This window comes from Microbulbifer salipaludis, assembly GCF_017303155.1.
Lineage (GTDB): Bacteria > Pseudomonadota > Gammaproteobacteria > Pseudomonadales > Cellvibrionaceae > Microbulbifer > Microbulbifer salipaludis.
In genome coordinates this window covers 980,417-1,211,102 of sequence record NZ_JAEKJR010000001.1, presented here as the reverse complement: position 1 = coordinate 1,211,102, position 230,686 = coordinate 980,417, and the positions used below count along the sequence as shown (strand labels likewise).

General features: G+C 58.8%; 206 protein-coding genes, 1 other RNA gene and 2 pseudogenes (2 of these 209 cut by a window edge). 80 read left to right on the top strand and 129 right to left on the bottom strand.

The annotated features are described in order from the left end of the window. The 10 genes from thiL to glyA all read right to left on the bottom strand — a co-directional run. Nucleotides 1–742: the 5' portion of a thiamine-phosphate kinase gene (thiL, locus tag JF535_RS05095; RefSeq protein WP_206999785.1), read on the bottom strand. It extends 224 nt beyond the left edge of the window; only the first 742 of its 966 coding nucleotides appear in the window; it begins with the start codon at nt 740–742; its stop codon lies beyond the left edge, outside the window. A gap of 7 nt (nt 743–749) precedes the next feature. Continuing rightward, entirely contained in the window at nt 750–1,190 is a 441-nt protein-coding gene (gene nusB / locus JF535_RS05090; protein WP_206999783.1) for a transcription antitermination factor NusB, read from the bottom strand. Nucleotides 1,191–1,207: 17 nt separating this feature from the next. Continuing rightward, nucleotides 1,208–1,678 (bottom strand): 6,7-dimethyl-8-ribityllumazine synthase, encoded by a 471-nt coding sequence (gene ribH, locus JF535_RS05085; protein WP_066961403.1) that lies wholly within the window; start codon nt 1,676–1,678, stop codon nt 1,208–1,210. A 320-nt stretch (nt 1,679–1,998) separates the two neighbouring features. Then, entirely contained in the window at nt 1,999–3,117 is a 1,119-nt protein-coding gene (gene ribBA, locus JF535_RS05080) for a bifunctional 3,4-dihydroxy-2-butanone-4-phosphate synthase/GTP cyclohydrolase II (protein WP_206999781.1), read from the bottom strand. A 167-nt stretch (nt 3,118–3,284) separates the two neighbouring features. After that, nucleotides 3,285–3,947 carry a riboflavin synthase gene (locus JF535_RS05075; RefSeq protein WP_206999779.1) on the bottom strand — a complete coding sequence of 221 codons (663 nt, stop codon included), beginning with the start codon at nt 3,945–3,947 and terminating at the stop codon, nt 3,285–3,287. Nucleotides 3,948–4,095: 148 nt separating this feature from the next. Beyond that, nucleotides 4,096–5,229: a bifunctional diaminohydroxyphosphoribosylaminopyrimidine deaminase/5-amino-6-(5-phosphoribosylamino)uracil reductase RibD gene (gene ribD, locus JF535_RS05070; RefSeq protein WP_206999776.1), complete on the bottom strand. Its 1,134-nt coding sequence runs from the start codon at nt 5,227–5,229 to the stop codon at nt 4,096–4,098. Continuing rightward, the gene (gene nrdR, locus JF535_RS05065) at nt 5,229–5,714 is read right to left on the bottom strand and encodes a transcriptional regulator NrdR (RefSeq protein ID WP_066961392.1); all 486 of its coding nucleotides are present in this window, start codon (nt 5,712–5,714) and stop codon (nt 5,229–5,231) included. The genes ribD and nrdR overlap by 1 nt, the downstream gene beginning before the upstream one ends. 311 nt (nt 5,715–6,025) lie before the next feature. Then, on the bottom strand, nt 6,026–7,123 hold the full coding sequence (locus JF535_RS05060) for an extracellular solute-binding protein (RefSeq protein ID WP_206999773.1): 1,098 nt from the start codon (nt 7,121–7,123) through the stop codon (nt 6,026–6,028). Nucleotides 7,124–7,481: 358 nt separating this feature from the next. Next, nucleotides 7,482–9,143, bottom strand: coding sequence for a flavin monoamine oxidase family protein (locus JF535_RS05055; protein WP_206999771.1), 1,662 nt, complete (start codon nt 9,141–9,143; stop codon nt 7,482–7,484). 405 nt (nt 9,144–9,548) lie between these two features. After that, the gene (gene glyA, locus JF535_RS05050) at nt 9,549–10,811 is read right to left on the bottom strand and encodes a serine hydroxymethyltransferase (RefSeq protein ID WP_206999768.1); all 1,263 of its coding nucleotides are present in this window, start codon (nt 10,809–10,811) and stop codon (nt 9,549–9,551) included. Between the two features lie 392 nt (nt 10,812–11,203). Between glyA and JF535_RS05045 the strand changes: the two genes are divergently transcribed. Next, nucleotides 11,204–11,761: a hemerythrin domain-containing protein gene (locus JF535_RS05045; RefSeq protein ID WP_206999766.1), complete on the top strand. Its 558-nt coding sequence runs from the start codon at nt 11,204–11,206 to the stop codon at nt 11,759–11,761. A 32-nt stretch (nt 11,762–11,793) separates the two neighbouring features. Here the strand turns inward: JF535_RS05045 and fnr are convergent, their stop codons facing one another. The 5 genes from fnr to JF535_RS05020 form a co-directional block, all read right to left on the bottom strand. Continuing rightward, nucleotides 11,794–12,519, bottom strand: coding sequence for a fumarate/nitrate reduction transcriptional regulator Fnr (fnr, locus tag JF535_RS05040; protein WP_206999759.1), 726 nt, complete (start codon nt 12,517–12,519; stop codon nt 11,794–11,796). 71 nt (nt 12,520–12,590) lie between these two features. Next, the gene (hemN, locus tag JF535_RS05035; protein ID WP_206999757.1) at nt 12,591–14,042 is read right to left on the bottom strand and encodes an oxygen-independent coproporphyrinogen III oxidase; all 1,452 of its coding nucleotides are present in this window, start codon (nt 14,040–14,042) and stop codon (nt 12,591–12,593) included. A 167-nt stretch (nt 14,043–14,209) separates the two neighbouring features. Further along, the gene (locus JF535_RS05030) at nt 14,210–14,899 is read right to left on the bottom strand and encodes an OmpW/AlkL family protein (protein WP_206999755.1); all 690 of its coding nucleotides are present in this window, start codon (nt 14,897–14,899) and stop codon (nt 14,210–14,212) included. A 157-nt stretch (nt 14,900–15,056) separates the two neighbouring features. Then, the gene (mmsB, locus tag JF535_RS05025) at nt 15,057–15,965 is read right to left on the bottom strand and encodes a 3-hydroxyisobutyrate dehydrogenase (protein ID WP_206999753.1); all 909 of its coding nucleotides are present in this window, start codon (nt 15,963–15,965) and stop codon (nt 15,057–15,059) included. A gap of 118 nt (nt 15,966–16,083) precedes the next feature. Continuing rightward, nucleotides 16,084–17,193, bottom strand: coding sequence for an enoyl-CoA hydratase/isomerase family protein (locus tag JF535_RS05020; protein WP_206999744.1), 1,110 nt, complete (start codon nt 17,191–17,193; stop codon nt 16,084–16,086). Nucleotides 17,194–17,742: 549 nt separating this feature from the next. Here JF535_RS05020 and ettA point away from each other — a divergent pair. Further along, on the top strand, nt 17,743–19,407 hold the full coding sequence (ettA, locus tag JF535_RS05015) for an energy-dependent translational throttle protein EttA (protein ID WP_206999742.1): 1,665 nt from the start codon (nt 17,743–17,745) through the stop codon (nt 19,405–19,407). A gap of 165 nt (nt 19,408–19,572) precedes the next feature. Here ettA and JF535_RS05010 read toward each other — a convergent pair whose 3' ends face one another. Next, nucleotides 19,573–22,476: a TonB-dependent receptor gene (locus tag JF535_RS05010; protein ID WP_206999740.1), complete on the bottom strand. Its 2,904-nt coding sequence runs from the start codon at nt 22,474–22,476 to the stop codon at nt 19,573–19,575. A 499-nt stretch (nt 22,477–22,975) separates the two neighbouring features. On the opposite strand from JF535_RS05010, the pseudogene JF535_RS05005 reads away from it, so the two are divergent. From JF535_RS05005 to JF535_RS04995, 3 genes and pseudogenes are all read left to right on the top strand, one after another. Then, nucleotides 22,976–23,569 (top strand): annotated as a pseudogene (locus JF535_RS05005) (ATP-binding cassette domain-containing protein); the annotation flags it as partial. Between the two features lie 196 nt (nt 23,570–23,765). After that, the gene (locus JF535_RS05000) at nt 23,766–25,637 is read left to right on the top strand and encodes an ATP-binding protein (protein ID WP_206999737.1); all 1,872 of its coding nucleotides are present in this window, start codon (nt 23,766–23,768) and stop codon (nt 25,635–25,637) included. 35 nt (nt 25,638–25,672) lie between these two features. Further along, nucleotides 25,673–26,185 carry a LabA-like NYN domain-containing protein gene (locus JF535_RS04995; RefSeq protein ID WP_206999735.1) on the top strand — a complete coding sequence of 171 codons (513 nt, stop codon included), beginning with the start codon at nt 25,673–25,675 and terminating at the stop codon, nt 26,183–26,185. Between the two features lie 28 nt (nt 26,186–26,213). Here the strand turns inward: JF535_RS04995 and JF535_RS04990 are convergent, their stop codons facing one another. Both JF535_RS04990 and JF535_RS04985 read right to left on the bottom strand, forming a co-directional pair. Next, nucleotides 26,214–26,747, bottom strand: a complete 534-nt coding sequence (locus JF535_RS04990; protein ID WP_206999734.1) for a DsrE family protein — start codon at nt 26,745–26,747, stop codon at nt 26,214–26,216. A gap of 72 nt (nt 26,748–26,819) precedes the next feature. Beyond that, complete coding sequence (locus tag JF535_RS04985) at nt 26,820–28,664, bottom strand: diguanylate cyclase (RefSeq protein ID WP_340674125.1); 1,845 nt, start codon at nt 28,662–28,664, stop codon at nt 26,820–26,822. 67 nt (nt 28,665–28,731) lie between these two features. Between JF535_RS04985 and JF535_RS16980 the strand changes: the two are divergent. Further along, nucleotides 28,732–30,147: pseudogene (locus JF535_RS16980) on the top strand (autotransporter outer membrane beta-barrel domain-containing protein); the annotation flags it as partial. Between the two features lie 110 nt (nt 30,148–30,257). On the opposite strand, the gene JF535_RS04975 reads toward JF535_RS16980, so the two are convergent. Continuing rightward, nucleotides 30,258–31,004: a hypothetical protein gene (locus tag JF535_RS04975; RefSeq protein ID WP_206999730.1), complete on the bottom strand. Its 747-nt coding sequence runs from the start codon at nt 31,002–31,004 to the stop codon at nt 30,258–30,260. A 19-nt stretch (nt 31,005–31,023) separates the two neighbouring features. Here JF535_RS04975 and JF535_RS04970 point away from each other — a divergent pair, with 19 nt between their 5' ends. Next, nucleotides 31,024–31,959: an autotransporter domain-containing protein gene (locus JF535_RS04970; RefSeq protein ID WP_206999728.1), complete on the top strand. Its 936-nt coding sequence runs from the start codon at nt 31,024–31,026 to the stop codon at nt 31,957–31,959. Nucleotides 31,960–32,085: 126 nt separating this feature from the next. Next, nucleotides 32,086–32,895 carry an MOSC N-terminal beta barrel domain-containing protein gene (locus tag JF535_RS16935; RefSeq protein WP_206999726.1) on the top strand — a complete coding sequence of 270 codons (810 nt, stop codon included), beginning with the start codon at nt 32,086–32,088 and terminating at the stop codon, nt 32,893–32,895. A gap of 15 nt (nt 32,896–32,910) precedes the next feature. Here JF535_RS16935 and urtE read toward each other — a convergent pair whose 3' ends face one another. The 6 genes from urtE to JF535_RS04935 all read right to left on the bottom strand — a co-directional run bounded on the left by urtE (nt 32,911) and on the right by JF535_RS04935 (nt 40,015). Further along, nucleotides 32,911–33,606 carry an urea ABC transporter ATP-binding subunit UrtE gene (gene urtE / locus JF535_RS04960; RefSeq protein ID WP_206999724.1) on the bottom strand — a complete coding sequence of 232 codons (696 nt, stop codon included), beginning with the start codon at nt 33,604–33,606 and terminating at the stop codon, nt 32,911–32,913. Beyond that, on the bottom strand, nt 33,603–34,448 hold the full coding sequence (gene urtD / locus JF535_RS04955; protein ID WP_206999723.1) for an urea ABC transporter ATP-binding protein UrtD: 846 nt from the start codon (nt 34,446–34,448) through the stop codon (nt 33,603–33,605). Before urtD ends, urtE begins: the two co-directional genes overlap by 4 nt. Further along, nucleotides 34,445–35,641, bottom strand: coding sequence for an urea ABC transporter permease subunit UrtC (urtC, locus tag JF535_RS04950; RefSeq protein WP_206999721.1), 1,197 nt, complete (start codon nt 35,639–35,641; stop codon nt 34,445–34,447). Before urtC ends, urtD begins: the two co-directional genes overlap by 4 nt. Continuing rightward, a complete protein-coding gene (gene urtB / locus JF535_RS04945) occupies nt 35,638–37,260 on the bottom strand; it encodes an urea ABC transporter permease subunit UrtB (protein ID WP_340674124.1) in 1,623 nt (540 codons plus the stop codon). The genes urtC and urtB overlap by 4 nt, the downstream gene beginning before the upstream one ends. Before the next feature lie 281 nt (nt 37,261–37,541). Further along, nucleotides 37,542–38,822, bottom strand: a complete 1,281-nt coding sequence (gene urtA / locus JF535_RS04940; RefSeq protein ID WP_242523709.1) for an urea ABC transporter substrate-binding protein — start codon at nt 38,820–38,822, stop codon at nt 37,542–37,544. A gap of 71 nt (nt 38,823–38,893) precedes the next feature. Continuing rightward, the gene (locus tag JF535_RS04935; protein WP_206999717.1) at nt 38,894–40,015 is read right to left on the bottom strand and encodes a hypothetical protein; all 1,122 of its coding nucleotides are present in this window, start codon (nt 40,013–40,015) and stop codon (nt 38,894–38,896) included. Between the two features lie 252 nt (nt 40,016–40,267). Here JF535_RS04935 and JF535_RS16930 point away from each other — a divergent pair, with 252 nt between their 5' ends. Further along, nucleotides 40,268–43,723 carry an ATP-binding protein gene (locus JF535_RS16930; RefSeq protein WP_206999714.1) on the top strand — a complete coding sequence of 1,152 codons (3,456 nt, stop codon included), beginning with the start codon at nt 40,268–40,270 and terminating at the stop codon, nt 43,721–43,723. After that, complete coding sequence (locus tag JF535_RS04925; protein WP_206999712.1) at nt 43,720–44,670, top strand: response regulator transcription factor; 951 nt, start codon at nt 43,720–43,722, stop codon at nt 44,668–44,670. The genes JF535_RS16930 and JF535_RS04925 overlap by 4 nt, the downstream gene beginning before the upstream one ends. Nucleotides 44,671–44,825: 155 nt before the next feature. On the opposite strand, the gene JF535_RS04920 is transcribed toward JF535_RS04925, so the two are convergent. The 9 genes from JF535_RS04920 to JF535_RS04880 form a co-directional block, all read right to left on the bottom strand. Beyond that, complete coding sequence (locus tag JF535_RS04920) at nt 44,826–45,032, bottom strand: hypothetical protein (RefSeq protein ID WP_206999709.1); 207 nt, start codon at nt 45,030–45,032, stop codon at nt 44,826–44,828. A 37-nt stretch (nt 45,033–45,069) separates the two neighbouring features. Then, nucleotides 45,070–45,711: an urease accessory protein UreG gene (gene ureG / locus JF535_RS04915; protein WP_066961319.1), complete on the bottom strand. Its 642-nt coding sequence runs from the start codon at nt 45,709–45,711 to the stop codon at nt 45,070–45,072. A gap of 23 nt (nt 45,712–45,734) precedes the next feature. After that, on the bottom strand, nt 45,735–46,448 hold the full coding sequence (locus JF535_RS04910; protein WP_242523591.1) for an urease accessory protein UreF: 714 nt from the start codon (nt 46,446–46,448) through the stop codon (nt 45,735–45,737). After that, the gene (gene ureE / locus JF535_RS04905; protein ID WP_206999707.1) at nt 46,390–46,917 is read right to left on the bottom strand and encodes an urease accessory protein UreE; all 528 of its coding nucleotides are present in this window, start codon (nt 46,915–46,917) and stop codon (nt 46,390–46,392) included. Before ureE ends, JF535_RS04910 begins: the two co-directional genes overlap by 59 nt. 29 nt (nt 46,918–46,946) lie before the next feature. Further along, the gene (ureC, locus tag JF535_RS04900; RefSeq protein ID WP_206999705.1) at nt 46,947–48,662 is read right to left on the bottom strand and encodes an urease subunit alpha; all 1,716 of its coding nucleotides are present in this window, start codon (nt 48,660–48,662) and stop codon (nt 46,947–46,949) included. Beyond that, nucleotides 48,659–48,994, bottom strand: coding sequence for an urease subunit beta (locus tag JF535_RS04895; RefSeq protein ID WP_206999703.1), 336 nt, complete (start codon nt 48,992–48,994; stop codon nt 48,659–48,661). The genes ureC and JF535_RS04895 overlap by 4 nt, the downstream gene beginning before the upstream one ends. Before the next feature lie 27 nt (nt 48,995–49,021). Beyond that, nucleotides 49,022–49,324: an urease subunit gamma gene (locus tag JF535_RS04890; protein ID WP_206999694.1), complete on the bottom strand. Its 303-nt coding sequence runs from the start codon at nt 49,322–49,324 to the stop codon at nt 49,022–49,024. Between the two features lie 46 nt (nt 49,325–49,370). After that, entirely contained in the window at nt 49,371–50,255 is an 885-nt protein-coding gene (locus JF535_RS04885; protein ID WP_206999692.1) for an urease accessory protein UreD, read from the bottom strand. Between the two features lie 323 nt (nt 50,256–50,578). After that, nucleotides 50,579–51,286: a glutamine amidotransferase-related protein gene (locus tag JF535_RS04880; protein ID WP_206999684.1), complete on the bottom strand. Its 708-nt coding sequence runs from the start codon at nt 51,284–51,286 to the stop codon at nt 50,579–50,581. A gap of 178 nt (nt 51,287–51,464) precedes the next feature. Here JF535_RS04880 and JF535_RS04875 point away from each other — a divergent pair, with 178 nt between their 5' ends. The 3 genes from JF535_RS04875 (at nt 51,465) to JF535_RS04865 (ending at nt 55,501) form a co-directional block, all read left to right on the top strand. Further along, entirely contained in the window at nt 51,465–52,220 is a 756-nt protein-coding gene (locus JF535_RS04875) for an OmpW/AlkL family protein (RefSeq protein ID WP_206999682.1), read from the top strand. A gap of 285 nt (nt 52,221–52,505) precedes the next feature. Continuing rightward, nucleotides 52,506–54,107 (top strand): AbgT family transporter, encoded by a 1,602-nt coding sequence (locus JF535_RS04870; protein ID WP_242523590.1) that lies wholly within the window; start codon nt 52,506–52,508, stop codon nt 54,105–54,107. A gap of 83 nt (nt 54,108–54,190) precedes the next feature. Then, nucleotides 54,191–55,501 (top strand): M20 family metallopeptidase, encoded by a 1,311-nt coding sequence (locus JF535_RS04865; protein WP_340674123.1) that lies wholly within the window; start codon nt 54,191–54,193, stop codon nt 55,499–55,501. Between the two features lie 53 nt (nt 55,502–55,554). Here JF535_RS04865 and JF535_RS04860 read toward each other — a convergent pair whose 3' ends face one another. Continuing rightward, entirely contained in the window at nt 55,555–56,976 is a 1,422-nt protein-coding gene (locus JF535_RS04860; RefSeq protein WP_206999680.1) for a DEAD/DEAH box helicase, read from the bottom strand. Nucleotides 56,977–57,477: 501 nt separating this feature from the next. Between JF535_RS04860 and JF535_RS04855 the strand changes: the two genes are divergently transcribed. Both JF535_RS04855 and JF535_RS04850 read left to right on the top strand, forming a co-directional pair. Continuing rightward, nucleotides 57,478–58,389 (top strand): bile acid:sodium symporter family protein, encoded by a 912-nt coding sequence (locus tag JF535_RS04855; RefSeq protein ID WP_206999670.1) that lies wholly within the window; start codon nt 57,478–57,480, stop codon nt 58,387–58,389. A gap of 164 nt (nt 58,390–58,553) precedes the next feature. Further along, nucleotides 58,554–59,228 carry a cupin domain-containing protein gene (locus tag JF535_RS04850; RefSeq protein ID WP_242523589.1) on the top strand — a complete coding sequence of 225 codons (675 nt, stop codon included), beginning with the start codon at nt 58,554–58,556 and terminating at the stop codon, nt 59,226–59,228. Nucleotides 59,229–59,342: 114 nt separating this feature from the next. Here the strand turns inward: JF535_RS04850 and JF535_RS04845 are convergent, their stop codons facing one another. From JF535_RS04845 to JF535_RS04695, 31 genes are all read right to left on the bottom strand, one after another. Next, on the bottom strand, nt 59,343–59,573 hold the full coding sequence (locus JF535_RS04845) for a hypothetical protein (RefSeq protein WP_206999668.1): 231 nt from the start codon (nt 59,571–59,573) through the stop codon (nt 59,343–59,345). A 16-nt stretch (nt 59,574–59,589) separates the two neighbouring features. Further along, the gene (locus JF535_RS04840; protein WP_206999666.1) at nt 59,590–60,258 is read right to left on the bottom strand and encodes an NAD(P)H-dependent oxidoreductase; all 669 of its coding nucleotides are present in this window, start codon (nt 60,256–60,258) and stop codon (nt 59,590–59,592) included. A gap of 95 nt (nt 60,259–60,353) precedes the next feature. Continuing rightward, nucleotides 60,354–61,892 (bottom strand): glutamate synthase-related protein, encoded by a 1,539-nt coding sequence (locus JF535_RS04835; RefSeq protein WP_206999664.1) that lies wholly within the window; start codon nt 61,890–61,892, stop codon nt 60,354–60,356. A gap of 90 nt (nt 61,893–61,982) precedes the next feature. Further along, nucleotides 61,983–62,840, bottom strand: coding sequence for a hypothetical protein (locus tag JF535_RS04830; RefSeq protein ID WP_206999649.1), 858 nt, complete (start codon nt 62,838–62,840; stop codon nt 61,983–61,985). Between the two features lie 304 nt (nt 62,841–63,144). Next, nucleotides 63,145–63,705 carry a hypothetical protein gene (locus JF535_RS04825; protein WP_206999647.1) on the bottom strand — a complete coding sequence of 187 codons (561 nt, stop codon included), beginning with the start codon at nt 63,703–63,705 and terminating at the stop codon, nt 63,145–63,147. A gap of 173 nt (nt 63,706–63,878) precedes the next feature. After that, nucleotides 63,879–64,436 carry a M12 family metallopeptidase gene (locus JF535_RS04820; protein WP_206999645.1) on the bottom strand — a complete coding sequence of 186 codons (558 nt, stop codon included), beginning with the start codon at nt 64,434–64,436 and terminating at the stop codon, nt 63,879–63,881. A 233-nt stretch (nt 64,437–64,669) separates the two neighbouring features. After that, nucleotides 64,670–65,311 (bottom strand): hypothetical protein, encoded by a 642-nt coding sequence (locus tag JF535_RS04815; RefSeq protein ID WP_206999642.1) that lies wholly within the window; start codon nt 65,309–65,311, stop codon nt 64,670–64,672. A gap of 94 nt (nt 65,312–65,405) precedes the next feature. Then, a complete protein-coding gene (locus JF535_RS04810; protein ID WP_206999640.1) occupies nt 65,406–66,278 on the bottom strand; it encodes a hypothetical protein in 873 nt (290 codons plus the stop codon). Between the two features lie 156 nt (nt 66,279–66,434). Continuing rightward, nucleotides 66,435–66,788, bottom strand: coding sequence for a hypothetical protein (locus tag JF535_RS04805; protein WP_206999638.1), 354 nt, complete (start codon nt 66,786–66,788; stop codon nt 66,435–66,437). A 127-nt stretch (nt 66,789–66,915) separates the two neighbouring features. After that, nucleotides 66,916–67,236 carry a hypothetical protein gene (locus JF535_RS04800; protein ID WP_206999636.1) on the bottom strand — a complete coding sequence of 107 codons (321 nt, stop codon included), beginning with the start codon at nt 67,234–67,236 and terminating at the stop codon, nt 66,916–66,918. A gap of 149 nt (nt 67,237–67,385) precedes the next feature. After that, entirely contained in the window at nt 67,386–67,733 is a 348-nt protein-coding gene (locus JF535_RS04795; protein WP_206999634.1) for a hypothetical protein, read from the bottom strand. A 149-nt stretch (nt 67,734–67,882) separates the two neighbouring features. Then, on the bottom strand, nt 67,883–68,593 hold the full coding sequence (locus tag JF535_RS04790; protein ID WP_206999632.1) for a hypothetical protein: 711 nt from the start codon (nt 68,591–68,593) through the stop codon (nt 67,883–67,885). A 171-nt stretch (nt 68,594–68,764) separates the two neighbouring features. After that, entirely contained in the window at nt 68,765–69,181 is a 417-nt protein-coding gene (locus JF535_RS04785; RefSeq protein ID WP_206999630.1) for a hypothetical protein, read from the bottom strand. 158 nt (nt 69,182–69,339) lie between these two features. Beyond that, a complete protein-coding gene (locus JF535_RS04780) occupies nt 69,340–69,771 on the bottom strand; it encodes a hypothetical protein (protein ID WP_206999628.1) in 432 nt (143 codons plus the stop codon). A gap of 142 nt (nt 69,772–69,913) precedes the next feature. Next, nucleotides 69,914–70,291 (bottom strand): DUF4440 domain-containing protein, encoded by a 378-nt coding sequence (locus JF535_RS04775; protein ID WP_206999625.1) that lies wholly within the window; start codon nt 70,289–70,291, stop codon nt 69,914–69,916. Nucleotides 70,292–70,479: 188 nt separating this feature from the next. After that, complete coding sequence (locus tag JF535_RS04770) at nt 70,480–71,253, bottom strand: hypothetical protein (protein ID WP_206999624.1); 774 nt, start codon at nt 71,251–71,253, stop codon at nt 70,480–70,482. Nucleotides 71,254–71,393: 140 nt separating this feature from the next. Beyond that, nucleotides 71,394–71,558, bottom strand: a complete 165-nt coding sequence (locus JF535_RS04765) for a hypothetical protein (RefSeq protein WP_206999621.1) — start codon at nt 71,556–71,558, stop codon at nt 71,394–71,396. Beyond that, complete coding sequence (locus JF535_RS04760; protein ID WP_206999619.1) at nt 71,555–71,734, bottom strand: hypothetical protein; 180 nt, start codon at nt 71,732–71,734, stop codon at nt 71,555–71,557. The genes JF535_RS04765 and JF535_RS04760 overlap by 4 nt, the downstream gene beginning before the upstream one ends. Continuing rightward, nucleotides 71,724–72,035, bottom strand: a complete 312-nt coding sequence (locus JF535_RS04755; protein ID WP_206999617.1) for a BrnT family toxin — start codon at nt 72,033–72,035, stop codon at nt 71,724–71,726. Before JF535_RS04755 ends, JF535_RS04760 begins: the two co-directional genes overlap by 11 nt. A gap of 144 nt (nt 72,036–72,179) precedes the next feature. Next, nucleotides 72,180–72,533, bottom strand: a complete 354-nt coding sequence (locus JF535_RS04750) for a hypothetical protein (protein ID WP_206999615.1) — start codon at nt 72,531–72,533, stop codon at nt 72,180–72,182. Nucleotides 72,534–72,740: 207 nt separating this feature from the next. Beyond that, on the bottom strand, nt 72,741–74,627 hold the full coding sequence (gene parE / locus JF535_RS04745; RefSeq protein ID WP_206999612.1) for a DNA topoisomerase IV subunit B: 1,887 nt from the start codon (nt 74,625–74,627) through the stop codon (nt 72,741–72,743). A 55-nt stretch (nt 74,628–74,682) separates the two neighbouring features. Continuing rightward, nucleotides 74,683–75,306: a YqiA/YcfP family alpha/beta fold hydrolase gene (locus tag JF535_RS04740; protein ID WP_340674122.1), complete on the bottom strand. Its 624-nt coding sequence runs from the start codon at nt 75,304–75,306 to the stop codon at nt 74,683–74,685. Nucleotides 75,307–75,385: 79 nt separating this feature from the next. After that, nucleotides 75,386–76,060, bottom strand: coding sequence for a hypothetical protein (locus JF535_RS04735; protein WP_206999607.1), 675 nt, complete (start codon nt 76,058–76,060; stop codon nt 75,386–75,388). Between the two features lie 232 nt (nt 76,061–76,292). Continuing rightward, nucleotides 76,293–77,102, bottom strand: a complete 810-nt coding sequence (locus JF535_RS04730; RefSeq protein ID WP_242523588.1) for a phosphodiesterase — start codon at nt 77,100–77,102, stop codon at nt 76,293–76,295. Between the two features lie 52 nt (nt 77,103–77,154). Then, nucleotides 77,155–77,709, bottom strand: a complete 555-nt coding sequence (locus JF535_RS04725) for a DUF1249 domain-containing protein (RefSeq protein ID WP_206999605.1) — start codon at nt 77,707–77,709, stop codon at nt 77,155–77,157. Nucleotides 77,710–77,923: 214 nt separating this feature from the next. Further along, nucleotides 77,924–78,550: an NUDIX domain-containing protein gene (locus tag JF535_RS04720; protein WP_206999603.1), complete on the bottom strand. Its 627-nt coding sequence runs from the start codon at nt 78,548–78,550 to the stop codon at nt 77,924–77,926. Between the two features lie 31 nt (nt 78,551–78,581). Next, a complete protein-coding gene (locus JF535_RS04715; RefSeq protein ID WP_206999601.1) occupies nt 78,582–79,154 on the bottom strand; it encodes a DUF4136 domain-containing protein in 573 nt (190 codons plus the stop codon). A gap of 107 nt (nt 79,155–79,261) precedes the next feature. Next, nucleotides 79,262–79,825, bottom strand: a complete 564-nt coding sequence (locus tag JF535_RS04710; RefSeq protein WP_206999599.1) for a DUF4136 domain-containing protein — start codon at nt 79,823–79,825, stop codon at nt 79,262–79,264. Between the two features lie 57 nt (nt 79,826–79,882). Beyond that, on the bottom strand, nt 79,883–82,243 hold the full coding sequence (locus JF535_RS04705) for a PqiB family protein (RefSeq protein WP_206999597.1): 2,361 nt from the start codon (nt 82,241–82,243) through the stop codon (nt 79,883–79,885). Beyond that, nucleotides 82,240–82,911, bottom strand: a complete 672-nt coding sequence (locus tag JF535_RS04700; protein ID WP_340674121.1) for a paraquat-inducible protein A — start codon at nt 82,909–82,911, stop codon at nt 82,240–82,242. Before JF535_RS04700 ends, JF535_RS04705 begins: the two co-directional genes overlap by 4 nt. Next, nucleotides 82,908–83,624, bottom strand: coding sequence for a paraquat-inducible protein A (locus JF535_RS04695; protein WP_242523587.1), 717 nt, complete (start codon nt 83,622–83,624; stop codon nt 82,908–82,910). Before JF535_RS04695 ends, JF535_RS04700 begins: the two co-directional genes overlap by 4 nt. 466 nt (nt 83,625–84,090) lie before the next feature. On the opposite strand from JF535_RS04695, the gene JF535_RS04690 reads away from it, so the two are divergent. Next, complete coding sequence (locus JF535_RS04690) at nt 84,091–85,605, top strand: TolC family outer membrane protein (protein WP_206999590.1); 1,515 nt, start codon at nt 84,091–84,093, stop codon at nt 85,603–85,605. Nucleotides 85,606–85,812: 207 nt separating this feature from the next. Then, on the top strand, nt 85,813–86,841 hold the full coding sequence (locus JF535_RS04685) for an NAD-dependent epimerase (protein WP_206999588.1): 1,029 nt from the start codon (nt 85,813–85,815) through the stop codon (nt 86,839–86,841). Between the two features lie 77 nt (nt 86,842–86,918). Here the strand turns inward: JF535_RS04685 and JF535_RS04680 are convergent, their stop codons facing one another. Beyond that, complete coding sequence (locus tag JF535_RS04680) at nt 86,919–87,638, bottom strand: 3-deoxy-D-manno-octulosonic acid kinase (protein ID WP_206999587.1); 720 nt, start codon at nt 87,636–87,638, stop codon at nt 86,919–86,921. Nucleotides 87,639–87,754: 116 nt separating this feature from the next. Further along, entirely contained in the window at nt 87,755–88,660 is a 906-nt protein-coding gene (locus JF535_RS04675) for a glycosyltransferase family A protein (RefSeq protein WP_206999585.1), read from the bottom strand. A gap of 286 nt (nt 88,661–88,946) precedes the next feature. Between JF535_RS04675 and JF535_RS04670 the strand changes: the two genes are divergently transcribed. Together JF535_RS04670 and JF535_RS04665 are read left to right on the top strand one after the other, a co-directional pair. Beyond that, nucleotides 88,947–89,825: a glycosyltransferase family 2 protein gene (locus JF535_RS04670; RefSeq protein ID WP_206999583.1), complete on the top strand. Its 879-nt coding sequence runs from the start codon at nt 88,947–88,949 to the stop codon at nt 89,823–89,825. Nucleotides 89,826–89,836: 11 nt separating this feature from the next. Continuing rightward, nucleotides 89,837–90,736: a glycosyltransferase gene (locus tag JF535_RS04665; protein WP_206999581.1), complete on the top strand. Its 900-nt coding sequence runs from the start codon at nt 89,837–89,839 to the stop codon at nt 90,734–90,736. An 88-nt stretch (nt 90,737–90,824) separates the two neighbouring features. Here the strand turns inward: JF535_RS04665 and waaA are convergent, their stop codons facing one another. After that, complete coding sequence (waaA, locus tag JF535_RS04660; protein WP_206999579.1) at nt 90,825–92,165, bottom strand: lipid IV(A) 3-deoxy-D-manno-octulosonic acid transferase; 1,341 nt, start codon at nt 92,163–92,165, stop codon at nt 90,825–90,827. A gap of 160 nt (nt 92,166–92,325) precedes the next feature. On the opposite strand from waaA, the gene JF535_RS04655 reads away from it, so the two are divergent. From JF535_RS04655 to JF535_RS04645, 3 genes are read left to right on the top strand one after another with little or no spacing between them, the layout of a single operon-like run. Beyond that, nucleotides 92,326–93,738 carry an O-antigen ligase family protein gene (locus JF535_RS04655; protein WP_206999577.1) on the top strand — a complete coding sequence of 471 codons (1,413 nt, stop codon included), beginning with the start codon at nt 92,326–92,328 and terminating at the stop codon, nt 93,736–93,738. 32 nt (nt 93,739–93,770) lie between these two features. Further along, complete coding sequence (locus JF535_RS04650) at nt 93,771–94,898, top strand: glycosyltransferase family 4 protein (protein WP_206999575.1); 1,128 nt, start codon at nt 93,771–93,773, stop codon at nt 94,896–94,898. Continuing rightward, on the top strand, nt 94,895–95,563 hold the full coding sequence (locus tag JF535_RS04645; RefSeq protein ID WP_206999573.1) for a YrbL family protein: 669 nt from the start codon (nt 94,895–94,897) through the stop codon (nt 95,561–95,563). Before JF535_RS04650 ends, JF535_RS04645 begins: the two co-directional genes overlap by 4 nt. A 56-nt stretch (nt 95,564–95,619) precedes the next feature. On the opposite strand, the gene JF535_RS04640 is transcribed toward JF535_RS04645, so the two are convergent. Then, on the bottom strand, nt 95,620–96,744 hold the full coding sequence (locus tag JF535_RS04640) for a glycosyltransferase (RefSeq protein WP_206999571.1): 1,125 nt from the start codon (nt 96,742–96,744) through the stop codon (nt 95,620–95,622). Beyond that, on the bottom strand, nt 96,741–97,676 hold the full coding sequence (locus JF535_RS04635) for an ELM1/GtrOC1 family putative glycosyltransferase (protein ID WP_206999569.1): 936 nt from the start codon (nt 97,674–97,676) through the stop codon (nt 96,741–96,743). Before JF535_RS04635 ends, JF535_RS04640 begins: the two co-directional genes overlap by 4 nt. Nucleotides 97,677–97,955: 279 nt before the next feature. On the opposite strand from JF535_RS04635, the gene JF535_RS04630 reads away from it, so the two are divergent. Both JF535_RS04630 and JF535_RS04625 read left to right on the top strand, forming a co-directional pair. After that, nucleotides 97,956–98,981, top strand: coding sequence for a glycosyltransferase family protein (locus JF535_RS04630; protein WP_206999567.1), 1,026 nt, complete (start codon nt 97,956–97,958; stop codon nt 98,979–98,981). A gap of 129 nt (nt 98,982–99,110) precedes the next feature. Continuing rightward, entirely contained in the window at nt 99,111–100,454 is a 1,344-nt protein-coding gene (locus tag JF535_RS04625) for a UDP-glucose dehydrogenase family protein (protein WP_206999565.1), read from the top strand. A 211-nt stretch (nt 100,455–100,665) separates the two neighbouring features. On the opposite strand, the gene JF535_RS04620 is transcribed toward JF535_RS04625, so the two are convergent. From JF535_RS04620 to glnE, 3 genes are all read right to left on the bottom strand, one after another. Further along, the gene (locus JF535_RS04620) at nt 100,666–101,574 is read right to left on the bottom strand and encodes a hypothetical protein (RefSeq protein ID WP_206999563.1); all 909 of its coding nucleotides are present in this window, start codon (nt 101,572–101,574) and stop codon (nt 100,666–100,668) included. Between the two features lie 178 nt (nt 101,575–101,752). After that, nucleotides 101,753–102,709 (bottom strand): branched-chain amino acid transaminase, encoded by a 957-nt coding sequence (locus JF535_RS04615; RefSeq protein WP_206999562.1) that lies wholly within the window; start codon nt 102,707–102,709, stop codon nt 101,753–101,755. A 659-nt stretch (nt 102,710–103,368) separates the two neighbouring features. Next, on the bottom strand, nt 103,369–106,239 hold the full coding sequence (glnE, locus tag JF535_RS04610) for a bifunctional [glutamate--ammonia ligase]-adenylyl-L-tyrosine phosphorylase/[glutamate--ammonia-ligase] adenylyltransferase (RefSeq protein ID WP_206999560.1): 2,871 nt from the start codon (nt 106,237–106,239) through the stop codon (nt 103,369–103,371). A gap of 544 nt (nt 106,240–106,783) precedes the next feature. Here glnE and JF535_RS04605 point away from each other — a divergent pair. From JF535_RS04605 to JF535_RS04595, 3 genes are read left to right on the top strand one after another with little or no spacing between them, the layout of a single operon-like run. After that, on the top strand, nt 106,784–107,752 hold the full coding sequence (locus JF535_RS04605; RefSeq protein ID WP_206999558.1) for an ATP-binding cassette domain-containing protein: 969 nt from the start codon (nt 106,784–106,786) through the stop codon (nt 107,750–107,752). Next, nucleotides 107,742–110,651, top strand: a complete 2,910-nt coding sequence (locus tag JF535_RS04600; RefSeq protein WP_206999556.1) for a Gldg family protein — start codon at nt 107,742–107,744, stop codon at nt 110,649–110,651. Before JF535_RS04605 ends, JF535_RS04600 begins: the two co-directional genes overlap by 11 nt. A 14-nt stretch (nt 110,652–110,665) precedes the next feature. Then, nucleotides 110,666–111,628 (top strand): DUF4340 domain-containing protein, encoded by a 963-nt coding sequence (locus JF535_RS04595; RefSeq protein ID WP_206999554.1) that lies wholly within the window; start codon nt 110,666–110,668, stop codon nt 111,626–111,628. 77 nt (nt 111,629–111,705) lie between these two features. On the opposite strand, the gene tfpB is transcribed toward JF535_RS04595, so the two are convergent. Then, nucleotides 111,706–113,481, bottom strand: a complete 1,776-nt coding sequence (gene tfpB, locus JF535_RS04590) for a type IV pilus assembly ATPase TfpB (RefSeq protein WP_206999552.1) — start codon at nt 113,479–113,481, stop codon at nt 111,706–111,708. Nucleotides 113,482–113,716: 235 nt separating this feature from the next. On the opposite strand from tfpB, the gene JF535_RS04585 reads away from it, so the two are divergent. The 3 genes from JF535_RS04585 to JF535_RS04575 all read left to right on the top strand — a co-directional run bounded on the left by JF535_RS04585 (nt 113,717) and on the right by JF535_RS04575 (nt 116,613). Beyond that, entirely contained in the window at nt 113,717–114,394 is a 678-nt protein-coding gene (locus JF535_RS04585; protein WP_206999550.1) for a TIGR00153 family protein, read from the top strand. Nucleotides 114,395–114,409: 15 nt separating this feature from the next. Then, nucleotides 114,410–115,687: an inorganic phosphate transporter gene (locus JF535_RS04580; protein ID WP_206999548.1), complete on the top strand. Its 1,278-nt coding sequence runs from the start codon at nt 114,410–114,412 to the stop codon at nt 115,685–115,687. Nucleotides 115,688–115,803: 116 nt separating this feature from the next. After that, complete coding sequence (locus JF535_RS04575) at nt 115,804–116,613, top strand: PhzF family phenazine biosynthesis protein (protein ID WP_206999546.1); 810 nt, start codon at nt 115,804–115,806, stop codon at nt 116,611–116,613. 17 nt (nt 116,614–116,630) lie between these two features. Here JF535_RS04575 and JF535_RS04570 read toward each other — a convergent pair whose 3' ends face one another. Next, nucleotides 116,631–117,977, bottom strand: coding sequence for a M24 family metallopeptidase (locus JF535_RS04570; RefSeq protein ID WP_340674120.1), 1,347 nt, complete (start codon nt 117,975–117,977; stop codon nt 116,631–116,633). Nucleotides 117,978–118,010: 33 nt separating this feature from the next. After that, nucleotides 118,011–118,490 carry a DUF6314 family protein gene (locus JF535_RS04565; protein WP_206999544.1) on the bottom strand — a complete coding sequence of 160 codons (480 nt, stop codon included), beginning with the start codon at nt 118,488–118,490 and terminating at the stop codon, nt 118,011–118,013. 6 nt (nt 118,491–118,496) lie between these two features. On the opposite strand from JF535_RS04565, the gene JF535_RS04560 reads away from it, so the two are divergent. The 4 genes from JF535_RS04560 (at nt 118,497) to ilvD (ending at nt 124,120) form a co-directional block, all read left to right on the top strand. After that, a complete protein-coding gene (locus JF535_RS04560; protein WP_206999542.1) occupies nt 118,497–119,366 on the top strand; it encodes a DMT family transporter in 870 nt (289 codons plus the stop codon). A 30-nt stretch (nt 119,367–119,396) separates the two neighbouring features. Then, on the top strand, nt 119,397–120,551 hold the full coding sequence (argE, locus tag JF535_RS04555; protein ID WP_206999540.1) for an acetylornithine deacetylase: 1,155 nt from the start codon (nt 119,397–119,399) through the stop codon (nt 120,549–120,551). Nucleotides 120,552–120,799: 248 nt separating this feature from the next. After that, complete coding sequence (gene argA, locus JF535_RS04550) at nt 120,800–122,113, top strand: amino-acid N-acetyltransferase (protein ID WP_206999538.1); 1,314 nt, start codon at nt 120,800–120,802, stop codon at nt 122,111–122,113. A gap of 171 nt (nt 122,114–122,284) precedes the next feature. Continuing rightward, a complete protein-coding gene (ilvD, locus tag JF535_RS04545) occupies nt 122,285–124,120 on the top strand; it encodes a dihydroxy-acid dehydratase (RefSeq protein WP_206999535.1) in 1,836 nt (611 codons plus the stop codon). A gap of 63 nt (nt 124,121–124,183) precedes the next feature. Here the strand turns inward: ilvD and JF535_RS04540 are convergent, their stop codons facing one another. The 10 genes from JF535_RS04540 to lgt form a co-directional block, all read right to left on the bottom strand. Next, on the bottom strand, nt 124,184–124,741 hold the full coding sequence (locus JF535_RS04540; protein WP_206999533.1) for a TonB family protein: 558 nt from the start codon (nt 124,739–124,741) through the stop codon (nt 124,184–124,186). Between the two features lie 341 nt (nt 124,742–125,082). Further along, nucleotides 125,083–126,420, bottom strand: coding sequence for a tetratricopeptide repeat protein (locus JF535_RS04535; protein WP_206999531.1), 1,338 nt, complete (start codon nt 126,418–126,420; stop codon nt 125,083–125,085). Nucleotides 126,421–126,433: 13 nt separating this feature from the next. Beyond that, on the bottom strand, nt 126,434–127,054 hold the full coding sequence (locus JF535_RS04530) for an energy transducer TonB (RefSeq protein ID WP_066961150.1): 621 nt from the start codon (nt 127,052–127,054) through the stop codon (nt 126,434–126,436). 5 nt (nt 127,055–127,059) lie between these two features. Beyond that, nucleotides 127,060–127,461 carry an ExbD/TolR family protein gene (locus tag JF535_RS04525; protein WP_066961147.1) on the bottom strand — a complete coding sequence of 134 codons (402 nt, stop codon included), beginning with the start codon at nt 127,459–127,461 and terminating at the stop codon, nt 127,060–127,062. A 153-nt stretch (nt 127,462–127,614) separates the two neighbouring features. Next, nucleotides 127,615–128,142, bottom strand: coding sequence for a MotA/TolQ/ExbB proton channel family protein (locus JF535_RS04520; protein WP_066961144.1), 528 nt, complete (start codon nt 128,140–128,142; stop codon nt 127,615–127,617). Nucleotides 128,143–128,156: 14 nt separating this feature from the next. Beyond that, a complete protein-coding gene (locus JF535_RS04515) occupies nt 128,157–129,527 on the bottom strand; it encodes a MotA/TolQ/ExbB proton channel family protein (protein WP_206999528.1) in 1,371 nt (456 codons plus the stop codon). Continuing rightward, nucleotides 129,524–130,306, bottom strand: coding sequence for a DUF3450 domain-containing protein (locus JF535_RS04510; protein ID WP_066961138.1), 783 nt, complete (start codon nt 130,304–130,306; stop codon nt 129,524–129,526). The genes JF535_RS04515 and JF535_RS04510 overlap by 4 nt, the downstream gene beginning before the upstream one ends. A gap of 273 nt (nt 130,307–130,579) precedes the next feature. Then, complete coding sequence (gene folA / locus JF535_RS04505) at nt 130,580–131,086, bottom strand: type 3 dihydrofolate reductase (RefSeq protein ID WP_206999526.1); 507 nt, start codon at nt 131,084–131,086, stop codon at nt 130,580–130,582. After that, the gene (locus JF535_RS04500) at nt 131,086–131,919 is read right to left on the bottom strand and encodes a thymidylate synthase (RefSeq protein ID WP_206999524.1); all 834 of its coding nucleotides are present in this window, start codon (nt 131,917–131,919) and stop codon (nt 131,086–131,088) included. The genes folA and JF535_RS04500 overlap by 1 nt, the downstream gene beginning before the upstream one ends. A gap of 65 nt (nt 131,920–131,984) precedes the next feature. Continuing rightward, entirely contained in the window at nt 131,985–132,818 is an 834-nt protein-coding gene (lgt, locus tag JF535_RS04495; RefSeq protein ID WP_206999522.1) for a prolipoprotein diacylglyceryl transferase, read from the bottom strand. A gap of 67 nt (nt 132,819–132,885) precedes the next feature. On the opposite strand from lgt, the gene JF535_RS04490 reads away from it, so the two are divergent. The 5 genes from JF535_RS04490 (at nt 132,886) to mepK (ending at nt 140,017) form a co-directional block, all read left to right on the top strand. Further along, nucleotides 132,886–133,707, top strand: a complete 822-nt coding sequence (locus JF535_RS04490; RefSeq protein ID WP_206999520.1) for an NRDE family protein — start codon at nt 132,886–132,888, stop codon at nt 133,705–133,707. Between the two features lie 429 nt (nt 133,708–134,136). Further along, nucleotides 134,137–136,101, top strand: coding sequence for a L,D-transpeptidase family protein (locus JF535_RS04485; RefSeq protein ID WP_206999518.1), 1,965 nt, complete (start codon nt 134,137–134,139; stop codon nt 136,099–136,101). A gap of 209 nt (nt 136,102–136,310) precedes the next feature. After that, nucleotides 136,311–137,639, top strand: coding sequence for a L,D-transpeptidase family protein (locus tag JF535_RS04480; RefSeq protein WP_206999516.1), 1,329 nt, complete (start codon nt 136,311–136,313; stop codon nt 137,637–137,639). A 15-nt stretch (nt 137,640–137,654) separates the two neighbouring features. Continuing rightward, complete coding sequence (locus tag JF535_RS04475) at nt 137,655–138,947, top strand: L,D-transpeptidase family protein (RefSeq protein WP_206999514.1); 1,293 nt, start codon at nt 137,655–137,657, stop codon at nt 138,945–138,947. A 536-nt stretch (nt 138,948–139,483) separates the two neighbouring features. Then, nucleotides 139,484–140,017 carry a peptidoglycan L,D-endopeptidase MepK gene (mepK, locus tag JF535_RS04470; RefSeq protein ID WP_066961118.1) on the top strand — a complete coding sequence of 178 codons (534 nt, stop codon included), beginning with the start codon at nt 139,484–139,486 and terminating at the stop codon, nt 140,015–140,017. Nucleotides 140,018–140,129: 112 nt separating this feature from the next. Here mepK and JF535_RS04465 read toward each other — a convergent pair whose 3' ends face one another. Beyond that, on the bottom strand, nt 140,130–141,341 hold the full coding sequence (locus tag JF535_RS04465; RefSeq protein ID WP_340674119.1) for an imelysin family protein: 1,212 nt from the start codon (nt 141,339–141,341) through the stop codon (nt 140,130–140,132). A 92-nt stretch (nt 141,342–141,433) separates the two neighbouring features. Continuing rightward, nucleotides 141,434–142,126, bottom strand: a complete 693-nt coding sequence (locus JF535_RS04460) for a histidinol-phosphatase (protein ID WP_206999512.1) — start codon at nt 142,124–142,126, stop codon at nt 141,434–141,436. Nucleotides 142,127–142,405: 279 nt separating this feature from the next. On the opposite strand from JF535_RS04460, the gene rppH reads away from it, so the two are divergent. Next, a complete protein-coding gene (gene rppH, locus JF535_RS04455) occupies nt 142,406–143,059 on the top strand; it encodes an RNA pyrophosphohydrolase (RefSeq protein ID WP_479724300.1) in 654 nt (217 codons plus the stop codon). Nucleotides 143,060–143,161: 102 nt separating this feature from the next. Then, complete coding sequence (gene ptsP, locus JF535_RS04450; protein ID WP_207000216.1) at nt 143,162–145,438, top strand: phosphoenolpyruvate--protein phosphotransferase; 2,277 nt, start codon at nt 143,162–143,164, stop codon at nt 145,436–145,438. 93 nt (nt 145,439–145,531) lie between these two features. On the opposite strand, the gene gcvH is transcribed toward ptsP, so the two are convergent. Continuing rightward, nucleotides 145,532–145,921, bottom strand: coding sequence for a glycine cleavage system protein GcvH (gene gcvH, locus JF535_RS04445; RefSeq protein WP_206999511.1), 390 nt, complete (start codon nt 145,919–145,921; stop codon nt 145,532–145,534). Between the two features lie 105 nt (nt 145,922–146,026). Further along, the gene (gcvT, locus tag JF535_RS04440; RefSeq protein WP_206999509.1) at nt 146,027–147,115 is read right to left on the bottom strand and encodes a glycine cleavage system aminomethyltransferase GcvT; all 1,089 of its coding nucleotides are present in this window, start codon (nt 147,113–147,115) and stop codon (nt 146,027–146,029) included. Nucleotides 147,116–147,454: 339 nt separating this feature from the next. On the opposite strand from gcvT, the gene JF535_RS04435 reads away from it, so the two are divergent. Then, complete coding sequence (locus JF535_RS04435; RefSeq protein ID WP_206999507.1) at nt 147,455–149,227, top strand: SLC13 family permease; 1,773 nt, start codon at nt 147,455–147,457, stop codon at nt 149,225–149,227. A 207-nt stretch (nt 149,228–149,434) separates the two neighbouring features. Further along, complete coding sequence (locus JF535_RS16925; RefSeq protein ID WP_340674118.1) at nt 149,435–150,091, top strand: 2OG-Fe(II) oxygenase; 657 nt, start codon at nt 149,435–149,437, stop codon at nt 150,089–150,091. 44 nt (nt 150,092–150,135) lie between these two features. Here the strand turns inward: JF535_RS16925 and JF535_RS04425 are convergent, their stop codons facing one another. The 6 genes from JF535_RS04425 to JF535_RS04400 form a co-directional block, all read right to left on the bottom strand. Continuing rightward, complete coding sequence (locus JF535_RS04425; protein WP_206999503.1) at nt 150,136–151,341, bottom strand: hemolysin family protein; 1,206 nt, start codon at nt 151,339–151,341, stop codon at nt 150,136–150,138. A gap of 6 nt (nt 151,342–151,347) precedes the next feature. After that, nucleotides 151,348–152,361 (bottom strand): rhomboid family intramembrane serine protease, encoded by a 1,014-nt coding sequence (locus JF535_RS04420; RefSeq protein ID WP_206999501.1) that lies wholly within the window; start codon nt 152,359–152,361, stop codon nt 151,348–151,350. A 142-nt stretch (nt 152,362–152,503) separates the two neighbouring features. Continuing rightward, nucleotides 152,504–153,739 (bottom strand): UbiH/UbiF/VisC/COQ6 family ubiquinone biosynthesis hydroxylase, encoded by a 1,236-nt coding sequence (locus JF535_RS04415; protein WP_242523586.1) that lies wholly within the window; start codon nt 153,737–153,739, stop codon nt 152,504–152,506. A gap of 81 nt (nt 153,740–153,820) precedes the next feature. Further along, nucleotides 153,821–155,098, bottom strand: a complete 1,278-nt coding sequence (locus JF535_RS04410) for an FAD-dependent oxidoreductase (protein ID WP_206999493.1) — start codon at nt 155,096–155,098, stop codon at nt 153,821–153,823. Next, nucleotides 155,095–156,429 (bottom strand): Xaa-Pro aminopeptidase, encoded by a 1,335-nt coding sequence (gene pepP / locus JF535_RS04405; protein WP_206999491.1) that lies wholly within the window; start codon nt 156,427–156,429, stop codon nt 155,095–155,097. Before pepP ends, JF535_RS04410 begins: the two co-directional genes overlap by 4 nt. Nucleotides 156,430–156,452: 23 nt before the next feature. Further along, a complete protein-coding gene (locus JF535_RS04400; RefSeq protein ID WP_206999489.1) occupies nt 156,453–157,037 on the bottom strand; it encodes a UPF0149 family protein in 585 nt (194 codons plus the stop codon). A gap of 321 nt (nt 157,038–157,358) precedes the next feature. Here JF535_RS04400 and JF535_RS04395 point away from each other — a divergent pair, with 321 nt between their 5' ends. From JF535_RS04395 to JF535_RS04380, 4 genes are all read left to right on the top strand, one after another. Further along, nucleotides 157,359–157,565, top strand: a complete 207-nt coding sequence (locus tag JF535_RS04395; RefSeq protein WP_066961088.1) for a TIGR02449 family protein — start codon at nt 157,359–157,361, stop codon at nt 157,563–157,565. Further along, the gene (locus JF535_RS04390) at nt 157,562–157,876 is read left to right on the top strand and encodes a cell division protein ZapA (RefSeq protein ID WP_206999487.1); all 315 of its coding nucleotides are present in this window, start codon (nt 157,562–157,564) and stop codon (nt 157,874–157,876) included. Before JF535_RS04395 ends, JF535_RS04390 begins: the two co-directional genes overlap by 4 nt. Before the next feature lie 177 nt (nt 157,877–158,053). Then, nucleotides 158,054–158,233, top strand: a non-coding RNA gene (ssrS, locus tag JF535_RS04385) — 6S RNA. 57 nt (nt 158,234–158,290) lie between these two features. Continuing rightward, nucleotides 158,291–158,923 (top strand): 5-formyltetrahydrofolate cyclo-ligase, encoded by a 633-nt coding sequence (locus JF535_RS04380; RefSeq protein ID WP_242523585.1) that lies wholly within the window; start codon nt 158,291–158,293, stop codon nt 158,921–158,923. A gap of 107 nt (nt 158,924–159,030) precedes the next feature. Here the strand turns inward: JF535_RS04380 and JF535_RS04375 are convergent, their stop codons facing one another. Both JF535_RS04375 and ilvA read right to left on the bottom strand, forming a co-directional pair. Then, complete coding sequence (locus JF535_RS04375; RefSeq protein WP_162276141.1) at nt 159,031–159,171, bottom strand: hypothetical protein; 141 nt, start codon at nt 159,169–159,171, stop codon at nt 159,031–159,033. A gap of 343 nt (nt 159,172–159,514) precedes the next feature. Continuing rightward, nucleotides 159,515–161,053 (bottom strand): threonine ammonia-lyase, biosynthetic, encoded by a 1,539-nt coding sequence (ilvA, locus tag JF535_RS04370; RefSeq protein WP_206999485.1) that lies wholly within the window; start codon nt 161,051–161,053, stop codon nt 159,515–159,517. Nucleotides 161,054–161,213: 160 nt separating this feature from the next. Here ilvA and rpiA point away from each other — a divergent pair, with 160 nt between their 5' ends. From rpiA to JF535_RS04355, 3 genes are all read left to right on the top strand, one after another. After that, nucleotides 161,214–161,891: a ribose-5-phosphate isomerase RpiA gene (rpiA, locus tag JF535_RS04365; protein WP_206999483.1), complete on the top strand. Its 678-nt coding sequence runs from the start codon at nt 161,214–161,216 to the stop codon at nt 161,889–161,891. Between the two features lie 18 nt (nt 161,892–161,909). Continuing rightward, nucleotides 161,910–162,533: a transglycosylase SLT domain-containing protein gene (locus tag JF535_RS04360; RefSeq protein WP_206999481.1), complete on the top strand. Its 624-nt coding sequence runs from the start codon at nt 161,910–161,912 to the stop codon at nt 162,531–162,533. A 220-nt stretch (nt 162,534–162,753) separates the two neighbouring features. Continuing rightward, complete coding sequence (locus tag JF535_RS04355; RefSeq protein WP_206999479.1) at nt 162,754–163,098, top strand: DUF4168 domain-containing protein; 345 nt, start codon at nt 162,754–162,756, stop codon at nt 163,096–163,098. Nucleotides 163,099–163,111: 13 nt separating this feature from the next. Here the strand turns inward: JF535_RS04355 and JF535_RS04350 are convergent, their stop codons facing one another. Then, the gene (locus JF535_RS04350) at nt 163,112–163,438 is read right to left on the bottom strand and encodes a helix-turn-helix domain-containing protein (protein ID WP_206999477.1); all 327 of its coding nucleotides are present in this window, start codon (nt 163,436–163,438) and stop codon (nt 163,112–163,114) included. Nucleotides 163,439–163,671: 233 nt separating this feature from the next. Between JF535_RS04350 and JF535_RS04345 the strand changes: the two genes are divergently transcribed. Next, nucleotides 163,672–164,727 carry an AraC family transcriptional regulator gene (locus JF535_RS04345; RefSeq protein ID WP_340674117.1) on the top strand — a complete coding sequence of 352 codons (1,056 nt, stop codon included), beginning with the start codon at nt 163,672–163,674 and terminating at the stop codon, nt 164,725–164,727. Nucleotides 164,728–164,803: 76 nt separating this feature from the next. Here the strand turns inward: JF535_RS04345 and JF535_RS04340 are convergent, their stop codons facing one another. Beyond that, the gene (locus JF535_RS04340) at nt 164,804–166,027 is read right to left on the bottom strand and encodes an OmpA family protein (protein WP_206999474.1); all 1,224 of its coding nucleotides are present in this window, start codon (nt 166,025–166,027) and stop codon (nt 164,804–164,806) included. 232 nt (nt 166,028–166,259) lie between these two features. Here JF535_RS04340 and JF535_RS04335 point away from each other — a divergent pair, with 232 nt between their 5' ends. Next, nucleotides 166,260–167,588, top strand: a complete 1,329-nt coding sequence (locus tag JF535_RS04335; protein ID WP_206999472.1) for a DASH family cryptochrome — start codon at nt 166,260–166,262, stop codon at nt 167,586–167,588. Nucleotides 167,589–167,598: 10 nt separating this feature from the next. On the opposite strand, the gene mnhG is transcribed toward JF535_RS04335, so the two are convergent. From mnhG to nhaA, 8 genes are read right to left on the bottom strand one after another with little or no spacing between them, the layout of a single operon-like run. Further along, a complete protein-coding gene (gene mnhG / locus JF535_RS04330) occupies nt 167,599–167,934 on the bottom strand; it encodes a monovalent cation/H(+) antiporter subunit G (RefSeq protein ID WP_206999470.1) in 336 nt (111 codons plus the stop codon). After that, a complete protein-coding gene (locus tag JF535_RS04325; RefSeq protein ID WP_242523584.1) occupies nt 167,927–168,292 on the bottom strand; it encodes a cation:proton antiporter in 366 nt (121 codons plus the stop codon). The genes mnhG and JF535_RS04325 overlap by 8 nt, the downstream gene beginning before the upstream one ends. Further along, a complete protein-coding gene (locus tag JF535_RS04320; RefSeq protein WP_206999468.1) occupies nt 168,292–168,765 on the bottom strand; it encodes a Na+/H+ antiporter subunit E in 474 nt (157 codons plus the stop codon). Before JF535_RS04320 ends, JF535_RS04325 begins: the two co-directional genes overlap by 1 nt. Nucleotides 168,766–168,782: 17 nt before the next feature. Next, entirely contained in the window at nt 168,783–170,303 is a 1,521-nt protein-coding gene (locus JF535_RS04315; protein WP_206999466.1) for a Na+/H+ antiporter subunit D, read from the bottom strand. After that, the gene (locus tag JF535_RS04310) at nt 170,303–170,695 is read right to left on the bottom strand and encodes a Na+/H+ antiporter subunit C (RefSeq protein WP_206999465.1); all 393 of its coding nucleotides are present in this window, start codon (nt 170,693–170,695) and stop codon (nt 170,303–170,305) included. The genes JF535_RS04315 and JF535_RS04310 overlap by 1 nt, the downstream gene beginning before the upstream one ends. Nucleotide 170,696: 1 nt before the next feature. After that, nucleotides 170,697–171,113 carry a Na+/H+ antiporter subunit B gene (locus tag JF535_RS04305; protein WP_206999462.1) on the bottom strand — a complete coding sequence of 139 codons (417 nt, stop codon included), beginning with the start codon at nt 171,111–171,113 and terminating at the stop codon, nt 170,697–170,699. Further along, on the bottom strand, nt 171,110–173,422 hold the full coding sequence (mbhE, locus tag JF535_RS04300; protein WP_206999460.1) for a hydrogen gas-evolving membrane-bound hydrogenase subunit E: 2,313 nt from the start codon (nt 173,420–173,422) through the stop codon (nt 171,110–171,112). Before mbhE ends, JF535_RS04305 begins: the two co-directional genes overlap by 4 nt. A 40-nt stretch (nt 173,423–173,462) precedes the next feature. After that, nucleotides 173,463–174,701 carry a Na+/H+ antiporter NhaA gene (nhaA, locus tag JF535_RS04295; protein ID WP_340674116.1) on the bottom strand — a complete coding sequence of 413 codons (1,239 nt, stop codon included), beginning with the start codon at nt 174,699–174,701 and terminating at the stop codon, nt 173,463–173,465. Between the two features lie 151 nt (nt 174,702–174,852). Here nhaA and JF535_RS04290 point away from each other — a divergent pair, with 151 nt between their 5' ends. Together JF535_RS04290 and JF535_RS04285 are read left to right on the top strand one after the other, a co-directional pair. After that, nucleotides 174,853–176,391, top strand: a complete 1,539-nt coding sequence (locus tag JF535_RS04290) for a cryptochrome/photolyase family protein (protein WP_206999458.1) — start codon at nt 174,853–174,855, stop codon at nt 176,389–176,391. A 113-nt stretch (nt 176,392–176,504) separates the two neighbouring features. Then, the gene (locus tag JF535_RS04285) at nt 176,505–177,239 is read left to right on the top strand and encodes a glycine zipper 2TM domain-containing protein (RefSeq protein WP_206999456.1); all 735 of its coding nucleotides are present in this window, start codon (nt 176,505–176,507) and stop codon (nt 177,237–177,239) included. Between the two features lie 47 nt (nt 177,240–177,286). Here the strand turns inward: JF535_RS04285 and JF535_RS04280 are convergent, their stop codons facing one another. Then, nucleotides 177,287–178,336 carry an META domain-containing protein gene (locus JF535_RS04280; RefSeq protein ID WP_206999454.1) on the bottom strand — a complete coding sequence of 350 codons (1,050 nt, stop codon included), beginning with the start codon at nt 178,334–178,336 and terminating at the stop codon, nt 177,287–177,289. A 109-nt stretch (nt 178,337–178,445) separates the two neighbouring features. After that, nucleotides 178,446–181,352: a M16 family metallopeptidase gene (locus JF535_RS04275; protein WP_206999452.1), complete on the bottom strand. Its 2,907-nt coding sequence runs from the start codon at nt 181,350–181,352 to the stop codon at nt 178,446–178,448. 582 nt (nt 181,353–181,934) lie between these two features. Between JF535_RS04275 and JF535_RS04270 the strand changes: the two genes are divergently transcribed. Next, nucleotides 181,935–182,861 carry a hypothetical protein gene (locus JF535_RS04270; RefSeq protein ID WP_206999451.1) on the top strand — a complete coding sequence of 309 codons (927 nt, stop codon included), beginning with the start codon at nt 181,935–181,937 and terminating at the stop codon, nt 182,859–182,861. Nucleotides 182,862–183,005: 144 nt separating this feature from the next. Here JF535_RS04270 and JF535_RS04265 read toward each other — a convergent pair whose 3' ends face one another. Continuing rightward, entirely contained in the window at nt 183,006–183,851 is an 846-nt protein-coding gene (locus JF535_RS04265; protein WP_206999449.1) for a hypothetical protein, read from the bottom strand. A 243-nt stretch (nt 183,852–184,094) separates the two neighbouring features. Here JF535_RS04265 and JF535_RS04260 point away from each other — a divergent pair, with 243 nt between their 5' ends. Then, nucleotides 184,095–184,871, top strand: coding sequence for a nucleotidyltransferase domain-containing protein (locus JF535_RS04260; RefSeq protein WP_206999447.1), 777 nt, complete (start codon nt 184,095–184,097; stop codon nt 184,869–184,871). A gap of 189 nt (nt 184,872–185,060) precedes the next feature. Here the strand turns inward: JF535_RS04260 and JF535_RS04255 are convergent, their stop codons facing one another. Both JF535_RS04255 and JF535_RS04250 read right to left on the bottom strand, forming a co-directional pair. Continuing rightward, nucleotides 185,061–185,804 carry a type 1 glutamine amidotransferase domain-containing protein gene (locus JF535_RS04255; RefSeq protein WP_206999445.1) on the bottom strand — a complete coding sequence of 248 codons (744 nt, stop codon included), beginning with the start codon at nt 185,802–185,804 and terminating at the stop codon, nt 185,061–185,063. Nucleotides 185,805–185,833: 29 nt separating this feature from the next. Beyond that, on the bottom strand, nt 185,834–186,862 hold the full coding sequence (locus tag JF535_RS04250) for a Gfo/Idh/MocA family protein (RefSeq protein WP_206999443.1): 1,029 nt from the start codon (nt 186,860–186,862) through the stop codon (nt 185,834–185,836). Between the two features lie 131 nt (nt 186,863–186,993). Between JF535_RS04250 and JF535_RS04245 the strand changes: the two genes are divergently transcribed. From JF535_RS04245 to JF535_RS04205, 9 genes are all read left to right on the top strand, one after another. After that, nucleotides 186,994–187,920 carry a LysR family transcriptional regulator gene (locus tag JF535_RS04245; protein WP_206999440.1) on the top strand — a complete coding sequence of 309 codons (927 nt, stop codon included), beginning with the start codon at nt 186,994–186,996 and terminating at the stop codon, nt 187,918–187,920. A 71-nt stretch (nt 187,921–187,991) separates the two neighbouring features. Then, nucleotides 187,992–188,291, top strand: a complete 300-nt coding sequence (locus tag JF535_RS04240; RefSeq protein WP_242523583.1) for a hypothetical protein — start codon at nt 187,992–187,994, stop codon at nt 188,289–188,291. A gap of 267 nt (nt 188,292–188,558) precedes the next feature. Next, nucleotides 188,559–188,828 carry a hypothetical protein gene (locus JF535_RS04235; RefSeq protein ID WP_206999439.1) on the top strand — a complete coding sequence of 90 codons (270 nt, stop codon included), beginning with the start codon at nt 188,559–188,561 and terminating at the stop codon, nt 188,826–188,828. Between the two features lie 371 nt (nt 188,829–189,199). Further along, the gene (locus JF535_RS04230; protein ID WP_206999437.1) at nt 189,200–189,685 is read left to right on the top strand and encodes an RDD family protein; all 486 of its coding nucleotides are present in this window, start codon (nt 189,200–189,202) and stop codon (nt 189,683–189,685) included. A gap of 165 nt (nt 189,686–189,850) precedes the next feature. Next, nucleotides 189,851–190,576 (top strand): SIMPL domain-containing protein, encoded by a 726-nt coding sequence (locus JF535_RS04225; protein WP_206999435.1) that lies wholly within the window; start codon nt 189,851–189,853, stop codon nt 190,574–190,576. 161 nt (nt 190,577–190,737) lie between these two features. Continuing rightward, nucleotides 190,738–191,667: a hypothetical protein gene (locus tag JF535_RS04220; protein WP_206999433.1), complete on the top strand. Its 930-nt coding sequence runs from the start codon at nt 190,738–190,740 to the stop codon at nt 191,665–191,667. A gap of 280 nt (nt 191,668–191,947) precedes the next feature. Then, the gene (locus tag JF535_RS04215; RefSeq protein ID WP_206999431.1) at nt 191,948–193,222 is read left to right on the top strand and encodes a DEAD/DEAH box helicase; all 1,275 of its coding nucleotides are present in this window, start codon (nt 191,948–191,950) and stop codon (nt 193,220–193,222) included. Next, nucleotides 193,219–193,587, top strand: coding sequence for a PH domain-containing protein (locus JF535_RS04210; RefSeq protein ID WP_066960988.1), 369 nt, complete (start codon nt 193,219–193,221; stop codon nt 193,585–193,587). Before JF535_RS04215 ends, JF535_RS04210 begins: the two co-directional genes overlap by 4 nt. Before the next feature lie 36 nt (nt 193,588–193,623). Beyond that, nucleotides 193,624–194,355, top strand: coding sequence for a polyamine aminopropyltransferase (locus tag JF535_RS04205; RefSeq protein ID WP_206999428.1), 732 nt, complete (start codon nt 193,624–193,626; stop codon nt 194,353–194,355). A 71-nt stretch (nt 194,356–194,426) separates the two neighbouring features. On the opposite strand, the gene JF535_RS04200 is transcribed toward JF535_RS04205, so the two are convergent. Further along, on the bottom strand, nt 194,427–196,067 hold the full coding sequence (locus tag JF535_RS04200; protein ID WP_340674115.1) for an acetolactate synthase large subunit: 1,641 nt from the start codon (nt 196,065–196,067) through the stop codon (nt 194,427–194,429). Nucleotides 196,068–196,245: 178 nt separating this feature from the next. Between JF535_RS04200 and JF535_RS04195 the strand changes: the two genes are divergently transcribed. The 4 genes from JF535_RS04195 (at nt 196,246) to JF535_RS04180 (ending at nt 201,243) form a co-directional block, all read left to right on the top strand. Next, nucleotides 196,246–197,046, top strand: a complete 801-nt coding sequence (locus JF535_RS04195) for a bestrophin-like domain (RefSeq protein WP_206999423.1) — start codon at nt 196,246–196,248, stop codon at nt 197,044–197,046. 142 nt (nt 197,047–197,188) lie between these two features. Further along, nucleotides 197,189–198,796 carry an ABC-F family ATPase gene (locus tag JF535_RS04190; RefSeq protein ID WP_206999421.1) on the top strand — a complete coding sequence of 536 codons (1,608 nt, stop codon included), beginning with the start codon at nt 197,189–197,191 and terminating at the stop codon, nt 198,794–198,796. A gap of 157 nt (nt 198,797–198,953) precedes the next feature. Beyond that, nucleotides 198,954–200,843, top strand: coding sequence for a DUF4382 domain-containing protein (locus tag JF535_RS04185; protein ID WP_206999420.1), 1,890 nt, complete (start codon nt 198,954–198,956; stop codon nt 200,841–200,843). 190 nt (nt 200,844–201,033) lie between these two features. Next, on the top strand, nt 201,034–201,243 hold the full coding sequence (locus JF535_RS04180) for a cold-shock protein (RefSeq protein WP_066960971.1): 210 nt from the start codon (nt 201,034–201,036) through the stop codon (nt 201,241–201,243). A gap of 84 nt (nt 201,244–201,327) precedes the next feature. Here the strand turns inward: JF535_RS04180 and JF535_RS04175 are convergent, their stop codons facing one another. After that, nucleotides 201,328–203,172, bottom strand: a complete 1,845-nt coding sequence (locus tag JF535_RS04175; RefSeq protein ID WP_206999418.1) for an ABC transporter transmembrane domain-containing protein — start codon at nt 203,170–203,172, stop codon at nt 201,328–201,330. 71 nt (nt 203,173–203,243) lie between these two features. Next, the gene (locus JF535_RS04170) at nt 203,244–203,663 is read right to left on the bottom strand and encodes a VOC family protein (RefSeq protein ID WP_242523582.1); all 420 of its coding nucleotides are present in this window, start codon (nt 203,661–203,663) and stop codon (nt 203,244–203,246) included. Between the two features lie 216 nt (nt 203,664–203,879). On the opposite strand from JF535_RS04170, the gene JF535_RS04165 reads away from it, so the two are divergent. Together JF535_RS04165 and JF535_RS04160 are read left to right on the top strand one after the other, a co-directional pair. Then, the gene (locus JF535_RS04165; RefSeq protein WP_206999409.1) at nt 203,880–204,302 is read left to right on the top strand and encodes a DUF3574 domain-containing protein; all 423 of its coding nucleotides are present in this window, start codon (nt 203,880–203,882) and stop codon (nt 204,300–204,302) included. Between the two features lie 208 nt (nt 204,303–204,510). Then, nucleotides 204,511–205,437, top strand: coding sequence for a transglutaminase domain-containing protein (locus JF535_RS04160; RefSeq protein WP_206999407.1), 927 nt, complete (start codon nt 204,511–204,513; stop codon nt 205,435–205,437). 87 nt (nt 205,438–205,524) lie between these two features. Here JF535_RS04160 and JF535_RS04155 read toward each other — a convergent pair whose 3' ends face one another. Continuing rightward, nucleotides 205,525–207,765 carry an MltF family protein gene (locus JF535_RS04155; RefSeq protein WP_206999405.1) on the bottom strand — a complete coding sequence of 747 codons (2,241 nt, stop codon included), beginning with the start codon at nt 207,763–207,765 and terminating at the stop codon, nt 205,525–205,527. Nucleotides 207,766–208,042: 277 nt separating this feature from the next. Here JF535_RS04155 and JF535_RS04150 point away from each other — a divergent pair, with 277 nt between their 5' ends. After that, entirely contained in the window at nt 208,043–210,526 is a 2,484-nt protein-coding gene (locus tag JF535_RS04150) for a choice-of-anchor D domain-containing protein (RefSeq protein ID WP_340674114.1), read from the top strand. A 73-nt stretch (nt 210,527–210,599) separates the two neighbouring features. On the opposite strand, the gene JF535_RS04145 is transcribed toward JF535_RS04150, so the two are convergent. The 6 genes from JF535_RS04145 to JF535_RS04120 form a co-directional block, all read right to left on the bottom strand. Next, entirely contained in the window at nt 210,600–211,346 is a 747-nt protein-coding gene (locus JF535_RS04145) for a TerC family protein (RefSeq protein ID WP_206999401.1), read from the bottom strand. An 84-nt stretch (nt 211,347–211,430) separates the two neighbouring features. Continuing rightward, the gene (locus tag JF535_RS04140; protein WP_206999399.1) at nt 211,431–211,820 is read right to left on the bottom strand and encodes a SpoIIAA family protein; all 390 of its coding nucleotides are present in this window, start codon (nt 211,818–211,820) and stop codon (nt 211,431–211,433) included. Nucleotides 211,821–211,895: 75 nt separating this feature from the next. Beyond that, entirely contained in the window at nt 211,896–212,207 is a 312-nt protein-coding gene (locus JF535_RS04135) for a hypothetical protein (RefSeq protein WP_206999398.1), read from the bottom strand. A gap of 316 nt (nt 212,208–212,523) precedes the next feature. Further along, nucleotides 212,524–214,041, bottom strand: coding sequence for an aldehyde dehydrogenase (locus tag JF535_RS04130; RefSeq protein ID WP_242523581.1), 1,518 nt, complete (start codon nt 214,039–214,041; stop codon nt 212,524–212,526). Nucleotides 214,042–214,139: 98 nt separating this feature from the next. Further along, entirely contained in the window at nt 214,140–214,664 is a 525-nt protein-coding gene (locus JF535_RS04125) for an asparaginase (RefSeq protein WP_066960941.1), read from the bottom strand. Nucleotides 214,665–214,801: 137 nt separating this feature from the next. Further along, nucleotides 214,802–215,464, bottom strand: coding sequence for a fumarylacetoacetate hydrolase family protein (locus tag JF535_RS04120; RefSeq protein ID WP_206999395.1), 663 nt, complete (start codon nt 215,462–215,464; stop codon nt 214,802–214,804). 156 nt (nt 215,465–215,620) lie between these two features. On the opposite strand from JF535_RS04120, the gene serA reads away from it, so the two are divergent. Together serA and rarD are read left to right on the top strand one after the other, a co-directional pair. Next, on the top strand, nt 215,621–216,853 hold the full coding sequence (gene serA, locus JF535_RS04115; RefSeq protein WP_206999393.1) for a phosphoglycerate dehydrogenase: 1,233 nt from the start codon (nt 215,621–215,623) through the stop codon (nt 216,851–216,853). A gap of 164 nt (nt 216,854–217,017) precedes the next feature. Further along, on the top strand, nt 217,018–217,929 hold the full coding sequence (rarD, locus tag JF535_RS04110; RefSeq protein ID WP_206999391.1) for an EamA family transporter RarD: 912 nt from the start codon (nt 217,018–217,020) through the stop codon (nt 217,927–217,929). A gap of 27 nt (nt 217,930–217,956) precedes the next feature. Here rarD and JF535_RS04105 read toward each other — a convergent pair whose 3' ends face one another. The 3 genes from JF535_RS04105 to JF535_RS04095 all read right to left on the bottom strand — a co-directional run bounded on the left by JF535_RS04105 (nt 217,957) and on the right by JF535_RS04095 (nt 221,529). After that, complete coding sequence (locus JF535_RS04105) at nt 217,957–218,955, bottom strand: alpha/beta hydrolase (protein WP_227718111.1); 999 nt, start codon at nt 218,953–218,955, stop codon at nt 217,957–217,959. 123 nt (nt 218,956–219,078) lie between these two features. Then, a complete protein-coding gene (gene fba / locus JF535_RS04100) occupies nt 219,079–220,143 on the bottom strand; it encodes a class II fructose-bisphosphate aldolase (protein WP_206999389.1) in 1,065 nt (354 codons plus the stop codon). A 222-nt stretch (nt 220,144–220,365) separates the two neighbouring features. Next, entirely contained in the window at nt 220,366–221,529 is a 1,164-nt protein-coding gene (locus JF535_RS04095; protein ID WP_206999380.1) for a phosphoglycerate kinase, read from the bottom strand. A gap of 399 nt (nt 221,530–221,928) precedes the next feature. Between JF535_RS04095 and JF535_RS04090 the strand changes: the two genes are divergently transcribed. From JF535_RS04090 to JF535_RS04080, 3 genes are all read left to right on the top strand, one after another. Further along, nucleotides 221,929–222,123, top strand: coding sequence for a CPXCG motif-containing cysteine-rich protein (locus JF535_RS04090; protein ID WP_066960926.1), 195 nt, complete (start codon nt 221,929–221,931; stop codon nt 222,121–222,123). Nucleotides 222,124–222,395: 272 nt separating this feature from the next. After that, complete coding sequence (locus tag JF535_RS04085; RefSeq protein WP_206999378.1) at nt 222,396–223,964, top strand: S8 family serine peptidase; 1,569 nt, start codon at nt 222,396–222,398, stop codon at nt 223,962–223,964. A 184-nt stretch (nt 223,965–224,148) separates the two neighbouring features. Then, a complete protein-coding gene (locus JF535_RS04080; protein WP_206999375.1) occupies nt 224,149–224,547 on the top strand; it encodes a globin in 399 nt (132 codons plus the stop codon). 112 nt (nt 224,548–224,659) lie between these two features. Here JF535_RS04080 and JF535_RS04075 read toward each other — a convergent pair whose 3' ends face one another. Next, entirely contained in the window at nt 224,660–224,998 is a 339-nt protein-coding gene (locus JF535_RS04075; RefSeq protein ID WP_206999373.1) for a hypothetical protein, read from the bottom strand. A 449-nt stretch (nt 224,999–225,447) separates the two neighbouring features. On the opposite strand from JF535_RS04075, the gene JF535_RS04070 reads away from it, so the two are divergent. The 3 genes from JF535_RS04070 to JF535_RS04060 all read left to right on the top strand — a co-directional run bounded on the left by JF535_RS04070 (nt 225,448) and on the right by JF535_RS04060 (nt 228,579). Next, nucleotides 225,448–225,678, top strand: coding sequence for a DUF350 domain-containing protein (locus tag JF535_RS04070; RefSeq protein WP_043320183.1), 231 nt, complete (start codon nt 225,448–225,450; stop codon nt 225,676–225,678). 9 nt (nt 225,679–225,687) lie between these two features. Next, nucleotides 225,688–226,503, top strand: coding sequence for a transglutaminase domain-containing protein (locus JF535_RS04065; RefSeq protein ID WP_206999371.1), 816 nt, complete (start codon nt 225,688–225,690; stop codon nt 226,501–226,503). 135 nt (nt 226,504–226,638) lie between these two features. Next, complete coding sequence (locus JF535_RS04060; RefSeq protein WP_340674113.1) at nt 226,639–228,579, top strand: S8 family serine peptidase; 1,941 nt, start codon at nt 226,639–226,641, stop codon at nt 228,577–228,579. A gap of 69 nt (nt 228,580–228,648) precedes the next feature. Here JF535_RS04060 and JF535_RS04055 read toward each other — a convergent pair whose 3' ends face one another. Beyond that, nucleotides 228,649–230,686, bottom strand: partial view of a zinc-dependent metalloprotease gene (locus JF535_RS04055; RefSeq protein WP_206999367.1) — the 3' portion only. 353 nt of this gene lie beyond the right edge of the window; the window shows 2,038 of its 2,391 coding nt (coding positions 354–2,391); its start codon lies off the right edge, out of view; the stop codon is at nt 228,649–228,651.

Sequence of the window (230,686 nt, the reverse complement as noted above, 5' to 3'; positions counted from 1 at the left end):
CGGCCACTGGGAGCTGATCCAGGTTCAATTCTGCGCCCAGCTGGCTAGCATCACAGATATGCCCGAGATCAGCCAGCAATCCATCGGATATATCCAGTGCGGCGCTGGCGTAGCCTTCAACAGCCCGGGCCACGGCAAACTGCGGCTCGGGCGCATAGTAGGCGGTCTCGGCCTGCTGCTGCTGTCGAGGGCTCACAGTCACCTCACCCAGCACTACAGGCAGTGCCGCGGCAGCCGCCCCCAGCTGGTTGGAGACGTAGATGATATCCCCGGCGCTGGCGCCATCCCGCCGCAGGGGGCGCGCACAGGCACCGGTGACCTGAATGGTGATGGACAGCGGCCCTTTGGTGGTGTCGCCACCCACCAGGGTGATGCCAAATTCGTGCGCAGTTTCTGCCAGGCCGCGGGCAAAGGGCTCCAGCCAGGCGGGATCGCTGTGCGGCAGGGTAAGCGCAAGGGTGAACCACAGGGGTTCGGCGTTCATGGCGGCGAGGTCGGAGAGGTTGACCCGCAGGGCACGGCTGGCAATACGATAAGGGTCGCCGCCTGCGGGGAAGTGCACATCGGCTACCAGGGTGTCGACGCTGGTGGCGAGCCGTTTGCCGGCGGGGGGCAGCAGCAGGGCGCAGTCGTCGCCGATACCCAGCTCTACCCCATTGTCGGCAGTGCCCGACCGGGAACCGGTCTGAAAGCGGGAGGTGAAGTACTCCCGAATCAGTTCAAATTCGCCGGGGCCGGGCATGGGCAATTCAGCCTTTGTCGGCCTTTACTTCGACGCTGCGCTCTTTGGCGGCAACTTTGTCGAGGATACCGTTGATAAATTTGAAGGCATCGGTGGGGCCAAATTTCTTGGCGAGGGCGACGGCTTCATTGATGACGACCTTGTAGGGCACATCGACGCGATTTTTCATCTCGAAGGTGGACATGCGCAACAGGGCACGGGACACCGGGTCGAGTTCTTCGACGTTGCGGTCGAGGTACTGGCTGTAGGTCTCTTCGATCTCGTCGAGGTTTTTCGCCACGCCGTGGAGCAGCTCGCGAAAGTAGGCCACGTCGGTTTTGCTCATGTCGTTGTCGGCATGAAACTCGGCTTCGATGGCGTTGAGGTTGGAGCCTGCCATTTGCCACTGGTACAGGGCCTGCATGGCGTAGTGGCGTGCCTTGCGGCGGGCGGATGCGGTTACGGTCATTTCAGTGTTTTCTCGGTTCAGATTTTGCCGATCAGGGAGACCATTTCAAGGGCGGTTTCGGCGGCTTCACAGCCTTTGTTGCCGGCTTTGGTGCCGGAGCGTTCGATGGCCTGTTCGATGGAGTCTACGGTGAGGACGCCGAAGGTCACAGGGATGCCGGTGTTCATGGAGACCTGGGCGAGACCTTTGGTGCATTCGCCGGCGACGTATTCGAAGTGTGGGGTGCCACCGCGGATGACAGCGCCGAGGGCAATCACTGCGTCGAACTTTTTGGTTTCGGCAATTTTCTGCGCGGCGAGCGGGAATTCGAAAGCGCCCGGTGCGTAGTAAATGGTGATGTCTTCGTCTTTGATGCCTTTGCGGCGCAGGGTGTCCAGCGCGCCATCTTTCAGGCTTTCTACAACGAAGCTATTCCAGCGGCTTACCAGCAGCGCGTACTTACCGGTGCTGCCTACGAAATCGCCTTCGATGACTTTGATATTGCTCATGACGTTTTCCATTTTTTGCTAATTCACTGCGGGACCCGTTTAGCACTTCGAGCCCTGGAGCAGTGGCGGTGGAGCACCGGGGATCAGTTTTCAGGACCGCTGTAGACCCATCCCTGGGCGCTGCGGCGCAAACTTCCTGTTTGCGACGCTCCTGAAAAAAAATACCCAGCACCCCGCCTTCGATTTGTACATTGGTGGTGTTACCCACCGCTACATTCTTCTCAGTTTTGTAGGGTGGATAAGCGTAAGCGCATCCACCATTTGAACTTGTCGACATTTACCGGTGGATGCGCTGCGCTTATCCACCCTACGCCAACAAATTAGTCGATTTCTTTGGCGTTCAGGTATTCCTCTACCTCCAGGTCGAAACCGGAAATGGCACTGAAGCGGAATGGCGCGCTCATCAAACGCATCTTGCGCACTTTCAGATCGCGCAAAATCTGCGAGCCGGTGCCCACCTGTTTGTACACCAGATCCTGGCTTGGGCGCTGCTGCTTGCCGCTGATCAGCCAGTCGATGCTCTCTTCGATTTCATCGGTGGTTTCGTTGTGACAGATCACCACCACCACGCCTTTGCCCTCTTCCGCGACTTTTTTCAGCGCGTTGCGGAAGGTCCAGGGTTCGTATTTTTCGTCGCCACGGCGCAGTGAAAAGACGTCGCGCAGGGTGCTGGCGACGTGGACGCGCACGAGAGTGGGCTCTTCCGGCTGGAAGTCGCCGAGGCTGAACGCGAAATGGCGTTCGCGGCGGGCCTTGTCGAGGTAGGTGCGCAGTTTGAATTCGCCGAATTCGGTCTGCACGTTGCGCTGGTTGACGCACTCGACGGTTTTCTCATTCAGCGCACGGTAGTTGATCAGGTCAGCGATGGTCCCGATCTTGAGGTTGTGCTGCTGGGCAAACTTTTCCAGGTCCGGGCGGCGGGCCATGGTGCCGTCTTCGTTCATGATTTCGACGATGGCGGCGGCGGGCTCGAAGCCGGCGAGGCGCGCGAGGTCGCAACCGGCTTCGGTATGGCCGGCACGGCTCAGTACGCCACCGGGCTGGGCCTTGATCGGGAAGATATGACCGGGCTGGACTATGTCAGAAGGCTTGGCGTTGCGGGCGACGGCGGCGCGAATGGTGCGTGCGCGGTCGGCGGCGGAGATGCCGGTAGTGACGCCTTCAGCGGCTTCGATGGAGACGGTGAAGTTGGTGCTGAACTGGGCGCCGTTGTCGCGAGACATCAGCGGCAGGTCGAGCTGATCGCAACGATCGCCGGTGAGGGTCAGGCAGATGAGGCCGCGGGCGTGGGTGGCCATGAAGTTTATATCTTCCGGACGCACCTGTTCGGCGGCGATGACGAGGTCACCTTCGTTCTCGCGATCTTCGTCGTCCATCAGGATAACCATTTTGCCCTGACGGATATCGTCGATCAGTTCTTCAACGCTATTCAGTTCCATAACTCTCTCAAATCGTATTTGGCAAACTTTTGGGCTTGTTCGCTCGCAAGCAAGCTCCTACAGGGTGCTCGCAGGGTGGATAAGCGTTAAGCGCATCCACCGATGCGGTTCGGCACCCGGCTAATTGGTGGATGCGCTGCGCTTATCCACCCTACGTTCTGTTTGTGCTAAGCCTTGTAAAACCCGTGCTGCGCCAAAAATTCCATGGTCAGCCCTTCACTTTTGGGCTCGGCGGCGGCATCTCCCAAGAGTAGCCGCTCCAGGTAGCGCGCTATCAGGTCTACTTCGAGGTTCACCCTGGTGCCAGCCCGGTAACCGCCGATCACAGTTTCGGCGATGGTATGGGGCACGATGGTGAGCTCGAATTCGGCGCCGTCGACCGCATTCACCGTGAGGCTGGTGCCGTCGACGGTGATGGAGCCTTTGTGGGCAATGTACTTGGCCAGTTCGTCCGGGGCGCGCAGGCGGAATTGCTCGGCGCGGGCGGTGGGCTTGCGCCATACCACTTCGCCGATGCCATCCACATGTCCGCTGACCATGTGCCCGCCGAGGCGGGTCTGCGGGGTCAGTGCCTTTTCCAGGTTGACCTTGTCGCCCAGTTTCCAGTCTTTCAGTGTCGCCACAGCGAGCGTCTCCGCCGAGACGTCGGCCCAGTAGCCGTCGCCGGGCAGGTCCACCACGGTAAGACAGACGCCGTTGGTGGCGATGCTGTCGCCGAGTTTGACGTCAGACAGGTCCAGCTTACCGGTGTTCACCCGCAGGCGCAGATCGCCGCCTTTGGGCTGCAACGCGGTAATCTCACCAACGGCTTCAATAATTCCAGTAAACAATCCGGGCACTCCTAAAAATTGTCTTTTCACGCGAGGGCGTCGTCAGCTCTGTGCTCGGATCCTCATGTATTTATATACACTCCGGTCCTGTGCGCGGGGCTTCCTAGCCCTCGCGCGAAAATCCTGCTTTTTAGAAGCACCCTCGCGCTTACCGCTCAATATCGGTTGTTGCGGTAATACGCCAGTCGTGACCAACTGCGCGCATATCGGTAATGGTGATGGGCAGCATGGAGCCCATGCGCTCAATCGGCAGCTCGAACAGCGGGCGCGCGCTGGAGCCGAGAATCTTGGGCGCCATGTAGACAATGAGCTCATCCACGTGGCCCTGGTACATAAACGCGCCGGTGAGTGTTGCTCCGCTCTCCACCAGCACTTCATTGCACTCGCGGCGGGCGAGCTCTTGCAGCAGTGCGCCCAGGTGCACGCGGCCGTCCTTGTCTGCGGGCAGCACCAGCACCTCGGCGCCGGTCTTTTCCAGCCGGGCGCGGCGCTCATCGTCCGCCGCCGCGGTTGTGACCACCAATGTGGGGGCGTCTCCCTGCAATATAAAGGCCTTGGCGGGAGTGCGCAGGGTGCTGTCAACGATCACCCGCAGGGGCTGTTTTTCTGCCGCGGCCGCGGCTTCCGCTTCCGGCAGCGCCATTTCATCCGGGCGCACGTTCATATTCGGGTTGTCGTGGCGCACGCTGTCGACGCCGGTGACAATCGCGCAACTACGCGCGCGCAACGCCTGTACATCCGCACGGGCGGCCGGGCCGGTGACCCACTTGGATTCGCCGCTGGCCATGGCGGTGCGGCCATCGATACTCATGGCGGACTTGGTCCGCACCAGGGGCAGCCCCAGGGTCATGCGCTTGATAAAGCCCGGGTTCAGCGCCCGGCAGGATTCTTCCAGCAATGGGCCTTCCACTTCAATGCCCGCATCGCGCAGTTTCTGTAACCCTTTGCCGCTGACGCTGGGGTTGGGGTCTTCCATGCCATAAACGACTTTGGCGACACCAGCGGCAATCAGCGCGTCGGCGCAGGGGCCGGTCTTGCCGCTGTGACTGCAGGGTTCGAGTGTGACGTAGGCAATCTGCCCGCTGGCCGCCTGCCCTGCGTCTTGCAACGCTTCGATTTCCGCGTGCCCGAGGCCTGCGCGCTTGTGCCAGCCTTCACCGACGATCGTGCCGTCGGCGTCGGCTATCACGCAGCCGACCCGGGGGTTGGGCATGGTGGTGTAGAGACCGCGTTCGGCGAGCTGGATAGCGCGGGCCATCAGTTCCCGTGGGGTGAAGGCCATTACTTCGCCTCCTCCTTGTTCCCTTTCGTCGCTTTCGGTGTATTCAGGCGCTCGATCTCGTCACTGAAGTCGCTGACGTCTTCAAAGCGGCGGTAGACGGAGGCGAAGCGCACGAAGGCGACCTGATCCAGCTCGCGCAGTTGCTCCATGACCAGCTCCCCGATATGCATGGCGGGCAGTTCGCGCTCACCGGTGGCCTGCAGGGCGTGCTTGATTTGAGCGACGGCAGCTTCTACCCGCTCGGTGCTGACCGGGCGCTTTTCGACGGCGCGCTGGATGCCGGCGCGCAGCTTGTCTTCGTTGAAGGGTTCGCGCTGGCCGTTCTGCTTCACGACTCGTGGCAGCACCAGTTCGGCGGTCTCGAAGGTGGTGAAACGCTCGTGGCATTGCAGGCACTCACGCCGGCGGCGCACCTGGTCGCCATCGGCCACCAGGCGGGAATCTACGACTTTGGTTTCGTCTGCGCTGCAGAAGGGACAGTGCATGGGGAGAGGGCCCTCGAAAAAGTGGGCGGCAGTTTACCACAAGGCGGGATTTTAGGCTTCTCTGGGTGTTTTCTGGCTCGTGGGACCAGTGGTGGACTGTCGTGGCGTAAGGTGTGGGTACCGGTGAGGCGCCAGGTAGTGGCGCAGGCCAAAGGAGAGGGCTGTTCAAAATCGCTGCGAGTACATCCATGTACGCTCCGGCGCCGCCATCCATGGCGACGACGGTTTTGAAAAGCCCTCCCCGGCAGCCTTGCTTCCCATCGGAGCACTCGACTTCGTAGCTAGGGAGCCCTGTAGTCAGCTCTAAACGATCAAATATCTTCCCGCTCGATAATCCGCTGCCACAGTTTGTGACGCAGGGCGAGTACCCGGGATTTGGTGGCGGCGGGAATCCAGGTGCGCTCCAGCTCCTGTGGACGCGGGTACACCGCGGGATTGCTGAGCAACTCGGGGTCCACCAGGTCCTGCGCCGCCATATTGGCGTTGGCGTACTGGGTTTCGTTGCTGATGTTGGCGATGACGCTGGGCTGCATCAGGTAGTTCAGGAACTGATAGGCGGCGTCGACGTTCTGCGCATTGCTCGGCATGGAGACCACATCGATCCAAAGGGGAAAGCCCTCTTTGGGCATCACGTAACGAATGTCGAACGACTGGCCCGCTTCCTTGGCCATCTGCTGGGCGACCAGTACATCACCGCTCCAGGCGTGAGCGATGCAGCGTTTGCCGTTGGCCAGGTCTTCGACATATTCGCCCGAGTCAAAGTCGGTAACGTGCAGGCGCACCTTGGACAGTAGATTCGCCACCATGTACTGGTGGGCAACGCTCATGGAGTTGGGGTCTTTGCCCAGGTACTTGAGCGCAACATCGAAAATTTCTTCCGGAGAGCGCATCAGGGTCGCGTTGCAGTGGTCGAGCTTGCCCAGGTTTTCCGGGTCAAACAGCAGGTCCCAGCTATCTTCCGGCAGATACCCACCAAAGGCTTTCTCCACCGCCTGCACGTTGTAGCCGATGCCGACGGTACCCCACAGGTAGGGGATGGCGTACTCGTTGGCCGGGTCAAACAGGGCCAGGCGCTGCATAAAAGCGGGATCATTCTGCGACCAGTTATCGATACGGTCGCGGTCAAGCTTTTGCAGGTGGCCGGCAGCGATGTACTTGGGGATATTGTCAGAACCGGGGACGATGATGTCGAAGCGACGACCTTGCTGCAGCCAGACCTCTTCCAGCTCCTCAATATCGTCAAATTCAAAATAATGCACTTTGATACCGGTGGCGGCTTCAAAGTCGGCGATGGTGTCTTCGGCGATAGATTCAGACCAGTTTGCGAAGTGTAACTCGCGGGCCTGTGCATGGAGGACCAGCCCGAAGACTGCGGTCAAAATGACCAACACATGAGATAGTGAACGCATTATCTACTCTCGATCTGCAGCCTGGCTGCACGGTGGGTTCTGCGCTTTCGCAGGGCAATCCCGCCCGGACTAAAGCATCGACTCCTGAAACCGCTTGGACTCGAAAGTGCCGGTTCGCTGACGCAAACCATCGATGAGCAACGCATCCTTGGTGCTGAAGAAAACCGGAAGCCGGCTTCTAGTCCGAATAGAACTAACGGGACCAGAACCTTTTTTCGATTTTCGAGGGCGCGTATTAAATCAGAATCCAGGCTCAATTTCACAGCCCGGGGGCATTTTTGTGAACGCGTGGTACTGGAATACCAGCGGTTCGAAGATCCCCGGCGCCCTCCTCGGGCGCCGGGCCAGCCAGGCAGAATCAGCCCTGACGGATTTCTTGCGCTGCGCGCTCGGCGGTGCTGATAGCGCCGTCGATGTAACCGAACGCCTCCAGCGCGGTGTGCTCGCCACAGAAGTGGATGTTGCCTTCCTGCAGGCCAGCAGCGCCCCACCAGTCGGTGTAGTCGCCGAACGTCTGGGTCGAGTAGGAGCCCTTGGACCACGGGTTGGCGGACCACTTGGACAGCATCGCCGTACCGGTGAACGCATTGCTGGTACCCGGGAATACGTTGTCGACAATGCCGAAGAAATGGTTCAGGTCCTTCTGCGAGGGCGCAGCAAACGGCTGATCGTTACCGATCTGCTTGCCGTAATCACCACCGAAGAAATTCACCAGAATGCCATCGGTGCCGCCGGTTACCGAGGTGGAATCCCAGGTGTCGAACAGCTCCGGGCGGCCCACATAGGTCACGCCATTCGGGGTGAACAGCTCCCCATTCACCACCTGCGGCTGCGTCCAAGGGCGAGTGGCGCAATGCATGGCCAGCTTGCCGTTGGAACCGAATGCCATACGCTCAATGGCCATACGCTTTTGCGGGCGGAAACCATTGTAGATACGCGAATCGATCTCTACGTCTTTCAGGGTAGAGAACGGCAGGGCCAGCACGAGACGGTCACAGGTGTATTCGTAGCCGTCTTCGAAGACCAGGTTGTACGGGCCGTTGAGATTGCCCTGAATGGCAACCAGCTTGCGCGCGGTCTCAATGGTGCCCTCTGGCAGCTCTTCGACCATGCGGGTGACCAGCTGATCATTACCACCGGCAATCCGGAAGCGCTCGTCGGTACCCGCCAGCGGCAGTGCGGTGTTGATCGGGTTCCAGGCCAGCAGGTAAATCAGGTTCAGCGCGGTGGTCTCCTCCGGCTGAATGCCGTATTCGGCCACGATGTCCGCCTGGAACACCTGTCCCATGTTGGAGTTCGCACCGATACCGACGTAATCCAGCCAGCTATTCACATCGATGTGATCCAGCTCGCGGTGCATCGCATTGTTGCTTTCGTAGGTCGGCACCCAGGGAGCGTCCTGCTGTGCGCGCTTGAAGATCTGGTACACGTCGCGCCACTCGGCGTTCAGCTGGTGCTCGGTGTAGTGCTGGCCATTGACGTAGTAGAGCTCGTTGCCACCGGGCACCGCGTTACCGTTCACATCTTCCACATCCAGGCCCAGGTTGCTGGCCAGGTTACGGGTATAGGTGTGCTCGGTAGAGATCAGCTCGCCGCCACGCTCTACCGGGCGACCGAAAATACTGCGGTTGGTGCTGACACGGCCGCCCAGACGGGTGTTGCCTTCAAATACCTTGCTCGCAATGCCGTACTGCTGCAGTCGGTGTGCACAACGCACGCCGGCGACACCACCACCGATGACCGCCACACGCCCGGCGGCCGAGCTGGGATCTGCTTTCGCGGGGCCAGAAAAGGTACTGGTGGCACCAGCAGTACCCAGCGCCGCGGCGCCAAGACCCAGCTGCTTCAGGAACTGACGACGGCCTTCTTCGGAGGCATTCGCACCGACGTGGCGCGTACCTTCATTGATAATGTCGAGGCTTTCATCGGATGAGATACCCGTCTTTTCGGACAGCTCCTGAGCGGCCCCAAGGCGTCGCATCAGGCTCGAAAGCGGGGAGAGGGATTTACGGCTACGCATGTTGTTCTCCTACAGCCAAGTGGTGTTCCGACCCAGATACCGCAGGGCCGTGGATTTGTTTTGTTGTTGTCCACGGTTCGCTCATTGCACTACGCGGGCAAAAAGCGGGCGCGCGCAGTTCGAAATAGATGACAACCGCATTATTCACATTTGCTATATGAGCGCGTAATTCTACATACCACCTCACATAAAATCGAATAAAAATTCAATTAACCGCGGCAGGAGGAAATTTTGATCTAGTGACCAACAGGGCAAAGGAGCGAACGCACTACATCACATGCATTAATGGCAGGAGAGGCAGGGATATTTGATAGGTCTGTCCGTGTCAGGCAGGCACAAAAAAAGCGACTCCGGGGAGTCGCTTTTGCGCTCAAATACTAGCCGCGGCATCGTCGCCGCGACCCATTATTTGTACACGGGGAACTTGGCGCAGATTTCGAGTACCTTCGCCTTCACCTCGGCGATGGTCGCGTCTGCGTTGCCTTTCTCGAGGGCGTCCAGCACATCGCAGATCCAGTGGGTGAGCTGGCGGGTCTCCTCCACACCGAAGCCGCGGGTGGTGATTGCCGGGGTGCCCACACGCAGGCCGCTGGTGATGAACGGAGAGCGCGGATCGTTGGGTACCGCGTTCTTGTTCACAGTGATGTTGGCGTTGCCCAGGGCTTCGTCCGCATCCTTACCGGTGTACTCCTTGCCGATCAGGTCCACCAGCATCAGGTGGTCGTCGGTACCGCCGGACACGATATTGATGCCGCGATCGAGGAAGGTCTCCGCCATGGCGCGGGCGTTTTCCACCACTTTCTTCTGGTAGGCCTTGTATTCCGGGGTCATGGCCTCCTTGAAGGATACCGCTTTGGCCGCGATCACGTGCATCAGCGGGCCGCCCTGACCGCCGGGGAATACGGCGCTGTTCAGTTTTTTCTCGATCTCTTCATTGGCCTTGGCAATGATGATACCGCCACGGGGACCGCGCAGGGTTTTGTGGGTGGTAGAGGTCACCACATCGGCGTGAGGGACCGGAGAGGGGTATTCACCCGCAGCCACCAGACCGGCCACATGCGCCATATCCACCAACAGGTAGGCGCCCACCTTGTCGGCGATGGTGCGGAACTTGGCCCAGTCCATGATACGGCTGTAGGCGGAGAAGCCGGCCACGATCATCTTCGGCTTGTGCTCCAAAGCCAGGCGCTCTACTTCGTCATAATCCACTTCGCCGGTTTCCGGGTTCAGACCGTACTGCACCGCGTTGTAGGTCTTACCGGAGAAGTTCACCTTGGCGCCGTGGGTCAGGTGGCCGCCGTGGGCCAGGCTCATGCCCAGCACGGTGTCACCGGGAGCACACAGGGCCTGGTACACCGCGGCATTGGCCTGGGAGCCGGAGTGAGGCTGGACGTTGGCGTAGTCGGCACCGAACAGCTTTTTGGCGCGCTCGATGGCCAGCACCTCCACCTTGTCGACGTGCTCGCAGCCACCGTAGTAGCGCTTGCCCGGGTAGCCCTCAGCGTACTTGTTGGTCATGCTGGAGCCCTGGGCTTCCATCACCATCGGGCTGGTGTAGTTTTCCGAGGCAATCAGCTCGATGTGCTCTTCCTGGCGGCGGTCTTCGTCCTGAATGGCGGACCAGACATCGGGATCGTAGGAGGCTAAGGTGACGGATTTATCAAACATGGTATTCCCTCGGATGATAAGGCGCGAATCGCGCAAGCATAATCTCGACAAGGGCAAATCCCGACCCAAATATGACCGGCCCGCCCCAGAAAGCGGCGCATTGTACACCAAGGGGAACCCGGCGGTGCAAAGGGTGCATGTGAAACTATTTCAAGCAGATAGACGACGCGCTTCAAGTTCCCGTCACGCGATTTCGACCGTTCGCTGAACCATCCCACCTCCGACCGAGCGGCTGAAGTTTCTCGGCAGGGACTCGGCGAATATCGTGCCGGCACAAACGGCGCCAGCAACCGGACCGCACTTGACCCAGATCAACCGGCGTTTTCTCGTTCCGTTAACAATGCCAAGACTGGCACCCGAGCTAAGACCGGATTAAGACATGGAGGAATAACATGCACAGCATCTACCGTCAGCTTTGCTGCGACCACAAACATATGCAGCGACTTCTCGAGGTGTTTGAGGGTTTGCTGGAGCAATTGACCAAACAGGAACGCGACCCCGCGACGCTGGGAATGATTCTGGAGGCGCTGGATTACTTTTCCGTGTACCCGGATCAGTGGCACCACCCGATCGAGGACCTGGTGTTTGAGCACTTGCTGGGCAAGCCCGTCGATGTGCGCGATGTGATCAACAAGACCCTCAAGGAACACCACGCGATTGCGGCCGCCACCCGCAAAATGAGCAAACTGTTTAACGCCGTGGCCAACGATGCCGCCGTGGAACGAGAGGCGCTGTTCGGCGCCGCACGGGAATATATCGATTTACAGCGCCGCCACCTGCAACGGGAAAACGAAATCCTGCTCCCGCTGGTCGCCGACCTGCTGACTATTGATGAGTGGAATGCCATCCAGGATCGCCTGCGCGAACAGCAGAGCGTGCACTTCAACGCCGGCGTGAAGCGACTGTACGATGCAATGTATGAGACGCTGGCGGAAGAAACAGCCGCATAGAAGACACTGCCGCATAAGCGGCGGTGTAGAGGTCAGTTTTCGTAACTGCAGTGGGTGCCGGCGAGTTCGCTCAGAGCGATGAAATCCAGAATGGTCACTGAGCGCCCCTGCACCTGGATCAGCCCCTGCTTCTGAAAGCGGGAAATGAGTCGGCTGACGGTTTCTGCAGTCAACCCCAGGTAATTGGCAATATCCATGCGCGGCATGGACAACACAAATTCGCTCGCGGAATAGCCACGGCGGGAGTACCGGCTGGAGATATTCACCAGCAGGGCCGCGAGCCGACTGTCCGCCGAGCGCTTGCCCAGTAACAGCAGGGCTTCGTTCTCCTGCTTCAGTTCTTCGGAAAAAATGCTGTAAATCTGCTTTTGTAGCGCCGGCACCTGCTGGGCAAGCGCCTCCAGCTGGGTGAAGGGCAATACGCACACACTGCTGTCTTCCAGTGCTTCCGCAAATCCGGGATGTGAACCGCCGCTATAAGCGTCCAGACCCAGCAACTCCCCGGGCAACGCAAAATGCGTGACCTGGGTATCGCCGTCCGCACCAATCACCGCCGACTTGAAACTGCCCGAACGAATCGCGTACAGGCTGGCAAAGGGGTCACCGGCACGAAACAGGGTTTCGCCGGCCCTGACCACCCGCTTCTTGCGCGTCACCTGCTCCAGGCGGGCGATGTCATCATCGCTCAGGCCAACGGGCAGGCACAGCCGGCGCACGGAGCAACTACCGCAACTGACCGCTGTCGAATTCTGTTTCATCGAAGTACCGTTTTCGCCGCACGGCGTACATATCTGGTTTGCTATTGCGGAATTGTATCGATTCCCGACGCCTAAAGCACCCGCGAGTAAAGGGCTGACTGCTCGGTGCCGTGCAGATAGGTATCAAAGGCCGCGGCGGCATTGCGGAGGAACCAGCGTCCGCGCTCGGTGACGAAAAGGTCACTCTCGGTCTGCCCCAGCAGTCCGTCGTCAAACATGGGCTGCAGGCGCGCCAGCTCCGGGGCAAAACCGTCGGCAAATGGCAGCCCCGTGCGCTGCTCAAGCACCCGCTTGTCGAGGCGCAGGTGGCACATCAACTCCATGATCAACCACTGGCGCAGGCGGTCATCCTCGCTCAGCTGCCAGCCGCGACAGATGGCCTCGCCGCGCGCGTTGATGGCGCCGGCGTACTCCTTGAGACTGTGGTGGTTCTGCCAGTATCCATCGCGGCTGTAGCTGATGGCCGAGGCCCCCAGACCGACCAGTGCATCCGCCGGCATCAGTGTATAGCCCTGGAAGTTGCGCGCGAGTCGCCCTTCTGTGGCAGCCGTCGCGAGCGCATCATCCGGGCGTGCAAAGTGATCCATCCCAAGGAAGACGTAGCCGGCGTCCGTAAGCCGGCGGCTGGCCGCGAGCTGCATGGCAATTTTTTCGGCCGGCGGGGGCATCAGGTCGCTGTCGATCAGACGCTGTGCCTTGAAGCGATGGGGCAGATGCGCGTAGTGGTACAGGGCGATGCGATCCGGCGCCAGGTCAAGCACGGCGTCGACCGTCTTTTCCAGGCTCGCCACATCCTGCCCCGGCAGGCCGTAGATCAGGTCGTAGGAAATAGAGCCAAACCCGCGCGCGCGTGCGCCTTCGGTCAGCGCCCGCACCTGCTCCACACTGCAGATGCGATTGATTGCCCGCTGAACGTCGGGATTAAAATCCTGGATACCGAGGCTCAGGCGATTGAAGCCCAGCTCCCGCAGGGTATCCAAAGTTTCGATTTCCAGAGTGCGCGGATCGGCCTCAATGCTGTACTCCACATCGTCGCCAATGCGCAGATCAAAAATTTCCCCCAGGCCTTCCATCAGGCGTCGCAGGTCGCCGTCGTTCAGGAAGGTCGGCGTGCCACCCCCCAGGTGCAGCTGTACCACCGGCGCCCGCGCGACCCGGTCGCGGTACCACTGGGCCTCTTTCAGTACATTGTCGAGATAACTGGAAGCCAGGCCGTATTGCCGGGTGATGATTTTGTTGCAGGCGCAGAAGTAACACAGTGAACGACAGAACGGGATGTGCACATACAGTGACAACGTTTCCACATCCTTGAGTGCATGCCAGGGCTTTGCCGAGCCATCGTCTCCCTGCATCGCGACGAAGCGGTCGGCGGTGGGATAAGAGGTATAGCGTGGGCAGGGCCCCGCATAGCGGGACAGCAGTTCCGTGGAAAGAGGCGCGCTGGAAAGGGGCCCAGTGGACTGGTCGCCCGCGCCACTTGGGGTACTGATGTCGGAAACTGGAAAGTCGCTTTGATCGACCATCGGAAGAGGCACCTCTTGTCCTTACTTGTGCGGGGAAGCCATTGCGCTTCGTACTGCCGCGTAAGGTACCGAGGGGCCCGCCCCCGACACTTGATTTAAGTCAATTGCCGGGGGCTTAGCCTGTCGCTCAACGGCATTACCGTGAGTCGCAAGCGTACTGGGGAAGGTTAGAAGCGGTAGCCAACACCTGCGCTGTAGACCAGCGGGTCCAGCTCAACAGTGGCGCTGACGGTGCCCACACCCGGCACCTTCACCGTGGCTTCGGTATCAATGTCCATCCACCACACCGACAGGTTCAGCAGCCAACGCTGATCCGCGCCAAACGCGACATCGACCCCGGCCTCGGCGGCAATGCCAGAAGAGTTCTTCAGGCTCACGGAAGCGTCGCCAGTTGCGCCGAGGGAGGCAAAAATATCATTGGCCTCACCACTGACCTTTTCCTCAAAGAAGACCGTGTAATTCAGGCCCAGCCCCACGTAAGGCTGCACACGGGAAGAGGCCTGCAACGGGTAGTACTGGAGAACCACGGTAGGCGGCAGGTGACGGGTCTCCCCCAGATCGAAGGTTTCGCCCAGGCCGGACACCTTCAGGTCATGGCTAAACGGCGTGGCCGCAATCACTTCCACACCCCAGTGATCGCGCAACATGTAGGTACCGATCAGGCTCAGTGCCGTGCCGTCGTCAACGCCCGCGGCCGTCCCTTCCAGGGTGGCATCCCCCAAAGACAGAGCACTGGAACTCACCTCCGGGCTCACGGTAATTGCACCACTGCGGAAAATAAAATCACCGCCGTCATAGGCAAAGGCGGAACCGGAAATACAAGTGGCCAGAGCAGTGCCAAGCACCATTTTTTTCATGATGATCTCCCAATCATTTATCTATGCTTCCGTCTCGCCGGCACGCTGTTTAGCGTTATTGGTGTGGCGCTTCTTTGAGACGGGCACAGAGTAACGATTGGGTAAACGCGCCCTTTGATTCAAATCAATCGCACAGGACGCCGCGCTGAACTTTCTATCAGTCACCCACCGGGCGGCGGAACAGGTTTTGAATGGACGAAAAGTCCAGCACCTGATTGATCGGGTCTCCACCGTGCAGCTGGTAAAGATTTTTGGCCAGTGCACCGAGCGGTGTCGAGGACGCGCTGCCAGCAGCCGTATCCATGGCGAGCCCCAGGTCTTTCAGCATTAACGCCACAGAAAAACCGCCCTCATAGTTGCGCGCAGCGGGGACATTTTCCATCACACCGGGATAGGGATTGTATTTCTCCAGCGACCAGTTGCCACCGGAGCTGGCCCGCATGATGTCGGACAGCACCGCCGGATCAAGGCCGTTATCCACCCCCAGCTGCAACGCCTCGGCGGTGCCAATCATGTGAATGGCCAGCAGCATGTTGTTGCAGATCTTTGCCACCTGCCCGCTGCCGGCGGGGCCCGCGTGAAAAATATTCGCTCCCATGGCTTCCAGAACCGGGCGCGCGCGAGCAATAGCGTCTTCGTCTCCGCCACACATAAATGACAACGTGCCCGCTGTCGCCGCCGCGGTGCCACCGGAAACCGGTGCGTCCAGCGCCGCAATGCCGCGCTCGCCCGCGGCAGCAATTAACTGGCGCGCATCGTTGGCGGCGATGGTAGAACAGTCAATCAGCAGGGTGGCGGCATCCATGCTCTGTAATAAGCCGTGCACCCCGAGGTACAAAGAGCGCACTGCTTCGCCACTGGGCAACATGGACACCACCACATCCGCGCCTTCGAGTGCGGCATGCGCACTGGCGGCCTTGTGGCAACCGTTGGCTACCGCCTTCTCCAGCATGGGCGCCGACAGATCAAAGGCGGTGACGGTGAAGCCTTTCTTTACTAGGTTTGCCGCCATGGGCCCGCCCATATTGCCAAGGCCGATAAAGGCGATGTGTTTGATCGGGTTCATGCTTTCCTCTCCAGGTATTTATTATTTTTCTAGTTGGCATGGTGGGTGCGCTGCGCTTATCCACCCTACAAAATCGAATGAGTACCGTAGGGTGGATAAGCCCAGCGCATCCACCGACTTACTCAAGGTCTGCTAGCGGGTTCTCTCCATCCCACGGCTCGGCAAAACAGGTCTCCACCTGCTCCGCTGTGACCTCATCTATCTGCGCGGGCTGCCATACGGGGCTGCGATCCTTGTCAATCAGCAGCGCACGCACGCCTTCTTTTACCTGCCCATTGCTGCACATATTCATGGCCAGTGCCAGTTCCATTTGCAGTACCTGTGCCAGTGACAGGTGTTTGCCGCGACGCAATTGCTCCCACACAATCCAGGCCGTCAGCGGGCAACCGGCCTGCAGTGTTTTCGCGGCGCGCTGTAGCCAGGGGTCTTCACCGCTGTAATTGACGATATCCCGATAGACTTCTGGCAGGGTCGGCGCATCGGTGAGCTGCTGGATCTCATCGTAATGCGTGCGCAGATTGGGCGCCGGCTGCTCCGCGGCGGACAGCTCCAGAGACTGCACGGCACGGCTGACCAGTGCATGGTTCTCCTGGCCATTGCCTGCAAACGGTTGCTCCGCCAGCCGCTCAAGCAGCGCCGCGCTGGCCTCGCTCGGCAGCAAGCGATCCGCCATGCCACAGTACAGCGCATCGGTGCCATTGAACTGCGCACCGGTAAGACCGAGAAACAGACCGGTACGGCCGGGCATGCGATTCAGGAACCAGCTGCCCCCCACATCCGGGAACAAGCCGATGGTGATTTCCGGCATGGCCATACGGGTGGTCTCGGTAACAATGCGATGGCTGGCACCACTCATGATCCCGATGCCGCCCCCCATGACGATGCCGCTGCCCCACACCACAATGGGCTTCGGGTAGGTATGAATGCGGTAGTCGAGGCGATACTCGCGGGTGAAGAAGTCCTGCACAAACTGGCTGGCACCCTGCTCACCGTAACTTCCGGATGCTTTGTACAGCGCCACCACATCGCCACCGGCACACAGTGCCTTGCCGCCGGCACCCTCGATCCAGATACAGGCAACACTGTCATCAGACTCCCACGCATCCAGCTGGGCTGCCATCCGGTCGATCATGTCCAGGCTGAGCGCATTCAGGGCTTTGGGCAGATTGAGCGTCAGTTTACCGATGGGGCCCTGACGTTCGACGATAAGAGGTGATTCCTGGGTCATACTGGTTCCCGGTAGTCTTGTTTGAGGCAAAGTTAAACATAGAAGAGGTGATGGTGGCATTACCTCCTTCACCCTGCGATGTTCGGTGGTACGTCCTATCGCTCCTATGGTGGCGGCGAAGCACCGGGGAAAGGTTTTCAAAACCGCTGTGGATACATCCCTGTACGCTGCGTCGGCGACGTCCCTGTCGCCGACGCTTTTGAAAACCTTTCCCCGCCACTCCGCCTTAGCATCAGGGGCTTGGACATCGTAGCCGGCAACGCGGAAGTATTTAGAATCTACCGAATCCGAAGGGAAGGCGCTGATACCGGGAAACCCCATGCGAGACCTTCTAAAACAGGGACGTTTTAGAAGAGCCCCCATAGATCGGTTGAGGGGGGGCGCCTAGCTCGTGTCTTGCGAGGGGTTTCCCGATAGCAGTGCCGCCACAGCGCTATCGGACATCCACCGCATGACTTCTGAGGCCCCACCCACATAAAGAGCAGGTTGAAGTTTTCCAACAAACTGATAACTTGCGCCCAAATTCTGACCGACTGGATTAGAGCTCTAATGGCTGAATACGTATACACAATGAACCGCGTGGGCAAGGTTGTTCCGCCCAAGCGCGAAATCCTGAAAGATATTTCCCTGTCCTTCTTCCCTGGCGCCAAAATCGGCGTGCTCGGCCTCAACGGTGCCGGTAAGTCCACCCTGCTGCGTATCATGGCCGGGGTCGACCAGGACTATAACGGTGAAGCCCGCGCCATGCCCGGCATCAAGGTCGGCTACCTGCCCCAGGAGCCGCAACTGGACCCGGCCAAGAACGTGCGCGGCAATGTCGAAGACGGCATGCGCGAAGCCATCGACGCCCTCGCCGGCCTCGAACAGGTCTACGCCGACTACGCCGAGCCCGACGCTGACTTCGATGCCCTGGCCAAAAAACAACAGCAGTTCGAAGACGTCATTCAGGCGTGGGACGCCCACAACCTGGAACACCGCCTTGAAGTGGCCGCGGACGCCCTGCGCCTGCCACCTTGGGACGCCGATGTGAACAACCTATCCGGCGGTGAAAAGCGCCGCGTGGCCCTGTGCCGCCTGCTGCTATCCCGCCCGGACATGCTGCTGCTGGACGAGCCCACCAACCACCTGGACGCCGAATCCGTGTACTGGCTGGAGCGCTTCCTGCACGACTTCGACGGCACCGTGGTCGCCATTACCCACGACCGCTACTTCCTCGACAATGTGGCCGGCTGGATTCTGGAACTGGACCGCGGCCACGGTATCCCCTGGGAAGGTAACTACACCACCTGGCTGGAACAGAAAGAGAAGCGCCTGGAGCAGGAGCAGAAAGGCGAGCAGGCACGCGCCAAGGCCATGCAGAAGGAACTGGAGTGGGCCCGCCAGAACCCCAAAGGCCGCCAGTCCAAGAACAAGGCCCGTCTGTCCCGCCTGGAAGAAATGCAGTCCCAGGAATTCCAGGCCCGCAACGAAACCAACGAGATCTACATTCCGCCGGGCGAGCGCCTGGGTGACAACGTGATCGAGCTGGTCAACGTAAGCAAATCCTTTGGCGACCGCGTCCTCATCGACAACCTGTCGTTCCGCGTACCCAAGGGTGCCATCGTCGGCATCGTCGGCGGTAACGGTGCGGGCAAATCCACCCTGTTCCGCATGATCACTGGCAAGGAGCAACCGGATTCCGGTGAGATCAAGATCGGCGAAACGGTACAGATCGCCAGCGTCGACCAGAGCCGCGAAAATCTCGACGACAACAAAACCGTGTGGGAATGCATTTCAGACGGCCAGGATCTGCTCAAGATCAACAACTACGAAGTGGGCTCACGCAACTATATCGGCCGCTTCAACTTCAAGGGCAGCGACCAACAGAAGCGCGTGGGCGAACTGTCCGGTGGTGAGCGCGGCCGACTGCACCTGGCCTACACCCTGAAACAGGGCGCCAACGTGCTGCTGCTGGACGAACCGTCCAACGACCTCGACATCGAAACCCTGCGCGCACTGGAAGAAGCATTGCTGAGCTTCCCCGGCTGCGCCATGGTGATCTCGCACGATCGCTGGTTCCTCGACCGGGTGGCAACCCACATCCTCGCCTACGAAGGCGACAGCAACGTGGTGTTCTTTGAAGGCAACTACACCGAGTACCACGAAGACTTCGTGGCGCGCAACGGTGAGAATGCCACCCCGCATCGGATGCAGTACAAGAAAATCAAAACCTGATCGGTTTTGCAGAAATGAACAAGCCCGCAGTTGCGGGCTTTTTTATTGCCGGAATTTCGCACAATAAAAAAGCCAACCCGGCAAGGGGTTGGCTCAAGTAAGAGAGGTTCCGCCAGCCCCCTCTAAGGGTAACTTGGCGGATAATTTTTATGTCAACCGATTAGGTCAGTTGAAGTCGTAGCGAACGCCTAAGCGGATAGAACGCGGAGCCTGGTAAACCAGCGGCTCCAGGTAGGTCGCCGGGTTCAGGCCACTCTCGTTCACTTCAGTAATGGTGTCGTTGTTCAGGGCGTTGAACACGTCCAAAGACAGCAGCAATTTCTGGTTGTTGCCGAACTCAACCGGATACTGGGCGCTCAGGTCCAGGTTCCAGTAGTTCTGCGTGCGTCCTACACTTCCGCGCCGAACCAGCTGGCCATCACAGTAGAAGGATTCGTCACCGTAGTCCTGGGCGAACAGGTCGGTCGGGTGCTCACCGAAGCAGTTCAGCGGGCGTCCGGTCTGCCACATGAAGTTGGCACCCAGGCTCAGGCCCATATCCAGCTTGTAATGACCATACGCCTTTACCGTGTGGCGGCGGTCATTCGGCAGGTTACCGTAGCCGCCGTCCAGCAGGCCCGGCTGGTCAAAGTTGGTGGTCAGGCCGGCATCGTCCTGGCCGTTATCCGAACGCACGTAGCCCTCACTGTTACCCCAGCTGTGCCCCCAGGTGTAGGAAGCATCCATCGCCCACTTGCCGTCGAACGGACGCTTGAAAGTGAACTCCAGCGCACCATACTGGCGCTTAGCCTCCGGGTAGTTCAGCTGGTCTGCGGTCAGGTTGATGAACTCGTCCATCTCCTCGATGTAGATGCCCATCGCATTGCCCGGGTTGGTCAGCACGTACTGATGGAAACCGTCGAATACATCCTCAACAGGAGCGCCACCTACGGCAGCCGCGTCCCAAGTGCCATTGCTGTTGTAGTAATCGATCACGGCCGCATCGATCGCCACATCCTCAATGGATACCTTCAGGTCACGGTACATGCCCTTGACACCCAGCTGCATGCCATTCTGCATTACATACTCGTAACCGAGGATGAATTCAGACTGGTACATGGGCTCGATATTGGTATCTACCAGGCCGCGGGTGTCCGGCACGGAACCATCGGCATAGACAACCTGATCGTACTGGTCACCCACATTACAGGGGGTAGTATCCGCGTTTACACAGTCACCGTCCCAGTCGAAGTAATCGTGGATATAAGTCTCACCACCCGCCAGACGTACGTTGGTATTGGACGCGATCGGCAGGTAGTACATGCCCCAGTTGGCAAAGACCTTCTGATTACCTGCACCCGTTGGATCCCACACTGCCGACAGGCGTGGCGCCCACTGATTGTCCACCTCAATGAAAGCGGCACCTTCGGCATTCTTGTTTTCGAAGGTCTCGTTGCGCAGGCCCGCCTGCAGCTCCAGGTTGTCGCTCACCCGCCAGGTGTCCTGGATATAGAAGGCTGAAGAGACCACTTCGAAGTTGCCACCTACGCTGTAAGTACGGCGGCGGACGTTAGCGCCGGAGGGGCACTCGCTCGCGATGTCACACTCGTTGTACAGGTTATCCGGGTCGCGCAGCCAGTACACCCCGCCACTCAGATTGTTGTCGGCGAAGGAAGTGTTGGTTTCCTGGTCCAGACCCACCTCGATAAAGTGATCATTCAGGTCCCAGGCAAGATCCACCCGCATCATCTCGCGGGCATCATCCCCTTTTTCCACCAGGAAGTTAGTCCAGTTACCCATCGGGGTCCAGATAGCCTCCCCCGCCGCATTTTCCGTGTACTCATAAACAACCGGAAGCATGTCGGCGTCGGATACGGTAGTGCGGTTCTGTTCGCTCTCACCATAGGAAACCTTGAGTTCCAGAGTATCGGTGAGATTGCCCACATAGGTGGCAATCCAGTTCATCCCGCCACGCTCGTAGTAAGTGTTACCGTACTTGTCCCCGAGTGTATCAGTGTCCGAATCGTAGTCGTATTGACCTTCGATGGTCTCGCGCTCATCGCTGAACGCGGTCAGTTCGACGCGGTGATCCTCAGTGATGTAGCCATCCAGCTTGACACCCCAGAAATCTGTCTCACGGGAAGATTGGTAACCGAGACCACTGATACGGCCGTAATACTCCTGGTCCTCAACACTACGGTTGTACAGGGCGTAGAAGAACAGGCGGTCTTCGATCAGTGCACCAGACGCGTAAACGTTAGTGTTGGTCTCATCGCGCGCGTCCTTTTCGTTGAAAGCCGTGCGGGTGTTCGGGGCGGTATCCACATCGGTATCGAAGTAAAGGTTGGTACCAAATTTAAAATCGTTGGTACCACTCTTGGTGGTCGCATTCATCACGCCACCGGTGGAACGGCCGAACTTGGCAGAATAGCCACCGGTCTTGACCTGGATATTCTCGTAGAACTCGAACGGCACCTCGGAGAAGCCCAGACCGTTACGGAAGTTCGTGGTATTCAGGCCGTTCACATAGCTCACGTTCTCGGCTACAGAAGCACCGGAGAAGCTGGTGTTGTTACCAAAGGCGGAATCTCCGCGGCTCACGCCGGGGGCCAGCAGGGTCACCGCGGTCAGCTCGCGCGCAACCGGCAGCTCCATCAACTCATCAGCAGAGATCACCAGACCAGACTCGGCAATACCGACGTCCACCTGGGAAATGCGCTCACCGGTCACAGTAACCTCTTCCACGCCGGTATCACCCATGGTTATAGAGGTCGTGCCGCCAAGGCCTACCTGTACCATCTGGGTATCAACAACACCATCCGCATTAAGGACCTGCAGCTGGTATTTGCCCGGGTTAAGGCTACCGAAACGGAATTTGCCGTCGGCGGACACACTAACATCCCGCGTAATGCCACGCTCGGGGTCGGTCAGGGTCACCTTGGTGACATTTTCAACGTTCACAACGGCACCGCGAATGGCACCGGTAGTCTCATCGGCAAAAACTGTCTGGCTGGAGAGCGTGGCCGCACCAATGGCGAGGGCCAGGGCACTTCTCGCCAGATTTTGACGCAAATTGCGTGTAGAACTCATATCAGAGATCCCCTTTGGTCTTCGTTTTTATAAAGTTAATTTTTATGACCGCCCCCAGCGGCCACATACCCGACACATATCTTTCAACGAACGCCGCCGCCCCCCCCTCAAACGCTTCCCCACCTTATGCTTGGCGAAAAATTCGGCACAATGCGAAGCGGACCCCAAAATCAGAAGCCCACATTTTTTGCACACAAAAAAAAAGCTATATAAAACAGTTAATTACAGAAATTCAGAATAAATAAAATGCGTTTCCGAAAATTTATGAGCTGTTACGCCCAACATCAACGGCAAAAGGACAAAGAACACACCATTAATTTATCTGAAGGGAAGACATCACAAAAAAAATAAGAGAGATACAGTATCATCCTTATATTTCTCAATTATCGACAGAAACATAGCCTTTTAGTATATTTGTATTAATTACGTGCATCCGAACGGCACTAAAAAGCGTTTCAGATCCCACTTACCCAAAGCTAGGGCGCCTTTGTCGGCGACAAGCGGCGCCGGTAAATCCACCCTGTTCCGCATGATCAACGGCACCGAAAAGCCCGACTCTGGCGAAATCAAAATCGGTGAAACCGTACAGATCGCCAGCGTCGACCAGAGCCGCGAAAATCTCGACGACAACAAAACCGTGTGGGAATGCATTTCAGACGGCCAGGATCTGCTCAAGATCAACAACTACGAAGTGGGCTCACGCAACTATATCGGCCGCTTCAACTTCAAGGGCAGCGACCAACAGAAGCGCGTGGGCGAACTGTCCGGTGGTGAGCGCGGCCGACTGCACCTGGCCTACACCCTGAAACAGGGCGCCAACGTGCTGCTGCTGGACGAACCGTCCAACGACCTCGATATCGAAACCCTGCGCGCACTCGAAGAAGCATTGCTGAGCTTCCCCGGCTGCGCCATGGTGATCTCGCACGATCGCTGGTTCCTCGACCGGGTGGCAACCCACATCCTCGCCTACGAAGGCGACAGCAATGTGGTGTTCTTTGAAGGCAACTACACCGAGTACCACGAAGACTTCGTGGCGCGCAACGGTGAGAACGCCACGCCGCACCGGATGCAGTACAAGAAAATCAAAACCTGACAGGTTTTGGAGAAAGCGAAGAAGCCCGCACATGCGGGCTTTTTTGCGCCACGATGCCCATCAGCTTCTCATCAACGCAAAAAAAGATAACCAGCACTTCTTGTTACTTCTGATGAATTTCACCGCTGCAGGATATTGCCTGAACCAGCCAGCATGCGTAGTGTGATAGGCCTAAACGCCACTACAGAACTCCGCTATGAATTTTTCATCCCGGACCCAGTTCCCACTCAAGCGCTACTATCTGCCTGGGGGCCTTGCGGTTGTGACATTATTGGGCGTCAGCGAGTGGATACTTACCCTGGGCCTGCCGCGTGACCAGCAACTTCTGGGCGCAGCCGCAAGAATGCTCCTCGCCACCGCCCTGGTCGGCATCGGCTGTTACCTGATGTATCGCAGGCACCATCGGCTCATTGCTCGGCTTTCTGCCTCGCTCACACATCAGGAAAAGCTGAACGCCCGCTATCAACGGGAATTGCTGGAGCGGGAAGCCACCGAGTTGGCGCTATCCGATCAGCTTCAGTTTCTCCAGATCCTGATTGATGCCATCCCTGCGCCAATTTTCTATAAAAATGCCAAAGGTATTTACACCGGCTGCAACCGGGCATTTGAACTCTTTCTTGGCAAGAGTCGGGACGATATTGTCGGCCGGTCAGTTTATGGGGTTTCACCGGGTCCACAGGCGAAGATCTACCACGAAAAAGACATTGAACTGATGCTGCAGCGGGGGCAGCAAGTCTACGAGGCGCAGGTGGTCTATGCCGATGGCAGCCTGCATGACGTCATATTCAACAAGGCAGCCTATGAGCTGGAAGATGGTCGACTGGGCGGGCTGATCGGCGTTATTCTGGATATTACGGATCGTAAATCGCTGGAGCGGGAGCTGGTGCAGGCCAAAGAAAAAGCAGAGTTCTATAGCCGCTCCAAGACCCAGTTTCTCACCAACATGAGTCACGAAATCCGCACGCCGCTTAACAGCATAGTGGGTTTCAGCCAGTTACTGTTGAACCGCAGTACGAGGTCTGGCCTCCCACCCGAATTTGGCGGATTTCTGGAAAAAATTGCGATCAGTGGCCAGGGGCTAGCGGAGCTGGTCAATGATGTGCTGGACATTTCCCGCATCGAGGCCGGAAAAATCGAAGCCATCGACGAAGACTTTCAACTACGTGGCCTGATCAAAAGCATCCTTGTTTCCTGTGAGTCGCTTGCCGTCAAAAAGTCACTGCACTTGTTGTGCGATATTGATCCGCGGCTGCCCGAATTCGTCCGCTGCGATCGCAGCAAGCTGTCACAGATACTAATCAACCTGATTGGCAATGCCATCAAGTTTTCACCCGAAACGAGCACGATTGAAATCAAATTTCATCGAAAAGCGGAACTGGCGGACACAGAAACTCTACTCATCGAAGTTATTGATAATGGAATTGGTATCCCGGCGGAGCAGCAGGCGCTTATCTTTGAGCCGTTCGAGCAGGTAGACAAGTCCGCCGATGGACAAGCCCGGGGCACCGGTCTTGGGCTTCCCATTACCCGCAGCCTGGTGGAACTTCTGGGCGGCGAGATCTGTTTGGACAGCGAACGCGAACGAGGAACCCGCTTTCAGGTGCGGCTACCACTGCGCTGTGGAAGTCCGGTATCTCCACGGCCGGCCAGTGATGACAAATCCCCTGCAGAACTGCGAGGCATCAGGGCGCTGATTGTCGAAGACAACGCGCTCAACCAAGCACTGATGCAGGCCTTCTGCGATGATGTAGGCGTAGTCACCACATTTGTTACCACCGGGCGTGAGGGCGTCGAAAAAGCACTGGCGATACGCCCCGACCTGATATTTATGGATGTCCAGTTACCCGGCCTGAACGGTCTTGAGGCCACCCGGGAAATCCGTCAGCTACCGGAAATCCGACAGGTTCCAATTATCGGTCTCTCTGCCGCTGCCTTCAGTGAACAGAGAGCTGCCGCACTGGAAGCTGGCATGGATGACTACCTGACCAAGCCCATTGCCTTCGCCCAGCTGATTTCTGCTATGCGGAAGCACGCACGTCATCTAGAGAATCCCGTCGAGCCCCAGTAAGGGATACCTAAACCGCAATCACAAGAAAAGTCCCGATGGATACCAGTGATCAGAATCCGAAACCCTGTGACGTCGAAAAAATAGCGATTTTTGTAGATGTGCAGAATGTGTATTACACAACCAGGCAGGCATTCCGCTGCAACTTCAATTACAACGCTTTCTGGTCCCGAGCCACACAGGGGAGGCAGGCAACCACCGCCATTGCCTACGCCATTGATCGCGGTGATCCTAAGCAGCGGGAATTTCAAAATATACTCCGGGCCATCGGCTTCGAGGTAAAGCTGAAACCCTATATTCAGCGATCCGATGGCTCGGCAAAAGGCGACTGGGATGTGGGCATCACCATCGATGCGCTGGAACATGGGAGTGCCGCAGACACCGTCATTCTGGTCTCCGGCGACGGGGATTTTGATCTTCTGGTGAAAAAGCTGCGCCACGACCACAACAAACAAGTAGAAGTGTACGGGGTTCGCGCGCTGACCGCGGGCACACTGATCGACGCAGCGAGCACATTCATTCCCATCGACAACGAACTGCTACTGCGCTGACTGAATAGGGCACACCCCTAGTGCCCCATTAAAATGGATTCAGTGTATACCCTTGCTGCTGCAGCAACGCATTTGCCGTCATGGCAGACAGCGCCATATTGATACCGGGTAGCAAGTGCGCATTTTCAATACCGTAGTACGCGGCAGACTGGCCACACAGATGTATCGTCACACCCTGCTCCTGCAGCGCCTTCAGCAGCGGTGCATTGGGATTTTTAATCCCGAATTTTTTCTCGAACTGCGGGTTGCTGAGCAGATCGAACCCTGCCTTGCCATGTACCACCAGCGCCAGCGCAATCTGCTCAGGGGGAACGCCGGCACGCGCCTGCATGTTCAGGAAGCGAGCGAGGTTTTCAAACCGACGATTGGCTTTGTCTTTATCACCCTGATCCGCCACATCGAATACCACCTTGAACTGCTCATGCCCCTTCAACGGAACCGTCTGTTTTACTCCCGCTACACCGCCATAATTCGTAATCACCGGCCCCTTGGAAAACTCCGCGGACAGGGTCAGCGGTGCAATGAACAACAGGGCAAGCAAAATGCCGACAGGGGTTTTCATATCAAATTCCTTCTGGGGTCAAACACCGGGGGTTAAGTCTTTTGAAACCGGCGATTGATACCCTCAATGCGTTTATTGTGTAACAGCTGCCAATGTCGGCGCATTTACATCAGATTCACACTGCGCCAGTTCAAACCGATTACGACCAGACTGCTTGGCGCGATACAGTGCGGCGTCAGCGGCTTCAATGAGCTGCATGGCAGAGGCAAAGTTTTGCTGCTCGAAGGTGGCAATACCGATACTTGCGCTCAGGGAAATTCCGTCCAGTGCCAGTTCCGATACGAGTTTGAGCAGTCGCCCAGCAACCGCAGATGCCTGCTCACGGTCAGTGCGGGGCAGGAGGATTGCGAATTCCTCGCCACCGTAGCGGCAGGCCAATACCGGTTTGCGCACCTGCTTTCGCAACAGCTGCCCGACCGCACACAGGGCATCATCACCGCGAACATGTCCCAGTCGATCATTGATCGCTTTAAAGTGGTCGAGGTCAAGGATCAACAGTGCTAGCGGCGTTCCACTGCGAGCTGCGAGGGTAAACTCCCTCGCCAACCGCTCATCAAAATAGCGGCGGTTGAATAGAGTGGTCAACTGATCCGTATAACCGTACCGCTGTATTTCCCCTACTCTGGCACCCAACGCCAGCGACAACAGCACCATCTCTACCAACGCACCTACCTGAAAGGCGTTGTGGGTAAAACCGTTATGTGGCACAAGGCCGAACGTTTTCAGCATGTAGATGACCACACTCACCAACAGTGCCGCCCACCCCACCAAAAAGTAGCGCGCAGGGACCGAGCCGCGTAACAGGCTGATCACCCCCATCACCATGAACAGAATGGAGAGCATCAGGGTTAACAGCGCTAGAACCACGATCATCGGCCCATAATCAACGAAAGGGGCAATAGCTGTTAACGGGAACAGTGCGTAGAGAACCCAACGGGCAACCCGATCGGTACGCGGAGCCAGGCGGGGGCCAGAACAGATGGTGCGCACAAACTGAATGCCGAAGATCAATGTCAGCCCAAGCAGAATCAGCAAGCTCTGATTGGCCAGCCAGGGGTTTCCGGGCCACAGGTACTGGAAATAAACACCATTGTGCACCCCGAAATAAAGCCCATAACTGATGGCATAACCCATGTAATAGGCATAGGCCCGATCCCGCACGGCCAGAAAGAGGAACAGGTTATAGATCACCAGTACGAGGAATCCACCGTAGTAGATACCCAGCAATATTTGCTCTTTCCCCAGCTGTGGTAGAAAGGCGGTCTCACTGCTCACGCTAAGGCCGATATTCATCGAGCCCGCCGTCTGGTAACGTAAGTAAAAGGTGTGTGTGGTGTTTGCGGGTAACGTGATCGGGAAAACGAAATCGCGCAAATTCAAGGGTCGGGAGTCGAATGGGCGCCGGTCACCGGTTGCCGTATGCCGCCAGCCGCCATCAAGAGAAGGCTGCCAGAAATCCAGTTGGTCAATCAGTGGATAATCCTGACGAATGATCATCCCCATCGGGGCATCGCTGGTGTTCTGTAAGGTAATCGCTACCCAGTAGGCCGCTTCACTAAAACCAAAACTTGCATTGACGCCACTCTGCCACCGTTGCGATGAAGCCGCCCACACATCCTGAAGTTCCAGCTTACCCGGCTCATCGACCAGGATTTGCAGATACGGAGTAAGACTTTGCGGGCGCTGTCCCTCCCCGACAACAAACGGGCTCGCCCCGGCACTCAGCGAAAGGCCTATCAGCGCCACCCCCCAAACCCACCGTGCGAATTCCATCGCGCTCACTTCCCACGCTTCTTTTATTGAATTAATGACGCGAAATCTTACCACACTGTCGGCGAAAACCCCGTCAAACAATGGAGTCAGCCTAAACTTGAGCCATCCCAATAACAGGTAATAGATGTCAATACTGACTTCCACGGATCAACTGGCACCCCGGGTCCGCAACCGGCATACAAGCCAGGGGAAAGGACACTGAGAAACACCTATGGATTTGACGCATCGACAGACCAGCTACAGGGCAGCGCCCTTCGCACTCCTCTTCATCCTGCTTTGCACATCTGGCGTTTTTGCTCCCCGGGCACAGGCAGACTGCCAGCCGGTCCCGCCGATGTCCGGCGATACCATTACCTGCTCCGGTAGCGATCCCGGATTTGCGGTAGATAACCTCAGAGAACTAACGATCGATATTCTGCCGGGGGCCAGCCTGAACGGGACCATCGCCGCCACCGATGTAAATATGCTCACTATCGACAATGCAGGCATTCTGCAAAGTGTCAGCCTGCTCAACATTGGCATGTTGAACTTTGACAATGCGGGAACCATCAATCAGGGGCTGGAAATGTCCGGAGATGGTGACCACAACATCGTCAACCGCGCCACAGGTAACATCAACCAGTTCCTGACCATTAACGGTGATGGTGACAATTCCGTCGTCAACCAGGGCACGCTGAATCAGGGTATTACCGCCTCAGGGAATGGCTCCCTGCGTATCACCAACGAGGCAAGCGCCACGCTCAATTCTGGGATCCAGGTTACCGGCAACGCGGACACCCTGGTCGACAATGCCGGCACCATTCAAGGCGCCGCCGTGTCACTGGACAACGGCCGCGACACCGTCATTAATCGCGCCGGTGCCCGAATCAACTCTCAGGTGGATCAGGGCTCGGGCGATGACACCTTCGTGATGGAGGGTGGCTTTGTAAATTCGGTGCAACAGGGCGACGGGAAAGATCAGGCGACGATCCTCGGCGGAGTGCTAACCAGCTATATGGCCGGTGCGGGCGATGACGAGCTGACCTGGAGTGGCGGACAGGTTCGCAATCTGGATATGCAAGATGGCGACGATAACGTCCGCCTGATCGGGCTGACCGACACCAACCTGATGGGGTACCCCATCAATGGCGGTCTCGGAACGGACGAGCTGGAGTGGGAAAACACCATCGGTGGCCGACCCGACCGCTTGACCCAATGGGAACAGATCAGACTGCTCAGCGGGTCCGAACTGACCATGAATGGTGACCTGATACTTGGCGACAGTGGGACGAACACGGGCAGCCTTTTTATCGACCGCAGTGCCACACTGTTTGCCAACCAGGGCCAGCGACGAATCGCACCGGCGGTACCCGGCAATAGCGTTGACTTGAGAAACGCTGGCCTGATCGATATGACCGGTAATAACAGCCCCTTCGATATTCTCTCCCTCACCGGCGACTACCTCGGCCAGAATGGGCGCATGGCACTCGATACATTCCTGGCCAGTGATGACTCGCCCTCCGATTACTTGCGCACCATCGGCAATGAGCAGGGCTCTACCCAGCTGTTTATCAACAACACCGGTGGCCCCGGCGCACTCACGGTTGCAGATGGCATTCTGGTCAATCTGGTCATCGACGGCCGCAGCACACCCAGTACTTTTTCCCTGGCGAACATTGTCGCTGCCGGGCCCTATGAATACTTGCTGTTTCGCGGCGGGGTAAGTGCGGGTACCGAGAACAACTGGTACCTGCGATCTCATATCGTCAGTAGCTCATCGAGCAGCTCCTCAAGCTCAAGCTCCGGCGGTTCGTCGGGTTCGAGCTCGGGTAGCTCCAGTAGCAGCTCCTCGAGTGGCAGCTCTTCAAGTAGCTCTTCTAGCGGTAGCTCCGGTGGCAGCACGTCCAGTAGTTCGTCAGGCTCGAGCTCGGGTAGCTCCAGTAGCAGTTCTTCCAGCAGCTCGTCCAGCTCCAGCTCCGGCGGCACCAGCAGCAGCTCGTCGGGCTCGAGCTCGGGTAGCTCCAGTAGCAGCTCGTCCAGCAGCTCTTCCAGCTCCAGCTCCGGTGGCACCAGCAGCAGCTCGTCGGGTTCGAGCTCGGGTAGCTCCAGTAGCAGCTCGTCCAGCTCCAGCTCCGGCGGCACTAGCAGCAGCTCGTCAGGGTCGAGCTCGGGTAGCTCCAGTAGCAGCTCGTCCAGCAGCTCTTCCAGCTCTAGTTCCGGTGGCACCAGCAGCAGCTCGTCGGGTTCGAGCTCGGGTAGCTCCAGTAGCAGCTCCTCGAGTGGTAGCTCTTCAAGTAGCTCTTCAAGTGGCTCTTCTAGCGGTAGCTCCGGTGGCAGCACATCCAGTAGTTCGTCCGGGTCTTCTAGCTCCTCGGGCTCTAGCTCTTCCGGGAGCTCTTCCGGCAGCAGCTCCAGTTCCTCTGGGAGCTCTTCCAGCAGCTCCAGTAGTTCGTCCAGTGGCAGCTCCAGCTCAAGCGGCAGCTCGTCGTCTGGCGGGGTCATCATTCCGATCTATCGGCCCGAAGTGCCCACCCATGTTGCACTGCCCTCGGTGAGCCGGGCCCTGACCATGGAGACCCTCGGCACGTTTCACGAGCGCGAGGGCGAGCAAGCCTGGTCGAAGCGCAATAACGGCAGCAGTGCACTTTGGGTACGCGCTTTCGGCGACCAGCTCAAGCTCAGCCAGGGAGGTACCGTTGACCAGAAGTACGATGGGAACCTGTGGGGAATACAGCTCGGTGTTCCCATCTACGGTCGCAGCAGTGCCGGCGGACAAAGGGATATATTCGGTGTGATGATCGGTCGCGGTGGCGCCAACGGCGATGTGAGTGGATTCGCGCTGGCCCAGAAAAACCTCGCCACCGGCAAGGTGGAGCTGGATCAATACAATCTGGGCGGTTACTGGACCCACCATTGGCCCGGCGGCGCCTACTTTGACGGCGTGCTGTTGTTATCCAGTTTTGACGGAGAGAGTCGTTCCTACCGAGGGGTGAGCGCGGATATCGATGGCAACGAAATCACGGCCTCCATGGAGGTTGGTATCCCCATTCCACTCGATGGGACCTGGACGCTGGAACCCCAGGGGCAACTGATCTGGCAACACCAAAACATGAGCGGTTCGCAGGACAGATTCTCAAATATCTCGTTCGATAATGTGAATGCATTGACCGCGCGCATCGGCGGTCGATTTGTTGCCGATATCCTGCATGGAAACAGCTTGTGGCGTCCCTACTTCAAGGCCAACATCTGGTATGAAGACCACGGCTCCGACCCGGTCTATTTCAATACCACCCCCATATTCGTAGGCCGGGGGCAGACAATGCTGGAAACCGGGATCGGCCTGACGGTCGACTTCAGTGGCACAACCAGCCTGTTCGGCATCATCGACTACACCCAGGATATTGATTCCGGTGAACTGGAATCATTCGAGGCGCGCTTGGGATTCCACAAAAAATGGTAGGCAGGCAAAGACAGGATCAGGTTAATGTACGTGATGCGCGGCGTGGATTGCGCGCAATACTTCAGGAAAGTATCAATCCATGAAAGAATCAGCGCATAAAAGAATCGACCTATTAAGGAATCGACGGTGCGAATCTCCGCGCTCTACCATTTTCCGGTTAAATCCCTGCAGGGGCACAAGTGCAAGTCTTTGCCACTGGACCAGTTCGGTGCGGTCAACGACCGCCGCTGGATGCTGGTGGACGACAACAACCAGTTCGTCACCCAGCGCCGTCTGCGCGCCATGGCGCAACTCAAAGCCACGGTAACCGGGGCCGGCGTACGTCTGGAAAATACCGAGGGGGTCAGTATTGATGTACGCCAGCCAGAGGCTGATGCAGATGTGAGAGAGGTACGGGTCTGGGATGACGATGTGCTTGCGCGCGATGCCGGCGATGCGGCCGCGCAGTGGTTGAGTGAGCAGCTAGGCACAGCGGTGCGTCTCGTCGCCATGGGGGAAGAATTCCAGCGGCCGCTGGTGTCGCCGCGAGAAGATCGCCAGGTGGGCTTTGCCGACGCTGCGCCACTGCTGGTGATCAGCCAGGCTTCTCTGGAGGATCTCAACAGTCGCCTCGCCGAGCCGGTCTCCATGCTGCGCTTCCGCCCCAACCTGGTGATCAGTGGCTGCGAACCCTTCGCCGAAGACCACTGGAAAACCCTCACGATACACACCCATGACGGCCCCCTGGTATTCGATTGCACCCACCCCTGTGCGCGCTGCGCCATCCCCGGCCTGCATCCGTTTACCGGACGCGCGCAGAAAGAACCCCTGCGCACGCTGGCCAGCTACCGGCGCTGGGAAGACGGACAGATTTATTTTGGGATGAACCTGGCCCCGGCCTCCGCCGTGCAGGCACCGGCCAGCATACACATCGGTGACCGGGTGGACGTGCGTTGACGCAACCGCGGGACTCTATACCGCCAGATATTGTCGAATCAGCGCATCGTCCAGGTTTGCCATCTTGTCCGCGGCCACCACCGAACCTTTCTGCATCAGGCGGAACTCTTTACCCACCCGACGCGCAAACCCCAGCTTCTGCTCCACAAGTATCACCGTCAGCCCGTCGTTCTCATTCAGTTGCATGACGACATCCCCGATCTGGCGAACAATATTCGGCTGAATGCCCTCATTCGGCTCATCCAGAATCAGCACCTTGGGGTCAATCACCAGGGCGCGACCAATGGCCAGCTGTTGTTGCTGACCACCAGACAAGTCGCCGCCACGGCGGTGCAGCATATCTTTCAATACCGGAAACAATTCGAACACCCGCTCGGGAATTTTCTTCAGCCCGTCCCCCCGCGCCGGTAATCCGATCTGCAGGTTTTCCTCCACCGTCAGCAGCGGAAAAATATCCCGCCCCTGAGGCACATAGCCAATGCCCATTTTGGCCCGCGCCTGCGCCGGGCTACCTTCTATTGGTTTACCCCGATAGAGAATGCGCCCAGCACTGGCCGGCAACAGTCCCATCAGGCACTTCAGCAACGTCGTTTTGCCGGCGCCGTTGCGGCCCATAATGCAGGTACAGGAGCCCTGTTCGATGTCCAGATCGAGATCCCACAGAATCTGGGTGCCGCCGTATTTCTGATTGAGTTTTTCAATCCGGATCATGCTTCCTCCCCGAGATACACTTCAATAACCTCGCGGTTGTTCTGCACCTGATCCATCGTGCCCTCTGCCAGTACCGAGCCCTGATGCAGCACCGTGACGGTACGCGCAATGCTGCGCACAAATTCCATATCGTGCTCCACCACAATCACCGTATGCTTGCCCGCCAGCGAAGTGAGCAGCTCGGCGGTGCGCTCGGTTTCTTCCGCGGTCATACCCGCCACCGGCTCATCCACCAGTAATAGCCGCGGCTCGGCAGCCAGTAACATGCCGATCTCCAGCCACTGTTTCTGACCGTGGGACAGGGACCCGGCCAACTGGTAGCGGGACTTCTCCAGGCCAATGATATTGAGCACCTCATCGATACGATCGCGTTCGCTACGGGAAAGGCGCGCGGTGAGTGCACTCCATACCCCTTTACTCCCCTGCAGGGACAATTCCAGGTTGTGAAACACCGTGTGCGCTTCGAATACCGTGGGTTTCTGGAACTTGCGGCCGATACCCAGCTGGGCAATTTCCGCCTCGTCGTGGGCCAGCAGGTCGATATTCTGGCCAAACCAGGCGCTGCCACTGTCGCAGGGTGTCTTGCCGGTAATCACATCCATCAGGGTGGTCTTGCCTGCCCCATTGGCGCCGATCAGGCAGCGCAGCTCGCCGTCGTTCACATACAGGGTCAAATCGTTTAACGCCTTGAAGCCATCAAAGCTGACATTCAGCGACTCGAGATACAGAATGACATTCTTGGAGACATCCGGAGAGCGCCGGCGCGGCACCAGAAACGGCCACGCCGTATCCCGGCGCAGCAACTCCCGCGCGGGGCCGGTAATTGAATCGAAATTTGTCATGCGTTGACCTCCTGGGGGCCGATTCCGCCGCGGTTGCCCGCAGGGACTTTATCCTGCGCCGGCGGCACAGGGGCATCATCAGGAGAGCGTTGCAACAAACCTGCCAGCCCTTTGGGCAGGTACACGGTAACGATCACAAACAAGGCGCCGAGGGCAAACAGCCAGCCGTCGGGCATAATGGCGGTAAAGCGGGTCTTGGCGTAGTTCACCAGCAAGGCGCCAACGATGGCGCCGTACAGCGTGCCGCGGCCACCCACCGCCACCCATACCACCACCTCAATGGAGTTGAGCGGGGTAAATTCGCCAGGATTGATAATCCCTACCTGTGGTACATACAGTACGCCCGCCAGCGCTGCGATCAGTGCCGAGTACACGAACAGCCACACCTTGTAGTGTTCGGTGCGGTAGCCGAGAAAGCGCGCACGCGCCTCCGCATCCCGCACTGCCACAATCACGCGGCCAAGGCGCGACTGCACAATCGCGCGGCTGCTGAGAAAGGCGATCACCACCAGCAGCGTGGTCGTCAGTAACAGCGCCACCCGTGTGCCATCGGCCTGCAAATCAAACCCGAGAATATCCTTGAAATCCGTCAGCCCGTTGTTGCCGCCGAACCCCATTTCATTGCGGAAAAACGCCAGCATCAACGCATAGGTCAGCGCCTGGGTCATGATGGACAGATATACGCCGGTCACCCGCGAGCGAAACGCCAGCCAGCCAAAGATAAAGGCCAGCAGCCCCGGCACGGCGAGCGCCACCAGCATGGCGAACCAGAACTGATCCATACCAAACCAGTACCACGGCAGTTCCTGCCAGTTTAAAAACACCATAAAGTCCGGAAGATCCGGATTGCCATACACACCGCGGTCACCAATCTGGCGCATCAGGTACATGCCCATGCCGTAACCGCCGAGCGCAAAAAACGCCCCGTGGCCGAGGCTCAGGATGCCGCAATAGCCCCAGATGATATCCACCGCCATCGCCAGCATGGCAAAGCACAGATATTTGCCCATCAGGGTGATGGAGTAGGTACTGACATACAGGGGCGATTCCGCAGGCAACAACAGGTTGGCGGCAGACATGGCCAGCGTTGTTACCAGCAGCGCACCCACCAGGAAGGAAGACCCCTTACCGGGCTGGCGCAGCTCAGCGAAGAGCCGGCCGATTTTGTTTGTTGCGGTATTTACTGCGCTCATTCTGCGGCCCTCCCACGCTGGGGAAACAGCCCTTTGGGGCGCTTCTGGATAAACAGAATCAGGCAGACCAGTACGATGATGTTTGCCAGCACCGCACCCGTCGCCGGCTCGAGAAATTTATTCGCCACACCGAGCGAGAACCCACCCACCAGTGTACCGAGCAGATTACCCACGCCCCCGAATACCACCACCATAAACGAGTCGATGATGTATGCCTGCCCCAGATTCGGGCCCACATTGGTTAACTGCGACAGGGCAACACCGGCCACACCGGCAATGCCAGAGCCGAGCCCAAAGGTCATGGCGTCCACCATTTCCGTGCGAACCCCCATGACTTTTGCCATGTCACGGTTTTGAGAGACCGCGCGCACGTTGAGTCCCAGGGAGGTTTTTTTCAACACCATCACCAGTGCCGCAAACACCGCAAGCGCAAACAGCAGGATATACAGACGGTTATAAGTAACAGAAAAGACCGGATTGATCGCCAGCGAGCCGCTCATCCACTCCGGGGTTACCACCTGCATATTCAGCGGCGAAAAAATACTGCGTACCGCTTGCTGCAAAATCAGGCTGATACCAAACGTCGCCAGCAGCGTTTCCAGCGGGCGCCCCTGTAGATGACGGATGACACCGCGCTCGATCAGCACCCCCACGCTACCGGACACCAGAAAGGCCGCAGGCACCGCAATCAATAGTGAGTAGCCGATGGCTTCCGGCATCAGCTGCTGAATTACATAGGTGGTATAGGCGCCGAGCATGATCATTTCGCCGTGCGCCATGTTGATCACACCCATGACACCAAACGTAATGGCAAGGCCAATGGCGGCCAGCACCAGCACAGAACCGAGACTGAGCCCGAAAAACAGCTGTTCCAGCTGGCCGTAGAATTCGATGCGCTCGGTAATTTTATCCAGCGCCTTTTGGGCCGCCGCTTTCACGGCGTCATCCCGTTCATTTTCATTGTCGAGCAGCCGGCGCAGTTGATTGCGCACCGGGGCCTCCAGGTGTTGGCTCATGGCATTGATCGCCGCAACACGCTCATCGGTGATGGTACTTTGCCGCAAGCGCACCATGGCTTCCGCCAGGCTGATCAGATCGGCAACCTCGGCACTTACCCCGGCCTCGGAAGCGCTTTGTAACAGGCGCATGTTCTCGGTAGACAGATCGTCCAGCATGGCCAGTAGTGCCATCCGCTGCTGCTCTGGATTGCCCTGCAGCAGATTGATCCGCGCGATGGCATCGCGCAGCTGACCGCGCAGCCGATTGTTTACGCGAATTTTCTTGATGTCCCGTCGCGCCTGTATCCCCAGATCTGCGCCAGTAAAAACATCCCGACCGAGGTAATCGCCGGCGGCGTTTTTGCTAACCGCCATCAGATTTCCCGTGGGCTTGTGATAGTGCAGATCACCGGCGAGCATGGTTTCAAACAGTGGCCGCATGGCGGCACCACCGGAATCCTCCAGCTGCTTCACCAGTTCCCCGGTCTCGCGCAGGCTGGCCTTCGTTAACTGCTGTAGCGTGGTCTCTACGGCAGGTGGTACAGAGTGTGTCTGTGCCTGCACACAAATAACGGCGAACGCCGTCATCAGCAGGGCACAACTCAGTATCAATTTTTTCACAAAAAACTCCGCGCACGGCTCGGCCACAATATGGCTCGTCACTCGGCAGAAGTCGGTCTGCTCCGCTCGGATGATTTGCCAGGCACTGTAACCAAACAAAAACGAAACAAGCCCCGGACAGTCCAATACGTTGCGTATTGCCGGGGCTAACTCCCTGACCGAAGTGCTCTACAGGCAGAGAACACTTCGGCTAACCCTGTGATATGCGGTGAGCTCACTTGAGGGTTTTTCTTTCCATCATCCGTGAAGAAAAAAGGAACCACTCACCGCCATCGTCGGGATTATTTAACCTGGCCGCTGCAGGCCTCGGCCTTGGTGTTGTAATTGCCGCATTTGATGGGTGCGGTCCAGTCAGCAATCAGGTCTTTGGATCCCGGCAGGAAGTCCGACCAGGCATCGCCCGGTACGACATCGTCGGTGGCCCAAACCACTTCAAACTGACCGTCATCCTGAATCTCGCCAATGAATACCGGCTTGGACAGGTGGTGGTTTTTGTTCATTTTGGCAATACCGCCGGTGAGATTCGGGAACTCGATGCCGATCATCGCTTGCTCCACCGCATCCACGTCCGTGGTGCCCGCTTTTTCCACCGCCTTGGCCCACATATTGAAGCCGATATAGGTGGCTTCCATTGGGTCATTGGTTACACGCTTTTCGTCACCAATGAACTTCTTCCACTGCTGAACAAAGTAGTCATTAGCCTCGCTGTCGATACCCTGGAAGTAGTTCCATGCGGCCAGGTGTCCGACCAGCGGACCGGTATCGATACCGGAGAGTTCTTCCTCACCCACGGAAAACGCCACCACTGGGATGTCTTCGGAGCTCACGCCCTGGTTGGCGAGTTCTTTGTAGAACGGCACATTGGCGTCACCGTTAATGGTGGAGACCACGGCGGTCTTTTTACCGGCGCTGCCGAACTTCTTGATATCAGACACGATGCTCTGCCAATCGGAGTGACCGAACGGTGTATAGCTGATCATGATGTCTTCTTTGGCGACGCCGCTGTCGGTCAGGTACGCCTCAAGAATCTTGTTGGTGGTGCGTGGATACACGTAGTCAGTGCCGGCGAGTACCCAGCGTTCAACTTCCAGGTCCGACATCAGGTAATCCACGGCAGGAATGGCCTGCTGGTTGGGGGAAGCACCGGTGTAAAACACATTTTTCGAGGACTCTTCACCCTCGTACTGCACCGGGTAGAACATGAGCCCGTTCAGCTCCTCAATCACCGGCAGCACCGACTTGCGCGATACCGATGTCCAGCAGCCAAAGATCACATCAACCTTCTCTTTGGTGAGCAGCTCACGCGCCTTCTCCGCAAACAACGGCCAATCGGAAGCCGGGTCGACCACCACCGCTTCCAGTTGTTTACCCAGCAGGCCACCCTTGCGATTCTGCTCTTCCACCATCATCAGCACGGTGTCTTTGAGGGTAGTTTCGCTGATGGCCATGGTGCCGGAGAGGGAGTGCAGCACACCCACTTTAATGGTCTCTGCGGCCAGTGCGGCAGCACTCACCACACTGGTGCCTGCGGCAAAAGCCAGGCTGGCGATAATTTTCTTCATGTTCATAGACTTGCTCCTTGTATTTTTATTGCTGGCGCAGCACACCGTTGGCGGCTGCGCGTTTACAGGTCTTAAAGCTGGACTTGCATTCCGAGACTCAATACATCGACATCCGCGCCCGCATAGCCCGATGCATTGGCATCACCGGAGACAAAACTGAGATTCAGGCGGGTGTTGTGGCCATTGACCACGTAGTTGAGACCCAGCTCGGTGGAACTGCTGCTGTCGGCATCGGAGGGGCTGTTTTCGACCAGACGCAGGTACGGCTGGAATTTTCCGGGGCCAACATTACTCGGGAATAAATAGGCTGCGGTGGCAAATGCGGACTCGCCATCAAACAGGCAGAAGCAGTCGCCGGTCATCGGCTGGGAAGCGACGGTGTAGTCCGCATCGAAGCTCTTGTACTCTGCCTCAACGGTGATCACACCACCGGCATCCAGTACGGTTTCCGACAGCATGTCCACCGTCCAGCCGGAGAAGTCACCGGCGAATTCTTCACTGCCCACGCCGTCTTCCTGACTTTGCAGGGAGAGCGCCAGGGTAAAGATATTGCCCAGGCCACCGTAGTAGGTGGAGCTGGTGTAGTACCCGGGGTTGGATTCCATATTCAGGAAGTTGTAGGCAAAGCGCGCGGCGTACAGTGGGTTCTCGTCCTGGTTGCTGTATTCGTCGAGGCCGATAAAGCTACCCGCGGCATACTGGAATTTGCCGGCGGTGCCCCAGAAGGTAATCCCTTCATCACGGCCGATCAGACCCGCTTGGCCGCCCTGGTCGGAGGCATACAGCGGCTGGCGATACTGGTTCCAGCTGAGGGCATAGTAGGGGCCGCTCATCTCGATACGATCCGCTGGGGTCAGCATGCGCCCGGCCCAGATATTGAACGCGGGACTGAACTCGAACTGGGCAATGGCATCCAGCACGTCCACAGTATCGCCATCCCGCTGCTGCAGGTTGAAGGTGAATTTCACGGTGTCACTCAGCTGGCCGGAGCTATACACGCGGATATCCGGCATGGTGAATGCACTATCCCCCTCCACCGACTGGAATTGGGAGCGAAAGCCGGCACCGATACTGAATGTCTGCCCGCCTTCGGACTCGAACTGCTTTGCCGCCGCCGGCAGCGACACCATGCTCGCGGCCAGTACGCCCACCGCACAGGCGCTGCTCAACCAGGTGCTTCTCGACTGAAGCACTTGTTGCGGTCGTTTTCCTCTTGAACACATCTCCATGGTCATCCCCTCTGTTGTCGTCTCGATTGGTTATTTTTTGGTGGTATCGATTATTCGACCGCAGGCACAGGGGAGCCATACGCGTATTGGGGCCGGTAACTACGTCATTTGACGGTTTCCAGAAGTATGCGGAGACGTACACTAAAGATGGCAGGAAACCACACAGAATCCGGTATTCTTGTTGCATAAAAAAACAAATAACCAAGGCGGCACCCGGTGGTTGGAATATTTACGGGCAACGATAACGACGGGCAACAACACACCATGCGACCCGCACAACAGGTATTCCGCGTCCGGCGGACCTACAACAAGTGGGTAGGGGACGAGACCCTCGAAGACTTCGCGCTGCGCTTCACCGCGTTGCGCGGGCGCCGTTTTACCATTGAACAGGTCGCCAAAACCGCCCTGGGGGCGACGGCGTTTCTCGCACTGGAAGCGATCGCTGCCGCGGTCACCCTGAATTACGGCTTCGTCAATACGGTGGCGGCCATGCTCGCCGTGGCCGCGGTCATCTTCATCACCGGTTTCCCGATCACCTACTACGCCGCTAAACACGGGCTGGATATCGACCTGCTTACCCGCGGCGCCGGCTTCGGTTACCTCGGCTCCACCATCACCTCACTGATCTACGCCTCGTTTACGTTTATCTTTTTTGCCATCGAGGCCGCCATTCTCACCTCCGCCCTGCACGCCCTGCTGGGCATCCCCCCCGCCATCGGCTACATATTCTGTGCCGTTGCAGTGATCCCCATCGTGACCCACGGCATCCAGGCAGTAAGCAAATTCCAGATTGGCACCCAGCCCCTGTGGCTGCTGCTGCAATGCCTGGCGCTGGGGATTGCTGCGTGGTTTGAACTCTCGCGGGTGGGAGACTGGACCCAGTACACACCGCAGCACAACCCGGCGGGGGCGGCATTCGACTGGATGCTGTTCGGCGCAGCCAGCGCGGTGTTTTTTGCGATGGTGGCGCAGATTGGCGAACAGGTGGATTACCTGCGTTTTATGCCGGAGAAAACCCGGGAAAATCGCCGACGCTGGTGGTTCTGGCTGACCCTGGCCGGGCCGGGCTGGATTCTGATCGGGGTCATCAAGATGTTGTTTGGCTCGTTTCTCGCGTATCTCGCCATCACCGATGGCGCCTCAGCCGAGCAGGCCGCTGACCCGGTGTACATGTACCAGAGCGTCTTCAACTACGTGACTCAATCCCCCACCATGGCATTGATTCTGGCGGGCGTGATGGTGCTCATCTCACAAATGAAGATCAACGTCACCAATGCCTACGCAGGCTCCATTGCCTGGTCGAACTTTTTCTCGCGGCTGACCCGCAGCCATCCCGGCCGTGTCGTGTGGCTGGTGTTCAATGTCAGTATCGCCCTGATTCTGATGGAGCTTGGTATTTACCGTGCACTGGAAGGCGTACTCGGCGTTTTTTCGCTGGTGGCCATCAGCTGGCTGGGCTGCCTCGCTGCAGACCTGATGATCAACAAGCCGCTGGGCATCAGCCCGTCCTACGTGGAGTTCAAGCGCTCGCACCTGTACGACTTCAACCCGGTGGGCGTGGGCTCCATGCTGCTGGCATCGGTCATCGGCATCCTGTGTTATCTGGGCCATTTTGGTGAGGGGGCGAAAAATTTCGCCAGTTTTATCTCTCTCGGCATCTGCTTTGTGATGGTACCGCTGCTGGGCCTTGTGACCCGCGGCCATTTTTATCTTGCGCGTCATCAGGATTATTTCGATGGTGATGACGCACCTGCGGGCAGCACCCGCATCCAGTCCGCACAGACCTGCTGCATCTGCGAAAATGATTTCGAACCCGCCGATATGAGCCACTGCCCGGCCTACCGCGGCCCGATCTGCTCACTGTGTTGCTCGCTGGACTCCCGCTGCCTCGACGCCTGTAAACCGGACGCACGCTTTTCCCAGCAACTCGCCACCTTTGCCAAAATGCTGGTACCGGAACAGGTGGTGAACGGGGTGGACTCACGACTGGGGCGCTTTGCCTTTTTATTGCTGGGTGCCAGCGTGGGGATTGCGGGGATTCTGTCGCTGATTTACGGTCAGCTTCAGCCCGCCAGCGAGAGTGATGCCGCGTTGCTCAACCAGGCCATGTGGACCCTGTTCGTGGTGCTGTTGCTGATCGCCGGTGTGCTCGCCTGGCTGTTCCTGCTGACCCACGACAGCCGCATCGTTGCGCAGATGGAGTCCAACCGCCAGACGCGCCTGTTGCTGAACGAAATCGAAGCGCACAAGGAAACCGACCGCGCCCTGCAGGCCGCAAAGGAGCAGGCGGACCGCGCCAACAGTGCCAAAAGCCGTTACCTCTCCGGTATCAGCCACGAATTGCGCACTCCCCTGCAATCCATTCTCGGCTATGCGCAACTGCTCAACCAGCAGCAGGATATTCCCGAGAAACATCGCAATGGGCTGCGCATCATCAAGCGCAGCGGGGAATACCTCACCGATTTGATCGAGGGCCTGCTGGATATTTCCAAAATTGAAGCAGGACGCCTGGACATCTACCGCAACCACGTGCGACTGCCCGAGCTGCTCGAACAGATGGTGGACATGTTTCGCCCACAGGCCGAATCAAAAGGCGTGCGCTTCTATTGCCATATCCACAATCCGCTGCCATCCACCGTAATCGCCGATGAAAAGCGCCTGCGGCAGATACTGATTAACCTTCTGTCCAACGCGATAAAGTACACCCGCGAGGGTCAGGTGGAATTCCACATCCGCTATCGCAATCAGGTGGCCGAGTTCACCATTGTCGATACCGGTGTGGGCATACACCGGGAAGATCAGGCGCGCATTCTCAAACCCTTTGAGCGAGTGCGCAACGGCACCACACCGGTGGCTACCGGCACCGGGCTGGGGCTGACCATTGCCTACCTGCTGACGGAAATCATGGGCGGCGAATTGCGCCTGGAAAGTGCAGTGGGCAAAGGCAGCCGCTTCACCGTGTCTCTGTTGCTGTCGTGGGTGGAGGACGATCGTCGCAGCGAAGTACCGGAACGCCACATCAGCGGCTATCGGGGTCCACGGCGCAGCGTGATGGTGGTGGACGACGAGCCGATTCACCGCGGGCTGATTGGCGACCTGCTGACACCCCTGGGCTTTTCCATACTGGAGGCACAAAGCGGCGAGGATTGCCTCGCCCTGGTGCAGCATCAGTGTCCAGATCTGTTTCTGCTGGATGTGACCATGCCGGGCATCAACGGGCTGGACCTTGCGCAGGAACTGCGCGCACGCAAACTATCCGCGCCCATTGTCATGCTCTCGGCGGATGCCCAGGAGCGACACCTGAACCCCGGTGACAGTGAACCCGCCCATCACGATGCCTATCTGGTGAAACCCCTGGTGAACCAGAAATTGTTCGACACCCTGGCCCGATTACTGAACCTGGAGTGGGTCTACGGCATGGATAGCGACACTGCCGCCCGGCCCACGTTGACGCCAACCGGAAAAGCAGAAGTGCTGCCGGAGCATCCACTGGTGGCGGAACTGCTGGCCTACGCCCGCATCGGCTACCGCAGCGGTGTACACCGTACGCTGGACCGGCTTGCCGCGGCGTCGGTGATAACCGCACATCGCATCGACGAATTTCGCCAGTTGGCGGACACCATGCGTTTCGAGCAGTTGAGCGAAGCGCTGGAAATCAAGGAGCGTGAATGAAAACCTGTGACGATACCGCGACCCGCTCGCAGCCGGCGGCGGACACGCACACGGGTGATATCGTGCTGGTGGTGGACGATTCGCCCGATACCCTGAGCCTGATTAACGACATTCTGGAGCAGGCAGGGATCGACGTACTGGTCGCGCTGGATGGCAGCCAGGCGCTGAACATTGCCCGCCGCCTGCGCCCGGATATGATTCTGCTGGACGCGGTCATGCCGGGGCTGGATGGATTCGAAACCTGCCGCTTATTGAAGGCCGACCCGGAGCTGGCGTCGATTCCGGTTATTTTTATGACGGGGCTGACCGAATCGGAAAGTATCGTGCGCGGCCTCGAAAGCGGCGGCGTGGACTACCTGACCAAGCCAATCCAACCCAGTGAGTTACTGGCGCGCATGAAGGTACACCTGAGCAATGCCCGCCTGACCTCCAGCGCCCACCAGGCACTGGACTCGACGGGACAGTTTCTGTTTACGGTGGATACCGAAGGCCGCATGCACTGGGCTACCCCGCAAACCTATGCCCTGCTGAGCAGCGCCGGTGGCCTGGAGCCCGACACGCAAGCGCAGGTTGCTGAGCATTTACAGGTTTGGCTCTCGCGCAACCCGGATGGGGGGCAGAAGCTGAAGCTCGAGGGTTTGCGCAAACCGCTGGCGGTGGTGTTTATCGAACAGCGGGACGCAACGATGTTTTTATTAAAGCTGGTGGACGACGGCGGCCCCGCCGGTGAGGATATCTTGCGCGAGAAGTTATCGCTCACCAAGCGGGAATCGGAAGTACTGTTCTGGATCGCCAATGGCAAAACAAACCGGGAAATCGGTGAGATTCTCAGCGTCAGCCCGCGCACGGTGAACAAACATCTGGAGGGAGTTTTCTCCAAGCTTGGGGTGGAGAACCGGACCGCTGCGGCGGGCATTGCGATTCGGGCGATAAACCCGGATTCTTGAGTGATGAGGCTGACAGGGGCTGGCAGCGACTAGCGGATGCTAGGGGCCTGGATAGCGGCAAAGCGCCGGGTAACGCCTGTAAAAACCGTTACCCACCGCCCGTTCTTCGCATCCCGGTGATTCGTCCGGAGCGTGTCGATTGCTGGTCTCGCGTATCACGGTTTTTCTGAGCGGCTTTTCACGGCTTTTCTGATCAGGAAAACCGCCAGCGCACTCACCGACAGCGCCATTGCAAGCCACAGCATATGGTGCATTTCGTGAATCACGCCAGCAGGCGCATGGCCTTCGTGAGCCTGGGAAAACAGGCTAAAGGTTGCGCCAGTCAATGTAGTAACAGCCAGGAGTATTTTTTTCAGTTTCATGTTGCTCTCTACTTCTTGAATTTTCTCAGGGGGTAACTTAAGCGATTGCGGGGATGGCTTTTTCTTCCAGCATGCCCTCGCGCACGATGAACTGGATAATCTCTTTCAGACCCTTCTGCACTTTCAGGTTAGAAAAGACAAAGGGGCGCTCGCCGCGCATTTTTTTGGCATCCCGGTCCATGACCTCAAGCGAAGCGCCAACCAGCGGAGCCAGGTCGATCTTGTTGATGATCAACAGGTCAGAGCGGGTAATACCCGGACCACCTTTACGCGGAATTTTGTCACCAGCGGATACGTCAATGACGTAGATGGTCAGGTCGGAAAGCTCCGGACTGAAGGTGGCGCTCAGGTTGTCCCCGCCGCTCTCCACAAAAACCACATCGAGCGCGCCGTGGCGGGCGATGAGTTCGTCGATGGCGGCGAGGTTCATCGACGCATCTTCACGAATGGCGGTGTGCGGGCATCCCCCCGTCTCCACACCGAGAATGCGATCCGCGCTCAGCGCCTCGTGCTGGGTGAGGAACTTTGCATCTTCCTGGGTGTAAATATCGTTGGTGACCACGGCGATGTCGTAGTGCTCGCGCATGGCGCCGCACAGCTCACGCAACAGCGCCGTTTTACCCGAGCCTACCGGGCCGCCAATGCCCACTCGCAGGGTCTGTTTGTTGGATGTGGTCATGGTATTGCTCTCCCAAATACGGATTAAGACCGGAACAGGCGACTGTACTGGTGTTCATGCTGCGCGCTGGCGATAGCGAGCGCGGGCAAGCCGGCACCGAGGTCGGCATCTTGCAGCGCACGCGCGTGCAGGATGGCCGCGGGCACCTGTTGTTGTATTTCCCCAAGCAATCGCTGGGCCTGTGTCTGCCCCAGCGGCACCAGTTTGGTGGCGGCGGCCACCTGATTTTCCAGCCATGCCCACACCAGGCCGAGTAACGCGGCTTCTTCATTCAGCTGCCAGTGGTGAGCGGCGATGGCAAAGGCGGCCACGAAGCTGGTTTCTTTCTGGGTGAAGGGCTGCGCCACCTGCAGCTGCACCAGCAGCCGCACCAGGGCATTGCCGGTGGCGGTATCGGTCAGGCGCAGTTCGCGGGTTTCCCGGCAGGCAAGTGCGTAATCGTTCCAGTAGCGCAGCCGTTCCACGTCATTGCCCTGCAGGGCCCGATGGCAGCGCAACAGAATAGGGCAGTCGACCTGTGCGAGGGATGCCTTCAACTGCACCGAGAGCCAGTCGCGGGTGTGATCCAGTGTTGTCACCCAACCGGCATCCACCGCATATTCCAGCCCCTGAGAGAAGGCGTAACCCCCAACCGGTAGACTGGCGCTGGAGAGCTGTAACAGGCGCAACAGCGCCACGTCAGTGGTGGTGATGCTCATGATGGTCGTGATGGTGTTGCTGGCCGTGGGTATGGCCATGGGCATGCCCGCCGCTGTAGGCACCGGACTCGGGGACAAATACCGCGTGTTCGCGTGTCAGGCTGAGCCCGAGCAGCTCGAGCATTTCTTCCAGTACGTGGTCGGGGGTAATCCGCAGCCAGCGGCCGCTGTCTGCACTGCCAAGCTGCAGCTTTACGTGGCGGTTACCCAGGTGATAACAGGCGCGGCTAAATAGAAACCAGTCTTCACAACGGGCGGTGGTTACCGGCTCTTGCGCACCGACCACCTCCACCAGCTTGCCGCACTGGCTCTGCAAAATTTCGCCCACCTGCAGCGGCTTTCCCCGCTCCAGGAAAATACGCACTTCGCTGCCGTCGGTGGCCTGCGCGCGCAACCGGCCACGATCACGCTGCAGGTGATCCAGCACCACAACATACTGTGCGGTTTTGCCGCTATGGGTGCCAAGGCGTTGGTAAATATCCAGTGTCACGTTTGTACTCCCGTTCATGCGCCGATCCACGCGTTCAGCCAGAACCATCAAAACAGTGTGTAGCGCTGAGCCAGTGGCAGCTCGGTGGCCGGTTCGCACGTCAACAATTCGCCATCGGCGCGCACTTCATAGGTTTGCGGATCGACGCTGACATCCGGCTGCCAGTCATTCAGCAGCATGTCTTTCTTGCGGATATTGCGGGTATTTTTACACGCTACCAGATTGCGCTGCAGGCCAAGCTTTTGCCCCACGCTGTTTTCCAGCGCCGCCTGCGACACAAAGGTCACCGAGGTTTTTGCCGCAGCCATTCCGTGGGCACCGAACATGGGCCGGTAGTGCACCGGTTGCGGCGTGGGAATGGAAGCGTTGGGGTCGCCCATGGGCGCGGCGGCTATCATCCCGCCCTTCAAAATTATCGAAGGTTTGATGCCGAAAAAGGCGGGCTTCCACAGTACCAGGTCTGCCAGTTTCCCCACTTCGATGGACCCCACCTCGTGGGCAACGCCGTGGGTAATGGCGGGGTTGATGGTGTACTTGGCGATATAACGGCGCGCACGAAAATTGTCCGCGCCCGCGGTTTCACCGGAGCAGTCTTCTGCCAGGTTGCCGCGCTGCACTTTCATTTTGTGCGCGGTCTGCCAGGTGCGGGTAATTACTTCGCCCACACGGCCCATCGCCTGCGAATCCGATGCAATCATGCTGAAGGCGCCGAGATCGTGAAAAATATCTTCGGCGGCAATGGTTTCCTTGCGAATGCGGGAATCGGCAAACGCAATATCCTCCGGAATACTGGTGTCCAGGTGGTGACACACCATCAGCATGTCGAGATGTTCGTCTACGGTGTTCACCGTGAACGGGCGCGTGGGATTAGTGGAAGACGGTAATACATTGTCCGACGCACAGGCCTTGATGATGTCCGGCGCGTGACCGCCACCGGCACCTTCCGTGTGATAGGTGTGAATCGCGCGGCCCTTGAAAGCGCCGATGGTGTCATCGACAAAACCGGATTCGTTCAGGGTATCGGTGTGAATCGCTACCTGCACATCGTATTTTTCCGCCACCGTCAGACAGCAGTCGATCGCCGCCGGTGTAGTGCCCCAGTCTTCGTGCAGTTTCAGACCGCAGGCGCCCGCATCCAGCTGTTCTTCCAGCGCCTCTGGCAAACTCGCATTGCCCTTGCCGAGAAAGCCAAAGTTCATCGGCAGGCTATCGGTAGCCTGCAGCATTTTGCCAATATTCCACGGGCCTGGGGTGCAGGTAGTCGCATTGGTGCCTGTCGCCGGGCCGGTGCCGCCGCCGATCATGGTAGTCACGCCAGACATCAGCGCCTCTTCCACCTGCTGCGGACAGATAAAATGAATATGCGCATCGATGCCGCCCGCGGTCAGGATCGAGCCTTCGCCGGCGATGATTTCGGTTCCCGGGCCGATAACGATGTCCACCCCCTCCTGCACATCGGGATTGCCCGCCTTGCCGATGCCTGCGATGCGCCCGTCCTTTACCGCAACGTCCGCCTTGACCACACCCCAGTGGTCGAGAATCAGCGCGTTGGTGATGACGAGGTCGGGGGTCTCGGCGGACGGCCGCTGACTCTGCCCCATACCATCGCGAATGACCTTGCCACCGCCGAACTTCACCTCATCGCCGTAGCGGGTGAAGTCTTTCTCGACCTGTAACCAGAGTTCTGTATCCGCCAGGCGAACACGATCGCCAGTGGTGGGGCCGAACATCTGTGCGTAGCTTTCTCGATCCATGCTGCTCACGGTATTGGCTCTCCCACACTGTCCAGCGGCCCCATCACCGCACCGCGAAAGCCGTAGACTTCGCGACGACCGGCATAGGCCACCAGTTCCACCTCACGGCCCTGCCCCGGCTCAAAGCGCACAGCGGTGCCCGATGCAATATTGAGGTGAAAACCCCGCGCCTGTGCGCGCTCAAATCGCAGCGCCGGGTTGGTCTCGTAAAAATGGTAATGGGACCCTACCTGAATCGGCCGATCACCGGTATTTTCTACCCGCAACCTGCGCGTCTCACGACCGGGATTGAGTTCGATGTCGCCCCGCTCGGAAGCGACCTGGATTTCTCCGGGAATCATAGGTGCCCTTTTATTTTTTCGGTTGTATCAACTGATTGGGTTATGCACGGTGACCAGTTTGGTGCCGTCCGGGAAGGTCGCTTCAACCTGGACTTCGTGCACCAGCTCGGGCACGCCCTCCATGACCTGGTCCGCGTTCAAAATCTCGCGGCCATAGCCCATCAGCTCGGCGACACTTTTGCCGTCCCGCGCACCTTCCATAATTTCCATGGTGATGAGCGCGACCGCCTCGGGATAATTCAGTTTCAAACCTCGCGCCAGCCGGCGCTCGGCAAGCAGGGCTGCGGTAAACACCACTAGCTTGTCTTTTTCTCTCGGCAATAATTCCATGCAAAACCTGCAGTGCGTTTGCTCTAACTAAGTAGTCGGATCTTGATCAAGTGCGCCAGATTCTCGGAGCGCAGGGCGGGCGCCCCAGCCATACCGGGCGCAACCGTTTCCACAATTCCGTAAACAGGCCGCGCACCTCGAATGCGCAACGTCCCAGTGCACGCAACACCAGCAGTTCGCCCACCAGGGTGATGCCCGCTATGCCGGTGTGGTTATGCGCGGCGATTATTTCCCGGCATTCCTCCACCACGGTTTCTTCCAGCGCAGCATCGAATGGCCCCATCACCAGAAGCCCGTTCACGGCCTGCCCCTGCAGGCCCGCACGCGCCTGTAAAATTTCCTCGCCACACAGTCGCAGGGATTCCACCAGCAAAGGGGTGCCTTCACGGAAAATTTCCAGCCGCTGTATCAGGGTGCCATTGGCAAACGGAGCATTGCAGGCGGGCAGGCCCAGTGAAGTGACCTCCCACCCCGCAAAGCGCGCCCCCCGCGCAAGGTCCACACGGGTGTGCATGGCACCGTTGGCACCGGGGTAGGCAATGTTCTCCAGAGGCAACCACTCGAGGCTCGCGCCCGCTTCAACCTGCAGCGCGGTGCTCTGGCACTGCAGCAAACCATCGGGACGCGCGCGATAGACGCGCCCCGCGCCGGTGGTGGTGACCAGTGCCGCCGCGTCTTGCTGCACCTGTACCCGAATATCCAGCCGATCCCCGGAAACCAGCCCGCCCGGCGGGTGCAAAAGATACACATGGGCCAGGTCAGGGCCCTCTGGATAAAAGGGCTTTTGCACATACAGCGGCCCCGAATGCCGGTTGCGCGCCAGACGACAGCCCCGTGCGCCACGCGCAAACTGCAGCTCCAGGTCCGCATGCCAGCGGTGCGCGCCGACGGTGTCGGTCATTCTCGGATCGGGTACGGCGAGTTGGTTCATACACACTCTGACGGCTGCTACCCGCCTCCTGGCCTAACGGCCACGACAGGTTGGATTCAAGGCCAATGGAAACAAGATTCCAGAGCGAGGGGTATGCGTCATTTGACGTAAGGCTCTACCGGAGCCGGGAGAGGGAATAGCAACGGCAATGATGCCAGATGCCGCTGTGCGACCGGTTGCGGCTACGCGGAAAGAAAACAGAGAGAAAGAGAAAGAGGCAAAGAAGGAAAGGGACACCGAAGGGTATCGCGTGGCACCCGCAGGCGGGTGTATTGACCTGCCCCGGTGGCGCGACCGCCTCCGGGGTCAGGTGTACCCCCCGATTAAGAGGCGTTCTTCAAAAAAGCCAGCATCCAGCGCGCCATGGCACTGGTGTGAATATCGTTGGTCAGGGATTCCTTGCCCTTCTCCACCATATCTTCCCCGAAGACCTCTTTGCGCAGCTCCATCAGTCCCTGGGAATAGGGTTTGGTAAATTCAGGGTGGGCCTGCATGGTCAGCATGTGCTCACCCACCTGCAGCAACGCGTAAGGACAGAAATCACTGGAGGCGATCACCCGGGTGCCCGGTGCCGGCGTTATCACCTGGTCCTGGTGACTCACCAGCAGGCTGAACGACTCCTGCGGTTCCACCATCCACGACGGTGTTTCCTGCACCTCGTAACTGTGTACCCCAACACCCCAGCCTTTTTCCGATTTGCGGGTCTCGCCACCCAGTGCATGCGCGATCAGCTGATGCCCGAAGCAGATCCCCAGGGTCGGCTTCCGGCGCGCATGCAGCTCCCGCACAAACGCCATCAGTGGCGCTATCCAGGGCTGATCATCGTAAACGCCGGTTTTGCTGCCGGTAATCAGGTAGGCATCGACCTCATCGATATCCTCCGGGTAGTGCCCGTGCTGCACTTCGTAGGTCACAAACTCCAGAGACGGATCTTCGCGTTTGAGTAGGTCCGCAAACATCTCCGGGTATTCACCGAACTCCCCCACCAATTGGGGGCGTACATCGTCGGTCTTCAGAACACCAATCTTCATAGCCGCTCCGCTGTCATCCATTGCATCCAATTTTGTGATCACATTATTGCGCCAAGGCGATCGGTGAACAACTGGCTACAGGATGGCACCCAAACAAACGCAAAAATATTGCGCAATCCAACCCGCAGCTAGACTAAAAATGTTGTATCCAAAGCCTTCGAAGTTCAAGGAGTGAATTATGCAAGCAGCCAGGAAGGCCGCCACCTTTACCGCCGTTGCGCTCGGCGCCACCCTCGGCGCCAGCCAGTGTCTTGCCGATTACGAGCAGGGCGACGTCATCGTCCGTATCGGCTGGGGCCTGGTAGACCCGGATGACGATTCCGATTTACTGCGCATCGACAATACCGTCGACCTGCTGGACACCCGCGTGTATGTAGACGATGGTGACAGCGCCACCTTCACCGGCACCTGGCTATTTGCCGACCATTTTGGCCTCGGCCTGCTGGCCGCGCTGCCGTTCGAGCACGACCTGTCCGTCGGTGGGCTACCTGACCCCAACAACCCCGGTGACCTGCTGGGCAAGGTGGACCTGGGCAGCATTGAGCACCTGCCCCCCACGCTCACCGTGCAGTGGTTCCCGGTATGTAAAGAGTCCTGGGTACAGCCTTATGTGGGCATCGGGGTCAACTTCACCACCTTTATGGATGAAGACATCAGCAACGTCGCCCAGGACTACTTCGTGGATGTGCTCGATGCTTCCAGCAATGCCAGGCTGAAGCTCGATGACTCCTGGGGTCTCGCCGGCGAGGTGGGTATCGACATCATGTTCGGCCGCGACAGTAACTGGCTGTTCAACGCCGCTGTGTGGTACCTGGATATCGACACCAAGGCGAAGATCGACTTCCGCACCACTCAGGGCGCTAACACGCGCATTACCACCGACGTGGACATCGATCCTTTCGTCTACTCGGTAGGACTCGGCTACAAGTTCTGATCGACGGCGTCTGCGGGCATCCCGGTGCCCGCAGGCCCGCTCTGGTCCCGCCCCATCCCCGAATGCCCCACCAGCGCCTGCTGACAAAGATTGCTTTCTGTGCCCGCCCACTGGCAGCATGCCCCCTCTTGCACCGATAATTGGCCCGAAGATTGCCCGAAACAGTGGCAACCAGAACATAAAAACCGGAATCGCCGCCCCCAAAGGCATCGCTGTCATTTTTCATGTATGATTGCGCGCCAATTGATCATTTTTTGGCCGGCAGGCAACCTCACAGGAGAAATAATGACGACATCCACTTCCCCCAGTGACATCCAGCCCGCCGGCAACGGTAAGAAAACCGCCTTTACCCGCTTCCTCGACACCGTGGAATGGCTGGGTAACCTGCTCCCCCACCCGATTACCCTGTTTGCCATGTTCGCCGTGGGTGTGGTGATTCTGAGTGGTATCGCAGCTTTCTTTGACCTGTCGGTGAATGACCCGCGCCCGGTGGGTGCCGCCGGCCGCGCCGAGGATGGCGTCATCCATGTGGTCAACCTGCTGTCCGGGGAAGGGCTCAGAACCATTGTCACCACACTGGTGACCAACTTCACCGGCTTCGCGCCGCTGGGCACGGTGCTGGTGGCCCTGCTGGGCGTCGGTATTGCCGAGCACTCCGGCCTGCTCTCCGCCGCCGTGCGCGGCATGGTACTGAAGGCTTCCAAGCGTACCGTTACCGTGATCGTGGTCTTCGCCGGCATCATCTCCAACACCGCCTCAGAACTGGGTTACGTGGTGCTGATCCCGCTGGCGGCGATGATCTTCCATTCCCTCGGTCGCCACCCGCTGGCGGGCCTGGCGGCCGCCTTTGCCGGCGTCTCCGGCGGCTACAGCGCCAACCTGCTGCTGGGCACCGTAGACCCGCTGCTGTCGGGCATCACCGAATCCGCCGCGCATATGATCGACCCCAACTATGTGGTGGGCCCGGAGGTGAACTGGTACTTCATGATCATCAGTACCTTCCTGATCACCGCACTGGGCAGCTGGGTAACCCTCGCCATCGTCGAGCCCAAACTGGGTAAATACGACAACAGCGAGGCCTCCGTCGACCTGTCCCAGGACAAAATGACCCAGCTGACCGCCGAAGAAAAACGCGGCCTGATGTTTGCGGGGCTTGCGGTACTGGGTGTGTGCGGTTTGCTGGCACTCACCATCGTTCCCGAGTGGGGCGTGCTGCGCAATCAGGAAACCGGTCTGGTTTCTGGCTCCCCCTTCCTGAAGGGCATCGTGGCGCTGATCGTGGTGTTCTTCGCCATTCCCGGCTTCGTCTACGGCAAGACCGTGGGCACCATGAAGAATGACCGCGATGTGATCGACGCCATGTCCAAGAGCATGGGCACCATGGGCATGTACATCGTGCTGGTGTTCTTTGCCGCCCAGTTTGTGGCCTTCTTCAAGATGACCAACCTGGGCACCATCTTTGCGGTGCTGGGCGCCGAGGCCCTGCAGAGCATCGGCCTCACCGGCCCCGTGCTGTTCCTGTTCTTTATCATGATGTGTGGCGTGGTGAACCTGAGCCTGGGCAGTGCCTCCGCGCAGTGGGCGGTCACGGCACCGATCTTTGTGCCGATGCTGATGCTGCTGGGCTATGCGCCCGAGGTCATCCAGGCCGCCTACCGGATCGGCGATTCGGTCACCAATATCATCACTCCGATGATGAGCTACTTCGGCCTGATCGTGTCCTTCGCCACCCGCTACAAGAAAGATCTGGGCATGGGCACCCTGATTGCCACCATGATTCCGTATTCGATCTTCTTCTTTATCGGCTGGACCGCACTGTTCTTCCTGTGGGTCTTTGTCGCCGGTATGCCGGTTGGACCGGGTGCGGCCACTTACTTCACCATGTAACACCGGGCCGTAAGGATTGATTCCGTTTGCAGTGCATGGTTTGCTTCAGGGCTGGCCATGTACTGCAACACAGGATCCCACCGGTGAAAAAAACACTAATAGCCCTTTCTCTCTCCTCCCTGGCTTTTGCCTCCTCCATTTCCACTGCACACGCGCAATCCGCCGATGCCGAGCAACGACTGGCAAAAGCGCAGCCTAAAGTGATCGAGTGGCGCCGCCACTTGCACCAGAACCCGGAGCTGGGTAATCGCGAATTCGAAACCGCCAAGTACATCACCGCCCACCTGAAGTCGCTGGGTATGGAAGTGGAAACCGGCATTGCCCACACCGGTGTGGTTGCCCTGCTCAAGGGCGGCAAGCCCGGCCCTACCGTTGCCTTGCGCGCAGACATGGATGCACTGCCCGTCACTGAACAGGTGGATATTCCCTTCGCGTCGAAAGCGAAAACCGAATACAACGGCGAGCAGGTGGGCGTGATGCACGCCTGCGGCCACGACACCCACGTCGCCATGCTGATGGGCGCAGCGCAGGTGCTGGCGGAGATGCGCGAGGAGCTGGCCGGCAATGTCCTGTTTATCTTCCAGCCCGCCGAAGAGGGCGCACCGGACGGTGAGGAAGGTGGCGCAGAGCTGATGCTGAAAGAGGGTCTGTTCAAGAAATACAAACCGGATGTGGCTTTCGGCCAGCACGTAACCTCCAGCCTGCCCGTGGGCGTGATCGGCTACCGCTCCGGGCCGCTGATGGCGAGCTCCGACGAATTCCGCATCAACGTGAAGGGCCGCCAGACCCACGGTTCACGCCCGTGGGGCGGGGTTGACCCGATCACCGCCGCGGCACAGATCGTGATGGGCACCCAGACTCTGGTCAGCCGCCAGATCGACATCACCAAGGAGCCGGCGGTGGTCTCCTACGGCGTGATCGACGGAGGAATACGTAACAACATCATCCCCGACAGCGTTTACCTGAACGGCACCATCCGCAACTTTGACATGGATAACCGCCAGGAGATTTTCAAACGCCTGAAAGTGACCGCGGAGAAAATCGCCGAAAGCAGCGGTGCAACCGCAGAGGTGGAAATCCTCGAAGGTTATCCGGTGACCGTGAACAACCCGGAGCTGACCGCAGCCGCGATCCCCACACTCAAAGCCGCGGCGGGCGACAAGAATGTCATGGTGATCCCGAAAATCACCGGTGCTGAAGACTTTTCCTTCTTTGCCAATGAGGTTCCCGGTTTCTATTACTTCCTCGGGGTAACCCCAAAGGGCACCAACCCCGCGACCGCCCCCAGCAACCATTCACCACGCTTCTATGTGGATGAGAGTGCACTGGCGGTTGGCACCAGAGCACTCACCCAGCTGGCCCTGGATTATTTCGAACGGCAGGAAAACCAGTAACCAGCAGGCACAAAAAAAGGCGATCAATGATCGCCTTTTTTATGTCGCGGTATTTACGCCGTCTGCGTGCGTCGCTGTGGGCGACGTCGACGCTGGCCCGGCTTCGCGGCACCGTTACCATCTGCCGAGTTGCCGGTGTTGCCAGAGCGATTGCCGGAACGTCCATTGCCGCCACGGCCTTCCGAGCGTCCCTCAGAGCGGCCACCAGCACTACGGCTATCCGAATTACGGCCACCACCGCCGCGCTTGCCACCGGCCGGCTTGTTGCCGGAAGGTTTGCTCGCGCCGCCGCGACGCACCTGACTGCCCTTGCCGGGCTTGCCACCGGAGGCCGGCAGCTGGTGATCGGGCTCGAAGCCCTCGATCTCTTCGCGCTCGATCGGCTTCTTGATCAGCCTTTCGATATCCCACAACTGCTTGGCTTCATCGGCCGAAACCAATGATACCGCCTGGCCAGTGGCGCCCGCGCGGCCGGTACGGCCGATACGATGCACATAATCCTCCGGCACATTCGGCAGATCAAAATTCACCACCTGGGGCAGCTGGTCGATATCGATTCCGCGTGCGGCGATATCCGTGGCCACCAGAATCTGTACCTTGCCGTTTTTGAAGTCCGCCAGCGCCTTGGTGCGCGCGTTCTGGCTTTTGTTGCCGTGAATCGCCGCTGCGGGAATCCGGTTCTGCTCCAGTTGTTTGGCCAGACGGTTGGCGCCGTGCTTGGTGCGGCTGAATACCAGCGCCTGGTGCCAGCCGTTTTCCTTGATCAGGTGGCACAGCAAATTCGCCTTGCGCGACTTGTCCACCGGGTGCAGCTTCTGCTGCACGGTCTTGGTAGTGGTGTTGCGCGGGCTTACGTCGATCTCGACCGGATCATTCACCAGGCCCTTGGCCAGGGTGCGGATTTCCGGAGAGAAGGTTGCGGAGAACAGCAGGTTCTGACGCTTGGGCGGCAATGCGCGCAGGATTTTTTTGATGTCGTGAATAAAGCCCATGTCCAGCATACGGTCGGCTTCGTCCAGCACCAGGGTTTCCAGCTGATCAAACTTGATCGCACGCTGGTTGTAGAGATCCAGCAGACGGCCAGGGGTTGCGACAAGAATGTCCGCACCACCGCGCAGGCGCATCATCTGCGGGTTGATCTTCACACCGCCAAATACCACCGAGTGCCGCATGGGCAGGTACTGGCTATAGCTCTGTACATTGTCGAACACCTGCGCCGCCAGTTCGCGGGTCGGTGTCAGCACCAGTGCGCGCACCTGGTTATTGCGCGCGCGTTCGCCGGCACTCAGCTTGTGCAGCAGCGGCAAGGTGAAACCGGCGGTTTTACCGGTGCCCGTCTGGGCGGCGGCCATCACGTCGCCGCCGCGCATGACCACCGGGATGGCCTGTTCCTGAATCGGGGTCGGTTTGGTATAGCCCTGTTCCGCAACAGCGCGCGCGATTTCCGGCGCGAGGCCGAGGTCTTCAAAAAGCATAGAAATTCTTACTTGAGAGCGGCCGGCTGAACAATCGCACCGACCCGCGTTACGCCCGAGCCTGTTGCTCCGGGCAAAAATTGACATGCTCATTCCGCCGCGCCCCTCTCAGCTTCAGAGTCAGGGCCGATGTTCCACGAAATGAGATTGGTTGCCGCCAAAGGCGTTAGCCGAAAATTCTTCTTCGGCAGGGTGCGGCATTCAGTAGAGAGGAATCGGACACACTGATTAGCACAGTGTTCCAGAAATGAGCCGAAAATCACTCCGGCCTACAGATGACGCAACCGGCATTAATGCCAGCCGCGGCACTATACCACAGCGCAACGGACTGCCCAGTTTTATTTACTCCCCAATTCCAGTTAGGCTTTCTGCTCGGCGCGAGCTCCCGCACAGGGCCATTGGCGCTGGAACTCCGGCCAAGGCGCCGCTGCACCGAACGCGGTGAAACAGCTGCTGTTGGGCTATATATACAAACATTAATAATAATTTTCGGAGGTTCCCATGGAATCCGGCCCCCTCGTCTCAATCGGGTTACCCCTTTCGCTGTTCGTGATCATGATCGGGATCGGCATGACCCTGACGGCGCGCGACTTCCATCAGGTCACGGTGAAACCCACTGGCCTCATCGTCGGCACGCTGGCGCAGATACTGTTGATGCCGCTGGCGGCCTTCGCGCTTGCCTGGGCGCTCGACCTGCCTCCGGCCATGGCCGTGGGCCTCGTGGTGATCGCCGCCTGCCCCGGCGGCACCACATCCAACCTGTTTACCCTGCTGGCGAAAGGGAATGTCGCGCTGTCTATTGTGCTGACCGTTGCCGCCAGCCTGATCACCATCATGACCCTGCCGCTGTTCGCCAATTTCGCCCTCAAACTGTATTTCGGCACCCAGCAGGAGATCACCCTGCCCTTCACTAAAACCGTATTAACGCTCTCTGCCATCGTGCTGTTGCCGGTAGCACTCGGCATGGGCATCAAGGCCCTGCGGCCAGCACTGGCGGCCCGGGCCGAAAGCATCGTGAGCCTGTTCGGCGCACTGGTCCTCGCCACCCTGATCATTGGCATCATCTACGGCATACGCGATCGCTTTGTCGACCTGCTAATTCAGGCCGGCCCCGCCATCATCGCGCTGAACCTTCTGGGTATTGCGGTCGGCCTGCTGTGCACCCGCGCCGCAGGGCTGGGCAACCGCGAGCGCCTTGCGGTGGCCATCGAGCTGGGCATCAAGAACGGCACCCTGGGCCTGATGGTAACCCTGACCCTGCTGCACTCCAGCAGTATGTCGGTGCCCTCCGCTATCTACGGGGTCATCATGTTCCCGCTGGGCTTCCTGCTGGCCGCCTATGGCCGGCACCTGGCCAGAGTCCACGCAAGCACAAAACCTGCAGAAGCACCCCGCACCGCCGAAGCGCGATAACCCCAAACCGGTACATCCGTGCGTTGCCTCAGGATAAGCAGTGAGGCAACGCAGGCTACGATACGTCTTTCCCGCCCGGTACCATTGCCAGCCAGCGGCTCGCGGCACACAATATCGCCGCCAAATCCAGCAGGCACACGTTCGGTAAAACCAGAGGATGAACCATGGCGATGCATATCAATGCGGACTTCGATCAACGGGTGGTGATTCGGCCAGATCAGTACCAGTGGGTAGATTCACCCATGCCCGGCGTTGAGCGTATGATGCTGGACAGAATTGGCGACGAGGTAGCAAGAGCGACTTCCATTGTGCGCTATCAGCCCTTCAGTGAATTTTCATCCCATGCGCATTCCGGCGGAGAAGAATTTTTTGTTCTGGATGGCGTCTTTTCGGACGAGCACCAGGACTACGGAAAGGGCAGCTATGTGCGCAACCCCATCGGCACCGCTCACACCCCTAGAATCGGCAAAGAAGGTGCGACCATTTTCGTCAAACTGCACCAGTTCGACCAAGCCGACACGCAACAGAAGGTGATTGATACCAACACACAACCCTGGCTCCCGGGGCTGGTGGATGGCCTTCAGGTCATGCCTTTACACGACTTCCAGGCAGAACATGCCGCGCTCGTGAAATGGGCACCCAACACGCGCTTCAATCCGCATCAACACTGGGGCGGCGAGGAGATTTTCGTAATCGAGGGCACCTTTCATGACGAGTACGGCAGCTACCCCAAAGGCTCCTGGCTGCGCAGCCCGCACCTCAGCCGGCATACGCCGTTTACCAAAGAGGACGGCGCACTAATCTATGTCAAGACGGGGCACCTGCCGGAAGCAATATAGGAGTTGCCGTCAACGTCAGGGCAACAATAAACGGTATCGCTCATCGGGCGCCGCAAACGTGTATGAGGCAAGGCGTAGCGGCGCGTCTCACCGATCGAGGGAAGTGCCGCCTCTCTACGTATTACTTTTTATGCCCAGCTGCTCCTGAAGCCATTCAACGGAGTCATTATCGAGCTCTTCCCAGCCCACCTCGGATAGCGCCCTCAGCCTTTCTCGGGCTTCTTTATTGCGCTGAACTTCTTTCTCAAAATCTCTGATCTGCTCTTTGGTTGGCTCCGGTTGCGCCAGCATCGCAAAGCGGTTGCGTAACACCCTGTTGATAAGTATTCGACTCGCTTCGTTCATCGATTTGTAGGGTCCTTCAGTATTGACCAATTTCTATGGGTGATTCCCTGGTGATAGCCCCCAGTCGCTGACCATACTTGTCAATCTCGCTCGTCCTTTGCTCCTCGCTCATCCGAACTGGGGCATAGACGATTTGGGGCGCGAGAACATCGAAGCCAGTAAATTCGAGCATGCCCCGATGAATCGGTCTCAAGATCGCAAAGATGTCTCCGTTAAAGCCATCTTTGGCATAAGCTTCCGCGGGGCCGCCGGTGGTCAAAGAGAGAAGTGCCCTCTTTCCCTTGAACATACCATCTTCATAGATTCTTCCACCACCATAGGTTCTTCCCATCGCGAAGGTACGATCAACCCAGCCCTTGAAAACAGCGGGGAGGCCGAACCACCACAGCGGGAATTGCCAGATCATCAAATCGCACCATTCGATCTTCTGTATTTCACGTTCAAGATCGGGAGCGAAGCCGTCTACTTCTGTTGCATGCATTTCCTCAATCTGCAACTTGAGGAAATCAGGGTCCTTGACGCTCTGGAAGTTTGCACGACTCGACACAGGATCGAACCCCATGGCGAAAAGATCGGAAGTCTTCACCTCCCACCCTGCATCTACCAATGCTCTCTGGGCACCGAGGAACATGGCATGGTTAAAGCTCTTCGGCTCCGGGTGCCAATACACAATGAATGCCTTCATATCACTTCCTCCAGGGCTATATCTTTCCTTGCTACCCAGCATCCTGATCAGCAGTCGCAGATGCGATCCGCTGGAGAGATAAGCGATACCGTCATTTATAGCTCGGTAACGCCTGAATATCTTATGCCAGAAAGCAATGCCAGCTCCCGATGCCACGTCGCCAGGTCGTTTTGATTGAACTGACTTAAGGAGTGATGACCACAGGCTCTTGCCATTACCTGCATCAGCTCTGTTGATGCTTCCAGGAAGTTTTTCAATTGTTCTGCTGATTTATCCACATTGAGCCGTTGTCGCAAGTCAGCCTTCTGGGTTGCAATTCCGGCAGGACAATTATTCGTGTTACACATACGTGCAGCAACACAGCCTATGGACTGCATTGCACTGTTGGCTATCGCGACACCGTCTGCACCTAACGCCATCGCTTTGACAAAGTCCATAGGAACACGCAGGCCGCCTGTAATAATCAGGGTAACTTCATTCCGTACACCCTGCTGATCAAGGTAACGTCTCGCACGCGCTAGCGCCGGTATCGTTGGCACACTGATGTGATCACGAAACATTTCAGGCGCAGCACCTGTACCGCCACCGCGTCCATCCAGAATGATATAGTCGGCACTTGCATCCAACGCAAACTGGATATCCCGCTCAATATGATTGGCACTGAGCTTGAAGCCAATGGGTATACCACCAGTTATTTCCCGCACATGGTCCGCAAACGCCTTGAAGTCGTCGACAGAGTTCAGGTCCTTAAACGTCGGAGGCGATATGGCATCAATACCCTCAGGAATCCCTCGCACTTCGGAAATTTTGCCCAAATTCTTGTTCCCGGGAAGGTGTCCGCCGGTGCCGGTCTTAGCGCCCTGCCCACCTTTAAAGTGAAAAGCCTGAACCTGGGTGAGCTTTGTCTCATCATAGCCAAACTGAGCGCTGGCCAGTTCATAAAAATAACGCGAGTTAGCCTGTTGTTCTTCAGGCAACATGCCGCCCTCACCAGAGCAGATGCCCGTACCCGCCATCTCAGCCCCCTTCGACAGGGCAATTTTGGCCTCTTCGGACAGGGCGCCAAAACTCATGTCTGATACAAACAGGGGGATTTTCAATGTCAGCGGTTTGCGGGCCTTCGGACCGATCACCAGCTCAGTATTAACAGTGGCATCCTCGAATAGTGGCTTGGTTGCCATTTGCGCCACCATCACCTGAATATCATCCCAATGAGGAAGCTGATGACGTGGCACGCCCATGGACGTCATAGGGCCGTGATGCCCCATCTTCGACAAACCTTCCCTTGCCAGCTGGTGAATAAATTCAACCGTAGGCTCTTCTTTCGTCGCACTCGCGACGGGCGCATTCGCACTATTGGCCTGTATTCCCGGACCCTCTTTCCCTATCGCGTCACTTTGGAACTGTTTATGACTGCCATCGCAAAAGGGCAAGTTCATGGAATGCTTGCATTGACACAAATAGCTATCACCACTTTCCTCCACGACAAAGGGTTTTGGTTTAAAATCGGTGCCGGCATGTGATCCATCACAAAACGGTTGGTTTTTCGATCGACCACAGGCGCAAAAGTAATACTCTTCATCTTTTGTAAGACTCACCTTCACGGGCTTATTGTCTGCTACGACTGGCTTCATGTGTCAGTTTTCCTCTACAAGGTAGGCTGTCTGGCGGAAAGCCAAAGACTTGTGGCTTTAGTGCCCGGCAACGACATCCGATCTATGGAGCTAACGGCCCTTGGCCTCAGCACGAATTTCAAGCGCTCGCGCGTCGCCCTTTTTTGCAGGGTGACGAACACCATGGCGAATCAACCACTGCAGCTCCTTAGAAGCACCCGCCTCTAACCACCCTTCACAGATTGAGAATACAACCTCTGGGTGGTCTTTTGCGATGTCACCAAGATGGTTTGCAACACTGCGGCGTACATACAGGGATTCATCGTCTTTCAGACACTCCAGAATGTGCAGCGTCGGTTGTGGATTCTCAATAAATGAGGGTATGCGCTTCCCCCAGGGCAGCCTCGGGCGAGTACCCTCGGTGCAGAGCCGCCGTATATGAGGATTGGGATCACTTAACCATCCAGATACTTTCGACAGTGTGCGCTCTTGCTGTGCAATAAGGAAGGGACGGATCGCAAACTCCGACGTGAACCTGGTGGTTAACTCGCACAACGCCGCCATTGATATATCAAAGGGATCTCTGCCGTTGTTATAGTGTTTATCTTGCCCATATTCAGAAATGAAGAAGCTGTGCGGAAGATAAAAGAATTCAGCCAGACCGAATTCTTCTGCTTCTGATTGCGCAGAAGTGAGCGACCTGACGAGCACTTTTATCGCTTCGGCATAGTGGTTGGGCAAGAATTGCTGCAAAGCTTTAGCAATGTGCTGACCACGCTGCATTAATTCAAGTTGCTCAAGATCCGTCAGTGCGCATTCACAGAAAGCGTTGACGTCAAAGCTACTGTGCACGTAGAGAATGTTTTGCGCCAGACACTCAACCGCCTCTTGGTTGAGCAAATCCTTCAGCGGCCTGCCCTTCTGAATCGACCTAGGAGCATAAGGAATAGTTGGTGGTCGTACGTGCATTTTTTATCTGTGACTCATAATTTTTTATAACCTGATCCACCGGCCACAAAATAACTGAGTGCAGCCAGTACAATTGCGCCCGCAAATATTGGAAGAAGCCGGTTTAGCGTCACTAAATGTAGCTTATGCCTTACTTTGAGCATTCTTTCACCGAAGCCAATGTCGCTACTGCCAATGGCGGTAGCGCATTTAGGATATGAATATTGATATGAGGAAATAGAGGCGTGATAATTAGCGCGTCCGTTTTATCGGGGCAAGATCACTGTTCGTCAACGTGCGCTTGTTAGCCCAAGGCAGACCTCGATTACCACTTGACGATGCCACGAGTAACCTTTATTCCACCAACCAATGTTGAACCACCATAGTCCTTTGCTAACCGTAATAGGGTGTCGTGGAACCCAAAATTGGGGAATGCCGCCTCAACTTCCTTGATGGCTTCCCTTTTAATTCCTTTTCTGATTGAGCCTTTCGATACATCTATCCAGTCAGCTTTGCGACACGCTTCAATGACTCGCTCATGAGGCCCCTTATAGGGGAATATTTTATGATGCCAATGTATGGCGCCACGAAGTACCTCAGCGTCTAACCCCCACCCGTACTTTTCATTGTCTGCCAAGGCGACCGCTTCGGATGGTTCAAGATACGCCAGCTCACAATCTGTCCAAAGCCCGATATCGTGATAAACAAGAGCCGTCTCGATGAGAGGCTCAACCTCGACATCATGCTCTAGAAAATGCATCGCATAAGTTACTGTTCGGTAAACATGATTTCGATAACCTAGGAAATCTTTCCCAATAGCATCTTCGTAGCGCGCTAGCAGCTCTTCAACTAATGGGCGTTCAAGTTTAATTTCGATTTTCGTCATTACAGCCCCCCTAAAGTCGACTATGGCTAACGCCTCAAACACCGGCGCAGCTTTGCTGTGTCCGGCGCCGAAGGCGCGCAACTGCTTAACCTGTTAAACCATTATTACCACATTTTAATAAAGCGAGATATTTTTCATGTCAGCGGTTTGGAAATTACTTGAATAAATATTTTTTATTTCTTATTAATCTCAAATACCGTTCTTACATCATCTTGATCGGGGGCAGTTTTATCTTCATATCCGCTTCCATATAACATTATAGAGTTAGGATTGAAACTCCCATAGTTTTTACAGTTTGGCCAACTTCGTTTTGCCACTTCGTGACCAAAGAGATAATTACCGCGCACACTTGTAGCGCGGGCGTCATTTTTTCGATCTTGTTCGTGACATAACCCTAGCATATGTCCAATTTCATGGATGATGGTCCCAACTCGATCAGTATCTTTAAGATTTAGGGTTCCTCCGCGACCAGGATCCCGCCCATTCAAACCGTCAGGTGATCTCCATGAACTCGAACCAGTTACCATCGTGGTATTGTGTATAATTACTGTAACTTCCGCTATTCCTGGCTGTGCGATTTCTGAAAAGAAAATTTTTGGTTTTAGGGTGGCGCCCCAAGCGCGTAATGCACTATCGAAATTATTCCTATTTGTCGTTACTTGGACATAAAAGGAAATTACACTTCCCCAGATTTTGTTTGTTTGAATGTCTGTGTTAATTCCGTATCCCATAAGATTTGCCTTCCTTTGCTGTAAAAATAATGCTTCCACACCACCGAAATATAAAAATATTACTACGCCTCGCTCGATGTTGATGACCTGTTAACAGAGATTAATTTAGCATTAACTTCGCCTAACGCCCAGTGCAGGCGCAGCCAGCGCGGAGCACTTTTTGTGTTAATGTTTGAGCGCCAGCGAGTAACACAAAAGGTGCGTAGCGTTGGCTGTCGCTCTGCCGCTGATTGTTAAGCACTGGGATCACTGATATTCGACCAGGCATCGTGTTGGATTATGTCGATACCTAGATCATCATAGACCTCGGTAGGGCGCCAGCTACGATGTTTTTTATTTAAAAGATCATCTTCCTCTCGCGTAATCCAAACCACCCGGTAATACTTTATAAGTATGTGGTAGTAGGTTTCCTTGTCGATAGGATCATGTTGATGGAACACATCTCTAAAGAATGAAATTGGCGTCCAATGCTCATACCTCAGATTTTTGAATACTTCTCTTGTACTTTTATCCTTCACTTCGAAGGGTAATTTCCCAGTTATATCCTCGTAGCTTTCTTTCTTCTCCAAGAGATCCAATGCTTTTTTTGAGATAAACGGAAAATCTTTCCACGGCCATTCACGAACCACTTCGTTACCGACAAATGCAAGGAAACGATCTCCATATAATTCTTTATTGTTACAATATATTTTGTGAAGAAGCTCGAGAACTTCAGCAAGATGGAGCATTCTTTTTTGGATATTAGCAACAACTTGAGACTCTGAAATTTCTCCGTCACTCGAAGAATCACAGGAAGGTCGCTTGCTCATTTTGAGCATCTTGGTGCCACTTTTTTCCCACTGATTTCTTACTAAGATGGCTTTATCTTCACTCATACTACTTACCTGAATGTGCTTAACGCCTCAATAACCGGCGCGAGGTACGAGCGTCCGGCGCCGAAGGCGCGTAGTTGATTGATTTGTTAAGCATTTACTTTCCGTCAACTGAAATGCTTATTGAAAACTTTCCAAAAGGCGAGCGATTCACAACTCTATCTCCAGTTTCAATACACCTTGTGCACCAAAATTTAACCTTTGATAAGTAATTATCACGCTGCTCTTTCAGTAACCTAATTTCTTCATTCGTGAAAACGGATTCAGTACCGGAAAAAACAAGCTCCGCTTTTCGGAATGGCTCAATCAAGCCAAAAGAAGACCACATGGTGATTAATGACCACATCCTAGATATAAGCTCAATATCTTTATCTAGTTCATCCCACTCCATTCCTGGAAGGCTTTCATTATGCGCAATAACTTTATTGCGATACTTCATGGCTTGAGAATTTTCGTTAGTAAATTGCCCTTGTGTACGATGCATTCTGGAGTTTATAAATTCGATTTCAGTTTCTCCACACAAGCCGCTTTGCGCTACATACCGAGAAACCATATCCCAGTGCTGTCTTAGTGAATTATCACGTGAATCTTTACTTACCAATTTTCCTAGAAGGCAAAAAATAGTATACGTACCTCCTACGAGCCATTGAGCGTAGAATGCATGTTTTTTAAAAGGGTTATTTTTGGTGTCAACCTTCTGAAAGGCATATATAGCAGCCCTCCATTCGATAAGCTCTAAAACTAGCTCATCAATACCCCTTGGGTATTCCCTATTTATAAATTCATCGCTATTAATCCACTCTTCTAATCTATTGACTTCTTCTTGCCAGTAGACCTTATTTTCATCTCTCGCTGAAGCTAGGTATGATTTGTACTCATCCAAACGCCTATGAATATCGTCTGGATGGATATGTTTAGCAGTTACACCTACTGAATAATTTCTTGCGTCATCTTCGGTAGCGAATTCCATGCTTCATTCTCAGTTGATGCTTAACGCCCGCAACAGGGGCGACCAATGCTATGCACGTTTTGTGCGAAACTGGGAGCGCAGCGACCCGCACAAAATGTGCATAGCGTTGGGCGTCCCGCGGAGGCCCGAAGGGCCGTAGCATTCTGCTTGCGTTTGTTATGTGTACTCACTGAAGTCTGCCTGTTCCTTGGTAAAGCAGCCACTAGCGACCAGCGCCCGCTCAATATCAGAGATGATTTGTACATTGTTTTCAGGGGCATGAATATAGTACGCCCAAATATCATCATCCAACTCGTACTCGCCATTCTCGTATTGCCAGAACGAAATATGCTCATCTGTAGCCATGGCAACCGCAGCCATATCTATGCCCGTTCTCTTTACTGGCTTGGCATTTAACTGTTGGGCAAGTATTTCTTGAATGTTGGGAAAACTGCTACCACGGTGATCACCCCAAAACTCTACAAGAAGCTCTTCAGATTTATATGCTGGTCTTACTCGAAATTTTTCCATGCTCGATTACGACACATAACGCCCGCATAAATTGCGGCCAATGCGGAGCTGATTTTGTGTTAGCGTAGCGTCAAACACAAAACCAGCGGAGTGTTGGACGTCGATTTGATGCGATTGTTATATGCATTTAGCCTAGCGCTGCCAACAATGGAAGTACGAGCCAAGCCACACAACACGCTACAAAAAATCTACCCCACTTAATATAGCTAAGGCAGACTTTACAAAATTCTGGGTCATCCACATGAACGAATGACTTGGAAGATATATATTTGTAAAACGCATCTTCCTTTTTTATTTCATTAACATCAAGCCCGTCCGTCATCCCTAACTCATCCCACAAACTGGGTAGGTTGCTACGAATATAGCGCCGCACATTTGATTTCTTTCTCCATGTTATAGCACCAATGGCAATGACGGAGATAAAGGCAATTGTGATGATATTGTTCATAGCATATAACGCCGCCGGCAGGGGCAGCTTACCTTGTGCGCATTTTGCGCGAAATTGGGAGCGCAGCGACCCGCGCAAAATGTGCACAAGGTAAGCTGTCCCGCGGAGGGCCGCAGGCCCGTAGCAAATTGCCCGGCTTTGTTATGCATTTAAAAATACGTCATTGCAAACCATAGCCACATGATTCCAAAAAGAATTGGAAAAAATGAAAATACGTAGCCAATTTTGAACCAGACTGGATCTTCATCCTTCTTGACAAATACATTCCCCCATGACCAGACAAAACCATGTTTGTACCCAGTCAAAACACTCGATACTCCAAGGGAGATCACCACGGATGGTATAATACCTTTTAAGAACATACTTGGGACAAAGCTTTCAAGTGATTCATCTAGGTAGATAAAATCTATCCCCTTTAAACCACATAGAACTACGGCAATTAACCAGAAAAAAATATGCCAGTAACGCACAAACAAATCTGTTTCTGAACTAAACACGTGACTACTCTTGACTATGCATAACGCCCAGCGCAGGCGCAGCCAGCGCGGAGCACATTTTGTGTTAATGTTTGAGCGCTAGCGAGTAACACAAAAGGTGCGCAGCGTTGGCTGTCGCTCTGCCGCTGATTGTTAGTACCTTTGACGGGCTAAGGGGCCAAATAATTTGTGATAGTAACACTTTGAATATCAACCAAATCTGAAGAACCATCATAGTCACGGAGATTATCATTCAGCTCCCCAAGTTGATCAGTAAACTCATTCACCTGTGGGTAGTAATCGCTTGATAAAACAGTTTCTTTATCGCGCCCAGAAAAAAGAACCGCCTCTACATTTGTTAACACGTTGCCGCGAACCAAATTATCATATGTACGCTTAGTGAAATTTCCATGATAAAGCATTGTTAACTCTAAATATCCTTCTACATTGGTGAACTCATATGAAAGATCGCTTCCTTTAATAGTACAACACCAACCTACAGTATCCCCATAGCTATACCGAAAGAAGTACTCTGTTTCGCCGCAAATTTCAGAGTCATTCACAGTTCGACAGCCCGTACTATAAACGAGCGAAAAGTCTTGCCCCATGACATCTCCACTTCCATCTGTAGCCACCACAACATTTACTCTGATATTTTCGGCGTCTTCTCGTGACACGTTATTTGCAAATCTTACAACGACCTCAAAAGAAGGAGGTTCATTTGAAAGTATTTCCGAGATGGTAAAGCTTTCAATTTCAGGCGGTTTTTCTACTGGATCAGGAGCGACTTCACCGTTACTGCTATTACTGCCTCCGCCGCATGCGAACAGTAGGCCCGCTATAAAAAAGAGAGTGATCAATTTTAAAATTTTATTAATCATATGCTACATCTAATTTTTGGTTAATATGTTTGGGATAACTCTAAGTACTAACGCCCAGCGCAGGCGCAGCCAGCGCGGAGCGTATTTTGTGTTAATGTTTGAGCGACAGCGAGTAACACAAAAGGAGCGTAGCGTTGGCTGTCGCTCTGCCGCTGCTTGTTATGAGTGGGACTAGCCACAGGAAACTCCGGGCCCGGCATACATGGTTTGCTCAGAGACCCAAAATGCTTCCTTTTCTGCTTTTGTAAATGCTACTACTGAATTCCCTGAATCTACGACTATCTGCTGAGGCCCAAGAACAAAGCCCGGGATTACTTTAATATTCCCTTTCGCAACATAGTAGGTTTGTTCAGGAACTTCATTAATAGACATTACCTTGAAACTACCTTTGATCTGGTACCAGGATTCATGACTCAGTTTGTGCGTATTTTTTAGCACCCACCGCTTACACTTTGGCACGACATATAGCTCACCAGGAACCAGCTGAATTTCTTCTTGGCTGACTACCGAGTTAATGGCAACCATAGCCTTGTCAGCATGCACATTGGCTGACATCAGAAGTGCCAGAAATATAATTATTCGTTTCACGCTACTGACTCATAACGCCCAGCGCAGGCGCAGCCAGCGCGGAGCGCCTTTTGTGTTAATGTTTGAGCGACAGCGAGTGATACAAAAGGCGCGTAGCGTTGGCTGTCGCTCTGCCGCTGTTTGTTAGGTCACCTGCGATGAGGTTTTGATGGTAGCGTTTACTCACTGTAAAGAATGAATAACTTTCCGTCCATGTACCTCAAATCCACATTGTCTTTTCCTTCAGCGCCAAACCTTTTGAGCAACCCTTGAACTTCACTCTTTGAGAAGACTTTATCTTTTATGACCTCAATTGATCTATTCGGCCCACAATCGTACGTGAAATTATTGATCAATCCGCTTATGGCGTCCCTGTTGTCTTCGATATTAATTTTTATAAGCTTGTTAAAAAAGGTTGATTTAGCCGAGTGATGTGTCGGCTCAATAATTTGGTACGAAAAATTTACACCTATTTCTCCAAGAAGCTGTTCAAGATTCAACAAATCATCTTTACATGAGTCGTAATATACCATCACGTACTCACGCCCTGTATCTTTTTGGATACAGCCAACAGTCAGAAGAATGAAAAATAAAAGTGCGATTTTCTTCATAATGACCTAACGCCCACGGCAGGGGCGGGTTACCTTGTGCGCGATTTGCGCGAAAATGGGAGCGAAGCGACCGCGCAAAACGTGCATAAGGTAAGCCGTCCCGCGGAGGCCCGAAGGGCCGGAGCTTCACTGCCCGTGATTGTTAAGGTTTGGACTCACTAGGACCCACCGCAGTGCCTTGATGGTAAACCAGCTTCCAGGTGTCTGCTTCTTTACGCCAAATTGACGTTCTCCGAGAATAGGCCACGCCTCTGGCCTGACCCCGGATAATTTTTACTCTATACATCACTTGGGCAACATCATTTGATAGTTGGCGGAACTCCCAGAGATCAGGGAATGCAGCCCAGTCAGTTTGATTAGTAATTGACTGCAGAACTTCGTTGAAGCCGAAGTATGCGCCACTCGCACCTACCTCTCTAAAATCTTCCGAAAGAAAATGCTGTAGTTTTTCGACAGAGCCCCGAACTTCGGGACTAAGTAACGCCTTCTCCATCTCTATAATTTCTTCTCGGATGTTCACGTTACTGAAACCTTAACGCCGTGCTCAGCGGCGGCTTACTTAATGCGCGATTTGCGCGAAAATGGGAGCGCAGCGACCTGCGCAAAACGCGCATTAAGTAAGCCGTCAGCTGCAGCACCTTGTTAAGCTGTGGAGGCCCGAGGACCACCACAGCTAATTTCTAGCTCATTCTGCGAGGCCTTAATTCATCACTCGATGTTTATATTGAAACCGATTAATTTCCAATTTAATCCTTCATATGCAAACTTTTGTGTAAACTTCACTTGGCTAGGCTCAGTCGGGTAATAGCCTGATATAACTAAGACTCCATTGTCGTCGATAGCTGCAGAGGAGTTAATTTTTGGCTCTATATTTTCCAAAACGGTTAAATCCACACCAGCTTGATAAAATGATCCGTAAGCCTCATCAAGTTTCTCTGGGGTAAATTGCATCTTGAACATACTTGAAAAGGTAGAATGAAATTTTTTCATGCTCTTTTCATTTACAGATTCAGCAAAAACCTGCATAGAATTAGTGACTAAGTTTAATTGCTCATTTTCTGATGGCATTTGAAGTTCTGATTCAACTTGAAGCCCTGAGCTAGGTTTTTGAATAGAGTAAATTTTCCAATCAGAATCGCTCTTCACAAAGTTCAAAGTTATTGGTATTACTCCACCCTCTCTTGTAGTAATTGAACCCTTTAACGATCCACGACCACCACTTGTAGATCTAGATTCCCAGCTCGCCTCCTTGAAATTGTTCAAAGAATTGGCAATGAAGTATTTCTTTAGATCCTCTTGAGACGTTCCGCTTTTGAAATCATCCGATAAAAGGCTATACGCTTTCTCGGTGTCACCACGGCTTGCGGCAAGAAACAGTTCATCAGCTACTTTCACCATCCCGGATGTTAAGTAAAAGACAGCTGATATAGCTAACGCAACGACACCAACTACCCCCAGTACGATTTTTAACAGCTTGTTCATTTTTTCTCCTTATTTTGAGATTGTGAAAGCTTAACGCCGCGCTCAGCCGCAGCTTACTTTATGCACCTTTTGCGCAAAAATAGGAGCGTAGCGACCGCGCAAAAGGTGCATAAAGTAAGCTGTCGGCTGCAGCGCCTTGTTCAATGTTTTTTGGAAGGTTTGGCTCTCCGCATCTGCATCAATTCAGACTGCGAAAGCGGAGGAGCCTCAGTATCGTGCACCTCCGACTCAGATTTTTTAAGGTAGTTCCAGTCTGTTTTTCCTTTGCTGGATTTTACATCCTTCAGCTTGACAGTTTTCTTCATTTCCTTTCCTTTGGCTTGGTGAATTCTTTAAGTTCCTTTTCCGTAGGAATGACAGAATCTTTATCACTCAAAACCGCCTCAGCGATTTCTTTGTCAGAGATTTTATCAAGCTCTTCCTTGCTTGTTCTTCCTTTCGATTTTTTAACATCTTCAAGCTTAACTTTTTTAACGGCCATTTTTCACCTCAACAGAGAAAGGCTTAAACACACCAGACGCATAGAATCCTCTTTCTTTCCTATTTGCCTTTCGGGCTGATATTAACCGAATGGTATCACCGTTTCTTTCGGTGTATATCACAAAGAGAATACCGTGCTCGGTTGTGCCAATAGTCTGAAAACGGCTCTCACCGTAGTCCTTACGTGTATCTTCTCTTTCGACTCGATCATCATCTAGAAAAATATGAATAGCATCAGCGAAATCAACACGATGCTTTAACCAGTTGGACTGGTTCTTGTTTTCATCCCACTCAAATTCCATTTTATTTCCTTATGGTTGATGAATACTGACATTGAACGCCCAGCGCAGGCGCAGCCAGCGCGGAGCACCTTTTGTGTTAATGTTTGAGCGACAGCGAGTAACACAAAAGGTGCGTAGCGTTGGCTGTCGCTCTGCCGCTGTTTGTTATGTGTACTCACTGAAGTCTGCCGGTTCCTTGGTAAAGCGGCCGCTAGCTAACAGCGCGCGTTCAATATCAGAGATGATTTGCAGATTATTCTCTGGAGCATGAATAAAGTACGCCCAAATATCATCATCCAATTCGTACTCACCATTTTCGTAATTCCAGAATGAAATATGCTCATCTGTAGCCATGGCAACCGAAGAGGTGTCGACTCCAGGCATCCTTGCTGGCTTTGCATTTAACTCACTTGCAAGTATTTCTTGAATGTTGGGGAAATCGCTACCACGGTGATCACCCCAAAATTCAATAAGAAGCTCTTCAGATTTATATGCTGGTCTTACTCGAAATTTTTCCATGCTTGATTACGACACATAACAGTTTTATTCAAAAGCCCCAGATATAGACATAATGGCTACATCTAGGCATGAGATGTCTAGATATAGCCATAATGCCTATATGTAGGCATACGCTTCAAGCTACCGATATGTCTACATCTGCCCATGGGGGATGACAATTTTTCGGTCTACGTAAACAACAAAGCCCCGCAAGGCGGGGCTTTGTGTTCAGCTTACTTCGGCAAGGTTTCCTTTGCTTTCCAGCCACTGCTTGCGGTCGCCGGCCCGCTTTTTCGCGAGGAGCATATCCAGCAACTGGTTGCTGTCGTCGCCAGCCTCAATAAACAGCTGTACCAGACGGCGCGTGTTCGGGTCCATGGTGGTTTCACGCAGCTGCAGGGGGTTCATTTCACCCAGGCCCTTGAATCGGGTGACCTGAATTTTTCCCTTTTTCTTTTCGGCAGCGATGCGATCGAGGATGCCTTGGCGTTCGGCGTCGTCCAGGGCGTAGTAGACGTCCTTGCCGATATCGATTCGGAACAAGGGCGGCATGGCGACGTACACATGGCCATTGGTCACCAGCGGCCGGAAGTGGCGCAGGAATAGTGCACACAGCAGTGTGGCAATGTGCAGTCCATCGGAATCCGCGTCGGCGAGGATACAGATTTTGTTGTAGCGCAGGCCTTCCAGGTTATCACTGCCGGGGTCGACGCCGAGGGCTACGGCAATATCGTGCACTTCCTGGCTGGCGAGGATTTCGTTGGAGTCCACTTCCCAGGTATTCAGGATTTTACCGCGCAGGGGCATGATGGCCTGGAACTCGCGGTCCCGTGCCTGTTTGGCGGAGCCACCGGCGGAGTCCCCTTCCACCAGAAACAGTTCGGAGCGGGTGGTATCGCCGCTGGAACAATCGGCGAGCTTGCCGGGCAGTGCCGGCCCCTGAGTGACCTTTTTGCGCGCGACTTTCTTTGCCGAGCGCAGGCGTTTTTGCGCGTTGCTGATACACAGCTCGGCAAGCTTGTCGCCCTCTTCGGTGTGCTGGTTGAGCCACAGACCGAACGCATCTTTGGCCACCCCGGAGATAAACGCGGTGGCTTCGCGGGAGCTCAGGCGCTCTTTGGTTTGGCCGGAGAATTGGGGATCGGCGAGCTTGGCGGAAAGCACGTAGGAGCACTGGTTCCAGATATCTTCCGGGCCCAGTTTGACGCCGCGCGGCAGCAGGTTACGGATTTCGCAGTACTCGCGCATGGCATCCAGCAAGCCGGCACGCAGGCCATTGACGTGGGTGCCTCCCTGGGCGGTGGGGATCAGGTTTACGTAAGACTCGACCGTGACCTCGCCGCCTTCCGGCAGCCATTGTACCGCCCAGTCGGCGGCCTCGGTTTCCGCAGAGAAATTGCCCACAAAGGGTTCCGCGGGCAACACTTCCCAGCCCTGGTTGGCTGCGGCCAGATAGTCTTTCAGCCCGTCTTCGTAATACCACTGATCAGACTCACCGTCCTGCTCATTGATAAAGGTAACGCTGAGACCGGGGCAGAGCACCGCTTTGGCACGCAGCAGGTGGCGCAGGCGCGGCACGGAGAATTTATACGAGTCGAAATATTTCGGGTCCGGCAGGAAACGTACGCTGGTGCCGGTGGTGCGTTTGCCACATTCGCCCACTACTTCCAGGTCAGACGCCTTGTCGCCATTCTGGAAGCCGATGCGGTGGACCTTGCCATCGCGCTGGATGGTCACTTCCAGCACCTTGGACAGGGCGTTCACTACGGAGACACCCACCCCGTGCAGGCCACCGGAAAACTGATAGTTGTTTTTGGAAAACTTGCCGCCGGCGTGCAGGGTAGAAAGGATGACTTCAACCCCGGGACGCCCCTGCTCCGGGTGGATGTCCACCGGCATGCCGCGGCCGTCATCGCTGACAGAGATCGAGTGGTCCTTGTGCAGTACAACTTCGATTTTTTTAGCGTGGCCGGCGAGGGCCTCGTCGACGCTGTTGTCGATCACTTCCTGGGCCAGGTGATTGGGCCGGGTGGTTTCGGTGTACATGCCCGGGCGCTTTCTCACCGGGTCCAGCCCCGTCAATACCTCAATGTCTTCTGCGGAGTAATTGGCCATAGAGTTTTGTTCGCCGTAACCGGCGCCTACTGCTTGGATCTTGTTGTGGGTTTATTCAATGCTTCGGAAACAGGAAATCTACCAGTGCGGCGGTATAGCGGGCAAATCCCTGAAAGCTGTGATCGCCGCCTTCTTCGACAGTCTGGCGCTGACCGCGATAGAACTCCTCGGCTTCCCGGCAATCCAGTGTCTCGTCCCCGCGCTGTGCCAACAGCCAGTAGCGCGATTGCAGGGGTCCCGCTATGGCGGACTCCAGTTGCTGCATCTTATCCACATCGGCGGGCTGCAGGCGATAGGTTTGTAGCTCGCCACTGTAGGGCTTGAGGTCCTGCCCCACATAAGCGGGCATAAAGCGCGAGGGGGTAACGGCTGGATTGACCACCACCGCCGGCAGTCGGTACTGCTCGGCCAGCCAGGTGCTCCAGAAGCCGCCCATGGAGCTGCCGGCGAGGCCAATTGGCCCGTGATGACTTGCGGCGAACTCGCTCACGGCACTGCCAAGCGCCAGCGCAGCCTGCGCAGGGTAGGGAGAAATCAGCGGCGCATAGAACACGATGTCCGGGCGGAACTCCCGCAACCACGCTTTGAGCAGCTGGCACTTGTGCGACTGGGGCGAGGACAGAAAGCCGTGCAGGTAGATCAGCAGCGGGCGCTCGCCGGCTGGTGATGAATCAGGCACGTTAGAGGAATTATGTGACAACATGGCGGGGATTATAGCGGTGCCGCCGGCAGATGTACCGGCGGCAGTTCCCCCGGGCTTATCGCAGGGATTCGTCGAGGCTGGCAAACGCCCGGCGCAGGTCGACTTTCATGTCGCGCCAGAAGGTGACGCTGGTGAAGCGCTCGAAGCGCCCCGCAGGGCCGAGGTTGCCAAAGTTCTCGCCAATGTCGCGGCGATCACTGAAGCGCATGACGGGGTTGCCGTTGCTGTCCTTAAGCTCCCCGGAGAGGGTGCCATAGGCGCTCTGATCGGTGTACACCCGCCACAGATAAGCCTGGGGCTCCAGTGGCGCGCCGAGGGAGAAGTGACTGAGGTCGAGCTGAAAGACATAGTCCGCTTCGGCGCGGTCTGCCACCAGTTCACTACGGCGCGGTGCAAGGAAGCGCTCACTGACGGCCTCCCCCATCACCTCCTGCAGACGCACCATATCCTTGTCACGCAACTCATAATCCTTGGCCCGCAGCGGTGAGCCTGCGCGCGGGAAGCGCTTGGTATATTCCACGCCCACCGGCTCCAGATAGACCTTGGCGCCACTGAGATCGAAGGCGTAGGCGGCGCTGACGTGATCAAGGCCGGTTTGTCGCGGCAACAGGCCATCGGCCTCATCTTCCGGGGTGGCGACCAGTTGCTGCGCACAGCCGGCCAGAAACAGGGCGCTAAACAGCAACAGGGACAGTGTTTTTTTATACGTCGTTATAAGACTTGTCTGCATGGTGACCTCACTTCCTGATGAACACGTGGGTGATTGCGGCGGGCAGCGCAGGGGACGGTGCTGAGTATTTGCCTTGCGCTCAGCGGGCCCGGGACTCGGCCGCAGGAATCCGGTACCACTAAACCGCGAATTCACGTGCCATATTATGATAGAAGCATGGCTGCCGAGTCATGAAAGACAGGTTAAAAAGTGCAAAGGGACGATTGGCCTGAATTCGGCCCCTCGCGCAGAGTCAGTACCCGGAGGACGCCAGGTCTACGCTGTATTCTGCGATCGCCACCCGCTCGACACCGGTCTCGTAACGGCCGTCATCGTACAGGTTAAACCAGCGGTATCCGGGCATTTCACTGTCGACGGCAAAGGGACCACTGCCAGGGGTGAACTGTACGGAGGTGGAAGGCGTGGCGTGCAGGCCGATCTGGCCCAGATGGCTGTCAAACTGCTGGTGCACATGCCCCCAGGCGATGGCGCGGACGTTTTCGAACCCACGAACCAGCGCGATCAGCTCTTCGCGCCCTTGCTTCAGCATATGCCCGTCGATCCAGTGGCTGCCCACAGGTACCGGCTGGTGATGCATCATCAGCATCAGGGGATGTTCGCGGTGATCCTCAAGCAGCTGACCGATACGCGCCAGCTCTTCTTCACTGAGACCGCCACTGATCTGGCCCGGCACACTGGTATCCAGCAGCAACAGGCGCCACGCCCCCACGGGCACCACTTCCGGCCGCCGCCGCGGTGCCAGCTCATCCATTTTACGGGGGTTGTCATGATTGCCGGGAAGCCAGTACCAGGGCGCGGTAACCGGCTGCATTTTGTGCAGAAAGCGCCGGTACGCGGCTTCCGATCCGTTCGCAGAGACGTCTCCGGTCACCACCAGCAAATCGGCGAGTGTGGATGCGGTATCGCCAGACACAGCAGAGAGCACCTCGCTCAGGGTGTGCCCGGTGTCCAAGCCCAGCAACTGGTAATCCGGCCGACCGCCAATATGGGGGTCGGTAATCTGGATCAGCCGGTAGGCCGGTTGTGCTGCGTCGATATTCAATGTCTCACCTTGCCGTCACATCCATGTTCGCGTGTGCGATGCCCGGCTGACTTCAGGTTGGACTTCCGCGGAACGGAAGCTCGACCTCGGCGCGGCCGTTTGCCAGGCAGTGCGCCAGCCACTCGCTCAGGAAGCGATTGACCTGCTGGCGCTCGTCTTCGTTGTGCATGGCCGGATTGGGGTAGCTGAAGTTCAGCCCATTGCCCCCGATCGGCCCCTGGCCATCCACCGCCACCACTTCTGCCATGCGCGCGTCGTGGTACAGGCGCACGGTGATGGGAGGCGGCGTCAACCAGCCATGTTCATTGGCACCACTGTTCTGTGGCGCGGTCCGCAGGCACACCTCGGTGGTGTACCTGCTGCGCTCCAGCACGGTCACTTCGAGCGTGCCGTGCGGCATCCGGTAGGACCAGCTCTGGTGATTTGCCAGCTCCGGCAGCAACTTGCACAGCCGCAGATAATTGGCATCACAGTCGGCGTGATAGTTGGTCAGGTCTACCCGAAAGCGTTCCTTACCATGCTTACCATGCGGCCCACCTGACCCTTTCGAGCCCTGTACGGCGCGCTGACTTGCCTTGCTGCGGCCAGTGCCTGCCGGTACTGCCATTATCGACACTCCTGTTGACTCCGCGCCGTGATTTATCTCTCAAATTACCCGTGATAATGGGGAATCTCAGCGTCGAGGAAGAATTTTCGTGCACGCCCGCGCACATTTGCGGGTGAACACTCACTACACTGGCAGCCCCGGACAAGAATTGCCATTTGTCTGTAACTATCAGCCGGCACCGCCCAGTCAATTCACGGCGGGCGCATTCCGCCGGTCAGCCTTCGAGGCGCGATCGGTTCAACTGCAACCACTGCAGGCTGATAATACTGGCGGCGTTGTCGACAATCCCATCGTCGCTGAGCATGGCTTCCAGCAAGGTGTCCAGGGGAAATACCCGCAGACGAATATCCTCGTGCTCGTCCAATAATCCGAAATACCCTTCGGCGTTACTGAGATCGGCACAGGCACAAAACAGGTGCATACGCTCGTTGGTACCCCCCGGGCTCGGCAGGTAACTGCGGATAAAGTGCAGGCGATCGACCTGCAAACCCGCCTCCTCCTGCAACTCGCGACGAGCGACCTCTTCGAGAGACTCCCCCTCTTCCACCATGCCGGCCACCACTTCCAGGCACCAGGGGCCGCTCGCCCGCTCCAGGGCACCGACCCGAAACTGCTCGGTCAGCGCCACCAGCTGGCGCCCGGGGTCATACAGCAGCACCCCCACCGCGTGACCACGCACGAACAGTTCGCGCTCCATCTCACCGCTCCAGCCGCCGCGAAATAGGCGATGTCGCAAGCGCAACTTGTGGATCTGGAAAAAGCCGGCGTATCCGGTTTTACGGGAAATGACATCCACTGCGCCGCGCGTAAATTGCGGCTTGAACTCTTTGCTTTCGCTCACGGATACGCCCTTATTCCGCCAAATGGATCACTCAATCAAAACCAACGTCGTTATACGGCGGGAACCTGGCGAGGATCATCCCGGCCTCTTCCCGCAGACGGAACAGCTGCTGCTCCGGGGCATCGTAGCGGCCGGCCACGGAGGGCATGCTGCCTCGCCAGAGAGGTGCCTGCTCCGGCGACAGTACATCCACGATCAGGGTGGACTCGCGGTATTCGCGCACGCGCAGGGGTGCTCGCCAGCCAAAGCCAAAGTAGCGGTAGCCACCGTAGATGCTGAGCGGATCCTCGTACACGGCCACCTTGTCGCTACTGAACAACTGCACGCGCACCAGAAAGTCCGCTTCCTCCGGCGTGGCCGCGGGCTGGTAACTGCCCTTGAGTACATCGCTGACCGCCTGGCTGGCACGCTTGCTTTCAAACGGCGATACCGGGCCATTGGCCAGGGTATCCATCAGGTAGTAGCTGCGCAGATTGGCAAATTTGAAGGTAGGGTCGTAATCCACGGCGACCGGGTTGGGGCTGGCGCATCCGCCAAGTACCAGAACCAGGCCGATGGCGGTGACGCGCAGCGTGCGGCGCAAAATAGAAGACAGTGAAGCCATATGCTCTCCTGTTGAGTTTGAGAGTCCCGGCTTCCCTGCCGAACTGAAATGAACGAGTTGTTTGGGGCTTGCCCCAGGATTGTCGCCTCAAAGCGCTAAAAAACGCTTCAGCTGGCCGGTGGCAGGTCCCTGAGGAGCTCCCCCACCGCTTTGTTGAGTATCCGTTGGCGCTCGCCCTTGTCTTCCGGGCGCGCCATCAACTTGGTGGCACTGCCGCCCCAGATCGGCATGCCGTTTTGCGGGCCGATACCCACAGACAGGGTAATCCGCGGCGCACCGCTGCGATCCGGCAGTTCTACCACGCCGCGCTGGGCATTACTGTCGAACTGCGCATCCCAGCTTTCATTCTCTTCTTCGCTGGCGAACTCCTCTTCAATGATCGCCACCTGGTATTCCACCACCATCTGCGCGTTCGCCACGCTGGCCACCTGGCGGTAACCGCGCGCCTGCATCAGTGCACCCACGGTACGGCGCAGCTCGGTATCCAGCTCCACCAGCTGGGCCGGCGCGCCGGTGTCGCCGGTCAACACCTCGGTCCCCCAGGCGTAGGTCTGGAAGCTCACCGGCGCCGAGCGCGATTCGATCCGGTCAATCTTGGTGGGTGTTCCACAGCCAGCAAGCCCGATCGCTACCAGCAGGCCTGCCATCAGGCTGGTTATTGTAATACGCATCCGTTCTCCCTATCTCGTATGAAAATGTATTCGACCACCGGGTAATACACCGGTCTGTTACTTGAAGCTGTCTTCCAGTGATGGGTAAAGTTCGATCTTGGGACTCCACAGCAACCACTCATCTTCTGGCTTTCCGTAGAGTGGATAATGGCTGCCCGACTCCACTTCAAGGCCCATCTCCGGGTTGTTCGGTGTGGCAAAGGCGATGCCGCCCGCCAGCAGAGCCTGCGCCGACTCAGTATGTACGTCCAGGCCAGTCATCACACCAAAATTCACATCCACGCCGCTGGCATTCCAAAACTTGCTGTGCTCGCGTACCAGCGTACGGTATTCCGGCTCTATATAAACATAGATGTACACCCGGTCTGCCAGTTCCCCCAGTTGATAGCCGGTCACCTGCCCGACCTTCACCTGGCGGTAATAGACCGGGCTGCCGCGCTTGAGCGACCCGCGCCGCGGCGCGTCGAGGATCAGCGCCAGCCCGGGCATCATCATGATATCCGCCAGATCCGGTTCGGGCTTGGCCGAAAGGGCGACGAACTCGGTCTGCGGTTCATTGCCAAGCCCGGGTTCCAGCTCCAGAAATGGCCCGGTCACCAGCGTATCCAGGTTGTCGACGCCGTTCAGGCCAATCTTGGGACCGACCACCCACAGGCGTGTTCCCGTACGGGCAAAGCGCTCGGCACGGCGGTAGAGCCGCGCCCGCGCACGTACGCCATCGAGCTCATAGTTCAGGCGCAGGCGGGTAATCTCACCCACCTGAATCCCCCGGTAACGCAGGGGCGCCCCCTCTTTCAGCCCCTCGTCTCCAGTGAGATCGATGTAGATGTTGATACCCTCTTCCATGGCGTCTTCGCGGCTGCTGTACAGGCGGAAGCTGTCTCCGGAGCGCGCCTTGGCGACACCCTTGCTGTGCTGGGGGCCGCTGCCAAAGGCGATTCCGCCACGTACCACCGACAGCAACGAGTCGGTTTCCACTTTGACCCCCTGCAGGCTGGCGCTGGCGCGCACGCCACTGACGTTCCAGAAACGGCTGTCGCTGTCGACCAGGTGCGCATACCGCGGCTCGATCACCACATACACAATAACTCGGGAACCATCATTCGCCAGCTCCATCCCCTGCACACGCCCCACTTCCATCTGGCGGTAGTACACCGCAGCGCCGCGCTGAATTGACCCGGTGTTACGCGCGGTCAGTTGCAGGTGCAATCCCGGGGTGCGGGCGTCGCGCGCCGGCGGTGCACTCGCCGCGTCGAAGGTGCGCAGCGAGCGGTTACCGGTACGCAGGTCGACCTCGATCCGATTACCTTTCAGCAGGTCGTTGACCCCGGAGGTGAAGTCCAGCGTGGGTGGAGCAAGCCAGAATCGCGTGTTCTCGGTCAGCAGGTCATCGGTAATCGGGTCCATCAACACCTCGACTTCCATACCGTCGATGCGGCGGCTGGCTTTGACTGCATTCACCTCGCCCACCCGAATTCCCTGGTAGAAAACCTGAGTGGAGCCTTCGGTCAGGCTGACGCCGCGATTGAAGTTCAGGGTGATTGGAATGCCCGCATCCGCATCCGCAAAGCTTTTGTAGAGCTTGAATTCATTGCCGTCCTCTGCCTTGGGCGTATGGATCTGGGAGTCCGGCGTATAGAAACTGACGCCGCCGGCGATCAGCGAGGCGAGGGATTCCATCTCCACAGTCACACCGCTGATGCTGCCCTGAATCGAGACCCCGGAGGCATTCCAGAAGCGGCTGCCACGGTGCACCAGGTCTGCATATTCCCGACGGATAAACAGGCCGATCTCCACCTCGTTGGCGCCTTCCGACAGGCGGTAGCTTTCCACCTGTCCCACTTCCAGCTGGCGAAAGTACACCGGCGAGCCGCGACTCAGGGACGCCAGCCGCGGCGCCTTGAGCGTCACCCGCAGGCCATCGCCACGCACATAAGCTGGGGGCTCGGGGACCGCGACAAAGTGTTTCTGGGTGGGGCCGCTGCCGGGCTCAATGGCGATATAGTTCCCGGAGACCAGGGTTTCCAGCCCGCGCACACCGGTCAGCGAAACCTCTGGCTTGACCAGCCAGAACTTGCTTCCCCGGGTCAGCAGATAAGCAGCACTGTGATTGAAGGAGACTTCGGCGAGAACACCGTCCTGGCCGTTCAGGTCCTTGGCGTTAGGCACCAGGCGAAAGTCGTTCACCACACCGATTTCTACACCGGAGTATTTCACTGCGGTCTTGCCTTTCACCAGGCCTTCACCCGATGAAAACAGGATGGTGACGCGAATGTCACCCTGGGTGAAATCCCTGTACAGCAGCCAGACGGCGATCAGTGCGGCAATCAGCGGCAACAGCCAAACCAGCGAGAGGCCGCGACTGCGGCGCGCCAACCCTTCGGGCTGGGCGTCGTATTCCAACGGCGGTTCGCTCATTCATTCTCCCTGTGCGACTTATCCTGCGCGAGCCCGGGCTGCGCGGTTATTTTTTCTTCGTAAACGTCCCAGATCAGCCGCGGATCGAATGCGCGCACCGCGAACATGGTCACTACCACCACGGTAGCGAAGGCGGTGCTACCGGCACCGGCGGCAACATCCGCAATAGCCCCCATATCAACCAGCGCCACCAGAATCGAAATCATAAACAAATCCAGCAGCGACCAGCGCCCGATGGCGTTCACCACGCGGTATATCCGCATTGCCTGCCGCGGCGACACATCCCAGCGCCGCTGTACGATCAGGCACAAAATCACCAGCCCCACCAGTTTCATCACCGGCACCGCCACACTGGCGACGAACACGATCAGCGCAATGCCCCACAGACCGTTGTGATACAGCTCCAGAGTGCCGCCGACAATCGTGCTCGGGTCGCCGGACCCCAGATAGATGACCGTCATCACCGGCAATACGTTGGCCGGAATCAGCAGCAGGGCGCCGGTAAGGGTGAGCGCCCAGGTCAGCATGATGCTACCGTCGACCCGTCCGTGCATGCGCGCGCCGCAGCGGGGGCAGAGGCAGGAAGCCGCCGTTGGCGCAGGCACCAGCTGGCGGCAACCGAGACACGTCCAGAATCCCTGAGACAGGGCGCGCGCCGGGCGGTTCACTTAGCGCCTCCGGCATCGACGGAAGCACGTTCGCCGGCATCCTTGGCATGGCGGGCGAGTCGCGCCCACACGGTTTCCGCATCAAACGACACGGTGGCGGCACTGGACACCACCATCATCGCCACAAAACAGTAGAGCCCGGGCTCCACGGTCATCTTGCCCAGGTCCGACATTTTGACCAGCGCCACGAGTATCCCGAGCATATACACATCCAGCATCCCCCACTCCTGCAAGTGGTGATACCAGCGCAGCGTCCGCGCCACCGGCCTCGCCATTCCTGTCCAGGCGCTACCCCAGCTGATGAACGCCAACAGGAGAAATTTGCCCAGGGGCGCTAACACGCTGCAGAACAACACCAGCGATGCCAGCCACAAGTAGCCCGCCGCAAACAGTGCCTGTACGCCATTCAGCAAGGTGTTTTCTGCGCCAAACGAGAACAGGGAAAATTCCAGCAGCGGCAGGGTGGCGGAGGGAATGAACAGCAACAGGCCGCTCAAGCTCAGGGCCGCGGTGTGCGTGACACTGCGATCCATATTGCGGTGCAGGGTGGCGCCACAGCGGGGACAGAGCAGCCGTTGCCCGACCGGCGCATGCGCGCGGGTTAACAGTAAATCGCATTGATGGCAGGCACGCTTCCACCGCGCAGCCGGCTCCATGAACCCACTTCGCCCGGAAACTTCACCATGTATGCCCTGCCAGGATTCTTGCCCCATGCTCCGCCCAAAATTCGCTTGCTGTCGAACCTTTCGACCCCGCCTGCATCCACTGCGGCCTTCCGCCGCGTCAGAGTAACCGGGAAGCGGGGCTGAATCCGGCGCGCAGACCGGCTTTTGGCAACCTTTGGTCACTGGACGCACATTCACGTCCTTTTAACGAAGATATACCAAATTGCGCCGGTCGTCGCCTCGACGCTCCTGCGCACCGGCGTTAAACTCTCGCGACTGAATGCTCAAATGGCGTCCAAAAACGACGATAAGACGTACATGAGCACGACCTGCACTGCCCCGCTACCACAGGGCGAGCAGGCATGACCGGCATTTCAAATGTGCAGACACCGATAAAAGCACAGGATGTGAAATGACACGCGGGGTTTGCCGAACGCAGTGGGCGTTTTTTTCCAGCTCCGCAAACGCCACCAAAAAAATTAAAGACCGCAGCTGTCACAGGAAATCGAACGCAATGACAAGACGTGCACAAGGGCGCATCGCTCACAAGCTGGGCCGCCCGATGAAATCTCTGCTCGCCGCGACCCTATTTGGACTGGGCGCCGGACTGGGAGCAGTTCAGGCCCAGGCGGACACACTGTGGGACATCTATATGCAATCCCTCGACAACGATCCGCAACTGGCCGCCGACCGCGCTGCATACCGCGCCGGTCTTGAGGCAAAAAACATCGCACGCTCTGCGCTCCTGCCGCAGGTGAACGCCGGCGCCGAATACAACCGAAACAAAACCAACTTCGACCGTATCGGCACCCAGATCAATCAGAACACCGGCGACCTGGTTGTGTTCAATCAGTTTGGTAACACCGACACGGACACCACCCTGTACAGTGCGCGGCTGGACCAGGCTATTTTCGATCTCCCCGCCTGGCTGGGGTACAAACAGGGCAAGACCGCCAGCGAGCGCGCCACCGCAGAATTCAGCGCCAACCAGCAGGACATGATGCTGCGCGTCGCCAACGCCTACTTTGATGTGCTGCGCGCCCACGATGTACTGCAGGCCGCGCTGGCCGAAGAAGAAGCCCTGGCCAAGCAGCTGGAGCAGACCCAGCAGCGTTTTGAGGTGGGCCTGACCGCCATCACCGATGTCTACGACTCCCGCTCTGCCTATGACAGCGCGGTAGCGCGCAGACTCACTGCACAGGACGACCTGCTGAGCCGTTTTGATGCACTGTCGGTGCTCACCGGCAGGGATCACGATACCGTTGCCCCGCTGCAGTCAAATTTCACCGTGGCGCCGCCAAACCCTGCCGACCGCGCCTCCTGGGTGGAATTTGCGCTGGCCAACAACTTTTCCCTGAAGGCCGCGCGCCTGGCCGCTGACGCCGCACGCTACGGCGCCCGCGCAGCAGCAGCGCAGCACCTGCCGACTCTGGATGGCTCAATCTCCTACCGCAACGTCGATGAAGAAGGCGACAGCGATGCCGGGGTGCGCCTCGGTTCCATCACCGAGTCTTTCCCGACCACGCCAATCGACACCCAGACCGAGACCACCATTGCGGCGATCAATTTCAATATGCCGCTCTACACCGGTGGCCGCCTCAGCGCCAGCCGCCGCGAAGCCCGCAACCTGGCGTTTGAAGCGGAGGACATCCGCAACCTGACCGAGCGCAACACCATCCAGAACACCCGTACCCTGCACCGTGCGGTTACCACGGATACCAGCCGCGTGGAGGCCCGCGAGCAGGCGGTGATTTCCGCCAAGAGCGCACTGGATGCCACCCAGGCCGGTTACGAGGTGGGTACCCGCAATATCGTCGATGTGCTGCTCGCCCAGCGCACCCTGGCACGGGCGCGCACCGATTACGCGAATGCGCTCTACGACTACATCATCAACACCCTGAACCTGAAGCTGGTGGCTGGCCTGCTGGCACCCGACGACCTGCAACAGCTGGATGCGCGGCTGAATCCCGCCGCTCAGGTTTCCCGCGCCCACATCCTCGATAGCGGCGCTACCGGCTTCAGCAAATAGCGAGCGCGGAAATAACGCCAACCTTCGCGCAGAAAAAAAAGGCCGGCACTGCTATAGTGCCGGCCTTTTTTGTGGGCTGACTACAATAGCGGAACGATCGGGGAGATTCGATCGAAGCCCCCGGCACCGAGCGACCCGTTGCGGCGGGCGCTGTCATCCACGCCCCACAGGCTTATTCCAACTGACAACATTCATGAAGTATCTGGCATGAAGTATCTGGTTACCGGCAACGCCGGCTTTATCGGCTTCCACGTGGCAAAGGCCCTGTTGGCGCGAGGTGACTCCGTCGTGGGCATCGACAACGTCAACGACTACTACGAAACCAGCCTGAAGGAAGATCGCCTGAAGGCACTGGCGCAGCATGCCAGTGCGCAGGGTGATACCGTCGAGTACGAATTTGTGCGCGGCAACATTGCCGATAAGGCGATAATCGACGACTGCTTCGCACGCCATCGCTTCGACCGGGTTATTCACCTGGCGGCCCAGGCGGGTGTACGCCACTCGATCGAGCACCCGGAGGCCTACGTAGAAAGTAACCTCATCGGTTTTTTCAACCTGCTGGAAGCCTGCCGCAATGCGGGCACGCCGCACCTTTCCTACGCCAGCACCAGCAGCGTCTATGGCGGCAACACCACCATGCCATTCAGTGAAGACCACGGCGCAGACCACCCGCTGCAGTTTTATGCCGCGACCAAGCGCGCCAATGAGTTGATGGCCCACAGCTACAGCCACCTGTTTCAGCTGCCCACCACCGGGTTGCGCTTCTTCACCGTCTACGGCCCTTGGGGGCGCCCAGATATGGCGCTGTTCAAGTTCACCCGCCTGATCCTCGAGGGCAAACCCATCCCGGTGTTCAACCACGGCCACCACAGCCGCGACTTCACGTATATCGACGATATCGTCGAGGGTGTGATCAAATCCTCCGACCAGATCGCCGCAGCAGATCCCACATGGTCCAGCGCCGAACCCACACCGGCCACCAGCAGCGCACCCTTCCGGGTGTTCAATATCGGCAATGGCAACCCCGCCCAGCTGTCGGCGTATATCGACGCACTGGAGCATGCACTCGGAAAAGAGGCCATTCGCGAGATGCTGCCGATGCAGCCTGGGGACATTCCGGATACCCACGCAGATACCCGCCGGCTACAACAGGCCACAGGCTACCGGCCAGACACCAGCGTGCAGGAAGGGGTACAGAAATTTGTAGACTGGTATCGGGACTATTATTCGGTATAGCTATTCGGGTTAGCTATCTAGCCTAGCGATTTGGTCCAGGCCCGGACGGTAACTCGGCCTCGATGATGCGCCGCCGCTCACTCACCAGCGGCATACCCCTTTTCCAGGGCTTGCCAGTTGTCTTCAGAAAAGTGGAACGGCGTATGGCGCCCCTGCAATTTATCTAGGGAGCGGCGCAGGCGCGACACATTGGAGCGCGCCTCCTTGGCGGACAGGGTGTTGCGGATAACCCCTTTATCGAAGTCGATCAGATAGAAATCGCCGCTGCCAGTGAGCAGGATATTACTGGCGTTGAGATCGGCGTGGTACACATTGTTCCGGTGAAAACGTGCAATCAGCTGACCGAGTTTTTCCCAGCTCGCATTGTCCAGCGGGTGCGCGCATAGCACTTCCGTCAGGTTTTTCGAATCGGGCACCCGCTCGGTAATCAGGGCTGCGCGGTAGGCCAGGGGCGGCACACTCACACAGCGGGCGGCAGCCGGACGTGGCACCGGCAGGCCCAGCGCGCGCATTTGCCGCAGCATGTTGAACTCCCGCCATACACGGGTGTTTTCCAGACGGCTGTAGAGATAGGTCTTTTCCACCAGCCGCCCGGCAAGGCCGCCGCGATGGTACTGCTTGAACACCAGCGCCACACCATTGTGCTCAAACATCACCGCCGTGCCCCGCTCTACCGTCGCGCCGCCACTGTTGGCCTCAAGCCAGTCTCGCTGAAAAAGCTTTTCACAGTCGGCGCCGACGAGTGCATCGTCATAGATGACCCGGGCAAGCCCGTTGCTGAATTGCCGATACCCCACCGGAAACCCTCTCGCTACGCTGCACCAATACCTGCGAAGTCAGCGCTTGTTGTTGATCGTTATTGTTTGTGGTTAATTTTTGTTGTCGGCACAGCCACCGACCCGGTTGCCCGCCGTCAGGATCGGGAGAACAACCCCCGCAGCTTGCGCTCCAGGCGATCCAGCAGTTTCAGCCAGCCGGCGCCCTGCATGGGGTCATAGGCCCAGGGCACCTTAACATGGCCGCGCGTGGTCTTCAGGCAGTCTTCTGCCACAGGCAGCCGCGCAGGCTGGGCCGATTTCAAGGCCGCAACCTCCTGCTCGGACATTATCTGTAACGGGTACAAGCCGCAGCGCCGCGACCACTCACCAAAACGCAGCGCCAGGGATTTCTGCTTGCCACGATAGGCCCGCCCATTGGGCAACCACATGGAAAACGGCGCGCGCATACGGGCCATACGACAGAAAAGCTTCGCCGCCTTGCGGTTGTTGACCGACTCACCCACCTCAAACTGCCAGTTCACCTGCCGTAGCCGGCGCGGATCGGCAATCAACAGCGCGGAAAACCAGGTGCCGGTGGAGCGTTTACGCGGGTACCAGAACCAGAAATCGCGCTCCGCATCGAAACGAAAATCCCGGTCTGCTTTCTTCTTCAGGGAGATGCCCCGCACAAACGCCGGAGAAATAAACCCGAGATCCGGCTGTTGCGCAAAACTCTGGCGCAGCGCCTCTATATCCTCATCGGACAGAGGGCGAACCATCTGCGTATCGTCCTGCAGGAAACAGACCAGCTCGTCGTCCGCGGCCATCTCATAGGCGGCCTGCATATTCGCATACAGCCCACCCAGCTTGTGACCGGACTCGGCCGTTTTGTCCACAACCCGGTGCCGCTGACCAATTTCCGCCAGCACCCGCTGCGTATCCGGATCGTCACTGCCATCGTCGATGACGGTCAGTCCGCATTGCGGAGCGCAGGCTTCAATGGAGCGGATACAGTTCTCGAGGAAGGGCCCGCGGTTATAGGAGAAGACAAAAATATGCATTTCCCGGCGTCCGTAAAAATTTGGCGCAGCATACCAGAAGTTGCGCCCTGCCAATGTCTGTCAGTCCGCAGATGTGTGGGCGCCGGGTCACCGTTGCCACTAACATCTTACAGGTGCAGTCACCGGTAAAAACCCCTAGAATGCGCCGTTTTTGTGCCACGGATTCGGAACGGGGTAGCACCTCACAATGCTGACCACGCATTCAGCCAAGGCCGGCCACCCCGAAGCAATCCAAAGCAGCGGTACCCGCTGATACTACTGTGTGATTACATTGGAACCACCCGCCATGAAGCTCTCCGTGATCATGACCACCTACAATTCTCCAGTCTGGCTGGAAAAAGTGTTGTGGGGGTATAGCTGCCAGAGCGAACCGCCTCTGGAAGTCATCGTGGCGGATGACGGCTCCAGCGCGGAAACCGGTGAACTGGTGGCGCGTATGCGCGCCGAAACCGGACTGGACATCCGCCACATCTGGCAAAAAGACGACGGATTCCGCAAGTGTCGGATTCTCAATAAAGCGATCCTGCAAGCCCGCGGCGACTACATCGTGTTCACCGATGGCGACTGCATTCCCCGTGCCGATTTTCTTGCCGTGCACAAACGCCGCGCGGCGCCCGGGTACTTCCTGTCCGGCAGCTACTTCAAACTGCCCATGAGCACCAGCGAATCAATCACTCGCGAAGACATCCTGTCCGGGCGCTGCTTTGACTACGGCTGGCTCAAGGCCAACGGCCTGAAGACCCGCCGCAAGACCCTGAAGCTACGCGCCAGTGAACGCTGGGCGCCCCTGCTGAACCGGCTCACCCCCACCGCCTGCAACCTGAAAGGCTCCAACGCCTCTGCCTGGAAAGCCGATATCCTCAGGGTAAACGGCTTTGACGAGCGCATGGCCTGGGGCGGGCTCGACCGCGAATTTGGCGTGCGCCTGGAAAACGCCGGGGTCAAGCCGCGCCACGTGCGCTTTGACGCCATCTGTATCCACCTGGATCATCCGCGCGGTTACGCCGACCCGGAAATTGTCGCCCGCAACAAAGCCCTGCGTGTGCGCGTTGCCAAGGAAGGTATCGTGGAAACTCCGCACGGCATACGCCAACTGGTTGAAAGTGGCTACGCCCCGAGCGAGCCGGATAGCAACCGGCCGATCACCCCCGACGCCCCTGTATAAGAGTTTCACCAATGAACGCCACTTCCCCCAAGAAACACTGGTCGGACCCGATTGTCAGCCGTTTTCTGCGCCTGGCCGCCAGCGGCTGGGTGCCCGCCTCGCTGTTCCAGAAGCCGCTACCCACAGAGAGCGAGCGCGCAGCACGCACCGGCGTGCTGGATATCGAAGTGGTCAGCCACTGCTGGCAGTACTCCCACTTTCTGATCTACCAGCTGAGCTCGCTGGCGCTCTACCCGCCCACCAAGGCCACGGTCACCATGACCGTGTACTACAACCGTGAAGATACCCGCACCGCAGCGGTACTGGACTTCTTCGGCCGACAGCAGGTGCCGGGGGTGACCTGGAACTGGCGCGAGCTACCCAAGGAATCCCTGTACCGCCGCGCCATCGGGCGCAACGAGGCCGCCCTGGCCACCAAGGCCGACTGGATCTGGTTTACCGACTGCGACCTGATGTTCCGCGAGCACTGCATCGACCGGCTGGCGGAGCTATTGCAGGGCCGTCGCGACAGCCTGGTGTTCCCGTCCCGCGAGCGCATCACCTCGCTGCTCGCTGACAACGACCCCATGCTGAATTTTGACCCGGCAGAGCTGCGCGTTATCGAGATCGATGACACCCGCTTTGTGGAGCAGACACGCGACCGCGCCACCGGGCCGCTGCAGATTGCCCACGGCGACGTCGCCCGCGCCGGCGGCTACTGCGATTGCCTGAGTTACTATCAGAAGCCCGCCGAACGCTGGTGCAAGGCCCACGAGGACCGGGCTTTCCGCTGGCTGCTGGGCACCCAGGGCGTACCGCTGGATATTCCCGGGGTATATCGCATACGCCATGTGAGCAAAGGCCGCTACACCGGCAGCAAGCTCAATACGCAGATTCGCAGCAGCGTACGCAAGGCGACCGATAAGCACTGAGCGCCCGCACAAGCCGCCACAACCAAAAAAGGCCGGCCGCTTTCGCGGCCGGCCTTTTTGCGGTTCATAACCGGGGTTTCAACGTACGTCACAAGGCTCGCATCAGCAGCTCCACCTCGTCCACCGTGCGCGCCAGGGCACCGCTGTTTTGGGCGGCGACCTCTCTCCCACGGGCGCCGGCAGTCTCACGCTTGTGCGCATCGCGCAGCCAGTCACCCACCTGCGCCGCCAGTTGCGCCGCATCGTCACACACCACCAGGCCGCCAGCCTCTTCCATCAGGCCCGAGACGGTACTGAAGTTGTGCAGGTGGGGGCCCGATACCACCGGCACCCCCCAGGCGGCCGGCTCGATCATGTTGTGCCCGCCCACCGGCACCAGGCTACCGCCCACAAACGCCACATCACAGGCGCCATAAAATCGCAGCAGCTCGCCCATGGTATCGCCCAGTAAAACCTGATCTCTGGCACCCGGGGGAACCCGGTCACTGCGGCGCACCACACGCAATCCCTGCTCGCGGCACAGCCGCGCCACGCTGTCGAAACGCACCGGGTGGCGCGGCACAATTACCAGCAGCAGACCGGGAAACTCTTCCTGCAGCGCCGCATAGGCCTTGAGCACAATTTCGTCTTCCCCGGCGTGGGTACTTGCCGCCAGCCACACAGGCCGCCGCTCGGTGCCCCGCCATTGATGGGCCAGCGCCTGTGCCTCACTGATCTGCCCCGAACCAATATGCAGGTCAAACTTGATATTACCTACCGCCACCACCTTGTCCGCGGGCACACCCAGCCGGATGAAGCGCTCGGCATCCGCCGGATACTGGGCCACCACTCTGGTCAGGCGACTTAGCATCTGTCGGCTCAGGCGAGAAAAACGCCCGTACCCCCGGGCCGACTTCTCGCTCAGGCGCCCATTCACCAGAATCACCGGCGTGTTTCGGCGGTCGCAAATGGCCAGCAGGTTGGGCCACAACTCCGTCTCCATACTCACCAGAATACTGGGGCGCAGCGCTGCGAGGAACGGCGACAGGCACTCGGGCAGGTCAAACGGCAGGTAATAATGCAGCAGGCGCCCGTTGAGAATGGGCTCGAGCGCATCGTGCACCCGCTGGGAACCGGTCGGCGTGGTGGTGGTTACCAACCACTGCCAGCCCGGGTGGCGGGCGGCCAGGGACTCGATCAGCGGCACCGCCGCCAGGGTTTCCCCCACGGAGACGGAATGGATCCAGATCAGTGGCGCGCGGCTGGCACGGTCTGGCACCACACCGAAACGCTCACGCCAGCGCCGGCGGGCCCCCGGACGATCGGGCACCAGCCCAAAACGCTCACTCCAGCGTTTGCGATAGGCCGGATCGGCGCGACCACGCCACCACAGATGCAACAGCATCAGCGGCAGGGTAAGCCGGAAAAACCAGGTATAAAGATGGCGCATCAAGATTACAGCGGAAGCCCATACACATTGTCAGAGTGGGGACAAATTCCGTGGACATGCCCCCCGTGTTTGGTAGCATTCTAACCCATCTGCGCGCCACTCTGGTGCGATCCAATTCCCGCAGTGTCAAAACTCTGCTGTAGCCGAGCCAATCTCCCCAATGACCACACCGCCGTTTAGCCCTGCCGGACAAACCTCTACTGCCAGCACCGGTTCCCGCAAGTTCAACCTGCAGCACGGGTGGCAGCCCAACCGCTTGCTGCAGTCTCGTGCATGGCTACCGCTGATCGGCGTACCCGCGCTGTTGACCTATGGATTTTTCGGTATCAGCCTGGATTCCCTGCCGGAAAAAGCCGCGCAGTTGGCGATCCTGTGTGGCCTGTTGATGCTGGCCATTTACGGGCGCCCACAACACGGCGTCTCCCTGCGCCGCTCCGGTATTCTGTGGCTCGCCATCGCCGCCATTGTCGTCGCCCTCATATCCTGGGGCTGCTCCTGGCTGACCCATCCGCAGTGGGCAGAGTCCTCGTTCAAGGTGCACCGACTAACCAACTGGTTTGCCATGATTCCGGTGGCCATCCTGCTGGGCGGCAGCGCAAGAAATGCCGGTGTGCTGTGGCTCGCGGCACTCTGCGGCTTGCTGCTTTCCCCATGGATTTCTGGTGGCGGCTGGCAGGAGTGGCAGCAGGGACTTTCCGGTAACCGTGTCGATTTTGGGCTGCACAACGCGCAGCACACCGCCATGCTGTTCGGCACCGCCGCGCTGGGGCTGCTGGCCTTTGCCACAGATATTTTGCGTAGCCGACGGGGCGGCTGGGTCGTGCGTGCGGTCTGGCTGCTGGCGTTGACCATCTGCATCACCGCACTGCTGCTGACACAAACACGGGGCGTCTGGGCCGGCATGCTGTTCGCGCTGCTGGTGATCGCCTGCGCCGGTGTGGTCGTTGTGCACAAGTATTTCCACAACCATCGCCGCTACCTGCTGGCGGCCACCCTCGCGGTCTGCGGTGCGGCCACTTTGGTGGGCTACTTGAGCATCGGCGACATTGTCAGCCAGCGCCTGGAGGCCGAGCAGAACACCATGCTCCAGGTACAGCAGGGGAACTTCGACAACCTCCCGCTGACCAGCACCGGCATACGTCTCCGCACCTGGGCAGAGGCACTGGACTGGATTGCCGAGCGCCCGCTGGTGGGTTGGGGCGGCAACGGCCGCAGCCTGATTTTCGACCATTCCGAACACCTGCCGCCGGCGATCAAAGAAAACTTTGGCCACCTGCACAACAGCTACCTGGATCTTCTGGTGAACTTTGGCCTGCTGGGGCTGCTTCTGCTCGGCGCACTGGTGTATTGGTTGGTCAGCCGCTGCCTGCGTTACTACCGGGCCGGCCTGATCTCCGGCAGCACCCTGACTTTCTGCCTGTCTTTTACGGTGTTTTTTGCCATCGTCAACCTGTTCGAGTCCTACCTTTTTTACGACAGTGGCCGCTATGTGCTCGCCTTGGTCGGTGGCGGGCTGCTGACCCAGATCTGGGCGGCAAAGCGCCGGCAGGCCGCCGCAAACACTCCGCGCTAGCGGCTGGGAATCGTGTAGGGGAGCGCTTTGCCTTGAAGGTTATTCAATTATTACCGGCACTGAATGCCGGCGGCGTCGAACGCGGCACCCTCGACATGGCCCGTGCGCTGGTGCAACAGGGCCACGAATCCATTGTTATTTCCAGCGGCGGCCGGCTGGTAGAGCAATTGGAAATGGAGGGCAGCCGACACATCACGCTGCCAATTCACAAAAAATCCCTGTCCAGCCTGTTGCAGGTGCGCCCCCTGCGCCAACGGATCCGCGAGCTGCAGCCGGATATCCTGCACGTCCGCTCCCGCGTGCCGGCGTGGATCACCTATCTGGCCTGGAAAAAGCTCGACCCGGCCACGCGCCCTCGTCTGGTGAGCACCGCGCACGGCCTGTATTCGGTCAATCGCTATAGCGCGATCATGGCGCGCACCGAGCAGGTCATTGCCATTTCCGACTGCGTGAAGGACTACCTGCTCACTAGCTACCCGCAGGATCTGTGCGCAGCGCCTGAGGTCATTTTCCGTGGGGTGGATACCCGCGAGTTTTCCCCGCAGGTTCCGGCCCCCGCAGGCTGGCTCGAAAACACCCTGGGGGAGTTTCCCGAATTGCGCGACCGCCGCTGGCTACTGCTGCCAGCGCGCCTGAGCCGCTGGAAAGGCCAGGAAGCCTTTATTGCCCTGATAGCCGAGCTTGCCCGGCAAGGAGAGGAGGTTCAGGGAATCATTCTGGGCGAAGCGGAAAAAAACAAACAGCACTATGCCGAGGAGCTGCACGCGCTGGTGGCAAAGCACGGCATTGCCGGCAGGATCACCTTTACCGGCCACCGCAGCGATATCCGGGAGTGGTACCGGCACGCCGCGCTGGTGTACAACCTGTCACAAAAGCCGGAGCCCTTCGGCCGCACGGTGATTGAAGCGCTGGCCATGCAGGTGCCGGTCATTGGTTATAACGTGGGCGGCCCCGCGGAATCCCTGCGTGCGGGCTTCCCCCAAGGCTTGATTGAAAACGGCGACCGCCAGCAGCTGGTGAGCAAAACACGGGAGCTGCTGCACACTCCAGCCACGCCGCACCTGCCCGCAGCGTTTACCCTGCAGCACCAGGCACAACAGACCCTGGCACTGTACCAGCGCCTGATTGCGCGGAAACCAAACTCGGGAACGGACGTTTGATTGACCTCAGCAACAGCACACCGTTTGCCTCAGGCGGCAACCGCCACTGCTACCACCATCCACACTTCGCCGATCGCTGTGTCAAAGTCATGCGGCCCGGCCGCGTCGCGGAGCTTCGCCAGCGCGCGCCCTGGTACAAAGCCCTGGCCCGCGACAGCCAGTTCGACGATAACGCGCGGGAGCTGGCGGGCTACCAGCAGCGGGTTTTACGCAATGCGCCCGCAGACAGCCCGGTATGGGCCCATCTTCCCCGCTGGTACGGTATGACCGACACCAGCGCCGGACCGGGTGCGGTGTCGGAACTGCTGCTGGACGAACAGGGCACACCGGCGATGACACTGGAAACCCATCTCACCCATTTTGGGCTGGACACCCCTATTCAGGGCGCGCTCGACCGCTTCTCACAATGGCTGCGCGCCACCGGCGTACTGACCAAAAACCTGCTGCCGCACAATCTGGTAGTGGTGACTCGTAAAGGGCAAGCGGAACTCTATCTTGTGGACGGCCTCGGCAGTGCCGCGTTTTTGCCACTACCAGAATATATTTCGGTGTCGCGGAAACGCTATATCGAGCGGCGTATCGAGAAAATGTGGAAGCGTATTCACTGGGAAATTTCCGATCGCAGTATTCCCTGGAAAAAAGCCGAGCGGCTCAAGGGAAACTGATCCGGGCGGCCTTGCACCGCCCTGTCAAAACAATACGTACATTGGGGTCAACAGGCTCAGCGTGAAGGCGTCAACGCCGACAAAAATTCGTGTACCGCAGTCTTCCACTGGGCCGGTCCGCGCGCCAGCTCCGCTGCGCGAGCGGCCATTGCCTGGCGCCCGGGCTCGTCCCCCAGCAACTTCAGGATTGTTGCAGTGACGTCCGCCAGGTCCGCACCATTGCACAGGGCTCCGTTGCTCCCCTCGGCCACCGCGTCTACCGCGCCACCGTCGCGCCCCGCCAACACCGGCACGCCGTACCAGTTGGCCTCGCGATAGACGATACCGAACCCTTCTACCGAACTGCCCTCACGCCGTACCGGCATCACAAACAGGTCGCTGCAGTCGTACAGCGCCGCTTTTTGCGCATCATCCACCATCCCCAGAAAATGCACACAGTCCAGCACCCCCTGTTCGCGGGCCAGATGCTCCAGGCGGGTGCGATCGTCGCCTCCACCGGCAACCAGATAGATGACTCCCGGGTAGGCCTGACGGATCGCCGGCAGTGCGCGGATCACCATATCCACGCCCTTGCGCGGTTCCAGGCGCGCCACTGTGGTGAGCACCGGTGACGCGCCCCCTACCCGGGCGCGTAGCTCCGCCTGCATTGTTTCCAGCACCGGAGGTTGTGGTCCGATGGGTGGGTTGATCACTATCAACCGGGTTTTGCCCCGCAGATAGGGCGCAACCTGATCCGCGGTGTACGAGGAGTTGGCAATCACCGTATCGGCACAGCGCAGCGCATGACGGATTCGCGCGGCCTTGCGCGCGGATGGATGAGCCGGGAACTCCATGCCGTGGGCGAGCACCGCCAACGGCACAGGCAACGCCCCCAACTTTTCTGCGCTCTTCCAGGAGTCCGCATACACCCCGGTGACAGCCGGAGCCGTGTTCCCCGACGCCTCGCCAGCCCGAATGGCCGCGCGTATCGCCGCCGCCTTGCGCCAGCGCCGCCATGGCTTCCAGCCAGCGAAGCGATGGACGTCGTAGCTGCACGAGCGGGACGACACCTGCGTGCGCGCCTGATCCGCATAGACGGCCACCGGCTGGCCAGTGGCACTCAGCGTATCCGCAAGGCCGCCCATCAGCCCCTCGATGCCACCGCGGTCCGGGGGAAAGCACTGTGTGGCAATCAAAATCACTGCGCCGCCCCCGGCAAGGCGACCTGTGCTGCGGCCCACCCGCTGCGCCGCAGCAGCGCCTGCGCACACAGGACTTCCTGCGCCAGTGGTTTGCGTAGTGCGGGAGTGTGCGGCACCGCGCCGGGCACCTCTTCTGCGATGCGGTCCGTCACCAGCCCCTCGTCCAGCAGCCGGTCCAGCGCCGAGCGGATCTTGTTGCGCGGATGGCGGCTTGGCATGGGAATCACGCCCACGGGTGCCCGGCTTTGCAGCGCCTCAAAGATCATCGACACGCTGTCACCGGTCACCCAGATTTCTCCGGCGCGCGCCATCTGCTCTGCCAGCCAGCCCTCGGGGCACGCCTGCCAGGCATGCAGCTCGATGCCATTGCCGGCACACTGTGCCAGGGTATCCGGGGGCGTGCGGCGGCTGTCTGATACGATCCAGCGACGGGGCCGCAGCAGTAGCCTGCTGGTCACGGCGGACACCTTCGCCGCATCCCAGTGAAAATGCTTGCTGGGCCCGCCCAGCAACAGCAGGGCGCGATCAGGCTCGGGGGGAAGATCGGGAAGCGGCTCTGCCAGCGCACCGCGGGTAAGAATTACGTTTTGCAGCGGTGGCGGCCGGTCGTGCTCGGGAATAACCGCAAAGTCGAACCACGCCAGGGGCAGGGAGGGCTGCATGATCACCACGCTGCGACCGCCGAACAAGCTACGCGCCCGCACCACCGGCCAATGAGTGCGGTGACCGGCACCCAGGATGAAATCAGGTATCGGCAGCTGCGCCAGTGATGGCGGGGCCTTGCGCCACAACGGCAAGCGCACCTCGTCGCAGTTCAGGTCACAGCACACCAGCTGGTCCGCACCCAGCACGGCGCGCAGCCCACTCACCAGTGCCGCGCTCTGCTTCTCGTGGGCGCGGTTGCCATCCATAAATCGCCAGATTGTCAGCAATGCGCTTGCCTCATACTGCCATCCCGTGGTCACCGGTAGAAACCACGCATGCTACCGCAGGCGCCATATGGAATGAAGGGAGCGCGCGCCGCGACGCCGCCCCGGCCCCGCCAAAACTGGGACCTGGCGCAATTGAACCGCAAGGGTCGGGCAGTATAATGCCCGGCACCGAGAAGCCATGTGACAAACCACGTGACAAACCATGTGGCAAACGATGTGGCAAACTATGCCGCAAACGATTCCATAAACGATGCCGCGACCGCTGGTGCCACCTCCCCTATGCGTATTCTTCACGTCGATAATCACCAGCACCGCAAGTACGGCTACATCCGGGTCAGCTGGGCGCTCAAGCTCTACACGGGCCTGATCCGTGCCGGCCACAATGTGCTGGCCTTCAGCGATCGCGACGTGGCCCGCTTCGAAGCCCCACTGGGTATCCGCGAACTGGGCAAAAAGAAGACCAATCGCCGGCTGCTGCAGACAGTGGATGCGTTTCAGCCGGAGCTGATCGTGTTCGGCCACTGCGACCTGATTGAAAACGACACCTTTGCCGAAATCCGCCGCCGGCATCCGAATATCCTGCTCGCGGCCTGCAATAACGATCCGCTGTTCGTACCCCGCAATGCGGCGAACATCGAAAAGCGCTGCGCTATTGCCGACGCCATGTTCGTATCCACCGGCCCCAACGAACTCCAACGATTTGCCGGCAACCGCGCCCGGCTTTGGCATATGCCGAACCCGGTGGACCCCAGCGTGGAACACGCCGATGTGAGCGCGATCGCCGGCGATGACCCGGCACTGGAGGCCGACCTGCTATTCTGCAGTAACTCCCGCCAGCATACCGAGCGCGGGCAGCTGGTCTCCCAGCTGCGCGAGCAGTTGCCGCAAGACTTCCGCTTTCACACCCCCGGGCTCTTCGACCAGCCCACCCTGTGGGGGCTGGATTACGAACGCAAGCTGGCGCGCAGTAAAATGGGCCTGAACCTGAACCGACAGGAGGGCTTCCAGTGGTATTCTTCCGCCCGTATTGCGCAGCTGGCAGGCAATGGCCTGCTGGTCTTCACCCATGCGGCGGCGGGGTTTGACGATATCTTCCCGCCGGAGAGCCTGGCTTACTTCGATAGCGAAGACACACTGCAGCGCCAGTTGCTGGCATTTCACCAGGACGACGCCAGGCGCCGCCATTGGGCCGCAAATTGCAGAGCCTTCTTTCACCGGGAAATGAACAACACGCTGTTTGCCCAGTACATTGTGGAAGCGACAACGGATTCGAAATTCAGCCACGACTATGTCTGGATGCGGTGATCAGGCGACACATCACATCCACCTGACGGTGCTGCAGACTAATTGACGTCCCCCGCGTGCTGAGCCCACCTGACGAGGTATCGGGCACGGTAACGGGCCAATGGACAATAAAGGAATTGGAGAACGATTATGAATGTAACGGTTTTTGGCACCGGTTATGTGGGGCTGGTACAGGCGGCGGTACTGGCGGAAGCCGGCCACCGGGTTACCTGTATCGATATCGATGAAAACAAGATTGAACGCCTGAAACAGGGGCATATCCCCATTTTTGAGCCCGGGCTGGAGCCGCTGGTCAAACGCAACAATGAATCCGGCAACCTGACCTTCTCCACCAGCGCCGCCGAAGGTGTCGCCCATGGCGAGCTTATTTTCATCGCCGTAGGCACTCCGCCGGATGAAGACGGTTCCGCCGACCTGCGCTATGTACTCACTGTGGCCCGCACCATTGCCGAGCACATGGACGGCAAAAAATACATCATCAACAAATCCACGGTTCCAGTGGGCACGGCGGACAAGGTGCGCGAGGAAGTCACCCGCACCCTGCAGGAGCGCAATGCCCTGAACCTGGAGTTTGATGTGATCTCCAACCCGGAATTCCTCAAGGAAGGCTCGGCGGTGGCAGACTGCATGAAGCCCGACCGCATTATTATCGGCACCTCCGAGAATGCATCCGAGCAGAAGATGCGCCAGCTGTACGCGCCCTTCAACCGCAACCACGACAAAGTGATCGTGATGGATGTGCGCAGTGCCGAGCTGGCCAAGTACGCGGCCAACTGTATGCTCGCCACCAAGATCAGCTTTATGAACGAGATGGCGGTGATCGCCGACCGGGTGGGTGCGGATATCGAATCCGTGCGCCAGGGCATCGGCTCCGACCCGCGCATCGGCTACCACTTTATCTACCCGGGAATCGGCTACGGTGGTTCCTGTTTTCCGAAAGATGTGCAGGCCCTGAAAACCACCGCCACCCAGCTCGGCCTTGACCCGAAAGTGCTGAATGCGGTGGAGGAGCGCAACCACAAGCAGAAGCACTACCTGCTGGAAAAAATCATCGCGCGTTACGGCCAGGACCTCTCCGGCAAGACCTTCGCCCTGTGGGGATTGTCGTTCAAGCCCAACACCGACGATATGCGCGAGGCGCCGAGCCGTGTGCTGATGGAGAACCTGTGGGAGATGGGCGCCAAGGTCAGAGCCTTTGACCCGGAAGCGATGCAGGAATGCGAGCGCATTTACGGCAACCGCGACGAGCTACAGCTGTGCGGCACCCGCGACAGCGCCCTCTCCGGCGCCGACGCCCTGGTGATTGCCACCGAATGGCAGCAGTTCAAATCCCTCGACTACCAGACCGTGCGCGGCAGCCTGTCCGAGCCGGTCGTGTTCGATGGCCGCAACCTGTACCACCCGCTGGATATGGCAGAGGCCGGGTTTGATTACTACTGCGTGGGGCGTCCGCAGGTAGCCAACAACGGCTAATACTTCCCAAGCGCCAAGCATCGGGGCTCGGAGTCTTGCCCGGTGGCGGCGCCGCTACCGGGTATAGCTTTGCAAGACACGAGCTAGGCGCCCCCCGTTAACCCATCCATGGGGCTCTGCACCGCCATCCATGGCGGTGAAGGTCTTGCAAAGCTATACCCGGTATCGGCGCCTTCCCATCCAAATTCAATGCACTAGCAACTGTCTGCATTTATCTCAGCAGCTTGTACAAATCGTAATGCTGGAACACGTCGCGTATTTTGCAGTCGTTGCCGCCGCGCTTGCGCCAGTTTTCTTTTCTCAACGCCGAACCCTGGCTGCCCGCCAGCGACAGAAATCTTGTGGTCCAGTCGCGGGAATCCAGTATCGGCGCACAAGGTGTGCCCTGCTTCAGGCTCATGGCCTTGAGCCAGATATCGTCTGCGTTGGGGCACAGGCGCATGAACTTCTCGGCATCAAAGGCATCCGGATGCAAGGCACCCGGGAAATAAAGTACGCCACCCACGCCGGTCGGAAACACCAGCGGTGACGGGTATTCGTCATCCTCGCTCCAGCGCCGGCCCGAGTCCCAGCTATCGTAGGGCTTCAACTTGCCCTGCCCGTCCAGGCGCATTTTATGGGCGCGGTGGCAGTGGATCGCATCCGGCGCCCGCAGGTAGGCGCGGTACAGCTGGTCGATCATATCCGGTGGGTAAAGCGTGTCGTCATCCACGGTGATGATCAGGCTCTCGGGGAAGCGCTCAAACGCATAGCAGTATTTCTTGTAGGGCCCGAAGTCTTCATCCACGAAGAACACCTGCAAGCCCCGCTGCTTCTGCCGTTCGAGGCTCTCCGGCAGGATGCGGTCGGGGAAATTTCTGGTGGACAGCCACAACACCACCGCGTCCGCCTTCACCCACTGCTGAAACAGGCTTTCCACCGCGTACACCACATCGTGGATCCGGCGATCAAACGAGGTCAGGGACACAACGATATTGTGCGCCTTGTCGTTACCCACACCCATCTCGCGACTGGTCAACGCCTGCTGCTGCAGCAACTGCATGCGCAGGATCGACTCCAGCTTGCGGTTGTTGACCGCGTCGTGTTTGCGCAGGCGCTTCTTCATAAAATAGGAAAACATTCGACAGACCTTGCCCCGCCAGAGACGGTATTCGATGGGTTGTGTAACAGCTGAACGCCATTCTAAGGGATTCGCCTGGGGGCCTCTAGGGAAGGGCTCTCGTTGCGGCCCATAAAAAAGGGCGGCAACCCGGAGGTTGCCGCCCTTTTTATTTCCACCGGATACCGGTCGGTGCCGATCAGGCAGAGGCCGCCATCGGCTCACAGGTTTCGTGCACGTCACTGAGCCAACCCATATGCGCCGGGCTCCGGCCCTGTACCGCGTCAAAGTACATTTGCTGCAAACGCTTGGTGATGGGGCCACGGCGACCGGCGCCGATGGTGCGCCCGTCCAGCATCCGGATCGGCAGTACCTCCGCGGCGGTGCCGGTAAAAAAGGCTTCATCGGCGATGTACACCTCGTCGCGGGTGATGCGTTTTTCCACCACCTTGTAGCCACACTCTTCTGCAAGCTGGATGACCGATTTGCGGGTAATCCCGTCCAGGCAAGAGGTCAGTTCCGGGGTGTAGATCACGCCGTCGCTGACCAGGAAGAAGTTCTCACCGCTGCCCTCGGCCACATACCCCTCCGGATCCAGCAACAGCGCTTCCTCACAGCCGTTGCGAATCGCCTCCTGCAGGGCAAGCATGGAGTTAATGTAGTTGCCGTTGGCCTTCGCCTTGCACATGGCAATGTTCACATGATGGCGGGTGTACGAAGAGGTATTGACCTTGATGCCCAACTCACGCGCTTCCGGGGTCATGTAGCTCGGCCACTCCCAGGCGGCAACAATCACGTGGGTCTGCAGCGCATCGGCGCGCAGCCCCATACCTTCGGAGCCGTAAAATGCCATCGGGCGCAGGTAGGCTTCTTTCAGCCCATTCTCGCGCACCACCAGTCGCTGGGCCTCGTTCAGCTGTTCTTCCGCAAACGGCATGGGCATATTCATGATCTTGGCAGACCGGAACAGGCGGCGGGTATGTTCGTGCAGGCGAAAGATGCTGGTACCGCCATCGGCGGTCTCGTAGGCGCGCACGCCTTCGAACACGCCCATCCCGTAGTGCAGGGTGTGGGTCAGTACATGGACTCGGGCGTCGCGCCAGGGAACCAGTTCACCGTCAAACCAGATAACGCCGTCTCTATCGGCAAAAGACATGGGAAACTCCTACAAAATTCTATAAACGCACTCTGTAGGAACGGCCTGGGGGAAGGAGCGGGAGCGGTCTACACCGGGTCGAGCCAATTCGCCTGCAGGCGGGCTCCTACAGTACAGAGCCTGATGAAAAACAGTTTAATCGGGCAGCGCTCACAGGCCGGGCAGCAGGCGACAATTTCACGCGCTCGCTCGGTCCGGCATCTGCTGCCAAGTTGTTGCAACGGTCTTTCTTTCCGCTTCGAATTGGTCACCGGATACAACCCCCGGCCGCTGTTGTAATGCCGGGCGATGACCTTCAGATCGGTAGGCTTTGTAGGCGTCGATCCAATGCACGGCTTGGTGGGCCGGCATCAGGCCCGTCTCGGTGAGACATTCAGGAATGCGAATTTTATCGAGTGATCGCACAGTTGAGGGGCGCGCTGCGCCCGGGCCAGTGGGTCATATTGAACCATAAATTGGATAGCGACAATACCGTCTGAGGCACAACAGTCCCGAGTGTACGATCATTGCTCCGGCCAGGGGTTTCGCATCTTCTCGCGCCCATGGTTACCGCTTTTTCACGCAATTTTTATGCAGCCCAAATCCGGCACCGCTGCTTGTGAACCGAACACACCCGGTTCCTGCACACGCCCCAACACCCAGCAACAGGTTTTAGCGCCTCAGCCCAGCAATCGCTTCCACACCTGCTCAACATTTTCGCGCTCGGCGGGAAACCAGTCCGCGGGCACCTGAGCGGGCAGTTGCTGCAACGCGAGGCGATGCCCTTCCGAGCGATAGGCTTTGTAGGCCCCGGTCAGGTCGGCGGCCTCGGTTTCTGGCAGCAGGCCGGCCTCGGTCAGGCTCTGCAGAATCCGGATATTGTCGGTGTAGCGCACAATGGCAGGAGCCTTGTGGGCCCATGCCAGCGCGGTAAATTGCACGATAAATTCGATATCGATGATGCCGCCCGGGCCGTGCTTCAGGTCAAATTGCTGGCTGCCCGACTTGTCGAGATGCGCGCGCATCTTGTCCCGCATCTCCACCACTTCCCCGCGCAATTTCGGTGCGTCGCGCAGCTCGCACAGCAGCGTTACTCGCAGCGCCTCGAATGCCTCGCCAAGGCGCACGCTGCCGGCGACCGGACGCGTACGTACCAGCGCCTGGTGCTCCCAGGTCCAGGCGCTCTCGCGCTGGTATTTCTCGAACGCGGCCAGGGAGGTCACCAACAGGCCGGAGTTGCCCGACGGGCGCAGGCGGGTGTCCACTTCGTACAGGGGGCCGCTCAGGGTTCGGGTCTGCAGGATATGGATCAGACGCTGGGCGAGACGGGTGTAGAAACTCAGGTTGTCGATGGATCGTTCACCATCGGTGTACTGCTGCGGTTCGGCATCGTGCACAAACACGATATCCAGGTCGGAACCGTGCCCCAGCTCCAAACCACCCAGCTTGCCATAGGCAATGATCGCAAAGCGCATATCGTCGGCGCTCGCCCCGCCGGGCAAACCGTGCTTTTCCGTCATCTGCTGCCACGCGAGCGCCAGAGACTGCTGCAGGATCGCCTCCGCCAGCCAGGTGAGGGAATCGCTCACCTTCATCAGCGGCAGGGCACCGGTCACCTCCTGCGCGGCAATACGCAGGCTCTGGCTCTGCTTGAACAGGCGCAGGGCTTCCATCTGCCCCTCAAGATCATCCGGCTCCACGCGCAGCATTTCCTGACGCAGGTCGTCGGCAATATCGCCAGCGGTAGAGGGTGCCAGCAGGCGGCGCTGATCGAGCATTTCGTCCAGCAGGATCGGGTGACGGGCGAGCTGCTCGGCAATCCACGGCGACGCGGCGCACAGCTGCAACAGCTGCGCCAGCACCGGCGGGTTTTCATTGATCAACACCAGATAGGCGCTGCGACGCAGAATGGAGCGCAGCAGGGGCATCACCCGTTCCAGCGCCAGTAACGGCTCGCCGACTTCAGAAGCGGAAGCCAGTAGCAGCGGCATGGTCTGGTCCAGGCGCTGGCGACTGGAAGCCGGCAACGCACTGACAATGCGATCACTGTGCAGGGCAACGATGCAATCCAGCGCCTGGGACGCGGGCTGAAAGCCGGCCTGGTGCAACTTCTCCAGCCAGCTGTCGCGGTCGGCATTGCGCTCGCAGCCCGCCCACAGCAGCTGCCACTGATCATTTGCGGTCAGCTCGGCAGGCTCCTCCGGCGGCGCAATGACCTCGTCAAATTCGTGCTCGATGATTGCGCGCGCGGCATCCAGTTTTTCCGCCAGCAGTGGCCAGGAGGCATAGCCCAGCGCAAACGCCAGTTGTTCACGCCGTGCCATCTCCGCGGGCAGGGTCTGGGTTTGCTGGTCGCGCTCCGCTTGCAGGCCGTGCTCCACCCGGCGCAGCAACAGATAGGCATCCCACAACTGCTCCGCACTGCCCGCCGGCAAATGACCATCGGCTTCCAGCAGCGGCAACACCTTTAAAATGTTGCGCACCCGCAGGTCCGGCTCGCGCCCACCGCGAATCAGCTGGAACGCCTGGGCAATAAATTCCACCTCGCGAATACCGCCGCGACCGAGCTTGATGTTGTCCGTCATACCGCGGGCGCGGACCTGGCGCTGGATTAGGGTTTTCATTTCCCGCAGCGCCTCGATCACACTGAAGTCTATGTAGCGACGGTAGGTAAACGGGCGCAGTAACTCCATCAGTTCTTCTGCCGCTTCCGCCGCTACGCCACCATCGCCACCGCTCATGGCCACCGGACGCGCCTTGATCATGGCGTAGCGCTCCCATTCGCGGCCCTGGGTCTGGTAGTAATCCTCCAGCGCAGCGTAGTGGCTCACCAGCGGCCCGCTGTCGCCGTAAGGACGCAGGCGCATATCCACGCGAAACACAAAACCGTCCGCGGTAACCGTATCCAGGGATTTGATCAGGCGCTGCCCCAGGCGTTGGAACCACGCCTGGTTTTCCAGGGGCTTGTCACCGTCGCTCTGACCCGGTTCCGGGTAAGCAAAAATGAGGTCGATATCGGAAGACAGGTTCAACTCCCGCGCACCCAGCTTGCCCATGCCCAACACGATCATCGGCTGTACCGCACCCTCGCGGCTGCGCGGCTCGCCGTGGCGCTCAACCATCTTAAGGCGGTGCCAATCGAGCGCCGCCTGAATGCACACCTCCGCCAGTTGGGTCAGTCGCGCACAGGCCGTTGGGATATCCCACTGGCCGGCAAAATCACGCCAGATTACCTCGCAATTCACCCGGTTGCGCAGATTGCGCAGTATTTTTTCCAGCTGCTCTTCCGATTCGATCTCCGCGAGATCCGGTGCAGCCAGACCACAGTCATCGCTCTGCAACAGTGCCGCCAACCAGTGGGAGTGGCGCCCGCACTGCTGCACAAAAAAGTCCGACCCTACAAAAGCCCGCGCCAGCACCTGGGCACGCTCCGCATCCAGCAGCGCTTCTATCTCCGCCACCCGATCTGCACCCACCGCCCCACACCAGGCCTCCCAACGCTGACGAAGCTGGGGCTGGTGTTCGGCGGGGCAGTGATCAATCAACGGCATGCGGGTATCTCCTGACGGTCGCGACAAGTCCATCTTAACGATAGCCCGCAAGTATACATTGGCCGTCGCCCCATTCGTCGTGCCCGGGCTTGAACTTTTGCCACCCGGCCCTATCTAAATGCCGTTAAAAAATTTGGCGTTGTTTCGTCTGAACCTTGTTTTTATTCCGGGGCGTCCCCCGTTGTACGAGCAATGATTATTTCGACTCACCACCCCCAGAACAGCCACAACCACCCCCCAGTCGCGCTAACTAACTGCCGCGCCATTCGACGCGCCATCTACCTGCCCATCTCGCGTCCGCCTCCATAACCAGTCACAAATCACTGCGGCACATTTTTCATACTTCTTAACTATGAGCGCAGGCGCCGATAGGTGGTGCAGCTTTGCGAGACCGTCTGCGGCCAGGACGGCCGCAGCCGAGCCCCCAGGGATGGGTTTATGGCGTGTCTCGCAAAGCTGTACCACCTAGCGGTGCCGCCACGGCGCCCGTTAAGAGGAATTGCGTTACCACCACCCCTGACAACCAAACCCAAAGGAGGACAAGGTGCTGGAAGTCACCCACCTCAGCCGTTGTTATGGCGAATTCAAAGCCGTCGACGACGTCAGTTTTACAATCGGCAAAGGCGAAATTGTCGGCCTGCTCGGCCACAACGGCGCCGGCAAAACCACCATCATGAAAATGCTCTCCGGCTATCTGGAACCGGATACCGGCAGCGTCAATATTGATGGCATCGACATGGCCGACAAGCCCAAAACCCTGCAACGGCAACTGGGCTACCTGCCGGAAAACCTGCCCGTGTACGGCGAAATGACCGTCGCCGACTACCTCGACTACGCCGCCTCATTAAAAGGCCTCGACGGCGACGAAAAGGTTGCCGAAATCCGCCGCGCCATCAAAGCCACCGAGCTGGCGGACAAACTGCACGCGCGCATCCACACCCTCTCGCGGGGTTACAAACAGCGCGTCGGCGTCGCCCAGGCCATACTCGGCCGGCCCCGGCTGCTGATCCTCGACGAGCCCACCAACGGCCTCGACCCCACCCAGACCCGGCAGATGCGCGCACTCATCAAAGAGATCGCCCGCGAAGCCACCGTCATCCTCTCCACCCACATCATGCAGGAAGTGGAAGCACTGTGTGATCGCGTGCTGATTATTCACCGCGGCCAACTCGCCGTGGACGAAAGACTCGAGCGCCTGCGCAACGCCAACCGCATCTGGCTTGAAACCTCCGCCACCGACGCCCGCGAGGTACTCGGCCGCCTGGGCAAAGACGAAGGCATCGAGAGTATCGAAGCAATGGCCAAGGTCGGGCAGTTCCGCATTGCGCTGACGGAGGACGCCAACCTGCGTTCCACCAGTGCCGTAATCGCCCGCACCCTCATCGCCGCCGGTGGCGAACTGTACCGGTTGCAGCCGGAGCAGCAGGATCTGGAAAGCCTGTTCCGCCAGGTGAATGAAAGCCAAGCACCCGCACAACAAAAACAACAGGAGGCACTGGAAAATGCGGCCTGATAACACCTCACCGGTCAGCGGCAAGCGCTTGATCCAGCGCGTGGCCGGCAAAGAACTCACCCTGTTTTTCGCGTCACCGGTGGCCTACCTGTTTCTCGCCACCTTTGCCGCCATCAGCCTGTTCGTATTTTTCTGGGGCGAGGCTTTCTTCGCCCGCAACATCGCCGACGTGCGCCCGCTGTTCGAATGGATGCCGCTGCTGCTGATCTTTCTCACCAGCGCGCTCACCATGCGCCTGTGGAGCGACGAGCGCGCCAAGGGCACCCTGGAACATATCCTCACCCAGCCAGCCCCCCTGTGGCAGTTTGTGCTGGGCAAATTTGTCGCCTGCCTGGCACTGCTCGGGATCGCCCTCGCCATCACCCTGCCGCTGCCGCTCACCGTGGCGATCATTGGCGACCTGGACTGGGGGCCGGTATGGGCCGGTTACCTGGCCACCTTCCTGCTGGGCGCGGCGTATTTGAGCATCGGCCTGTTCGTCTCCGCCCGCGCCAGCAACCAGATCGTCAGCCTGATTGTGGCCTCGGCCCTGTGCGGGGTTTTCTACCTGATTGGCACACCGCTGCTCACGGACTTTTTCGGCAACAGCGCCGGCGAATGGCTGCGCAGCCTCAGTACCGGCGCGCGCTTTGATGCCATTACTCGCGGCGTCATCGACCTGCCGGATCTGTACTACTACCTGAGCCTGTGCGCCGTGTTCCTATCTCTCAATACCCTGGTGCTGGAGCGCGAGCGCTGGGCCATTGGCGGCAACCGCAAGCACCGCCAGGCCTGGCTCACGGTCACCGCGCTGCTGGTGGTCAACGCCCTCGGCGCCAATTTATGGCTGGGGCAACTGAAGTCCCTGCGCGCGGATGTGACCGAGGGCAACCTGTATTCCATTTCCCCGGCCACCCAGCAGTACCTGAACCAGTTGCAGGAACCGCTGCTGATCCGCGCCTATTTCAGCGGCAAGACCCATCCGCTACTGGCACCGCTGGTGCCGCAGATGCGCGACCTGTTGCGGGAATACGAAGTGGCCGGCAACGGCCGTGTACGCGTGGAAATGGTCGACCCGACACAAGAGCCGGAACTGGAAGAGGAAGCCAACCGCAAATACGGGATCGCCCCGGTGCCCTTCCAGGTGGCGGATCGCTACCAGGCCTCCATCGTCAGTTCCTACTTTGATGTGCTGGTGCAATACGGGGACGAATACGAGGTACTGGGTTTCCGCGACCTGATCGAGGTCAACGCCGATCGGGAAACCGATGTGGACGTGCAACTGCGCAACCCGGAGTACGACCTCACCCGCGCAGTGAAAAAAGTCCTGCAGAGCTACCAGAGCGAGGGCAACCTGTTCGACACGGTGCAGGGCAAGCTGGCGTTTACCGCCTACGTCTCCGCCGACGAACAGCTGCCGGAACAGCTGATGGAATTTAAACAATCCATCCGCGAGTCTGTGGAAAAAATCCAGGCGGATGCCGGCGAGCGCCTGAGCGTCGAATTTATCGACCCCGAAGCGGACGGCGGCAAAGTAGCCCGGCAGATCGCCGAGGACTACGGCTTCCAGCCCATGGCCGCAAGCCTGATCGGGCGGCCCTTCTATTTTTACCTCACCCTCGCCCGCGACGATCAACATGACAAAGTGGTACAGATACCGCTGGACGACCTCAGCGCGGACACCTTCGAACGCAACCTGGAGGCAGGCATCAAACGCTTCGCCAGCGGCTTTACCAAAACCGTGGCACTGGTGACGCCGGCGGACGATTTCAGTCAGGGCATGGGCGGCGGCGCGCGCTTCAGCCAGCTGGAAACCTTGTTGGGTGCCGAGCTGAACGTGGAACGCGAGGACCTGAGTGACGGCCGCGTCTCCGGCAACGCCGACATCCTGATGCTGCTGGCACCGCGCAATCTGAGCGAAAAAGCCCTGTACGCGGTGGACCAGTTCCTGATGCAGGGCGGCACCGTGATCGCCGCCACCTCCCCGTACAGCGCGGACCTGTCCAACCGCAGCCTGCGCCTGAACCGGGTCAACAGCGGTCTGGAACAGTGGCTCCAACATATGGGGCTTGAGGTCGACAGCAAACTGGTACTGGACCCGCAGAACAGCGCCTTCCCGGTACCGGTGACCCGCAACGTGGGCGGCTTCCAGCTGCAGGAACTGCGCATGCTGGATTACCCCTACTTTATCGACGTGCGCGGCGACGGCCTCAACGCCGACAACCCCATCACCGGCAACCTGCCCCAGGCCACCCTGAGCTGGGCCTCGCCCATTCGCGTGGACGAGGAAAAATCCGCCGGACGCAACGTCACCCCGCTACTGCACAGCTCGCAGGAGTCCTGGCTGTCCAGCAGCACCAGTGTGATGCCGCGTTATGTGGACGGGCAGATCAGCGCCTTTACCCCGGAGGGCGAGCGCGCCGCGCACCTGCTGGGCGTGGTCAGCGCCGGGCGCTTTGACTCTTATTTCGCCGACAAACCCTCGCCGCTGGCCCAGCAGCCCGAAGAGGCGTCAGCCGAAGACGGGGAGAATGCCAGCGACGCCGGCAAGTTGGAAAACCTGCCCAGCCAGATCAGCCGCTCGCCGGAGTCCGCGCGCATTATCCTGTTCGCGTCCAACGACTTCCTGCGGGATCAGGTGGTGCGCATGAGTGGTGCCGCCGCCGGTGGCGACTACCTCAATACCCTGCAACTGGCCGCCAACAGTGTGGACTGGTCCCTGGAGGATGCGGGCCTGCTCAGCATCCGCGCGCGCAGCCACTTCAACCGCACCCTGCCTCCCATGGAGCAGGACAGCCGCCTGTTCTGGGAATCCCTGAACTATATCGCCGCACTGCTGGCCCTGGGCCTCGTCGCCCTGATCCAGCACCTGCGCAATCGCGCCCGCCAGCAGCGCTATCAACAGCTGCTGGCCGGCTGAGGAGGAACTGAAGCATGAAAAATCTGCAAATGGCCCTGAGCGGTGTGCTGGCACTACAGCTGGTGCTGGCCGCCGGCCTGTTCTGGGAGTCCAGCTCGCGGCAACAGGCGCAGGCACAATCCACACCATTGGTGCAGGCGGAAACCGACGCACTGCAACGACTGGAAATTGTCGGTGATGGGGAAAGCGTGACCCTGGTGAAACAAGAGGACCAGTGGCAGCTGCCGGCGTTGCACGATCTACCAGTCAACCGCGACAAGCTCGACACCCTGCTGGAAAAACTCAACGCGCTGAAAGGAACCTGGCCTATCGCCACCAGTAACAGTGCCCGCGAGCGCTTCGAAGTGGCGGAAGACAAATTCCGCAAACGACTGAAGCTGTACACCGCGGAAGGGGATGATCCCGCACTGGAGCTGTTCGTGGGCACCTCCCCCGGCTTCCGCAAGGTGCATGTGCGCCGCGCCGGCGACGATGCGATCTATGCGGTAGAGCTCAACAGCTTCGACCTGCCTTCAACCGCCGACAACTGGCTGGATAAAACCCTGCTGGCCGCCGGCGACCTGACGCGCATCCAGGGCCCGGATTACACCCTGGAAAAAAGTGAGGACGGCTGGGCGTTTGCCGCAGACAACGGGGAAGAAACACCGGCGGTCGACCCGGGCAAGGCCCGCGAACTGGCCACCGCGCTCGAGAAACTGCGTATCACCAAAGCGGTCGACGAGGCTCCAGAGGTGGAGGCAACGGAGTTTGTGGTGAAGGCCGGCAATGGCGAGCGCCGCTATCACTTCGCCAGCGCGGACGACAAATACTATGTGCGCCGCGATGACCGCGATCAGCTGTTTGAAATCGCCAAATACGATTTCGATCGGGTGATGGACAAACGCCACCAGGATCTGGTGTTGGTGGAGCGGGAAGACGAGGAGCAGACCGCAGAAGAGGAACCAGACGCGAGTGAGGAGGATCAAGCAAAAAGCTGAACCCCACTCGATGCACCATCAAAAAACCCGCGCCAATGCGCGGGTTTTTTAGGTTACAGGCTCGAATATACGCTGGCTTAAAACGCAATATCCGGCGGCGGTGCCACCCGCAGTACTTCCTGCACGGTAGTGATACCCGCGGCCACTTTGCGCGCGCCGGACAAGCGCAGGCTGTTCATGCCCTCGCGCATACCCTGGCGACGAACCTGCTGCAGGTCACAGTCGTGGGTTACCAGCGCCTGCACGCCTTCGCTGAACGGCAGAATTTCGTAGATGCCCTGACGGCCGCGATAGCCGGTATTGCGGCAATCCAGACAGCCCTCCGGCTGATACACCACTTCCGGCTTCGGCGCTTTCCAGGGTTTCACCAGTGCCTGCCAGTCCTCGTCACTCACCTCGGTTTTGCGCTTGCAGCTTGGGCACAGCGTTCTCACCAACCGCTGGGCCATCACACCCAGCACCGTGGATTTCAGCAGGTAGTGGGGCAGGCCAAGATCCAGCAGACGGGTCACCGCGGTGGGGGCGTCGTTGGTGTGCAGAGTAGAAATCACCAGGTGGCCGGTGAGCGCCGCCTGCACCGCCATCTGTGCGGTTTCCAGGTCGCGGATCTCACCCACCATGATGATGTCCGGGTCCTGACGCATCAGGGTGCGGATACCGGCGGCGAAATCCAGGCCAATGCTGTGATGCACCTGGGTCTGGTTAAAGCTGTCTTCCACCATCTCGATGGGGTCTTCGATGGTTGACACGTTCACCTCGGTGGAGGCCAGCTGCTTGAGTGCGGTGTACAGGGTGGTGGTTTTACCGGAGCCGGTGGGGCCGGTCACCAAGACGATGCCGTTGGGGCGGGACAACATGGTCTGCCAGCGGGCCAGGTCGTCACCGGCGAGGCCGAGGTCGAGGTAGGAGCGCGCCAGCACTTCCGGGTCAAAAATTCGCATCACCAGTTTTTCGCCGAACGCCGTGGGCAGCGTCGACAGACGCAGCTCCACCTCACTGCCATCCGGGCGCTTGGTCTTGATGCGCCCGTCCTGAGGTTTGCGCTTCTCCGCTACATTCATGCGCCCGAGAATCTTCAGGCGGCTGGTGACCGCGGCGTTGACCTGATCCGGCAGTTCGTGGATCGGGTGCAGTACGCCGTCGATGCGAAAGCGGATACGGCCGATGTTGCGGCGCGGCTCAATATGAATATCACTGGCGCGCTGGTCGAAGGCGTGCTGCAGCAGCCAGTCCACAATATTGACGATATGCTGGTCATTGGCTTCCGGGTCCTTGAGGTTGCCGAGTTCCAGCAACTGCTCGAAGTTGCCCGCCCCAGAGCTGCCCTTGAGGCCGCTGGCGCCGGAAATGGAGTTGGCCAGGGAGTAAAACTCGGTGCCGTAGCGTTTGATATCCGCCGGGTCCGCCACCACCCGCTGCACGGTGCGGCCGCTGGTGTGCTCCAGCTGTTCTTCCCAACCGGAGGTATAGGGTTGCGCGGTGGCCACCAGCAGCATGTCCTTGGTGGCCTCCACACACAGGATCTGGTGGCGCTTGGCAAACTGGAAGCTCATCACCTCAGTGACTTCTGCTACGTTCACCTTGAGCGGGTCGATGTGGTAGAGGCCGTGCGACGACGTATCCGCCAGCCACTGGGTCAGGGTGGCGGCATCCAGGGCCTTGCCGGGCTTTTTCAGGTTGGGCAGTTCGCAGCTGGCGATGTAAGACAGCGGGTGCATCTGCGCCTGCTCGGCACTGCGTGGCGTACCGATCAACCGATTGGCATCCGGGCGGCTCACATAGCCCTGGCTCACCAGGTCTTCCAGCAACCCCGGCAGGTCGAGAACCCGGTCCGCCACTCTGCTTCCAGCCATACCCTGTCACCCGTCTACGCTTTAGTTTGAAGGCGCATTGTAGCGCTTATGACGATCCGCAACAGTGCACCGGACACCCGGTCTGCCACGAAACGGTCACATCACTGTGACCTGCGCACGTGTTGGGGTACCATGCCGCCCAATTCGGCCGCCTTTCGATCAACCAAGGGCTCAGACAAGCGTCCAATCAAGCGGCTTTTCAATCAACTGTCAGGACCGGAAAAAGGAACAGACCATGCCCCTGTCCAATATCGCCAACCTGTTCGGCCGCTCGCCGATCAAGCCGATCAAGGAGCACATGGCGACCGCCCACGAGGCGTCAGCGGATCTGGTGCCCTTCTTTGAAGCCCTTATGCAGGGCGACTTCAGCACGGCCAAAACCGTTCAGCAACGCATCTCCGCCAGCGAGAACCGCGCCGACGACATCAAGAAAGACCTGCGCCTGCACCTGCCGGACAGCCTGTTTATGCCGGTCTCCCGCAGCGACCTGCTGGAGTTGCTGCACGTGCAGGACAAGGTCGCCAACAAGGCCCAGGACATTGCGGGCCTGGCCATTGGCCGCCAGATGCAGTTCCCGGAATCCATGCACCCGATGATGACCATCTTTGTCGAAAGTGCCGTGGCCACCTCCGCCCAGGCGCTGAAGGCTATCAACGAGCTGGACGAACTGCTGGAATCCGGCTTTTCCGGCCGCGAAGTGGATATCGCCCGCCGCATGACCGAAGAACTGGACGATCTCGAGCGCAAGTCTGACGAGCTCGAAGTCGAAGTGCGCGCGGCACTGTTCAAATTAGAAAAAGACCTGCCGCCGGTAGATGTGATTTTCCTCTACCGGGTGATCGAGTGGGTCGGTGACCTGGCAGATGAGGCCCACGGTGTGGGTAACCGATTGCAGTTGTTACTGGCGCGCTAAGCGGGGAGAGAAAACGTGGATATCATTGCTCAATACGGCCATATCTTTCTGATTCTGGCTTGTGTGTTCGGATTTTTCATGGCCTGGGGTGTGGGCGCCAACGATGTGGCCAACGCCATGGGCACCTCCGTGGGCTCCCGCGCACTGACCATCAAACAGGCGATTATCATCGCCATGATCTTCGAGTTTGCCGGCGCCTACCTGGCCGGCGGTGAAGTGACCTCGACCATCCGCAAGGGCATCATTGCCCCGGACCTATTTAACGACACACCAGAGCTGCTGGTGTACGGCATGCTTTCCGCTCTGCTGGCGGCGGGCACCTGGCTGATGATCGCCAGTATTCTGGGCTGGCCCGTTTCCACCACCCACTCCATTGTCGGCGCCATCGTTGGCTTCTCGGCCGTGGGCATCTCGGTGGACGCGGTGGCCTGGGGCAAGGTGGCCAGCATCGTGGCCAGCTGGGTGGTCTCGCCGGTGCTCGCCGGCACCATCTCGTTTTTGTTATTCAGAAGCGTGCAGCGGCTGATCCTCAACACCGAGGACCCCTTCACCAACGCCAAGCGCTACATCCCCGTCTACATGTTTGCGGTGGGCTGGATGATCTCCATGGTGACGCTCACCAAGGGCCTCAAGCACGTGTTCAAGGACGCCGGTATTTCCCTGAGCTTCCTGCAGGACGCGTTGATTGCCGGGGTGATGGGCCTGGTGGTCATGGCCATCGGTATGGTGCTGCTGAAGCGCATCAAACGCGACCCGGCGATGGAAAAAGACAACCGCTTTGCCAACGTGGAGCGCGTGTTTGCCATCCTGATGATCTTCACCGCCTGTGCCATGGCGTTTGCCCACGGCTCCAACGATGTAGCCAACGCCGTCGGCCCGCTAGCCGCGGTGGTGAACACCGTACAACAGGGCACGGTTACTGCCAAAGCGGTGATGCCGCCATGGATCCTGCTGCTGGGTGGTGCCGGTATCGTGGTGGGCCTCGCCACCTATGGCTTCAAGGTAATGGCTACGATCGGCCGCAAGATCACCGAGCTGACCCCGAGCCGCGGTTTTGCTGCCGAGCTGGGTGCGGCTGCCACGGTGGTCCTCGCCTCCGGCACCGGCCTGCCCATTTCCACCACGCACACCCTGGTGGGTGCGGTACTGGGGGTCGGCCTGGCACGCGGTATCGGTGCGCTTAACCTGCGCATGATCACCACCATCGCCGCCTCCTGGATCGTGACCCTGCCCGCGGGCGCCGGCCTGGCGATTCTGTTCTTCTTCTTCTTCAAGGGCGTCTTTAGTTGGTAAAGAGGGGCTGGTAACACAGCGCCGGGTAATGACAATGACCCACCGCGCCTGATACAAAAGGGAGTGCCTCCGGGCGCTCCCTTTTTTTATGCTGGTAATGTGAGAAGGACTCCTCCATGCAACTGCCCATCTACCAGGCCGACGCCTTTACCTCGGCACTCTTTCGCGGCAACCCCGCCGCCTATGTACCACTGACCCGCTGGCTCGACGACCAACAACTGCAACAGATCGCCGCCGAGAACAACCTCGCGGAAACCGCGTTCACCGTGCCTGCCGGCCACGGCTTCGAACTGCGCTGGTTTACCCCCGGCGAAGAGGTCCCCTTGTGCGGTCACGCCACCCTGGCCACTGCGCATCTGCTGTGGTCGGAGCTGGGGTTTATTGACGATGAAATACACTTCTTCACCCGCAGCGGCAAGCTGATCGTGCGTCGGGAAAGAGAGGGTGAAGGGGAGCGGCTGGCTTTGGACTTCCCCGTACAAAACATCCAACCGATCAGTCTCGGCGAGGAATATACCGACGCCCTCGGTGTCGCGCCGCTGTCAGCCATGGAAGTTGCCGGTTCCAACGATCAGCTGCTGGTGGAGTTTGCCTCCGCGGACATCGTTGCCAATCTCGAGCCCGATATGCGCGCGGTGGCCAGGCTTCCCTACAAGGGGGTGATCTGCACCGCGCCCGGTGATGGATTTGACTGCGACTTCGTCAGCCGCTTCTTCGCCCCGGCCATCGGCATTGATGAAGACCCGGTGACCGGCTCGGCCCACACGTACATGACGCCTTTCTGGGCGGCAAAGCTGGATAAGCCCGCTCTCAAGGCGAGACAGATTTCAGCCCGCGGTGGCGAGCTGGATTGCGAACTGAACGGGGAGCGGGTGATCATGCGCGGACGCGCCATTACCTATCTGCGCGGGCAGATCACCCTTTAGCGGGAATTTGCCTGGGCTCAACCCAGGCGCCCCAGTGGGCTGGCGAGGCTGTCTGGCGGCAGGGTAAACCAGGCAGGCCCCTTCTCCGTCATGTACAGGCAGTCTTCCAGACGCACACCGAATTCCCCCGGCAGATAAATGCCCGGCTCATTGGAAAAACACATGCCCGGTGCCAACTCGGTTTTTTCGCCGCGCACAAAATTCACCGGCTCGTGTCCTTCCATACCGATTCCGTGGCCGGTGCGATGGGACAGTCCGGGCAGGCGGTAGTCCGGCCCGAAGCCATTTTTCAGATAAAACGCGCGCACCGCGTCGTCGACACTGCCCGCCGGCGCACCGAGTTTGGCGGCCTCAAAGGCCACATTCTGCCCCTCGCGCACCAGCTGCCAGATTTTTTGCTGTTTTTTACTGGGCTCCCCGTACACGAAGGTGCGGGAAATATCCGACTGGTAGCCTTCGACACTGCAGCCGCAGTCCATCAGCACAATCTGGCCTTCGCGAATCTGCTGCGGCTGATCGGTGCCGTGGGGATAGGCGCTGCCCTCGCCAAACAGGGCCATGGTCCACACACCCTGCCCACCCAGGCTGGTCTGCGCCTCGCGCATCAGCTGGTTGACGTCGGCCGGTGTCATCCCCGGGCGCAACTGCTTCCACACCATGCCATAGGCGGCCAGGGTGATTTCGTTGGCCTTTTTCATCAGCGCCAGCTCCGCCGGGCTCTTGACCATACGGCAGCCGCGGGTAACCGGGTCGGCACTCACCAGCTTGAACCCGGACAGGGCGTCCCGCAGGCCATCGGCCACAAACCAGCGTACCGAGGCCTCGAGGCCAAGGGTGCCGCTCTTGATGCCGCGGTCCTTGAGCACCGAAGCCACCCGCGCAAACGGGCTCTCGTGTTCGTGCCAGGTGCGGACATCCTCGCCAAAGGTCATGGACTCGCGCACCGAGGGCTCTTCAAAGAATGGCGTTACCACGGCAATATCGCCGCGCCGGGGAATCACTACACAGGTCAGACGCTCCGAGCGCCACCAGCGAATCCCGGTGAAGTACAGCATGGCGGCACCAGGCTCCAGTACCATGGCATCGATACCGACCTTGCCCATCAGTGCTTGCGCCTTCTCGACCCGCGCCTGCCGCTCGGACACTTGAATTGGCTGCACGCCGTCGAGCAGGGATCCGGGCTTTTTGTCCGCGGGCGCGGCGTTGGTGGCGGCGCGCAGGGGCACTGCCGGCGTCATCGCCAGCAGCGCGGCGGTTTTCAGAAGTTGGCGCTTGGTGGGCATGTCACGTTCTCCACGGGTATCCATCACGAGACTATCGGTCAGGAGAAAATGGGTCAGAAGAAAATGGGTCAGAATGGGCACGAGGGTATCCTGTTTTCACGGTAAAAACAGGGGCTACCAGTAGTGATAATGCAAACGTTCGTTTTTGCGCGGCCCGTGAATCTGCCAGATCAATTCGATCTCATCCGCGTGCAGAATCAGGTCGGCGGTGTAGGTATCCTCACCACACAAGTGCGGTGCCTGGTGGCGAAACCCGTGCTCGGTCACCGGTGCCAGGTTGAACAGGAGCACCGGCTGCGCACGCCGCAGGTGCTCGAGGCGAACGAACGCGGGGCAACGGGTCCAGCGATAGGTATTCTGCAGGTCAATTTTATGGCCGTCCGCATCGGAAAATTCTGCCCGCTCGGCAAACAGGGTATGGGCTCCGCAGCTGGTAACCGTCACATCCCCACGCCCGTGACCACGCCAGTTGGTTTTTGAGCCGGGTCCGTTGCTGGCAGTAAAACTGAACGCCCGCACCTTTTGCAGACGTTCTACCAATTGCGCTAACGCGCTTAACGCTTTGTAATCCACCAGCGAATTCAATGGAAACACCTGTTCATGCTACTTCTGATCATTGTCACCTTACTGTGGGCCTTTTCCTTCAGCCTGATCGGGGTCTACCTGGCCGGCCAGGTCGACAGCTATTTTTCCGTACTCACCCGCGTGCTACTGGCAACCCTGGTCTTTCTACCCTTTCTCAACTGGCGCACGCCACCACGCACTGCCATTACCCTGATGGCCATTGGCGCCATTCAGCTGGGCCTGATGTACCTGTTTTACTACCAGTCGTTCCTGCTGCTGAGCGTGCCGGAAGTACTGCTGTTTACTATTTTCACACCGGTATATATTGCACTGATCTACAACCTGCTGGCGCGCCGGCTCTCGCTGCGCAATAGCCTGTGGAACCTGCTGGTGGCCGCGATCGCCGTGGCTGGTGCCGCCATTATTCGTTGGGACAGCCTCAGCGATGATTACTGGCTCGGCTTTTTTGTGGTGCAAGGCGCCAACCTGTGCTTTGCCAGCGGCCAGGTAGCCTACAGGCAGTTTATGCAATCCAGCGCAGTGCGTGGCAAATCGCTGCCACCGCGGCAGACATTCGGCTGGTTTTTTATCGGCGCCAGCATTGTGGCCGCCATTGCCTGGCTACTACTAGGCAAGCCGCAGTACCCCACCGGTGTGGTGCAATGGAGCGTGCTACTCTGGCTCGGCGCAGTGGCGTCCGGTATCGGCTACTTTCTGTGGAACAAGGGCGCCACCCAGGTCTCCCCAGCAACGCTGGCGGCCATGAACAATGTGTTGATTCCCGCGGGGCTGATCGTCAATCTGCTGATCTGGAACCGCGATGCTGACCTGCCGCGACTGATCGCCGGCGGACTCTTGATCGTCGCCGCCGTCGCTCTCAGCGAGTGGCGCAACAAACACCCATAGACATCGCGTTCCCATGCAAGGAAAGAAGCTATGAGCACCCGCACGCTGCCCGACCTGCAGAGCCAGCTGCAACAACTGGTGGCCAGCCCCAGTGTCAGCGCCACCAATCCCAAGCTGGACATGGGCAACCGCGGCGTAATCGACCTGCTGGCCGCATGGCTTGAGACGCTTGGTTTTTCCGTACAGATCATGCCCATGGAAGACCAGCCCCACAAAGCCAACCTGATCGCCACCCTCGGCAGTGGCGATGGCGGCCTGGTGCTGGCCGGGCATACCGACACAGTGCCCTACGACGACAACCGCTGGCAATCGGACCCGTTCAAGCTGAGCGAGCGCGACAATCGCTGGTACGGCCTGGGCAGCACCGACATGAAGGGCTTTTTCCCGCTGGCCATTGAAGCCGCCAAAGCCTTTGCCGGCAAACCCCTGCAACAGCCGCTGATTATTCTCGCCACCGCCGACGAGGAAACCTCCATGTCCGGCGCCCGCGCACTGGTAAAGGCGGGTTTACCCAAGGCCCGCTACGCCATTATCGGCGAGCCTACGGGCCTGAAACCCATCCGTATGCACAAGGGCATGATGATGGAGCGCCTGCGCATCACCGGCCAGGCAGGGCACTCCTCCAACCCCGCATACGGTGCCAGCGCGCTGGAAGCGATGCACACCGCGATGTCTGAAATCCTGAAATTGCGCGGGGAGTGGCAGGAGCGTTACCGGAATCCCGGATTCGCGGTGCAGGTACCCACCCTCAACCTCGGCTGCATTCACGGCGGTGACAACCCCAACCGGATCTGTGGCCACACGGAGCTGCAGTTCGACCTGCGCCCGCTTCCGGGTATGCCGATGGACGCACTGCGAGGCGAGCTGCACCAGCGCCTGAAAAATGTAGTGGACGATGAAAAAATTCAGCTGCAAATGGATTCACTGATCGGTGGTGTCGAAGCATTCGAGGAGCCGGCGCAATCGGAACTGGTACAGGTGGCCGAGCAGCTGACCGGGCACAGTGCCGAGAGTGTCGCCTTTGCCACCGAAGCGCCCTTCCTGCAGAAGCTGGGGATGCAGACGATTGTGCTTGGGCCCGGTGATATTGATCAGGCACACCAGCCCGACGAGTATCTTGGATTGGAGCGGATTGATCCGATGGTGGAAGTGTTAAAGGGCATGATTGGGCGATTTTGCCTGTAGTGGTACCTGTCATTTCGATCCGGTGGCGGCGTCGCTACCGGGTACGGGTTTGTGAGACACGCCGTGTACCCATCCCTGGGGGCTCTTCTAAAACATCCCTGTTTTAGAAGGTCTCACAAACCCGTACCCGGCATCGACGCCTTCGCGTGAACTATTGAGATTTTCCCATCCCAAAGTAATCAACGGAAATCCGCAGAAAATACGGTATATTGTGCAAACTTCCGTTCCATCTTTTGAATACTAAAACCGTGAATACAGAAACCACCACCCTCAACTGGTTCCGAAACGCCGCGCCTTATATCAATGATCTGCGCGGGCGAACCCTGGTGGTAGCGATTCCCGGGGAAGGCTTTGAGCACGAAAACTTTCGCAACCTGGTGCACGACCTCACTCTGCTGATCAGCCTGGGCGTGAAACTGGTGCTGGTCCACGGCGCCCGCGTACAGGTCAATGAGGCTCTGGAAAAAGCCGGCATAGAAAGCCGCTTTCAGGGCAACACCCGCATTACCGACCGGGAAACCCTGGAGGTTATCAAGGCGGCGGTGGGCAAATTGCGCTTTGAAATTGAAGCCGCCTTTTCCCAGGGATTGCCAGACTCCCCCATGGCGCGCTCCGCACTGAAAGTGGTGTCCGGCAACTTCGTTACCGCTCGCCCGGTGGGCATCATCGACGGGACCGATATGCGCTGGACCGGCCAGGTACGGCGTATGGAGGTGCAAGCCATCGGCCGCGCGTTGGAGGAAAATTCGCTGGTACTGCTGTCACCGTTTGGCACCTCCCTGACCGGCGAACTGTTTAATCTCAACTACCTCGATCTCGCCGCAGAAGCCGCCAAGGCGCTGAATGCTGAGAAACTGATTCTGTTCCGCGACCTGCCGCAACTGACGGTCGACAGCCAGCCCGTGTATGACCTGAGTATCCATCAGGCCGAGGATGTAGCGGATAGCGTAGACAGCGAAACTCTCACCTGTGCTATCCGCGCGTGCAACGCCGGTACCCAGCGGGTGCACCTGCTCAGTTACGCCGACAACGGCGCACTGTTGCAGGAACTGCTGAGCCGCGAAGGCGCCGGCACCATGATCTACCGCGACAGCTACGAGGTGATTCGTCGCGCCCGCATTAATGACGTGGGCGGCATTCTCGGGCTGATTCGGCCGCTGGAAAAACAGGGGATTCTGGTACGGCGCTCGCGGGAAAAACTGGAATCCGAAATCGACCATTTCACGCTGGTAGAGGTGGACGGCACGCCGGTGGCCTGCGCGGCCCTGTATCCCATTCTGGACGACCAGGGAGATACCATTGCGGCCGAGATCGCCTGCGTGGCCATTCATCCGGAGTTCCGTGGCGGCGGCCGCGGCGCCAAACTGCTGCAGCACCTGGAGCGGCAGGCTCGCGCACTGGACCTCGACGAAATCTATGTACTTACCACCCAGACCGAGCACTGGTTTATCGAGCGGGGTTTTACCCAAGTCGACGTCGGCGACCTGCCTACCAGCCGCAAGTCCCTGTACAACATTCAGCGAAATTCCCGCGTATTACGCAAGCCACTGCAAGCGCAATAAGCTTGCAGAAATAGTGGAAGAGAACGGACAGAGGTTGCGCCCACCCCAACCTTTTCACGGAACCGCGCAATATCTCTTCCGTTTTGATAATCTGTCGCGCTCTCGGGTGCAACCGCGCCCCGCCTGCCAGTCAGGCCCGATATCCACTGTCCAAAAAGTTTAAGAACTGCTATGCCCCAGTACCGCTCTCGCACCACCACCGCCGGCCGTAACATGGCCGGTGCCCGCGCCCTGTGGCGCGCCACCGGCATGACGGATGACGATTTCCAAAAACCGATCATCGCCGTGGCCAATTCCTTCACCCAGTTTGTGCCCGGGCACGTACACCTGAAGGACATGGGCCAGCTGGTGGCACGGGAGATTGAAAAGGCCGGCGGTGTCGCCAAGGAATTCAACACGATTGCCGTGGACGACGGTATCGCCATGGGCCATGACGGCATGCTCTATAGCCTGCCCAGCCGCGAGATCATCGCCGACTCGGTGGAGTACATGGTGAATGCCCACTGCGCCGACGCCCTGGTGTGCATCTCCAACTGCGACAAGATCACCCCTGGAATGCTGATGGCCGCGATGCGCCTGAACATCCCGGTTATTTTTGTCTCCGGTGGGCCCATGGAGGCGGGCAAGACCAAACTCGCTGAGCACAAGCTGGATCTGGTGGATGCCATGGTGATTGCGGCCACCGACGATGCCAGCGATGAGCAGGTGGCCGAGTATGAGCGCTCCGCCTGCCCAACCTGCGGTTCCTGCTCGGGGATGTTCACCGCCAATTCCATGAACTGCCTGACCGAGGCCCTGGGCCTGTCCCTGCCCGGCAACGGCACCATGCTCGCCACCCACGCAGATCGCGAGCAACTGTTCCTGCGCGCGGGTCGCGAAATCGTCGCGCTGGCGAAACGCTATTACGAACAGGACGACGAGCGCGCACTGCCGCGCACCATCGCCAATCGCGCCGCGTTCAGTAACGCCATGGCACTGGACATCGCCATGGGAGGGTCAACCAACACTATCCTGCACCTGCTCGCTGCCGCCCAGGAAGGTGAAGTGGACTTTACCCTGGCGGATATCGACCAGCTTTCGCGCAAGATTCCCCAGTTGTGCAAAGTGGCGCCCAACACCCAGAAGTATCATATCGAAGACGTGCACCGCGCCGGTGGCGTGATGGCGATTCTTGGCGAATTGGAGGCCGGTGGCCTGCTGGATGCCAGCCTGCCTACGGTACACAGCCATTCGCTGAGGGAAGCACTGGAGCAATGGGATATCCGCCGTACCGACGACCCGGCGGTACACAAGTTCTTCCGCGCCGGCCCCGCCGGTATTCGCACTCAGCAGGCGTTCAGCCAGGATTGTCGGTGGAACAATCTGGACGGCGATCGGGAGCAGGGCTGTATCCGTTCGGTGGAACATGCCTACTCTGCCGAAGGCGGCCTCGCGGTGCTGTTTGGCAACCTGGCACCGGATGGCTGCGTGGTAAAAACCTCCGGAGTCGAAGAGGAGCTGTGGCACTTTGAAGGCCCGGCACATGTGGTCGAAAGCCAGGAAGACGCCGTGGCGCACATTCTTGAGGGCAAGGTGCAGGAAGGGGAAGCGGTCATTGTGCGCTATGAGGGCCCCAAAGGCGGCCCCGGCATGCAGGAAATGCTCTATCCCACCAGTTACCTGAAGTCCAAGGGACTCGGCAAGTCCTGCGCACTGATTACCGACGGTCGCTTCTCCGGCGGCACCTCAGGCCTGTCCATCGGCCATGTGTCACCGGAAGCCGCGGGCGGTGGCAACATCGCACTGGTGCAAAACGGGGACCTGGTGCGCATCGATATTCCCAAGCGCCTGATCGAGGTGGATATTCCGGAAGCGGAACTGCAGCGTCGCCGTGAGGCCATGCAGGCGAAGGGCAGTGAGGGTTGGAAGCCGGCAAAAGTGCGGCCACGCAAAGTCAGCCGGGCACTGAAAGCATATGCATTATTGGCCACCAGCGCCGATCGGGGCGCGGTACGCGAAATCGATTGAGGGCTAATGCCTATCAAGAAAATAGCGGGCAAACGCCCGCTATTTTTTTGCCTTGGTTCCGGCCTACTCCGCCAGCTTGAACGTAATCCTGTTGCGCACCCCTTGTTTCTCTACCGGGTTGCCGTCCACCAGAGTCGGCCGATATTTAAAGCGCTCAACCGCATTGAGTGCCGAGCGGTTGAAGACTTCCGTAGGCGCACCGGCACTGTCATAGCCGCCCACAACCCGCGGGTCTCTCACGCTACCGCTGCGGGTGATCGTAAACTCCACCACCACATAACCCTCGATTCCCTGAGCCAATGCTCGGCTGGGATAGCGGGGCGCTGGCTTGTAGAACGGTAACGGGTCAGAACTTACGATACCAGGGTCAATGGTTTGCTGGGTTACGACCGGTGGCCCCACAATAATCGGCACCTGCGCCGGCTCCAGTGTGCGCTCAACAGGTTGCGGCTTCACCGGCGGCGGCAGCTGCTGCGGTTTGCGGATGGGGTCTACCCGCTCCACGGTGCGCTTCATTTCCGGCAAATGAATGGGGGCCACCTTGGGCGGCAAAACCTCCGGGGGCTCCTGGTAGTCGGTTGCGATCAGCTGCGCCATTCCCAGCAGCAACAGTCCGGTCACCGCGACTGCAAGCACAACGTTGCGGACGACAGTTGCGGATCTGACTGAGAACGAAAACGTGAGTGGGGGAAACGGCCGCATGGCCATGGATAAGCGATAAGCCTGTTCCATAAACACCTCTCCTTGTTATTTTCAGGTGTTGATTGGTCGCACCGGACAGAATCTGCGGTGCGGAGGAAAAAGCTGATCAGCTACTTTCAGTATTTAGTTGATTCTGGCGAAAATGCAAATAATTCCCATTAATCGCTCAATATTGCGCCAAAATGACAAATTTCAGGCAAAAAAAAGCCGCACAATGTGCGGCTTTTTCGGTTCGCGTAAAGCGTTGGCCGATGTAGCAATTACATCGCCAGCTGCTTTTCACGCTCCTGCTCACCTTCAACGAAACTAATCCACTGCTTGGCAAACTTTTCAGAACGCTTGTCATCCAGAGCTTTCTTGAAGTTTTTCAGCGATTCATCGTACTTTTTCAGGTTGGCATTGGCCATGCCCAGTATGATGTACAGCTGATCCGGGCGCTTGATGCCACCCTTCTTCAGCGCCTTGGCGCCCATATCAATGGCGGTCTCATTCTTGTCCAGGTCCAGGTAGATACCGGCCAGACGGGAATAGATATCGCCCTTGTCGGACATGCTTGCCGCAGCTTCCAGTTCCGGAATCGACTTTTGCAGCTCCTGAGACATCTGGTAGGCCTGAGCCAGGGTTTCCAGATTTTTCGAGGTGCGCTCAATCTTCTTCTCTTTGATGCCCTTGTCGATGACCTTGGCACCTTTGTACGGCATCTCCGCACCCATAAAGAGATAGGCCATGTTCAACAGCTCTTTCTCTTTCTGCAGGGCACCGGCGATATAGGCGGCTTCCATCATGTGAAGCATATCGTCTTCACGCTTCAGCTCGCCGTACATACCCGCCAGCTGCTTGTAGTACTCCCCTTTCGGGTAGTGCTTCACCAGCTTCTCAAGCACCTTGGCTACGTTTTTGTAGTCATTTTGCTCGTAATAGAAGTAGCGCTGCAGCTGGAACCAGTTTTCCTTGGGCGTTTTGCCTTCCTGCTCGTACATGGAGATAGCTTTGCTGATATCTGCCATGGCGGCCTTCGCGTTGCCCACCTGGTGGTAGGCCTGGGCGCGCAGAGCGTAGGAATCCGCTGTAACGTTGTCGGCCACCTTGAACCACTGGTTCAGGTAGTTCAGCGCCTGCTTGTAGTCTTCCTGTACGAAGTACAGCTGAGCCACGGTCAACAGGGTACCCACTTCGAGGGCAACCGGCAGGTTTTGCGCACCCTGCTGCAGCACCTTTTTGTAGTAGGTGATCGCCTGCGGATAGCGCTCCATGCTGTAGTAAACGAAGCCGTAGAAGTAGTACATCTGGGCGGTTTCGTAACCGTTGTACTTGTCCTTACCGGCTTCCATTTCCTTCAGCGCTGCCAGCGCTGCCGGCCAGTTCTGGGCATCGGCAGCTTCCTGCACTTTACCCAGCTTCTTGAACACGTTTTCACGCATGGCCGGCACTTTGCGGGTCTTCTGCTCGCTCTGGGCTTCCGCCTGAGCGAAACCAGCTGACACGCCAGCGGCTTCCAGTACAGTAACGCTCACAGCTGGCGCCAGTACCAGGGGCAGCGCTACGGACGTGCGCAGGACGAACTTGGACAGGCCTTTCGTCACGGTCGTCATATTCATATGCGTCCCCTATTTATTGCGCCATATTGAAGCTGATCTTGGTTTTTACACCAGGCACTTCAATCGGCTCGCCATCAACAACCCGCGGCTTGTACTTGTACTTCAGCGCAGACTTCACCGCAGCGCGGTTGAAGATTGTGGTCGGGTTGCCATCTTTGGTGAAGGCTTCCACCACACGCGGATCACGTACAGAACCGTTCTTGGTCACCGTATATTCCACAACAACCCAACCCTCGATGCCACGCTGCAGTGCACGACGCGGATATTGAGGCTGAACCTTTACGATCGGCAGGTAGTCACCTTCAGAGGCGAAGCCACCGATGCCACCCACTCTCAGGTCGGCGTTGGCCGCAGGCGCAGACATGTTCAGGGCATTGTCTACATCCGGCTGGTCAAACTCCGGCTCCGGCATATCGGGCGGCGGCTGCTCAGGCTCGTTGGGCTTATCCGGTTTGCTGGTATCGTATTTTGTTTCGATCTTCGTCTCCGGCATCACAACGTCGGCCACCTTGATCTGCTCCTCGTCGTCAGGAGCTTTCATGTTGGCTTCGATCAGCGCATGCATGGTGAAGATCAGGGCAAAAGTGGTGGCTACCGCCAGCGCACCCGCCCCTGCTAGTCTTACCGGGTTCATAGCTGTTAACTCTTCTCTGTAGCGACCGACACTTTCTCGATTCCGATCTTCCTGGCCGCGTCTGCGATCAGGGCAACCTTCTCGATACTCGCCTTTTTATCGGGCTGAATCACCAACCACCCTTTCGGGTTTTCTGCGTAGAGACGTTCCAGGGTGTTTTTCACCAGGCGATCATCTACCTTCTCTTTGGCGATCCAGATTTCGTTGTTGTCGTTAATCGCTACCAGAATAGAGGCGGCTTTGAGATCAGCGGTCGTCGCTTCCGGCTTCAGTACATCGACACCCGGCTCTTTAATAAAAGTCGCGGTGACGATGAAGAAGATCAGCATGATGAACACCACGTCCAGCATGGGCGTGAGGTCAATCGCTTGGCCTTCTTCTTCTGCCGTAGTCTTTTTTCTGCTCATTGCAACTCTCTCTAGCGAAATGCTAATAGCGAGATTTGGCCCTGCGGAGCTCCCAGCACACGGATCGTGCAACCGGAAGCTCCCTCTCTGGCTAAACCTTCTCGGCTACCGGTATATGCCTTTCGGCCACACCGGTAACGCTATTGTGGTGCCTTAGTGATCCATCGTCAGATGGTCTTCCAGCAACTGTGTTTCACGCTGTGCGGTACGAGTGATGTAGGTATTGGCAAACACCCCAGACAGTGCGGTCACCATGCCCGCCATAGTCGGGATGGTGGCCATGGATACACCACTGGCCATTTGCTTGGCATCACCGCCGCCGGTAATCGCGAGAACTTCGAACACGTTGATCATGCCCCAGACCGTACCCAGCAGGCCGAACAACGGCGCGAGGGCAACACAGGTCTGGATCATGTCCAAGTTGCTGTCAATTTTCTCGGATACCCGGGAAACCAGCGCGTAGCGGATCTGGTGGGCACCCCAGGACTTGCGCTCGGGGCGCGCCTCCCAGGTGTCCACAGCGCCCTGAACATCACGTTTCAGGCCACTCTTGAAGTAGAAGAACCGCTCGAAAATCAGCGTCCACATGAAGAAGGTCAGGCCGGCGATCAGAAGTAGTACTGGCCCGCCCGACGCCATAAAGGCGACAACGGCGGCCCATGCGTCATTTAATGCGTGCATGTTGCCGCCTCCTCTTATTTACGCTCAGCGTTTTCTGCAACGATACCGGCACTCTGCTCGTCCAGGATGTGCAGGATACGCTTGGCACGGCCGTTAACCACGGTGTGCAGCAGCACAGTCGGGATAGCCACACACAGACCCAGAACGGTAGTTACCAGTGCAGAGGAAATACCACCAGCCATAGCCTTGGGATCGCCCGCGCCGAAGATGGTGATTGCCTGGAAGGTCACGATCATACCGGTCACGGTACCCAGCAGACCCAGCAGCGGAGCCACCATGGCGATAATCTTCAGCAGGTTCAGACCGGATTCGATGGCCGGACGCTCTTTCAGCACCGCTTCTTCCATCTTCAGTTCCAGAGTCTCACCGTCAACGCCTTTGTTCTCTTCGGCCACGGCCAGAACACGACCCAGCGGGTTGTTGGTGTTCGGGGTGGAGGAGCGCAGCTGGGCGTTTACCTTGGAGTTAACACCAGACAGCACGATCAGACGCCATACAGCCAGCAGGATAGCGAATACACCCACCGCGGTGATGATGTAACCCACTTTGTCACCCTGGTGCCAACGCTCAACAATGCTCGGGCTGTTGATCATGGCCTTCAGGTAAGAGCCGCCGGTAGGACCGGTGGGGTCAACACCGAACGCGGTGAAGCCGCTGGTGGCGTTCTGCAGGTTGGAAGCCATTTTCTGGTAATGGCCGTCGGGCTGACGGATCAGCTCGGCCAGCTTCAGGCTGTCGTTCATTTCCAGGTACTTGCCGTTGGAAACCACGTTGAAGTTACCAACACGCACCACTTCCTGCTGGGCCTGCTCGCCGTCGGGCAGAATTACGGTGCTGTTGAACTTCACAACCTTGCCAGACTCAACGGTCTCACGCTGCAGTTCGTACCACAGACGCTCGATTTCCTGAATGGTCGGCAGCTTGGTCGCGGAGTTCATTTTGTCGATCAGCTGATCGAGGAACTCGGCACGGCCCGGGTACTGGGCAGAAACCAGGGAGCCGTCCAGGTTTGCGCGCAGGTCACCAGCGGTAGAAGTCAGGTGGCCGAACAGTTCTTTCAGAGAGCCGAGACGCTCGTCCAGCTGCTGACGCTTCTGCTGGACCAGCAGCTCCTGTTCTTCGTACTTCTTCTCCAGCGCCGCGGAGCGGGCTTCTTCAGAGGTACGGGTATTTTCTGCCTGGCTCAGCAGGGAGGCCTGGTTGGCCTTCTGACGACGGAAGTCAGCTTCGCGCTTTTTGTGCTCGGCAGACTCGGAGATTTTGGAGCTCTGAACCATCTTCAGCAGCTGGTCCAGGGAAGATGCTTTGTCCTGGGCTACAGCGGAAACACTGATCAGGCCAGCAGCAGCAACAGCTAGGACGCGTTTGGCGATAGAGGTTTTCATTGCGCAGCCTCCGGAGCCGGAATCGGCATAGTCATGATATCGGTAGTGGCCTGTTTCTTGGCGATCTTCAGACCCTGCATGATGGCGCGGCGGTAGTCGCCGGAATCCACTTCAACCCAAGCTTTCTGGTCTTTGTCGTAAGCCAGGGAGATCTTGGAGTCGGTGGTTTGGGCCACCAGGGCGATACGACCGATCTGCAGTACGTTTACTTCGCGGTCCTGACCGTTGACGTTCAGGGTGTCGCCGTAGCTGTCGATCTTACGCGCGTATTCCGCTTCGAAATTGTACAGTTCCAGCACCTGACGGAATTTCTCCGCTACAGTGATATCGGAACGGTCCATATTGTTCTTAACACCTTCGAGGTTGGACTTACGCTCGGCCAGCTTGAAGGGGGCGTCCAGTTCAATGAACTGCTCCAGACCGTCCAGCATACGCAGGATCAGCGGCTGAATCTGACGCTCGATAACGGTTACCTGGTCAATGGACTCATTGAGGTCCTTGATCACGGACAGCTGGTTGGCCAGCTGCTTTTCGAGCTGACGGTTGTATACACGCAGGCCGTCAATCTCTCTGTTCACAACCTTGAACTGCTGCAGCAGGTCAGAGGTTTCCTGAGCGATCTTGTCGATGCGCTTTTGAGATGCGGTGGCAGCAGCAGTTTTCTGCTCGCCGACCTTGAGGACAGTGTTGATAGTGTCCGCAGTGGCTACGCTACCGTACAGTGCGCCGGCAGACAGCGCAGTGGTCAGCGCCACAGCCATGAATCGCTTGGTTTTCATTAGACCCCCCAGTGGGTTCAATATTTCACAACATGGTCGCGATGGATTAGCTGCCACAACGCGGTAGTTTTTGGTTTGAAGACAGCTAAGAGCCGCACATTGTAAACAGCCGATTTGATTATTCAAATGCGGATTGACCGCATTTGCCAACCTGTGTAGCTGAGTAACACCCGGGTAACACTATCGGGGCTCATGCACACATATGCGGCGGCCTACTTTGTGCAACATTTGACCAAATCTACCCGATAGAGCATTTTTTGGTCAAACTGTTTTTTATTTAAACCTGTCGTACTGGACTAAGCAGTAGTTGTATTCGTCCCGCTCCGAAGCCGGGTAACAGTCCCGGCTGACCTCCCGCCAGCGCTCGTCGAGCGCGGGAAAGAACGCATCCCCCTCGACCTCAGCGTCCACTTCGGTCACATACAGTCGGTCGGCCAGCGGCATGGCCTGGCGGTAAATTTCCGCGCCCCCGATCACCATAACCTCATCCACCGCGCCGCGAGCAGCCTCTTCCAGCGCCGACTCCAGCGAGGCAACGACGGTGACCCCCTCGGCACGCCAGTGGGGATTGCGGGTGATCACGATATTCTGCCGCCCCGGCAGCGGGCGACCGATGGACTCAAAGGTCTTGCGGCCCATGACCACGGGCTTGCCGAGGGTGGTGCGCTTGAAGAACTGCAGGTCACCGGAGATGCGCCATGGCAGGGTGTTTTCCCGCCCAATGGCACGGTTGCGCGCCATTGCCACGATCATCGCCAGGATCGGCGCCGGCGCGGCCATTACACGGCCACCGGCGCAGGGATGTGCGGATGAGCCTCATAGCCCTGCAGCTCGAAGTCTTCAAAGCGGAAATCGAACAGGTCATCCACGTCCGGGTTCAGCACCATCTGTGGCAGTGGCAACGGCTCCCGTGACAACTGTTCTTCCACCTGCTGCATATGGTTCGAGTAGAGGTGCGCGTCCCCAAAGGTATGCACAAAGTCACCCGGTTGCAGGCCACACACCTGTGCCAGCATCAGGGTCAGCAGGCTGTAAGAGGCAATATTGAACGGCACCCCAAGGAAGATGTCCGCACTGCGCTGGTACAACTGGCAACTGAGCTTGCCGTCTGCCACATAAAATTGGAACAGGGCATGACAGGGTGCCAGAGCCATTTTGCCGGCACGGGCATTCTCACTCGGCGAAACGCCCTCGTCGGGCAGGTCGGAAGGGTTCCAGGCACTGACGATCAGGCGGCGGGAGTCCGGGCGGGTCTTCAACTGCTGCACCAGATCCCTGATCTGGTCGATATGGCGGCCATCGGCGGTGGGCCAGGAGCGCCATTGGTAGCCGTACACCGGCCCGAGGTCGCCGTCTTCGGTGGCCCACTCGTCCCAGATACGCACGCCATTGTCCTTCAGGTAGCCAATGTTGGTGTCACCGTTCAGGAACCACAGCAACTCGTGAATGATGGAGCGCACATGACATTTCTTGGTAGTGACCAGCGGAAAGCCTTCCGCGAGGTCAAAGCGCATCTGGTAGCCAAAGACACTGCGGGTTCCGGTACCGGTACGGTCACTTTTCACGGTGCCGTTGTCGCGCACGTGGCGCATGAGGTCGAGATATTGCTTCATTTATATACACATATTTTTGAATCGGGTCAGGCCGGCACCCCAAGGTGCCGGGCCGCAGTACGGCATCACTTGGCCGCAGGGCTTTCCGCGCCTTCGGTCTGGCCGCGCCCCGCGGGCAACGGCTGGGTGCGGTAGCTCCACACCAGCAGGATGATACCGGCGGCGATCATCGGCAGGCACAGCAGCTGGCCGCGGGTCATCCACCCGAACATCACCTCGATACCCACATCCGGCTGGCGCACGAACTCCACCAGGAAGCGGAAGATGCCATACAGGAGGATGAACAGGCCACCCACCGCGAGGCGCGGACGCGGCTTGCTGGAGTAGATCCACAGCACCACAAACAGTACCAAGCCTTCCAGAAAGGCCTGGTACAGCTGGGATGGATGGCGCACCAGCAGCTCCGGATCCCGCGGGAATACCATACCCCAGGGGGCATCGGTCTCCCGACCCCACAGCTCCTGACCGATGAAGTTACCGATACGCCCCAGTCCCAGGCCGATGGGGACCAGCGGTGCGACAAAATCGATCAACGCCGGGAAGGTGGTGCCTATCTTGCGAGCATAGAGAGCAGCGGCCAGCATCACACCGATCAGCCCTCCGTGGAAGCTCATACCCCCTTCCCACACCTTGAACAGGCTGAGCGGGTGGGCGACCAGCTCATGGAAGTTATAAAAGAACATGTACCCAAAGCGGCCACCCACCACCACGCCAATGGCACAAAACAGGATCAGGTCTTCCACCTCGGATTTGATCACCGGCGACCAGGGCTTCTGCGCCCGGCGCATGGCCAGCCACCACGCCACCGCAAACCCGGTCAGGTACATCAGGCCATACCAGTGGATCTTGAGGGGGCCGATGGCCACCGCGACGGGATCAATCTCGGGATAAGTGAGCATACTCGAACCGCAGTTATTCAAAGTGGGCGTTATTATGGCATTGAGGAAATAACGATTGCGAGATGCTATGTGCCTGCTTTTGATCGCCTACCGGCAGCATCCCGAGTACCCGCTGCTTCTGCTGGCCAACCGGGATGAGTTCTACCAGCGCCCGGCGGCACCGGCCCACCCATGGCCAGACCGCGAGATTACCGCCGGGCGCGACCTGCAGGCGGGCGGCACCTGGCTGGGCATTGCGCCGACCGGACGGGTGGCGGCGGTGACCAATATCCGCGAGCCGGGCACGCCGGAACCGGAGCGGGTATTGTCTCGTGGGGAGATCCCCACGCAGTTTCTCGGCGGCGATCAGTGCCCGCAAGACTACGCGGCGGCCCTGCCCGGCGCCCGCTACCGCGGATTCAACGCGATCCTGTTCGACCACCGCCGCAATAATGTGCTTGCCTGTGCCGGCAATCGCCATACCCCGTTCACGTTTTCTCCCGGTGTCCACGGCATCTCCAACGGCGCCCCGGACGCCCCCTGGCCCAAGGTTCGCCATGGCTGCCAGCGACTGGCCCATCTGCTCGAGACCCTGCCAGACCGACTAACCGCGGACAATTTCGTCACCCCGGCACTGACACTGCTGGGCGACGACACCCGGGCAGAGACCAGCCAACTGCCCGATACCGGGGTGGGCCCCGCCATGGAATCGGCGCTTTCCCCGATTTTCGTCCGCATCCGCGACGGCGATCCCGCGGGCACAGACAACGGCTTACATAGCGGATATGGAACCCGCGCCAGCACACTGGTGGCCGTCGACAGGTTCGGCAACGTCCAGCTGTGGGAGCAGACTTACTTTGACGGGCAGGTCAGCGGCAGCCCGCGCTATTTTCATTACTCCGCTGGCTGAGCGGCGTTCGCGCACCCGCCGCAGGCCGGCAAAACATCCGATGCGTGCCCATTCCCAAACCCGGGTATTTATCCGCCCGTTTGCACTAGATGCCCTACAAATCGACACCAATGTCCTCCAGTTTCGCGCCCTTCAACCCACCCACCGCCTCGCCCCTAAGGTGAAGTGAATTTCACGCCAAGCAAATTTCGGATTTGTTGCCATACTTAATTTCACAGGCAGGCGGATGTTGAGATACGCGCAAGACGATCTCCAGCTTCGCTTCAATAAAAGGAAGGTCGCGCGGGATGCTCGACTCAGGTGTGCCGTCGCTGGAGGTTGCTCCGGGGATTGTTAGGGAGAGGCGCGCCGAAGGTTGGGAAGGTATGAACGATCGGGCTCCCGGCTTCCGCACTGTAAACCGGCGCCCTGCTGTATCGCTGAGGTACCATGTCATATTTCATTCCAGAGCGTCGCAAACGCAAATCACCGCTGCCGTTGCTATTTCTCGGTAGCCTGTGCGTGTTTGCCCTCTATTACGCTTTCACTGCCAATCAGAAAACGGTTCCGGTGCTACCGGAAAGTGCCGTGCGCCCACATCTGGTGAACTGGCTGGAGGATAATCCGGACGCCTGGCCGGCACAGGACCCGATCTTCAATCCGGTGCAGGTACGGCGTATCTACCGCCGCACCGATTACCGGCTGCTGTGGTTCGATAACTACAGCCTGAGTGACACCGCCAACGACCTGCTCAAACAGCTCACGGCCTCCAGCTCCGGCAACCCCAGCAGCATGGTGGACTACCGCTACCACCTCGGGTACTTCGACCGCACCCTGCGGGATACGCCCCAGCGCCTGCAGATGGCTGCGGTGCTCGACGTACTGCTGACCGATGCCTTTATCTCCTATGCCCAGGACACGCAGCTGGACAAGCTCAATCCCCGCGCGCCGAAACTCCAGCCGCGCCTGCGCCGCAAGGACATCACCCCGGTCAACCTGACCGACGGCGGTTTCCAGATGGCCAGCGCCCGCGCCGATGCCAGCGATGCACTGCTGCTTGCCAATAACGATAGCGGTCGCCAGTACTTCCGCGGCTACAACCGTGGCGACCAGAACCGTGCAAACCAAGGCATCGATCGCTCGCGCTACTACACCCAACGGCAGCCCAGCCAGCGGACCAATACCTACAGTACCGGTTCCCGCTACGGCAGCAGCCATTCTGCGCGCTATTCCACCCGCAGCTACCCGCCAAGCTATCCGCGTGTGATGCCCCGCTTCCGCAGTCTGCAGGACGAAGGCTCCGGGCTGAACCCGTCCCACGGCGAGGGCCTCTATGTCGAGGAAAACACCCCGTTCGGCAGTGATGCCCAGGCCCTGCGCGAACAACTGGCACGTTATCGCAACATGGCCGCCTCCGGTCGCTGGCGCCCGCTGCCCGCTGGCCCCGCAATGACCATCGGCGCCAAGCACAACAATGTGATTCACCTGCGCCACCTGCTGTCGGTGTACGGGGATTACTACGGCTACGGTGACATGAACAGCAAGAAGTTCGACCAGAGCCTGCATCAGGCGGTGGTGCGCTTCCAGATTCGCCACGGCCTGAAGCCCGATGGTATCGTCGGCAAGCAGACCCGCGAACGCCTGAACATCTCGCCCTCCGCGCGCGCGCACATTATTGAGACCAATATTCGCCGCCGGGAGAAGCTGCCAGCCAACCTGGGAGACCGCTTCATTCAGGTCAACATTCCCGGTTACTCGCTCAACTACGTCGAGCACGACCGCATCAAGCTCTCCATGAACGTGGTGGTGGGCAAGAAAATCCACCAGACACCGGAGATCAATACCCGCGTGGCCCGCGTGGTGTTCAATCCCACCTGGACGGTTCCCCGCAGCATTCTGGTCAAGGAGATTCTGCCCAAGGCCCGCGCCAACCCCCACGGCATGGAAAACATGGGATACCGTGTGGTCAATGGCAGCGGTGAATACCTGCCCCTCACCTCCCAGAACCTGGGGCGGGCAGCCGCCGGCGGCTTCCTGATGCGCCAGAAAGGCGGTGAGCAGAATATCCTCGGACGGATCAAATTCGAGATCCCCAACTCCGACGAGATTTACCTGCACGACACCCGCGCCAAGAGCCTGTTCGGTCTCACCGACCGCGACTACAGTCACGGCTGTGTGCGCCTGGCCAAACCGCGCCAACTGGCGGAGGCCCTGCTGCGTGACGAACCCGGTGACTGGAGCCGCTACCGCATCGAGCAGCTGACCACCGGCGACGAAACCACCGAAGTGCGCATGAGCAAGAATGTGAAGGTCTACCTCACCTACTGGACCGCCTGGGTCGATGGCCAGGGCCGCATGCACTTCCGCCCGGACATCTATGGCAAGGATGGCCTCGCGGTGAACCAGTTCCAGTAACCGCTTACTTCCCTCTTCTCTCACTGCCCACCACACTGCCGGGCGGAGGATCCGCCCGGCAGTTATTTCGATTCCGCTAAAAAGCCCCCCTCCGCATACCCCAATCTTATTTGGCGCCAATCCAGTCACAAGTTACCAATTAGAGACAGCGGGTTCGCCCGATGTGTTCGAGGCCATAAGGCCGGTTGAGACTTGTTCAGGGGTCAACGATGGGTAACAGACTGGGTATTCAATTGAATCTGGGCGCTGCGGTGGTGTTCTCTCTCTCCCTCGAGACGGTCGCACTGGATGATGCGACGACGCTGACGCCTTCCCCAAACAATGGCGCGCAACAGGAAGGAACTGAACAACAAGTCACATCCGCCCCATCATCACCATTCGCCACCGTTGCCGGGTCCTACAGCCCCTTCACCCCCTACGGGCGCCAGTACGCACTGATGCGCGAGGAGCTGGCCCGCTATCGCGCTTTGAGTGAGGGCGATGACTGGCAGCCGCTGCCGAAAGGCCAGGCGCTGTCCCCGGGCGTGCGCGACCCGCAAGTCCGGGCACTGCGCAGCCTGCTCATGCAGTACGGTGACCTGCCAACCGCCGATGACATGGCCAGCATTGCAGACACCGATGGCAATGCCGACAACCGCAAGCAAGACCCCGAACTATTCGATAACCAGGTGCGCCGCGCGGTAGAGCGGTTTCAGCGCCGCCATGGCCTGCGCGCCGATGGCATCGTCGACCGCGCCACCCGCGAACACCTGAACACCCCGCCAGACCAGCGTCTCGCCACCCTGCAAGCAAATCTCGAGCGCTGGCAAAAAATGCCGAAAGACCTCGGGCCCCGACACATCGTGGTCAACATCCCGGAATACACCCTGCGCCTGATCGAAGGCGAGCAGGAGCAGTACCGCATGCGCGTGGTGGTGGGAAAACCCAAGCACCAGACGCCCCAGTTGAGTACCCGACTGACCCGCGTGGTGTTCAACCCCACCTGGACCGTCCCCATTAATATCGCCGTGCGCGAACTGCTACCCAAAGGGACCGCCACGCTCTCGGCCGGCGGCTACCGGCTGGTCAACAACCGCGGCAAGTCCGTGCCGTTCAGTGGCAGAAACCTGCGCGCCCTGCGCCTGGGCAGCGTGGCGCTGCAGCAGCGCGGTGGCGAGGGTAACGCCCTAGGGCGCTTCAAATTCATCATTCCCAACCAGCAGGCCATTTTTCTCCACGACACACAGCGAAAAGAACTGTTCAGCCGCAATCAGCGCGCCTATAGCCACGGTTGTATCCGCCTGGAAAAGCCGCAGGAATTTGCCCAGATCGTGCTCGCCAATCAGGGCTCACAGCCGGGCAAGTGGAACGCGGAACGGCTGGTTCGCTACACCACCGGTAGCGGCAGCCGCACGCGCGCCGTGGCACTGGATCAGCCCATTCCCGTGCATATCGTTTACTGGACCGCGTGGGTGGATGAAGAGGGGCTGCTGAATTTCCGCCCGGACATCTACGGCCGCGATCGTCCGGCGGACAGCGAAACCAGCGCAGCACGATGAGGAATGGGGGTTCCCATGAGCCGTAACACGATGAGCCGTAACAAGATTGCCAAACATCATTGTCGACGCACTCGCGCCGGCCACTTTTATACGATCGTGGCGGCGAGCTGCTGTGCCCTGATGCTGACTACGGAGTACCCGCACGCCAGTGAACACGCAGCGCCACCCGCGCCATCCACCGCGGAGGCGGTGCCCGAATCAGCACCCGAAACAGTATCGGAGGCCCGCCGCACGGCCGGCGCCGACAGCGCGGTGGACTTTGCCACCGCCGGCAAGATCCTGCGCGAACAGGCCGCACGCTACCGGGCGTTCGCCGGGAAATGGCAGCCCATCGACCCCGGCGCACCGCTGCGGGCCGGCGACCAGGGACCGCGGGTTGCCCAGTTGCGTCAGCTGCTGCAACTTTTTGGCGACTATACCGGCCAGCCCGGGCCCATCACCGCACCCGTACTGAACCCGAACCGCTTTGACGCGGGGCTGCAACTGGCGGTGGAGTCCTATCAGCGCCGCCACGGCATACCGGTCTCGGGCATCGTCGGCAGGGCCACCCTGAAAGAGCTTGCGCGCACTCCGGAGGAACTGGCACAGCGTCTGGAGGTCAATGCCGAGCGCTGGGACAAGCTCCCCGATAATCCCGGTAAACGCTATATCCTGGTCAACGTACCGGACTACCAGTTGCAGCTGATCGAGCAGCAGCGCGTTGTGCTGTCGATGAAAACCGTGGTGGGCAAGAGCAGCAAACGCACGCCGGATCTGAACACCAAAGTGGTCTCGGTGGTCTTCAACCCCACCTGGACGGTGCCCCGCAGCATTCTGCTCACCGACCTGCTGCCCAAGGCACGCAACAATCCCGAGGCCATGCACAAGCGCGGCTACCGGGTGGTCCGTTACGGCACCAACACCACCACCCCCATCAGTGACGAGAGCATCAAGAGCGCGGCCAGCGGCAAGGCCACCCTGCGCCAGATCTCAGGACCCGGCAACACACTCGGCCGGGTGAAATTTGTGATCCCCAACAAACAGGCCATCTTTCTGCACGACACCCAGGCCCAGAGCCTGTTCGAGCAGCACCATCGCGCCTACAGCCACGGCTGTATTCGCCTGGAGCAGCCCGAGGAGCTGGCATACGCGCTGCTCGGCCCACAGGGCTGGGACCGAACCCGGGTTGCGCAGTCAACCACGGGCGATGAATCCGTGACGATTAAAGTGGAAGAACCGCCCAAGCTCTTCATTACTTATCTCACCGCCTGGGTGGACGGTCTCGGCAAGGTACAGTTCCGCCCGGACGTCTATCACCGGGATAAGTGACCGAAGTCGATGTGCGTGTTTACAAACGATTATGAGGGCCCCTTTTCTACCGGGGCCTGAGTAATCTGTCCGCCCCCGCCCTGCCCCCTTACCGACGCATTTCAGCCGAATTTCCTGCCACCCACCGGTCATATTCCACCCAGCCACGGCCCCAACAGCCGCCTTTTGCCATTTAAAATGGGCGTTTCCCCGCCAAACCGCCGCTCGAAACCCGGTAGTTTCATCTTGCGCGGCGCATCACCCCCAACCTGGAACTGGTCGGTCGCAGAAAAATTAATTTCTACAACTGACAACGCTGTCATGCTAATTCAGCGGGTTCTGTCCCGGTGCGCGGCAAAAAAAATCCGCGTGCCCTAGTGCACTAGAACATAATCACCAGGTTATTTTTTGATCAATTCGCGATAAGCCCGGATCTGTTTGTAACCGGTGATCATTTTTCGTACAGTGCACCCATACCGAGCGGCACCGGAAGCCACTCGAAGACTAGAAGCTCATGACGGCAACACTCACTACGAAAGCAAAGGCGGTAACAGGGTATGAAAGAACTTTCACGACGCAGGTTTTTAGCAGTTTCTGCAGCTACCGCGGCGGCGGTTTCAGCCGGCCCCGCACTGGCAAAGGTAGGCAAGTCGCGCACCCTCAAAATGCGCAACCTGCACACCGGTGAGCGCCTCAGCACCGCCTACTGGGCGGACGGCGACTACGCAAGCAGCGGCCTGAAGCAATTCAACCGCCTGCTGCGCGACCACCGCGCCAACGAAGTGACACGTATGGACCCGAAACTGTTCGATATCGTGTACAAGATCAAAGAGAAGCTGAACTACAACGGCGAAGTCGAGATTATCTCCGGATATCGTTCGCCTAAAACCAACGCCAAGCTGCGTGCAGCGGGCCGAGGTGTGGCGCGACGCAGCTACCACACCCGCGGTATGGCACTGGATATTCGTATGCCCGGTGTCTCACTGTCCAAGGTTCGCCAGGCGGCGATCGACCTGAAGGCCGGCGGTGTGGGTTACTACCCGAAGAGTAACTTCGTACACGTCGACACTGGCCCGGTTCGTCGCTGGTAAACACCAGCTGCGCTGGCACCAAGCCAGCCAGGCCCAACAAAAAACCCAGGCATTGCCTGGGTTTTTTGCGTCTGTCTTACTGTGCTTAAGCAAGCGGGCCCTGCGCCTGCGGCTACTCACTATCGGGTATGCTCAGGCTGACCGGTGTCATTTCTTCCTCTTTTGCCGGCACCTGGGTGTCACCGGAGATCAGCCCCAGCAGGGCCTCCACCTGGTGACGGCTGCGCTGCAATTCCGCCGGCGCCGCCAGCTCGATGGGGTCTTCCATCTTTAACAACCGCTCTTCCAGTTGCGCAAATGTCTGCGCCAGCGCTGAAGTCTGGTGACGATCCAGCAACAGGTCGGCCAGACCACCGCCACCTTCTGGCAGCCAACTGGCCTGGAGGTTGCGCAGTATGGACAACAGCGCCTGCTTGGAATCAGCGGCGAGCGGGCTCTCCACATCACTTTCGGAACTCTCGGGCATGCGTGGCAGCACCTCGCTGCGCAACAGTGCGATATGTGTGGCACGGATCGCCTGCAGGCGGGCCGCGGGTTCCCGCGCCAGATACCGTTGCGACAGGTCGTTGGCGGCGAGCGGCCAGCGCGCAGTCAGCGCCGCCAGGTCTTCACTGATCCCCTGGGTAATCAGGCGAGTCAGCTCGCGGCGGCGGTTGGCGGCCTGCGCTTTCGGCTGCTCGCCACCACTGGCGCTGGCAAACTGCGCTGCCGAGCGTTCGCTGGTGGGGCCCCACAGCATAACTTCCAGTGCATGGAAGCCGGTGCTGGCCTCTTCGTGCGCGGTGAGGCGATGCTGCTTGCGCAGATTGGCCAGGGTGAGTTCGATGGCGGTGTCGTTGACGATGCCACTGGTGGAATACCCCGGTACCGTATCCAGATACCCGGCCTGCACCGGCCAGCTGTTCAACGCCAGCAACAGCTCATTACCCTGCTGCTGCAGGTCCGCCGGCGCAAACGCCACCTTGATGAACGGCAGCGCGGCGGAAAACTCGCGGTGCGCATCCAGCCACGCCAGTTTGGCCGTTTCGAGATGATCGTCCGTCGGCGCTTCCAGCAGCTGACCCACCGCCCGCTCCAGAGCCTGGCCGGCGGCCTGCAGATCGATTACCTGCGCCTGTCCGGCCTGCCAATACTCGGCGGAATAGGCTTCAGCTGCTGCCTTGTTGATCGCCTGCACCTCCGCCGCGGGGGTATCACTCTCCGGGCCGGGTGCCGCGGCCTCGCGCTCGCAACCGCCAGCCAGCAACAGGCCGCCGATGAGCGCTAGGGTCAGGGAGCGTCCCCGGGAAACGAACGATAAAGACTGGATGACTGCGTTTTTCACGATATTTCCGAACTGGTTACTGAGCGTGTTTGAAGGCAACGTGTTTGAAGGTAAGTAGTGCGCCAGGGCAATCGTGCGCTTGCCCTGTTCGGTCACCAGCGCAGGGCACTGGCAAAATCTTCCTGACCACCACGCAGGCTGATCACCCGCCAGCCCCGGGCCTGCGCCTCATCGCGCAGTTGCGCGTCGGGATCCACGGCCACCGGGTGTTCCACCTGCATCAATAGCGGCAGATCATTGATGGAGTCGCTGTAAAACCACTTCTCACCTTCTGCGTAGCGCGGGTACTGGTCCAGCCACTGCTGCAGCCGCACCACCTTGCCCTCCTGGAAGCAGGGGTGCCCGGCCACGCGCCCGGTAAATTCACCATCCACTTCTTCCGGCTCGGTGGCCAGCAAGGTATCCACCCCCAAGCGGGTGGCGATGGGCTCAACCACAAAGCGATTGGTGGCGGTGATGATCATGATGTGATGACCTGCGTCCCGGTGCCGCTGAATCAGGGTTTCCGCATGGGGCAACCAGATATCACTGATCACCTCGTGCATGAATTCTCGCTGCAGGTTTTGCAGCTGTCCCCGGGACAGCTGCGCCAGCGGCTCCAGGGCAAACGCGAGATAGGCAAAGATGTCGAGATCGCCACGCTGGTAATCCCGGTAGAAGCGGTCGTTTTCACTGCGGAAGCGGTCACCGTCCACACATTCGCGGGTTACCAGGAACTCCCCCCAGGCGTGATCGCTGTCGCCGCCAATCAGGGTGTTATCCAGGTCAAAAATCGCCAGCTGCACAAAAATCTCCTTTATTGACTATAGGGCACCGGTGACGCGCAGGTTGCCCAAAAGACAACTTTTTGCGCCAACCCGCCCCCGTCGCGCCCTTGCGAGCAAGTGCTTTACACCCGCTGCGCGCGCCCAAGGCGGCAGATTTTACCCCGCCACGACGGGGGTTACACCGACCGGCTTCACCGAATTGCTGTAAATCGGCCGCTGTGGAACAATGCAGGACATTACGGTGCAGAGGTATCCCTTACCTCGCGTAATGCACCGACAAAATTTGAGGACGGCATTTTGGGCGACGGCAAGCAGACTCCCGCCGGGCGTAAAAACCGCCGCAGACCCGCCAGAGCTTCCGCGCGCAACGACAAATCCGGCGGCGGAAAAGCTTCCCGCCCCCAGGGCGCGGGAAACACTGGTGCAGCTACGGACAACAGCAGCAATATCGACAGTGAGGGCTTTCGCCCCAACGTCGGCATCATTGTCCTGAACGAGCGCGGCCAGGCCCTCTGGGCGCGCAGGGTAGGCGGCAAAGACGCTTGGCAGTTCCCCCAGGGCGGCATCAACCCCGGTGAGGCTCCCGAACAGGCACTCTATCGCGAGCTCTACGAAGAGGTGGGCCTCACCCGCAGCCAGGTTACCCTGCTCGCCAGCACCCGCGGCTGGCTGCGCTACCGGCTGCCCCAGCGGCTGGTACGGCGCCGCTCGGAACCACTCTGTATCGGGCAAAAACAAAAGTGGTATTTGTTGCAGCTGAATGCTGAGGAAAGCAACATCAGCTTCAACAATGGCTACAAACCGGAATTTGATCACTGGCGATGGGTGAGTTACTGGCACCCTTTGACCAAAGTGGTGACCTTCAAGCGGGAGGTCTACCGGCGCGCGCTCACCGAGCTGGCGCCCACACAATTACAATTGGAAAGACGCTGGCTGCAGCGCGACCAGTAACCCGGCACCCAATGCGGGCCACCGCGGTCGTTGCGGGCACGCTCAGCCAGGATCGACGCCGCCAGTCCGCGGCGCCGAACAAGTACGGCGAGGATGGCCACTTTGCTCGATTTACTGCGCAGTATCGTTCAGGAAGTAAACACCGCCCGGGATCTCACCACGGCGCTCGATATCATCGTGCGTCGGGTGCGGACGGTAATGAACACCCGCGTCTGCTCGGTCTACCTGCGCGATAAGCAATCCGGCAACTATGTCCTGATGGCCACCGAAGGCCTCAATCAGGATGCCGTCGGCCAGGTGCACCTGGCCCCCGGCGAGGGGCTGGTGGGTAACGTGGCCACCCGCGAAGAGCCGATCAACCTCGAACACGCCGAGGCCCACCCCGCATTCCAGTACTTCCCCGCCACCGGCGAGGAGCGCTACTCCGCGTTTCTCGGCACCCCCATCATCCATCACCGCAACGTACTCGGCGTACTCGTGGTGCAGCAGGCGGAGCGCCGCCGCTTTGACGAGGGTGAAGAGGCCTTTCTGGTCACCCTGTCGGCGCAGCTCGCCGGGGTCATCGCCCACGCCGAAGCCACCGGCGCACTTATCAATATGGGGCAGCAGCGTAGCGAGGCGAAGTTTGTCGGCCTCGCCGCCTCCCCGGGTATCGCCATCGGCCGCGCGCACATTGTTGCGCCGCCGGCCAACCTGGCGACCGTGCCTTACGCCTGCACCATGGACGTGGACGCCGAGCTCAAGCTGTTCTACCAGTCTCTGGCGGCCGCACGAGATGAGATCCGCGATGTAGGCGAGCGCCTGAAGAACGACCTGAACAAAGAAGAGCGCGCCCTGTTCGACGCCTATATCAGCATGCTTGACGACAGCTCCATCGCCGTTGAAGTGTGTGAGCGCATTCGCCAGCAGCTGACCGCCAGCCGCGCCTGGGCGGAAGTCATGCTGGAACATGTACGGCGCTTTGAGGCCATGTCGGATTCCTACTTCCGCGAGCGCGCCGCAGACGTACGCGACCTCGGTGCACGGGTGCTGATGCACCTGCGCCAGCAGGAACACAGCCTGCGCGAATACCCCGACAACACCATCCTGATCGGCGAAGAGCTCACCGCCTCGGTACTGGCGGATGTGCCGCGCGAAAAACTCGCCGGGCTGGTATCCATCAAAGGCTCGTCCAACAGCCACGTTTCCATTATTGCCCGCGCCATGGGCGTACCCGCGGTGATGGGGGCGCAGGAGCTGCCCTGGGAACAGATCGACGGCGTCGACCTGGTGGTAGATGGCTACCGCGGTGAGCTGCATATCCACCCCAGCCCGGAACTCAGGCGCCGCTACGATGCCATTGTGGAAGAGGAGCGCGAGCTGGCGCGCAACCTGGACCACCTTGCCAAGCTCCCCTGTGAAACCGCCGATGGCCACCGCATCCGCCTGTGGGTGAACACGGGCCTGATGGCAGACGTAGTACGCTCGCTGGAGCGCGGCGCCGAGGGCGTTGGCCTGTACCGCACCGAAGTGCCGTTTCTACTGCGCGACCGCTTCCCCTCGGAAGAGGAGCAGCGGGAAATTTACCGCGAACAGTTGCAGGCCTTCGCCCCGCGCCCGGTGACCATGCGCACCCTGGATATCGGTGGCGACAAGGCACTCACCTACTTCCCCATCGAGGAAACCAACCCCTTCCTGGGCTGGCGCGGCATCCGTGTCACCCTGGACCATCCGGAAATTTTCCTGGGGCAGGTGCGCGCCATGATGAAAGCGAGCCTGGGCCTCGACAACCTGCGCATCATGTTGCCGATGATCAGCGGCGTGGGCGAACTGGAAGCCGCGCGCAAACTCGTGGATCGTGCCTACGATGAACTGGTCGACGAAGGTTACGCCATCCAGCGCCCTCCGCTCGGCATCATGATCGAGGTGCCCTCGGCGGTGTACCAGGCGCGGGAACTGGCCAAGCGAGTCGATTTCATGTCGGTGGGCAGCAACGACCTGACCCAGTACCTGCTGGCCGTGGATCGCAACAACAGCCGCGTGGCGGGTATCTACCACAGTTTCCATCCGGCGGTGCTGCAGGCGCTGTTGCAGGTGGTGACCGCGGGCCATGAAACCAGCACCAAGGTAGGCATTTGCGGCGAGCTCGCGGGCGATCCGGGCGGTGCACTGCTGCTCGTTGCCATGGGTTACGACGTGCTCTCCATGAACGCCACCAACCTGCCGCGGGTAAAAGCCGCTCTGCGGGAAATCAATAAATCGGATCTGGACCGCCTGTTACAGCAGGTACTGAAAATGGAATGCCCGGAACAGATTGAGGAAAAACTGCGCGGGTATTTACAGGATCTGGGCATAGGCGGGCTGGTGCAGCCACAGCAGACAGAAGAGAACTCCAGCTAGAACGGCGCTAGCCCTTTTCATTAAGGCCCACCATTCAAACAAAAACGCCGGGCGCAATGCCCGGCGTTTTTGTTTCGGAAACAGAAGGGAAACTTAGCCCTCGTCCGCTTCCGCCTTGTACGCATCGGCGTCCAGCAGCTTGTCCAGCTCGCTCTCGTCGCTCGGCTTGACCTTGAAAAACCAGCCATCGTCGTACGGGCTGGAGTTGACGGTTTCCGGCTCGTCTTCCAGCGCTTCATTGACCGCAATCACTTCGCCGGAAATCGGCGCGTAGATGTCGCTAGCGGCTTTCACCGACTCAACCACACCGGCCTCTTCACCCGCGGACAGGGTCTGCCCTACTTCCGGGGTTTCCACATACACCACATCACCCAGGGAGTCCTGCGCGTGGTCGCTGATGCCCACGGTTACGGTGCCATCTTCTTCCAGGCGCGCCCACTCGTGGCTGGAGGCGTATTTCAGTTCGCTGCGAATCTCGCTCATGGGTTCTTCCCTCAAAAAAGCTCAAAATTAGCTGTAAACGGTCTATTTAAAAACGGATATCCAGAAAATCACGCAATGGCTGGAGCGCAAGCTCCAGCCCGGTGCTTACACCAGCGACTTGCCGTTGCGCACAAAGCTCGGTTTTACCACCCGCACCGGGATCAGCTTGTTGCGAATCTCTACCTGTGCGGTATCTCCCACACTCACCGGCACCCGGGCCATGGCGATCGAGAAGCCCAGGGTGGGGGAGAAGGTGCCGCTGGTGATGATACCGCGGCGATCGGTGCCGTCCACCACAACCTGCTGCCCGGCGCGCAGAACACCGCGCTCTTCCAACACCAGGCCCACCAGTTTGTTCTCCACACCGGCAGCTTTTTCCTGCTCGAGTGCCTCGCGGCCGATAAACGTGCGATCCTGCGGTTCCCATGCAATGGTCCAGGCCATGTTGGCCTGCAACGGCGAGGTGTCATCGTCCATCTCATGGCCGTACAGGTTCATACCCGCTTCCAGGCGCAGGGTATCGCGCGCTCCCAGCCCGCAGGGCGCCACACCGGCGTCTGCCAGGGCGTGCCAGAAGCCAGGGGCATCCTCGTTGTTGAGCATGATTTCGAGGCCGTCTTCGCCGGTATAGCCGGTGCGCGCCACGAACCAGTCACCGCGCGCGAAACTGTTGAACACCTTGAGGCCGTCGATCGCCGCCGTCCAGTCGATGCCCATTACGTCCTTCACCTTGTCGATCGCGTCCGGCCCCTGGATGGCGATCATCGCCAGGTGCGGACGCTCGCTCAGGGTCACCTCAAAGGCGCTTGCCTGCTGGTTCATCCACGCCAGGTCTTTTTCCCGAGTGGCGCAGTTTACAACCACGCGGTAGCCCGGATCGCGCAGGTAGACAATCAGGTCATCCACCACACCGCCCTGATCGTTCAGCATACCGGTATAGAGCGCCTTGCCCGGGTTGCCGTCCAGCTTGGCCACATCGTTGGCCAGCAGCGTGCGCAGGAAGTCCCGTGCGCCTTCGCCATCCACATCCACCACGGTCATATGGGACACATCGAACATGCCCGCGCCCTTGCGCACCTTGTGGTGTTCGTCGAGCTGTGAACCGTAATGCAGCGGCATATCCCAGCCACCGAAATCCACCATTTTGCCGCCCATGGCAACGTGGGCATCGTAAAGCGCGGTTTTATTTCCCATTCTGTGCTGAATCCCGTGTTTGAACTGTGACTGTCCCGATGAAGGCGCGGGCCGCCTGCGGCGTATCGCCTGGGCCTGCCAGGCGCCCTGCCGGAAAGCCGCGTATTCTACCGGCGGCGCGACGGCCGTTACCAGATGCCAATACTCTGCAAAGCCTAGCAGCAGTAGTGGAAAATATTATCCTCTGGCGCTTATGAAGCAGTCTGCACGCAGCAAAGGGAGAAAAGCAGGGCAGCGCTATTGGCAGGGTTCTATCAATATGCGAAAAAATAACTTTTGGTGCCAGTGGCTTTGCAGTAGGTTTACCCGTCAACTGCCCCACAATAAACACATGCTGCTATGGATTGGTCTGGCTGGTTTTCCCTTTTTCTCGTTTTCGCCGTACTGGCCACACTGATCGCCACGCGCATTCAGGCCCACCTGGTGATGATGGCGGCACTCACCCTGTTGAGTGTCACTGGCATACTCTCGCCCGCAGAAGCCCTATCCGGTTTCAGTAACAGCGGCCTGATCACCGTGGCGGCCATGTTCGTGGTGGCCGCCGGCATCCACGCGTCTGGCGGCATCGACATGCTGGTGAAACACCTGCTGGGGCGCCCCGGTACGGTGCGCGCGGCCATGTTGCGGGTATTCGCCCCGGTGGTGGCACTGTCTGGCTACCTCAACAACACCCCGGTGGTCGCCACCATGATTCCCGCCCTCAACGCCTGGGCCAAGCGGATTGATGTCGCCCCTTCCAAGCTGATGATTCCCCTCAGTTACGGTGCCATCCTGGGCGGCACCCTCACCCTGATTGGCACCAGCACTAACCTGGTGGTTAACGGCCAGTACCAGGCCATTACCGGCAACGAGGGCTTCTCCCTGTTTTCCATCGCCGCCGTGGGGCTGCCCGCCGCGCTGGTGGGTATCGTGTTCATGCTGGTGTTCTTCCCCCGCTGGCTACCGGACAGACGCGAGCAGAAACCCTTCGGCAACCTGCGGGAATTCACCCTTGAGGTGGCCATCGACAGCAGCGGCCCGCTGGTTGGCAAGACGGTGGAAGACGCCGGCCTGCGCGGATTGCGCCGGGTGTATCTGGTGGAAATCGACCGCGCCGGCCAGATCATTGCCCCGGTGCGCTCGGAGGAAGTCCTGCGCGGCGGCGATCGGCTGGTGTTCGCCGGAGACACCGAAGCCATTTCCGACCTGCTGCGGGTGCGCGGCATTGTGCCCTCGGACCACCACGATGAACACGACGCGCAACCTTCCGGGGTGGAGGAGCGGCGACTGGTGGAAGCGGTGGTGTCGCCGCACTGCGAGGTGATTGGTCGAAGTATCCGCGAAGCCGATTTTCGCAAACGCTATGGCGCGGCGGTACTGGCGGTGGCCCGGGAAGGGCAGCGGGTAGCAGGCAATCTCGGCAGCATCAAACTAAAGGCGGGGGACTCCCTGTTGCTGGAAGCCCGCCCGGGCTTTGTGTTGCGCCAGCGCTACAGCAAAGATTTCCTGCTGATCAACGACCTGGAGGCGGAGAGCCCGCGGCACGAAAAAGGGGTCACCGCCTGGCTGATACTCATCGCCATGGTGCTCGCCGCGGGCAGCGGCCTGATCAGCATGCTGAATGCCTCGCTGATCGGTGCGGGCGCCATGCTCGTCACCCGCTGCTGCTCGGTGGCCCAGGCACAAAAAAGCCTCGACCTGCCGGTGCTGATCACCATCGCCGCGTCCTTTGCCCTGGGGGTTGCCCTGCAGAAAACCGGGGTGGCCGCGGTATTGGCCGAAGGCGTGATCTCGCTGTCTTATGGCCACCCCTGGCTGATGCTGATCCTGGTTTACCTGTGCGTCTCGCTGCTCACGGAAATGGTCACCAACAATGCGGCGGCCATTATCATGGTACCCATCGTGCTGCAGATTACTGCCGCCGCGGGCCTCAACCCGGAGCCGTTCATGTTCGCGGTGATGATGGCGGCCTCGGCGAGTTTCGCCACCCCGCTGGGCTACCAGACCAACCTGATGGTGTACGGTCCAGGCGGTTACGTGTTCTCCGATTACCTGAAAGTGGGCATTCCCATGAACCTGCTGATTGGCGCAGTGACGATTGCGGTGCTGCTCACCGGCTGGGACCTGACCTAGCCGGTTATCCACGCGCCTGCTGCGGCAATTATTTGCTGGCGCCCCGGGGCCAGCGGCGGTATAAAAGCCGCCCTGATCAACCCCTGTGCCCCATGGCCACATCCTTGCCAGCACCCGCTGGCCCGGCCAGTCCCCTGCACAGCACACTCGGAATCGACCGAATTGAATACAGCGCTTTACTCTGCGGCACCCGCCGCGGAATCCCCCGTGGACAACATTTGGCAACGCGGCCCCGACGACCACGACCCCCTCGACCAGATTGCCAGCGCACTGCGGGAGACCGGTTACATCGTATTGTCCGCACCATTGCCGCCGGCCTTACTGGGATCGCTGCTGCGGCATTTCCGCTCCATCGACCGCGCGCGTTTCCAGGCTGCAGGCATCGGCCGGGAGCAGGAGCACCAGCTCAACCAGTTTGTACGCACCGATGAAATTTTCTGGCTGGACCGAAGCAACCCGGCGGTTGCCGCCTATCTAAGCTGGGCGGAAACCCTGCGGCTGGGTTTGAACCGCCGGCTGTTCCTGGGATTGTTTGATTACGAGTGCCACTACGCCCGCTACAACCGCGGCAGCTACTACAAAAAGCACCTGGACGCATTCAAGGGCGACACCAACCGGATCGTGAGTACCGTGCTGTACCTCACCCCCAACTGGCAGCCCAAAGACGGTGGCGAGCTACAGATCTATGCCCCGGACAGCGATACGGTCATCGAAAAAGTCGCACCGCGTTTTGGGCAGATGGTGATTTTCCTTTCCGAGGAATTTCCCCACGAAGTGCTCACCAGCCACCGTCCGCGCTACAGCGTTACCGGCTGGTTCCGTGTGAACAATAGCCTGGGAGAGACCATCGACCCGGCGCGCTAGGTGCCGGGACTTGCGAACACCGGGGCAGCAAGCCGATGCCGTTATTACTGCTCGTCACGTCCCCTGGCATTTTTATTTGTGCTGCCGGCCTCAGCATCCGAGGTCGGTGACGCCGCCTCATCTTCATCCAGCTGCCGCCGGATCTCTTCGCGCAACAGATCCTCGGGGTCCTCGCCCTCCTGCTCCCGCTGCGCCATCTCGTCCACCAGCAAACCATAGCGCTTCGAGCGCCAGCGCCACAGGCGTTTCGCCAGCGCCTGACGGTCCGGGGTTTTGTCCGCCTCGTCGACGATTTCCTCGCCCAGTAGGGTTTCCAGAATATCTTCGAGAGTCACCAGGCCTTCGAGGCTGCCGTACTCGTCTACCACGGCGGTGATCTGCACGCGCCTGGCGAGCATTTTGTGAAACACCTGATAGATGGCGGCGGTTTCCGGCAGCATCAGCAGATCCCGGCGCAGGCTGCGCAGGGTGTCCTCGACTTCACCGCGGGCATAGGCCTGCAACAGGTCTTGCTTCAGTACAAAGCCCACCACCAGATCCGGGTCGTCCTGCTCGTACACCGGGATACGTGAGAAACGACTTTTCTCCACCTGCTCATAGGCATCCGCCACGGTCATATCCTGTGACAGGGAAAAAACCACAGTGCGCGGTGTCATCACCTCGCGCACCGTATGATCGCGCAGGGTAAAAAACAGGTTGTGCAGAATACTGGACTCGTGTCGCTCCAGCTGACCTTCGGCCTCGCCGATTTGCGCCATCACCGCAAACTCTTCGCGGCTGAATCCCGTCAGTGTGGGTCCGTGGGCGAGCCCGCGTGTCAACCGCTCGGAAAGCCACACAAACGGCTTCAGCACAATCACCAGGTAGCGCAGTACATACGCGGTGGCCGGTGCCAGCTGCCGCCAGTACACCGCACCCAATGTCTTCGGAATAATTTCGGAAAACACCAGAATCAGCAGGGTAAGCACCGCCGAGGCAATGCCCAGATATTGATTGCCGAATACGGCCGCGGCCTGCGCGCCGGCACCGGCGGCACCCACCGTATGGGCGACGGTATTCAGTGTGAGGATCGCCGCCAGCGGCGCATTGATATCCTCTTTCAGCGTGCGCAATACACGCCCGGACCGGTGTCCCTCCCGCTCCAGCAGGCTCACATAGGGGCGCGTAACACTGAGGATAACCGCCTCGGCAATCGAACACAGAAAAGAGAACCCGAGGGCAATCAGCACATAAGTAATCAGTAGCAGCATGGTCGGTCAGAATTCTTGTCGATTGTTGGCTGTGTCGTTGTCACGACGCGCATCGGTAGCGGAAAAATAGCGGCGAGCACCACCGCCCAGACAGAACACAAGGGCGAGCAGCAGGCCAGCGGCAAAGCCGCCGATATGCGCGGCATTGGCGATGCCACCGGGAATGAAGTAATCGACGATACCCGCCATGCAGACCAGCAACCATACCAGCGCGATCCAAATCAGTGACGGCGGCACATCGCGCCACTGCGGCTGCCAGCGCTGAATAACAAACGCAGCGCCGATCAGCGCGTACACCACCCCGGACATGCCGCCAAACAAATTCTGCGGCGCCCAGTAATACTGGGTCAGGTTAGAAACGGGCGCACTCAGTAGAACCAGCAGGGCAAACCACCCGCTGCCGGCACGGGCCTCCAGCGAACGCCCCACAATCCACACCCCGAGCGCGTTAAACAGCGCGTGGGGCAGTGAAAAATGCACGATAGCCGGGGTCCACAAACGCCAGAATTCCCCCCGCGACAAATGCCAGGCAAGGGACGATTGCGCCGCACCAAAGTCACCGGCGCCCTGCGGGAAAATAACCAGCGGCTCCGCCCAACCCTGGCGCAACATCAACCAGCCGATAAAACACAACGCGATTAACACCAAACTGACGGGTGTCTGCCGCAGCGACCACTGCGGAATCACCGACACGGGCGCCTCGCCCTGCGTATTCGATGCCGGCGCCTCCCCGGTGTTCTCTCCCGCGCCCTGCGCATCCTCGCCTGCAGCCGACTCCCCCGCGGGAGCCGCTTCATCGTAGGTATGCACCTGGATCTGCGCGAGATCGACTTCTCCCGCCTGCCAGCGCGCCAGCAACTGTCCCATGGGTTCCACCAGTTGCGGGGCCAGGCTCGCCACACACTGGTGATTGTTTTCCTCGCTGATACGCAGGGGCAGCTGGTGCCGCTGAATAAAGTCCGCCACCGCAGACAGGTCTTTGCTCAGGGGAAATTCACAAATGGTGATCCAGTGACTCAAATTGGGGCCTACTCGAATAAAACGATGCGATGGCGGGACTCTATCAAATTTCCCCGACGGATTCCGGCGCAGTGGCAGCGGGCACAAAAAACGCGGCGTGTGTGCCGCGTTTCTTCATGGCCTGGGCAACCCTGCAAACGCCTCACACCGACATGGCGCGCATGATGATGCGTTTTTTGAGCAGTGGGCTCGCGTCCACCATGCTCAGCCCGGTATTACGCAGCCAGCGCCAGTGCAGATCACCAGCGCCAAACAGGGATTTGAACGTGCTCATGGCCTTGAGGGTCGCCGCATTTTCGCCGCGGCGACGACGCTGATATCGAGTAAGTACGGAGGCATGCGCCGGAGAAATATCCCGCTTCAGTGCGCGGTCAATTTCCTCACTCAGCACCAGCACATCCATAAACCCAAGGTTCACCCCTTGTCCCGCGAGCGGATGAATATTGTGAGCCGCATCGCCAATCAACACAGCACCGGGGCCAAAATACGATTCCGCATGACGCGCCCGCAACGCGAACGAAAACCGCTCGCTGACCGACTCGATGGCGCCGAGGCGGCTTTCAAAGGCCTTCTCCAGATTAAGGGCAAACGCCTTGTCATCGAGCATCACCAGCTCGCGCGCCAGGCTGTCGTCTGCGGACCAGACCACGGCGCAGTGGCGATCATCCCCCAGCCCGGCGAGCGGCAGAAACGCCAATGGGCCGGTGTCCAGAAAGCGCTGCCAGGCCGTCGACTGATGCGGTTTCTCACAGCGCGCCACACACACCAGCGCGGTTTGTTGATACTCCACATCGCGAGTGCGGATACGCAGCAGATCGCGCACCCGCGAGCGCGCGCCATCGGCACCGATCAACAGGCGGGTGGTCAGTACCGGGGACTGGTTATCCAGCCCCTCGACCACATCCCGCTCCGGGCTCCGCGCCTGCAGATGCCACAGGCCACAATCCCGCCACCAGCTCTCCAGCTTGAAGCCGGTCACCAGGTCGATGTTGCTTAATTCTGCGATACGCTCGCGCAGGGCGGCGAGAATCACACTGTTTTCCACGATATGCCCGAGGTTGGGCAATTTCACATCGCGGCAATCAAACCACACGGAGCCGGTGCCTTCCGCGTCCCACACCCGCATCTGGGTGTACGGGCATTCGCGCTTGCCGGCGAACAGCTGCCAGGCACCCACCTCCTCCAACAGCTTGCGCGACGCTTCGGTAAGCGCCACCACCCGCGCATCGTAGCGATCCTCGTGAACCTGCGGGTCCGTGTTCGATGCCTCCAGCAGCGAAATACGCATCTGTGGGTGTCGCACCGCCAGCAAAGCCGCCTGTGCCATCCCCACCATGCCACCGCCGACGATGGTCACGTCCATTCGCTGTCTGTTCATAGGCCGTTGTTCTCCGGGAAAAAATTCGAGGGCGCGGACAGGCCCTTGTCCGCCATTGCAAGATCCACCGTTATAGTGTGGTTAGAGCGCAAGTCCAGCAGCCTGACGGGCAAAACCAGCACGCAGGGCGGGTGCCAGGGCCAGGCCCAGCAGCCCCGCCTGACGCAGCCCCCCAAGCAACAGACTGCGGGAGGCGAAAAGTGGCGGGATGCGGTCACTGAAACCGATGGTCAACTGCTGGTCATGTTGACGTTCGCGCCAATAAGCCTCAAGTAAGTTTAGCTCGCCCGGGCCAGATTGCCGGAAATCCGCTCCCGGCTCCGACATTGCGCGGCCGATAACGCGCGCCAGGGCGTCGCAGTCGCGCAGGGTCAGATTGAATCCCTGGCCAGCCACCGGGTGCAGAAAATGCGCACAGTTGCCCACCAGCGCCAGCCCACGGCGCACCTGCTCGCGCGCCAGGGATAATTTTAGCGGGTAGCCCTGTACCTGCCCGGCGCGCACGAAACGTCCGGCACGCCAGCCGAAGGTCTGTTGCAGGTGACTCAGAAAGTCCTTCTCGGAAAGCCCGGCAACCCGCTCCCAGTCACCTTCCTCACAGGTCCATACCAGCGCCGCCCGATGCCCGCCATCGCGCTGCGGCAGCGGCAACAATGCCATGGGGCCCCGCTCGGTAAAGCGCTCAAACGCCACACCGCCGTGATCCTGTTGCAGCCCCACTGTGGTCACCAGTGCATGCTGGTGGTAGGCCACTTCCTCGGTGGCAATGCCCAAGCGCCGACACAGTGGCGAGTCGACGCCGTCCGCCACCACCAGCAGGCGTGCCTGCAGAGACTCCGCGGTAGCAGTCTCAGCACCGGCCGGGCGCCAGGACAACTGTGCCCCCGCAGCCGTCATGACCACATCCGCAACCTCCGCCGGGGCCAACACCCGGACCCCGGTATTTTCCAGTGCGCGATACAGCAGCGGACCGAGTGCCGCGTTTTCAACCACCGCGCCAAGCATGCCCGCAAAACTGGCGGCGGACTCACGCGCAGCACTCAGGCTCGCGCTCATGCTGTGGCCGCGATCGGACACCTGCACCCGGGTAATCGGCGCTGCGTATTCGCGCAGCGCGGACCACACACCCAGCTCGTCAAAAATCTGCAGGCTGCCGGCAGCAATGGCGGTGGCCCGGGTATCAAAACTCGGCAGGTTCAAGGCGGCGGTATCGTCGGGTAGCGGGTGCCGCTCCAGCAGTGCAATGTTCAGCCCAGGGCAGTGATGGGCAAGCAGCAGCGCCAGACTCGCGCCAGCCATGCCGCCGCCAACAATGGCGACATCGATATCGGTGGTAGCGGCCGCGGTGTGCTGCGTCATAGTAAAGCCTCCTGTACCAGATCGCCGGCGCGCATCAGGTACTCGATATCCGCAATGGCTTTCGGTGCCGCCGCGGAAAGAATCTGGGTTCCGTCTTTTAACAGGGCCACATCGTCTTCAATGCGAATCCCGATGCCGCGGAATTTCTCCGGCACATCGCTCTCCTCGGCCGCAATGTAAATGCCCGGCTCCACCGTCATGGTCATACCCGGTTCCAGTTGACGCCACTGACCGTGCACTTTGTAGTCCCCCACATCGTGCACATCCATACCCAACCAGTGACCGACGCGGTGCATGTAAAAACGGCGATAGGCCCCGGATTCGATCAGTCCGTGTAAATCGCCTTTCAGCAGTCCGAGATCCTTCAACCCGCGGACGATCACTTCCACACTGGCGAGATGCGGATGATCCCAGTCGTTGCCGGCAACAATTTTTTCGATCGCCGCCTGCTGGCTGGCCAGCACAATTTCATACACCGCTTTTTGCGGACCACTGAAACGGCCATTCACGGGAAAGGTCCGGGTAATATCCGCTGCATAGCCGCGGTATTCACAGCCCGCATCAATCAGCACCAGCTCGCCGTTGCGCAGCGGCGCACTGTTGGCGATGTAATGCATCACCAGCGCATTGCGCCCGCCGCCCACAATGCTCGGGTAAGCAGGCTCACGTGCGCCACCGGACGCAAAGGCATGCAACAGTTCCGCTTCCAGCTGGTACTCGTACATGCCCGGCTGGCAGCACTGCATGGCACGACGGTGGCCTTCCGCACTGATCTCCGCGGCCCTGGCCATCAGGCGAATTTCCGCAGCACTTTTGAACAGCCGCAAATCGTGTAACTGCGGATCCAGGCTCACCATTTCCGGCGCCGATACCGCGCCCGGCGCATGCTCCAGGGCCTGCAGATAGCCCTGCAGGCGACGATCGAGCTGGGGAAAGCGCCCCATGGTGTAGTAAATCAGGTCCCGCCCTTCCAGCAGGCCGGGCAAAATGTCGTCCAGATCGCCAATCGGGAAGGCATCGCACAGGCCACAGAACTCGGCCGCACGCTCCGGCCCCAGGCGCGGGCCGTCCCACATTTCTTTTTCTGCGTCCCGCTCCCGACAAAACAGCAGCGTTTCCCCCTGCGCGCGTCCAGGAATCAGCACCAGCAGGGACTCGGGCTCGTTGAACCCGGTGAGATAGGAAAAATCGCTGTCCTGACGGAAAGGAAAATACGTATCGCGCGAGCGCAATTGCTCTCGGGCCGCTGGCACAATCGCCAGACTGTTTGACTCCAGCCCTTCGACCAGGCGCTGCCGGCGGCGAGCGTACTCAGCTTTGGAAATATTCATGGAGAAATCGCCTGATTCCGGACTCAGTGCAGCGTGGGGCCCGCAGGTTGATCATCACCTTGACCAGGCCCGCACTCGGCAGACGGTGGATTACATTCCACAAAGATATTCAGCGCCGCCATGCGCACATATTCCTGCACTTCGAAGAATTCCCGCTCCTGTTCCGGGCCATTCTCGAGTGAGGTGGCGTCCAGCTGGGCGATCTCGGCAAAATCCTTCAATGCCTCACTGGACGTCGCCGGCAGTTCACCGATGTATTTGCCCACACCAAACCCATGCAAAAACCCTTCGCACCAGAGGCACAGTGTCTGGCCGCGCTCGGCCAGTTCTTCGCCGGTACTGAGCAGGGGCTGGAATGCAAAATTCTTGTCCGACAGATCCTGCAGACTCTGCTCGGCAAGAACCAGGCTGTCGCGCGTCAGGTCGGCGGGCAGCGCTTCCAGGTCGAGAAACTCCGCCGTTTCTTTTTTCCAGCGGCCCTTGTCGGGGCGCGCACCGGCAGCAAGCAGGCCGCAAATAAAGCCGTGCAGTTCGCTCGGTCCGATTTTGCCGCCAGCGGCGACTATCTGATTAGCAAGATCATCAAACGAAACCTGCGCTGCGGACATAAATACTCCTGAAGACCTATGCGAATCGCGGCGGTGAATGCGTAATCATTCTTACCGAAAAGATCCGCGACCTGCTGTAAATTTGAACGGTAACCGGGAAATTTGGCTGCCAATACGGACAATGTACGCGCGCGACAAAGATGTGCGAATAAATCACCAAACTGGCGAAATATTGACTACTCGCGCCCCATATAAATGACACATAGACCCTGAGGACAATTGACCCTCCCAAACACCGGCAATATAGTAGCGGAATCCCCCGCCTCGCGCAGGTGGCAGACGGTTCGCTGACATGGGGGGACCACGGAACACGCAGGAATTATGGATAAAATACAGGCGTTAGAACTCAAGCTGGATACACTGTTGCAACAGTGCCAGCAGCTGGCTGCAGACAATCGCGCGCTGCGCGAGCAGGCGGGCCAGTGGCAGCAAGAGCGCCAACGGCTGATTAAAAACAATGAAGTGGCTCGCAGCCGGGTTGAAACCATGATCAACCGGCTCAAGGGCCTGGGCCAAGATAACGGATGAGCAGTAAAGCGCACAATTCAGCGACGGTTGCGGTAACGATTCTCGACAAGGAGTATCGTGTTGCCTGCTCGGAAGAAGAGCAGCCCGGCCTGCAGGCGTCTGCAAAACTGCTCAACGAGCGCATGGCGAAAATTCGCAACAGTGGCACGGTAATCGGCGCCGAGCGCATTGCGGTGATGGCGGCGCTCAATATTGCCCACGAACTCATTCAGGCCAAGGCCGACCTGGCCCGGCAACCGGTGGAAGAACAGATGCTCGACCGGTTGCATGAAAAAGTACAGGCCGCGCTGGAAAAGTTCGACACTTTCTAAGCCCGTCACTCGGCCTGCCGCTGTGCAGGCCGCTTCGCCCGCCCACAACGCTTCCCCGTACTCCGCAAAAAACCGCATGCCCCGCGGCAATTCCGGCTTCACTTGACTATCGCAAAAATGCACCTTTTGCCGGGAAAGTCCGTTTAGCCAAGTCTGGCTACAAGGGGTATACTCTTTCTTGCCCTGAAGTGTTGGCCAGTTGACTATGTCCTGAGCCGATAATTCTACCCTGGAGGATCCCAGCGGATGTTGGTGTGCAAGTCCGCCTTGTAGCGGAAAGCCTTATGCATTCCGGGAGCCCCCACCTTGAGCCTTACGGTTCAAGGCTATGTCATCAGCCGCACCTTCGGGGCCCTAATTTCCCTTCCCGCTGTGGTCCGCCGTGACCCTGGCAATCCGGGTGCTGAAAACACGATGGCAATGTCCGATTCCGCCACCCCATCCAAAGCGACATCATCTGGCATAAAACCCTCCAAGCAGCAGCTGCGCCGGCAAATCCGCGCCGCCCGCCGGGAGCTGAGTGCATACCGGCAACGTCTGGCCAGTCGCAGGCTGTGTGCGCGACTGGCGCTGTGTCCGGAGGTGAAGCGAGCGCGCCACATCGGCCTGTACTGGCCGATGGACGGCGAGATTGATCCGCGCCCACTGCTGGAGCGCTTTCCGCACAAGTGTTTTTACCTGCCCGCACTGCCGCGCGCGGCGCGCACCACCATGATGTTCTTACACTGGCCCGGCACCACGCCGCGCTACCGCAATCGCTACGGTATTCCCGAGCCAGTGCTGGGACGCTCCAGTGCCATCCGTGCAGAGCGGCTGGATCTGGTGCTGCTGCCGCTGGTCGCGTTCGATCCCAGTGGCGCACGGCTGGGCATGGGGGCCGGGTACTACGACCGCACCTTTGCCTTCAAGCAGCTGCGCCCGGGTAGCGGCCCCGATCTGGTGGGAGTTGCCCACCAATTACAGTGTGTCGACCACCTGCCGGTAGAACCCTGGGACATTCCCCTGACGCTGGTGGCCACTGACCACAGGGTTTACCGCAGCCGGTAGCCGGCCCCGACTCCCACACACAAACCCTGCAGACACAAAAAAGCCGAACCGCTGCGAGCAGGGTTCGGCTTTTTTGCTTTGGCATCAGCCAGCGACGGGCGTAAGGATCAGCGAGTGACCACTCCCTGCTGCAGGGCTGCCGGGGCTTCTTCTTCGTCGGAAGAGAACACCTCGGTCAGGCCGGAACTGCTCAGCAGTACGCCCGCAACAAAGACAACTACAGCGAGTGTCAATGCATCGGGTTTCATGGGGACCATCCTGTAAGATTTGAATTCTTCTTGTTTGCGAACTCTTTCGTTATTACCTGGCGATCTTCGCCGCCAGTGGCGATTTGGACCCCAACCAGCCAGAAAGTTCAGACACTAAACGGGGCATTTTCCGCCAATCTGCTCTTCTAGGCGAGCCTCTCCGGGCCAAACACCGATCAAAAGATACGCGATTAGTGTCCAAATAGTAACCCGTCAAGGTCTTTTTTTTGAGAAAACGCTCACATTTTTAGAATTGCAAGTTCGACAGGTCGGCCAGGGTGATCTACTCGTCGCAAAAAATGCGCGCTACAGCACGATTTCGGCGCCAATCGCCCACTTTCCCTTAGTTTTCTTCCGTTTCTCGCGCCCGCGACAGGAAGAAACGATAGGCGGGGTTTTCGGTCTCCTCCCAGAAGGGGTAGTGCAGCTGGTCGAGCAGTGCCTTGAGCGCGGCACGCTCGTCTTCGGCCACCTCCAGCCCCACCAGTACCCGACCATAGGCCGCACCGTGGTTGCGATAGTGGAACAGGGTGATGTTCCAGCGGCCCGCCAGCTGTTCGAGAAACTTGCGCAGGGCGCCGGGGCGCTCGGGAAACTCAAAGCGATACACCACCTCATTGTCGATGCCGGGAGCACGCCCGCCCACCAGATGGCGAATATGCAGTTTGGCCATCTCGTTGTCGGTCAGGTCCGTCACCTCGTAGCCACCCTGCTGAAGCTGGCTCACCAGCTGCTGGCGGTCGGCATCGGTGGATACCTGCATACCGACGAAAATATGCGCTGCGCCGCTGTTGGCGTAGCGGTAATTGAATTCCGTGATGGAGCGGTCGCCCAGGTCGCGGCAAAACTGCAGGTAACTGCCCGGTCTTTCGGGAATGGTGACCGCCAGTACCGCCTCGCGCTTCTCGCCAATCTCGGTGCGCTCGCTGATGTAGCGCAGGCGGTCAAAATTGGTATTGGCCCCGCTGCAGACCGTTGCCAGTGCCTGGTTCTGCGCACCGCTCTGGTCCGCATACTTCTTCAGCCCGGCGAGCCCCACGGCACCGGCGGGCTCAGCAATGGAGCGGGTGTCTTCGAAAATATCCTTGATGGCCGCACAGATCTCATCGGTGGTCACCGTGATGACGCCATCGATGGTCTCGCGCAGCACACGGTAGGTCTCCTCGCCGATCTGCGCCACGGCAACCCCGTCGGCAAATAGCCCCACCTGGGGCAGGCGCCCCTCGCGGTTGCCCTGGGCCAGCGCCAGTTTCAGACACGCGGCGTCTTCCGGCTCCACCGCGTAGACCTTGATTTCCGGGCGCACGTATTTGATGTAGGCGGCCATGCCGGCGGCGAGGCCACCACCACCCACGGGGATAAAAACAGCGTCCAGGTGGCCCGGATGCTGGCGCAGCAGCTCCATCGCCACCGTACCCTGGCCGGCGATGACATCGGGGTCATCGTACGGATGGATAAATACCAGGTCGCGCTCCTCCACCAGCTGTCTCGCCAGTGCCGCCGCCTCGTCGAAGGTGTCCCCGTGCAACACGACTTCCGCACCGCGCATGCGCACCGCATTGACCTTGATCGCCGGGGTCGTCGACGGCATCACGATGGTGGCACGCACCCCCAGCTGCTGGGCACCCAGCGCCAGGCCCTGGGCGTGATTGCCCGCAGAGGCCGCAATCACACCCTTGGCACGTTGCTCCGGAGCGAGCTGCAGGAGTTTGTTGTAAGCGCCGCGAATCTTGAAGGAGAACACCGGTTGCAGGTCTTCCCGCTTCAGCAGAATACGGTTGCCAACACGGTGCGACAGCTGGCGCATGGGCTCCAGTGGGGTTTCGATGGCGACATCGTAAATGCGCGCGTCTAAAATGCGCTTGATATAGGACTTGGGCATGACAGAAATCGGCAGCCGGTGGATGTTAGGGAGCCCGCCAGTCTAATCGCTATGCAGCAGCAAAGCCACATCAAAGCCTGTTTTGCGCGAGAAAATATTCGCAACCGGGCATTTTTATCGCAAATATTGCACAAGGACGCTTCCCCCCATGACAGAGCCCATGAACCAGGATCAACTCAAGCAGGACGTTGCTCGCGCCGCGGTGGAATACATCACCCCCATGCTGGACGCCGATACCATTGTGGGCGTCGGCACAGGCTCCACGGCCAATTACTTCATCGACTTTCTGGCGGAGAAAAAGGGCCTGTTCGACGGCACCGTCGCCAGCTCGGAAGCCTCGGCCGAACGCCTCAAGTCCCATGGTATTCCAGTGTACGACCTGAACGCCGTGGACAGCATCCGGGTGTACGTGGATGGCGCCGATGAAACCAATCCCCTGCTGCAACTGATCAAGGGCGGCGGCGCGGCGCTGACCCGGGAAAAGATCGTCGCCGCCTGCTCGGAAGAGTTTGTCTGTATTGCTGACGATAGCAAGTGGGTGCCGGTGCTGGGCAATTTCCCCCTGCCGGTGGAAGTGATTCCCATGGCACGCTCTTATGTGGCCCGCGAAATCGTCAAGCTCGGCGGCGACCCCGTCTACCGCGAGGGCGTGACTACCGACAATGGCAATGTCATCCTCGACGTGCACAATATGCAGATTGCCAAGCCCCTGGAGCTGGAAGACGCCATCAACAACATTACCGGCGTAGTGACCAACGGCCTGTTTGCCGCGCGCCCCGCCGACGTACTGCTGCTGGGAACGGCCGAGGGCGTAAAGACGGTCAAGTCCAAGATTTAAGCAACAATTTGAGAGCTGATGATTCACAAGAATAAGAAAGGAAAACTGGCGCTACTTGCCCTGCCGCTGCTGGCGGCAGGTTGCGCCACCACCCCGCCGAGCAATACCGACAATATCTGCGAGATTTTCCGTGAGAAAGACGGCTGGTATCACGACGCAGCCAAGTCTGCGCGCAAGTGGAACACGCCCATCGCGACCATGATGGCGACCCTGCACCAGGAATCCCGCTTCGTGCACGATGCCAAACCACCGCGCACCAAAATCCTGTGGATCATTCCCGGCCCGCGCCCGTCAGACGCCTACGGTTATCCACAGGCGCTCGGCACCACCTGGAAGAGTTACCAGCGCTCCACCGGCAATTACCGGGGTGATCGCGACGATTTCGAGGACGCGATCGACTTTGTCGGCTGGTATCACAACACCAGCCAGCGCCAGTGTCGTATCAAGCCCAACGACACCTACCACCTGTACCTCGCCTACCACGAAGGGCAAGGTGGCTTTAACCGCCGCACCTACCGCAACAAAAAATGGCTACAGAAAGTGGCTCACAAGGTATCCGCGCGGGCAAGTACCTACCAGCGACAGCTGAATAGTTGCGAGACCTCTCTCAAGAAGCGTAAAAAATTCCTTGGCCTGTTCTGAGCAGGCCACGGCATCAGCGCACAAACCCACTGCCGCCGGACTCATCTGGCGGCAAATCACACAAGCCTCCGTGAATAACAACTACCCTTTGCAGACAGCGCTTTGCCACCGCGATGTACTCCTCAAGAACGGATCCCAGATCAAGGCCCTGTAGCCCTCATCCAACGCTGGGCGTGCAAATCCGCACAGAAGCGTTTTCATCGATAACGAGAGGTGCTTCATGAAGCCGACCGCCATCTATTCCGCCGCACTTGCTCTGGCTCTCGCCGTTTCCAGTGCCTTCGCCGAAACTGCCGTTAGTGATGCCCAACTGCATAAGTTTGCCGATGCCTATCGCTCCATCGTTACCCTGAGCCAGGAATACGCGCCCAAAATCAAGGCCGCCGCCGACGCCGCCGCCGCAGAAGCGATTAATGTGGAAGCACAGTCGAAAATGGTGGCCGCGGTACAGAGCGCCGGCCTGAGCAAAGAAGAGTACCAGGGCATTGCCACGCAACTGCGCAACGACCCGGCCCTGCTGCAGAAGGTCAATGCCATTCTCCAGCAAGCCGCCAAACAGCAGTAACTGCCGCCTCTGGTTACTCCGGCGCCGGAATTTGCTCCGGCGCCACATCAAGTACCCGCACGATATCCGCCAGATGGGCACACACCCAGCTGCGGTCAATAGATCCCCAGTCCTTCAGCGCATAATATCCGTCGTTATTGCGCACACCCTGCTGCACAAATTCCACCCGGGTGCCGTGCCCCGGCAACCCCTTGGCAATCACATCCTGAATGGTCCGGCGAGGCCAGCCCGTCGCCTCCTCCAGCGCGGGATTATTCGGGCGCGACAGCCGCTCGATCAGATACGTAATCAGCAGGCGCCGACAAATAGTGGGGTTTAGATCGACCTCGTGAGCAGACATTGCGCTTTCCTTCTCGCCGTTGGTGGGGTGCGGATCACCCATTTGTAGCACATCGAGCCCCCAAAATCCCGCGCGTCCGCGGCCCCTTCCGGCGCGACGCGGGACTTTGTTATGCACCTTTTTGCATAATCTTGCATAATCCGCACCGCCAGCCCGATAAATATGGCATTGCGGCGGGCCTCACAGAGACCAATAAACCTGGATTACTCCTCACCGACAGCGGAAGCGTGACTGTGGAAACCGAAACCCTCGTTCCGAACACGGATCAGCCAGCAACCGAGTACACGGCACCGGGCATTCTGGCGGCGGCCGTCTTTGCCCACCTCGCCGGTGCCCGCGCCGCTGGCATTGACTGCGACCAGCTGCTGCGCGATGCCGGTATCGACTTGGTCAGCGCCACCGCGGCTGACGCGCGCATCGGCCGTGAGCAACTTGCGCGCCTGCTGCGCCTGCTGTGGGATCAGCTTGGCGATGAATCCGGCGGCTACCTGGCGCGCCCATGGCTACCGGGCACCTTTGCCATGATGGGGCACGCCACCATCACTTGCCCCACGTTGCGCCGCGCGTTGCTGCGCTCCAGCCGTTTTGTGGCCATGGTCAGCGACGACATTCATATCAAGCTGGTGGAGAACGGTGAAGAAGCCCAGCTGATCTTCCACCATGAAAACCACAAGCAGCTTCCCAACCAGAATTTCGTCGAGTCCATGGCCGTGATCTGGCTGCGCTTTTTCAGCTGGATGATCGACCGCACCATTCTGCTGGAACGTGTGCACCTCGCCTTTCCGCCGCCGGATTACGACGAAGACTACAACGACATGTTTCCCTGCCGGCACTATTTCCACCAGTCGGAAACCTGCCTGGTGTTCAGCACACGCTACCTGAGCATGCCGCTGACCCGCGACGCCCAGCAGCTAAGCGAGTTTCTCGCCCGCGCACCGGAATGCCTGCTGACCCAGTACAAGTCCGACAACAGCTACACCGGCCGTATCCGCCGCATGCTGCAGGGCGACAACGGCATCGAGAACCTGGCACTGGACGACGTGGCCGAACGGCTGTTCACCTCCCCGCAGACCCTGCGTCGCCGCCTAAAGGACGAGGGCAACAGCTGGCAGGACATCAAGGACTCCGTGCGCCGCGACATGGCCATGTATCAGCTCAAGCAACAGGAAACCCCGGTGGCCGATATTGCCGAGCGCCTGGGTTTTTCCGAGCCCAGCGCCTTCAATCGCGCCTTCAAAAAATGGACGGGGCTCGCACCCGGCGCCTACCGGGAAAAGCATCGCGCCTGAACCAGGCATAAAAAAACCGCGGCGAACCGCGGTTTTTTTATGTGGTGCCGGCGCGCCGGCAATTTGGATGAACCGATTACTCGGTGAACGAATCCACCTTCACCACGATACGGCGATTCATCTGCTTTCCTTCCTCGGTATTGTTGTCGGCCACCGGATTCGCTGACCCCATGCCCACGGCCTTCACCCGCTCCTCATCAATGCCGGAGTTAACCAGCAGGGCTCGCACCCCCTTGGCACGCGCTTCCGACAAGGTCTGATTCGCAGCGGCGTCGCCATCACTATCGGTATAACCCTCGATAATAATTTTGAGCCCCGGGTTTTCCTGCATGATCTTGATCAACGCCTGCACGTCTGGCGCTGACGCACTGTTGGGCATGCTGCCATCGGTCGGGAATTCAATATTGAGCAGGAACTCACGGCGCGGATCACGGTTGGCATCGCTCAAATAGGTACGGAACGACTGCTCAAAGTTTTCGGTGGTGACGGGCGCAGCCGGTACCGCGGTGGTGCCGCCGTTCAGCGTGGGATCCGTGGGCGTTTCCTCCACGATCACCTCATCCTGCTGCATCACACCACCGGTGCCATCGTCCACTTTTTCTTTCTTGGCGCACATATTCAGCGCCCACAAAACCCCCAGTGCAATCAGCAGCGGCCACAGCCATTTGCCAAAGCCGCTTTTTTTCACCGGTGGTGTGTTGTGTGCGGCATGCGCGGCCTGGCGCGGTGAGGTTTCCACCACGGCGCGCTCCGCCAGCTCATCCAGGCTACCGGCGCCCAGCTCTTTCAGCAGGCCCGATGGCAACTGGTCGCGAATATGAGCTTTCTGTCCCAGCAGCAGCGCCGCCAGACCTTCCATATTCAGGCCTTTACTTTTCACCAACTTACCCACCATCGACATGACGATGGGCGCAGCAATCCGTATCAGCGAGCCGCTTTGGGTGCGGTCCAAACCCAGCGCCGAGGAAATCACATCGCCAACCGCGTTGTGGCTTGTACCGAATACCGAGTCCAGCACATTGCCACCGACCTCCTGCAGACTGGTCATTTTGTCTGCGCTGGAAAAGATATCGGCGGGAGAGGACAGATCCATATCGGTGCTTTTGACGGCCATATTCAGCAGCGCACCGAGGCCACTTTCACTGCCCGCCTTGTTCAGCATGCCCGCCAGCACGGAGGCTGCCCCGGTGGTGAACGCAGGCTCGGCTTTGCCGTCCCCGAGGCCCAGCGCATTACCCAAAGCATCGAGCCCCGATTGGCCCAAATGGCGCACCGCCATTTCCAGAAGATTATCAGCCATTTGCATACCTCATGTTTGCCGTCGCGATTGTCGTTGGCGACATCACTCTCAACAGTGTACGGCACCAAAAGCCTCGGGTTAGGCCGTTTCAGAATAAGAAAATGCCAGCCAATCAGCATTTTTAATGCTAAGCGTTCTACCCCCCGGCGCCATGCGATACTGTAAATATTGCGCCCATGAGCTAATTTGTTTAGACCAGCCATTCCACACATTTGGGGTTCACTGCAGCGAGATGAATAACCTAGTCTGGTTTCGCAATGACTTGCGCAGCAGTGATCACCCGGGGCTGTCCGCGGCGTGCGAGAGCGCGCAACAGAATAACGGCAATGTACTGGGGCTCTACTGCCTGGACCCCCGCCATTTCGCCAGGGACCAGTACGGTTTTCGGCGCACCGAAAGATTCCGCGCGCAATTCCTGCTGCAAACCCTCAGCGACCTGCAGCGGCAACTGGCCTCGCTCAATATCCCGCTCTTGATTGTGCACGAGCACCCTGAGGTAGCGATCCCCGGGGTGGTCAACAACTACGGCATCAGCGATATTTATCTGCAACAGGAATGGACGCGCGACGAGCAACGGGTACGGGACTCGGTCATGGCAGCCGCTGGCATGACCACCGTAAGAGCGCACGCATTCTACGGGCAGTTTCTGCTCCATCCGGAAGACCTGCCCTTTCCCCCGCAACAGCTGCCCGGGGTTTTCACCGCCTTCCGTAAGGCCTGTGAACAACAATGGAATGTTCGCCCGCCGGTGCCCCGGCCCTCGCCCATGCCCGCGCCGAACTGGCAGCCGGCCACACAGGCGGACTGCCCGCTGACGCTGCCAACACTCACACAGCTGGGGCTTTCCGAATGCATCCCCGACACGCGCAGCGCTTTTCCTTTTTGCGGTGGCGGTGCCGCTGCCCAGCAACGGATACAACATTATTTCTGGGAAACGGAAAACCTGGCGCGCTACAAACACACCCGCGATGGACTGGTCGGCAGTGACTACAGCAGTAAGCTGTCACCTTGGCTAGCCAACGGCAGCCTCTCGGCGCGACAGCTGTACTGGCAGATCAAGGAGTTCGAACGCGACGTAAAGGCTAACGAAGACACCTACTGGCTGGTGTTTGAATTAATGTGGCGGGACTACTTCAAGTATGTGAGCCTCAAGCATGGCGATCGGATTTTCCAGCTCGGCGGTATTCTGGAAAAAGACTACCCGTGGCAGAACGATCCGGACGAGCTGGCGCGCTGGATCAATGGCGACACGCAATACGACTTCGTCAATGCCAACATGCACGAGATCGCCGCAACCGGCTGGATGAGTAACCGAGGCCGCCAGAACGTGGCCAGCTATTTTGCCCGCGAACGGCAGCAAGACTGGCGCATCGGCGCCGCCTACTTTGAAAGCCTGCTGCTGGACTACGACGTGCACAGCAATTATGGCAACTGGATGTACAACAGCGGGGTGGGCAACGATCCGCGGGACCGCCGCTTCGATATCGAACGCCAGGCCAGCATCTACGACAAAGACCGACGCTATCGAGACCTGTGGCTGGCATCGGCTGCCGCGCCCTAGCCAGCCACTGTTACTGCTTTTCGCGCGAAGCTGACTCCGATGGCCCAGTGGCATCTCCTTTCCACATGGGGGAACCGGTGCGATACGCCGCACGGGCAATCATATGCGCCCCCACGGGCACCGTCAGCAGCAGAAACAGGATGGCAGCAACAACCCGCGCCGTCACCCTCGCGTCCTGCAATTGAATCGCCACTGCCGCCAACAGCAACCCGCAACAGAGCGTGGCCGCTTTGCCCGAAGTGCTCATGCGCGTGTAAATGTCCGGCATGCGCACCAGTCCCAGTGCTGCGGTAAATCCGAAAAAACTCCCACTCACTATCAACAGGGCCAGTAGCCATTCAATCATCACGATGATCTACCTCCGTCGCTCCCGCTTGTCCCTTTTCTGCGGTGTCCGACGAAGCCGCCTCGAACTGCCGCTGTTCTACGAAGCGCCCAAACGCCACCGTGACCAGAAAGGCGACCAGCGCCAGGGCGATTGCAGCATCCAGGTACACGTCGCGCCCGGAGGCGATCGCCAGCAGCGCACAATAGGCCACGGCAAGAATGTTCAGCACATCGAGCGCCACCACCCGGTCGGCCAGAGTCGGCCCGCGCGCAATGCGAAGAAAGCATAGTCCCAGCGCCAGCAGCAGCAGCCAGGAGGCCAGATCGATCGCCAGCGCCAGCAGTGGTGAACTGCCCTCCACTATCGCCTGTAACATCAGTCGAACACCTCCCGTACTCTCCGCTCCATGCCTCCCCGCAGTTCCTGCAGAAACGCCTGCTCACTGTGGGCAAACATTGCGTGCACATACAGCACGCCCTCCTCGGGGTCCACGTCCAACACCAGCGTACCGGGCGTGAGCGAGATCAACTGCGACAACAATAATAAGTGGTTACGCTCTCGCAACTCGGTATCCACTCGAATTACCCGCGGCTGGCTTTTGCGTACGGGTGATAGAACCTCCATGGTCGCGCGCAAACCGGAGGCAACCAGCTCTTTGAGGAAAAACACCAGCAGACCGAGTATGCGTGGCAGGCGACGAAAATAGCCGCGGCTGATTTTGCGCACCGGCGACATGGCCATAGCCGCATAGCCCACCACAAACCCGGCCAGGAAATTCGCCAGCGAAGCATCGGCAGTGAGTGCGCACCAGCTGATCGCGAGCAGAATATTCATCAGAAACAGTTTCATAAAAAGCTCCCTTGCCGCTATCGCGCGGCGGGCGACAACACCGCGCGAATGTAGCCAGATGGATCAAGCAGCTCGTCGGCCGCAGCCTGAGAAAACTCCACCAGCGGTTGCGGGAAGAGCCCCAGTGCCAGCGTAATAGCGACCAGAACAATCGCCGGTGCCATGCGCTGGAAGCGTTCCGCGCGCGGTAGTGCGTTAAGCCCTGATGATGCGTCGGTATTCTCTGTAGATTGTGGGTGCGGCTTCCAAAAGGCCTCGCTCCAAATCTTGCTCATGGAGAACAGTGTCAGCGCACCGGTGACAAGCGCGATGGCGGCCACCCAGTAGGCCGCCTGCTGCAGGCTGGCGTTCACCAGCATCAGTTTGGCCCAGAAGCCGGAGAGCGGCGGGAAACCCGCCAGGCTGAACGCGGCAATAAAAAACACCGTCGCCAGCAGTGGGCTCGCGCGATAGAGCCCGCCGATTTTCAGCAGCTCGAAACTGCCCGCCATGCGTTTTGCCGTGCCGCTAATTAAAAGAAGATTGGTTTTGGCGACGATATTGTGCGCCATATAGAACACGGTGCCTGCAAGAGCCAGGGGACTGAACAGCGCCAGCCCCAGCACCAGAAAGCCGATCTGGCTAACAATATGAAACGCAAGGATGCGCCGAAATTCATAGTGGGCCGCAGCGCCCAGCACGCCGCTGAGCATCGTCGCCAGCGCCGCAACCAGTAACAGCTCTCGCGCGAAGCCGAAGTCCGGGGGAAAAATTACGGTGAAGGTGCGAATCAACGCATACACGCCGACCTTGGTGAGCAATCCGGCAAATACCGCGGTAACCGCCACTGGCGGTACGTGGTACGACGCCGGCAACCAGAAGTACAACGGAAAAAGCGCAGCCTTGATACCGAACGCAATAATCAACAGCACCGCCAGCATGTGGATGGCCGCTGGCTGGTCGACCTCTGCCAGCGCCAGGTGAAGCGCGGCCATATTCAGGGTGCCGGTCAACCCGTAGATCATGCCGATCGCCATCAGCATAAACAGCGTCGAAACCAGGTTCAGGGCCACATACTTGACCCCGCCATCAAGCTGCTCCCGCTCCCCACCCAATACCAGCAGCGCAAACGAGGCGATCAGCATGACCTCGAACCAGACGTACAGATTGAACAGGTCACCGGTGACAAAACTGCCACACACCCCCGCCAGCAGTAATTGATAAAAGCCGTGAAAACCCAGCGTCTCTCGATGCTGATCGACGTCGGCCAGCGCAAACACCGCCACCGATAAACCCACCAGCGCGGCCAGCAAGAGCATAATCGCGCTCAGGCGATCAACCACCAGCGTGATACCAAACGGCGCCGGCCAGTTGCCCATCTGCGCCGCCACCGGCCCCTGATCCAGCGCCTGCATGAAAATGCTTACCGCAATGAGCAGCAAACCCGCACAACCCGCCATGCTCAAGCCGCGGGAAAGGTGCGGCTGACGCCGGGCAACGAAAGCCAGCAGGCCTATGGTGATGGGCCACAAAAACGGTAGCGCCAGCAGCCAGCCCATCAATCCCCCCGGTGCTCAGGTGAGGAGTCAGTGGAGGGCTCAGACAGGGGCTCGGCCAGACGCATGTTATCCGCATCGATGGTGCCCAGCTCGCGGTAGCATCCCACCACCAGCGCGAGCGTAAACGCCAGCAGGCCAAAGCCAATCACAATAGCCGTGAGGATCATCGCCTGAGGCAGTGCATTCGCCACTGGCTCCACCGGCGCCTCCGCCCCCTTGGGAATCAGTGGCGGCACCACGCGGGTCAGGCGTCCGGCAACAAAAATCACCAGATTGGCTGCGTTGCTGAGCAGAATCAGGCCGAACAGGTAGCACAGCAGGTTGGACGCCAGCATCAGGTAGACACCGGTGGCGGTCATCACGCCAATCACGATCACCAGGGCCGACTCCATGTCAGTCCTCCTCAAGGGTGAAGAACAACGCCAGTACCGAGCCCAGCACCGCCAGGTAAATGCCGACATCAAAGAGCAGGACCGTGCTCAGCGGGACGCCCTTGTCACCGTCCCCGCCGCCAACGAACAGCCACAGACCGGTAAACGGGGGCAGCCCCTGCAGGGCACCGGGCACCGCCGATGCGATTGAGAGCATTGCGCCCAGGGTCGCCAGCCTCACCGGCGGCACACGCAGTGCCGCCCGAGCCTCCCGCAGGCTCCATGCCAGGGCGTACAGGATGAATGCCGCTGCCGCTATCAGGCCGGCAATAAAACCACCGCCGGGGAAGTTATGTCCGCGCAGCAGCATGTACACCGAGAACAGTAGGATCAGGGCCACCAGCAAGCGCGTTGCGCCCTGCAGAATCACCGAATTCATGGCGGCGCTTCTCCCGGCGACGAGCGTTCGTCGCGCCCTTTTTTGCCCGAATGGCGCAACAGGGCGGCAGCCCCCACCGCCGCGACCAGCACCACGACCACTTCGCCGAATGTGTCCAGCGCTCGGAAGTCCACCAGGATTACATTCACGATGTTGCGCCCGAACGCTTCCGGCACCGCAGCGAGTTCAAAGTATTCCTTGGTGGGGCTCACCAGTGGCTGCTGGATCACGGCCAGCAACACGAGGCTCACGCTGGTGCCTACCAGCAAGGCAATCAGCGCATCCCGGTATCGTGGGCGAGTACCCCGTACCGCCATCGAATGCGGCAGCCGGTGCAGCGTCATCGCCACCAGTACCAGGAACAGGGTTTCCACCAGCAACTGGGTAATCGCCACGTCCGGCGCACCGAAGAACAGGTAGATCAGGGCCACCCCCACCCCCATGCCGCCAAGACTGCAAATGGCTGTGAGGGGCGCACGGGAACCCATGGCCACCAGCGCGCCGGTCAATACCAGCGCCATGGCCGCCCACTCCTTGAGTGTGAGCCGCTCCCAGTTGAAGCTGGTATCAAAGCCGCCCGTGTTCAGTAGTGCCCAGGCCAGCCCCAGCGCTACGGTGGTAAATACCACCGCCATGTAATGCTTGAGCACGCCATGTTGCAGCCAGCGAGTCTGCGCGGCCGCCGCGCGCTTGAACCCCGCGAGGCCACGGTCCCACTGAACGTCCATACGCGCAGGCAGCCGCCTTGCCAGGCGATGCAAGCGTGCCCGCAAACGGTCCTGCAGCAAGTACACGGCCAGGCCCAGCAGCAGCGTGGCCACACTCATCATCAGCGGCAGGTTGACCCCGTGCCAGAGCTTCAGTTTGACCACCTCCGGGCGGCCGAGAATGGCGGTAACCGCCGGCTGCACCAGGCTGTCAGCCACCAGCGCCGGCGCCACCCCAAAGGCAAACCCCAGTAGCGCAAGAAACAGTGCGGGCACCCACAAACCCGGGCTCGCTTCACGGGTCGTCGACAGGTTGGGAGGCAGAGATCCGCAGAAAGGCCGCAACGCCACCGTAGCCGATACCGCTACGATCAGGGCATTGGCAAATACTGCGGCAAACGCCACCAGCATGGGCCCCTGGGTAATGGCCAGCGCCCCCTCGTATTTGAGTTCCTTGCCAATAAAACCAAGAAACGGCGGAAACCCTGCCATCGACAGGCCCGCGGCCAGCGCGATACCAAAGGTTACCGGCATCCGCCGGAACAGCCCACCGAGCGCGTGTAATTCCCGCGTCCCGGTCTGGTGATCGATCATACCCACCACCATGAACAGCGCTGCCTTGTACAGCGAGTGCACCAGCACAAAGGTAATCGCCGCGGCGATCGCCACACTGGCATCCGAGCCGAGAAACATGGTGAGGGTCCCCAGTGCCACCACCGTGGTGTAAGCGAGTGCCAACTTCAGATCGGTCTGGCGCAGCGCCAGAATCGCCGCCACGATCGCCGTTACCGCTCCCACCACGGTCAGCATCCACATCCAGAGCCCGGTGCCGCCGAGTGCCGGATGCAATCGCGCCAGCAGGTAAATGCCCGCTTTCACCATGGTGGCCGAATGCAGGTATGCGCTCACGGGGGTTGGCGCCGCCATCGCATTGGGCAGCCAGAAATGCAGCGGCATTTGTGCCGACTTGGCAAAAGCGCCCAACAGCACCAGGATCAAGATCGGCGCGTAGAGCGCATGCGCCTGCACCTGCGCACCAGACGCAAGCACCTCCGGCAGCGCGTAGCTGCCAACGACCATCCCCAGCAGCAGCAGCCCTGCAAGCAGGGCCAGACCACCAAGCGCTGTGATCAGTAGTGCCTGAAGCGCAGCACGCCGCGCCGTTGCACTGGCGTGGTTGAAGCCAATCAGCAGGTAGCTGGCAACCGTGGTCACTTCCCAGAAAACGAACAGCGTGATGAGGTTGCCGGCAAGCACCAGTCCCAGCATGCCCAGCATGAACAGCAACAGGTACAGGTAAAAGCGTTTAAGCAGAGGATGGCCACGCAGATAAAACGTGGCATAGAGCGAAACGAAGAAGCCGACGCCGCTGACCAACAGACCAAATAACAGACTCAGCCCGTCGACCAAAAACACCAGCTCGACACCAAGGCTCGGCACCCAGTGCACGCCAAACAGCAACAGCGATTCCGCGCGCACCGGGCCGATCAGTGACAACAGCCAGAACGTGACCCCGAGGGGAAAAACAAGCAGCGCCAGCGACCAGGCCCGCGTAGACCATGGCGCCGGCCGCTGATTGCTGGAGTGTACCTCGGTTTGCATCGCTATCCGTGCCCGGTACGCGGGCCATCAAGCGATGCCGCTACCGGGTTACTCCATTTGGGTATCCTTCGTGTCCGGCAAGTATAGACGTCGCCTCGGCGCGCTTGCGCAGCGCGTAGCGCAGCACCAGATACCCTGCCACACCAGACATCAGCGAGCCCGCCAGAATGCCGATACGCTCATCAAAGAAGCGGTCGATGCCACTCTGTTCGAATGCCAGCGAACCGATAAACAGGCTCATGGTGAAGCCGATACCACAGAGCATCGCCACCCCGTAGAGCATCAGCCAGTTCATGTCTTTTGGCAGCTGGGTCCAGCCCAGTCGCACCGCCAGCCAGCACAGCGAAAAGATACCCAGCTGGTTGCCGAGGAACAGCCCCAGGGCAATGCCCACCGGCACCCCGTGCAACAGGTACTGAGAACCGGTGGCACCGAAGGTCACCCCGGCGTTGGCAAACGCGAACACCGGCAGAATCATAAAGGTGACGATCGGGTGAATCCCATGCTCCAGCTCCCGCAGCGGTGAGCGCCCGGGATGCTTGCGCGACTGCATCGGGATAAACATCGCCAGCAACACCCCGGCGAGGGTCGCATGCACACCGCTCTTCAGCATGGATGCCCACATCACCAGCCCCACCAGGAAATAGGCGCGGCGGTGTTCAACACCGGCGAGTTTCATCAGCGACAAGACCAGCAGACAGCTCCCCGCCACCGATAACGCCAGCATCGAAATATTGTCGGTGTAAAACACCGCGATAATGATGATGGCCCCCACATCGTCAAAAATGGCCAGCGATGCCAAGAACACCTTGGCGGCGCGCGGCACGCTCGGCCCCAGTAAAGACAGCACGCCAAGGGCAAAGGCGATATCGGTGGCCGAGGGAATCGCCCAGCCCTGCAACGCCTGCGGCTGGTCCCAGTTAAAAGCGACGTAAATCAGCGCCGGGAACAACATGCCGCCGATCGCGCCAATGCCCGGCAGAATCACTTGCGAGGGGCTCGACAGCTCACCCTCCATCATCTCGCGCTTCAGCTCCAGGCCGATCATGAAGAAGAACACCGCCATCAGGCCGTCGTTGATCCACAACAGCAGTGGCTTGTCGATACTAAACTCGCCAATAGTGATTTCTACCGGCGTCTGCAGCAGCAATGCGTAGAAAGGCTCCAGCGGGGAATTGGCCAGTAAAATTGCCACTAACGCCGCCACGATGAGCAGGATGCCCCCCGCGGCCTCCATTTGGAAAAATCGCTGGATCGAGCTGGTATTGAGTTTCATCATTAGGCGTGCAAGCCCCCCTTTAAATGCCAGACTGGTGCGCGAAGTACCACGGCCGAAACCGGCCACCAGTGGGAGCTATACGCTCGCAAACCCAAAAAGGATTGGTCAGCCAGACACGATTCCCACCCTCGGAGTGCAGCGACCGGAGCACATGCCATTGAAAACCCTGAGACTCATCCTCGGTGACCAGCTCAACCACAAACATTCGTGGTACCGCAACGACGACGCAGACACCCTCTACTTCCTTGCCGAAATGCGCCAGGAAACCGATTACGTCAAACACCACATTCAGAAAGTGGTGGCTTTTTTTGAGGCCATGCAGGGGTTTGCCCACTGGCTGGAATCCCGCGGCAAACAGGTCGTTTACTATCCCCTGGATCACCCGGACAACACCCAGAAACTAGGCAGCAATATTGCCGGGCTGATTGAGCAACACGGAATCGAAAAGTTCGAATACCAGCTACCGGATGAATACCGCCTCGACCAGCAACTCAGGCAGCTTGCCGACGACCTGAGTATCGAAACCGAAGCGTTTGACAGCGAGCATTTCCTCACCGGGCGCGACGAACTCGCGGCGTTTTTTGCCGATAAGCAATCCCTATTGATGGAGAGCTTTTACCGGCACATGCGCCGCAAGCACAACATCCTGATGGACGGCGACAAGCCCGAGGGCGGCCAGTGGAATTTCGATGAGAGCAATCGCAAAAAGTGGAAGGGCGAGCCAGAAATTCCCCACGAAAAGGGGTTCCGCAAAGATGTGCGGAAAACCCTGAAGCGGATTGAAGACGCCGGTGTGAACACCATTGGCGAAATCGAGCCCGAGCGGTTCAGCTGGCCAACGACCCGCGAGGACTGCCTCAAGGTACTGCGCTATTTCTGCGACACCCTGCTGGTTCACTTCGGCGACTTTCAGGACGCGATGGATCCGGAACAGGTCTACCTGTTCCACAGCCGCCTCAGCTTCGCCATGAACAGCAAGTTATTGCACCCACGGGAAGTCATCGATGCCGTGATCGAACACTGGCAGCAAAATCGCAAGCGTATTTCCATTAACGAAGTGGAAGGGTTCGTGCGGCAGATTCTCGGCTGGCGGGAGTACATGCGCGGTGTCTACTGGCGGGAGATGCCCGGCTACCAGCGCTGCAACCGCCTGCGCAACAACAACGACCTGCCAGACTTCTACTGGACCGCAGACACCAAAATGCGCTGCCTGCACCACGCCATCAACAACAGCCTGCAGCACGCCTACGCCCACCATATCCAGCGCCTGATGATCACCGGCAACTTTGCCCTGCTCACCCAGGTACATCCGGATCAGGTGGACGCCTGGTATCTGGGCATTTATATCGACGCCATCGAATGGGTGGAAATCACCAACACCCGCGGCATGAGTCAGTTCGCCGACGGTGGCCTGGTAGCCACCAAGCCGTACATCTCCAGCGGCAGCTACATCAACAAAATGAGTAATTACTGCCAAGATTGCCACTATAAGGTAAAGGAGAAAACCGGCGAAGATGCCTGCCCATTCAACAGCCTCTACTGGCACTTTCTTGCCGACAAGCGCGAGCACTTCAAAGACAACCACCGCATGGCCATGATGCTGAGCCTGCTGGACAAGATGGATAAAGACGAGCTCGACGCGCTGCAAAAGCGCGCCCGACTGATCATCCGCGACCCAGACCGCTTCTAGTCAGCGTTTTTCCCGGCCCCGCCCGCCCAGAAACGCCAACGCATTCACTGTCTGTTCAGATCGCCGTTGTTACTATCCGCGCCATAGATTCAGATAAGAACAGCGGACTCACTATGAAACTCATCACCACCGCCCTCGCCGCGCTGATTTGCGGCGCCCTCTCCACCAGCGCCTTCGCCGAGCCGCCCGAAGGCCGCGGCTGGAAGAAGCACAAGCAGAAGCATTACAAGGAAGAATACTGGGACGGTAACTGCAAGGTGGAGCGCAAGTGGAAACGCAATGGCGACTACAAGGAAGAGCGCACCTGCCGCGCGCCCCGCGACTATGGCCACCATCATCACGACCGCCAGCCGGTACGTGTGGTGGTGCTGCCACCCTGGTTCGACCAGCGCGCCCCGGAACCGGAATACCGCCCGGAATGGCGCCCAGCGCCGCCTCCCCAGCACACCACCGTATCCCGCTGTAACAGCGACAAGGTGGGCAGCGTACTGGGAGGCCTGATTGGCGGTGTGATTGGGCACCAGATTGGCGACGGCCGCGGCAACACCGCAGCCACAATTGGCGGCGCCATCGCCGGGGTACTGATTGGCGGCAACGTCGGTCGCAAAATGGACCAGCGCAACCAGGCGTGTGTTGGGCAGGTACTGGAATTTGCCCCCGAAGGCGAGCGCGTCAGCTGGCAGAACCCGAATGGCTATGAGCAGTATGCGGTGACGCCCGGCGCCTTCGAGCAACGCGGCGACCAGTACTGCCGCTCGTTTGTGACCGAGGTGATCGGGCAGAACACCCAGAGCGCGCAGAGCGTGGCCTGCCGTCGGTCCGATGGCACCTGGGCCCCGGCTTACTGATCCCAAGGGTCACCGGCATTTGTGCCGGTGGCCGCACCAACCTCCCCTCAGCCCCCGTAAATCACCGCATCCGGTATGGTGTAGCGCTCGCTGCCAACCCGGATCAGGTAGTTGTCGTCTTTGCGCGAGACACTGAATTCCGGGTAGCCATCCGCCTGTGCGGTATCAGCGCCCGTGGCCACACCCATGCGGAAAAACAGTGCGCGCTTGCGGCCATCGGGTCGGGTGATGACTACCGTGGCAAAGCCGCCACCGGCGCGAGCCACACCAAACTCACACCAGGTATCGCCACAGGGCACCTTGCCGGTGGCATCGAAGTCGGCTTTACCCGCGCGCAGGGCGGAGTCGTCGTCACCCGCGGGCATGGTGCCATCGGGAGCGATAGCGGGCCGCAAGTAGTCCGCGGCAACATAACCCACCGGGCCACCTCCAAACTGCTGCACATTGCACCACAAGCGGCCGCCCAAGTTTTCACAACCGAGGTTGTCCAGGCGATCGCCGTTGGCAAAGCGGCTGACAATACGCGCGCTGGCGGAAGCGGCGGCCCTGAGATTCAGCCCCGAGGGCGCGTCGGTCACTTCCCACACCCGCGGGCCGCCGTTGGCGGTGCTTGTCTGGGGTGGAATCGGGTCGAACACGTAGATGCCGGCGTCGGCCTGCAAACTGAGGGCTAACCGCCCCTCACGCAGGCTATAGCCGCGCAGCATGGGCGCATCCCGGGCAAACTTTTCGCCCAGATTATTGCCCGGGCACAGCGCCGTGGTGGCGGCCACCGGACCCAGCTCAATCCGGCCATTGGACGGGTCTGCCGATGGTTTCAACTGCCAGCGGCCACTGCCCCGGTTACAGTCGAGCTGCATGCTGACACTGCCATCGGCACCGAAGCGCAGCTGCACGCTGCGCGGCGTGTCTGGCCGCAGGGAGCCGACCTCGTCGCTCATCGAGCGGAACTCCGCCAGACGCCATGCAGTGTCTTCCAGCACACCGGCATGGGCAGAGAGCGCACCCGCCACCCATAAACCACATAGCGCCGCGACAGACCGGGTCACACCGCGCAGCGCGCACTGTTGAGGATTCAGGCGGAGAGTTTTGAACATGGTTGCACGCGTATCACATTGGTCACTTGACGGGATTCGCAGCCGGCGCGGCTGCGCAATCCATTTCCCAGTTTAGAGTGCGCAGCCGGTAATGGTTTCCCCGGGCGCGTTAGAAATTACTCGCCAGGGATGCCTCATCCAGCAGCGTCACCTCGCCCAGCCCCAGCTTTTGCAGGGGCTCGAGCTGGGTGGCGCGGTCACCCACCACCACCCAGATCATCGAGCCGGGCAGCATGTATTGCTCGGCGATCTTCTGCACCTTGACCACGGTCATGGCCTTGGCGGTGGCCTCGCGCTCGCGCACATAGTCGGCGGGCCAGCCGTAGGTGCTCATATTTTCCAGCAGGCCCAGCTTGGCACCGGCGGTCTCAAACGCGCGCGCGTTGCTGCGCACCAGATAGGAACGGGAGGTTTCTAAGTCCTGCTCGGTATAGGTGGGCGCGTAGTTGCTGAGAATGTCGTGAATCAGCTGCACCGATTCCGCAGTGACATTGGCGCGCACGCCGGTACCGATCATGAAATCGCCCCAGGTCTTTTCCCCATCCACCACGGAGCGAATACCGTAGGTGTAACCCTTGCCCTCACGCAGCTGCTGGGTCAGGCGCGAGGCAAAGCCGCCACCGCCGAGAATGTAGTTGGTGAACACCGCCGGGTAATAGTCCTCCGATACCGCGGACATGGCGGGGCGGCCAATGCGCAGCACCGACTGCTTGGCACCGGGCACGTCGATAAAGTAGATACCCGGTTTCGCCGGCACAGGTTTGGGGTCCGGCACGGCGACCGCCTTTGCCGGCCAGCGCTTGGCCAGGCCGTTGGCCGCCTGCAGGAAATCCGCCTGCGGAATGTCTCCCACCACATGCAGGCGCGCCACCGACGGCGACAGGGTGTTTTTATAGAATGCCTTCAGGTCATCCATGGTGATGTCGGCAACGGACGCCTCGGTGCCGAGGCCGCTGTAGCCACGGATGCTGTCTTTGCCGTGCAGCAGGCGCGCGAAGTTTTTGCTGGCAATGGCATTGGGCTCGGCGGCAGCGCGCTGGATCTGGCTGGCCACACTTTTCTTCGCCAGCACCAGCTCGTCTTTATCCCAGCGGGGCTCCAGCAGTATTTCCTCCAGCAGGGCGAACACGTCGTTGAAGTTGCGCGCCAGGGTGGTCACATCGAAGCGGAATGCATTCTGGCCGGCGGACACATTGATACTGGCACCGAGCATCTGAATCGCGGTTTCCAGTTCTTCCGGGGTGCGCTTGGCGGTGCCGCGCTCCATCAGCATGGCGGTGAGATTGGCCACGCCGGTTTTGTCGATACTCTCCTGCAGCTGACCGCCGTCGATCACCAGGCTGAACAGCACCGTGGGCACTTCACTGTTTTCGATACCGAACACATCAACGCCATTGGCCAGCTCGCTCTGCCACACATCCGGTACAGTGGTCTGCGCGGGCTCGCCGTAGGCCGGCTCTTTCGCGCGGTCGATCTTCGATGGGGTTCTCGCATAGTCCGCCTGTGCGGACGGGTCCACCGCCTCCTCGGCGCCATTCACGATCTTCTCTTCCACCACCTGTGCCTCGGTGGAATCCGCCAGCGCCAGCGCCTGCTCGCCCTTGGGGACAAAGCTCACCGCCACGAAAGGCTTGTTCTGAATGTATTGCTTGTAAACGCGCTGCACGTCTTCCGCGGTCACCGCCAGCAGGCGCGCGATATCTTCGGTCACGTAACCCGGGTCATCCGCGTAAATCTGGTATTGCGCCAGCTGGAAGCCCTTGCCCAGTACGCTGGAGAGGCTGTTGTAAAATGCCACCTCCTGGCCGGCCTTGATGCGTTCCAGGTCCTGCTCGGCAATGCCCTCTTTTTCAAACAGCGCGAAAGCCTTCTGGATACCCGCATACACCGTATCCAGGTCGCGTTCCGCAAATGCCTGCACCTCCAGTTGCACCTGCCCCGCCAGCTCCGACTGGTAAGCCCCCATGGCCACCAGTGAAGTGAGCTGCTCGTCTTCCACCAGCACCCGGTACAGGGGCGCGCGCTTGCCGCGGGAGAGGTATTCCGACAGCACCGCTAGCGGATAGCTGTCTGCGCTGTAGCGCGGCACCGTGGGCCAGGCCAGGGTCAGCTGGGGCTGGCGGGCGAAGTTGTCTTCGTAATAACGACGCTTGGTTTCCTTCAGGGTGACCGGCTGCTTGGGCGCGCGCTCGATGGCCTCGCCCGCGGGGATCTCACCGAAGTACTTCTGCACCAGCGCCTTGGCCTGCTCGGGATCAAAATCCCCGGCCACTACCAAGGTCACGTTGTTGGGCACATACCAGCGGCGGAAGAAGGTCTTCACATCGTCCAGGGTGGCATTGTCCAGGTCCTCCAGCGAGCCGATCACCTGCCAGCTGTAGGGGTGGCCCTCCGGGTAGAGGTTGCGATCGATCACATACTGGCTGTGGCCATAGGGGCGGTTATCCACCCCCTGGCGCTTCTCGTTCTTCACCACCTGCTTTTCTTTCGCCAGCACCGGATCGGTCACCGTATTGATAAACCAGCCCAGCTTGTCCGCCTCCGCCCACAGCATCTTCTCCAGCGCATCCTTGGGCACCGTCTGGTAGTAATTGGTGACATCACGGGAAGTGGAACCATTGGCCCCGGAACCGCCAATACGCGCACTCATCGCATCCAGCCCGCCCTTGCCCAGGTTCTCCGACTCCAGGAACAGCAGGTGCTCGAACAGATGGGCAAAGCCGGTGCGGCCGGCCTTCTCCCGCGCAGAACCCACATGGGCGGTCAGCGACACCGCCACCACCGGATCGGAGCGGTCGATGTGGAACAGGACGTTGAGGCCGTTATCCAGCTGGAACTGCTGGTAGTCGATAGAGAAATCCGGCTTGGCCTCTTGCTCGGCCGGCGCCTTGGACGCCGCCTCTGTTTGCGGCTTCGGCTCGGACTGGGTACTGGAGCGGTCGCAGCCGAACAGGCCGAGAGCCGGGATGGAAAGTGCGGTCAGCAGCGCCAGGGAGGCGGTAAGGTTGCGGGGCATGGGGCGATCCTTTGCATTGTTATGCAGAGGAAGATAGCAGGAGTGGTGGGGTTGGGCGACAGTGTAGCGATAGACCGAGATTAAATTGCGTATGAACCATGAGTCTGGGGCTCCGCGAGATACCAGTTAAAGACAGTGGGAGCTCCACCATATGCCCTTTAGCGAACGCTTAAGTAAACGGTCTTGAGACCCCAGCCCAGACAACTTCTCATAATTAGAAATAGACAAGAGCCATAGACGAGCCGCATGTGAGTAAGCGCAAACTTCACAAATGACGAGTCAACCCAAAGCTCACCTTAGACCCTCCTGATGTTACAATTCACACGAAAAATCTTGCTAATTTTCGTTATTTCTCAGTAAAAAAATGCAATTTACCACCCCCACCCGGGCTCCGGCATGTAAATTGAGCAAAGAAAAAATGGCCGCGAATATTATGAAACGGTTGACTGGCAAAAGACGTAGTAATTAACAAATATCAGAGGAAAAAAATATAGAAAATATCTAGGTGGCAACTGAAAATAGAGCTCTTGCGGTTCCCCCCGATCTTCTAAATTAATTAAACGCGGAATAGGAGCATGGACCTTGAAAAAGTCGGACTTTGAAGCCGGTCTTAGGCATATTAATCGCTGGCTTCACCCCGACTCCATCGAGAAGAATATTGCCAACTTTAGACGCCTGCGCAGCGAAGGAGCAGGAAAAGAATCCGGTCCACTGCTCATTCTAATTTCGACCTTTAAAGCGAGGGCATTATTTGCATGGTTTCATGATCATAATTTGACAACTGCAAAATTGAATGCATATATTGCCGCACGCCTGAGAATCCTTTATGCACAAACGTTTCCTTCACGAGTCGGAGGGGCTTCTTCAAGTTATCTTTTTTACCCACTGCTTTCTGACTGCAATGAGCTAATCCATTGGGAGAGCCAGTACTTCGTACCTTTATTTAATTCTGACGATGGCCATTATTTTTTTCTTGACCCCAAGACATGTGACTTTCAGAGCTTACAGTTCAGATTAGCTATGGCTGGAGACTGGGAAATCCTGGGAGAGAGAGCAGAAATTTTCTTATCACAAGATGTAGAAGACCAAAGAAGATTTCGTGCTGACAATCAACTTTATCTTGCACTAGCAAAAAATGACTCAGAAGGAGTATCCTGTGCAATGCAATCATTGCTTTCACCAAAGTTAATGAAAGCTCGAAATAACGAACAGCAGTGGGGCCAAGAGGCTCGCCTTGTGTCAGCGTGGGGATTTATGTTTGCTAAGCTTGCGCGAATACACGGCTTCAGCTTTGACGTGGACAAAGACTCTGTTCCGATTGAATGGATCCCCGAGTCTCCGCTAGCTGCCTACGATGACACGTTAGAACCACTCAAAGAATCGGAGATATATGATGCGTTTCGAGTTGACGCTTCGCCCTCGGTGAATAATGTTTCACTTCTTTCACCTCGTCCTCCGGAAGAAAACTCGCTAACAATTCGGGACGTAATTGAAATAGTCGATAGTTAGCCAAAAGCCTAAATATTCATTCTTGAGTCAGCCAACATTGCGTAACGCGGTTGATCACATATGGTCCGCCGCCCCCTTCCAAACCATGCTTCAGCGCTATTAATTTTTCAGTAATGGGCGCCGCACAAAAACACACCACCTAAATCACGCTATCAAACCCCCTTGAGCGAGGTAAGGGTCAAAACTAAATCTACCTGCCCTTCTAGAGATAGTATGGGCACAATACTCATCAATGGCCTCACTATAGCTATCAAGAATCCTCATGGATAGAAAGTCACCGTTCTTCATATGGATAATCTGCCTCCTACCTCGATGCAAAAACAGAACATCACTGTCAGAGAAACCGACACTACCAGTGGGAGATTGGACCAAGAAAGCTCTAAGGCCGTAATGATTGCCATCGGAATCCTGCTCTAGCTCCAGTGATTCAACAATTTTTCGAAGAAGCAGGCCATCAACCTTCAGCCGCTCAGCCCAGTGCTGGATTATCGACCACCCACAAGCCACTGGCATTGGTAAAAGCCGGCCATTTAATGGCGGAATGACATCCTCAACCAATGCAAGACCATCAAGCATCCCCTTACAGTAATACGCATCGCGAACTTCCAATGGTAAATCATCGGCCATCGTTTGACGCTTGATTATGCTGGGACGAGGAACTCCAATTTGGATAAGTTGCCCCTGGACCTCTAAATAGAGGTATAGCTTCCCTCTTGGTGGCAGACCATCCTTCTTTGGTGGTTGTAAAGGCCAAGCACCTCCAATAAACAAATCACCACCTTCCATTAAGACCCCGCCAGTTTTCGGTTGCAATCTGCAGAGATCCTTGAACAACCATTCTTTACCTCGATCTAAGGCACTGAGGACATCAGGTTCTTTGCCAAAATCATTGATCATGATTTGGGCAAGCTCAGAAACATCCTCCGATCTAAACCAAACTGAGTGGGCATCTTTCTTATATTCATCAAGGCCAAAATATTTTCGGGACATTCAGATACCTTTACCAAATCCAGAGTAAGCCTTAGAGTGAGGGGGGGCACCCTCTGCAATAAATGGGGCCAGATCAACATTCTGCCACTAATTATCACCCCATGATATCTACCGAATGTTAAGCCTTCGCGACCAGGAAAAAGAGCGCCCAATGGCGCAGATTAAATGAAGCGAAGCATCAGTAGGCGCTAATGTGCACCAAAATTTTGAGTCGCCCCCCATTTATTGAAATCAAATAAACCCATGATTGAACATGTTGTCAAAGAAGAGATTCTTGCAAGAATCGAAAAAGCTGAGAAAGAACACGGTGTCCGTGTTCTCTATGCTGTCGAGTCAGGTAGCCGAGCCTGGGGATTTGAATCTCCCAATAGTGACTATGACGTGCGCTTTATTTACGCGCATCCCAAAGATTGGTACGTGGCAGTTGATCTCGAAGACAAGAGAGATGTTATTGAGTACCCGATTGTTGATGAAATTGACATCAATGGATGGGATGTCAGAAAAGCGCTGAAGCTGTTCGCCAAGTCAAATCCTGCCTTTATAGAGTGGCTGCAATCTCCCATTGTATATATTGATCGCGGCAGCTTTTCTCAAAGAGCGAGGGAACTGATCCCGGACATATATTCCGTTAGAAAAGGGATATACCACTACCGAAGCATGGCAAAGACGAACTACAGGAGTTATCTCCGAGAGAATCTAGTTCCTATCAAGAAGTACTTCTATGTACTAAGGCCTCTACTTTCAATTATGTGGCTAGAAAAATATCGAGAGCCTGCGCCAATTCAATTTGAGACGCTGCGGAAATTGATAAGTGATAGCACAGCGCTAAATGGTCATATTTCAGAGTTGCTGGAGAAAAAAAAGAAAAGTTTGGAAAAGGAGCTGGCACCAAAAGTTACAGAGCTCAATCACTTCATTGAAGCTGAGCTAGAGAGACTGGAGCAATTTTCAGACACTTCAGAGAAACCTGGTGATTTCATGAGCGACCTGAACGGCCTATTCCACGAGACTCTGGATTAGTAATGCACCACCAGTACATGTAGCCGAGGATGTTGTTCGACGCAACCTAGGCCAAATGCCTTCCGTAAAATGACGCGCTTTGGCCCTATTGAGGACTTTACTTCTCGCCTATACAAAAGAGCCCAGTGACCACCTGTGTCAGTCTCAACACAGGCAGTCACCGGGCTCTTTCCGTTTACTGGCTAGCGTTTACTTCTTCAGGGCCTTGGCCAGCACCCGACCCAGCTCCGCCGCAGACTGCGGGTTCTGGCCGGTGATGATGCGGCCGTCCACTACCACGAAGCTTTCCCACGCTTTGCCTTCCTGGTAATTGGCGCCGAGTGCGGTCAGTTCGTCCTGCAGCAGGTAGGGCACTACCTCTGCCAGGCCTACGGCTTTTTCTTCCACATTGCTGAAGCCCGCGACTTTCTTGCCGGCAATAATCGGCTTGCCGTCTGGGCCTGTTACGTTCAGCAGTGCGGCCGGGCCGTGGCACAGTGCCGCCACATAACCGCCGCTTTCATAGATTGCGGAGGCGACGCTGTTCACCGCGGGGCTCTTGGGGAAGTCCCACACGGTGCCGTGGCCGCCGGCGAACAGGATGGCCTGGTAGCGCTTGGGGCTGACATCCGCGAGCTTGCGGGTGTTGTCCAGCAGGCTGCGGGTTTGCGGGCTGGCGAGGAATTCAAAGTTCACCGCATCATCATCCGCCAGGCTGCGCGCGTCCACCGGTACCGCGCCGCCCTTGATGCTGGCGATTTCCACCTCAAAGCCCGCCTTTTTGAGCTCGTGGTAGGGGTGGGTCAGTTCCGACAGCCACAGGCCGGTTTTCTCGTCGGTATCCCCCATCTGCTCGTGGCTGGTGGCCACGATCAGTACCCGCGGCGCGGCCAGGGCGAGGCTTGCGGTGGTCGCCAGGCAGAGTGCGATAAATAACGAAACGAGCTTTTTCATACGTTTACTCCTTGTGAATTGAAGGTGATTCAGTTGTCCTGCAAACCAGTGGCAACACAAAACTGGTCGAGCAACTCCTGTGTCTCTATTGCACGATGGGCAACCGCTTGATTGCGCTCTCTGTCATTCTGCCGAACCTGCGCGGCAAAATTCTCAACCATGTGAACTACCTGCGGTTGCGCGGTTTCGGTCGGTACGCGCCGGTACTCCGTCGGGGTAGCCATTTCCTGCCTGAGATTAAAGCCCGTCACATGCTTCGGGTTGCTGAAGGCAAATCCGTCTTTCCAATCGAGCACAAAGTCGTCCAGCTGGATCATCCCCGTTTCACCGATGATATCCAGGTCCATCAGGCACACGCCGGCGTCATAGCCGAAGTCAAAGCTGGACGTCTGGCCGCTGGAAAATTCTACTAAGCCAGCACCTCCCACAACGGCGCCGCTTTGTGCATCGCGGCGCAGCGCGCCGTACATGGCCTTCACCGGGGATTCAGGACGCATGTATTCCACGATGGCGCGCATGCTGTACCAGGCCATGTCCCCCACGGCGCCGGTGGGCTCTTTGGCCGGGTCAAAGCGAATGTTGCTGCGATCCATGAACGGGAAAAAGAACGAAGTACGGATACGGCTGACGTTGCCAAGCTCTGCCTGCTGGTGCTCTACCACCGTCTGCGTCCGCGGATGGTGGGTGAAGTGGGTAGCATCCATAAACGCCAGCCCTTTCGCGGAGGCGAGTGCGGCAATGCGCTTGACCGAATCGCTACTGATGAATGGCTTTTCGCTGATCAGGTGTTTGCCCGCTTCCAACGCGGCAAGGCAAATCTCCTCGCGGCCGGCGGTAGGGGTCGCGATGTAAACCGCATCGACGCTGTCTTCCTGAATCAGCTGCCGCCAATCGTCGAATACCATTGGCACACTGTGCTCCGCGGCAAATTCCTGCGCCTTTTCACGGCGACGGCTCGCCACCGCGACCAGGCTGGCATTGGCTGATTGCTGGATCGCTTTCGCAACAACAGCGGCAATCATGCCGCTGCCGATGACTCCGAATCGAATTAGGGACATTTGAATTCTCCGTAGACTAGCTTGAGGGGTAGCCTGCCCCGCTAGTGCGAGCCGCTACCGAATTTGGAGCCATGCTATGGTGAATCCTGATATAAGATAATTCGATTCATTGAATTACAGCCTTTCAAAATATGAATATCAGAAACAAAGACCTGAACCTGCTCAAGCTGTTCCAGGTGCTGTACGAGGAGCGCAACGCCTCGGTGGCCGCGGAGCGTATGAACCTGAGCCAGCCAGCGCTGAGCCACAAACTGGCCAAGCTGCGCAGTGAGTTCGACGACACCCTGTTTGCCCGCGCCCCGCGCGGACTGACACCGACGCCGCGGGCACACCAGCTGGCACCGCAAATCCAGGCGCTGGTGCGCTCGCTGGAATCCTTTTACGACTACTGCGACGAAGAGAGCTTCCTACAGCGGGAAGACCGCGTGCATATTTTTAGTACCGACTTCATCGAGCAGTTACTGGTCCCCAGGCTGCTGCCGGAGATCAGTGAGCAGGCACCCCGGCTGCAGCTGGTGTTTCACAACACCCGCGGCCGCCTGCCGCGCTCCGAGCTGGAAACCGGTGCCTGCGACATCGCTATCGCGGGTTTCTTCGAGCAGTTACCCGCCTCCTTCTACCAGCAAAAGGTGCGCAAGGAAGGCTTCTGTGTACTGGCGAGCGACAACAACCGGCATATTCAAGGGAAACTGGATCTCAAGGCGTTCCTGGCCTGCGGGCATCTGGTCACTACCCTGACCGGTGATCTGGACGGTATTGTGGACAAGAAACTGCACAAGCTCGGGCACCAGCGTCGCATCGTGGCGGGGCTGTCGAGCTTCCTGTCCCCTGCCACCACCATCGAGGGCAGCGACCTGCTGATCACCTGCCTGAACTCGGTGGCGGAACAGGCCTGCCTTAGCCTGCCCGACCTGGTGACCTACCCCTGCCCGGTAAAATTACCGGACGTGGACATACTGCAGATCTGGCACCAGCGCACCCAGGATGATCCGCTGCGGGCCTGGCTGCGCCAGCGTATCAAGGCGGCGATGGCGGGAAGGCCAAGCGTCAAATCCTGACCCGGCTCCGGCTGCGCTATATTGCTTCCGGCCCTGCTACAATCGCGCCAAAATATTCAGCAGGAAACATTATGGAACATAAAATTCTTGAGGTATTTCTCGCCAATCAATGGCTGACCATACCCATATTCATCATTCTGGTAATAGGCTTTACGCTGTTCTGGTTCGGTGGCCTGATGGCTGCACTGACGGCACTGGGGAACAGCCGCTGGGTTTGGGGGCTGTCGTCGATTGTTCTGGGCCCGATCACTGGGCTTCCATACGCACTGATTTACAAAGAAGCCTCCTACGCGAAATCACTGATGATCAAGGGGCTGATTTGCCTGCTGGCGGGGTTGGTGCTGTCACTCGTCGCATGGGCCATCACCTGACCGTAAAAGTTGCTAACCCGCACGGAGATGCCGGTGGCTGCGTTTTGCTCGGTGACCCTAACTATTATCAGCGCTTTGGCTTCGAGCCAAGGGAGGCGCTGATTCTCCCCGGGGTGCCACCGGAGTATTTCCAGGCGCTGTTATTACGCGGCCCTTTGCCCAAAGGAATTGTTACCTATCATGTATCCTTTTCCGCGCAGGGCTAGCGAAGCTGACGGGCAAAGTGCAGTATTACATGCTTAGATTTTTGAAGCTGTCGAGGAAAAGATGATGCTTAGCGAACGAGAATTGAAGCTAATACAGAGGGCAGAAGCGCGTGTTAAGCAGGCTGTTGTGTTCAGATTGATGGCGATCGTCATTGCGCTGGTACTGATTGCCCTGTTTTTCCTCGGCTATTTGAACCCCGAAGAGTTAGCGTTTAGTGCGTTTGGACTGGCTCTACTTTCAGTTGTGGCACCGCAACTGGGCGGCACGCCAAAATACGAGGAGCTCGTTGCGGTACTCGCCAAACAGCGCAAGCAACAGCAGTCATCATAGGTACGCCCATAGTCCACGCTCCGGCATCCGGGTCACTGCGCTAACCACGGTTAGCCCAGCAGGCCAACATCCGCTATTCGGCTCGCCCAGCCATTTAAGCTGGATCGTTCGCTTATCCACTGTATTCACGTACCGGCCAAATACGCCAAACCAAAATAAGCGACGAAAAATTCTCGGTCGGATTTCCACTCAGCGAACAGGGTCAATATTTACATACTCTCTAGGGTTTGTGAGTGCAAACTGCGAAAATTACACGCGCTTACACGGCCTCGCCAGCACAAAAACAACGTGTTATAAAAGGTGCCAACAATAATATTTGATGCGCATTCCATTTCTTGTTTGGAGCCCATCACCGCCAACACGTAAATGTTATGCGCACCGCCGGTCCTCCCCCTCCAGACATTCCACTCGAATACACCGGCTTCTGGCCGCGCGTGGGAGCCTCGATCATTGATACCCTGATCATCATCGTCATCACCCTGCCGCTTCTGCTGTTGATTTACGGCTGGGCCTACATAGAGAGCGACGCGCTCTTCTTTGGCACCGCCGATGTGCTGATCAACTGGGTGTTCCCGTGTATCGCGATCATTGCTTTCTGGGTGTACAAGCAGGCCACCCCCGGCAAAATGGTCCTCGAAGCCAAAATCGTCGACGCCACCACCGGCGACAAGCCCAGCCTGAAGCAATACATCATCCGTTATCTCGGCTATTTCATCTCCACCATTCCTCTGGGACTCGGGCTGCTGTGGGTAGCCTGGGACGAGCGCAAGCAGGGCTGGCACGACAAGATGGCGAGAACAGTGGTGGTCAACCCGGAGAAAAAAGTTTCGGCAAATGATCAGGTCGCATCGAGCTAATTGATACATGCCCCGACGCCAGTTGGGGCATTATTGGAAGACTCTCAGGGGTTCACCTGTACCTACTAGAGTGTTTTAGTCCAACTCTCTAGTTTCTCGCATTTTCCGCAACACGCTACGGCGCGCTTGCGACTGACCCCGCAGCACGCTCTACGAGGAACTCGCATGAAAGCATTGCTCTTCGCTATATCCCTTTTCCTTCCTCTCGTCGCGTCCGCGAATCCTGTACCGGACTTTCCGTTTGTGATCGTCACAGAAACATTGGAGAAGGAGGTAAAGCCTGATTTTGCGACGGTGCGCTTCAGTATCCTGGCCTATGACGAATCCGCCAATGAGGCCATGCAGCAGCTTACACAGAGCGCGGCACAAATGCTTGAGGCACTGGGCAAGTACGGTGTGCTCGCCACGCAACTGGAATCCACGCAGATCGACAAGAACACCAAGCGGGCGAGAAAGGACGGGGCCTACAACCTGGAGATCCTGGGTTATGAAGTTCAGCAGGGGTTCAACCTGAAGATAACCGACCTCGAACACTATCCGGGCATTATGAATACGCTGGTCAGGCTGGATGGTGTTCAGGACATCGATGCGCTCTTTGAGACCGATAATGAGGAGGAGCACCAGGCCCAGATGATCAGGGAACTGAGCGCAAAAGCACGCGCAAAGGCCGATGCTCTCGCTCAGGCCCAGTCCAGAAAGGTAAAAAGTGTCTACGGTATTACCACGGAGAGTAACTTTGGTGAGGCCTACGCCATCTTTTCCCTGCAGTACAACCCAGAAGTATACGGCCTCGCAAAAACCTCCGCTGCGTACGGTATGAACCTGATTATGGCGGTGCCTGAATTCATCAAGGTGGGCCAACGGGTGACGGCAATCTATGAGCTCAAGTAAATCGCGCCGCCGCACCACCCAAACGAAGATAAATAGTTCACTTATCCACTTTATTCACGTGTAGTGGCCATTCACTTACCTGTTATTTTTCGAGCCAAACTATAGAATCAGCCCGCAAAATCAATGTGACGCAACTCACACAACATAGATAAGGACATATCGTGAAATATTTGTGGGCCCTTCTTTTCCTTTCGTCCAGCGCATTGGGTTCCGAGCTGCTTGAAAACTCTTCCAACATGGCTTTCGTGAATGGCAAAAGCAGTACCGGCCGCACCATGGTGGATCACCATTTGCTACAAAAAAGCCTGTACCTGACCAGTGGCGAAGAAGCCGACGAAGCCGACCGACAGGAAGAGTGCTCCCTGTCCACCAGCGTGTTCTGCGGTGGTATTCTCTATACCAAAGCGACTGAGGGGTGGTTTAAGGATTTCACCATTCTGCCCGGCTCTGGCGGTGAGCAGCAAATCAAGATTACGCCCTACCGTGGCAATCTGATTCTCGGAGAGAACCTTGCCCTGCCGTTGACCATTTATATGTCCGAGGTGTCGGACAGCGTCGATAGTGAAGACGTCAATGCGATCAAGCTTATCAACCCGGAACAGGGCCGCTTCAATTTCAATCTCAAATATGCCGGGCGTTATCGCATCGGTAAATTCTGCAAGTTTAACGACCCCAGCGACGGCAACTGCGCAGTGAGCCTGACCGCCGGCATGCGGTATCTCGGTCTGCGCCAGGTGAACGAACAGGAGGAGCTGGAAATCGAGCACTACTGGGGGTCGTATGTGGAACTGGCCAATACCTGGCTGTTCAAAATCCAGGACCCATCCCTGCAGGGCTTTATCGGTGAAGTGGCGCTGAAGCTCAACGCTTCCTACCTGTCGCAGAATATTGAAGATGGCAGCACGCTGTTCCCCGACGCCACTGATGCGGCCGGCGAGCCGATTGCCTTCGAGGAAGATTTCCTGTCTTACGGTGCGACGCTGACGTTCAAAATGAACGAGAAATTCAGTATCCGCACCCAGTACATCAAGTCCGACCAGGACGATCTGCTCGGCGACCGATCCTCCTTCGGTATTACCTACGATATCTAACGATTGCCCCCAGGCGGCCAGCCGCCTGTTCGTGCCCCGCCCCAAATCACGGGATGACAGGTGATTTGGGGCAGGCAGCGCCAACCCGATGCAGGAATATCCTTCCTCAAGACCTCCCCCACCAGCCCGGCCGTTCGTCGCCACCACTCCCGTTAACTAGACCTATCGGTTCTACGCCGCCCGGCAATGACTGGCGCCGCCCGTGGGCTTTACTGTTACCATGCCGCCCGTTAACCCGCCGCCAACCACTGCCCGGCCCATACCCCCATAGAGACACCAGATGACATTCGACACCTTGGGATTGAGCGACCCGATCCTGCAGGCCCTTGAAGACAAAGGCTATACCACCCCCACCGAGATTCAGCGCAAAGCGGTGCCCGCCATTCGCGCCGGCCGGGATGTGATTGCGACGGCGCAGACCGGTACCGGCAAGACCGCCGCGTTTGTGTTGCCCATGCTGGACGCCCTCGCCGGCCCGCGCACACGCCGGGCAAAGCGCCTGCGTGCGCTGATTCTGGTGCCCACCCGCGAACTGGCCCTGCAGGTGCAGGACAATATCGAGCAATACGGCAAGCATCTGTCGGTGGCGTCCATGGCAATGGTGGGCGGTGTGGACCTGGCGCCGCAAAAGCAGCAGCTGATCGATGGTGTGGATATTGTGGTGGCTACCCCCGGCCGCCTGCTGGACCTGGCACACCAGCGCGCGCTGTATTTCGATGAGCTGGAAATCCTGGTGCTGGATGAAGCCGACCGGATGCTGGACATGGGGTTTATCGACGACCTCGACAAGATCATTGCGCGCCTGCCGCAACAGCGTCAGAGCCTGCTGTTCTCGGCAACCCTGTCGAAACAGGTGAAGTCACTGGCGGAGTCTGTGGTCGACAACCCGCTGGAAGTCGCCATCGACAGCCACCAGAAAACCGCGCCCAAGATTTCCCAATGGCTGATTGCGGTGGACAAGCACAACAAGTCGGCCCTGCTCAGCCATCTGGTGCAGGAGCGCCACTGGACCCAGGCGCTGATCTTTATCCGCACCCAGCACGGCGCGGCGAAGCTGGTGAGCCAGCTGGAAAAACGCGGTATCCGGGCGGAGTCCATTCACGGCGGCAAGAGCCAGGCATCGCGCTCCAAGATACTGGCGGATTTCAAATCCGGTGCCATCCCGATTCTGGTCGCGACTGGTGTGGCCGCGCGCGGTATTGATATCGACGAGCTGGCGCGGGTGGTGAATTACGATATGCCTGACGATGCCGATGAGTATATCCATCGCATCGGCCGCACCGGCCGCGCCGGCTCCTCCGGTGAGGCGGTATCGCTGGTTTCCAAGGACGATTTCAAGCGCTTGTGTGCGGTAGAGCGGCGGCTGGGCAAAATCATCGAGCGAGTGACTGTAGATGCGTTCCCGGTGGTGAAAGACCTACCCGCATCGAATTTAAACTTCCGCCCGAAAAGTGGTAAAACGTCCAGGCCTGTAAAACAAGACCGTCCAGCGGCGAAGCCAGACAAGACGTCCAAGCCCGCCCAAACGACTCCCTGGGGAAGCATAAAGAAATGATCGACTTCGAAAATAAGAGCCTGTTCAAACTCAAGCAGAATCCGAGCTTTGCCGAAAAGGTCGCGCCACTGCTGCTCGACGGTGAAGAGATACTGGATTCCTTCAAATCCATGCGCGACGGTGTGGTATTTACCAGCAAGCGCATTATCGCGGTCAACGTGCAGGGCATCACCGGCAGCAAGAAGGATTTCACTTCCCTGCCCTACAAGAACATCGTCGCCTATTCGGTGGAGACCTCGGGCACGTTCGATATCGACAGTGAGCTGGAGCTGTATTTTTCCGCACTGGGCAAGGTGCGTTTTGAATTCAGCGGCAAGGCGCGGCTGATGGATATTGCCCATTATATTGGCCGCTACGCCCTCTGAACCCAACCGCTTTCCACCCACCCAGACGAGCCCGCCATGTCCCTGTTATTTGAAGAGATCGATAGCCAGCCTTCCCCCCTGGGGGAGATTTCCCTGCGCAGAAGGCGCATACCCGCGCTGGGGGATCGGGATATCTACGAGGTAAAGCTGGGCGATGAGTTTTTGATGTCGAGCATGTTCGTGGCCGCAGAGGAAGCGCTGGCCACCCTCGGTTTGGCGCAGTGCAAGGGTGACAAGCTGCAGGTGGTGGTGGGCGGCCTGGGGCTGGGTTATACCGCCGTGGCCGCGCTGCAGGATCCGCGCGTGGCGGAATTGCTGGTGGTGGACGCGCTGGAAACGGTGATTGGCTGGCACAAGGCAGAGCTGGTGCCACTGGGCAAGACGCTGAACGCCGACTCCAGAAACCGCTATGTGCACGGCAGTTTTTTTGACCTGGCAACGGCACCCGCTACTGGCTTTGACCCGGACCACCCCGGCAAGAAGCTGGATGCCATTTTGCTGGATATCGATCACTCCCCCACGGAATACCTGAATGCCGCCAACGCCAGTTTCTATACCACCGAAAACCTGGCGCTGATGGCGCAACAGTTAAAGCCCGGTGGCGTGTTTGCCATGTGGTCGCAGAACCTGCCAGACCCGCAGTTTGAGGCGCTGCTGAAGACGGTGTTTGACACGGTGGAATCCCACGTGGTGTCGTTCTACAACCCGTTTATGAGTGGCGACTCCACCAATTCCGTGTATGTCTGCCGCAAGGGAACAGGCGGCTGACAAAGTGACGGTCGCCGCCCAGCGCTGATCAAGCACGACACCGGGCACTCAACCTGTCACCAGACCTTCCATTAAACCTTGCGCGACAGCTCGCGAATCTCGCGATTGAGAATCCGGTCGTTGTCCTGGTAGTCCACCGGCACGTCGATCAGGTGGACGCCGCCCTCCTGTCGACAGCGCTCAATGGTGGGCTGCAGTTCTTCGGTGGCCTCGATACGGTGGCCGCTGGCACCATAGGATTGTGCATAGGCGACGAAATCCGGGTTGCCGAAATCCAGTCCGAAATCGTGGAAGTCCATCTGCGCCTGCTTCCATTTGATCATGCCGTAGCCATCGTCCCGCAGCACCAGGATGACCAGATCGAGCTTGAGGCGCACCGCGGTTTCAAGCTCTTGTGAGTTCATCATGAATCCGCCGTCGCCACAGATGGCGAGCACGCTCCGCTCCGGGTAGACCAGTTTGGCGGCCATGGCCGATGGCAGCCCGGCACCCATGGTGGCGAGGGCATTGTCGAGCAGCACGGTGTTGGGGGCATGCGCCTGGTAATTGCGCGCAAACCAGATTTTGTACATGCCATTGTCCAGCGCGATGATGCCATCCGCGGGCACCGCCTCGCGCACCTCCTTCACCAGCCGCTGCGGCTTGACCGGGAAGCTGTCGTCCTGCGCACCTTCCTGTATGTGTTTTTGCAGCGCATTGCGAATGCGATGGGCGTCGGCAAAACTCCAGTGGTCCTGCGGCTCCAGCTGCTCCTTTAACTGCCACAGGCTGTTGGCAATATCCCCGACCACTTCAATCTGCGGGAAGTACACCGGGTCTACCTCTGCGGAACTGAAATTGATATGCACCACGGCAGGACCGCCGGGGCGCATGAAGAATGGCGGTTTCTCTACCACGTCGTGGCCCACGTTGATGATGAGATCCGCCTGGTCGATGGCGCGATGCACGAAGTCGCCATCGGAGAGCGCGGTGTTGCCAATAAAGTGGCTGCTGGCCTCGTCGATGACACCCTTGCCCATCTGTGTGGTCACCACGGGAATGCCGAGCTTTTCCACCAGCTCGCGCAGCATTTTGGCGGTGAGCTTGCGATTGGCACCGGCACCGATCAGCAACAGTGGTTTGCGTGCGGCGGAGATTGCCTGGGCCGCCTGGCGCACAGCTTTTTCTTCGGCGATGGGGCGGCGGGTATAGCTGGGCTCCAGCACCGGCATGGTGGAGTGTTCCTGGGCAATGTCTTCCGGCAATTCCAGATGGGTGGCGCCGGGGCGCTCTTCCTCCGCGTGCCGGAAGGCTTCGCGCACGTGCGCCGGTACATTGTCGCCACTGACGATCACCTTGGTGAACTTGGTGAGTGGCTGCATCATGTCGACGATGTCGATAATCTGGAACTGCCCTTGTTTTGAGCTTTTGATCGGCTTCTGCCCGGTTACCATCACCATGGGCATGGCGCCGAGCTGGGCGTAGGCCGCTGCGGTAACCAGGTTGGTGGCACCGGGGCCGAGGGTGGAGAGACAGACGCCGGCGTTGCCGGTAAGTCGGCCGTAGGTGGCCGCCATAAAGCCCGCTGCCTGTTCGTGACGCCCGATGATCAACTTGATTTTTGAGCCGCGCAGGGATTCCAGCAGATCGAGATTTTCTTCCCCGGGAATGCCGAATACAAATTCCACACCTTCTGCTTCCAGCGCACGAACAAACAAGTCGGATGCTTTCACCACAATAACCCCCAAGGTTGACTGACTGTGCACCCGGCCGGCGCGTTATTTCGCGCAAGCGCACGGGCGCAGGTTGACTAGCAGGGTAGCAGAGTGGCGGCTAACAGGCCCCGGCTCGCGCCGCTTGGGCAAAACCCGGGGGAATGAGCCAATATTGCTGAAAACCGGGATTTTCTGCATGGCCTTCACCGATTCCCTGAACCAGCTCTCACTGCCAGTATTCGGCGGTCTATCCGTCCTGTTGGTGCTGGTGGCCATGTTTGTTGGCTCTCATCTCGGCTTGCGCAGTGTCCGCAATGGCAATCTCAGCGACGCCTCTATCGGCAGTGCGGTGGCGGCGATTCTCGGCCTGCTCGCATTTCTGCTGGCCTTCACTTTTAACTCCACCGCGGAACGCTTTATCCAGCGCAAGGCACTGTTGCTGGACGAAGTAAACGCCATATCCACCACCTACCTGCGCGCAGACCTGCTCCCCCTACAGCAGCGGCGCGAAGCCCGCGCGCTGCTGGCCGAGTATGCCACGCTGCGCGATATCGATCCGACACATACGGAGAGCCTCCCGCAACTGCTGGCACGCAGCAAGGCGATTCACGAAGCGCTGTGGAACATTGTGGCCGAGCTTAACGATGCCCAATACGATGCCGTGCGCCTCGGCAAGTTTCTCGACTCCCTCAATACGGTGATTGATTTCAACACCTCCAGAATTTATGTGGGTAGCCGCTACCGGATCCCGACCCCCATGTGGGGGGCGCTCGCCCTGGTGACCGCGCTGGCCATGTTCGGCATCGGCTTCCAGTTGGGCGCTGGGCGCCGTGGTTCGCTGCAAATCAATCTGGCCCTGGCGTTCTCCTTTTCGATTGTGATCCTGCTGATCGCCGACCTCGACCGCGCCGCCCAGGGCTGGCTCATCATCGACCAGGCACCCATGTCCGAGCTCAGCCAGGAGTTGCAGGAGGCGGAACGGAAAGCGGCTCCCTGACCGCGGGACGCTCACTTTTTAGACGGTTTTCTCGACACTCCGCCCGCCAGCCCTTATAGTGCGCGGCCCGCCACGCCTGTGGTGGCCACCAGCGATAACGCTCAGCAATACCGCCCACCTTCTTGCCTCCGGGAATAGTCTCTTGATCACCACCGCCAATATCACCATGCAGTTTGGTGCCCAGCCGCTGTTTGAAAACATCTCTGCCAAGTTCGGCAACGGCAACCGCTATGGCCTGATCGGTGCCAATGGCTGTGGCAAGTCCACCTTCATGAAGATCCTGAGTGGTGCGCTGGCGCCGTCTGCGGGCAATGTGTCCATCGAGCCCGGCTGTACCGTCGGTGTGCTTAGCCAGGACCAGTTCGCGTTTGAAGAGTACTCGGTGGTCGACACGGTCATCATGGGCGACAGCCGCCTGTGGGCGATCAAGCAGGAGCGCGACCGTATCTATTCGCTGCCGGAAATGAGCGAAGCAGAAGGCATGCGCGTGGCAGACCTGGAGGTCCAGTTCGCCGAGCTGGACGGCTACAGCGCCGAGAGCCGCGCCGGTGAGATCCTGCTGGAGGCGGGCATTGAGGAGTCCCTGCACTTCGGCTCCATGAAGCAGGTGGCACCGGGCTGGAAGGTGCGCGTGCTGCTGGCACAGGCCCTGTTTGCCGACCCGGATATCCTGCTGCTGGACGAGCCCACCAACAACCTGGATATCCACACCATCCACTGGTTGGCGGAGGTGCTGAACCAGCGCCGCTCCACCATGATCATCATTTCCCACGATCGCCACTTCCTGAATCAGGTCTGCACCCATATGGCGGATATCGATTACGGCGAGCTGCGTATCTTCCCCGGGAACTACGAGGATTTTGTTGCGGCCTCCACCCTGATTCAGGACCAGCTGCACGCGGAAAACGCGAAGAAGAGCGCCGAGCTGGAAGAACTGCAGTCGTTTGTAAACCGCTTCTCGGCCAATGCCTCCAAGGCCAAACAGGCCAGCTCCCGCGCCAAGAAGATGGAAAAAATCAAGCTGGAGGAAGTAAAACCCTCCAGCCGCGTCAAACCCTACATCACGTTCCAGCAGTGCAAAAAACTGCACCGCCAGGCACTGATTCTGGAAGATCTGGCCCACGGCTACGACGGTGAGACCCTGTTTGCCGGTGGCGAGATGATTCTGGAGGCCGGTGCCCGCCTCGCCGTGATCGGCGAAAACGGTGTGGGCAAGACCACCTTGCTGCGCTGCCTGGTGGATCAGCTGCAGGCCAATAGCGGCGTGGTGAAGTGGTCCGAGAACGCGGCCATCGGCTACTGCCCGCAGGACAGCAGCGCGGATTTTGACAACGACCTGACCATCTTCGAGTGGATGTCCCAGTGGCGCACCCCGAAGCACGACGATCTGGCGGTGCGGGGTATGCTCGGGCGCCTGCTGTTTACCGCAGACGACGCCAACAAGAAGGCCCGGGTGTGCTCCGGTGGGGAGAAGAACCGCCTGCTGTTCGGCAAGCTGATGATGATGGACACCAACGTGCTCATCATGGACGAGCCCACCAACCACCTGGATATGGAATCCATCGAGGCGCTCAACAAGGCCCTGAGCCAGTATGAGGGCACCCTGATTTTCGTCAGCCACGACCGCCAGTTCGTCTCCTCCCTGGCCACCCGGGTGCTGGAGATCAAAGACCACCAGCTGGTGGATTTCCAGGGCACCTACGACGAATACCTGACAGATCGGGCACGGGCGGAAGCACGCGCGGCCTGAGGCCGCTGGGCGCTCTCTGCGGCGCACCGCAAAGGCATCACGAAGGCATAACGAAGGCAGCGCGGGGATTAAATTCCCGCCTTTTGCCACTCGTCTGTCAACCAATGGACCGGCACTCCCGTTGAGTAGGAGTGACAATAATCCATTGGAGCCACCGATGAACGAACATAATTCCACCTCGCGCCTTTGGCGCATTCTCTCCACGTTGCTGCTGGCGCTGGCGCTGACCGCCTGTGGTAGCGGCAACAGCAGTGACGACACCGCGCAAACCCCCGAGGCCGACATCCCCCCACCCAGTGGCGCGGTGTGCGAAACCACTGACGACGACCCCACCTCCAGTGAATGCGGCCAGGTACTGGTGAGCATGACCGATGCCGAGGGCGACTTTGTGCGCTACGCCGTGGATGTGCGCTCACTGAGCCTGGAGCGCCGCGATGGCACGATGGTGGAGGTGTTACCCCGCACCACCACTGTGGACTTCAGTCAGTATGTCGAGCTTTCGGAGCTGGTCACCGCAGCCACTGTGCCAGTGGGCAACTACGTCGCGAGCACCATCACCCTGGATTTCAGCGCCGCTGATATTCAGGTGGAAGTGGATGGCAGCGCCGCCCCGGCACAGGTTGTGGACGCCAGCGGTGCGCCGGTCACGGAAGTCACCCTGGACCTGCAATTCGATACCCTGAAGCCCCTGAGCATCACCCCGGGAGTGCCGGCCTCGCTGACGGTAGATTTCAATCTGGCGGCGTCTCACCTGGTAGACACCAGCGTCTCACCGGCGCGGGCGGAGCTGCACCCGGTACTTACGGCGGCCCTGGATCCCGTCGAACAGAAGGAATTCCGTATCCGCGGCCCACTGATCCATGTGGATGAGTCCGACAATAGCTACCGGCTGGCGCTGCGCCCCTTTTACCGTCAGGAAGGACGCTTCGGGGGCATCAATATCGCCACCACCACGGAAACCAGCTGGGACATCAACGGGGAAAGTTACACCGGCGCCACCGGCCTGAGTGCGCTGGCGGAGCAGTCCAATGGCACTGCAACCCTCGCGTTTGGCGCTTACAACGCGGAAACGCAGGTATTTACCGCCGAGATCGTTTATGCCGGCAGCAGCCTGCCAGGAGGCACCCTGGATGCCGTTCACGGCCATGTAGTGGCGCGTAGCGGCGATGAAGTCACCCTCAAGGGGGCTCGCCTGATTCGGGCCGATGGCAGTGTGGTGTTCAATGACACACTGACATTACAGCTGGGCGAGAGCACCCGCGTGCGCAAGTCCCGCTACCCGATGGCGTTGCTGGGGACCGACAGCCTCTCCGTTGGCCAGCGCATCAGTGCCTTGGGCACCTGGGATGGTGAGCGCCTGGATGCCAGCGAGGGCGCCGTACGCCTGCGCCTGACCAGCGTCAGTGCCACCCTCAACCATTCGGCCGATGCCGAACTGGAAGTGACCGCCCTGGCCTTCGGCGCCCGCGGTGTGGACCTGTTCGACTTCACCGGCACCGGTATCGACCCGGACAACGACGCCGACCCCGCCCATTACCAGATAAACCTCGATGGAATGAATCCCGGCAGCCTGGCGTCTGGTGCCCCACTGCGTATCCGCGGTTTTGCCACCCCCTTCGGCAGTGCACCGGCGGACTTCGATGCCGTGTCTGTGGCGGACTACAGCAATGCCGCGGCTCAGCTGTTGGTAAGCTGGGCCGGAGAGGGTAGCAACAGTGCCCTGACGCAACTGGATGCCAACGGCCTGCAGCTCAATCTGGACCCCGAACTGCTCGGCACGGCGCACCACCTGCGTCGAGGTGGCATTCGCACCGACCTGCTGGCGATGACCGAACAGCCCCAAATCGCCCCCGCCTTTGACCGCGGTGTCTTTGCCCTGGTGCAGGACGGCGAGGTCACTATGCATGGCAACTTCGCCAATTTCGCCACCGATCTCGGCACAAGGCTCGACAATGGCGCCCAAGTTAAGCTGCTGCACGGTGCCGGTGGCTACCGGGACGGGCAGTTTAATTTCATGACAATGTCAGTGATCTTGCGTAATTTATAGACAGGAGGGCCACTTCCCGATAAAGTGGCCCCCGCTAGAAAGAAAGACTTTTATTGATACCGCTACATCGCTGTCGTACTCGCAACGCCACGTTCTGTATTTACCGTGACCTGCAGTTACTAAGAGCCTTTACCTCAAGCACCACCCGCCTCTCGTAGGCAACACTCTTTTTAATTTCAGGAAATTAGATATGTCTAATACAGTAACTGGCACCGTTAAATGGTTCGACGAAGCAAAAGGTTTTGGTTTTATTGAGCAGCAGTCCGGTCCGGACGTTTTCGCTCACTTCAGCGCCATCTCCAGCAGCGGCTTCCGCACCCTGACTGAAGGCCAAGCTGTTGAGTTCACCGTAACTCAAGGCAAAAAAGGCCCGCAGGCTGAAAACATCGTAGTGGTATAAGACCCTACCGATGTGAAAACGGGCCCTTCGGGGCCCGTTTTTGTTTGTGTACGATTTCCGCTATTCCACTGTCTATTCCACTATCTATTCCATCAACGGCTTGTGCCGCTCCGCATCCTGAAACTGCAACTCCGCCAGCCGCTTGTACAACGGCGATTTCTCGATCAGCTCCCCGTGGCTGCCCTGTGCCACCAGCTTTCCCTCGTGTAACACCGCAATACTGTCCGCGTGCAGAATCGTTGCCAGTCGATGGGCGATGATAATGGTGGTGCGCCCCTGCATCAGGGTCTCCAGCGCCTGTTGTACGTGGTGCTCACTCTCTGCATCCAGCGCACTGGTGGCCTCGTCCAGCAGCAGGATTTTCGGGTCTTTGAGAATTGCGCGGGCAATGGCGATGCGCTGCCGCTGCCCGCCCGACAAACGCGCACCCTGCTCGCCCAGATGGCTGTTGTAACCGTCTGGCAGCTGCTCGATAAACTCGTGGGCGTGGGCGGCTTTGGCGGCGGCAACAACCGCCGCGTCGCTGGCCGCGGGGTTGCCGTAGCGAATGTTGTACCAGACATCCGCGGTAAACAGCGCCGGCTGTTGTGGCACCACGGCCATTTGCCGACGCAGGGTGGTTGTATCCAGCTCGCGGATGTCCACACCATCCAGGGTGATGCGGCCCCGCAGCGGTTCGTAAAAGCGCTGCAGTAATTCCAGCACCGTGGACTTGCCCGCCCCCGATGGGCCAACCAGTGCGAGACTCTTGCCGGCGGCAACCGTCAGGCTCAACTGGTGCAGGGCGGGGTGCTCCGGGCGCGAGGGATAACTGAAGTCCACCATCTCGAGCGCCAGCAGCCCTGCGCCTGTATGTGCAGCGGTGGCGGAAGGCTGCGCATTACTACTCGCCGGAATTTCCGCCTCCACCTGCAACAGGTCCATCAGGCGCTCGGTGGCACCGGTGGCGCGCTGCAGTTCGCCGTAGACCTCGGAGATGGTCGCTACCGCCGAGCCCATCAACATGGCGTAGAACACGAACGCGGCCAGGTCACCGCTGCTCATGCGCCCGGCGATCATGTCGTTGCCGCCCACCCACAGCAACGCACTCACGGCGCCGAACATCAACAGGATCACCACGGCAATCAGCAGCGAGCGCTGCCGAATGCGCCGCCTGGCCACATCGAATGCCGCTTCCACCTCGCCGGCGAACGCCTGTTTTTCATAGGGCTCACGGGTGTAACTCTGCACGGTCTTGATGTGCTGGATAATCTCACCGGCGTAGCTGCCTACATCGGCGATGGAGTCCTGACTGGCCTTGGAGAGTTTCCGCACCCGCCGCCCGTACAGCACGATGGGCAGCAACACCAGCGGCACCCCCACCAGTACCATCAGGCTCAGCTTCAGATTGGTAAACAGCAGCAGAATCAGCGCACCCACGAACATCAGCACACTGCGCAGCGCCATGGAAAACGAGGTGCCGATAATGTGTTGCAGCAGGGTGGTATCAGTGGTGAGACGGGACATAATCTCGCCACTGCGGTTGGTTTCAAAATAACTGGGGTGCAGGGTCACGAGTTGATCGAACACCGCCTTGCGCAGGTCCGCCACCACACGCTCCCCCAGCCACGACACTAAATAGTGCCGCGCATAGGTGCCCATGGCCATTAGCCCGGCCAGCACCAGCAAAACGAGTACCGCCCGGGACAACGACTGGCTGGAGTCGCCAGTCAGGCCTTCATCGACCAGCAGGCGGACGCCCTGACCAATCGACAGGGTAATACCCGCGGTAAACACCAGCGCAACTGCCGCCCCCAGCAGCACCATTTTGTAGGGCCGCATAAATTGCCACAGCGCAACCAGCATTTGCCGCGCACTCATCGCAGCGGACTTGGACACAGGGGCGTTGGTTTGTGGATCGTGACTGGCTGGCGCGCTGGGGCTCGGCATAAACTTCTCGCGGTTGGCAACAGCTCCGAGTATGCGGGGGATGGTGGCCGCTTGAAAGTAAGAACCGGCGTCTAGCGGAACATTAATTCCGGGTTGACCATGGTCTTCATTTCCAGCACGTTGCCGTTGGGATCGGTTATGAAAAACGTTTCCTGCTCATACTCGTCCCCCTCAAAGCGCCGATAGGGCTTGTCGAGATATTCCAGCCCGGCAGCCTCAATACGCGCCTTCAGTGCCTGGAATTCATCGTTTGGCAGGTGCGCGCCAAAATGCGGCACCGCAACGGCGCCCATGTCGACGTCGTGACGCACATTGGGCAGCTGCTCCTCACTCTGGTGCAGGGTGAGTTCGTTGCCCCAGAAATCGATATCGACCCAGCGCCCCGCCTCACTGTTGCCACTTTTACATCCCAGCACATCGCAGTAGAAAGCCTTGGTCGTCTCCAGATCACCGGCCGGAATGGCCAGGTGCATGCAGTTGGATTTCATCATCACCTTCCTCTCGCTCTTCAACCAGAATTGTTATTGGTCTGCAAAGGTATCAAGAATTTTAGTCAACGGTATTTTGACAGGTTGCGCTGTTCGCAATGCCGCAATCCCGCTGGCACCTTAATTTGCAAACATGCGCCCGTCGTGTGCGCCCACCGGTCTCAACTATATTGATTCGAAGCAGACTACCGGAGCATCGGCGCCCCCACCCTGGAGACTATGCACAGTACACGCATGAAAAACCTGGTGGCCGCGCTCACCATGGCGGCACTGACAGCCTGCGGCAACCAGGCAATACAACACTGTCAGGCGGGAGAATCCCTGCAGTTCCACGACCTGCTGTATTTCGGCACCGAGCGCGGTGAACAACGGCCGGTGACCGACGCGGAATGGGCCGCGTTTGTGCAAGAGGTGCTGACGGTGCATTTCCCGGATGGGCTCACGGTACTCTCCGGAACCGGCCAGTGGACATCGGGCACCGGGGATATCGTGCGCGAGCGGAGCCATGTGCTATCTCTGGTACACACCGGCAACACCGAGAGCGAAGCCTCCATCACCACACTGATCAATACCTACAAAACCCGTTTCGACCAGGAGTCGGTGTTGCGGGTACGCAGCGCTGCCTGCGTTGCTTTCCGTTAAAAACCCCCGGATTCGATCCGCCCCAATTCGCACCGATTGATTCTCCGCCAACTTGCACCGTCGACTCATCGACGCCCTACCTTCGCCCTGTCGCAGAGGCGCCGAGCTGAACGTCAACTTAACGCAACATTTAGCATCTTCATCGACATCACGCATCTATCTCGCAATTTTTATGTGTCTATAGGCAAACACACAGGAGAAAATAGCGATGCGATGGATAGCGATATTGGCGGTGATGATGCAGGTTGGCTGCGCTGGCAGTCATCAGGTCGCGGCGACCGTGGTGCCGGAGATGGACACGGCAGCAGTCATGGAGACCGTGCTGAAGCAAAACCTGAACAAGCAAAGCTGGCCCCAGGCAACGAAGGGCGAACTCGAAGACAGCGATGTATTACATGCCCAGGACCTGCTGACACTGACCCCGGAAATGCAGGCGTTCGTGGACTCGATAGACCCCTCCCTGTCTCCCTCGCGGCGCTTTCGGCGCATGGTGCGCACGCTGAAGAGCGAAGGGTTCGAACTGGAGTACGACCTGGACACGACCACCACCGCGGCGGAGGCGTTTGCGCAGCGCCGGGGCAACTGTATTTCCTTTGCCGCACTGATTGTGGCACTGGCACGGGAGGTGGGGCTTGAGGCACACTTCAATCAAGTGGAAGTCCCAGTGGAACAGCGTGCGACCACGGGTGGGCGCGGCAGGGCACTGGTGCAGAATATTTTGCACATCAATGCGGAAGTGACTTTCGGCTGGACCGTACGGGTATTCGAGTTCAACTTCGAGCCGCGCCCGGATTTCCCCCATCACCGTCTGGAAGATAAAACCGTGCAGGCGCTCTACCTGAACAACCGCGCTCTGGAACTGGCCAAGACCAAACAGTGGGACGGAGCGCTGTCCATGCTGTCGGAGGCGATTACACTCACACCGGCGACCAGCCTGTTGTGGAACAGTCTTGGCTATATTCACCGGCAAACCGGCAACCTGCAACTGGCTGAAATCAGTTACACCCAGGCACTCGCCCTCGACAGTGACAATCACGCAGCGAGAAATAATCTGCGCCGGGTGAACAAACTGCAAAGCGAGCGCGGCCTGTCGCAAATAGCGGAGCGCGCCGACCGGCAAGAGCAGGGCTCATGATCTCGCGCCCTGCAGCGCAGCGTTTTTTACAGGAAGGTTATGCCGAACCTGCGGCGCGCCCTGGATCAGCACGCCGCAGCAAACGCGCTACAGGGACTGTTCGGACAACCGCTCCTGCCGCGCTACGGACAGGTAACCGAAGTAGCGGTCGCGGATCTCCCGCACGTAATTCACCGGCTCCCGTCCCCGTACGTAACCAAAGCGAGCTTTTTTGTAATACTCCGGCTTGGATAACAGCAGCATCGCCTCTTCAACATTATCGAACCAGCGATTCGGGTCTTTGCCCAGCTGCTCGGCGAGTACGCGGGCGTCCCGCACGTGACCATGTCCGGCGTTGTAGGCTGCCAGGGTAAAGTAGATCTTCTGGTCGAACGGCAGGCTGCGGGGAAAACGCTCCTCCAGCCATCCCATATAGGCGACCCCCGCACGAATACTGTTTTCCGGCTCATACAGCCCGCTGATGCCCATTTGCCGCGCGGTGCGCGGCATCACCTGCATCAGGCCGCGGGCGCCGGCGAATGACCGCGCTCTCGGGTTGAAGCGGCTCTCCTGATACATCTGCGACACCACCATGCGCCAGTCCTTGTCGGCAGGCTGCGCGTATTTGCGCACCAGCGAATCGTAGGGCGACAGCATGCTGGTATCCCGCAGGCGCTCGCGCTGCTTTTTTTCAAGGCGTTTATTTTCGCGGAAGTATTTGTTGTAGGTGACGTTGAAAAACAGTCCGCGGTCGTACTTGTTGAGGAAGCCGTTCAGCTGCTCCAGCAAGCGCGGCTGGTCCCCGCGCACCGCCCAGGCAATATCCCGCTCGCCGGAAATATCCCCCACCACCCCGAAATCGTCACGGTAGGTCTGCTCAATGGCCACCAGGTGGGAATCCACCACGGTGTAGTCGTAACGGCCTTCCGCCACGGCATCAATCAACTGCTCGGTGGTGGCACCTGCTACGGGCAAAAGATCCACCGGCTCCTGCGCGGAGGCCAGCAACCCGGTCAGGTTGGTGTAATAGCTACTGAACGGATTGACCGCAACGGTCTTGCCGTTGAGCCGCTGGGCGACCGGTACTGCAGCGACTGCATCCACGCCGTCGCTATGGCTATCGTTATCCGGCAGGTTGTCCACCGCGGTTACCAGCTGTTCGGTCACCTGCATATAGGGCCGGGTAAATACCAGCCCCTGCGCTTTACGCGCGTCTGTCACCGTCAGCGACGCCGCAATCAAATCGCCCTGCCCCGCGGCCAGCGCTTCGGCCAGATCCACATCCGGGCCAGGCACCACCATACTGAGCCGCAGGCCATGGTCGCGGGCGAAGCGCTGCAACAATTCATAATCAAACCCCATCAACTCGCCACGCCACATGAAATAGGACGCGGGATGATTGCGGGTCAGCACACGCAGGGTGCGGGTTTGCTGAATGTCGTCCCAGTCACGCAGGGCACTGGCCCGTCGCTGGGCGGCGATCAGGTGCTGTTCGGTAAAATATTCATTCAGTGCCCGCTCGAGCTTCTGGCTATCCCGGCGCACCGCCCAGGCGATGGCGCGGCGGCTGTCTCGCAGGTCCTCGGCCTGCAGGCCGGGGTAGTCTGCGAGCAGTACTTCCGCGAGGTTGCTGTCGATAACGGTGGCATCAAACGTACCTTTCATCACGCCTTCGAGCAGTTCATCCTGAGTCACCGGCCCCTCGAGAAAGCGCGGGGTGAGCACCCGGGATTCCGTGCTCTGCTGCTGCAACGTTTCGGCAAAGGCACTGCCTTTTCTCAGCGCCACCTGAAACTCGCCCTGATCGGTATCGGCAGCGCGGCGGGTAATCAGTTGCTCCTGCACATATTCCAATGGTCGCGTGAAGGCGACCTGCTGGGCCCGCTCCGGTGTACGGGAAAAGTTCACCGCAATGAGATCGCCGCGCCCATCCGTCAACGCGGGGATCAGCTGCGCAAAGTTATCCACATATACCCACTGGGGCTCGAGCCCGCGTTGGTGCGCAAATTTTTCCGCGAGTGCCCGCCACTCGCCCGTGGGCAAGCCATCCCGCGGCAGCGATTCTTCTTCCAGCCCCAGCGGCGCCAGCAAGCGTAGTGTCCCGCGTGCCTTGATGGCTTCCAGGTCTCCGCGCTCCACGTAGTTTTCAAACGCTGGCAGTACTTCTTCCTCCTCGGCCTCGGCTTCCACAGAATCCGTGGCCACAGGCTCCAGCTCTCCTGCAGCCGGTACCTGCGCTGCCCGCTCGCCGCCACAGGCAGTGAGCAGCACCACAAGCAGCATGCCAACCACACCGGTCAGCCCCCGGCCGCCGGGCAGACTTCTTTCGATCACTGGCAAAGTATCCATACCGTGTACCCCTCTGTTGCGCCGTGTCTGTACAAATAATGTCTCACAAACTGTGACACATATCGAACTTGTGCATTTTTCAACCAACAAAATCGCGTCATTTGTGCCACTGGCGCCACCCAGCCTGCAAAGCTGGCCCTACAGAATCCCCGGCCGACGCTGCATGTTATGCCCATGCCACTGTGCGCGTGTCCGCTCGCATATTGGCAGCCAAGCGGATAACAATAATCAAGGTGCGAAAATGAAATCGAGATACCCATTGCCTCGAACGGGATTCGTGGCTGCCGTTTTTCTGCTGGGCGCGGTCGGCTCCATGCAGGCAAAGACCGAAACCATCTACGCCGACAATTTCAGTAATGGCGACATCAGTGACTGGAGCACAACCGGAAATGTCGATGTGCACGATGGTTCCCTGATGCGTTTGCGCGGCACTTCCAGTGCAAGCCGCGCGTTATCAACTGCCGGTTATTCGGCAGTTTCGGTATCCCTCACCCTGGCTGCCAGTTCACTGGAAAATGGAGAGTTCTGCTACGGGGAAATATCCACCGACGGCGGCAGCAGCTGGACCACAGCGGTGACCGTCGCTAACGGAGACGATAACGGCACACCATTCAGTGCCAACAGCGCGCCTGCCGGCATCGATAACAATACCGCCGTGCAGTTGCGCTTCCGCGGCACCGGCTCGACCACAGGCGATTACTGCTACGGTCACCAGGCGCTGGTCAGCGGCACGGGTGGTGCGCCAACAGCACCCGACATCAATGTACCGGGCAGCGTAACCTTCGCGAGCATTGCTCCGGGCAACAGCACTTCACAATCAATTACTGTGTCCAATGAGGGCTCGGCGGCATTGGTGATCAGCAATACCAGTGCGCCGGCGGCGCCGTTCAACCTGGCCAGTAATAACTGCACAACGATTGCCGCGGGCGCCAGCTGCACCATCGCTGTGAGTTTCTCGCCCACCGTCGAGGGAAATTTCAGTAGTAGCATCACACTTTCATCCAACGACCCGGACGAGCCCAGTGTTTCCGTCAGCCTTTTCGGCAGCGCCAGTGAGGGTGGTGGCAGCGTCGAGGATTTTGATCCACTCACCGGTAGCGGCAATGTTTCCCGAACCGCACTCACCATGAATACCCTGCTTAATGGCAGCGATCCAGGCAGCCTTGTGGATTTCTCTCACTACGCCCTTCCGGCGGAAGCGGCCATGCCCGGCAACCAGTTTGAAGGCAGCCTGGAGTTGTTTGGCGAAGCCAGCGGCGGCGCCTTTGATGAGCACAAGGATACCTTCCGCTATACCGGCACCCAGGACGCCACCCGTAAACACCTGCCGGAATTCAATTTCGAGTTTGTGCAGACTGGCAGCCATATCGTGCCCCGTGAACGCGGGTCTATTCCCAGCGCCCATCCGGAATGGGAATACGTGCTGACACCGGGGCGCGTGTGGAACGAGAACGGCGATGCCGGTTACAGCCGCGTGGCACTGCCGTTTGCGCTACAGCAGAAAAATGCCAACTGCATGCACAATGGCGTGATGAGTTTCCTGTTCAAGGATGATGGCTCTACCTCCGATGTGACCTACCAGATTGCCAGCGAAACCTGCCTCTACTACCAGTTTGATATGTGGGGACAGCTCTCGGCCAGCTATACCCCTGGTACGGTTGCGAACAGCACGGCGCTGGTGAGTGCGTATCAAGCGGAAGTTGCTGCACGCATGCCCACCAAACCGCTGAGTGCGCTCGCGCAGGATTACCCCGGCACCAACCCAGCGGCCTTCGCCACTCCGGACGGCAAGGACCCCGCGGCCATCTCACTGGTCGGTTTCGTCATTGATGGTACCCATTATGTGGGCGGCTGTAGTACGCGCCAGGGGGCCTACCCCTATTGTGAGGCGCTGGTGGTACCGTCCTACTCCAGCGCAAAATCCGTATTCGCAGGCGGTGCGCTGATGCGCCTGGAGCAGAAATACCCGGGTACGTTCAATCAATCTATCGGCAGCTACATCAGTGAATGCAACACCAATGGCAATTGGAATGACGTAACCTTTGGCAACGCGCTCGACATGGGCACCGGCAACTACAAACTCGCCAGTTACATGAGTGATGAAGGGGCAAGCCATACCAATGACCTGTTCCTGCCGGAAGACCACGCCAGCAAGATCAGCTACAGCTGCACGGAATATCCTCGCAAGGCGGCCCCCGGTACCCAGTGGGTGTACCACACATCTGATACCTACATTCTGGGCACCGCGATGAATGCGTATGTGAAGGGCATCGAGGGCAGTAGCAGCGATATTTTTCAGGATATTCTGATTGATGAGGTACTGGCACCTCTGGGCGTCAGCCCCACCGCCGAATTCACCCGTCGCACCTACGACAGCGTTCAGCAGGCGTTTACCGGCTGGGGCCTGATGTGGCTGCGGGACGACGTGGCGAAAATCGGTAGCTTTTTTGCGGATAGTGCCAGCCAAACCACACTCAACCAGGCACAACTGGATGCCGCGCTTCAGCGCGATGCCAGTGACCGGGGCCTGGAGCCGCTGACCGATTACAAGTACAACAACGGCTTCTGGGCCCATGAAATCAGCAGCAACATCAGTGGTTGCAGCAACCCGCTGTGGCTACCGTTTATGTCCGGTTACGGCGGCATCTCGGTGCTGATCCTGCCCAACAACTCGCTGTATTACTACTTCGGAGATGATGACCAATACAAGTGGATGGAAGCGGCACAGGAGGCGCACAGTATTCGCAGCCTGTGCCAATAAAGTGCATCAATAAAAATCGGTAACGAAAAAAGGGGCGATCCATTCGCCCCTTTTTTTATTTACCCTGCCGGGTTCAGTCTGCTCGAATCGGTTTGTGCAATTTAACCGCTTCAGCTTTTTTGCTGCGCATGCGGATGTTCAGCATTTCCACCACCATCGAGAAGGCCATGGCAAAGTAGATGTACCCTTTGGGCACGTGCACGTCGAAGCCCTCAATAATCAGGGTGACACCGACCAGAATCAAAAACGACAGCGCCAGCATTTTGATGGTGGGGTGCCGATCGACAAAGTCGCCGATGGGCTTGGCCGCAACCAGCATCACCGCCACGGCCAGAATAATGGCGATCGCCATAATCGAGATATGGTCGACGAGCCCCACGGCGGTAATCACCGAATCCAGCGAGAACACAATATCCAGGATGGCAATTTGCGTAAGCACCATGCCGTAGGTTGCGGTGGCAGTGGTAGTGGTTTCGCCATCGACGCCCTCCAGGCTGTTGTGAATCTCATGGGTTGCCTTGAACAGCAGGAACAGGCCACCACTTATGAGGATGAAGTCCCGTCCGGAAATTTCTTCACCCAGTACGGTAAACCACGGCTCGGTCAGTCCCATAATCCAGGCAATGGAGAACAGCAGAGCAAGGCGGGTGATCATTGCCAGCGCCAGACCGATAAAGCGCGCGGATTCACGCTGTTTTTCCGGGAGGCGACCGACGAGGATGGAAATAAAAATGATGTTGTCGATCCCCAGAACGATTTCCAGGGCAGCCAGGGTGGCCAGGGCGATCCACGCCTCGGGGCTGGCAATCCATTCGAACATACCAAGTTTCCTGTATTTATTGTAATAGTTGCCCGCACAGCCCCCGCCGGAGGCCGTATCGGTGAAAGTAAATTAGAGGGGAGTTTACGAGGTTTCTTCCAGCCACGCCAAGGCGGGCGCCTTGTCCTCAAAGAAGCGGGCTTCGCCACCGATAAACCAGGTGCCTATCTTGGCCGCCACCTCCTGCCACGACTGGCTACCGACGATGGCAACTTTGTTGAACTTGCGGCCGTGTTTCACACCCAGCTTCAGGTCATCCCAGGCCGCACGAATCTCCCAGCCTTCCAGCTCGCGCATATCCATCAGCACATCGATCTTGGGGTGCTCCATGCCGGCAATGGCGGACTCCAGCATGGGAACCAGGGTTTCGTAGTCTTCATGCTGCAGCTTTCCCCGCGCGTGCAGGGACATGACGACCCGCTCGTTGCCGGTGCGTTCGATACTGACAGAAAAGCCGTGGTGATAATCGCTCATGCCCACTCCGCTATCCGTGATATTCAACGCATTGGTATAGGCTCAGAAACGCCCGCGGGCAAGTCTGATCCGGAATCAGCGCCGCAGGATATCCACAATTTCGTGGGTGGCGTGCACCAGGCGCACCAGCTCGCCTTCAATACGCACGGTGACCAGGCCGCGATCGTCTACCGGGTGCACGACCACCGCGTGGCGGTAGATATCATCTTCAAGAATATAGCCGGGTTGGAGCTTTTTCTTCCAGCCGGGCGGGAGTTCACCGCCGCGCTGCACCTTTTTTTGCAATCCGGGCGGCAGCTCGCCGTGTTTGTCGGGCTTGGCAAAGGCAACTGTGGCCGGCGCGATCAACGCGGTCGCCAGCAGGGTAGAGATCAGGCGTTTCATCATGTAATTCCTTCGGGTACGTCCGGTAAAGTCGTGGCGCCATGGTAAACCGGCCGCAGGGCTGCGCCTCCGGCTCAGATCACATTTTGATTATCCGACCCCCAGCCTGACTGCCGGCTGAATACAAAAAAGGGCCGCGATTGCGGCCCAAAGGAGTCAATAGTGGCAAACCCATACTGGAATCGCTGAAAAACGTAGCGAGCGGGTGCCTGGTGGTGGCCGCCGGAGCGGAGGCAGCGGAGTGTATAAGTCATACATGAGCAAGCCGAGCACCGCCGGACGCCGCCAGGCGCACGCGCAGTAGTTTTTCAGTGATTCCTCAGCTGATGTCGATCCAGGTGGACTTTAGCTCACAATACTTGTCCAGTGCGTGCAGGGACTTGTCGCGGCCGTTGCCGGACTGCTTGAAACCGCCGAAGGGCACGGTAATGTCGCCGCCAAAGTAGTTGTTGATCCACACAGAACCGGCACGGATGTCGCGCGCCATGCGGTGTGCGCGACTGATATCTTTGGTCCACACACCGGAAGCGAGGCCGTAGATCGAGTCGTTGGCGATTTTCAGTGCCTCTTCCTCGGCCTCGAACTCGATAATCGAGAGAACCGGGCCGAAGATTTCCTCGCGCGCGATGGTCATATCGCCGTTCACACCCCTGAAGATGGTCGGCTCGTAGTAGTGACCGCCCTCAACCGCATCTGCCGGCTTGCCGCCGCACACCAGCTGTGCGCCCTGCTCCAGACCCTTCGCCACATAGAATTCGACGGTATCGAACTGGCTCTGGTCGATCAGCGCACCCATCACACTGTTGGGATCCTGCGGGTGACCGGGCTTGAAACGCTCGGAGGCTTTTTTCACCTTCTCGATGAAGGTATCGGCAATGCCTTTTTCCACCAGCAGGCGGGTGCCAGCGGTGCAGGTTTCGCCCTGGTTGTAGAACACTGCCAGTGCCGCGGCTTCCGCGGCCTTGTCCAGGTCGGCGTCGGCAAACACGATGTTCGGGCTCTTGCCGCCCAGCTCAAGGAAGGTGCGCTTGAGGTTGGACTGGCCGGAGTATTCGGTCAGGGTCTTGCCCACTTCGGTGGAGCCGGTGAACGTCAGGCCGTCGATATCCATGTGCAGGCCCAGGGCTTTACCCAGGGTGCTACCGGGGCCAGGCAGCACGTTGAGCACGCCGTCGGGCAGACCCGCCTGCTTGGCAAGCCCGGCCAGCTTGATGGCGGTGAGCGGGGTATTGGACGCGGGCTTCAGAATCACGCTGTTGCCGGTGGCCAGCGCCGGGCCCAACTTCCACGCAGTGGTGGACAGCGGGAAGTTCCACGGCACGATGGCGGCCACCACACCCAGCGGCATACGGGTGATCAGGCCGATCTCGGTAGGGCCGGTGGGGGCGATTTCATCGTAAATCTTGTCGATCGCCTCGGCGTTCCAGCGAATGGTGGTGACTGCGCTCGGCACGTCCACATTCATGGTATCGCTGATGGGCTTACCCGCATCGAGGCTTTCCAGCAGGGCAATTTCCTCGCGATGCTCTTCAATCAGCTCGGCAAAGCGCACCAGGATCTTCTTACGCTCCATTGGCGGCATGTGCGACCAGACGCCGGATTCGAAGGTGTCGCGCGCGACCTTGACCGCGAGCTCGGCATCTTCCGGACCACAGCTGGCAATCTGCGCCAGTTCGCGACCATCGGCGGGGCTGGTGGAAGCGCGGGTCTTGCCGGAGAGGGCGTCTACGTACTCGCCATTGATAAAGGCCCGCCCCTCGATGGTGAGGGCATCGGCCATGGCGAGCCACTCCTGAAGCGTCTGCGGGGTCGGCTTATTCTTTGCCTTGTCGGTCATGGCACACCTCGTGTGAAGTCTGAGTTTAATAACTGAAGGATTATTCAGTTTATACCTAAAATGTGATCACAAATCAAAGGCCGGCGACCGGCGATGGCTCAGACCGCCTCGAATGTGCCGGTTTCGAGGTTCTTGCGCGCGCCGGGAATCGGGAAAACCCGGTTGTGGAACGCGATGTAGAAGCCGGGCTGCACCAGGCGCGCGGTGAGCAGCGCTTCGGTGACGTTCTGGCGGGCGTCGGAGTCGATGAAGCCCATGGGGCGCATGGCGCCGGTGAATACCACCGGCACCTTGGGGGTTCCCAGCTTGGCGTAGCAGTATTCGGCGGTGACGGACATGGTGTCGGTGCCGTGCAGGATAACGATGGGGTCGCCCTGTTCGGCGGTGTGCTCGATGGCCTCACAGATCTGATCGCGGTCGCTGTCGTCCATTTCCAGCGAGTCCTTGTTAAGCACACTCTCCAGCTCAAGGTTGGTGTAAGGCAGGCGCAGGCTGCTGATAAGGCCGTCGCGAATGATCGAGGCGCGATTCTTCAGCGTGCCCTCGGATTCGCAGTAGCTTTTCTCGATGGTGCCGCCGGTGGTGAGAATGCGAACGGTGGCTTTCTGGTTGAGATCTGTCATCGCTTTTCCCGCTGAATGAGTACAAAAATGCGCATATTAGTGGTCGTTTTGGAATGGGACAATCTTAGCCTGTCATTTATGTCACAACACGCCTTAACCGCCTCGCACACCCACAGGGAGTGCACCGGGAACCGCCATCACACCACCGAGGTTTCCACCCGCAGCCAGTCCTCTTCCAGCCCCATGGCAAGCCGGTCGCCCACAGACAGCTCGCCCACCCCGGCGGGGGTGCCGGTGAGCACCACATCCCCGGGCAGCAACGTAAAGTGGCTGCTGATATAGGCCACCAGATCGAGGATGGGCGTGAGCATGTGGCTGGATTTGCCGCGCTGGCGGACTTCACCGTTTAGCCACAGGGTATAGGTGAGATTGTCCCAGTCCGGCAGCCAGTCGAGTTTTACAAAGGGGGACAGGGGGCAGGCGCCATCGAAGCCCTTGGCCTTCTCCCATGGATGGCCCTGCTTTTTAAGTGCGGATTGCAAGTCGCGCAGGGTCAGGTCCAGGGCCAGCCCCAGCCCGGCGATGGCACCCGGCACATCCGCGGCATTGGCTTCCGTCAGCGGTGCGCCAATCAACAGCGCCAGCTCGCCCTCAAAGTGACAGCTGCCCCGCCCCCGTGGCAGGTGTACCGGCTCCGCCATGGAGACCGCCGCCGTGGCCGGCTTGATAAACAGCAGCGGCTCCTCGGGTACCGGGTTGTTCAGCTCTTCGGCGTGGGCCGCGTAATTGCGCCCGACGCACACTATCTTGTTTAACGTGAGATCGACGGGACTATTGCAGGTAAAAGTGTGCTTATACATAACCAAATTCGATAACTAGGATAAAAATTGCGTATAAAGCTTTGTAAAGCCCTTGTGGTATGATGCCGCCCTCGCCGGGCTCCCGGCGGTCTCCAAACCTATTTCGATAACCTTTCGCGAACACTCTGATCATCGCGCTCGGCCAAGAGACCCGTTATGGCTCCACAGATTTCTCTTCAGAAAGACAAAATCCGTATTCTGCTACTGGAAGGCGTACACCAGTCTGCGGTGGATCTGCTGTCTTCCCGCGGCTACACCAATGTGGAATATATCAAGACCGCACTGCCGGAAGATGAACTGATCGAGAAGATTGCCGATGCGCATTTTGTCGGGATTCGCTCCCGCACCCAGCTGACCCGCAAGGTGCTGGAGAACGCCAGCAAGCTGATCGCCGTCGGCTGCTTCTGCATCGGCACCAATCAGGTGGACCTGGAAGCCGCCACCGACCTCGGCATCGCGGTATTCAACGCGCCCTACTCCAACACCCGAAGCGTAGCTGAACTGGTGATCGCCGAGGCGATCATGCTGCTGCGCGGCATCCCCGAAAAGAACATGGTCTGCCACCGTGGCGGATGGCAGAAATCGGCGGTCGGCTCGTACGAGGCCCGCGGTAAAACCCTGGGCATCATCGGCTACGGTGCCATCGGTTCGCAAACTTCCGTGCTGGCGGAAGGCATCGGCATGCGGGTGATCTTCTTTGATGTGGTCACCAAGCTGCCGCTGGGCAACGCCAGCCAGGTCAACAGCCTGGACGAACTGCTGGCCCAGTCTGATGTGGTTTCCCTGCACGTGCCAGAGCTGCCCTCCACCAAGTGGATGATCGGCGCCGAACAAATCGCCAAAATGAAGAAGGGTGCCATTCTGCTGAACGCCTCCCGCGGCACCGTGGTGGAAATCGAACCGCTGGCAGAAGCACTGAAAAGCGGCCACCTCGCCGGTACCGCCATCGACGTTTTCCCGGTGGAGCCCCGTGGCAACGACGACGAGTTCCTGTCGCCCCTGCGCGGGATCGACAACGCCCTGCTGACGCCGCACGTGGGCGGTTCAACTGTAGAGGCGCAGGAAAACATCGGCGTGGAAGTGTCCGACAAGCTGGCGCTCTACTCCGACAACGGCACCACCACCAGCTCGGTGAATTTCCCGGAAGTCGCCCTGCCGAGCCACGCTGGCGCGCACCGTCTGTTGCACATCCACAAGAACGTGCCCGGGGTACTCGGCGCGATCAACCAGGTGTTCTCCGACAACGGCATCAACATCTCCGCCCAGTTCCTGCAGACCAACGAAACCGTGGGCTACGTGGTGATCGACGTGGATGCCGAGTACTCCGACCTGGCGCTGGAAAAACTGAAGAACATCCCCGGCACCCTGCGCTGCCGCGTACTGTTCTGATTCCTGCCGAAACCGCTGTCTGACAGGCTCCCGGCGGGTCTGTTAGACTCCCGCAAACCCGGCGATGGTGTACCTGTGACACCACCGCCGGGTTTCTTGTTTTCCGTCTTCCCGAACCACCGTTTCAGGCTGCGCGGGCCGCCTGTGAGCCAGGGCTATTCTTCGTGCACAACAATCAGCAGAACTCCGATTCCGCCGCTGCAGGCTTGCTGGCCGGCCTGGGTGCGTACCTTATCTGGGGCATAGCGCCGCTCTATTTCAAATTGCTGGGCGATCTCTCGGCGCCGGAGATACTCGCGCACCGCAGCATCTGGTCGCTGTTGCTGGCTCTGGTGGCGCTGGCGGCACTGGGCAAACTGAAGGGGCTGCGCGCGGTTCTGACCTCGCGCACCACCCTGCTGGCGCTGCTGGTGTCCACCGCACTGATCAGCACCAACTGGCTGATCTTCATCTGGGCGGTGGTGAATGACCACCTGCTGGATGCGAGCCTCGGTTACTACATCAACCCGCTGATCAGCGTATTGCTTGGGGTACTGGTACTCGGCGAGCGCTTGCGACCGCTGCAGTGGATCGCCGTGGCCCTGGCCACACTGGGTATTGGTTACGAACTGTGGCAGTTCGGCAGCCTGCCGCTGGTGGCCCTCGGCGTTGCACTGACGTTTGGTTTTTACGGACTGGTGCGCAAGAAAACACCGGTGGACAGCCTCACCGGGTTAACCGTGGAAACCCTGTTTTTGCTGCCGCTGGCGGTGGGCTTTCTGTTCTGGACCACCAGCCCCACCAGCAACCTGCTGAACAATTCCTGGGAGCTGAATGGCCTGCTACTCCTGGCCGGCCCCATTACCCTGACACCGCTGCTGCTGTTTAACATCGCCGCACGCCGCCTCAACCTCTCCACCCTTGGCTTCCTGCAGTACCTTGGGCCAACGATTATGTTTTTCCTCGCGGTACTGCTGTACAACGAGCCGTTTGATCAGGCCAAGCTGGCGACCTTTATCTTTGTGTGGACGGCTCTGGGCTTTTACTCGGTGGACGCCCTGATGCAGCGGCGCAAGCGTCGCGCACTGAGAGACTAAAAAGAAACGAGACGATTTGACCCGCCCTCAGGGCTGGTCCAGCCAGGCATCGAGGGCGGCGAGAATCTGCTGTCGGTAGGGCTGGGTTTCGTTGATCATCTGATGGCGGGCGCCGCGGATGATGACCCGCTTGCTATTGGGGAACCGATCGCGAATGACGCGCATGTTGTAGCGCCAGTCGACAGTCTGGTCATCGGTCCCCTGCACCACCAGAATTGGCCGGCGGTTGCGGTGGGTTTTGGGAAACACCTTCAGCCAATCCACCATGGCCCCGAGCCAGCGGATCGACATTACCGGCGACTGCAACGGGTCGCGATGGGCCTGGCGTCGTGCAAACTCGGCGTCATGGGTGTTGATATTGAACCCGCGACTCGGGCGCGGCATCAGATAGCGGCCAAGATAAAACATCCACTTGCGCAGATGCCAGTTGGCGGGCCGTACCAGTGGTGCCAGCAGCATGATTTTGTCGAAGGGCTGCCACAGGCTGAACTGTAAATAACTCAGCAGCGTCGCACCGCCGGTGCTCTGCCCCAGCCCATGCCAGGGCTCGGGCACCTTGCCCTGCGCCCGGCGCAGCAACGCCTCCAGCACTTCCCGATACTGCAGAAAGGTATCGATGGCCACCGGCTCGCCACTGGAAAGCCCGTGCCCGGGAAAGTCCACCGCAACCACATTGAAACCGCGCTGCAGCCCATACCGGATGGCAGCGCCGTAAATACCAGTGTGATCGAAATAACCGTGGCAGATAAACAGGGTGCCCCGGGGCTCGGCCACCAGCCAGTACTGGGCAACCAGTTCGAATCCGGCGGCCTTGAAGGTGCCGATGCCGGTGCCCGCGGCTTCGTCAAAATTCAGGTGGTAATAAGTACGGTAGGAGGCCACCGACCCGGGAAGGGGCTGATCACAGGCAAAGTCCAGCGCGGGCAATTCCTTGCGCAGCGCCGAGTAATCCGGCCGGCGAATGACCGGCGTGGGCTCGATAGCATTAAAGTCTTTCAGCAGATCCATGACCCAATGGTACTGCATTTTAAAACGAAAAAGGGCGAACCGAAGTTCACCCTTTTGCTACATCCCCGAAAACCGGGGGAGCTCTAAAATCGCAGCGCGGACGCCGCCCGGCGCACGCGCAGTAAATTTTAGACATACCCGTCAATTAATCTTGGGCACCAGCTCACCCTTCTCATAGCGCTGGTACATGGCCTCCAGGCTAATGGGCTTGATCTTGCTCGCGTTGCCGGCGGTACCAAAGGACTCATAGCGGGCCAGGCAGATATCTTTCATTGCCTGGGTAGTGGCCTTGAGGAACTTGCGCGGGTCGAACTCCGCCGGGTTCTGGGCCAGGAAGCGACGCACCGCACCGGTGGACGCGAGACGCAGGTCGGTATCGATGTTGACCTTGCGCACGCCGTGCTTGATGCCCTCGCAGATCTGCTCGACGGGCACGCCGTAGGTTTCCGGAATCTCGCCACCGAACTCGTTGATGACCTTCAGCCACTCCTGGGGTACCGAGGAGGACCCGTGCATCACCAGATGGGTATCCGGGATGCGCGCGTGGATTTCCTTGATGCGATCGATGGCAAGAATGTCCCCGGTAGGCGGACGGGTGAACTTGTAGGCGCCGTGGCTGGTACCGCAGGCAATAGCGAGGGCGTCCACCTGGGTCTGCTTAACGAAATCCGCGGCTTCTTCCGGGTCGGTCAGCAGCTGGTCGTGGGACAGCTTGCCCTCGGCACCAACACCGTCTTCCTCACCAGCCATACCGGTTTCCAGCGAGCCCAGGCAACCCAACTCGCCCTCGACAGACGCGCCACAGGCGTGGGCCATCTCGACAGCGCGCCGAGTTACGTCCACGTTGTACTCGTAAGAGGATGGGGTTTTGCCATCTTCCATCAGCGAGCCGTCCATCATCACCGAGCTGAAGCCCAGCTGCAGGGAGCGCTGGCAAACGGCAGGACTGGTGCCGTGGTCCTGGTGCATCACCACCGGGATGTGCGGAAATTCTTCCACCGCAGCCAGGATCAGGTGGCGCAGGAAAGGTGCACCGGCATATTTACGGGCACCGGCAGAGGCCTGGACGATCACCGGGGAGTCGGTTTCATCGGCCGCCTCCATGATCGCGCGCATCTGCTCCAGGTTGTTGACGTTGAACGCCGGCACGCCGTAGCCGTGTTCGGCCGCGTGATCCAGCAGCTGACGCAAGCTGATTAAAGCCATGAAAAAACCCTTTCTCGTCGATATAAAATTGGTATTTGGTACTGCATGTGCGTGCGATTCCTGAGCGGGGCCCGGTCGCATCTCTTTTTTTAATCGGGTACTGCTTTCTGGGTACCTCGGTATCTACATCCGTATCTACATCCGTATCTACAACATCAAAAACAACATCAAAACCGCAGGCCGCTAGCGAGGTGGCGCCCGCAGGCGCCACCTGCCACACACTTAGTCGTTGGCGCGGCTTTCCAGCATGGCGACCGCCGGCAGTACTTTGCCTTCCACGTACTCGAGGAAAGCACCACCCCCAGTAGAAATATAGGAAACCTGCTCGGCAATGCCGTACTTGTCCACGGCCGCCAGGGTGTCACCACCGCCAGCGATGGAGAAAGCGTCACTATCGGCAATTGCCCTGGACAGGCGCTCGGTGCCGCCACCGAACTGATCAAATTCAAACACACCCACCGGGCCATTCCAGATAATGGTCTTGGCGCTCTTCAGGATTTCCGCCAGCGCCGCAGACGAATCCGGGCCGATATCGAAAATCATGTCGTCTTCGGCAACCGCGTCAGCGGCTTTGGTTTCCGCCGCTGCGGACTCACTGAACGCCTTGCCGGTGACCACATCGCTGGGCAGGGGGATATCGCATTTCTGCATCAGGCCCTTGGCGGTATCGAGCAGGTCGTGCTCACACAGGGATTTACCCACCGGCTTGCCCGCTGCCGCGAGGAAGGTGTTGGCAATACCGCCACCCACAATTAGCTGGTCTACCTTGTCTGACAGGCTCTCAAGCACCGTCAGTTTGGTCGACACCTTGGAGCCGCCAACGATGGCTACCATGGGGCGCGCGGGCTCGGCCAGGGCTTTCTCCAGGGCATCCAGCTCCGCGGCCAGCAGCGGGCCAGCGCAGGCAACCGGCGCGAATTTGGCCACGCCGTGGGTAGACGCCTGGGCGCGGTGCGCAGTGCCGAAGGCGTCCATCACGAAGATGTCGCACAGGCTGGCGTACTGCTTGGCCAGCGCCTCATCGTCTTTTTTCTCGCCCTTGTTGAAGCGAACGTTTTCCAGCAGGGCCACGTCACCGTCTGCAAGTTCCACGCCGTTCTGCCAGTCTTTGATGACCGGCACATCCTTGCCCAGCAGCTTGCCCAGGTGGGCGGCAACCGGAGCCAGGGAGAATTCTTCGGCGTATTCGCCTTCGGTGGGGCGCCCCAGGTGGGACATCAGCAGGACTTTGGCTCCGGCATCGGAGGCGGCCTTGATGGTGGGAAGTGCCGCGCGAATACGCGCATCGGAGGTAACTGCACCGTCTTTTACCGGCACGTTCAGGTCTTCACGGATCAGTACACGCTTACCCGCCAGATCCTGGTCCTTCATCAATTTAACCGCCATAGCCAATCCTCATTTGCTGGTTGCTGAATACTCATTCACCCGATCTGCTACCGGGAGAAAGCGGGCGCGGATTATACGCTCTGCCCCCGCGGCGGTCACCGCTGCTGCGGTCAATGCGGCACCACTGGCCAGGCGGCGCAGTATATCAACCGGTTTTGTAAATGGATTACCGCACAGCAGGAATACGCGGGTGACACCGTTGTCATTTTTACAAGAAGGCAAAAAACACGGTAATTGCACTTGCCGCCAGGCATAGCGGCCGGAAGAACGTAGATTTATGCCATGGCCCGCCGTCAATTAGCGGGCAACCTCGTGAGCAAATGCTATTTATGTAACAGGCTTTTGCGAGCCTAGAAGCCGGCCAGATTTCAACCAGCAGACACCGGGAAGTCGTCAACCATGTTCACCGTAGAAGAATTCAGCGACCGATGCCCCTATTGTGGCGAGACCATCCTGCTGATGATCGACACCTCAGCCGGCAGCCGCCACTACATCGAAGACTGCGCCGTGTGCTGCCGACCTATTCAGGTACTGGTGAGCGTGGACCTGGAGGGAGACTGGCAGGTGCAGCTAAAGCACGAGAACGATGTGTAATCGCCCTGCATGCTGAGTCGCCACCAGACGAACGACCCCGCAACCCCCTCCAACAACTTGTCACCCATTTCCACCTAAAAAATCCTTTTTGCCAAGCACCGCCCAATACGCTGTACGGACCATTCACGAACCATTGGAGGTGCGCATAAAGCTGCTACATTTTAGCCACCGGCTGTACGCCAGTGCCAATTCCAACGGGCGCTAATTGGCGAGCAGCCAGTTTTCCAATCCAACAATAAGAAGTACCAGACCAAACTGGAGCTCCACAAAGAATGAAGAAAATAATTCCAACCCTGTTTGCCAGCGCGCTCGCGCTGTCCCTGGCCGGGAATGCCAGTGCCGCCGACGATCGCTATATCATCAAGTTCAAGGAAGGTAAGGGCCAGGCCGTCAAATCCATGATGGAGAAGAATGGCGGCCGCTCCGCCCTGGCACTGCAAAAGCGCAATGCCATGGCCGCGAACCTGCCGACCAAGGCCCTCAGTGCGCTGCGCAACAATCCGAATGTGGAATATGTTGAGCAGGATGTGAAACGCTTCCCGCTGGCGGAAACCGTTCCCTTTGGTATCCCCATGGTACAGGCTGACCAACTCAGCGATGCCATGGCCGGCAACCAGACCGTGTGCATCATCGACTCGGGCTATGCGCTCAATCACGAAGACCTTCCCAGCGGCAATGTGACCGGCAATTACGACACCGGCACCGGCGACTGGTTTACCGATGAAAATGGTCATGGCACCCATGTCGCCGGCACCATTGCCGCCATTGGCGGAAACGGCAAAGGCGTTGTGGGCGTAAACCCCAATGGCAACCTCAACCTGCATATCGTCAAAGTCTTTGGCGCTGACGGCTGGGCTTATTCTTCCTCATTGGTGGCCGCGGCGGACGAGTGTGCGGCAAACGGCGCCACAGTAATCAACATGAGCCTGGGCGGCACCTTCAAGTCCCGCACCGAAGAGCGGGCCTTCGCCGACCTGTATAACCAGAACGTACTGTCCATTGCTGCTGCCGGTAACGACGGCAACACCCGCCACTCCTATCCGGCATCTTACGACTCGGTCGTATCGGTAGCGGCGATTGATAGCAACAAGATGATCGCGGATTTCTCCCAGCAGACCGACCAGGTTGAATTGTCCGGACCCGGTGTCGACGTGCTGTCTTCCGTACCCGTGGGTATGGGCCTTTCTACCACCTTCAGTGTCAGCGGCAGCGCCATCGAAGCGGCCGGCATGGATGAGAGCCCCATGGGCAACGTCACCGGCAACCTGGTTGATTGCGGCCTGGGCGAGTCTGCCTGTGCGGGCGCCGCCGGCCAGATCTGTCTGATCTCCCGCGGCAACATCAGCTTTGCCGACAAAGTACTGGCGTGTGAGGCCGGTGGCGGCATCGGCGCGGTCATCTACAACAATGAGCCGGGCATGCTTTACGGCACCATGGGTGGCGTTGCCACCAGCATCCCGTCTGCGGGCATTTCCGATACCGATGGCGCAGCACTCCTGGGCCAACTGGGCAGCAGCGCCAATCTGGCCATCGAGCCCAGTGACTACGCCTACTTCAACGGCACCTCCATGGCGACCCCGCATGTTGCCGGCGTTAGCGCACTGGTCTGGAGTCACTTCCCCAGCTGTTCTGCCAGCCAGATCCGCTCGGCGCTCACCAGCACCGCGGAAGATCTCGGTGCGGCCGGCCGTGACAACGCCTACGGCCACGGACTGGTACAGGCCAAAGCGGCAGTGGATTACCTGACTGCGAACGGCTGTGGTGGCAGTGGTGGCGACGGCGGTGATGGCGGCAGTGGCGGTGGCGGCAAGCCCTGCAAAGGCAAAAACTGCACACAGTAATCGACATAATCACACCAGAGGGGCCTTCGGGCCCCTTTTTTATTGCTGGCTTCTCCGGCCTGGTTACTCGCCTCCGCCCCGTCGAAAATGATCTAGATCAATTTTGCCATGATGACCACCGCTAGAATCCGCGGCTGCCTGCGCCTGCGTGCGCAGAGATAACAATAGCCAGGGGGTAACGGCAATGGGAAATGCCGACAGTGATATCGTTTTTCAAAGCTATGGCCGCTGCTGTAACAACGATCGTTTTTTCATCGATTTTTACGACCGCTTTATGAGCAGCTCTGAAGTCATCCGCTCGCTGTTCAAGGATACCGATATGCCTGCGCAGCGCCATCTGCTGCGCAATGGCATTCTGCAACTGGTGCTGCATGCTCGCGGTATGCCGGATACCAAACTGCGCGCCCTCGGGTGCAGCCACTCCCGCAAAGGACATAACATCCGTCCGGAATGGTATGGCCTGTGGCTGGACGCATTGCTTGCCACCCTGCGCCAGTATGACCCCCAATTTGATGAAGCCACCGAACTCGCCTGGCGCCGCGCCATCGGCCCCGGTATTGAGCTGATCCGTGGAGCCTACTGATCGGCAGAGCATGCAAAATGGGCACGTAATCAGCACGCAATAAAAAAGGTCTGCCGGTTCCCCGGCAGACCTTTCTACTCTCACCTAATCTTCGAGAGTACTGCTGCAGATGTTACTGCTGCAGATCACGGATGCAGGCATTGTACTCATTGATGTACACCTGACTACCGCGGTTAGGCACCTCATTGGATTTATCCGCAGCGGCATTACGACAACCTTCGATCTGGTCACCGGTCAGACCGGTACCCGGCAGAGTCTGGCTGCGCTGATACATGTGCGACTGAGAAATACGGTCCTTGTGAGCCTGCACAGTGGGCTGAGGAACCTGATAGAACATGCCGGTTTCCTCATTGAACTGATAAAAGTTATCGCCGCTGTGCCAGTAGGTTTTACCCAAAATCTGCACTTCCGAAGCACCAGCCGGCAGCTGAGACATCGGTTGCTGTGCCATCGCGACACCAGAGAGCGAACAAAACAGAACTACAGGTAGTAAATAACGCATGGAGAACACCTCCTCTTTCAACGTGTCCGGAAGTCTACTCAGCGAAAATACCGTTCCCAACAAAAAACCGGCTAAAATCCGGGTTATCTGAAACTGCAGCGGCAACTTTGGTCAGCGGTTTTGCTTCGATCAACTTATCACTGCTGTTCTACCCTCAAAGTCTTTCGGTGTGCACTAGTTTCCTCCAGCGCGGCGCTTCCGGAGCACGGTTTTTCCTGGTGTAAAAATGCTTTTTTGCACACTTTTTTGTCTGCAGGCCCACCTCCAGCCAAGTTTGTACCGGGAAGACCCCCGACTGCACTGCGAAACCCAAGGTACACGGGCCGCAAACAGCGGGCAGAAATGCCGCGGCGGTTATGCTCTAATTGCGCAAAATTGACCGACATGGACCGAATCACGTGCAATCTGAATTCCTCACCGCGACCCTGTTCAATCTTGGGCTGAACCTGCTGTATACCTTGCTGGCGTTACTGATTGGCATGGTGGCGCTGCTGATCATCGACAAAAAACTGCTCAAGCACGTAGACATCGAAGGCGAACTGAAGAACGGCAATATCGCCGTGGCTATTTTTGCCTCAACGATCCTGATCTTCGTCGCATTGATTATTTCCTTCGGGCTAAAAGGCTAGGCGCTGACAGTGAGGTGGTTACTCGCCAGCGCCCTGCTGGCCATACTGCTGCTACTGCCGGAGGTTGTGCGACAGTGGCAACATTTGCCTGCGCAACACACCTTGCAGGAGCGCAAACTGGCATCCGTGCGCGGCGAGCCAGAGACACCCAGCATGCGCGACAACCAGCGGGGTACGGTGGTCGTACCCGGCACCAGTGCCCCACTCACGGAAGCTATGGTGCAGCAGGCGGTGGGAAAACGCTCCGAGCAGGAAAGCAGTTACATCTCCATCTGGAACTGGCAGGGCCTGGAATCGGTTACCGCCTCTGCGCGCGGGCTCGACAAGCTACATCATTTTGCCAACAGCTATCTGGTGGGCTTCCAGCCGTTTGAAACCAAAGCACTGTGGGTACCCCTGTACACTCTGGCAACCCGCAAGGAATACCAATACGATCACCTGCAGTACGCCGGGCTCGCGGATATCTGGCAGACCTCGCGCCAGGCCTATTACCAGAAACGCGGCGACTGTGAAGACCATGCCATCCTACTCGCCGACTGGCTGATCAACCTCGGCATTGATGCGCGCGTCGCCCTGGGCACGCACAAGGGACAGGGCCATGCCTGGGTGATCGCCATTGTCGACGACACCGAATACCTGCTGGAAGCCACCAGCAAGCGCCGCCAATCCACATGGCAGGCCATGCCTCTGGCGGCACTCGCGGAGGGCTACGAGGTCGAGTTCCAGTTCAACCGGGACTACTTCTGGGCCAAGACCACCTCCGCCCCCACCCGCCGCTACCGCGGCAAGCACTGGATTAAAAAGTCTCAGTTTATTCGCGGGTGATGTCCGGCATCCGCGCGCGATCTCGCAGTGCTGGCCAGGACGCACCCGCCTGCTAGGCTTAAATGAGTGGCGCCAGGATGGTGCTGTGAGCAGTCCGGCGCGTATTCCCGCGTCCAGCAGTACAAGGATGTAATCGTGGCCTTTTTTTCCGTTCGGCGCGCATCGGCGAGCCTGTATTTTGCCCTCGCCGCGCTCTTCTCGGTAACTTCCACCGCACAAGCATCTCCCGACATTTCCAGCGCGAGCTCTGCGCCCCATGCGCAGCAGCTTATTCTGCAATTCGCGCTGCCGCGCGCGGATCATCACGCCCCCGATATCGCGGCCAGCCTGTCCCAGCTTACCGGAGTGGAACTGCACTATCGGCGCAGCCTCGCCAATGGACAATTCGACGTACTGCGACTGCAACAGCGGCTCGCCCCTGCCAGCTTGCAGAGACTGGTCAGTGCCCTGAGCAACCAGCCCGGCGTGCTGTCGGTCGAGGTCGACCAGCTGATGCAGCATACCGCGATACCGGGAGATAGCCGCTACAACGAGCAGTGGCATTATTTTGAGGCCACCGGAGGCATTAACCTTGAGGCGGCCTGGGATACCCACGACGGCAGTGGTGTGGTGGTAGCGGTGATCGATACCGGCATTACCGACCATTCGGATTTGAATGACAACATCATCCTGGGCTACGACTTCATCGATGACACCGCAGTGGCCAATGATGGCGACGGCCGCGACAGCGATCCCAGTGATCCCGGTGACTGGCTGCGCGCCTGGGAGTGTGGCTTCTTCAATCCGTCACAGCCACGCAACAGTAGCTGGCACGGAACCCATGTGGCCGGCACCATTGCCGCCTTGACCAACAACAACCGCGGTGTTGCCGGTGTCGCCCACGGGGCCAGGGTACTGGTCGCCCGGGTGCTCGGAAAATGCGGCGGCTACACGTCCGACATTATCGATGCCATCGTATGGACGAGCGGCGGTAACGTGCCCGGTGTGCCCACCAATAACACCCCGGCGCAGGTAATCAATCTCAGCCTTGGCGGCACGGGCAGCTGCAGCACGGCTATGCAAAATGCGATCAACACCGCGCGCAGCAATGGTGCCACCGTGGTGACGGCGGCCGGCAACAGCAACGCCGATGCCAATGAATTCTCTCCCGCAAACTGCAATGGCGTCGTGACGGTGGCGGCTACGGATCGCGAGGGCAATCGGGCGTCGTATTCCAACTACGGAACGGCCATCGATCTCAGCGCGCCGGGTGGCGAAACCAGCACCAGCGGTAACGGCGTTCTCTCTACCCTCAACAGTGGCACTCAGGGGCCGGCGGGAGAAAGCTATCGGTTCTATCAAGGCACCAGTATGGCGGCGCCGCATGTAGCCGGCGTGGCCGCACTGCTGTATCAGGCAAATCCCGACCTTTCTCCCGACCAGGTGCGCAACGCGCTGCGCGATACCGCGCGGGACTTACCCGGCAACTGCAGCGGCGGTTGCGGCGCGGGCATCCTGGATGCCCGTGCGGCCCTCAATACGGTCAGTAATGGCAATCAGCCGCCGGTTGTGGGATTCACGTGTGTGGACGAGGCACTGACCATTGACTGCCAGGATCAAAGCAGCGATGCCGACGGTAATATCACCGCCTGGGACTGGGATTTTGGTGATGGCAACCGCAGCAGCGTCCAGCACCCCAGTCACACCTACGGTGCGGCCGGCACCTATTCCGTATCCCTGACCGTCACCGACAACGAGGGCACCAGCGCCACCCGCAGCCAGACCGTCACGGTAACCGACCCGGATACCACCACCCCGAATCAGGCCCCGGTTGCCGACTTTACCTTCTCGGTCGCCCGCGCGACGGCCAGCTTTACCGATGCCAGTAGCGACGCTGACGGCAGCATCGAAAGCTGGCATTGGGATTTCGGCGATGGCAGCAGCTCCAATGCGCAGAACCCGAGCCATGAATATGCGGAAGATGGCACCTACAGCGTAACCCTGACCGTCACCGACGACGCCGGCGAAAGCCACTCCATCACCAAGAGCGTCACCGCAACCTGCGGTTTTCGCTGGGGTGGGCGCTGTTACTTCTGATCGCCTTCTGCAAAAAAAAGAGCCGCGTCAATACGCGGCTCTTTGGGTTTGCACGGTTCGCAGCAATGGTTAAATCGGGGAACCCGGCGGCATGGGCTTCAGGTCAGCCTTGTCCACCTTCAGATGGCCATCCATAAAGGACCCGATGCGGTTGGCCTCGTAAAAATAATGCGCGTTGTAACCATGTGGGTCATCCCCAAACAGCTTCATTTCGCCGATCGCGTGCTGGAATTTTGCCAGCTCAAAACTGGCGCGAGCGCGGGCCGACTCCGCTGCTTTATTGTTGTTCGCGAGCACCATCAGCTGATGGATATACACATGGTTGACGCGCTGATGGATGGCCGCTTCCAGCCCGGTGTAGTCTTCACTGGCCAGCGCCTGCGCCGTCAGCTGTGCCAGCAGCGTATTGAAGCCGGGGCCCTCGCCACGCCGTGCCTGCTGCTGTTGCAGACGTGCGGCCCGCTCCGGGTGCAGCAGGATAGAGAACGTGTGGCCGGCGGCGGCCTCGGCCATGGCGATCGCGTCAAAGGCCACACCGGTGTAGGCAGGGAAACTCTCGATGGTGCGCGCGTAGCCGTAGGATTTGGGCGGCAGCAGGCTCAATACCTTTTCCGGTAATGTCAGAAATTCCGGCTTCAGGGTAGACGCCAGCGCGTCGATGGCCTGCTGCTGGCGGTCGCCCGCCACCATGGTGTAACTCTCAGCCCCGGCATCGTTGTACAGATAGTTGTAATCGAGGCCCCCGATCAGTTTGCCCACGGCTTCCGCCTGGTAACGATGCCCGTAATACACCGGCACCAGAGTTTCATCCAGGGAAGAGCGGGCCACATCCGGGCGATTGGCGGCGGTGGAGAAGTTTTCCAGTGCGTGGCGACGCAGCTGCGTCATACGCTGGAACTCCTCCAATACGTCGCCACCGTTATCCCACAGGTGGGACGCCGCGTGGGCGTTATTGATGGCCCGGGAATCCGGGTCGGAGATAAAGCGCAGTTGCTGCTTCTCGGCTTCGCTGAGTACGCTGGCGAGGTACTCCGCTTCATTACCATCGGCAATGCCATAGCCGTAGCGCACCGCCAGCTTGTCCCAGCTACCGATTCCGGTGGCGTAGGCCTCGCCCAGCTCTAGATCACGCCCGCTCAGGGTAACCAGGGGTGCCGGGTAATCCATCACAGAGGCACGGCCTTCCGCACTGGAAATAAAGTTGTGTGCGATCCCCAGGGTGTGCCCCACTTCATGGGCTGACAGCTGGCGAATGCGGGCAAGCGCCATAGCCTTCAGGTTTTCAACATCCGCATCTTTGCTGTCATAAGGCTGCAGCAGGCCCTGGGCGATGAGCAAGTCCTGACGTACGCGCAGGGAGCCGAGGGTAACATTCCCCTTGAGAATCTCACCGGTGCGTGGATCGTAAACAGAATAGCCATAGGACCAGCCGCGGGTAGAGCGGTGCACCCAGTTGATCACGTTGTAGCGCACATCCAGCGGGTCCGCATCTTCCGGCAGGATTTTCACCTGGAACGCATTTTCAAAACCGGCCGCTTCAAATGCCTGGTTCCACCAGCTGGCGCCTTCGATCAGTGCACTGCGCACGGGTTCCGGCACACCGGAATCCACGTAGTAAACGATGGGCTCCACCACTTCGTTACTGCCCGCTTTCTTCTCCAGGCGGTGACGGAAAATCAACCGCTGATCCATTGGCTGGTCGATTGCCGTTGCGTAGTCGCGGTACTGCAGCGGGAAGTAGCCGCTGCGACTGTGAAACTTGCGTGGCTGATAACCATCGTCTGGCAGAGCCACCAGCGAGATATGCTGGCGCAGGGTGACCAGTTCGGGCGTCGGCACCACTTCCTGCATGTAATTGCCGGGCTCGCTGCCGGCGAATGTCAGTTGCGCCTCAAACTCGGTGTTCTGGGGAAAACTCTTGGTACGCGGGAGATAGATCGCTGACTTGCCGGCGTCGATCTGGTAACTGCCCTGCTTGGCATCTTTCAGACGCTTCGCGATACCGTGCTGATCGCTCAGTAGGAACGGGGTAAAATCCACCAGCACGCCGCGCCCTTCCTCGGCAATTACCTCAAAGCCCCACAGCACAGAGGTGGCAAAGGCTTCC

Bases quoted from the DNA above. Each gene is read 5' to 3' on its own strand.
- JF535_RS04125 (WP_066960941.1), bottom strand. From the start codon at position 214,664: ATGACAGATCTCAACCAGAAAGCCACCGTTCGCATTCTCACCACCGGC.
- JF535_RS05010 (WP_206999740.1), bottom strand. From the start codon at position 22,476: ATGAGTTCTACACGCAATTTGCGTCAAAATCTGGCGAGAAGTGCCCTG.
- JF535_RS04675 (WP_206999585.1), bottom strand. From the start codon at position 88,660: ATGCATATTTTTGTCTTCTCCTATAACCGCGGGCCCTTCCTCGAGAAC.
- JF535_RS04390 (WP_206999487.1), top strand. From the start codon at position 157,562: ATGAGCAGTAAAGCGCACAATTCAGCGACGGTTGCGGTAACGATTCTC.
- JF535_RS04415 (WP_242523586.1), bottom strand. From the start codon at position 153,739: ATGAACAGACAGCGAATGGACGTGACCATCGTCGGCGGTGGCATGGTG.
- JF535_RS04485 (WP_206999518.1), top strand. From the start codon at position 134,137: ATGTCATATTTCATTCCAGAGCGTCGCAAACGCAAATCACCGCTGCCG.
- mepK (WP_066961118.1), top strand. From the start codon at position 139,484: ATGAAAGAACTTTCACGACGCAGGTTTTTAGCAGTTTCTGCAGCTACC.
- JF535_RS04600 (WP_206999556.1), top strand. From the start codon at position 107,742: ATGCGGCCTGATAACACCTCACCGGTCAGCGGCAAGCGCTTGATCCAG.
- JF535_RS04185 (WP_206999420.1), top strand. From the start codon at position 198,954: ATGAACGAACATAATTCCACCTCGCGCCTTTGGCGCATTCTCTCCACG.
- JF535_RS04885 (WP_206999692.1), bottom strand. From the start codon at position 50,255: ATGAACCAACTCGCCGTACCCGATCCGAGAATGACCGACACCGTCGGC.
- JF535_RS04780 (WP_206999628.1), bottom strand. From the start codon at position 69,771: ATGAAGAAAATCGCACTTTTATTTTTCATTCTTCTGACTGTTGGCTGT.
- JF535_RS04350 (WP_206999477.1), bottom strand. From the start codon at position 163,438: ATGTCTGCTCACGAGGTCGATCTAAACCCCACTATTTGTCGGCGCCTG.
- JF535_RS04690 (WP_206999590.1), top strand. From the start codon at position 84,091: ATGACAAGACGTGCACAAGGGCGCATCGCTCACAAGCTGGGCCGCCCG.
- JF535_RS04435 (WP_206999507.1), top strand. From the start codon at position 147,455: ATGGATTGGTCTGGCTGGTTTTCCCTTTTTCTCGTTTTCGCCGTACTG.
- gcvH (WP_206999511.1), bottom strand. From the start codon at position 145,921: ATGAGCGAGATTCGCAGCGAACTGAAATACGCCTCCAGCCACGAGTGG.
- glnE (WP_206999560.1), bottom strand. From the start codon at position 106,239: ATGCCGTTGATTGATCACTGCCCCGCCGAACACCAGCCCCAGCTTCGT.
- fnr (WP_206999759.1), bottom strand. From the start codon at position 12,519: ATGAAACAGAATTCGACAGCGGTCAGTTGCGGTAGTTGCTCCGTGCGC.
- JF535_RS04480 (WP_206999516.1), top strand. From the start codon at position 136,311: ATGGGTAACAGACTGGGTATTCAATTGAATCTGGGCGCTGCGGTGGTG.
- JF535_RS04320 (WP_206999468.1), bottom strand. From the start codon at position 168,765: ATGAAACTGTTTCTGATGAATATTCTGCTCGCGATCAGCTGGTGCGCA.
- JF535_RS04380 (WP_242523585.1), top strand. From the start codon at position 158,291: ATGGCAATGTCCGATTCCGCCACCCCATCCAAAGCGACATCATCTGGC.
- nhaA (WP_340674116.1), bottom strand. From the start codon at position 174,701: ATGATGAAACTCAATACCAGCTCGATCCAGCGATTTTTCCAAATGGAG.
- JF535_RS04240 (WP_242523583.1), top strand. From the start codon at position 187,992: ATGGAACATAAAATTCTTGAGGTATTTCTCGCCAATCAATGGCTGACC.
- JF535_RS04395 (WP_066961088.1), top strand. From the start codon at position 157,359: ATGGATAAAATACAGGCGTTAGAACTCAAGCTGGATACACTGTTGCAA.
- JF535_RS04410 (WP_206999493.1), bottom strand. From the start codon at position 155,098: ATGACGCAGCACACCGCGGCCGCTACCACCGATATCGATGTCGCCATT.
- JF535_RS04870 (WP_242523590.1), top strand. From the start codon at position 52,506: ATGACGACATCCACTTCCCCCAGTGACATCCAGCCCGCCGGCAACGGT.
- JF535_RS04595 (WP_206999554.1), top strand. From the start codon at position 110,666: ATGAAAAATCTGCAAATGGCCCTGAGCGGTGTGCTGGCACTACAGCTG.
- JF535_RS04735 (WP_206999607.1), bottom strand. From the start codon at position 76,060: ATGCAGACAAGTCTTATAACGACGTATAAAAAAACACTGTCCCTGTTG.
- JF535_RS04910 (WP_242523591.1), bottom strand. From the start codon at position 46,448: ATGGCCATACCCACGGCCAGCAACACCATCACGACCATCATGAGCATC.
- JF535_RS04820 (WP_206999645.1), bottom strand. From the start codon at position 64,436: ATGGGATACGGAATTAACACAGACATTCAAACAAACAAAATCTGGGGA.
- urtD (WP_206999723.1), bottom strand. From the start codon at position 34,448: ATGACAAATTTCGATTCAATTACCGGCCCCGCGCGGGAGTTGCTGCGC.
- ettA (WP_206999742.1), top strand. From the start codon at position 17,743: ATGGCTGAATACGTATACACAATGAACCGCGTGGGCAAGGTTGTTCCG.
- urtE (WP_206999724.1), bottom strand. From the start codon at position 33,606: ATGATCCGGATTGAAAAACTCAATCAGAAATACGGCGGCACCCAGATT.
- JF535_RS04850 (WP_242523589.1), top strand. From the start codon at position 58,554: ATGGCGATGCATATCAATGCGGACTTCGATCAACGGGTGGTGATTCGG.
- JF535_RS04710 (WP_206999599.1), bottom strand. From the start codon at position 79,825: ATGCGTATTACAATAACCAGCCTGATGGCAGGCCTGCTGGTAGCGATC.
- JF535_RS04530 (WP_066961150.1), bottom strand. From the start codon at position 127,054: ATGAACCCGGTAAGACTAGCAGGGGCGGGTGCGCTGGCGGTAGCCACC.
- argE (WP_206999540.1), top strand. From the start codon at position 119,397: ATGAGCACCCGCACGCTGCCCGACCTGCAGAGCCAGCTGCAACAACTG.
- JF535_RS04500 (WP_206999524.1), bottom strand. From the start codon at position 131,919: ATGAAGCAATATCTCGACCTCATGCGCCACGTGCGCGACAACGGCACC.
- urtC (WP_206999721.1), bottom strand. From the start codon at position 35,641: ATGAGCGCAGTAAATACCGCAACAAACAAAATCGGCCGGCTCTTCGCT.
- JF535_RS04225 (WP_206999435.1), top strand. From the start codon at position 189,851: ATGAAAGCATTGCTCTTCGCTATATCCCTTTTCCTTCCTCTCGTCGCG.
- JF535_RS04975 (WP_206999730.1), bottom strand. From the start codon at position 31,004: ATGATGACCCCGCCAGACGACGAGCTGCCGCTTGAGCTGGAGCTGCCA.
- JF535_RS05055 (WP_206999771.1), bottom strand. From the start codon at position 9,143: ATGCGTAGCCGTAAATCCCTCTCCCCGCTTTCGAGCCTGATGCGACGC.
- JF535_RS04925 (WP_206999712.1), top strand. From the start codon at position 43,720: ATGAAAACCTGTGACGATACCGCGACCCGCTCGCAGCCGGCGGCGGAC.
- JF535_RS04815 (WP_206999642.1), bottom strand. From the start codon at position 65,311: ATGAGTGAAGATAAAGCCATCTTAGTAAGAAATCAGTGGGAAAAAAGT.
- JF535_RS04160 (WP_206999407.1), top strand. From the start codon at position 204,511: ATGCGATGGATAGCGATATTGGCGGTGATGATGCAGGTTGGCTGCGCT.
- gcvT (WP_206999509.1), bottom strand. From the start codon at position 147,115: ATGGGAAATAAAACCGCGCTTTACGATGCCCACGTTGCCATGGGCGGC.
- JF535_RS05045 (WP_206999766.1), top strand. From the start codon at position 11,204: ATGCACAGCATCTACCGTCAGCTTTGCTGCGACCACAAACATATGCAG.
- JF535_RS04090 (WP_066960926.1), top strand. From the start codon at position 221,929: ATGTTCACCGTAGAAGAATTCAGCGACCGATGCCCCTATTGTGGCGAG.
- JF535_RS04205 (WP_206999428.1), top strand. From the start codon at position 193,624: ATGTCCCTGTTATTTGAAGAGATCGATAGCCAGCCTTCCCCCCTGGGG.
- JF535_RS04880 (WP_206999684.1), bottom strand. From the start codon at position 51,286: ATGAAGATTGGTGTTCTGAAGACCGACGATGTACGCCCCCAATTGGTG.
- JF535_RS04305 (WP_206999462.1), bottom strand. From the start codon at position 171,113: ATGAATTCGGTGATTCTGCAGGGCGCAACGCGCTTGCTGGTGGCCCTG.
- mmsB (WP_206999753.1), bottom strand. From the start codon at position 15,965: ATGAACCCGATCAAACACATCGCCTTTATCGGCCTTGGCAATATGGGC.
- JF535_RS04825 (WP_206999647.1), bottom strand. From the start codon at position 63,705: ATGACGAAAATCGAAATTAAACTTGAACGCCCATTAGTTGAAGAGCTG.
- JF535_RS04315 (WP_206999466.1), bottom strand. From the start codon at position 170,303: ATGGGCTGGCTGCTGGCGCTACCGTTTTTGTGGCCCATCACCATAGGC.
- JF535_RS04475 (WP_206999514.1), top strand. From the start codon at position 137,655: ATGAGCCGTAACACGATGAGCCGTAACAAGATTGCCAAACATCATTGT.
- JF535_RS04665 (WP_206999581.1), top strand. From the start codon at position 89,837: ATGAACGCCACTTCCCCCAAGAAACACTGGTCGGACCCGATTGTCAGC.
- JF535_RS04335 (WP_206999472.1), top strand. From the start codon at position 166,260: ATGAATAACCTAGTCTGGTTTCGCAATGACTTGCGCAGCAGTGATCAC.
- JF535_RS04890 (WP_206999694.1), bottom strand. From the start codon at position 49,324: ATGGAATTATTGCCGAGAGAAAAAGACAAGCTAGTGGTGTTTACCGCA.
- JF535_RS04855 (WP_206999670.1), top strand. From the start codon at position 57,478: ATGGAATCCGGCCCCCTCGTCTCAATCGGGTTACCCCTTTCGCTGTTC.
- mbhE (WP_206999460.1), bottom strand. From the start codon at position 173,422: ATGCAAACCGAGGTACACTCCAGCAATCAGCGGCCGGCGCCATGGTCT.
- JF535_RS04195 (WP_206999423.1), top strand. From the start codon at position 196,246: ATGGCCTTCACCGATTCCCTGAACCAGCTCTCACTGCCAGTATTCGGC.
- nrdR (WP_066961392.1), bottom strand. From the start codon at position 5,714: ATGCACTGTCCCTTCTGCAGCGCAGACGAAACCAAAGTCGTAGATTCC.
- hemN (WP_206999757.1), bottom strand. From the start codon at position 14,042: ATGGTCGATCAAAGCGACTTTCCAGTTTCCGACATCAGTACCCCAAGT.
- JF535_RS04615 (WP_206999562.1), bottom strand. From the start codon at position 102,709: ATGTCTTTTGCCGATAGAGACGGCGTTATCTGGTTTGACGGTGAACTG.
- JF535_RS04245 (WP_206999440.1), top strand. From the start codon at position 186,994: ATGAATATCAGAAACAAAGACCTGAACCTGCTCAAGCTGTTCCAGGTG.
- JF535_RS04170 (WP_242523582.1), bottom strand. From the start codon at position 203,663: ATGATGAAATCCAACTGCATGCACCTGGCCATTCCGGCCGGTGATCTG.
- ureE (WP_206999707.1), bottom strand. From the start codon at position 46,917: ATGAACGGGAGTACAAACGTGACACTGGATATTTACCAACGCCTTGGC.
- parE (WP_206999612.1), bottom strand. From the start codon at position 74,627: ATGGCCAATTACTCCGCAGAAGACATTGAGGTATTGACGGGGCTGGAC.
- JF535_RS04510 (WP_066961138.1), bottom strand. From the start codon at position 130,306: ATGAAAACCAAGCGATTCATGGCTGTGGCGCTGACCACTGCGCTGTCT.
- JF535_RS04620 (WP_206999563.1), bottom strand. From the start codon at position 101,574: ATGTTTTCCTATTTTATGAAGAAGCGCCTGCGCAAACACGACGCGGTC.
- JF535_RS04140 (WP_206999399.1), bottom strand. From the start codon at position 211,820: ATGAGCGATTATCACCACGGCTTTTCTGTCAGTATCGAACGCACCGGC.
- JF535_RS04525 (WP_066961147.1), bottom strand. From the start codon at position 127,461: ATGAGCAGAAAAAAGACTACGGCAGAAGAAGAAGGCCAAGCGATTGAC.
- JF535_RS04255 (WP_206999445.1), bottom strand. From the start codon at position 185,804: ATGAAAAAGCTCGTTTCGTTATTTATCGCACTCTGCCTGGCGACCACC.
- JF535_RS04860 (WP_206999680.1), bottom strand. From the start codon at position 56,976: ATGCTTTTTGAAGACCTCGGCCTCGCGCCGGAAATCGCGCGCGCTGTT.
- ribBA (WP_206999781.1), bottom strand. From the start codon at position 3,117: ATGGAACTGAATAGCGTTGAAGAACTGATCGACGATATCCGTCAGGGC.
- JF535_RS04625 (WP_206999565.1), top strand. From the start codon at position 99,111: ATGAATGTAACGGTTTTTGGCACCGGTTATGTGGGGCTGGTACAGGCG.
- JF535_RS04685 (WP_206999588.1), top strand. From the start codon at position 85,813: ATGAAGTATCTGGTTACCGGCAACGCCGGCTTTATCGGCTTCCACGTG.
- ribD (WP_206999776.1), bottom strand. From the start codon at position 5,229: ATGGCCTTCACCCCACGGGAACTGATGGCCCGCGCTATCCAGCTCGCC.
- JF535_RS04075 (WP_206999373.1), bottom strand. From the start codon at position 224,998: ATGGCACAGCAACCGATGTCTCAGCTGCCGGCTGGTGCTTCGGAAGTG.
- JF535_RS04490 (WP_206999520.1), top strand. From the start codon at position 132,886: ATGTGCCTGCTTTTGATCGCCTACCGGCAGCATCCCGAGTACCCGCTG.
- folA (WP_206999526.1), bottom strand. From the start codon at position 131,086: ATGGCCGCGCCGGCGCCGATCCTGGCGATGATCGTGGCAATGGCGCGC.
- JF535_RS04265 (WP_206999449.1), bottom strand. From the start codon at position 183,851: ATGTCCCGAAAATATTTTGGCCTTGATGAATATAAGAAAGATGCCCAC.
- glyA (WP_206999768.1), bottom strand. From the start codon at position 10,811: ATGTTTGATAAATCCGTCACCTTAGCCTCCTACGATCCCGATGTCTGG.
- JF535_RS04360 (WP_206999481.1), top strand. From the start codon at position 161,910: ATGATTCACAAGAATAAGAAAGGAAAACTGGCGCTACTTGCCCTGCCG.
- lgt (WP_206999522.1), bottom strand. From the start codon at position 132,818: ATGCTCACTTATCCCGAGATTGATCCCGTCGCGGTGGCCATCGGCCCC.
- waaA (WP_206999579.1), bottom strand. From the start codon at position 92,165: ATGCGCCATCTTTATACCTGGTTTTTCCGGCTTACCCTGCCGCTGATG.
- JF535_RS04210 (WP_066960988.1), top strand. From the start codon at position 193,219: ATGATCGACTTCGAAAATAAGAGCCTGTTCAAACTCAAGCAGAATCCG.
- JF535_RS04290 (WP_206999458.1), top strand. From the start codon at position 174,853: ATGCCATTGAAAACCCTGAGACTCATCCTCGGTGACCAGCTCAACCAC.
- JF535_RS04760 (WP_206999619.1), bottom strand. From the start codon at position 71,734: ATGGCCGTTAAAAAAGTTAAGCTTGAAGATGTTAAAAAATCGAAAGGA.
- JF535_RS04175 (WP_206999418.1), bottom strand. From the start codon at position 203,172: ATGCCGAGCCCCAGCGCGCCAGCCAGTCACGATCCACAAACCAACGCC.
- JF535_RS04585 (WP_206999550.1), top strand. From the start codon at position 113,717: ATGCCCCTGTCCAATATCGCCAACCTGTTCGGCCGCTCGCCGATCAAG.
- pepP (WP_206999491.1), bottom strand. From the start codon at position 156,429: ATGAATATTTCCAAAGCTGAGTACGCTCGCCGCCGGCAGCGCCTGGTC.
- JF535_RS04655 (WP_206999577.1), top strand. From the start codon at position 92,326: ATGACCACACCGCCGTTTAGCCCTGCCGGACAAACCTCTACTGCCAGC.
- urtA (WP_242523709.1), bottom strand. From the start codon at position 38,822: ATGAAGAAAATTATCGCCAGCCTGGCTTTTGCCGCAGGCACCAGTGTG.
- JF535_RS04375 (WP_162276141.1), bottom strand. From the start codon at position 159,171: ATGAAACCCGATGCATTGACACTCGCTGTAGTTGTCTTTGTTGCGGGC.
- JF535_RS04085 (WP_206999378.1), top strand. From the start codon at position 222,396: ATGAAGAAAATAATTCCAACCCTGTTTGCCAGCGCGCTCGCGCTGTCC.
- JF535_RS04810 (WP_206999640.1), bottom strand. From the start codon at position 66,278: ATGGAATTCGCTACCGAAGATGACGCAAGAAATTATTCAGTAGGTGTA.
- JF535_RS04130 (WP_242523581.1), bottom strand. From the start codon at position 214,041: ATGACCGACAAGGCAAAGAATAAGCCGACCCCGCAGACGCTTCAGGAG.
- JF535_RS04145 (WP_206999401.1), bottom strand. From the start codon at position 211,346: ATGTTCGAATGGATTGCCAGCCCCGAGGCGTGGATCGCCCTGGCCACC.
- JF535_RS04805 (WP_206999638.1), bottom strand. From the start codon at position 66,788: ATGGAAAAATTTCGAGTAAGACCAGCATATAAATCTGAAGAGCTTCTT.
- JF535_RS04235 (WP_206999439.1), top strand. From the start codon at position 188,559: ATGATGCTTAGCGAACGAGAATTGAAGCTAATACAGAGGGCAGAAGCG.
- JF535_RS04515 (WP_206999528.1), bottom strand. From the start codon at position 129,527: ATGAAAACCTCTATCGCCAAACGCGTCCTAGCTGTTGCTGCTGCTGGC.
- JF535_RS04770 (WP_206999624.1), bottom strand. From the start codon at position 71,253: ATGAACAAGCTGTTAAAAATCGTACTGGGGGTAGTTGGTGTCGTTGCG.
- JF535_RS04120 (WP_206999395.1), bottom strand. From the start codon at position 215,464: ATGTATAAGCACACTTTTACCTGCAATAGTCCCGTCGATCTCACGTTA.
- JF535_RS04765 (WP_206999621.1), bottom strand. From the start codon at position 71,558: ATGAAGAAAACTGTCAAGCTGAAGGATGTAAAATCCAGCAAAGGAAAA.
- JF535_RS04155 (WP_206999405.1), bottom strand. From the start codon at position 207,765: ATGGATACTTTGCCAGTGATCGAAAGAAGTCTGCCCGGCGGCCGGGGG.
- JF535_RS04560 (WP_206999542.1), top strand. From the start codon at position 118,497: ATGCTACTTCTGATCATTGTCACCTTACTGTGGGCCTTTTCCTTCAGC.
- ilvD (WP_206999535.1), top strand. From the start codon at position 122,285: ATGCCCCAGTACCGCTCTCGCACCACCACCGCCGGCCGTAACATGGCC.
- JF535_RS04630 (WP_206999567.1), top strand. From the start codon at position 97,956: ATGCGTATTCTTCACGTCGATAATCACCAGCACCGCAAGTACGGCTAC.
- JF535_RS04995 (WP_206999735.1), top strand. From the start codon at position 25,673: ATGGATACCAGTGATCAGAATCCGAAACCCTGTGACGTCGAAAAAATA.
- JF535_RS04105 (WP_227718111.1), bottom strand. From the start codon at position 218,955: ATGCAGTACCATTGGGTCATGGATCTGCTGAAAGACTTTAATGCTATC.
- JF535_RS04230 (WP_206999437.1), top strand. From the start codon at position 189,200: ATGCGCACCGCCGGTCCTCCCCCTCCAGACATTCCACTCGAATACACC.
- fba (WP_206999389.1), bottom strand. From the start codon at position 220,143: ATGGCTTTAATCAGCTTGCGTCAGCTGCTGGATCACGCGGCCGAACAC.
- JF535_RS04790 (WP_206999632.1), bottom strand. From the start codon at position 68,593: ATGATTAATAAAATTTTAAAATTGATCACTCTCTTTTTTATAGCGGGC.
- JF535_RS04535 (WP_206999531.1), bottom strand. From the start codon at position 126,420: ATGAATATGACGACCGTGACGAAAGGCCTGTCCAAGTTCGTCCTGCGC.
- JF535_RS04575 (WP_206999546.1), top strand. From the start codon at position 115,804: ATGCAACTGCCCATCTACCAGGCCGACGCCTTTACCTCGGCACTCTTT.
- JF535_RS05000 (WP_206999737.1), top strand. From the start codon at position 23,766: ATGAATTTTTCATCCCGGACCCAGTTCCCACTCAAGCGCTACTATCTG.
- JF535_RS05020 (WP_206999744.1), bottom strand. From the start codon at position 17,193: ATGACCCAGGAATCACCTCTTATCGTCGAACGTCAGGGCCCCATCGGT.
- ureG (WP_066961319.1), bottom strand. From the start codon at position 45,711: ATGACCACATCCAACAAACAGACCCTGCGAGTGGGCATTGGCGGCCCG.
- ribH (WP_066961403.1), bottom strand. From the start codon at position 1,678: ATGAGCAATATCAAAGTCATCGAAGGCGATTTCGTAGGCAGCACCGGT.
- JF535_RS04340 (WP_206999474.1), bottom strand. From the start codon at position 166,027: ATGGCTGATAATCTTCTGGAAATGGCGGTGCGCCATTTGGGCCAATCG.
- JF535_RS04990 (WP_206999734.1), bottom strand. From the start codon at position 26,747: ATGAAAACCCCTGTCGGCATTTTGCTTGCCCTGTTGTTCATTGCACCG.
- JF535_RS04695 (WP_242523587.1), bottom strand. From the start codon at position 83,624: ATGGGGCAAGAATCCTGGCAGGGCATACATGGTGAAGTTTCCGGGCGA.
- rpiA (WP_206999483.1), top strand. From the start codon at position 161,214: ATGAACCAGGATCAACTCAAGCAGGACGTTGCTCGCGCCGCGGTGGAA.
- JF535_RS04165 (WP_206999409.1), top strand. From the start codon at position 203,880: ATGCACAGTACACGCATGAAAAACCTGGTGGCCGCGCTCACCATGGCG.
- JF535_RS04725 (WP_206999605.1), bottom strand. From the start codon at position 77,709: ATGGCAGTACCGGCAGGCACTGGCCGCAGCAAGGCAAGTCAGCGCGCC.
- JF535_RS04275 (WP_206999452.1), bottom strand. From the start codon at position 181,352: ATGCCCCGCAACCTTACCGCCTCCCTGGCGCTGCTGACCGCACTTTCC.
- JF535_RS04755 (WP_206999617.1), bottom strand. From the start codon at position 72,035: ATGGAATTTGAGTGGGATGAAAACAAGAACCAGTCCAACTGGTTAAAG.
- JF535_RS04895 (WP_206999703.1), bottom strand. From the start codon at position 48,994: ATGATTCCCGGAGAAATCCAGGTCGCTTCCGAGCGGGGCGACATCGAA.
- JF535_RS04310 (WP_206999465.1), bottom strand. From the start codon at position 170,695: ATGGAGTCGGCCCTGGTGATCGTGATTGGCGTGATGACCGCCACCGGT.
- JF535_RS04705 (WP_206999597.1), bottom strand. From the start codon at position 82,243: ATGAGCGAACCGCCGTTGGAATACGACGCCCAGCCCGAAGGGTTGGCG.
- JF535_RS04800 (WP_206999636.1), bottom strand. From the start codon at position 67,236: ATGAACAATATCATCACAATTGCCTTTATCTCCGTCATTGCCATTGGT.
- JF535_RS04325 (WP_242523584.1), bottom strand. From the start codon at position 168,292: ATGTTACAGGCGATAGTGGAGGGCAGTTCACCACTGCTGGCGCTGGCG.
- mnhG (WP_206999470.1), bottom strand. From the start codon at position 167,934: ATGATTGAATGGCTACTGGCCCTGTTGATAGTGAGTGGGAGTTTTTTC.
- ilvA (WP_206999485.1), bottom strand. From the start codon at position 161,053: ATGCCCAAGTCCTATATCAAGCGCATTTTAGACGCGCGCATTTACGAT.
- JF535_RS04670 (WP_206999583.1), top strand. From the start codon at position 88,947: ATGAAGCTCTCCGTGATCATGACCACCTACAATTCTCCAGTCTGGCTG.
- JF535_RS04750 (WP_206999615.1), bottom strand. From the start codon at position 72,533: ATGGAAAAATTTCGAGTAAGACCAGCATATAAATCTGAAGAGCTTCTT.
- JF535_RS05060 (WP_206999773.1), bottom strand. From the start codon at position 7,123: ATGCGTTCACTATCTCATGTGTTGGTCATTTTGACCGCAGTCTTCGGG.
- JF535_RS04400 (WP_206999489.1), bottom strand. From the start codon at position 157,037: ATGTCCGCAGCGCAGGTTTCGTTTGATGATCTTGCTAATCAGATAGTC.
- JF535_RS05030 (WP_206999755.1), bottom strand. From the start codon at position 14,899: ATGAAAAAAATGGTGCTTGGCACTGCTCTGGCCACTTGTATTTCCGGT.
- JF535_RS04215 (WP_206999431.1), top strand. From the start codon at position 191,948: ATGACATTCGACACCTTGGGATTGAGCGACCCGATCCTGCAGGCCCTT.
- JF535_RS04135 (WP_206999398.1), bottom strand. From the start codon at position 212,207: ATGATGAAACGCCTGATCTCTACCCTGCTGGCGACCGCGTTGATCGCG.
- JF535_RS04180 (WP_066960971.1), top strand. From the start codon at position 201,034: ATGTCTAATACAGTAACTGGCACCGTTAAATGGTTCGACGAAGCAAAA.
- JF535_RS04715 (WP_206999601.1), bottom strand. From the start codon at position 79,154: ATGGCTTCACTGTCTTCTATTTTGCGCCGCACGCTGCGCGTCACCGCC.
- JF535_RS04280 (WP_206999454.1), bottom strand. From the start codon at position 178,336: ATGTTCAAAACTCTCCGCCTGAATCCTCAACAGTGCGCGCTGCGCGGT.
- JF535_RS04520 (WP_066961144.1), bottom strand. From the start codon at position 128,142: ATGCACGCATTAAATGACGCATGGGCCGCCGTTGTCGCCTTTATGGCG.
- JF535_RS04840 (WP_206999666.1), bottom strand. From the start codon at position 60,258: ATGAAGGCATTCATTGTGTATTGGCACCCGGAGCCGAAGAGCTTTAAC.
- JF535_RS04260 (WP_206999447.1), top strand. From the start codon at position 184,095: ATGATTGAACATGTTGTCAAAGAAGAGATTCTTGCAAGAATCGAAAAA.
- serA (WP_206999393.1), top strand. From the start codon at position 215,621: ATGGCTCCACAGATTTCTCTTCAGAAAGACAAAATCCGTATTCTGCTA.
- JF535_RS04425 (WP_206999503.1), bottom strand. From the start codon at position 151,341: ATGCTGCTACTGATTACTTATGTGCTGATTGCCCTCGGGTTCTCTTTT.
- JF535_RS04845 (WP_206999668.1), bottom strand. From the start codon at position 59,573: ATGAACGAAGCGAGTCGAATACTTATCAACAGGGTGTTACGCAACCGC.
- tfpB (WP_206999552.1), bottom strand. From the start codon at position 113,481: ATGGCTGGAAGCAGAGTGGCGGACCGGGTTCTCGACCTGCCGGGGTTG.
- JF535_RS04285 (WP_206999456.1), top strand. From the start codon at position 176,505: ATGAAACTCATCACCACCGCCCTCGCCGCGCTGATTTGCGGCGCCCTC.
- JF535_RS04830 (WP_206999649.1), bottom strand. From the start codon at position 62,840: ATGCACGTACGACCACCAACTATTCCTTATGCTCCTAGGTCGATTCAG.
- JF535_RS04835 (WP_206999664.1), bottom strand. From the start codon at position 61,892: ATGAAGCCAGTCGTAGCAGACAATAAGCCCGTGAAGGTGAGTCTTACA.
- JF535_RS04250 (WP_206999443.1), bottom strand. From the start codon at position 186,862: ATGTCCCTAATTCGATTCGGAGTCATCGGCAGCGGCATGATTGCCGCT.
- JF535_RS04875 (WP_206999682.1), top strand. From the start codon at position 51,465: ATGCAAGCAGCCAGGAAGGCCGCCACCTTTACCGCCGTTGCGCTCGGC.
- JF535_RS04080 (WP_206999375.1), top strand. From the start codon at position 224,149: ATGGGAAATGCCGACAGTGATATCGTTTTTCAAAGCTATGGCCGCTGC.
- nusB (WP_206999783.1), bottom strand. From the start codon at position 1,190: ATGACCGTAACCGCATCCGCCCGCCGCAAGGCACGCCACTACGCCATG.
- JF535_RS04095 (WP_206999380.1), bottom strand. From the start codon at position 221,529: ATGGCGGTTAAATTGATGAAGGACCAGGATCTGGCGGGTAAGCGTGTA.
- JF535_RS04355 (WP_206999479.1), top strand. From the start codon at position 162,754: ATGAAGCCGACCGCCATCTATTCCGCCGCACTTGCTCTGGCTCTCGCC.
- JF535_RS04920 (WP_206999709.1), bottom strand. From the start codon at position 45,032: ATGAAACTGAAAAAAATACTCCTGGCTGTTACTACATTGACTGGCGCA.